The organism is Pseudarthrobacter equi (genome assembly GCF_900105535.1).
Classification (GTDB): Bacteria; Actinomycetota; Actinomycetes; order Actinomycetales; family Micrococcaceae; genus Arthrobacter; species Arthrobacter equi.
The window spans coordinates 4,271,442-4,459,078 of record NZ_LT629779.1; the positions used below are offsets into that span (position 1 = coordinate 4,271,442).

Genomic DNA, 187,637 nt, shown 5'->3' on the forward strand with positions numbered 1-187,637 from the left:
GTCGGCCGACGGCGTGACAGGAAAGCTGGGCACCATCACCACGGCGGACGGCAAGCAACAGGTCACGCTTGAAGGCATGCCGCTGTACTACTTCGCCAAGGACACCAAGCCAGGCGATGTCCTCGGCCAGGGCGTCAACAACGTCTGGTACTTGGCAAACCCGTCCGGCAGCATGATCCAGACGGCCAGCGGCGCCGCCTATTAGGGGCGGACTGATCAGCCTCAGGCACAGAGACGGGCTGCAGGCGCCTAGTGGTGGGGGGCTGCAGGAAGTGTTGTGGGCAGCGGAAGCTGCGGCACTTCCGGCAGTGGCACCTGCGGCCGCTGGGGCAGCCTGTCCGTGACCTCCGTGGGGACGGCCGTGGGCAATGACCCTGGCCCGGGCACGCCAGCAGGATTGCCCGGTGTCGCGGCCGGAGACGGGATGCCTTCCGGAACAGCGGGAGCGTCCGACGCCGGCGCCCCGGCACGTGCCTCAGCCTGCGCAGGTGCCGTGGGCACCGCGGCCGGGCTCACCGGCGTGGCCGGGGCAGGCGCCGCCGGTTCCCCCGGATGCGCCGGGGGTACGGGGGCCTGCCGTTGTCCGGCGGGCCCGGATCCCGTGACGAAGGAGGTCACGGCGTGGTTGAGGTGGGTGAACGAATCGCGGATGCCCTGATCGGACGCGGCAGCAACAGCGCCGCCGGCGGTCAGGGTGACGCCCAGGGTCAGCGCGGTGAGGGCAGCCCGGCCCTTCGCCCGGCGCCGCCCGGCAAGCTCGTCGCCGGGTGAGCCGGTGGCGCCATGCGGGGCATCGGCCACGGCGGCAGGGGAATCCGCCGCGGCGGGTTCAGCCGGGGAAGCAGCCTCAGCAGCGGTTTCGCTGGAACCGGCAGTGCGGGCACGCTCGAGCAGCGCTGCGACGGCGGCCGAGGGCTCGGGAACTTCGGCGCCCAGGGCGCGGAGCTGCAAAAGGGCGGGGCGGAGCTGGCCGTCGTCGTCCAGGTCCGCCTCGAGCAGCAGCTGGTCAACGAATCCTTCACTGCGGGATCCTGCGGTGTCACTCATGATTCGCCTGGTTTCTTTTGAGCGTCTGTGCCTTGAGGTTTTGGAGGGCCCTGCGCTGGAGCTGCTTGATGGCTCCGGCGCTCTTGCCCATGATGGCGGCCACCTGTTCGATGGACAGGTCCGCCACGATGCGGAGGGCCAGGACTTCCTGGTGTTCATCGGCCAGCCCTTCGAGCATGGCGGCCGCCCCTCCGGTGAGTTCCACCGCGTGGTCCTCCGCGGACGGGGATGTCCGGGCGTCGTCGTGGGGATCGTAGGGCGTCAGCAGCGGCCTGCGCTCCAGCCGGCGGTAGTGGTCCACCATGCGGGCGTGAGCGATGGAGAAGATCAAGGATTTGGCGCCCTGCAGGCCGCCCGTGAGGCTTTCGATCCTGGGGTAGAAGGCCAGGAAGACGTCCTGGGTCACGGCCTCGGGATCATCGACGCCGCGCGCTGTGAGGTAACCCTGGACCGGGCCGGCGAAGGACCGGTAGGCAGCAGCAAACAACACAGCGGGATCTGCTCCGGCTGTGTTCTCGAATTCTTCGGTTTCTGCGTGGGCCAACGTGTCCAGCACCAGCGGCTCCTCCATTCCGGGAACGGCGTGCGCACGCCCTTCCCGGTTCCATCTGCAGGCTGCCGGCGCGTTGCCCCGGCTGCGGCTTACCAGCCGCGGTGGACTGCGGGGGCAGGCGGCAAAGGCCGTTTCCCGCAGTCCACCCTAGCCAACTGCTGCTAGCGGGCGGAAACGGAAGGTACGTCTACGCTGTTGCCCGGAATGGCGGGAACTGCGGGCACAGCCGGAACCTTGGGGGCGTCGTCAACGCCGGGGACGGCGGGAACAGCAGGAACAGCCGGCACGGTGGGAACGGCCGGGAGTTCCGGGCGGTGGGCGTCGACGGCGGCGGAACCGTTGGCGGACGCGGCAGCCTTTGCTGCGGCATCGGCGTCGGCCGCGACGTCGGTGCAGTAGCTCTCGATGTTGGCTTCGCCGTCGGCGGCGAGCTTCAGCGAGGAGAAGCCCTCGGAAGAAGCGTTCAGGCCACCGTGGGTGAAGGCGGTGCAAAGGCCGATTGCTGCGGCACCTGCGGCGTCCACGGCGGAGTTGGCGGCGGCGGAAGCGGAGCCCTTGGCAGCAACGCTGTCCTCGCTGACCTCGGCGTCGGCGTCAGCGGAAGCAGTTGCGTCTGCGGAGGCTGTTGCCTTCGCCGTGGAATCAGCGGCAGCCTTGACGTCTTCAGCACCAGTGTTGGCTGCGGCGCCGGCGGTGCCTTCAAGAGCGTCGGAAGCGGCGTTGGCGGCCAGCTTCGGAGCCGGAGCGCCGAAGAGTTCGTGCGCGGTCTGCTGGGCTTCGGCGGGGAGGACACCGGAAGCGGCGGCTGCGCCGGTTCCGCCTACGGCCAGGGTGCCTGCTGCCAGGACTCCGGCGGCGACTTTGCTGGTTGCGAGAACGGTGAACAACGACATAAGACACTCCAAAACGTAGACAACACTTTGTGGTTCGGGCCCGCCGGGCGGGCCCATCACCTCCTACATCGCCGGACGGTCCGGAAAGGTTACGGGTGCTGTGAAAGTTTTTCCGGAAGCCCGGTTTCGGAGCGCCGGTCAGCCGTTTTTTTGACGGGAAGGGCCCGCATTCGCTGCTGCGTGACAGCGGATGCGGGCCCCCGACGCTCAACGGCCGTAAGCAGGACAGGCAGGCCTGTCCTACGCTTCGACCAGCCCGGCGTCAGCCTCTTCGAACTCCACGGCCGCCACGATCTCCTGGGTTTCGGGGTTGATCATGAAGGCTTCGTCATCCTCCTCGACCATGAGGAAGTCGCCGTGGTCGGTGCTGAAGTACCACGCGAGGGTCTTTTCGCCGTCGTGCACGTAGTTGGGGTCGCCCATGGTGATCCTGGCCAGCTCGTAGCCGGCGATGCTGCACAGTTCACGGATGATGATTTCGAAGTCGGGGGCGTCCTCCAGGGCTTCCTCTGCCGCCCTGGCCTGGCGCTCGGCCAGGTCCGGGATCTGGGCGGCGAGCTGCTGGATGTAGGGGCCCACCTCTTCGTCGTCGAGGACCAGCAGGTCCGCCTGACCGCGCAGCCACGCCGCGTTCAGGGCCGTGATGTTCTCCCGTTCCAGCAGTTCCTCGAACTCGCCGTCGAGCTCTTCCATGGCGACGACCCCGGCCGGCACCTCGTCATCGTCATCCAGCGGTCCGTCCAGGTAGTGCTCCGCATCCTCTTCGGACAGGTCCCCGTAGGCTTCCACTGCGCGGTTGAACAGGTCAAGGTGCGCTGTGGCGCCCATGCCGGCCATGCCCTCCCGGATGAGGGTGTCCGTTTCGCTGCGGTCAACGGACATGAAGGCGTACTGCGCGAACCCGCCCTCCAACGCCTGGGTGAGGTAGAAATCCACGTAGTAGCTGCGGACGGCAACAGGCGACATTTCATCAGTAGCCAGGTGCGCGGTGTGCATGGCATCCACCACGCTGACGTTGGCCGCTACGGCTTCCTCATCACTTGCTTCGATGCTGCTGCTGGTCAGGACGACGGGCTGCTGGGTGGTGATCATGGAATCCCTCACTGCTGGCTGGTGCTGCGGACATTTTCACGCTACGTCCGCAAAACTGCCGCCCCGTGGAGGGGGACATGAACGTCCGGCGAAGTTTTCATGGGAGGCAGGTGCCGGGGCCGCGGCACGGCCGGGCTGCCGGGCGAACTAAGATGGATCAGATAACCACCCGACGGACCCGGCCCTTCCGTGGGCTGCTGAAAGTAGCGCGCACCATGCCATCCCAACCGGACGAGAGTGCGGCACTGGCAATACAGACCCCCGCCATCAACGACCGCTCGCTCGCGGCCGGGCTTGCCTATGCCATGGGCAGCCGGGTCACCGGGATATCGTTCGACGCCGGCACCGGGCTCATGCTGGGCAAGGTCCGGGGAAGCGCGGACACCCCGTATTCCACCACCGCCAAGCTGGTCCGCAAGGGCGGCGGCTGGAGCTGCACGGTGGGTGTGTGCAGTTGCCCGGTGCGGAAAGACTGCAAGCACGTTGCCGCCCTGCTGTTCGCGGCTGAAGACAACCCGGCCACACGGGTCCAGTTGCTGGCCCCGTCAAGTTCCACGCAGGTCTCGCACCAGCCCGGCGGGGCCGTCCTGTCCGACTGGGAGCAGGCCCTCAACCCGCTGATTGCCAAGCCGGGATCGGCTCCTGCGGGCAGCGGGGTGCCGCTGGCGCTGCAGTTCGAGGTTGAAGAACCGGCCCCGCACTTCTCCTACACCGGCCGGCGGGACCCGGTGCGCAGCGTCCGGCAACTCAAGGCCCGGCCCGTGATCATGGGCGCCAAAGGCAAGTGGATCCGCGGCGACGTCTCCTGGAACACCCTGAACTACCTGAACTTCCGGCGGGAATCGAACCAGGAACACGTGGAGTGGCTGCAGGAATTCCTGGCATCACACTCGGCGGCGGCCAGCCGGATGCACAACGCCTCCGGGCTGTGGCTGGGACTGAACTCCTACTCGGGGAAGAACCTGTGGAGCCTGCTGGCCGACGCCGGGAAGATCGGGCTCGTTCTGGTCAACTCGCGAGGCTCTGAGCCCGTGCGGCTCGCCGAGGCGCCTGCCGCCGTCGCGCTTTCCCTCAGCCGCTACGGCACTCCGCTCGCGGGATCGGAACAGCCGGAACCCGCCAGCCCCGGCAGTACGTCCGACGGCGGCCTGGAGCTGGCGCCCACCATCACCGTGGAGGGCGAAGAGATCGATCCGGCGGCCGCCGGGACCATTGGCCGGCCCGCGCACGGGATTTTCTTCACCACCGGGGAGGCATCGTTGCCGGGCGTTCCCGATCCGGACGGCGTCCTCACGCTGGCACCCCTGGAGGGCGGGCTCAGCGAGGAATTGCTGGCGTTCGTCACGGCAGGCAGCACGCTGCACATCCCGGCCAAGGACGAATCCAGGTTCCTCACCGGCTTCTACCCCAAGCTGAAGCAGACCGCGCGGGTAACGGCCCGGGACGAATCGGTGGAGCTGCCCACGCTGGCCGTTCCTTCACTGTCCCTGCTGGCGAACTACGGCAACGACCACCGGGTCCGGCTGCACTGGGAATGGCATTACAAGAGCGGCAACCACGTGACGGCCCAGCCCCTGTGGCGCCACCCGGGAGACCAGGGCTACCGGGACGACACCGCGGAGTCCCGCATCCTGGAAGGCATCGGGCAGCCGTGGAACGTTGTGGCCGCGCTGGGCGAGTCCTCCACGGGCGGCTGGGGCACACCCCGGCTGGCGGCCTCCGCCGAGCTCAAGGGGCTGGACACCCTCGCCTTCACCGAGGAGGTGCTGCCGCGGCTGCGCGAAGCACGGGACGTGGACGTGGAAACGGCCGGGGACATCGCGGACTACCGCGAAGCCGAGGAAGCGCCGGTGGTATCCATCTCCACCAAGGCCACCGAGCAGCGCGACTGGTTCGACCTCGGCATCCAGATTTCGCTGGAGGGCCAGCCGGTGTCCTTCGCCGCCGTGTTCTCCGCATTGGCTTCCGGGCAGACCAAAATGCTGTTGCCCAGCGGCGCGTACTTCTCCCTGGACCTGCCGGAACTGCACCAGCTTCGCGCCCTCATCGAAGAGGCCCGTTCGCTGCAGGACAACAAGGACGCGCCGCTGCAGATCAGCCGGTTCCAGGCAGGCCTCTGGGATGAGCTGGCGCAGCTGGGAATCGTGGACCAGCAGGCGGCCACGTGGCGCTCCGCGGTGGGCGGCCTGCTGGAGGGCGGCATGGACGGGCTGCCGCTGCCCGCCTCCCTGAACGCCGAGCTGCGCCCATACCAGCTCGAAGGGTTCAACTGGCTCAGCTTCCTGTACAAGCACAGCCTGGGCGGGGTCCTCGCGGACGACATGGGCTTGGGCAAAACCGTGCAGGCGCTCGCCCTGATGTGCGCGGCGAAGGAACTCGCCGTCGAGGCCGCTGCGGCGCTACTCGAAGATTCGGTACCGGACGCTTCGGATTCGGAGACCGCGGTTTCGGGGGCTTCGGTTCCGGGGGACTTGGCTTCGGCGGCTGTCGACGGCTCGTCCGACGTCGGCACTGGCACCCCGGGTGCGCAGCCTGCGGAAGCCAGGCCCGCCGCCGCCGCGCCCTTCCTGGTGGTGGCCCCCACCAGCGTGGTGGGCAACTGGGCGCTCGAAGCCGCGCGCTTCGCCCCTGGCCTCACCGTCCGCACCGTGGGCGAAACTTTCGCCAAGAGCGGGCAGGACGTGGCGGATGCCTTGGGCGGCGCCGACGTCGTGATTACCTCCTACGCGCTGTTCCGGATCGATTACGAGTCGTATGCCTCGCGCGAGTGGTCCGGGCTGGTGCTGGATGAGGCGCAGTTTGTGAAGAACCACCAGTCCAAGGCGTACCAGTGCGCCCGGAAGCTGCCGGCGGCGTTCAAGCTGGCCATCACCGGTACCCCGCTGGAGAACAACCTGATGGAGTTCTGGGCGCTGACGTCCATCGTGGCCCCCGGCCTGTTCTCCAGCCCCAAGCGCTTCGCGGAGTACTACCAGAAACCGGTGGAAAAGAACGGCGACAAGGGCCAGCTGGAGAAGCTGCGGCGCCGGGTCCGCCCACTGATGATGCGGCGCACCAAGGACCAGGTGATCAAGGACCTGCCGCCCAAGCAGGAACAGATCCTGGAAGTGGTGCTGAACCCGCGGCACCAGAAGGTCTACCAGACGCACCTGCAGCGCGAGCGGCAGAAGATCCTGGGGCTGATCGAGGACGTCAACAAGAACAGGTTCACCATCTTCCAGTCGCTGACGCTGCTGCGGCAGCTGAGCCTGGACGTCTCGCTGGTGGACCCTGCTTTGTCCGCGGTCCGGTCGAGCAAGCTGGATGTGCTGTTCGAGCAGCTCGAGGACCTGGTGGCTGAGGGGCACCGGGCCCTGATCTTCAGCCAGTTCACCGGTTTCCTGGGGAAGGTCCGGGAGCGGCTGGACGAGGAGGAGATCGAGTACTGCTACCTCGACGGCGGCACCCGGAACCGTGCCGACGTGGTCAGCGAATTCAAGAACGGCAGGGCACCGGTGTTCCTGATCTCGCTGAAGGCCGGCGGATTCGGGCTCAACCTCACCGAAGCCGACTACGTCTTCCTGCTCGATCCGTGGTGGAACCCGGCGTCGGAGGCCCAGGCCGTGGACCGGACCCACAGGATCGGCCAGGCCCGGAACGTGATGGTGTACCGGCTCGTCGCCAAGGACACCATCGAGGAGAAGGTCATGGCGCTGAAGACCCGGAAGTCGCAGCTGTTCGCCGACGTCATGGAGGGCGATGCCCTGTCCGGCGGTGCCATCACAGCCGAGGACCTGGCGGGGCTGTTCAAGGAGTAGGCTCGCGCCGGCGCACTCTCGACACGTAAGCCCAACTTCGATGCGCAGATCCGGTTTCGCGGCCCGGATCTGCCCAGCGTCAGCGAACCTGCGCAGCGCCAACGCATTCACGCGTCCGAAATCGCCGTCTATGCTGGTATCCAGCCGAAAACTACAACGTTGGAGAAAAAGTGCCCCAGCCACAGCAGGCCGAGCAACTTGTCCCTGATGCGCCGGCCCCGCAGGCCCTGCCGCACCTGAGCCCTGACGCCTTCACGGTCCCCTACCTCGACCCCGTTTGGGACGGCCCCACCGATCCCGTCCTGGTGGCCGACCACCTGGCCAATGAGTGGGTGCTGTTCTACACCCAGCGCCGCGCCACCGCTCCGGGACTGAGCGGCGTGGAATGGGTCCACGGGACCGGCATCGGCGTTGCGAGATCGTCCGACGGCGGCGAAACCTGGCGCTATCAGGGCACCGCGGAGGGGCTCATCCCGCCCGGAACGGAACTGCCGGCAACCCTCTGGGCGCCCGACGTCGTCCGCATCGGGGACCTGTGGATCATGTACCTTTCCGTACTCGGCGGACGGCGCACGGACTGGACGGGGAAAGCCGAAATCGTCCAGTTCGCCAGCCGGGACCTCAACCACTGGGAGTACCTCGGCCCCATCGACCTCGACTCCCCCAGGGTCATCGACGCCGCCGTGGCCCGGTGCGGGGACGGCCGCTACCGGCTCTGGTACAAGGACGAGACCCGCGGTTCGAACACCTGCAGCGCGGTCAGCGACACCCCGGAAGACCCGGCGTCGTGGGTCCTTGAAGGCGTGGCGATCCCCGGGCGCCCGCACGAGGGACCCAAGGTCTTCCGGCTGGGCGGCAGCTACTGGATGATCGTGGACGAATGGCGCGGCCAGGCCGTCTACCGTTCCGAAGATGCCGCCGGCGCCTGGATCCGGCAGGAACACCTGGGCGGGCTGATCCTCACGGCGCCGGAAACCGTGGACGGGCGGCCCGTCGTCGGACGCCATGCGGACGTGGTGCCGCTACCCGTTCCGCCTGCAGCAGGAACGTACGACGGCGGCGCGCAGCAGGCGCTGCTGGTCTACTTTACGCACCCGCACTGGGGCGGTGAGGACATTGGCACCATGGCGCCGGACCCGCGCACCCGCCTGAGCCACGTCCGCGCCGCGGTGCTGGAAGTCCGTGACGGCGTCCTGGTGTGCACCGAACACTGAAACTTCCGCGTTGCGCCGGGCACAACGAAGGGCCAAACCCTGGAACTATAAGCCGGCAGAATCCTGCCGGCACCGGTCCAAGGTTTGGCCCTGACTCGTGCTCTGGATTGCACCTCACGGAGTGAGGGTTTACCGGACACCGCCCCCAGCAGGCGGGCCCGGCAGCTTTGCTTTCCGGTAGGTGACGGGCCGGGGTTAGACCCGCTGCGGCGAGCCCAGGTCCACCGGGTCCTCGTCCGTCAGGTAGGCCAGCTCGGAGTGGGCTGCGAGGTCGATGCCGCGCAGTTCGTCCTCGGGCTTGATGCGGAGGCCGCCCATCGTCTTGTCCAGGATCTTGGCCAGGAGCCAGGTGATGCCGAACGAGTAGGCCAGCACCGTGACGGTGGCGAGGGCCTGGACTCCGAGCAGTTCGAACCCGCCGCCGTAGAAGAGGCCGCTGACCCCGTTGGGGGCGGCGTCGGTGGCGAAGAGGCCGATCAGCAGGGTACCCAGGATGCCGCCCACCAGGTGGACGCCGACGACGTCGAGCGAGTCGTCGAAGCCCAGCCGGAACTTCAGTTCGATGGCCAGCGAGCAGACAGCGCCTGCAATCGCACCGATGGCCACGGCACCGAGCGGGCTGACCGAGCCACAGGCGGGGGTAATGGCAACGAGCGCCGAGATCAGGCCGGACGCTGCGCCCATGCTGGTGGCGGAGCCGTGTCGGAACCGCTCAACAAGGGCCCAGGCCAGCAGGCCGGCGGACGCGGCCACGGCCGTGTTCAGGAAGACCACCGACGCCGAGTGTCCGGCGGAAAGGGCCGAGCCCGCGTTGAAGCCGAACCAGCCCACCCACAGCAGGCCCGCGCCCACCAGGACCAGCGGCCGGCTGTGCGGCTTGGCGTGTTCCACCTTGGGCCAGCCGGAGCTCTTGCCGAGGACAAGGGCCAGGGCCAGGGCAGCTGCGCCGGCGTTCATGTGCACCGCGGTGCCGCCGGCGAAGTCGATGGCCTTGATGCCGTTGGCGATCCAGCCGCCCACCGTGCTGCCGTCCGCGGAATTGAACGCGAACACCCAGTGCGCAATGGGGAAGTAGACGACGGTGGCCCAGATGCCGGCGAACACCATCCAGGCGCCGAACTTCATGCGGCCCGCGGCGGCACCGGCAACCAGCGCAGTGGTGACGCAGGCGAAGAACAGCTGGAACGCGGCGAACAGGATGACCGGGATGGACGCCTCCTTATCCTCGGCCATCAGCTGTCCCATGCCGGGGAACTCGGTGACGTCACCGATCAGCCCCAGCCCGCCCACGGAGTTTCCGAAGGCCATTGAGTACCCGAAGAGTGCCCAGAGGACGGCCACCAGGCTGGCGCCGCCAAAGCACATCATCATCATGTTGAGAATGCGGCGCGAGCCCACCATGCCCCCGTAAAAGAGTGCGAGGGCGGGAATCATCATGCAGACCAGTGCCGAGCTGGCCAATATCCAAGCGACATTTCCCGAATCCATGGGAAACCCCTTTCGTGATGCGACGAAGAGAACGGAAATTTTGCCGTCAGAACCGCTCCGGCGGAAGGGACGCGGGGTCTGTGCCATCTTCAGCGGAGGGCGGCAGTTTGCCGTCGTGATCCAACTGTAAGGCGGGCATTTCGGGCTGGGTTTCGGGCGTGTTAAATGCTGGTTTCAGTCATCCACGCGCGAGTTTCAGGAGTAACAGGGCAGGCCAGAAAGCCCGGAATTGCGGGGGTTTTGGACGCGGCCGCGAGCTACTTTGCGGAGACGGCCAGGAAGCTGATGGGGAGGTCCAGCAGCTCCAGCGGACCGTGGGGTCCTTCCCCGTCCAGCAGCAGGGAATCGCCGGCTTCCATGGCGTATTCGTAGGAGCCGTGGCCGTAGACCATCCGGCCCGAGAGCATGTAGATGAACTCGGTGCCCGGGTGCTGGAACAGCGGAAACACGTCGCTGGCGTCCGTGAGGGTCACCAGCGTTGGTTCCAGCGCGTCGGTGCGGCCCTTGAGGGTTCCCAGCACACGGTATTCGTGGCCGTGCTGGGTTCCGCTGCGGACCGTCAGGCTGCCCTGGCCGCTCTTGGTGAACGTGGCGTCCCGGTCCGTGTCCGCACCGCGGAACAGCGCCGTGACGGGGACTTTCAGCCCGTCCGCCAGCCGCTGCAGGGTGGTCAGGGAACAGGAGGTGGTGGCGGTTTCCACCCGCGAGATCATGGCCTTGGACAGTCCCGTGCGGGCCGCGAGTTCAGCCGAGGAGAGACCGGCCGCGGTGCGGTAGTGCCGGACCTGCGCGGCGATGACCTGCTCCAGCTTCCCGGTGACCTGGTCTGCGACGGCCTCGGCCTGCTGGTCATCTGCGCGGTCCCCGGCCTGTTCGGTCATGGTTGCCATCTTAGGCGGGCCGCGCGGGCTCCGGAGTACGACGCCGGAGCTAGCCAATGGTGCGGGCCTCGCCCAGGAGCCCGGCCAGGGAGTCCGCCAGGGCAACGGCGCCTGCCTCGGCGTCCCGGTCCTCCACCAGTTCGTCGGGTGAATGCGAAATGCCGGTGGGGTTACGGACGAACAGCATGGCCGTGGGCAGGTGCGCCGCCAGCACACCGGCGTCGTGCCCTGCACCGGTGGCCAGCACCGGCGCGGCAGGCAGGAGCTGCTGCAGCCGGTCCCGGAGGCCGCCGTCGAAATGCACCGTGGGGCTCAGCGACTCCATGGTGAGGCTGGCGGAACAGCCTTCCCCGGCGGCGAGGACCTGGGCGTTCAACCCGATGGCCTCCACCAGCGCGGCGGTGACCGAATCCTCCGGGTGCCGGACGTCGATCCACAGGTCCACCCGGGACGCGATGACGTTGGTGCCGCCGGGAACGGGCTGCAGCCGGCCCACCGTGGCACGGGCGTCACGGTACTTGCGGGCGGTGTCGCGGATGCCCACCACCACCTTGGCGGCCGCGATCATGGGGTCCCTGCGGTCCTTCATGAGCGTGGTGCCGGCGTGGTTCCCTTCGCCGGAGATGGCCAGTTTCCAGCGGCCGTGGCCCAGGATGGACGAGCCAACCGCCACCGGCTGGTCCAGGTCGATCAGGCCCCTGCCCTGCTCCACGTGCAGCTCAACGAACATCCCCAGCTGCTGCAGCGCCTTGTAGTCAGCGCCGATGAACCGCGGGTCCTGTCCGCTGGCTGCTGCGACGTCGGCGTACGTGTTGCCGTCCGGGTCACGGAGGTTGCGGGCCTTGTTGGGATCGAGTTCGCCCGTGAGGAGCCGCGAGCCCAGGCAGGCAATGCCGAACCGCGAGCCCTCCTCCTCCGGGAACACCGCGATGGCCAGCGGCCGCCGCGGCCGGAATTTCCGGGCCTTGAGGTGGTCGACGGCGATGAGGGCCGAGGCGACCCCCAGGGGGCCGTCGTACTCGCCGCCGCCGGGGACGGAGTCGAGGTGGCTGCCGGTGGCCACGGCGTCCTTCCGCACGCCCGTGGCCGTGTCCCACCAGGCCCAGATGATGCCGTTGGCATCCGTGTGGACGTCCAGCCCGCGCCGGGAGGCCTGCTCGATGAACCAGCTCCGCAGGTCCGTTTCGGCGGTGGAAAACACCGGGCGGGAATAGCCGCCACGGGTCCTGTCGCGTCCAACGTCGGAAATCTCCTTCAGGAGGCCGGCAACGGTGGGTGCGCCGGCAGTTTCGGCGGGCACCGCAGGCGGTGCGGGTGCTGTCTGGGGAAGGCTCACGGGGATCCGTTCTACGTGGTGAGTGCTGGCAAGGTGGCGCCGCGGAACCGGTCCGGGACGGCCCCTGCGCCGGTGGCCAGATCGGCTGCCCACTGTCCGATCAGCGGGGCGAATTTGGCGCCGTGCCCGGAGCAGGGCGAGACGACGGTGAGGTTGTCCGCCCGGTCGATGAGGAAGTCCTCGGTGGGGGTGTTGGTGAACAGGCAGGTGGTTTCGGCGTACGGCTCGGGGTCCAAGCCGGGCAGGTAACGGCTGACGTAGTCCACCACGCGGGTGCGGTTGGCGGGGTCCACCCGGCCGGTCTGGTCTGCGGCCGACGGGATCAGCGGTCCGCCGTTGTATTCGGCCACCTTCTGGCCGGCGAATCCGGCGTCGCGGCCACCGGGGAGCCCGTAGGCCTGGATGTCCGCGGCCTTGTGGATGAAGGTGGGCCAGTTGGTGGCGGAAAAACCGAAGTCCTCCCGGTACCTGAAGTGGAAGGCCTGCTCCTGGCGGACCGTGAATTCCGGCAGGCCGGCGAGGAACCCGGCCGGCAGCGGCAGGGAGTCAAGCAGCCGTGGCAGCCAGCCGCCGGCGCTGATCACCACGTTGCCGGCGTCGAGCGTTCCACCCGTGGCGGAGTGCAGCCGGTACACGGCGCCGGGACCGCTGCCCAGGCGTTCCACCCGTTCCAGGGTCCAGCCGGTCAACACCCGGGCACCGTGCCGGACCGCGAGCGCCACCATCGCGTTGACCGAGGTTTCGGCGTCGATCACGCCCGCGCCGGGGTGCCAGAGGACCTCGGTATCGAACGCGATCTGCGGCCAGCGGCTGCGCGCTTCAGCGGCGGAGAGCAGCTCGTGGTCGATCCCGGCCCCGGCCAGGACGCCGGCCAGCAGTGCCGGCTGCCGCGTGGGGCCGTAGTCCACCGCCCCGAAGGGTGTGATCAGTTCGGTTCCCGTCTCGGCGGCCAGCCCGTCCCAGAGTGCTTTCGAGTCCAGCACGGCGTGCGTGTAGAACGGGTCCGGGTAGGCATAGCGGAAGATCCGGGCGGAGCCGTGGGAGCTGGCATCATGGGCAGCCGGAACGTCACGCTCCAGCAGCGTGACCTGGTGCCCGCGGGCGGCCAGCTGCCAGGCAGTGGCGGCACCGGCCAGGCCGGCGCCAACCACCACATAGTCCGACAGGCCGGGCGCCTCGCCGGCAAACCCGGCGGGGTCACCGGATGGGCCGCCAGTGGCTCCGCCTGCCATCAGAAGTTTCCCTGCACGCCGGGAATCCAGCTGGTGCCGGCCAGCGGCACGCGGGCCATGGCGGAGGCCTCGATGGTCAATGCCACCAGGTCCTCGGGTTCCAGGTTGTGCAGGTGGGACTTGCCGCAGGCGCGGGCGATGGTCTGGGCTTCCATGGTGAGGACGCGGAGGTAGTTGGCCAGCCGCTTTCCGGCGGCCACCGGGTCCAGCCGGGACGAGAGCTCCGGGTCCTGGGTGGTGATGCCGGCGGGGTCGCGGCCGTCCTGGAAGTCGTCATAGAACCCGGCGGCGGAGCACAACCGGGCGTATTCGGCGGCGTAGCGGGGATCGTTGTCGCCCAGGGCGATCAGGGCGGCGGTGCCGATGGCCACGGCGTCCGCGCCCAGGGCCATGGCCTTGGCGACGTCGGCGCCGGTGCGGATGCCGCCGGAGACGATCAGCTGGACCTTGCGGTGCATGCCGAGTTCCTGCAGCGCCTGGACGGACTGCGGGATGGCGGCGAGGGTGGGGATGCCGACGTTTTCGATGAACACCTGCTGCGTTGCGGCGGTGCCGCCCTGCATGCCGTCGAGGACCACCACGTCAGCGCCGGATTTCACGGCGAGCGCGGTGTCGTAATACGGCCGGGATGCGCCGATCTTGACGTAGATGGGGGTCTTCCAGTCGGTGATTTCGCGCAGCTCGCCGATCTTGATTTCGAGGTCGTCCGGGCCGGTCCAGTCCGGGTGGCGGCTGGCGGAGCGCTGGTCGATGCCCACGGGCAGGGTGCGCATCCCGGCCACCCGTTCGGTGATCTTCTGGCCGAGGAGCATGCCGCCGCCGCCGGGTTTGGCGCCCTGGCCCAGCACGATCTCGATGGCGTCGGCCTTCCGGAGGTCGTCCGGGTTCATGCCGTAGCGGGATGGCAGGTACTGGTACACCAGGTGCTTGGACTGGCCGCGCTCCTCAGGCGTCATGCCGCCGTCGCCCGTGGTGGTGGAGGTGCCCACCTCGCTGGCGCCGCGGCCCAGCGCTTCCTTGGCGTTGGCGGACAGGGCGCCGAAGCTCATGCCGGCGATGGTCACCGGGGTCTGCAGGTGCAGCGGGCGTGACGCGTGCCGGTCTCCGAGGACGACGTCGGTATCGCACTTTTCGCGGTAGCCCTCCAGCGGGTAGCGGGACATCGAGGCGCCGAGGAAGAGCAGGTCGTCGAAGTGCGGGACCTTGCGCTTGGCGCCCCAGCCGCGGATGTCGTAGACGCCGGTGGCAGCGGCGCGCTGGATGTCGGCGATGGTGGCGCGGTCAAAGGTGGCGGACTCGCGGAGACCGAGCTCAGCGATATCCGAAGCTGGGACGTTGGCGGCGGCGCCTGCGGGGCCCTGCGCGGGTGCGGGGAGGGAGGTAATGGTCACGGGGGCCTCCTAGTAGGCGGTCGAGTTGTCGACGTGGAAGTGGTAGAGGTTCCGGGCGGAGCCGTAGCGTTTGAAATCGGCCGGGTTGTCGGTGCGGCCGGCGGCTTCGAGGAGTTCGGCGAGTTCTGCGAGATGTTCTTCGCGGACCGGCTTTTCGATGCAGTCGGCACCCAGGGAGGCTACGACGCCCTTGACGTAAATCCGGGCCTCGTAGATCGAGTCACCCAGGGCATCGCCGGCGTCGCCGCAGACCACCAGGCGGCCGGCCTGGGCCATGAATGCGGACATGTGGCCGATGTTGCCGCCCACCACGATGTCCACGCCCTTCATCGAGATGCCGCAGCGTGCACCGGCGTTGCCGTCGATGACCACCAGGCCGCCGTGGCCGGTGGCGGCAGCGGACTGGGAGGCATCGCCCTGTACGTGGACCGTGCCGGACATGATGTTCTCGGCCAGCCCCACGCCGGCATTGCCGGTGACGGTGACGCTGCCCTTCTGGTGCATCCCGGCGGCGTAGTAACCGGCATGGCCTTCGATGGTCACGGTGACGTCGGCGTTGATGCCGACCGCGAGGCTGTGCTTGCCGCCCGGGTTAGTGATGGTCCAGGACTGGCCGTCCACGGCGTTGTGCAGGTCCTGGTTCAGGCTGCGGACCGGTGCATCGGCGAGGTCCACCACTGTGGGGGCCTCCAGTGCGGGAGCAGGTGCTTCGGGGGCTGTCAGAGTGACCATGTGTAGACCTTTCCGGGTTCCGGTTCAAAGATGCGGGCGTTGTCGATGCCGGGCAGGGCGGCCAGGGCGCGGTATTCGGAGGCCATGGCCACGTAGTCATCGGTTTCGGCGATGATGGCCGGCTTGCAGGCGATGGGGTCGCGGACCACTGCCATGCTGTCCGCAGTGGTAACCACAAGGGTGTAGAAGCCGTCCAGGACCTTGCCCAGGTTCACCAGTGCTTCCTCGAGGGTGTCGCCCTGTTTCAGCCGGGAGGCGACGTAGCGGGCGCCCACCTCGGTGTCGTTCTCGGAGTCGAACACCACGCCTTCACGCTTGAGGCTCCGGCGGACGGTGGCGTGGTTGGAGAAGGAGCCGTTGTGCACCAGGCAGAGATCGTCGGCCACGGAGAACGGGTGCGAGCCGCCCGCTGTGACGGCCGATTCGGTGGCCATCCGGGTGTGGGAAAGGCCCTGGCTGCCGGCCATCCCTTCCAGCCCGTGCTCGGCGGCGATCTCCATGGGGTGGCCCACGCTCTTCATCACCGCCACGTGCTCGCCCCGGCCAATGATGGTGGCGCCGGGCACGGTTTCAGTGACGGCCTTCACCAGCAGGTCCGTCCCGACGGCGGCGCTGACCAGGGTGGTGTCGCCCACCACCTGCACGGCTGCTGCCGCATCGGCTGGAAGCACGCCGGCGAGGAGCGCCGCGACGTCCGCGGTGAGTGCCGCCGTCGTAATCCCCTGGTCCCGGCCGAGAAGGCTCAGCGTGGAGGTGCCCGGGGAGACCAGGCCCGGCGTGTTGTAGACGGCGAGGCCGGCGGAGTCCGGGCCGCGGTCCACGATCTGGCAGAGCATCGAGGACAGCAGGCTGCCCATCTGGGGGTGCAGCGAGGGATTGCGCAGCTGCAGCGCGGCGATTCCGCACATGGAAAGTCCTTTGCTTGGGTTCTTGGTGGCGTGGTGGAGGGCTGGATCGGCGACTGGCTAGATCGACGTGAGGTAGGTCCGGATTTCCCAGTCGCTGACCTGGTTGTGCCAGCTGAGGAACTCGTCTTCCTTGGCGTCGGCGTAGTAGGCGCCGATGGCCGCGTCGCCGCTGAGGCTGGCCAGGATGACCGGATCCCTGCGGAGGGCTTCGACGGCGTGAAGCAGCGTGGCGGGCAGGAGGTGGGCGTCCGGCCTGGACTCCCCCGGGCCGGACGGCGTGCCCGGGTCGATCGACCTTTCCACCCCGTCCAGGCCTGCGGCAACCGTTGCAGCGATGGCCAGGTACGGGTTGGCGGACCCGTCGCCGGAGCGCAGTTCGATCCTCTTGTTGTCCGGCACGCGGATCATGTGGGTGCGGTCATTGCCGCCGTACGATGCCTTCCGCGGGGACCAGGTGGCGCCGGACGAGCTGGTGGTGGCTCCTGTGCGCTTGTAGGAATTCACCGTGGGGGCGAGGAAGGCCTGCAGCGCCGGCGCGTGGTCCAGGATCCCGCCGATGAACGAATAGGCGAGGCCGGACAGCCCCAGGCCGCGTCCGCCGTCGTCCGCTGTATCTCCCGCTCCCGGGAACAGTGCGTTGCTGTCCGACCATAGGGAGAGGTGGAAATGCAGGCCGGTGCCGGTGCGGTCCGTGAACGGCTTGGGCATGAAGGTGGCGGTCATGCCGCGCTGTTCGGCCAGGATGTTCAGGATGTAGCGGAGCGAGACCACGCGGTCGGCCGTAGTGAGGGCATCTGCGTAATTGAAGTTCTGCTCGAACTGGCCGGCGGCGTCCTCGTGGTCGTTGGCGTAGTTGCCCCAGCCGAGGCTGTTCATCGCCTCGGAGATGGCGGTCAGGTGTTCGTACATGCGCGTGACACCGCGGGCGTCGTAGCAGGGCCGGGGCGAATCGTCGCGGGCGTCGGCGGTGCTCAGCGTCCCGTCGTCGTTCCTGTTGACCAGGAAGTACTCCACCTCCGCACCCACCTTGGCCTGCATGCCCTGGTCCGCGAGGCGCCCCAGGGCGTTCTTGAGGATGACGCGCGGAGCGTAGGGCCAGGGCTTGCCGTTGACGTGCGGATCGCAGTGGATGATGGCCAGGCCCTCTTTGATGAAGGGTACGGGGGTGAAGGACGTGAGGTCCGGGACGGCGATGAGGTCCGCGTCCTGGGGCTTCTGGCCGATGAGGCCCGCGGCGTAGCCGGCGAAGCCCATGGCACCTTTTTCGAGTTCGCCGGCAGCTTCCACCGGGACCAGCTTGGCGCAGGGCTTGCCGGTCATGTCCACGAAGGTGGCCAGGAGGAAGCGGACGTTGTGGGCGCGGGCAATGTCCGCGAGGGAGATGGTGGGCGCGTCGGCGGGAGTTTCCGGGCGGGCTGCCAGCGGCTCTGTGCGTGCGGGAGTGGTGAACTCCCCCGCGGGGGTTACAGCAGGGGTTGCGACACTTGTCATCGAAACATTCCTGTCCGGGTTGGTGTTAGCTACTAGTAAACCTTGTTGCACCACAGTATCCAAGCACTCGTTTCATGCGTCGGGCGGTGAGGTTAACTCGACGTTTCTCCGGCCTCACGGTTTCGGCGGGCGCTTTCTCCTGGGCTTGTTCGTGGGCCCGAGCCTTCAAGGCTCAGATGTGCGAACAAGCCCGTGATTCGGGGCGGACGGCAAAACTTCCGGACGCAGAAAAGCGGCGGCCACCCGTGATGGGCGGCCGCCGCTGGGCGGTATTGGGGTGGCGACGTAGCCAAAGGTTCGCGCTGCCCCGCTCCAAACTGAGCTTCTGCGCCATGCCGGGTCCAATGTGCACCGACCGGCCGGCCCCGGATGAGGACCGCTCCCCTTACGCGCCTGAGCTTTAGCGGGCAGCGCAGGAGTCCGGCCTCGCTCAGGAGACGCGGAGCTCCACGACCTTTGCGTGGTCCAGGCCGCCGCCCACATGGATTTCGAAGGTACCGGCCTCCACAGCGTAGTGATCCTGGTTGTCCCAGAAACCGAGGTCCTTCCAGCCCAGCTCGAAAGTCAACGTTGTGGACTGGTCCGGGTTCAGGGTTGACCGGGTGAACGAGCGCAGCCGGCGGACGGGCTGGGCCAGCGACGCCACCAGGTCCCGAATGAACACCATCGTGACTTCGTCCCCTGCCACGGCCCCGGTGTTCGTGACGGAAACCGACACCTCAACTGATCCGCCGGCCCGGAGATCGTGCAGGGAAATACTGGCCGGGGTCACGCTGGGCCCGCCGTACTGGAAGGCGGTGTAGCTGAGCCCGTGCCCAAACGGGAACTGCGGTCCCAGTTCAAGGTCCCTGTACTTGGACGTGTAATGGTCATCCGTGTTGCCTGGACCCAGCAAGCCAACGTCGTGGGCGCCGCCGTCGACCGTTCCGGAAATCGTGGCCGGGCGCCCCGTGTTCTCGTGGTCGTAGTAGATGGGCACCTGGCTGGAAGACCTGGGGAACGTCATGGGCAACCGCCCACCCGGGTTCACTGCGCCACTCAGGGCACGGGCCACGGCACGCGGGCCTTCCAGCCCCGAGTGCCACGCCTCCAAAAGCGCCGGCACAGCATCGATCCAGGCGGCGGTCACCAATGGCCGCCCGTTGAACATGACAATGGCCGACGGCGTGCCCGTGGCAGCCACAGCAAGGATCAACTCTTCCTGGGCGCCGGGAAGCCGGAGGTCGCTGCGGGAGTTTGCCTCCCCTGACAGCGCCGAAGGTTCCCCGACCGCCACTAGAATCGCGTCGAAATCAGCGGCATCAGCCACGGCCTGGGCTATCGATCCGGGTGCATCACCAAAAAAGCCCGCGGCGTCCCGTACGGTCAGTTGCCATTCCGGGCATTCTTGCCGGATTGCGTCAGCCAAGGAACCGGCAGGTTCGGCAAAGGACTGGACCCAGGCACCGAGATGATCAGTGCTGTTGGCGTAAGGTCCCACAAGGAGTACCCGCTGGGGGGCCGGTCCGAGCGGCAGTACGGACTGGTTCTTGAGCAGGACCAGCCCCTTCTCCGCAGTGGCCAGTGCAGCCAACCGGCTGTCGGGGGACGGTAATGTCACCTCGTGCTCGGGGACCACGTAAGGATCCTCGAACAAGCCCAGCCCAAGTTTCAGGCGGAGAACGCGCCGGACGGCATCGTCCACGCGTGCCACCGGCACGTCGTCCGGCCCAAGGCGAGCGTCGCCGTCGGCCGTTGTGACGTTGCCGCCCATTTCAACGTCCAGGCCGGCCGCAAATGACTGTCTCAACGCATCATTGAGGTCTTCGGCAATGCCATGGTCCAGCAGATTAACCACGCCGTCCGCGTCACCCACCACAACACCCTCGAATCCAAACTCGTCCTTCAGGATGGAGGTCAGCAGGTGGTGGTTGGCGTGCGCCGGCCGCCCGGAAACTGTATTGAATGCGGCCATGACAGTGGCCACGCCGGCGTCGACAGCAGCCCTGAACGGGTCCAGGTAGACATTGCGGAGCCGCTGGCTGGAAACATCAACGGTGTTGTAGTCCCGCCCACCTTCCGCCTGGCCGTAGGCCACAAAGTGTTTGGCACACGCCAGTATGGAACCCGGATCACCCAGGGATTCCCCTTGGTAGCCGCGCACCTTCGCCGCTCCGAACACACTGTTGACGTAGGCGTCTTCACCGAAGCCTTCAACAACGCGGCCCCAGCGAGGATCCCGGGACACATCGATCATGGGCGAGAACGTCCAGTTGACTCCCCCGGAGGCCGCCTCCTGCGCTGTGACGCGGGCATCCACCTCTGCAGTGGCCGGATCAAAGCTGGCCGCCTGGGCGATAGGGACCGGAAAAGTTGTCCGCTGTCCGTGGATCACATCCAACCCCACCAGGAGCGGGATGCCATGGGGCGTTTCCTCGCGGGCGATCCGTTGCAGCTCATTGGTGGCAGCGGCACTGCGCGGCCAGAAGATGGCTCCGATCCCGCTGCGGACCAGCTCCGCAGCATCCTCCAGCCGCGGGCGGAAAGCTATTTGGAGCTGGGCGAGCTTCTGTTCCCACGTCATGGATTCCATGAGGTTTTCCACAAGCTCGTGGTGTACCGGCGCCAATGTCACCGTTGATCCTTTCGTTGATGGTGGACATTGCGCCGGCTACGGCGGTCAGTCCCGGAGGGTCAGTACCTTTTGATCGGCTCCACCGCCCGGAACGGGCATGTAGGAGATCCTCAACCGTTCGCGTACTGCCACGGCGTGCTCGCCCCGCCCCAGTCCGCCTGGCCTGTCCACGGCAACTGTTGCAATTTCGCCCATTTCCCAGCGGTCATCGAAGATCCCGGGGAGGTCTGCGAGTTTGTAGGTATTTCCGTGGACGGTGAGGGATACCGCGGAAGCCGGGGCTGTCTCGCCGTCGACGGTGACCTGCACGTCCTCCACCATGGAAAGCCCTAAACCGCGGTAGTACGGAAGCCGCACGCCAAGCTGGAAGCCTGTGACGTCGTCGCCCTTGACCACGTTGCGGAGGGTGTCCTCAACGATCATGTATTTATCGAACACTGTGACCTCCCTGGGCAGGGGCGCCTGCGGCGACCCCCGCGTCCTCACCGAGCAGACGCTCAAACATCCTGTGCTGCCGGCGGACCTGCTCTACGCTGTCCACCTCTAAAATGTCCTGGATATGCCTGTTGCCCTCGTACTCGCTGGAGAGGTAGCCGGTGTACCCGCCCTCAATCAGCACCGGGATGATCCTGTCGTAGGGAATGCTGTACTCCACGCCCTCATCCGTCATCTCATAGAACTTGGCCTGGATGTGGTGGATCAGCGGCATGTGCTCCAGCATCCCCCGCGGATCATTCCAGGTGAGGAAGGTGGAAAGACGGGCAATGCCCTGCTCCACCGGGTTGGCACCCATGTAGTTGAAGGTGTCCATGAGCCCGTGCACGTCCCCATGGTTGTTGTACGTTTCCACCGCGAGCTCCACAAAACGGGGCCGGGCTCCGTCGCGCAGCGCCCGGTCCGACATGACCCGGGGGAAACGTTCAACGAACGTACCCATGTCCGGCATGAAGCCCAGAGCCGGAGACTGCAAGCGGTGCATGACCTCCAAATGCCGGATCACCCAGGGGTGCTCGTAGTGGAAGGGCGCATGAACTTCCAGAAGCAGCTTCAGGCCCAGCTGCTCAGCGTAGGAGGCGCAGGCTTCCATGACCTCCGGCGGGGTGTTGATAATGGCTCGGACGTGCTTGGCGCCCATCCTCTTGGCGATGTCCAGGTCCTTGCGGACAGACTCCGTCATCTCATCCAAAGTCATGACCCGGCCGGGGTACCGCTTGGTATCCAGGAAAAGGTCCGTGGCCACCGTGGTGGTGCCGTACTTTTGCATCCAGCCGTCCCACGTGCGGTAGAAGGCTTCGCCGGGATCCGGGTATCCGGCCATGGACTGCTCGGGGATGACCTCGATCCCCAATGCCCCTATGGACGCGGCCTCGCTGACACAGTCCTCCAAGGACATCTTCTTCAGGAAGCACTCTTCCTGGTAACTGTAGAAACTGACTCCACGCTTGATCTGATGGGCGGTATCCAACACCCAGCTCCTCGTATTTGGCGCGCACTGAACGCGACATGTCGCACCGACCTACGACGGGCGTAGTCCAACGCTACTGGCGGCAGGCGGCAAATGGCAGTGGAAGCCGGATCAGGAACCCCGATGCCCTTCATCCACAGATCGAATGACCCGCAGGTGCTCCCGGGCACGTCCACCAGCTAGCGTTTCTACCAGGTGCTTGCATCGACAGGGCACGCAAACGTGCGCTGATGCTCCCGGGCACCGTGCTGCAGGTTCACACGCCGGGCACTGAGTGATCCGTGAAGGATTCCCGTGAAAACCCCAAACCCTATGTACGACGTCGTCATTGTTGGCAGTGGACCCACTGGCGCCGCCTACGCCCGAATTCTCCATGACGAGGCTCCCCGGCTGCGGGTCCTCATGGTCGAAGCCGGCCCATCGCTGTCCGAACAACCAGGCCTGCACGTCAAGAACCTGCCGGATCCGCAGGCAAGGGCTGCCGCCCAGCTGGCATCACAAGGTCCGGTCACGTCTCTCAGCCCGGAGTCCCCGGTCCCCGGGCCGGGGCGGCCGGGGACTTTCCTGCTGCGTCCGGACGAGCTCGCTCCCCGCGCCGGGATGCCGGCCGCCGCGATGTCCAGCAACGTTGGTGGCATGGGTGCCCACTGGACCTGCGCCTGCCCCCGGCCAGGAGCATCGGAGCGCATCTCCTTCCTGGACGACGGCACGCTGGATGCAGCACTGGCTGAGGCTGAGCGGCTCCTGTCCGTTACGTCCGGAGCATTCGTTGACGCACCCTTCTCCGGTGAAGTCCGGCGGCTGCTTGAGCATGCTTTTGACCGCACCGGTGCGGCGGCAATCCAGCCCATGCCGCTTGCCGTGCAAAAGCATCCGGATGGCACCGTCACGTGGTCCGGGACGGACGTCGTCCTTGGTCCGTTGGCTGACCCCACCACGCGCGGCGAGACCTTCGAGCTCCGTGACCAGACGCTGTGCCAAAGGGTAACGCTCGACGCCGGACGGGTCACCGGAGTGGAACTTAGAGACCTCGCCACCGGGGCAGTCTCCCTGGCTCACGCACCCGCGGTGGTGGTGGCCGCCGATGCCCTCCGCACGCCGCAGCTCTTGTTCGCCTCGGGGGTGCGGCCGCGGGCACTGGGCCGGTACTTGAACGACCAGCCGCAGGTCATCAGCGCTGTCCGCTTGCCGGCCGGTGTTGTGGCCGACGGAGTCAAGGATGCTGCCGCCGGAGCCGCACTGCACAGCGGTGTTTCCTGGGTTCCTTACACGGACGAGGAGCCTTTCCACGGCCAGGTGATGCAGCTCGACGCCTCGCCCGTACCGCTGGCTGAAGACGATCCAGTGGTGCCCGGATCGGTAATTGGCCTGGGCTGGTTCTGCGCCACCGAAACCGTGGAAGAGAACAGGGTGGAATTCGACGAGTCAAGCCTAGACCACTACGGAATGCCGCGCATGACCATCAACTACAACCTCACCTGGAAAGACCTGAGGGTCATTGATGACGCCAAGGACGCAGTGACCCGGGCCGGCAAAGCCCTGGGCACCTTCCTGGACGACAGGCCACCATTCCTCCTCCCCGCCGGCTCGTCGCTCCACTACCAGGGCTCGGTCCGGATGGGGCAGCACGACGACGGCCGCTCCGTATGCGGTCCGGATAGCCAGGTGTGGGGTACTGAGGGGCTCTATGTGGCCGGCAACGGCGTGATCCCCACATCCACCGCCAGCAATCCAACGCTGACTTCCGTGGCCCTCGCGGTCCTCGGAGCCCGGGCAATAGCCCGGAGCATGAAGTAAAAAGGAACCCAAAAGGGCTGGTCCACCATGGTGGTGGACCAGCCCTTTTTGTGACTCCGTGGTGGAGCGTCAGTCCTCCAGTGCCCGGTACCGGAAGTTCCTGAAGCGCACCTGGCCGGAGCCTGTCGCGAACAAGGCCGGCCGCAGGCTCAGAAGCTCGCCGGCCGTGTTGGTGTTGTAGCCAGACATCTCGTACCGCAGCCCGTGGCGGGTCCAGTTGACCCCATCGGTGCTGTAGTACTGAGTGACGATGTGCGCATCGCTGACAATGCGGAAGTGGATGGTTGATGCCGCCGGTGCCGGCTCCCGCCAGTAAGGAATGTTCTTTCCGGCACGATAGCTCCGGAGCCGCTCCCCGTCATGGCCCATCCCGCAGAACAGCCGGTCACTGTAATAGAGCAGCAGCCCGCCCTCGGCACCACCGGAGAATTCCGCTTCAACGGTGACCTCGTAGCGTTTGTCCCCCACGATGCATGTCAGCGGCGAACTTTCGGAGGGGTCTTTGCCGCTGGCCGTGAGAACCAGGCCTTCGTCCAATGAAACCCGCGAATACTCGTCTTTGCCAGGAGCATGGAAGGACCACTGAATGCCGAAGCGGTCCGCTGCGAAATCGTCCGAAAGCTGTATTCCGTGGCTGGTTCCTCCCGCGGCCGAAACGCCTGGAACAGGCGCCGGCAACGGCTGGGAGAGATCCCCACCCGCCGCCCGGGGCCAACCGTCGCTGTCCCATTCGATGGGCTCCACCAGAGTTTGGCGGCCCAGAGTGGTGAAGCCGTTTTCATAGGCGTGGTAAATACTCCACCATTGGCCGCTCGGGCCCTCAAAAATCGTGGCGTGCCCCTTGCTCCACCATGGTTCCGAGGCATCCCAGGTACGGATGATGGGGTTGGCAGGGCAGTCTTCCCAAGGTCCGTGAACCGAACGCGAGCGGGCTACGGTGACCATATGACCTGTGGGCGGACCGGAGGTGCCGCCCACCGCCGTCGTCAGGTAATACCATCCGCCGCGCTTGGTGAGTTTGGGTCCTTCCAGGGCGTAAGCCTCAGTCACCCAATCATCCGGGTAGCGCCAGCCGTCGTAGACATGCTCCAGGGGTCCGTCAGTGGACAAACCGTCCGGACTCAGGCGGACACGGCTGACTCCACTCAGGAACAGGTAGCGGTTGCCGTCCTCGCCCACCACATGGCCGGGATCGATATGTCCGTTGATACCCAGATTGACTGGCTCACTCCATGGTCCGGCCATGGATTCGGCGTGAATGACGTAGATCTGGGCTGGAGCCCCCGGATCAGGCGACACGGAGGTGGGAATAACGGGAACGTAGATGTAGTACCGGCCATCAACCTTGCACATGTCGGCTGCAAAGACGTTGCCGATGGGGGTGGGCAACGCCGGGCCCAGGGGACGCCAGTTAAGGAGATCCGTGGAGTGCCAGATGATCAGCCCGGGAGTGGACTCAAACGACGAAAAAGTTACGTAGTAGTCGTCACCGTCCCGGAGGATGGTGGGGTCCGGGTGGTCTCCCGCGAAAACCGGGTTGATGTAGGTACCGTCTCCCAGATCTGCGCGACGTTGACCCTCCGTGAGGACTACAAGCGAGCTCAAGATTTAACGCCTCCTGTGAAGCCTTGGATGAACTGTTTCTGTGCCACCAGGAAGAACGCCAGGATGGGGATCATGGAGATGATAATCGCCGCGAAAATCACGTTCCACTGGGAAACGCTCTCGCCGACGAAGTTGTAGATCACCACCGGCAGCGTGACCGCATCAGAACCGTTAAGGAAGATCAGGCCCGTGAAAAAGTCGTTCCAGACGATGAGTCCCGTGAAGATCGCCACCGTACCCGTAGCGGGAGAAAGCAGGGGAAAGATGATCTTCCGGAAGACCGTGAACCGGGAGGCACCATCGATCTGAGCGGCTTCCTCGTAATCCCGGGCGATGCCGTTGGTGAAGCCCATGTACAGGAAGATGGAGATGGGCAGCAGCGCACCGGCATACATGATGATGGTGCCGGCGTGCGTACCCACGAGGCCAACGTTCCGCATGCCCACATAGATGGGGATGATGGCGGCCTGGGCGGGCAAAACCATGGTGACCAGGATGAGTCCCATGGCAGCTTTGCTGAGCTTGCCGGTCCGGCGGCTCAGTGTGTAGGCCGAGATGGATCCTACAGCCACCAGTATCAGCACGCTTCCTGCCGTGATGATGATGCTGTTGAGCATTCCATCCATCAACGTCGCCTGGCGGCCGCCGCGGATGGCTTGGCCAAAAGCATCCAGGGTGGGGTTGGTGACCAGCTGCATGGCGGACGTTGTAAGGGCGTCGTTGCCGTTCTTCAATGACAGGTTGATAAGGAAGTAGAACGGCAACAGGAAGATCAGGGCAACCAGGATCAGCAGCGCCTCACGGAGCAAGGTCTTCTTCGTATAACGGAACATGATCGGCTAACCTCTGGAACTCGAACGGAGGAGGAGGCGCTGGGCCACCGTCAGGATGATGATGATCAAGGACATGACCAACGCCAGTGCGGCACCGAAGCCGAAACGTCCAAGCACAAAGGTCTCTTTGTAGATGGTGACGGCAAGCGTTTCAGATGCACCGTAGGGTCCGCCACCGGTCAGGGCCTGGATCTGGTCAAAGACACGCAGTCCGTTGATCAGCATGAGCGTCATGGCAATCACCACTGACGGCATGATGGCCGGGAGGACCACGTAGTTGAACCTCTGCCACAGGCTGGCTCCGTCGAGCGAGGCCGCCTCTTCGAGCTCCGGGGAAACCGTTGCCAGGCCGGCCAGGTACATGACCATCACAAGACCAACGTTCTGCCAGACCATCACAATGATGATTGCAGGCAGCACCGTTGATGGATCGCCCAGCCATGTCCGCTTCAACGACTCAAGTCCGATGGAGCCCAGGAACTCGTTCAAAGGGCCGCTCTGCTCGAAGATGAACTTCCAGATGTAGGACGTTGCCAGCGAGCTGAGCACCACGGGAGCGAAGATCAAGGTGCGGATGACATTGCGGGACTTAACTGTCCGGTTAAGGCCGAGTGCAAGCAACAAGCCGAGGACGTTCGTCAGCACCACAAAAGAAATACCAATAATGAACGTGTTGATGAGGGCTGTGGTGGTGGGGCCGCCCTCGGCTATTGCCGCGAAGTTGTCCCAGCCGACAAACTGCCACTTTCCCAGGCCTTTCCAGTTGGTGAAGGCAAAGAATGCACCAATGGCGCTGGGGGCGTAGTGGATGAGCACCAGGGCAAGGAGTGCAGGGGTGAACCACCACCACGTTGCGAAGCGACGCTCGGTGGCCCGGTCACCTTGGCGCCCGTTCTTTTTGCTGGGGCGGGGCTGGCGCCCGGAGACCCGGGCGCCCTCCGCTTTCTGCTCAAGTTGTGCGGTCATGGGAAGTTCTTCCAATCAGGGTTGACGCCGTGGGCTAGGCGCCGCGGTCGTACTGCTCGTCCATGGTCTTCAGAACCTGGTCAGGAGTTGCCTGCCCGGTCAAAAGTCCCTGGATACCGGTGCCGAGCGAGTCGTACACGCCGCTGTTGGGCCAGAGGTAGTTGGGCTGGGAAACGATCTTCTTCTCGGGCTCTGAGAAGTACGGTTCCAACAAGGGGAACTGCTCAGGAACCGTACTGGATATTGCCGAGGTGACGGATACGTTTCCATTGGCCTTGGCCAAGGCATCCTGATTGGCTGGCTGGGCCAGGAACTCAAGGAACTTCAGGGTGGAACCCTTGTGCTTGCCGGCAGCGTTGACTGCCAGGGCGTTGCCGGGGCTTGCGATCAGCCGGCTGTCCTCAGCCTTCTCACCCGGAAGAACAGCTACGTCGAAAGAACCGTCCTTGACCTGGGCCCTGAGTGCAGCAACAGCACCTGCCGGAGCAAATGCGGCGGCCACTTTCCCTTGGGCCACTGACGGGAAGAGCTGGTCAAAGCCGGCACCTGCGGCGCCGTCCTGGTAGCAACCGGCATCCTTGAACTTCAGGATCTGCTCCAGCACCTTCTTCCAGTCAGAGTCAGCGAAGGTGGTCTCCTTATTGGCGCGCTTGGCGTCCCACTGCGGATCCTTGGCATAAACAAGGGAGGCTGCCAGCTGCATCGCCTGGAGACCGGTGTTGGCGCCCGAGGTTCCCGCTACCGCGAAGTACGACTTGCCAGCTGCCCGTGCGGTCTTGCACTGGGTGACCAGTTCATCCAAGGTGGAGGGTTCCTGAAGGCCAAGCTCCTTCAAAACGCCCGTGTTCTGCAGCATGGTGATGGGTGCGAGGTCGGCCGGAACCGCAAAGACCTTGTCCTCGTCGTAGTACAGGTTCTTGGCGGAAGCGGGAATCGCATCCGCTGCCCATTTCTGGTCCGTCAGGTCCTGCAGGTAGCCTGCCTCGGCCAGGGACGCGAAGGACTGGTTGTTACCGCGGCCCGCCGTGACGTAGAAGAGGTCCGGCGCGTTGCCTGCCTGAAGCTGGGTGCGCATGGTCTGCCCGTGCTGGTCGTTGGGTGACTCCACCAGCTTCACCGTGATGTTCGGGTTCTTGGCCTTGAAGGCGTCGATCAGCGTCTGGTAGGGGTTCGCGGCGCCGCCGCCGGTGAAAGCCGGGGTTGCGAGGGTGATCTCAACCGGGCCCGTTTCTTCAGCGATGGGTGCGTTGCTGTTCGTGTCACCGCCACCGCAGGCGCTCAACGCCAGTGCGGTGACGGACGCCAGCGCTGCAACGGAGAGGAACCTCCGGCCAGCTGGGCTGGGTGCATTCTTCATAATGTGGCCTTTCATGACGTCGTTGTCCTGACCATCAAAAATGATCAGTGGATTCGAGCCTTGCGTCAGTTTGTGTTTCCTGGATCACAAGCTGGCTCCTGTCATTCAAGGTAGGGCAGGTCAGAGCGGCCATGGAAATAGTTATCGTCTATGCTCACCATCTTCTCTCTGCATGCCTGTTTCCTCCCACTGGCAAATAGCCGCGTTTAGGCTGAAACAGGATGCTCCGGTCCGAGCCGGTTCTTCACCCACCACCACCTAAGGATGTTTCCGTGAGCGACGACGCCACGCCTGCCCCGCCCGCTGCCGACCCCCTGTTCTCCGGCTTTGTGGATCCTCCCCGTTCTGCACGCCCCAGGGTGTGGTGGCACTGGATGGACGGGAACGTTGATCCAAAGGGGATCGTGAAAGACCTTGAATGGCTTGCAGCGTCTGGCGCCGGCGGGGTCCAGGCCTTCACAGGCTCCATGGGTATCCCCCAGTACACCCGGGAGCGCGTCTCTTTCCGTTCTCCGGCATGGCAGACGGCCATCTCCTGCGCGGCCTCCACGTCCGCAAGGCTGGGACTTGAACTGGCGGTGGCTACCTCGGCCGGTTGGAGCGCCACGGGAGGGCCCTGGGTGGCTCCGCACGCCGGTATGAAGAAACTCGTATGGAGCACCACCGCGGTGACCGCTGGCCAGCCGGACCTGCCGCGGTTGGCTGCACCGCCGTCGGCATCCGGCCCGTACCAGGACATCCCCTTCGGGGCGATCCGCAATGATCCCGTCGGCGTCCCGGACTTTTACGACGACGTGGCCGTGCTGGCTTTTCCCCGGCGGGACAGCCACTTTCCCCTGACGCCCGCGCGGATGAGTGCCAGTGGAACCGCGCCCGGAGATCGGACGCCGGACTCCTTGGCCGACGGAAGGTTCTGGCCAACTGCAACGGTTGACGCCGCTTCAGGCACCGCGTGGGTGACAGCTGAATTCGAGCAGCCAACGGCCGTTTCCTCAGTCCGGGTTGGCCTGCCTGCCTCGCGGGGTTTCGCTGCTGCTCCTGCACCAAAGGCGCACGTGGAAGCGAGCACTGACGGCAACACGTTCAGCAAGGTAGCCGATCTCCCGACATCTGGGTCGCCCGTCCGGTCCGCAAGTTTTCCCACGATCACAGCACGCTATTTCCGGCTTGTCCTGGAGACCGGGAAGGGCCGCCAATTCCCGTTGGCGCCAGGAATCAGGCCGCTGCCATTCGCACTTCCCGGGGACAATGAAACGTTCGGGATCTCTGCATTCCAGCTGTTCTCCGGTGCCCGGGTGGTCCGGTCCGAGGAAAAGGCCGGCTACGCTCCGGTACCCGACTTTTACGCGCTCGACGGCGATCCTTGCCAATCGTCGAGCGCCGTCCAGCCGCAGGACATCATCGATGTCACCGCGTTCCTCGGCGCCGACGGCGTGCTGGACTGGACACCGGACAGCGGGGAATGGACCCTCCTGCGATACGGCTATTCGCTGACAGGGCACCTCAACGCCCCCGCACCCATCGACGCCACCGGCCTGGAAGTGGACAAGCTGGACGCGGACTTGGTGGCCGGGTACTTCAGCGATTTCCTGGGTTTTTTCGAAGAGGCCCTGGGCAGCGGCTTGGACGGGGTGTCGGCGCTGCTCAGTGACAGCATCGAATCGGGCCCGCAGAACTGGACGGGTGCCATGCGCGCCGAGTTTAAGAAGCGGCGTGGTTACGATCTGCTGCCCTGGCTTCCAGCCGTCAGCGGCATCATTGTAGGCACCACCGAGCAGAGCGACGCCTTCCTGTGGGACTTCCGGACCACCATTTCGGAGCTCCTCGCCGAAAACCATTACGGAACAATCGCCGGAATTGCCCGGGAACGCGGACTGAAATACTACGCCGAGGCCCTCGAGGACCACCGCCCGCAACTTGGCGACGACATCGAAATGCGCTCTCACGCAGATGTTCCCATGGGTGCCATGTGGTGCTATGAGCCGGACGAAGGACCACAAGCCACCTACGTTGCCGATCTCCGGGGCGCCGCGTCCGTGACCCACATTTACGGAAAGGCTGCCACCGGGGCCGAGTCCATGAGCGCATTCGGCAAGCCCTTCAGCTTCACCCCGCGCACGCTCAAACCCATTGTGGACATGGAATTTGCCCTCGGGGTCAACCTCCTGAACATCCATACCTCACCCCATCAACCCGAAGCCGTCCCCAAGCCCGGGATCACGTTGTCCCCCTACCTGGGGCAATCCTTCACGCGCAACGAAACCTGGGCGCACGCGGCGAAGCCGTGGCTCGATTACCTTGGCCGGTGCAGCTACCTGCTGCAGCAAGGCACCTACGCCGCGAACATCGCCTACTTCTACGGTGAGGAAGCGCCCGTCACCGGTGTCTTCGGCGACGCCGCCCCGGAAGTCCCGGACGGCCACGGCTTCGATTTGATCAATCTGGACGGGCTGCAGAATCATCTCACCGTCAAGCCCGACGGCGGCCTGCTCACCACCGGCGGAACCGAATACCGCCTGCTGTATCTCGGGGGATCCAGCCACCGGATGACGCTTAAGGCCCTGCGGCGGCTTGCTGAGCTGCTGGACGCTGGTGCCCTTGTGGCCGGATGGCGTCCCGAACGTTCGCCCAGCCAGAGCGACGATCCCGCACAGTGGGCTGCCGCCGTCGAACACCTCTGGGGCAGACATCCCGGCTTGATTGACCTCGCCGGAGTGGCTGCGGCTGATGGTGTCACTACGGCACTAGCCCAGGCCGGGGTTGAGCCCAGCTGGATTTTGGAGGCGTCAGAGACGGCGAACCTCCCTGTCATCCACCGGGAGTTGCAGGACGCAGAACTGTTTTTCATCAGCAACCAACGGGAACAGGCCGAACAGATCAGCGCTTCCCTCAGGGGTGAGGGAACCGCAGCGGAGTTGTGGGACCCGGTGGCTGCTTCCCGGACGCCTCTCGCGGTCAGGACGGCGGCGGGAAGGACGGAAGTTGACCTGCACCTGGAACCATTCGGCTCGGCGTTCATCCTGCTGCGCAGGACCGGAGGTGGCACGGAGAGCACCCCTGATGCGCACTGCGACACCGCCGTCGCGCATGCGATGGAAGGTCCTTGGGAAGTGACCTTCCACGGCGATGGTCAGGATCCGTCCGGCCTCGTTTTGCCGGGCGCCGCACCGTGGGCCGGACCCGGAGCGGGCGCCCATGACGCCGACGTAACAGGCTTTTCGGGGACTGCAACGTACCGCCACGAGTTCTCAGCGGACGGGTTGGTGCCCACGCCGGGCAAGCGCCTGCTCCTGGACCTGGGCGGAGTGAATGACCTGGCAGAGGTAAGGGTCAATGGCAGTACCGTGGGCACTTTGTGGACCTATCCGTTCCGCCTTGACGTCACAGACGCGATCCGGGCCGGCTGCAATGTTGTGGAGATAGCCGTGACAAACACTTGGTGGAACAGGCTGGCCCGCGATGCCGCAGAGGGGAACCTCACCCGCCCTGCGGCATCCATCTTTGAACCGGACGCACCATCCATGCCGGCTGGCCTGCACGGCCCGGTGCAGTTGCTGGTCCTTGGGGACTGACCCGGAACGGCAGACGGGAACGCCCGTTACTCCGCCACAGACTGCGGTGGAGTAACGGGCGTTGCTGCTACCGGTCCTTGTGGTCTGCCAAGCGCTGCTCCGGCATGAAGACGGACAGCAGCACACCAACGGCAAAGATGCAGGCCAGCAATCCGAAGATCGGCAGGAAGGCATCGGTGTAAATGACCGCCACCCCGGACTGCAGCCCTGCCGGCAACTGCTGGACTGCTTGGGGATCCGTGACGGTGGAAGCGGGCACACCCAGGGTGTTCTCTGCTGCACCCCGTGCCAGCATGGTGGCGAAGAGACCGCCGAACACCGCTGTGCCCACCGTGACGCCGAGTTCACGAAGGTAGCCGAGTGAGGCGGTGACGCTGCCCACCACTGAGTGCGGCATCGCATTTTGTGCCGCCACAACAGTGATCTGCATGAAGCTGCCCACGGCCAAACCCAAAAGTGCCAACAGGATCCCCACCACCGGCAGTGGGGTACCGGGCTGCAGGAGCCTGAGGCCAATGGCTGCGGCAACGGCGAGGGCCGACCCGGCCAGGGGGAAGATCTTGTACCTCCCTGTACGGCTGACAAGCCATCCGGTGAGGTTCGTTGAAACCATCATTCCCAGGACCATTGGCAGGAGAATCATTCCGGCCACGGAAGCCGAGGTGGAGTACACCATCTGCACGTAGCTGGGGAGATATGCGACCACGCTGAAGAGGCCGGCACCTATAACCAGGCCCAGGCCGGCCGCATTGACGACGGGCCAGCTCTTGAACATTTGCATCGGAATCAGCGGGTGCTTGGACTGGATCTCCACCACCACAAAGAGCACACCGGAAACGGCCGCCAAGCCACCGATTGCCCAGAGAATCCCCACGGCGATATCCGGCTCCGTGCCCAGCGAAATCACCGCTACCAATGAACAGGTGAAAACCACCATCAGGAGGGTGCCGGGCCAATCGACGCCGCCCGATCCGCGGACGGTCTTCAGGCGGCGGAGGGAAAACGCCATAGCCAGAGCCAACAAGCCAACGGGAAGGTTGATCCAGAACACCCACCGCCACCCAACGGTGTCGGTAATGGCGCCGCCAACCAAGGGGCTGATGACTGTGGCAATTCCAAAAACCGATCCCAGCGGGCCGAGGTATTTGGCTCTTTGCCGTGGCGGTACAAGGTCGGCGATGATTGCCGGCGGGAGCACTCCGAGTCCTGCCCCGCCCAGTCCCTGGATGCCTCGGAACAAGGAAAGCTGGACCATGTCCTGGGCGAAACCGCACAGGACTGATGCCCCCAGGAATATGGTCAGGGCCACCATCAGGAGCATCGGCCGGCCGTACCGGTCCCCCAGCCGCCCGTAAACGGGCATGCCAACAGTCATCGCCAGCGTATAGGCCGTAATGATCCACGCCATGTGGCGTGCTCCGTCCAGCTCGCCCACGACGGTAGGCAGGGCTGTGGCCACGATGGTGTGGTCCAGGGCCCCCAGCAACACGATGATCAGCAACGCGGCGTAGAGCGGGCCGATCCGGACCTTGGGCGGCGCCTGGACTGATGCATCGGACGGTCCCAGCCGATCCGTGGCCGATGTTGAATGAAGGGCGGGAGAACCCTCAACGTCGTCCGGGCTGGTGGGAGGGGACAAGTTTGAACGGCGCACCGCAACCTCGTTCTGGGAGAGCCAGCAAGGTGGCTCGATACCGGCCAGATGCGCGCCCAGGGGAATGTTGACCCCCAACCGACGGGCCCAAAGGGCCCCGGTACCGCAACGAATCTACCATCGGCGCAGACCGCAACGCCGGGGCCTCCAACATTGGAATTCCCGATACTCCGCATACCCCGGAACTATTTCCACTGCCGCCCGTACCCCGCGTTTACTGGAGGAAATCTCAACGAAGAGGAGAGCAGAGAGATGGCACAAAGCATCCGCGCTTCCACTGCAGAAAACCAGGACACCAGCCCCGAAAACGCGGCTTGGTTCCGGTACGCCCTGGGTCAGTACCCCACCGGCGTCACCCTGATCACTGCCGCCCCCGATGACGACGAACCGGCGGGAATGGTGGTAGGTACCTTTAGTTCCGTCTCGTTGGATCCTCCGTTGGTGGCGTTCATGCCTGACGTCCGTTCCACGAGTTGGCCCAAGATCCGCGAGACGGGCTCTTTCTGCGCCAACGTCCTGACCGCCGGACAGCAGGATGTTTGCCGTGCGTTCTCCCGTAAAGCCGAGGACCGTTTCACGGCCAACCAATGGGGTGGCACTCCTTCCGGCAGCCCGCGTCTGGAAGGTGCAGCCGCTTGGATCGACTGCGATATTGAGGACGTCATCCGCTCCGGAGACCACGACATCGTGATTGGCCGCGTAAAAGCCCTGGGTGTGGGGTCCTCCAAGGAACTTCCCCTCCTTTTCCTGCGGGGTGGATACGGCTCGTTCACCATCCCCTCCATCGTTTCGCCGGCCACCGCCCTGACCCGGCACGTCAAGGCTGCGGACGCGGCGCGTCCGGTCATTGAAGCCCTGGCGGAAGCCTTGAAGCTCGAGGTCCTGGTCAGCGGATTGGTTGACGATTCCGTCGTCGTCCTGACGGCGGCCGGCGTGGACAGCTCTCCCGGGGGTTCGCCGTCACGGGTGGGAGTCTCCTTCGGCCTGGCCGCTCCGCTGGCTCCGCTGCACGTGGCGTGGGCGGGAGAAGCCGCGGAAAAGAGGTGGATCGAGAACGCCCGCGACGTGGTGGGTGAGGTTGATGCCACCCTTGCGCAGGCCGAGCTTGAGCAGGTGAGGTCCTTGGGCTACGCCATATCCGTGGATGTGGGCGCCGCAGCCGAATTCGAACGAATTGTGCACGTCCCCAGCGACACGGCGGCACCCGACCTCAGCGGCGTCCTGCCTCTTCTTATCGAGAGGGCAGCATCCTCCGGGCCTGCCGCATTGGATGATCCTGCAGGGGTTACGTCCTTGCACGCCCCCGTCTTCGATGCGGAAGGACAGGTGGCAGTAACGCTGACGCTGAACGGATTCTCGGGCAATGACCCCGTGTCACGCCTGGAAGCATGCCGCGACAGATTATTCGCTGCCGCACAATCGATCACCGGCGCGATCGGAGGTATCCATCCGGCCCAGAATTCCTAGCCCACAGGGAGCTGTTGACCTCGGATGTGGCGCGCCTCATAATTAGTATCAGTATTCTAATTCGGATTAGGAGAATCCCATGGTCAACCTACTGACTGCCGATCTCAACCTTTTGGTTGCCCTTGACGCTTTGCTGATGGAGCGAAACGTCACCCGGGCGGGGGCGAGGATCGGAATCAGCCAACCGGCCATGAGCTCTTCCCTGCAAAGGCTGCGCCGGCAATTTGATGATCAGTTGCTGACCCGGATTGGCTCGTCATATGAGCTCACTCCCCTGGCGCAGGTCCTCCAGGAGGACGTTTCGCAGATACTCCGGATGGTTGAACGCACGTTCGATGCGCAGGCTGTCTTTGACCCTGCACTCTCAACCCGCAGCTTCCGGATCGTCACGTCCGACTATTGCCTGACGGCTCTTTCCGGGACGTTGATGAACATGCTCCAGAAGGAGGCGCCGGGTGTGCAGGTGCACTTCGACGCCGTCACACCGCAGGCCGTGGAACGCATTAAGGAGACGCTCCAGAATGCGGATCTCATGCTCATACCCAAAGGGCACTTTTCCGGCTTCCCCCACACGGAGCTGTTCACGGACAACTGGGTGTGCGTCACTGGAGACACTTCAGCGGAGAAAACCCTGACAGTCGAGCAAATGCGCGACGCACGCTGGGCCAGGTTGTTCGGCACGGAAGTTGATTCAACGCTGGCTGATCGCCGGGTCTATGACCTTCAGCTGGGGGAAAAGACGGACATCATTGTTGACAGCTTCCTCATGCTGCCTTTCGCAGTAGCAGGGACGTCACGCCTCGCCCTTGTCCAGGAACGGCTGGCCCAGATGCTCGCATCCGTAGCCGGCGTCAAGATCATGCAGCTTCCCATCAGCCTCCCCACCTTGGTGGAGTGCGCTTGGTGGCACCCCTCCAAATCCCCGGACCCGGGGCACCAGTGGTTCCGTCGGCTTGTTGCCCGCGCAGCAGCAGAGCTTGATACGGCAACAGAGCCCGGAAGTGAGCCGGCTGCCCCAGGGTCCATCCACATTTCAGAACCATCCGAGGCAGAACGCCCTGAGCCGCTGACGGCCCAATACCTTCCTGCCTGACACCCTCATAACTTCAGGAGTTCCCATGCATTTCTCCCTGTTCCTCACCTCCCGTTCCCGCGGCCCCGAAGAAGACCGTGCTGTGATGCAGGCAATGGTGGAGCACGCCACCGACGCCGAGCAAAAGGGTTTTGACGCCGTCTTCCTCCCCGACCACCACTTCACCGGTTACGCCCCGCCGGCAAGCGATCCCTTCGTTTTCGCCGCGTACCTCGCCGGCAAACTGGAGCGCATGCACTTCGGCTTTTCCGTCCAGACCCTGGCCCTGCACCACCCGGTCCGGTTTGCCGAGCGGCTCGCACTGCTGGACCAGCTGACTGACGGCAAGCTTCTGGTGGGTGTCGGCAGCGGAACCACGCCGGAGGAAATGATCGGTTTCGGCGTGAACTACCAAGACAGCTCACGGTTGGCCAATGAGAACCTGGAGATCGCGGAGCGCCTCTGGGCCAAGCAATCCGGAGATGAGCCGGTCAGCTTTGACAACGGCCACTACCGCGGCGCAGTGGTGTCCCGAATCGTGCCCACGCCGTATACCAAGCCGGAACCCCGCGTCATGTCCGTGGCAGCGCGCCCTTCCAGCGTTGAGCGGGCAGCCAAGAAGGCCCAGCCGGCCTTCATCCTTGCCTTCACCCCGCCCATCATCGACAGCGGAAATGCCTATGAAGAAGTAAAGAAAAACTTCGGCATTTACCGCAGCGCCCTTGAAGCTGCGGGCCACTCGGAAGAGGCCGTCCGAGCCGCCCTGGAATGGACCACCCACTCCTACCAGCACGTGCACATCGCGGAGACCGATGAGCAAGCCGCAGCCGAGATGGACATCATCCTTCAGCAGTACCAAGAAACCGTTGAGCGCGAGCACGCTGCCAACAAGGCGGCCGAAGCCATCAGCGGTGTTGACTTGCGCCCCACTCCCGATGCCAGGACCGAAGGCTACAAGGGAACCTGGTGCCTCTACGGCAGCCCGGAAACCGTGGCCGCCGAGCTGCAGAAATACGCTGACCTGGGTATCGGCAATGTGCTCATGGCCGCGATGGGCGGGCCCCTCACGGACGAACGCCGCCGCTTTACTGCCCAGACCATGCGGCTCTTCGCAGAGCGCGTCCAGCCCCTGCTGCTGTCCAACGAAGCCGCCGCGGAGGCAGACAAGGTTGCAGCTCTGTGACCACCACCAGCGAACACGCTGACCCCGTACCCGCCGGGACGGAAATCGTTGGAGCAGAGCTCACCGGCGGTTTGAACGGCTGGAGCACCACAGCGAGCGCAGCCGCCGGGGTTGAAGAAATGGTCCTGCTGGACGGTCCCCTGGGAATCGTCAGCAAGGCCATGGACGAACGGGACACCTCCCTGATCATGCCTTCGGGAACAGCTCTGGGCGCCACGTGGAATCCGGAACTGGTTCGGGAAATAGGCCAGGTGATTGGCCAGCAGGGCGTCGAGCGTGGCGTCTCAGCCATCCTGGGCCCCAACCTGAACATGCCCCGGTCACCACTGACGGGCCGGGGTTTCGAGATGTTCTCGGAAGACCCCTACCTGACCGGCACGTTGGGGGCAGCATGGGTGGAGGGTCTCCAGTCGCAAGGCGTTGGTTCCTGCACCAAGCACGTGGTGGCCAACGACACCGAAACAGAACGACGCCGGATGAACTCGAGGGTGGAACAAGCCACCTTGAGGGAGACCTACCTGTTGCCGTTTGAGGTTACGGTGCGCGCTGCCAACCCGTGGATGTTGATGATGGCCTACAACCGGGTCAACGGCACCCACTGTTCCCAAAACGCGGACCTCATCAGCGTACTGAAAGAGGAGTGGCGTTACGACGGCGTGGTGGTATCCGACTGGTACGGCGTGGATGACACAGTGGCGGCCGCCAACGCCGGCCTGGATCTGGAAATGCCCGGGCCGGCCACCTACCTTGGCGGCCGCTTTGCTGAGGCCGTGGCCTCGGGCACGGTGGCACCGGAGCGTTTGGGTGACGCCGTGGAACGCGTCACCCGGCTCGCGGACCGGACAGGTCGCCGCACCGGCGCTACCTTACCGGCCCCCGCCCACGTGCGCAGCCGGGAGGAACAGCTGAAGGTGCTCCGCGAGGCCGCCGGCCAGTCGTTCGTGTTGCTCGAAAACAAGGACGCCACCCTGCCGTTGGACTTGTCCCGGGTGAAGACGCTGGCAGTTGTGGGACCCAATGCGGACAAACCGTGCTTCCAAGGCGGAACCTTCGCCACTGTGCGTCCCGAAGGCCAGGTGGTCACACCCCTGGACGCCATCCGCGAGGCAGCAGGTCCCGGCGTCGAGGTTCTTTACGAGCCCGGAGCCGCGCCGGCGTCGGCGTTGTCCCTGACGGAGCTCGGGAGTACGGCACCGGACGGAACGCCGGGCGTTCTTCTGGAGATCCTGCCGGCCGGAGAAGCTGACGACGTTCTGTACCGCGAGATCCGTAAGTCTTCAGCGTTCGTATGGTTTGGTCCCGTTCCGGGCCTGGGCGCGGGCGTTCCTGGCCGGGCACGCATTACGGCTCATGTAAACCTCTCCGCCCCTGCCCGCTGGATGGTGGGTGCCGGCGGGACCGGCGTCAGTTCACTCCGGGTTGATGGCCAGGAGGTGTTGGTGGTTCCTCCGCCCGCGCCCGATGACGTCATGGGAGTAGTTGCGCGCGCAGACACCCGGGAGATTCCCGTGGACCTGCCTGCAGGGACGGCGGAACTGGTGATCGACATGGCCTTCCAGCCCGGACGCGTGCAAGCGATCACGGCAGTGGCCACACCGGAACAAGTCACCGATCCGTTGTCCGCCGCTGTTGACCTGGCGGCGCGGGCAGACGCCGTGGTGGTGGTCATCGGCGATCAGCAAGGGTCATCCCGTGAAAGTGCGGACCGCACGACGGCGGCACTTGACCCCTCGAGCGACTGGCTGGTTGACGCTGTTGCCGGGGTGGCGGCCAACACCATCGTGGTGGTCAATGCCTCCCGTGCAGTGCTCCTGCCGTGGGCGGACAAGGTCAAAGCTGTACTGATGGCATGGTTCCCCGGGCAGGAATTCGGTCCTGCGTTGGCTGGAGTCCTGACCGGCAGCACCGCTCCGGCCGGCCGGCTGCCGGTGTCCTTCCCGGGCCGGAATGAAGATATTCCCGGCTGGGGAACAGCGTTGGATGCCGATCTCACGCTGGACTACTCAGCCAGCGAACCCATGGGTTACCGGCACTTCCAAACCGCGGAACTGCAACCCCGCTACCCCTTTGGCTACGGGCTCGGATACACCTCATTTGAGCTGGTTGATGCCGTTGCTTCCGCCAGTTCCTCCGTTTCGGCCCGGCAGGGGGACGGCGCTCATGGTGTCTCAGTGAGAGCAACGGTCACCAATACCGGCGCCTCCAGGGGCCGCGACGTTGTCCAGGCATACCTCAGGGCACCGCATGAAACGGACTTCAGGTTGGCCGGTTTTGCGGGCACCCATCTCGCCGCAGGCGAGAGCCGTGAGGTGGACATCGCACTCGAGCCCCTGTGCTTCCGGCGTTGGGATTCCACGGCTTCAGCCTGGGTTGTCCCGTCCGGAGAATGGGAAATCCGGACATCCCGGAACGCTGCGGCCGGGGGAATACTCTGTAGGATCCCCTTGTGACACTTCCGGACACAAAGTCCCGCGAGCCCAAACAGGCCAGGAGCCGCCAATCGTTTGAAAAGACGGTTGAGGCGGCCCTGGCCCTGCTCGAGGAGCGGGGAAACGACGAATTCACCCTGGCCGAAGTCAGCGCGCACGCCGGAGTATCCATCGGTTCCATCTATGCCCGCTTTCAAGGCAAAGACGAGCTCATCCGCGTTGCCCACGGCCGCAAGATGGACAACATCGACGCTGTCTCAGACCACCTTTTCGGGGCCTTGCGGCTGGACCCCCGGGCACCGCTGAAGAGTTACGCCCAGGAAGCGGTCAACCTCACCATCGAGATCCTCCGCCGGTATGCCGATATCCTGCGCCCCTTCATGCTGCGGGCCACCCAGGACGAGACGATCTCGAAGCGGGGCGCGGCTGCCCACGCCGTGATGGCGGCGCACTTCGCCGACGTCCTGCGGTCGTGGCCGGGCGGCTACCTTGGGCAGCCGGATATCGACTGGAGTTTCAACGTTGCCTACAGCGTGGTGGCACGCCGTCTGGGCCTTGGCAGCACCACTGAGGGTAGCGGTGACGTGGAATGGCCGGATATCGCTGAAAAACTTGCCGGAATGGTGGCTTCCTACCTTCTGGCCGAGCTGGACGGGTCCAACCGCGAGAGTGCTCGCCCCTAACCGCCCGCATCCTGGGCGCAGCTTTTGATCCGGCGTGCATAACTATTCCGAATACCGGCCATCAGGAACCTCGTCTTCCCGGCCCTCCGCGGCATCGGCATAGTGGAATCAAATACGCATTCTCCTTGAGCGATAGGAATTCCACATGCACGTTCGCGTCAGCCCCGGTTCAGTTGCCCTTGACGAGCCCGATGATTGCTCCAGCTTCAAGGTGCTCTTATCCGAGGAGGCAAGGGAGGACCTGCCGGGCCTACTGGCGTCCGCGTCAGCCGGGAAAATCGACCATGACGACGTCATGGTTTCGGTGGATTGGATCAAAGGGGAATGCGCCGGGAGGATCGGCATGGGGTGGAACTACCGCTTTGCCAACATGCTTGTCTACGCCGCCGGCAAAGGCTGGCTCAGCCAAGACGGCACCCACGTCAGGGCGCATGTGGAGGCGCTATAACTCCCGTAAACGTCAGAGGCCCCGATGCACAGTGCATCGGGGCCTCTGACGTTTACCCGCTCTGCTGAACGGGTTCCACGCAAGAGCATGTTCATGCCAAAGACTGCCGAACCAGCCCATAGGGAACACTCGGGTGGGCCCGTACCACGTACCGGTCCTCCCCTATGCGGGAAATCAGGATGCCGATTCTGTGCTCTGCTGCGGCCACCGAGACAACTGCCACTGCATCGTCCAGTGCGTCGGGGCCCGTGGAATGTGCGGCCGCTGATACTTCCAGCATGCCGATGGGGCGGAGCGCTCCCGGGCCTGATGCTGCGTGTGCTGTCGGTGCTGTCTGTGGGCTGTTCGCTGAGGTGTGCATGTGAGGCGTTCCAAAGAGTTCGGGGGCGATTGAGCCGCTGGGCACCAGCCTGGCTGCGGGCGGCAGCCAGATCGGTGAAACGCCCCCAAAGCTAACCGAATTGAGGCAGCTCGCGGAAATAGTAATCGGCGATAGCCGGCATTTACTTTCCCTATGTCCCTGAACTGCCGCTGACAGGAAAAGGAACGCAGGAACCACCCGGCGGCTTCGGGTATTTGCGGCATGAATGATCGATATAGAAAAAGTGCGCTTCCCCCGATGGTGGGGGTCCTCCAGAGTGGATACAGGACCTGCAGCAAACCGATAGCAGCCAGTACACAGAAGGAATTCAGCGTGGAAACTCCCCTCTCCCATCTTGCCCACCTTGAGATCACCACCCCCGACGTTGAAGCCTCGGCCAAGTTCTACGAGGAAAAGTTCGGAATGCGCATCATTGACCGAGTGGATGGCAACGTCTACCTGCGCTGCTGGGGCGACTACTACCGCTACAGCTTGGTCATCACCGAAGGCCCCGAGGCCACCCTCGGCCGCATGGCCTGGCGCACCAATTCGCAGGCAGCCCTCGAAGCCGCCGCCCAGCGCATCGAAACCACCGGTGTCCAGGGCACCTGGACCGCCGGCGGCCACGGCTACGGCAAGGCCTACGAGTTCACCGGTCCCTACGGCCACCACATGCGCCTGTTCTACGAGGTGGAAAAGTTCGTCGCCGAACCCGGCTTTGAATCCATCTACCCGGACCGCCCCGAGCGCCGCAGCAGCCACGCCGCCGCCCCGCGCTTCCTGGACCACGTCACCGTCGCCAGCTCCGACGTCCGCGGCTTCGCCAAGTGGTACAACGAGGCCCTCGGCTTCCGCGTCATGGCATTCGTGGACCTGGACGAAGCTCCCATCACCGTCTTCTCGGTCCTGACCACCAACGAAAAGTCCCACGACCTCGGCGTCGTCCTGGACACCTCCAACCGCCCCGGCCGCGTCAACCACATCGCATTCTGGGTGGATGCCACCGAGGACCTGCTCCGCACCGCGGACGTCATGATGGAAAACGGCACCCCCATGGAATACGGCCCCTCCATCCACGGCGTCGGCGAGCAGAACTTCCTCTACTTCCGTGACCCGTCCGGCATGCGCGTTGAGCTCAACTCCGGCGGCTACCGCAACTACGTTCCGGACTGGGAAGCCAACACCTGGAAGCCGTCCGAGGGTTCGAACAACTTCTACAAGAACGGCGCCATGCCCCACTCCATGACCGAGTCCTTCCCGCCTGCCGAGGGTTTCACCGCCACTGAGGAAGGTGCCTCCCCGGAAATGAAGGAAGCACTCCTGAACCCTTACGCCCAGCAGGGCCGGGGCTAAGTCACCATGGATGAAACCACTTATGCACTCATCCGCTTCCAGGAACCCGGAGACAGTAAGGCCCGCTCGGGCCTGCTCGTTGGCGACCGCGTCCTGCCGCTGGATTCGGACATCAATTCCCTGATCGAGCACTGGGACAGCATGGAAACAGAGCTGGACTCCCTCGCTGCCTCCGCAGGCGGGGACACCGGACTGGACCGCGCCGCCGTCGAAATCCTTGCACCCGTTGAGCCCGCCCAGGTCCTGCAGACCGGCGCCAACTACCGCAAGCACGTCATCGACCTGGCTGTGGCACACCGCGAGGCAGGGCAGGATGCGGAGGAAGTCCGGGCCAAGACGGCAGCCATGATGGACAAGCGCGCGGGCCAGGGCACGCCGTACTTCTTCATCGGGCTCCCGACGGCGGTCGCTTCCGCCACGGACGACCTCACCTTGCCGTCCTACTCCACGTCCCACGACTGGGAATTGGAACTGGCGGCAGTGATCGGCAAGACAGCGTTCCGGGTGACCCCCGAAGAAGCGCTCGAGCATGTGTTTGGCTACACGATGGTCAACGACATCACCACCCGTGAATATGTGTTCCGCAAGGACATGCCCGCCATCGGCTCGGACTGGTACCGCGCCAAGAACGCCCCCGGATTCCTTCCCACCGGCCCCCTGCTGGTGCCGGCCAAGTTCTTCGGCGATCCCCAGGACGTCCAGGTGACGCTGAAGCTCAACGGCCAGGCCATGCAGGACGAGTCCACGCAGGACATGATCTTCGGCGTAGCCAAGCTGGTCAGCGAGGCTTCGCAGATCATGCCGCTGCGCCCGGGCGACCTGGTCCTCACCGGCAGCCCGGCCGGCAACGGCCAGCACTGGGGCCGGCTCCTCCAGGACGGCGACGTCATGGAAGGCACCATCACCGGCCTGGGCACCCAACTCATCCACTGCAAGGACGAAACCACCACCGAAAGCAGCAAGCAGTGACCGCACAGGACACAGCAACCGGCACCGGGGAATCAGCCACTGATTCCACGGTTATCCGGCGTGAAGACCCGCTCGGCAGCATCCGCGCCATGGCTGCAGCCCACAACAACTGGGGCCGCTGGGGCCAGGACGACGTGCTGGGCACCCTTAACTTCATCGAAGCCGCCAAACGCGTCGAGGCCGCCGCCCTGGTCACAACCGGCGAGGCGTTCTCGCTGTCCCAGCCGTTCGACACCAACGGGCCACAGAAAGGCTGGCGCCGCCGCACCAACCCGGTCCACACCATGACGGACACCGGAGTGGACGCCGAACGCGGCAACCAGGGTTTCCCCCATGGCTTCGGTGGGGCGGACGACGTCATCGCCATGCCGTTGCAGTGCTCCACCCAGTGGGACGGACTGGGCCACATCTTCGACCAGGGCAAGGCCTGGAACGGCCGCGCCGCCGGCGACGTGGTCACCTCCGAAGGCGATCTGGTCACCGGCATCGAAACAGCGGCCGCCAAGATCGCCACCCGGGGTGTGTTGCTCGACGTCGGCCGCGCCCTGGGCCCCGAGCTGGGACGGAACGACGGCGAACTGCCGGACGGCTTCGCCATCACCCCCGAACACCTCCAGCGGACCATCGACCTGCAGGGACCCAGCTCCCAAGTGCGCCGCGGTGACATCGTGGTGATCCGCACCGGCCAGTACACCCGCGTCCGGCGCGACGGCTGGGGCGACTACGCCGGCGGAGCCGCTCCCGGACTGTCCTTCAGCACCGCACCGTGGCTGCACTGCAGCGAAATCGCCGGGATCGCCACCGACACCTGGGGCTTCGAGGTCCGCCCCAACGAATTCGACGGCGCGTTCCAGCCCCTCCACCAGATCGCCATCCCCAACCTGGGACTGTTCCTCGGCGAGATGTGGGATCCGGACGCTCTCGCGGAGGCGTGCGCGGCGGACGGCAGGTACGACTTCCTGCTCACCGCAGCCCCGTTACCCATCACCGGTGCGGTCGGCTCACCCGTCAACCCGATCGCCCTGCGGTAGCACTCGGGTAGCTCCACTCAGAACAATCACCAGTAACGCCGTCAATACAAAGGAGTCAGCGATGGCAGCAGTACAGAACGTCGGAATCGTTGGGGCGGGAGCCGCCGGGCTGGCCGCTGCCATCCTCCTGGCCGATGCAGGAATCCGGGTGGAGATCCTGGAAAAGGCAGCCGCCCCGCAGACCCTCGGGTCCGGAATCACCCTGCAGGGGAACGCCCTCCGGGTCCTCCGGCAGCTCGGCGTCTGGGACCGGGTGGAGGCCAAGGGCTACGGGTTCAGCACCCTGGGCCTGCGCGCCCCGGACCCCAACGGCACAGTCCTGGCAGTCCTTGAGGACATCCGTACCGGCGGCGATGACCTCCCGGCCACCATGGGCATGTACCGGCCGGACCTCACCGCCATCCTCCGCGAACGCGCCGAGCAGGCGGGCGCACGCATCAGTTATGGCAGGAGCGTCACGGAGATAACGGACGACGGCGGGTCCGTCACCGTACGCACGGCCGATGGCACCGCCGCCAGCTACGACCTCCTGATCGGCGCTGACGGGCTGCACTCCGCCGTCCGCAAGGCGATCGGTATCGACGTCGAGCCCAGGCCCACGGGCATGGGCATCTGGCGCGCGTTCGTCGAGCGGCCTGAAGAAGTGGTCCGCACCGACCTCACGTACGGCGGCCCCTGCTTCATCGCCGGCTACTGCCCCACGGGCCAGGACACCATCTACGCCTACCTGGTGGAAAAGGCGCAGGAGCGCAAACATGAGGACGGCCCCCGCATCATGGCCGAACTCGCCGCAGCCTACGGCGGACCGTGGAACGAAATCCGCGGCAACCTGGACCACAGCGCCCGCATCAACTACACCTGGTTCACCACCCACCTGGTCGACGGACCATGGAACCGCGGCCGTACCGTCATCATCGGCGACGCCGCGCACAGCTGCCCGCCCACAGTGGCCCAGGGCGCTGCCATGGCTTTGGAGGACGCTGCCGTCCTGGTCGAACTGCTGATCAGTGCCGACCACGTCACCGAAACCCTGTTCAAGGAGTTCACTGACCGCCGCCTGGACCGTGCCACGGCAGTGGTCAACGCCTCGGTGCAGCTGGGCCAATGGATGCTCGACGGCGTCCGCGACGCCGATGTGCCCGGCCTGATGAACTCACTTTCCACCATGTTGAAGGACCCCGCATGAGCAACCTTTCCACGGACGCGCCGTCCCCCATCATCGACGTCCACGCGCACATCCTGCTTCCGGCCCTGCAGCAGCTGGTGGCCGAGGCCGACCCCGAGGGCTTCGGTGCCCAGCAGGGGCTGGAGGTGCGTCGCAACGGGCCCGAATCGATGGCCGCGTCAGGGAAGATGATCAAGGAGTGCTGGCCGCAGCTGACGGACCTGGACCGCCGGCTCGCTGACATGGACGCCCAGGGCGTGGAGGTGCAGCTGGTCTCGCCGTCGCCGTCGCACTTCTACTACTTCGCGGGCGAGGAACTCTCGCTCCAGCTGGCCCGTTCAGCCAACCAGGCCGTGAGGGACTTCGTGGACCGCGCTCCGGACCGACTCAACGGCCTTGGCCTGGCTCCGCTGCAGCACCCGCACCTCATGGTGGAAGCCCTGGAACACGCGGTACTGGAGTGCGGACTGCTTGGCGTGGAAATCGGTTCTTTCGCCGCCACCCCCGGCGGGGACCGGACCACGGTTGAGCTGAGCGACCCGCGGCTGGAACCGTTCTGGTCCCGGGCCGGGGAGCTGGGCGCCCTGGTCTTCCTGCACCCGTTCGGCTGCTCACTGGATGAGCGGCTGGACCGCTTCTACCTCGCCAACACGGTCTCCCAGCCCGCCGAAAACGCCGTCGCCCTGTCCCATCTGATCTTCTCCGGCGTCCTGGACCGCCATCCGGACCTCAAGGTCCTGGCCGCACACGGGGGCGGGTACCTGCCCACCACCCTGGGCCGCTCCGACCGCGCCTGGCGGGTCCGGCCCGAGGCACACGGCTGCGCCGAACCGCCGTCGTCCTACCTGAAGAAGCTCTACTTCGATTCCCTGGTGCACAGCCCGGCCGAGCTGGCGGCCCTCGTGGCTGCCGCCGGCCCGGGCCAGGTGCTGCTCGGCTCCGACTACCCCTTCGACATGGGCTCAGACCAGCCTGTGGCGGAGGTTGTCGATGCGCAGCTTCCGGCGGAAGACCAGTCCAAGGTCCTCGCCGGGAACGCCGCCGCCCTTGGCATCACCCCAGCCTCAACCCGTACCGTCAGCCACACAGCCTAAGGAACAGATTCATGGTCAAGATCGCCCGGTGGAACCACGACGGCGGGACGCAGTCCGGCTTTGTCAGCGACGGCGCCTGCCATCCGCTGCCTGCGGGCCAAGACGTGCAAACCCTGCTGGACGCCGGATTGGAGGAGACGCTGGCCATCGCCCGGCGGACCATCGGCTCCGGCGCGGCGGTTCCTCTGGCGGATGTGCAGCTGCTCGCCCCGCTGGCGCCGGCCACCATCCGCGACTTTGTTGCCTTCGAGGAACATGTTGAGGGCGTCCGGAAGAGCATCGACGGCGTCGCCGGCGTGGTGCCCGAATGGTACGAGGCGCCCACGTTCTACTTCACCAACCCGCACACCGTGACCGGCACCGGCGAGGTGATTGGGATCCCTGCCGGGTGCCTGGACCTGGACTTCGAGACCGAGGTGGCAGCCGTCGTCGGGCGTGTTCCCGGCAGCGACGGCCGGAACCTGAACGCGGATGCGGCGCACCGGCACATCTTCGGCTACACCGTCCTCAACGACTGGTCCGCCCGGGACCTGCAGCGACGCGAGATGAAGGTCAGCCTGGGGCCGTGCAAGGGCAAGGATTTTTCCAACACCCTGGGCCCGTGGATCGTCACCGCTGACGAGTTCGAGGACCGGCATGACGCCGAGGGCTTCCTGCCCATCTCCATGTCCGTCGAGGTCAACGGCGAACTGATCGGCCAGGACCTGCTCTCCAACATGGGCTGGCCGTTCGCTGATCTGGTGGCTTATGCCTCGCAGGACTCGGTGGTTCTGCCGGGCGATGTACTGGGATCCGGCACGTGTGGCAGCGGCTGCCTCGCCGAACTCTGGGGCAGGAACGGCGCCCAGACTCCCCCGCCACTGAAAACCGGCGACGCGGTGCGCCTGACCGTCGAAGGCATCGGAAGCATCGAAAACACCGTGGGCACCCGGCGCGAGGCCTTGACCCGGGTCCCCGCCCGCACCCGCCCCCGGAACCGGGTCGCCGCTGCGGCTCCTTCCGGAACCTAGGATCGCAACGGACCTGGCGGCGTGGGCGCTGCCCGGGGTACGGCTCAGGCGTCTTCCGCGGCAGCGCCAGCGGCCGGAGCCGCAGCGTCTGCGGCGAGGGCTTTCCGCCGGCGGGAAATCTGGATGGCGATGGCGGTGGGGATCGCGGCCAAAGCAGTGATCCGCATCCACGGCCGGTCCAGGACGTGGCCGGTCATCGCATCCAGGGAGTAGAGTCCGGAGCCCCCGATCGTGAAGGCGGCGGCTGCCAGGCCCAGCACGGCCGGGTACTCGAGGCCGCCTTCCTGGGCGAAGAAACCGTTCGGGGCGTGGACGCTGGCCGCTACGCCCATGGTGGTTGCGGCAGCTGCGCCGGCGGCAGGGGTGGCCAAACCCAGGGCCAGAGCAAGCCCGGCTCCTGCTTCACCTACGCCCGCAAGGACGGCGCTGGTTTTAGCGGGGCGGAAACCCATGGCGTGCATGCCCTTGCTGGTGCCTTCGACGCCTCCCCCGCCGAACCAGCCAAAGAGTTTTTGGGATCCGTGAGCCACGAGCACTCCTCCCAAAGCCACCCGGAACAGGGTCTGCGCGGCGGCCGCCGCCTCGGGGCTGGTGGTTGCATTGCTCATAACAGTCCTCCTTGGGTTTGTTTGAGTCGCTGCACGGCTCGTTTCAGCACGAGTCTACGGCCGCGCAACCACCCCGTTACAGGGTTGAATTATGCAAAGACCCCCGTCCGGGAGCTGGTCCATGCCATGGGTCTACGGGGTACCCGCCGCGTGGATGGCCACGGGATGGGCGTTGACTGGGAAGAGTTCCTGCAGCCGGCCGCATGAACGCTGGACCACGGACCGCAGCCAAAGGCTTGCCGGGTCCTCCGTCTGGGACGGATGCCAGTACATGGCCTCCACCAGGGACGCCTCGGTCCCGTCTGCAAATTCCAGGACCGCGATATTGGCGCCGCGCCCGGCGCGTGCGGCCAGCATCCGCGGGACCAGCGCCACAAGATCCGTCCCCTCCACCAGCAGCGGCAGGGACAGGAACCCGGCCACCACGGCGGCCACCCGGCGCTGCAGGCCCAGCGACTCGAAGAGTTTGTCCGCCGGGGTGCTGACGCCCTCACCGAAGTACCCGACGGCGTGGGGCACCGCGATCAGGTCTGCCGGTGTGAGCCGGGGCTGCTGAAGCAGGGGATTCCCGGCGTCCGCGACCACCACAAAGCTGTCCCGGAAAAGCTGCCTGCTGGCACCCTGCATGTGGTACCCGGTGGGTCCCACCAGAAGGTCGATCTTCGAGTAGTCGGCCAACTGGCCCTGGATCCCGGATTTGGAGGTGGGCATGAAATCCACTGACACACCGGGAGCCTCATCACGGAGGATCCCCCGCAGGGGGCCAACAATCAGCGCGGCGGCGTAGTCCGAGGCGGCGATGATGAATTCCCGCTCGCTGGTGCCGGGGTCGAAGCCTGACCGCACCCGGGTGGCCCGCTGGATGTGCAGCAGGGCTTCATCAACCAGCGGGACCAAGGATTGCGCAAAGGGCGTGAGGTCATAGGTGCGGCCGTTGCGGACGAGGAGTTCGTCGTCGAAATGCCGCCGGAGCCTCGCCATCGCCGCGCTGGTGGCTGGCTGGCTGAGCTGGAGCCGTTCCGCCGCCCGGGAGATGTTCTTGAGCTCCAGGAGGACCTGCAAAGGGGGCAGCAGGTTCAGGTCCAGGTTCTTCATACCCACAGGTTATCCGCGCCCCGCATCCGCATAGACCGAGCGCCTCCTCAGCCATCTTCCGGACCGCCTTCCCCGCGCCCCGGGATGCGTAAGTAGCATCTGGGTGATTGGAGTGCCCCCAACCCGCAGAAGGGTGGCGGCCACCCTTTCGCAGCGGCACTCCCCCGCCGAAAATTGCTGCATGGATGCTCAGGAAATGGAGCGGGTGTGGCATGGAAGCCACCGGAAAGGCCAAGCCAAGATGTGGCAGCTGGCCTTCGTCTGGTGCGTCCTTGGCCTCGTGTCGATTTCGGTACTCATGACGTCCCTGCCGCTGTAGCGGGGACGCCCGGCACCACCAGGGCCCGGCCGGAGAGCTGCACTGCAGCCCACCCCGGCGGGGCCCCTTTTGTGGGTATGTGTTGGAGCGACCTTCCTGGCGAGCCCGGCTACTCCGGGAAATCCTCGCCGTGGCTCCACACCTCGGACAGTTCCTGCCGGCTCGAAACCCCGAGTTTCCCGTAGGTCCGCTGCAGGTGGGCGTTGACTGTATTCACGGAGATCCCCAGCCGGACAGCCGCTTCCGCGCTGCTTAGTCCGGAAGCTATCAGGCCGGCCACTTCCCGCTCCCTGTTGGACAGCTTGCCGAGGTCCGGGAGGGCAGCGGGGGGCCGTGCAGCAGTGGTCCCCGCCGGCGGCACCTCCCCGGTTCCCAGGACATCCTCCTGCTCAGGATCGTCGTACCCCGGGAAAGCTGCCTCCGGATGCGACGCCGGCACTTCGTCATGCGGCTCGCCCAGCATTGCCGGCGGCACGCTCCAGATGAGGTCCGCCACGCCCACCTCCTGGGACCTCACTCCGCGTGCTCCCGTCCGTGCCGCAAGCCCCAGGTTCAGGTTCTCCAGGGCGCGGTGTCCCCGTTTGCCGGCCGTATCCGCCAACTGCAGCAGCCTGCGGTTGGACGAGCCTGCACCGCTCACCACCGAACGGGCCGCCGAAGAATAACTGTCCGCCAGCCGGGCAGCCAGATAGCTGCCGGACTGCCGTCTCGCATCGTAGGCTGCCAGGGCGCGGCGGACCTGCCCCACGTCTCCCAGCAGCCACGCGGCCGCGGCAAGTCCACCCAGAGTGACCGGCAACAGCCCTTCCGGGTCTGCTTCATCGAAACGCACCTTCGCTTGCCGGAAATGCTCACATGCCAGGTCAAGGCTGCCCTGCCGTGCCAGGACAAAAGCCCGGTACAGGTGCGCCGGCCCCTCAAAATAGCTCAGCCGGCCCACTGTCTGCCGCGGCGCCCCCGAGCACACCATTTCCTTGCCACCCCATTGGCCCCGCCAGATCAGGTTGGAGCCGTGGATGATCAGCACCACCGCGTGGAAGTCCACAGTGCACCGGGCCAGGCGTTCCAGGGATTCCAGGGCGGCGGTGGACAGCTCCACTGCCTCGGCAAACCGGCCGCCAACGGCCAGCCCCTGCGAGACAAGCGCCATGAGCAGCACACCCGCCTCGGTAGTCGGCAACGGAGGCGCACCACCAGCGTCCCCGCCGGCCCGGTGATCGCCGCCCAGTGGGGCGCCTATGGTGTGCTGCCTGCTGAGCCGCTGGTACAGCGCATCCCCGGCGCGTGGCCAGGTGCCGGACTGGGCATCAAGGTACAACTGCAGGACGTCCAGCTCGTCCCGTGCCTCCTGCCCTCCAAAAGGCTCGGCGTCGACGGCGGCCTCCACCCGTCGTCGCGCATCGTCAACGAGGGCATGCAGGACGTTGGGGTCCGGGGACGTGGGATGCAGCGCCCGCACCAGCAGCCAGACCGCCCGCAGGAATTCCCTGTTGTCCGCCCCGTCCGAGGATGCCAGCAAACGCCGGAGCAACTGGACGCTGCCATAGATGTCCCCGATGAGGTACAGGGCCCTTGCATGTTCGACGCCGGCCGGGAGCCTTAGTTCCGCCGCCGTCACCCCTGCGGCGGCGTGCCGGGCCCGGTGGCTGTCATGCAGGTCGTTGGCGGCGATCGCCACGGCCAGCAGGTCGGCGTCCGGCGTGGGCAGGCCGCTTACCTGCTCCAGGGCGACGCGGCGGAACAGGTCCCACAGCGAACCGGCATCACCGTGGGACATCTGGCCCCGGAGGGCAAGCCGCAGTTCACGCTGTTGGTCCGGCGCCAACTGCTGCAGGGCAGCACCGGCTTCGAGGACATGGTTGAGGGTTGCGGTGGCGGCAGCGGGATCCGGCAGCCCGGCGTCCTGGATCCGGACGGCGCCCGCGGACCGGAGCTCCGCCAGGGCTACGCTCCCCGCGAGCGCTTCGGCGACGCCGACGGACAGCGGCTCGCCGACGGCCAGGAAATCTATCAGCTGCCGCTGCTGGTGCGGATACCTGGCCAGCCGGCGGGTCACGAGCTCCTGGATCTGGGTTCCCCCGCGCGTGTCCCGGGTCATCGACCACTCACCGCCGGAGCAGGCCACACCGCCGCCGGCCACCGCCGCATCAAGGAGGAGCCTCGCGGCCAGCATGTTGCCCGCGGAGACCGCCTGGATATTCCGGACCAGGCCTTCGGAAGGCCGGCCCTCAAGGCGGGACGCCAAGAAGTCCCGCATCCGTTCCGGACCTAGCTCGGAAAGGTTGACCACGGACAGCTGCCGGGCCACCACCGACTCCATCAGTTCCATGCGCAGCGGCCGGTCGGACCGGTGGGTTGCCAGCAGCCGGATGTCCGGTTCGGACACCACCCTGTTGAGAAGCCAGAGCGACAGGTCGTCGAGGAAATCTATGTTGTCCAGGGCCAGCAGCACGGGCATCCCCGGCGGCCCGGCGCTGCGCAACGCCTGGCGTGAGGCCTGCACCAGGAACCTGGGGGAAGCATTCGATTTCGCGGGCAGATCCGGAATCAGCGCCATGGCAATACTGAACGGAACATCGGTGAAGGAACTGGCCGCGGTGCGCGCAACTACAGAGAAGGTGCCCTCCAGGACGGACGCCGCAGCGTCCAGCAGGGTTGTCATGCCCGAACCGCCGGCGCCGGAGATCAGCACACCTGCCGGTTCCGGCCCTGACAGGGCGACAACAATGTCATGCAGCTCCGCTGCCCGGATGATTCCCTGAGAAGGGTGGTTGCCTGCCGCGTTGTCCATGGTCCTGTCTTAGGTGAGGGCCACCGGGCGCATTTCCTGGTGGCCGCGGTAGGACCGTTGTCGAGATGCTCACACGGTATCGGGCCATTTCAGGCAGGGATTGAGTGTGTACTACTTGGATTTTCGGGCCCCGGACCGGGTATTCCCGATTCGGGCGCTGGACCGGGCCTGTGTAAGGTTGGTTGGCGTGGGCAGGTTCCGGCGCCTGCGGCTGGGGAGTTGACGAGCGCCGATTGATGTAGCTGCCCCCACCGCGATCCACCATCCCGGGCGATAGAAAAGATGACGCGCAGCGTTGCCGCTGCGCGTTACTTTTGCGCGCCCGCGGCGGTTCGCCATGGTCTCGGAGTCCATGCACCCAACAGATATGACATCCCATGAAACACCTGATCACAGCCCTTGCAGCAGTGCTGTTACTGGCCCTCGGTGGACTGTTCACGGTTTCGGCCACACAGTCGTCCGCCACCACCTCCGCAGCCACGAAAGCATCCGGACAGCGCCCGTCCGAGTCGCCGGCCAAGGACAAGGCACAGCCCAAGCGGACGCCCGCCCCCGCGCCAAGCAGCACGCCGGTTGCCGCGGCGGAAACTTCCCCTGCGGCCGCCGCTCCCGCTCCGGCCACCCAGGCCCCGGCACCGGCAGCACCGGCTCCTGCGCCCGCTCCGGCCATTGTTCCGGCGGCAGCCACCGGAAGCGGCAGCAGCGCGTACCCCCTGCACAGCAACATCGTCAGCACCACGTTCTGGGTTGGCGAAATTTTCAACGCCAGCCTCTCGGACGGTTCGCAGGTCTGCTCCACCTACAACAGCCAGTGGGCGTACCAGCACACCGGGGTCAAGCTCGGCACCGTTGACGCCGGCGCTGCCGGATGCCCCGGCAGCTATTACGGCGGGTGTGACGGAGTGAGCTCCGGTTCCGGCGCCGACTTCAAGTGCGCCACCGAACGGCGCGTTGCCAGCAACGGATACTTCCCGCTCAACCAGCCCAAACCGCTGCAGAACCCGTTCTACCTTGACCTGCCGTACGACGACCTGAACGACGGCGTCGCCTTCCAGGAGCGTTGCCGGGTCATTCCCTGGGCTGCAGCGGACAACGCCGCCACGGGGGCGGACCACTGCGCAGACCAGGGCTACAGCTACATGAAGAACCGGTGGGTCCAGATCACGGGCCCGAACGGCAGCACCTGCTACGGACAGATCGAGGATGCCGGCCCCTCCAGCGGCTCCGAATACCACGACTCCGCTTACGTCTTCGGGGCCGGCGACGCACGCCCGGTCAACCAGAGCTTCTCCGCCGACGCTACCCAGGGTGCCGGCATGGACGTCTCCCCCGCCCTGAACGGCTGCCTTGGCTTCGCCGAACTGGACGGCAGCAGCGACCGCGTCTCGTGGCGCTTCATTGACCGTGCCAACGTTCCGGCCGGACCGTGGCTGACCGTCGAGACCACCTCAGGAGTCAGCAACTGACGGCAGCAGGCGGCAGCACCTCGAGCAGTGCCGCCTGAGGGAGCCTCCTGACAGTTGTCAGGAGGCTCCGTTCCCGGCCGTCACCGGTGTCAGCTCTTTCCCCTGCACCCTGCGGGCGGGGCTGACCCAGGTGCCGGTCGAGGCCGAGGAGAAGGCCTTCGGGAGTACCTGGAGGCACAGGAAGGCATCCAGGATCCGCATCAGCGGGAATAGCGGTGCCATCAGCAGCATCCCCGGCTTGCGAAGGGAAACCGCTGCCAGGATGGTCAACAGGAAGTCCGGCAGCAGGACACCGAACAGCACATCCTGCGGCCGCAGCAGGCCGGACAGGAAAACAGCAACATCCCAGTCGCTGCCGAAGGCCGTCACCTGGATCGCGGCAAACAGGGAGACGAGGAACACCGGCAGCAGCAGCACAAAGAAGACGCAGCTCATCAGCAACTCGAAGATGTATGTTGCCAGGACCAGCCAGAACCGGCCGGTCTGCTTCCGGTGGCGCCGGACCGTCTGCCAGAATCCCAAAATCCACCGGCGGACCTGCTTCATGTAGTCCTGCAGCCTGTCCGGGTCCTGGGTATAGGCCACCGCCGCGGACGGGTGGAACGCGATCCTGCCGAGTTTCCTGGCGTGGATCTCGAACGTCATGTTGAAGTCCTCGATGACCAGGCCGGGTGCGACGACGTCGATCTCCTGCAGTGCACTGGTCCGGTACATGCTGGCGAACCCCGGAACGATGGACACCACGTTGGCACCGCGCGCGGCCTGCCCGTACTTCAGCAGGAGCTGCACCACGATGTACAGGCGCTCCCGGTACGCCACCAGGAACCGTCCCATGGCGGTGGGCGACGGCGGATCCATGATGGATTTTGCCCTCCCTGCCACGGCCACCACCGTTGGATCGGCGAACAGCGGCAGGCCGGTCCGAAGGTAATCCTCGGTGGGACGCGTATCGGCATCCAGCAGCATCACCACCTTGAACCGCCGGCACAGGTCGAAGTGCGCAATCCCGGCGGCCAGGGCGCCCGCCTTGCCCCGGTTGGGCTCCAGCTCCAGCACTTTAACCCCGGCTGCGCGTGCCAGCTGTGCCGTGTTGTCCGTCGACATGTCGGAAACGACGTGGATGTTCCGGCGCGGTACCAGCCTCGACGCCGCGCGGATGGTCTCGTTGATCACCAGCGCCTCGTTATGGGCGGCCACCAGCACGGCGACGTGGGATGGCAGGATGCGGATGCCGGTTCCCCTGTGGCGGCCCCTCCGGGGCCTGGCGGCGACGGCCGGCAACCCTGCCCTGACGGACCGCCACGCGCGGTACCGGTGTCTCCACTCCTCCAACAGCCAGGAGTTCTCCCCCGCGAGGCGCACCAGCCCCACGAGAGTCCAGAAGATGGTGCTGACACCAAGGACCAGGATGATCGATACAGCAATCACAGCGCCGGAGCCCCCACCGTGTCGTACATCGCGTAGTCGTCCGTGATGAGGGTGCCGTTGCTGAAGAGGTTGAGGCCGAAGCTGATGGCCGTGGCCCCTGCCGGCAGTGCCGGCGTGGTGAAGCTCGCCTGCGTGTAGGTGGCGGCTGGGGCAAGCCAGGGGCTCGAGGTCCAGTACACCCACGTCCCTGCGGAGTTGCGGTAGTAGACCGCGAACTGGGTGGTGGCGGTGGAGGTGTACCAGGCCCGCAGCGAGTAGGTCTTGCCGGCGATGGCAGGTGGGGCGCAGGAACCGGCGTCCAGGGACGGGAGAAGCTTGCTGTCACCGTTTGAGTAGTTGCTCATCACCAGCCGCACGGCCTTGGTACCGGAGTGAGCCCCGGTGGCGAGCGTGGCGTAGGTGGGGGTGTTCGTTCCGAAGCCCGCCGTCTGCCAGCACTGCGGAAGGGTGCCCGTGCCGGCAGTTTCCAGCCCGGCGTTCTGCACGAGGTTCGCGCCCGCCGCCGGTGGTGGCGGCGGCGGTGTTGCGGCGGCGTCGAACATCTCGGCGTCATCGGTGACCAGCGTGCCGTTACTGAAGATGTTCAGGCCGAAGCTGATGCCGCTCGCCCCGGCGGGAAGCGCCGGAGTGGTCCAGGACGCCTTCTGGAAGGTGGTGGCTGCTGCAAACCAGGGGCTTGAGGTCCAGTAGGTCCAGGAGCCGATGCCGCTGCGGTAGTACAGGGCGAACTGCGTTGGAACCGTGGATTTGTACCACATGCCCAGGTTGTAGCTGTGCCCGGCAGTTCCCGCGGGTGAGCATCCGCCCAGGTCGAGGGACGGCAGCCATTTGGCGTCACCGTTGGCGTAGCTCCGCATCACCACTTGGGCGGCCCTGCCGGTCCGGCCCTGGTTGACGGTGCTGAACGTGGGGGTGTTGGTTCCGTATCCGCCCTGCTGCCAGCACTGGGGAGCGCCGTTGGTGAGCGTTTCAAAGCCCGGGTTCTTGACGAGGTTGCCCGTGCCGGGCGGCGGAACGGCCGGCCCCGAAACCAGCGGCTTGACCGTCCCGCCGATGACCTGGTCCACCGTTTTGACCGTGGTGGTGGCGGGACGGGTCTTCAGCCAGTTGGCGAACTGGTTAAACAGGGTGGGCGAGATGGTGATGGAGTCGGAAGGGTTGTTGGCAATGTGGTGGAACGTCAGCTGGACCCATCCACCGGCTCCGTTCTCAGCCTGCGTGACGCTCCTTTGGAGGTCCGCCAGCGTCCACGTGTTTTCCACCTGGTCCGGCGCCGCCGTGTAATAGGGGTCGGCCGGCGGCATGGATTCGCCCACCGCACAGGTACCACAGCTGAACCGGGTGCGGATATCGCCCAGCCCGCGGGCGCTGTTGTAGCCGCAGTTCCGGACGATTGCCTCGGTGCTGGCATTGGCCGCTGCGAAGGGGTGGGCGAAGCTGGTCACCCGGAAACCCCAGTTGCTGAGGTTGACGCGGTCGTTGCACACCTGCCGCGTGGCTTCATCGCTGGGCAGGGTGGTGAGGTCCGGGTGGGTCACGGTGTGGCCGCCAATTTCATGCCCTGCGGCCGCCAGCGCCTGGACCTGGGCGAGCGTGAAGTAGTTCGGGGTATTCACGACGCCGGAAGTCACGAAGAAGGTGCCCTTCAGTCCCAGCGAGTTCATGGTCTGGGCTGCCGCCAGCTGGTCCGCGTGGCCGTCGTCGAACGTCAGGCTGACCACCGTGGGCGCGGCAGCATGGGCTGCCGGCGGGCTCATCGCCAGGCCGGCGACGGCCAGGGCCAGGGCGGCCCCCACGGTCACCAGGGATTTAGCCCGGCGGAGCAGTCCCCGCCGGGCACCCTCGCGCGGAGGCAGTTCTTCCACAGGCCCGCAGCCGGTAGTTTTCATGGCTTACCACTCGATTCATCTTGGGAAGGCCCCGGGGCTGGGGCTCACTGGGCAGGAGGCGGCGCCCCCACGGTGTCGTACATTTCATAGTCATCGGTGGCCAGCTGGCCGTCGCTGAAAAGGTTGAGCCCGAAGCTGATGGCCTCTGCGCCGTCGGGAACAGGCGGTGTCTCCCAGACCGCCTGCCCGTATGTCGTCCTGGCGGGGAAGTACGGGCTGGCCGTCCAGAACTGCCAATCACCCATTGCGTTGCGGTAGTACACGGCGAATTGCGTCCGCGCCGTGGACTGGTACCAGGCGCGGAGCGAGTAAGTGTGGCCCGCGGTGACACTCGGCGCGCAGGCTCCCAGGTCCAGGACCGGGAGGAGCTTGGCGTCCCCTGATTTGTAGCCGGTGACATCCAGCCGCCGGGACGTTCCGTCCCGGAAGCCGGGAGCCAGGGTTGCCAGTTCGGACGAATTCTCTCCGTAGCCTGCCACCTGCCAGCATTCCGGCAGGCCATACTTTCCCGGTGTTTCCAGCCCCGGATTCCGCAGGGCGTTGACGCCCGGGCCGGCAGGGGGTGCAGTTGCTCCCGGGACCACAGGCTTGGCCACTTTCCCGATCACCTCGTGGACGGTCCGGACCCCCATGGTGCCCTGCGCTGTCCGCGCATCCAACCAGGCGGCAAACTGTTCGAACAGGGCCGGGCTGATTGACAGCGGACTTCCGGAGTCATCGATGTCGTAGAAGGCCAGCTGCAGCCAGCCGCCTGCTGCCTCAGCCTGTTCCACGGTCTGCTGGAGCCCCTGCAGTGTCCAGTCGCGGCCCACCTCGGCGGTGGCCCGGGTGTTGAAGGGATCCTCCGGGCGTACTGTCTCGGCCGGGGCGCAGGACTCGCAGGAGTGCGGGCTGCGGATCCGGTCCTGTCCCCGGGCGCTGTTGTAGCCGCAGCCGGACACGATCTCCTCGGCGGCGGGGGACGACGCCCCGAACGGGTAGGCGAAGCTGGTCACCTTGAAACCCCATTCGCTGAGCTTCGCCCGGTCACTGCACACCTGCCGTTGCGCTTCGCCGGGCTCGACGGCGGTGAGGTCCGCCAGGGTGACCGTGTAGCCGCCGATTTCGTGGTGCTGTTCTGCAAGGCTGTGCAGGTCCTCCTGGTTCAGGAAGCCGGCGGCGCCAATGAAGCCTGAATTGACGAAGAAGGTGGCGCGCAACTGGTGGTCAGCCAAAATACGGGCCGCTTCCCGCTGGCTGGACCGGCCGCCGTCGAACGTCAGGGAAACTGACAGCAGCGGCGCAGCGCCTGCGGTGGGCGGATCGGAAGTTTGCGGGCCCGCCGCAACGCCGCTGCGGTCCCCGCCGTTGGCCGTCATCAGCGACGCACCGCCGGTCAGTACGGCAAGGACGGCAATCCAGGACACGGCAAGGAGGCCCACCCTCCGGCGCGAAGCACGGGCCTGCATTGACGCCAGCGTGCCATTCCCAGGGCCGGCGGTGCCGGAACCGGGATGCTCGCCGCTCACGGCGCGGACCTGCCCGCGGCGGCGCGCGGCCATTGGAGGGCAACGCCCTTCATTGACGAGATTTCCATGGTGAGACCCGTTTCTCCACCGACCGGTTTCAGTCGTTCACAGCCTCAGCCTATGGAGGGCCGTTCCCCCCGGACACGAGTAGGCAGTACCCGTATTTGGCTTTTTGATTACGTACCCGCGCGAAGCCACTACTCGGCGCTGCCTGCCCGGCCATTGCGGCCCGTCATGCACGGAATCCTGGCCTGAAAACAGGGCGCCTATGGTCAAATGGTGGTTCAGGAGAGTGGACAGGAAATCCGACCAATACGGGGGACATGTGGCAGCCAAACCGGGCACCGGCCAGGTCAGCACGGCTGCCGCGTCCCCGGCACCATCGCGGGCGGGAAGGGTGCACCTGCCTTCGGGCAACCGGCGCTCCAACACCCGGCTCGCCGTGGTCGCCGCAGCCGTAACGCTGGCGCTGGTTGGCGGTTTCTTCCTATGGCGTTTCGTTGCGGAGGCGGGCATGGCAGAGCAACCGTGGTTTTCGGGATATGCGGACGTGACGGTTGACCCGCCGTACGACTTAGCCGGGACCGGCCTGCCGGACAGCCGTAACGTCACGCTGGCCTTCGTCGTCGCTGATTCCTCGCAGCCGTGCGCTCCCAGCTGGGGCAATGCCTACAGCCTCGATGCTGCCAGGGACGCGCTCAACCTTGAGCAACGGATCTCCGCCCTGAAGTCCAACGGCGGCGCCATTGCGGTTTCCTTTGGCGGCTCGGTTAACACTGAGCTTGCCGTCGCATGCCAGGACCCGGTCCAGCTGCAGGCTGCTTACCGCTCAGTGGTGGAGCGCTACTCCCCCTCCACCATCGATTTCGACATCGAGGGCGATGCGCTGCTTAACGGCCCGGCCGGGGAACGGCGGGCAGCGGCGGTGGCCGCCCTTCAAAAGGAAAAGGACGGGTGGGGCGGCGGACTGGACGTGTGGCTCACGCTCCCCGCGTCACCACGTGGGTTGACCGACGACGGCATTGCCGTGGTGGACCAGATGCTGGCCGCCGGAGTCGACCTTGCCGGCGTCAACATCATGACCATGAACTACGGGTCCAGCCGCGGGTCCTCGCAGAGCATGCTGGACGCGGCGGTGGCGGCCGCCGGTTCCACCCACGACCAGCTGAGCCTCAGCTACCAACGGGTGGGGACCAGCCTCAGCAGCCAGGAGATCTGGTCGAAGATGGGCCTGACCCCGATGATCGGCGTCAATGACCTGCCCGGCGAAGTCTTCGGGCTGGATGCGGCCAGTGGCCTGAACTCGTTTGCCGTCCAAAAGGGTATCCAAAGGGTGTCCATGTGGTCGCTCAACAGGGACCGGGAGTGCACAACCGCCGCCGCCGATGGCCAGGCGAGCCACGTGTGCAGCGGAGTCCAGCAGGAGCCCGGCCAGTTCGCCAGGACCCTCGCCGCAGGTTTTGAGGGCAAGCTGCGCTGACGCGATGGCGGACTGCCTGCCGGAGTAACCTGCCGGGTCAGCGGACCTGGCTGGTGGTGACAATGTCGAGCCACGGCCCTTCCGGCACCTGGTCCCTGGTTACGAATTGCCAGTCCACGGTGTCCGATTCGCCGTTAATGTCTTCAAAACCCAGGCACGCGTTCAGCGCCGGAGAAACGTCCATTCCAGCGCCGTTGAATTCCTTATTGGCCGGGCGGGCATCATTGGATCCAAAAACATACTCTTTGTCATGGTACTGGCCGGGACCTGCGTCCTGGATCTGGCCGTAGCATTCCTGGTTTCCCTTGCGGATCCGGACCCATTGGTTCTTCATATAGCTGAATGATTTGTCCTGCTCACGGCCCGCATATGCGGAATCCTTGGCCCAGGGAATGACGCTGGCCCGTTCTGCGAATGCCTTGCTGTCGTTGACGTCGTCGTAGGGCAGGTCGAGGTAGAAGGGGTTTTCCTTGGGTGTCATGCCGGTGGGCATGTAGCGGTTGGCTTCCGTCCGCTGCTCCGTCTCGCAGGTTCCTGATTTCATCACCCCGTCGCAACCGCCGTAGTTCTGCATCCAGCCGGAGTCGTAGGTGGACATGACCTGGCTGCCGTCGTCGGCTTTGGGATCGAAAAGTTCACCCACCCAAAATGTGGTGGCCACGATGTTGGTGTGCCACGGATAACCGCCCTCCCCGGAGGAGGAGTTTCCTCCGTCCGGCGGGGCAGGAGGTGAGGAACAACCCGCAGCGATGAGCGCCACCGAGGAAAGGGCGGCGGCGAAGCCCCACCGCACCCGCATGCTGTGCCGAATCCGCCACGCGCGCGATCCCGTTGGTGCAAGGAGATAATTTGGCGCTGCCGCTCTTTTCAACCCGGACTCCTTCGTATGCCGTGACACTTTATTTTCCTTGATATCCGGTGGCATCGGCGAGGGAAATGCGCACATTGACAGCCAATTCATAGCTTTCCGGATCTTTACGGCATTCTTTGGAAATTCGCAGCCCAATGACCGGGCCGGGAAATTAATCCCGGCCCGGTCATTGGAGTATCGGATTTGCCGGACCTTCGGCCCTCAGGAGGCGAGAATGACCTTCCACCGTGAAGCGTCCGCCGTGTTCGACGTCCGGTTGTCGGCGGCGACGTTGGTGATGATCTGGTCCACCGTGGTCTTCGGGTCGAAGCCCACCAGGCCAAAGGCCTTGGTGTTGTCCGGCACCCGCCGTCGCATGTCCTCGTAGCCTTCGGAATAAGCCTGCTCGTAAGGCACCAGTGTGATGGGGCTGTCGCTTCCCACGAGTTCCACGATCCGCTCCGCGAGGGCGAGGATGGAGATCTCGTGGTTGCCGCCGAGGTTGTAGGCGTTGCCGTACGCGCGCTCGTCCTCGGAGATCCGCGTGATGGCGGGAACGATGTCACCCACATAGGAGAAGCAGCGTGTCTGGTGCCCGTCTCCGTAGACGGTCAATGGTTCGCCCGCGAGCGCCTGGCGCACCAGGCGCGGTACCACCATTCCGTAGCGTCCGGTCTGGCGGGGACCCACGGTGTTGAAGAGCCGGACAATAGCCACCCGCAGCCCGAACTGCCGCCAGTAGGCGTGGGCGAAGGCTTCGTCGATGCCCTTGGCCGCAGCGTACGTCCAGCGCGATTTCAGGGCCGAGCCCAGGATCCGGTCCGATTCCTCTGAAAGGCTGTCCGAGGTGTTCTTGCCGTAGATCTCGCTGGTGGATGCCAGCAGGAGGCTGGCACCTGCTTCAAGGACGGAGTCCAGGACCACTTCCGTGCCGTGGATGTTGGTGCGCAGGCTTTCCAGCGGGTGGTCAACGATCAGGTTGACGCCTACCGCGGCGGCCAGGTGGAACACCCGGTCCGCCCCCGCGACGGCCTTGTCCACGGCAGCCCGGTCAAGGATGCTGCCTTCGATGAAACGGAACTTGCGGTGCCCGATGACGCCCTTGAGGTTCTCAAGCCGGCCGGTGGACAGGTCATCCAGGACAATTACCTCGTCCCCCGCTGCCAGGAGGTGTTCCACGAGGTGGCTCCCGATGAATCCGGCACCGCCGGTAATTGCTGTTCTCATGCTTCCTGCTTCCAAATGGAGTGGTGTGGTCAGAGCCTGGTGACGTTGTCTGCCTTGGGCAGCCGGTAGGTGGTGTCCAGCACTGCAGCGGCGTTCTCCAGCCAGTCAAGGTCCGTCTGGCTGTGCCTGGTGTGCAGGATCACGAGGTCCGCTTCCCACAGTTGGGGTGCGGGATTGGAGATCAGCGTCCCGCCCCTGCCGTCCGGCGCGGTGAGGCACCACGGATCCGAGTAGGCCACCTCGGCGCCGTCCGCGATGAGTTCGGCGATGATCTCTAGGGCCGGGGATTCCCTGAGGTCCTCGACATCGGGCTTGTAGGCCACGCCCACCACCATCACCCGTGCGCCGGCCAGGCCGTGGTTCCGCTCGGAGAGGATCCGCCGCGCCTTCTCCACTACCTGGTGCGGCCTGCCCGCGATCCCGATCATTGCCTGCTCGATCACCGGCGCCGTGATGCGGGCCTTGCGCAGCTGCCAGAGCAGGTAGTGCGGGTCGCAGGGAATGCAGTGTCCGCCGACTCCCGGGCCGGGGGTGAACGGCATGAACCCGTACGGTTTGGTGGCGGCAGCGTTGATCACGTCCATCACTTCCATGTCCAGCTCGTGGCAGATCTGGGCAAACTCGTTGGCCAGGGCAATGTTGACCGCCCGGAACGTGTTTTCCACGAGCTTGGTCATCTCCGCGGCGTCCGCGGACGGGACCACGTGAACCAGCTTGGTGCTGGCGCTGAGCAGCCGTTCCGCTGCCTCACCACAGGCTGCGGTGACACCGCCCACCACGCGGGGTACGTCCTCGTGGGAGAAGGAGTCGACGCCGGGATTGATGCGTTCCGGTGAGAACGCCACGTACACGTCGCGTCCCGGGATGAGTCCTTTGGCGGCGAGGGGCATCGCCAGCAGGTCCCGTGTGGTGCCCACGTAGGTGGTGGAGGTCAGCATCAGCAGCTGCCCCGGCACCGCGTATTCCACCACCGAGGCACACGCTGCGCGCAGGATGCCGAGGTCGGGAACAAGGTACGCGTCCACGGGAGTGGGAACACAGACCACCACGGCGGCAGCGTGGGCCAGCAGCGAGAGGTCGCTGGTCAGCATGAATGAGGGGTCCAGCAGCGCGGTCTTCAGCCGCTCCTTGTCCGAGTCCAGCAGGTCCGCCTGCTGTTCGCGGATCACTGCCAGCCGCCGCTCCGAGACGTCGAGCCCGAGGACCCGCCGCCCGGAGGCGTTGATGGCCAGGGCGGTGGGCAGTCCCACGTAGCCCAGGCCGACGATTGCGACGTCGAAAGTGAACACCTGGTCCTGGGCGGGAATTGCCCGCGCGGCGGTGCCCTCAGTCCACTCCACTGCCTCAGCCGGCAGGGAATGGGATTCAACGGCGACCTGTTTCTTGAGGGTTTTTACCTTCGTGTTCGGTGCCATGGTCAGTCGACCTCCCGGTGCATTTTGTCTCCAGAGTGAATAAAAGCCGGCGGCGAGAAGGTGTGTGCCCGGGTCTCAGGTGGCACGTCGCCCTTCACCGCCGGCCCGTTTTGGGGGGTCCCCGCCAATGGCGGGAGACCTGTCGCATCGGAACTGCCTTCCGGCCGGACTGCCATCAGGCTGTCCCCCGCAAAGGAAATCTTCCTGCGCTTCATGTCGAGGCCCACTTCCCCTCGTGCTGGCGGTTGCCAACAAGACGAGGGTATTAATCAAGTCCTTTGCCCGGCGCGAGTGTGGTGTACCCGTCTTTGACCCCGCCCGCCGCACCCGGCGGTGAGACTACGTGGCTTGGGGCTGCCCACCACTCGTATTGGTACTCGGTAGGGCGGGTGCCCCCGGAATGCCCGGAATTCCGCGGAAGCAACACCGAAAACCAGCGCGGCAGCAGGCGCTGGTTAACGAAAAAGGCTGGTTAGGCGGTGTGGTCGCCGCCGTGATCGCCGCTGATCAGCTTTTCGCGGTCGCTGATTCCGAGCTTGGCGAACATCCGGTACAGGTGGCCTTCCACCGTCCGGAGGGAGAGTCCGAGGCTGAGCGCGATGTCCCTGTTGCTTGAACCCGTCTGTACCAGGGCAACGATTTCCTGTTCCCGCCGCGTCAGCTTTGACAGGTCCGGCATCCCCTGGCCTGTGGCCACTGGAGCCTTCCCCAGCGCCGCGGTGCGCCGTTTTAGGAGCCGCTGTGCTTCCAGCTGGCGGGACTTGTCTCCGCGGCTCTCGAGGATCCTGAGCGCATGGCCGGCGTAGTCCGCTGCTGCGAGCTCCAACCCCTCCCTGGCCGCAGCCTCGCTCAGGGCAATGAGTCCTGCGGCATCCTTGGCGTCCAGGGCCTGGCTGTAGCTGAAGGCGAACTCGGCGGTGCGGCCTTCGCTGGTTTCTGCCAGGGATTTCAGGCGGCGCACCACGGAGAGGTCCCCGGCCCGAAGGACGAGGACGAGGATATCGATCTCCGGCCCCACTGCCCCGTTGGCTGCCGCGGTGTCCGCGAGGGACATCAGCCGGGACAGCGTGGGGCGCAGCCCCACCTGCTGGACCTTGGCCATGGCGGCGTGGGCCCGGCCCAACAGGGATGATTCCATCCCGTCCCGGGCCAGCGACTCATGCTCCAGCGTGTAGGAGGACGCGACGTCCCGGAACTTCAGCAGGGACGCAGCGTAGGCGGCGGCAGCGACGGCGTCGGGCAGGTCGCTTTGCAGGTCCGACACCCGGAGCATGCTCACCGCCTGGCGGAGGCACGGCAGCGCGGCCCCCAGGTTGCCGCGGCGCAGGTCCACGCTGCCCGCGCTGAAATGCAGCGCACCGCCGTCGTAGATCAGCGAGTTGGGCGCCAGGGACACGTGGTTCCGGAGGTACTCCTCAAGCACTGCGAACTCACCGGCATGGAGCAGGGCAAGAATGTAGCGGCGCATGAAGAACCCGGTGTGCTGCAGGCCCCAGTAGCCGGCAGCATCGAGGATGTCCTTGACGTCGGCCAGAACCTGCAGGGCCGAGAGGGGCTTGCCGGTGACGGCCATCGATTCAGCCAGCAGCGTTCCTGCGAGCAGCCGGGTTTCACCGTCCCCGCCCTGTTGCCAGATGTGCCGCAGCTCGCGTTCCGTTTCCACGTGGCGGCCCTCCGCCTGCATTCCCTCCAGGACCAGCAGCCGGCTTCCCAGGCGTCCCAGTTCAAGCTCCTGCGCCTCGATTCCCCGGGCGGATTCAGCGATCCGGGCCAGGGCAGCCTCCCATTCGTACGCCGCTTGCTTTACCGCGTTGGGGCCCGCCCCCTGGCGCCTGGCGAGTTGCGCGGCAAGCATGGACACCTGCCGCAGGGTGGCAGGATGGTTGGTCCTTTCGACGATCCCGCTGATTTCCCAGGCCGTTCCCCGGATATCCCCCCGGTACCACTTGGCGCGGGCCACCTCCACCCGGGCCGCGAGCTTGAGCGCCGGGTCCTTGATGGCTCCGGCTACCCGTTCGACGTAGCTGGGGATGAAGAGCCGGTTGGCCAGCTGCGCGGCCTCCAGGATCTCGGTGTCCGGGATCCTGGCACCGGCTTCGAGCCCCCAGGACACATAACGGAGCAGGCCGTCCATGGTCTGCGGGCGGTTTTCAAGGAGCTGCAGGATGCGCTGGCGGATCCGCAGGCTGCGGGCGGCCGGTACAATCTGCCGGAGTACTTCGCCCACCAGCGGCTGGACCAGGCGGACATGCTGCTCGGCATCGGAATCGATGGTAATCAGCCGCATTTCCTGCAATTCGTCCACGGCGTAGTGGTCGCTGGCCTGCCGCAGCACATCCAGGGGCAGGGGTTCGGCCAGGGCGACGGTGTCCAGGGCCTCACGCTGCAGATGGTCCAGGTGCACGATCTGGTTCCGGACCAAATCCAGGAGCCGCAGGCTGTTGCCGCGCAGCTCGGAGGTCAGCATCCATGCCCCGTTCCGGTTGACCAGCTGGCCGGCGGACCTGGCATTGCCGATGAGTTCCAGCAGGAACATCGGGTTTCCGCCGGAGGCCCTGCGGAGCACCGCACCTGCGCTGGGGACCACGGGTGCGCCCAGCACCTGGGCGCACAGCTGATCGACGTCCTGTCCGTTCAGGGGCTGCAGGTCGAAGCGGTCCAGCAATCCTTCGGACCACATCGAAAAGATTTCGCCGGGCGGCGCCGGATGGGGGCGGCAGATGAAGATCACCTTAGCCACTTCGGCCGCCGTGAGCTGGGCCAGGACGGCGACGCTTCCCTCGTCGAGGTGCTGGGCATCCTCCACCACCAGGACGGCAGGCACCGATTCCCGTTCCCTCGCTGGGTTCAGGGCGGCGGTCACGGCCTTCATCACGGACAGCGGCTCATTGATCTGGCCAGGCGTCAGCGAGGTGATCAGTGGTGCAAGGGCGGCGAACGGGACTCCGGCCAGCGTGGCCCCGGCGAACACCCTGAAGGGCCGCACGCGCTGGCCCAGTTCCTGGATCACCGCGTTGACCAGTGCCGTCTTGCCCAGCCCGGCATCACCCAGCAGGAGGATGCCGGGCCCGTTGCGGTCCAGCAGGCAGTCCGCGACGGCGGCCAGGATGCCCGAGCGCCCAACGAGCGTTTCGCTTGCCAGTACCTCGGTCATTGCTGGTTCCCCTCAGCGAGGCCCAGGGCAAACGGCAGCTCCGAGCGTTCAACGATCTTCAATTTGCCGTAGATCTGGTAGAGGTGTCCCTCCACCGTCCGTACCGACAGGTGCAGCCTGGCGGCGATGGCCTTGTTGCTGTGGCCCCGGGCGGCGAGGGTGGCGATCTCCAGTTCCCGCGCGGTGATGCGGTCTTCCTGCTGCACCGTGTCCTCCGGCGCCCGCATCCTGTGCCGGCAGGTTTCCGCGATCCGGCGGGCCTGCAGGAGCAGGGCGCGGTCTTCCAGGGCATGCGCGCCGCGGATGACTGCCTCGGCGACGTCGAAGGCAAACCGGTCATGCTGCAGGTCCTGTGCGAGCTGGGCGACGGCCACCTGCTGGGCCACGTCATGGGCGAGTACCGCATTCGCGTAGGCTGCGCACAGTCCGGCGAAGTCGCCGTCGCACCTTAACGCCGTCTCAAGAAGTCGGGAAGCCGCGGCTGTCCGTCCCAGCCTGACGGCCGTGCTCAGCGCGAGAACCTCAAGGCCATGGTTGCCCGCCGCATGGTCGTCGTCGGCCAGCCGCATCAGTGCGTCGCCGGCAGCCTGCGGCCTGTCAACGCCGTCAACGCCGAGGATGGTGAAATAGGCCGTGAGCCACTCCATCGGCCGTCCGGGCCGCGCTGGCCCCGGCCTTTTCTGTGCGAGGTAGCTGCCGGCCCGGTCCGGTTCGCCCTGCAGTGCCGAGGCGTAGGCAGCAGCCGCGGTGGCCACGCCAAGGATCCCCTCGTCATCCCGCACCCGCAGCTGCCCGATCAGCGGAACCAGGGATTCCAGGCCCTCATGTGCCCTGCCCTGCAGGCACCGCAGGACGGCCAGTGCCAGGTCGAAGGAAGCCGGGAACGGCTGGCCGGCGGGGAGCGGAGAGTCCCAGTGCGGCTGCAGCATCGATGCCGAATCTTCCCAGCAGCCGGCCAGCAGCAGCGCGAACCGCAACCGCCCTGCTGCCGACCATGCAGCAGCTGCGGACATCATCGGATTCCGGCCGTCGGCCAGCAGCTGGCCGGCCATGTCAGCTGCCTCGGCCTGCCGCCCGGTCAGTGCCCACGCCTCACACAACAAGCTGCCCGCCATGAAGCGGAATTCCGGTCCGTGGGTTTCAAAGTCCTGCAGCGCATCCTCCAGCAGCGCCGCGGCTTCTGCGTAACGGCCAAGGTGGCCCGCAACCCGGGCTTCGGCAAGGACCAGCTCTTCCCGTAAGGCCCTTTCAGCGTCCGGCCCACCATGCATTCCCCGCGGCACGCCAGCGGGAGCAACATCCCCCGGCATCAGGTCCCCGTCCAGCATCTTCCGGACATGACGGAGGCGTTCCGCAGCCTGGTCCATGGTTGCCCGGTCGGACTGCAGGACCGCGGCCTCTGCCAGCTGGAACCGCAGGGTGTCGGCGGAGGACAGCGTGTCCGCACCGTTGCTGTCCGCGCTGCCACCGGCCTGTTCCCGGTACTGCTGGAGCACTGACCGGGCTTCGCTGACGGCGCCGAGGGCCGCGAGGGCGGTGGTTTCCTCCGCGACCGCCGCGGCGCTGCGTGAATGGCCGGGTACTGAGCGGACCAGCCGAAGGGCCAGCGGGTAGTCAGCACGGGTGTTGGCGATCGCAGCGGCATGCAGGGCCTCCGCTTCGGTGAGCGGCGAGCCGCAATCCAGGGCCCACGCGGCAAGGGCCACCCTGAGCGCGGGGTGCATCAGCGCCGGCTCCACTGCCTCGCAGAACCGTCGCCGGAGATCGCTGCTGCGGCCGGTGGGGATGTTGGCGCGGATGACGTCGCGCAGCAGCTGGTTCTGCATCCCCACCGTGCGTGGCAGGGAGTCGTCCACCACCAGGATCCCGCGTTTTTCCAGGGCGTCGACGTCGTCGGGCAGTGCGATGGCCAGCAGCGCTTCCAGCGGCACGGTCCCGGCCAGGGACACGACCTCCATGGCCATGCGTTCCCCGGGTCCCACCTTGCCCAGCCGGGTGACCACCAGGTCTGTGATGGCAGGGCCGTGGGGCCTGTCCGTAGCGGTGAGGACCCAGACGCCGTCGCGCACCGCGAGGGCCCCGGAGTCAACCAGTTCTCCTGCCAGCATTTTCAGGTAGTGCGGATTTCCCCCGCTCGCCGTCCAGAACTCGTGTGCTGCGGATGCCGAGATGCGGCCGCCGAGGCTCGCTTCGAGCCAGGCGATGGCATCGGGCAGGGGAAGCGGTTCGAGCTCGATCCGCGCAAGGTACCCGTCCGTGCAGAGCCGGGACAGTTCGCTGCCCAGCCGCTGCGGATCGGTGCACGTCAGGATCAGGCCGGCCGTTCCGTTGCGGGCGAGCTGCGAGATGACCGCCCCCGCGAACTCATCCACGTCCCCTGCATTTTCAATGACCAGGTACACGGGTTTGCCCTCGGCCCGCGCGGTGAGCAGCGCCGTCAGGGCAGAGAGGACCAGCGCGGGATGGGACAGGAACTGCGAGTCCAGGTCCCGCAGCAGAACGTTCAGCGCACCGTACGGGCTTGCGGTGAGGCCGGCGCTGGCCCGGAGCACCACAATGTAGGCGTCACCGCGGATTTCCTTGGTCAGGAGACTGGTGAGGTAGCTTTTGCCGCTCCCCGAGGCTCCAGTGATGAGCACTCCGGCGCGGGACTCCTCCAAGGCGCGGATGAGGTCCTCTCCGGTGGTCCTGCCGCCAATCTGCGGCCAGGTCCTTGAGCTCACCCCGGTGCCCCCTCTGCTGGTAGACGTCGCGATGCCCGATCCTCCGACACCCCCTTGTCCGGGCGTCGGCGGATCAGGCTTCCGGGGGCCCCTAATGCGCCAACCGCCACCCTGACCGGGTCCCCGCCAATCAAGTAGTGACAGCCCCAATTAATCAGCTGGACTCTTGACAGGCACCAGTAGCGAGTACTCGTCTTAAGTACCCCCTCGACTACTTTGCTACTCGCGAGTACTCGTCAACGTTGAGAGGTTGTCGAGTGGACCCAGGGGTTCCTACGCGGGATTGAGCTGCGCGAACACCGCATCGACGTCGACCATGGCACCATCGGCGAAGGCGAACAGGCCGTCCGCCACGAAGCGCGCCCCGCACTTTTCGGTGAGGGAGCCTTCTCCTGAGAGCACGACGACGGCGGCATAGTCCGCGTCGGCCACGGCACCGGCGGTGCCAATCCAGGGGATGGCCAGGTGTTCCCCCACAGGGTGCGGTGCCTCGCGGCGCCAGGTGCCGGCGTCGTCAAGGACCCCGCCCCACTCAACGGGGCGGACCTCGCTGGCAAGTCCGGCCGCGGTATCCACCGGCCAGCCGCCAATCCGCAGCCTGGCACCCCTGCCTGCCGCGTTGCGAACCCGCACCAGCCGCAGTTCCACAGCACCCCGCGTCACGGATGCCACGGTCACTTGGGGCCCCGGCGTGGCAGTTCCCGCAGCGCCGCTCCCGTGGTCCGGGCCGCCGTCGGGATCCACCTCGATCCAGTGCGCGGTGAAGCGCGAGGCCCCCACCTGCACCCCGTCCTGCCTGTAATGGCCAAGGAACTCGAATCCGGTCCGGTGCGTCAGCCGGCCTTCCGCATCGGCGAACGCGACGGCGTTGTCCACGGATTCCCCGGCAAGGTCCGGGAAGGTGGCAGTGGAGTAGCCCAGCCGCGCATAGAGCGGGGAATCGGCCACCCGGACGCCGGCGTTGGCATGGTCGGTGCCGTGGTTGCGGATGCGCACCACACCGTCCGAAACTGTCCCGTCCACTTGCCAGCCCGGAGCCGTGATGAAGCGCTGTGTGTCGCCGGTTTCCACCGGCAGCGGCTCCTCCACGGCCGTCCACACCGGATGATCGGCGGGAAGGGCGAGGCCCATCATCCCCTTGGCGGCCCAGTAGGGGGACCCTGCACCGGAATACGACTGTTTCATGCCCGGGAACTCGGAGTGGAAGCCGATGGTCAGCAGTCCGTCAGCGTTGTGGGCGCCCCGGTCCAGGAAGTACTTCAGGATGCCGGAAGCCGCCCGCCGGGTCACGCCGGGCGTCAACCGGGTGTGCCCTGCGAACTGTCCCGCCCAGAACGGTGCTGCCGCTGCGAAACGGTAGATCAGGCTGCGGCCCTGGACCAGCGGGGCACCGTCAGCCCCCACCAGGTGGACGGCGTCGTCCAGGAAATCGGCCAGCCGTTCGCCGTCCAGGGCGGCACGGGCCTTCACCCGGGGGTCCTCCGGCGCCATCAGCTGCAGCAGCTGGGGATAGACCTGGAACGCCCAGCCCACGTAGTGGTCGTAGGCGCGCTCCGGGCCGTCGGCAAACCAGCCGTGGCCGCGGTACAGGGAGTCGTGGATGGCCAGCCCTGCGTCGATGTCCGCATCCGAGTAGCGTCCGCCCACGCCGGCGAGGAACTTTTCGACGACGACCTGGAACCACACCCAGTTGATGGGCGGGTACGCCTGGCCGATCACGGTCTCAAACCAGGCCACCAGCTGTTCCTGGACGCGCTGGGGCAGCCGGTCCCACAGCACGTCCCGGGTCAGCGCGAGTCCCACGGCCAGCGATGCCGCCTCCACCTTGGCCTGGTCCAGTTCACCCGGCGTGGGCCAGCGGTCAGGGTTCGCCGGGTTGGTTCCGGCGTCGAGGCCCTTGGCGTACCAGTCGGCCAGCCACACGGTGCCCTCCGGATCACCGGCGATCCGGAATGAGGCCAGCAGGAACGTCCGGGCAAACGCTTCCAGCGAATCGCTTTTCCGGCCGTAGGCGCTGGTGGCTCCGGGCAGGTACAGGTTGGCGTGGTCTTCCGTGGCATGGCGGTGCGCGGAACGCAGCAGGTAGTCTGCGTACGCGCACCAGTGGTCCCGGGTGAGGCCGGTATACGGCGAGGCGCTGAAGTCCAGCGGGGGCATGGCCAGGGGCGCGGCGCTCACAGGGAATCCTGCAGTACGCCGGCAGCCGGAATCCGCGGAGCCCCGATGGACGATTCCCGCAGGATCAGGTCCGGGTTCAGCTCGATCCGGTGCACGGGACGCATCCTGCCCTCGGCCAGCCGGGCGGCCATAAGCTGCACCGCCACCTTGCCCACGTACTGCTTGGGCGGCCGGACGGCGGAGATGGCGGGCTCGGCCAGGTAGGCCACTTCGTCGTCGTACCCCACGATCGCCATGTCCCCCGGAACGGTGAGCCCGCGGTCCACGCAGTGCTGCACGAATGCCACCGCCTGGGTGTCCGAATGCACCAGCATCGCCGTGGTGCCTGTCTTCGTGCACAGGTCCAGCACATGGTCGAAGTGGCCGGCCCGGCCACCGTTGCCGTGGTTGGCGGGGTCCTGCTTGGCTGAGTCCTCGTGGACGGAGCCCTCCAGCGGAATCTTCAGTGCGGCCAGGGCCTGGTGCCAGCCGCGGACCACGTGCGGGCTGGTGGGGCTGGACGAATCGGTCAGGCAGCCGATCCGCCGATGGCCTTCCTGCCACAGGTGCCGCACGGCCATGCCGGCGCCAAACGCGTGATCCGTGGCCACCCATTCGAGGCGGTGCGCGGGAATCTCGGCGGGCGCACGCCGTTCGGCGAGTACCACCGGGATGGGCAGGGCGTTCAGCCAGCGGATCAGTTCGGGCCCGTGGTCACCGCCCATGTCCGGCGCCACGATCAGGCCGTCGATGTTCTGGGTGTCCAGCAGGGCCTGCACCTGCCTGCGGTTGTCTGCGGCGTCGTACGCTGACCCGCGCACCATGATCCGCAGGTTCTGCTCTTCCGCCTCGGCCCGCGCCCCGCTGATGACCTGCGGCCAGTAGTAGTCCAGTGACGGCACCACCATGCCGATGGAGTAGCTGTGCTGTGCTGCCCGGCCCGCTGCCGAGCGGTCCAGCGGGCTGGGCAGCGTGGCGCCGCCATGCACGCGGGACACCAGGCCCTCGTCCGCGAGGATGTTCACGTCGCGGCGGATGGTCAGTTCGCTGACGCCCAGCTTCGCCGCGATGTCACGGACGGTGATGGCACCGTGCGCCCGCAGTTCCTCCATGAGCCGTTCCCGGCGCTGCAGCGAAAACAGCGACTTTCCGGTGGGTTCGGACGGTTGCTCAGGGCTCATGGTGTTGCCTCCACAGTGAGGGTGAATGCGCCGGCGGCGCGGAAAGCAGGGGATGGTGCAGTTGCGGCCGGCGTGCGGAACCGGAGCCGGGTCAGCCGCGGTCCCCACGCGTCGGCGAGGAGCGGATCGTCCAGCTGCCATTCGTCCACGAGGACGACGACGGCTGCCGGGTCCCAGCGCAGGGCAGCTCCCCGCGGGGTCGCGTCTGCCGCGCCAACCGCCGGGATGCCGTCCGGACGGACTGTCGCCGCCCCTTCCTGGCCGAGGATCAAGGTTCCGGCCGTCAGGAAGGTGATGTCGACGTCGGCCGTTCCGCCCGCGGCCGACGTCGACAGGTCCCAGCGGTCGGCGATGGTGATGCGGCCGGGGGCCCGGTGCAGTTCCGCGGCCCGGATCCAGGCCCGGGGTTCGAATCCGTAGGCCGCTCCCAGGGCGAGCTCCAGCTGCGACCGCTCCGGGGTAGGCGCATTGAGGACGCCGGCCGCGAAGTCCCTGCCGGTTCCCTGTTCAAGGCCGAACGGGGCAGGGACGCTGTGCCAGTTGCTCTGCATCGCGCGGATGCCGTAGCGGTCCGGGCCGAACGTCTGGGCAGTGTAGGTGGGCTGCCCGGCGTCCACCAGGAGGGGAACCCCGTCCACGGCAACCACTACCGAGCCGACGTCGCGGTGGTTGTGGTGCTCGCCGTTGTGGCCTCCCTTCGCGGCCAGGAGCAGTCCCTCCGCCGTTCCTCCGGTTTCGCGGGCCACCATGATCTGGACCGATGGCAGGTAGGTGCCGGCCACAAGCGGAGGGGCGTCGGAAGCGGGTTCCGGGCGTTCGAGCATCGTGTGCAGGACCCGGCCGAGCCCCGCAGCGGGATCCGGTACGCCGGTGGCCATGGCAGCGGCGTGGGCTGCTGCCTCCGGATCGCCCAGACGGACTGCCCAGCGGTGCAGCATGTCCCAGGGAAGGGCAGCCGCAGCGCGTGCCGGACCGTCGGCCACGTTGAGGAACCATGCGCCGCCGATGTGCATGCGGTGCGGGAAGGCGACCAGTTCGCGGACCACCGGGAGGCCGCCGTCGAGCACGCCGCCCGTGGCCTGTTCCAGCAGGGCCAGCCCCTCCAGCGCCCGCCCGGCACCGTTCCACCAGTAGGCGAAGCCCTCGTCAATGGCGCCGTCGGCCGGGATGGATGCCAGGAAACGGTCCAGGCCCTCGATGCAGCGGGCCACTGCCTGCGCTTGGGTGGCGGGGTCATCCACCAGCAACAGCGCCGCCGCAATCAGGTTGGAGTGGATCCAGGGATTCCAGTTATGGACATCCCCGTCCAGGCCCAGCCAGTGCCAGTCCAGCCGGTCAAGGAAAGGCCTGATCACACGCCCGGTGACCTCGTCGCGGATGCGCCGCCGCAGCCCCGGCGCCCGGTCATCGAGCTGCCTGCCCAGGACATGGTCCAGCCATGCCAGCTGCGCGGCCACCTCCCCGGCGCCGAGGTCCAGGTACGGGGTGGCCAGGTCCGGAACAACGCAGCCCGTGCGGCGGAAGACGTCGTCGTGCGCGGCCCAGCTCCACGAGCTCTGTTCGCAGAGCAGGAACGCGCCGTCGATGACCTCGTCGAGCCACGCTTCCGCCTCGTCTCCGTCCCCTTCCTGCCGGCCGGGATCACTGGCCAGGGCCATGACTACGGCGCGGGTCAGCCGCTGCTGGCGTGCAGCCACCAGGTCTTCGTAGGCCGTCCGGTTTCCGTCCCGGAAATACCGGGCGTAGTGGGACACCAGGGGCTGGGGCCACGGCGTTCCCCGTTCCTCCTGTGCGTGCCGGACAACAGGAGCGGGCAGATTCAACCCCGTGGCAGGCCAGGCTTTGCTGCCTGCTGCGGGAACACTGAGGCGCCCGGCCGCGCCGGCCAACAGGCGAAGGAGCGCCGGCTGGGAGCCGTCGGGTCCCCAAGCAGTGGCCAGTGGCGCTGCGGGTGCCGGCAGCGTGGTGTGGGGGCCGGAAGGGGGCGTCATCATCTGCTCTCATGTTCGAATACGATCGTTTTGGATCGATATTGAATAACTTGGTTGTTCTGTCTTGTTCATGAGTATCTACTGATTGTTAGATGTGATGCAAGACATGAATTGCGGTTGTGAGCGCAAACGAACACGAAAGAAGGGAGGCCCGGATGTCGCCAAAACCCAAGGCCCTGCTGGTCATGAACCACGGAACCTTTGCTGACCAGTTCGATTCCACCCGGTTGGACCGGTTGGCGGGGCTGGTGGATCTGGGCGGGCAGCCGTGGACCGATTCGCTGGAGGATCCGGCGGTGGCGGGCCGGCTCGCGGACGTGGAGGTCCTGCTGACCAGTTGGGGCGTGCCGCGGCTCGATGCGGCGGCGCTGGAGCGGATGCCGAACCTGCGGGCAGTGTTCCATTGCGCCGGGACGGTGCGCAGTTTCGTCACGCCGGAGTTGTGGGACCGGGGCATCCTGGTGACCAACGGCGCTGACGCGAACGCCATCCCGGTGGCCGAGTTTACGTTCGCGTCCATCGTGCTGGCCGGGAAGAAGGCACAGGTGCTGGCCAACGATGCCCGCACCTGGCGTGAGGACTGGTCCTATACGACGACGCGCGGCGAGGTGGGCAACATCGGCCGCGTGATCGGGGTGGTGGGGTTCTCCCGCATCGGCCGCCGCGTGGTCCGCCTGGTCCAGCAACTGCAGGACGTCACCTGCCTGGTCCACGATCCGCACGCCGATCCCGCCGCCGTGGCTGCCGCCGGCGGCCGGCTGGTGGGCCTGGCCGAACTGCTGGCGGCCTCGGACGTCGTGAGTATCCACGCCCCGGCGCTGCCGGAAACCCGGCACATGATCGGGGCCGCGGAACTGCGGGCCATGAAGGACCACGCCACCTTGATCAACACCGCCCGCGGCTCACTGGTGGACACCCGCGCCTTGGAGGCCGAGTGCGCCACCGGGCGGATCCAGGCCCTCCTGGACGTCACCGACCCCGAGCCGCTGCCAAAGGATTCGGTCCTCTATGACCTGCCCAACGTGGTGCTCACGCCCCACATCGCCGGATCCCTCGGCACCGAAACCCGGCGGATGTCCGACGCCGCCCTGAACGACCTCGAACGGTACCTCACCGGAGAACAGCTCGTAGCCCAGGTGGTCTCCGAAGACCTCTCCCTGAGCGCCTGAACCACCCCGGCCGCGGACGCGGCAGACCAAAAACCCAGTAAGGAGCACGCAATGAAGCGCACCACCCTCGCCGCCATCGCACTGGCAGTAACCGCAGGCCTGGGCCTGTCCGGTTGTGCCGGCGCCGCCGGACCGGCCGAACCCCAAGGCCAGGAAGGCAAGACCCGCCTGACCGTTTCGGTATGGAACTACGAAGGCACCCCGGAGTTCAAAGCCCTCTTCGACAGCTACGAAGCAGCCAACCCGGACATCGACATCGAACCCGTAGACATCCTCGCCGATGACTACCCGCAGAAGGTCACCACCATGCTGGCCGGCGGCGACACCACCGACGTCCTCACCATGAAAAACGTCATCGACTACGCCCGCTACGCCAACAACGGCCAGCTGCAGGAAATCAACAGCGTGGTGGACACCGTTGGCAAGGACAACCTCGCGGGCCTGGACGCCTTCGACATCGGCGGCAAGTACTACGCCGCCCCCTACCGGCAGGACTTCTGGCTCCTGTACTACAACAAGGACCTGCTCAAGGCCGCAGGCGTGGAGAACCCCGCCGACCTGACCTGGGACGAGTACACCGCGCTGGCCAAGAAGCTCACCACCGAGGCCAACGGCAAGAAGGTCTACGGCACCTACCACCACATCTGGCGCTCCGTGGTGCAGGCCATCGCGGCCGCCCAGGATGACGCCGACCAGAACAGCGGCGACTACGGTTTCTTCGAGGACCAGTACAACACCGCCCTGGACCTGCAGAAGAGCGGCGCCACCCTGGACTTCGGCACCGCCAAGAGCCAGAAGACCAGCTACCGCACCATGTTCGAGACCGGCCAGGCAGCCATGATGCCCATGGGCACCTGGTACATCGCCGGCATCCTGCAGGCCAAGAAGGACGGTAAGTCCACCGTGGACTGGGGCCTGGCTCCGATGCCGCAGAAGAAGGACGACGGCAAGGTCACCACGTTCGGTTCGCCCACCGCTTTCGCCGTCAACAAGAACGCCGCGCACTCGGACGCAGCCAAGAAGTTCATCGAGTGGGCTGCGGGTGAGGAAGGCGCCAAGGCCATCTCGAAGATCGGCGTTGTGCCGGCCCTTCAGAACGACGCCATCACCGCTGAGTACTTCAAGCTTGCCGGCATGCCCACGGACGAACTGTCCAAGAAGGCCTTCACCCCGGACAAGGTTGCCCTGGAAATGCCGGTCAGCGACAAGTCGGCCGCTACGGACAAGGTGCTCAACCAGGAGCACGACCTGATCATGGTGGGTGAGCGCTCGGTGTCCGACGGGGTTGCCGAGATGGGCAAACGCGTCAAAAGCGAAGTCCTGGGCCAGTAACAGGCAGCCATGAGCACTGACACTATTCCTTCGACGGTTGCCCCGGCTGTCCACAGCCGGGGCAACCGGAAGCAGGCCCGGCGTAATACCCTGATTGGCTGGACGTTTATCCTGCCGAATTTCCTGGGGTTCCTGGCCTTCACCCTGATCCCGGTCCTGGCCGCGTTCGCGTTGTCCTTCATGGAATGGACCTCCTTCACGGCCCCGAAGTGGGTGGGACTGGCGAACTTCCAGCGGATGTTCGCGTCCGATTCCTTCTGGATCGCGTTGCGCAACACCGTGGTCTACGCGATCGGCCACGTCCCCCTGACCATGGCCCTGGCCCTGCTCCTGGCGATGCTCCTGAACCGCAAACTCAAAGGCATCGGCTTCTTCCGCGTCGCCATCTTCTTCCCGTACATCACCTCACTGGTGGCAGTGGCAGTGGTCTGGAACATGCTCTTCAGCCCCGACAGCGGCCCCATCAACCAGTTCCTCACCACCATCGGCATCGCCAACCCGCCGGGCTGGACCTCCAGCTCCGACTGGGCCCTGCCCGCGGTCATCATCACCAGCGTCTGGCGCGACATGGGCTACTACATGGTCCTCTACCTCGCCGGTCTCCAGGCGATCCCCGCCGAACTCTACGAAGCCGCCGAAGTCGACGGCGCCTCCGCCTGGCAACGTTTCTGGAACGTCACCATCCCCTCGCTGCGCCCCACCACGTTCTTCGTGGTGGTCATGCTGACCGTCTCCAGCTTCAAAGTCTTCGACCTCATCGTCGTCATGACCAACGGCGGCCCCGGCCGCTCCACCACCGTGCTCTCCCAGCTCATCTACCAAGAAGGCATCGGCGAAGGAAAATTCGGCTACTCCTCAGCCATCTCCCTCGTACTGTTCCTCATCGTGCTGACCGTCACCGTGCTCCAATTCAAGATCCAACAGCGGAGGGAACGCTGATGACCAACATGGCCGAAGACCTCAAGGCCGAGTCCCGGCTCATGGGAACCGGGCTTCCCCCAAACACCGCGGAAGAGGACCGCCGCAGCGAACGCCGCCGTTCCCCGCGGGAGGCGAAGAAACGCACCACAGACCTCGTCATCTACGCCGCCCTGGTAGTCCTGGTCGCGGCGCTGATGGTTCCGTTCATCTGGATGGTTTCCTCCTCCCTGAAGGAAAACAACCAGGTCCTCACCGTCCCCATCCAATGGATCCCCACCGAGTTCGTGTGGAGCAACTACACCGAAATCTGGACCCGCATCCCCATGATGGGCTACCTCCAGAACTCCCTCTACCTCGCCGTGATCATCACCTGCCTGCAGGTCCTCACCGGATCCCTGGCCGCCTACGGCTTCTCCAAAGTCCGCTTCCCCGGCCGCGACGTCCTGTTCCTGGCCTACATCGGCACCATCGCCGTGCCCTGGCAGGCCTACATGGTCCCGCAGTACATCATGATGCAGAACCTCGGCCTGACCAACAGCTTCAACGCCCTCATCCTGCTCCAGGCCTTCGGCGCGTTCGGCGTGTTCCTCATGCGGCAGTACTACATGACCATCCCCGACGAACTCTGCGAAGCCGCCCGCATCGATGGCCTCAGCGAATACGGCATCTGGGCCCGCGTCATCCTCCCCCTCTCCAAACCCGCCCTCGCCAGCCTCGCCCTGCTCACGTTCGTGAACACCTGGAACGACTACATGGGCCCCTTCATCTACCTCACCTCCAACCGGCTCTGGACCGTCCAACTCGGCCTGCGCTCCTTCGTGGGCCAATTCGACGCCGAATACGCCATGATCATGACCGGATCCGTGATCTCCGTGATCCCCATCCTCGCGATCTTCCTCATCGGCCAGCGCTACTTCATCCAGGGCATCGCCACGAGCGGCATGAAAGGATGACCACCGTGGCACAACACCCCACCCGGCACTCACCAAACCCAGGCCAACAACCCCGGCAACGCGGCCTGGCCGGGCGGATCCCCAGCCCCGGCTTCGAAACCTTCGGGAACATCTTCGGCTTCATCTACACCTTCCTCACAGGAAACGTCCTCACGGCCCTCGCGAACGCACCCCTGGTGCTCTGCCTGGCCCTCGTGGCAGACCCCGCCGCCGCCTGGCCCTTCTTCCTCGCCCTCACCATCACCATCCCGCCCTCCCTCGCCGCCCTCTTCACCACCTTCAAGGCCCTGCACGACGACGGCGCCGCGGTAAAACCCGTCGCCGCCTACCTGACCGGGTACCGGCACGGGTTCCGCAAAACCGCCCCGCTCGGGCTCGCCGCCGCCGCCACCCTCCTGTTCCTCGGCGTTGACCTCGTGATCGTCCAAACCATGCCCGCAGCCGCCCTCCTGGTCCCCGTGATCCTCGTAGCAGCCGCCACCACCCTGGCCGTGACCATGACAGCGATCGCCGGCGTCGTCCTCCACCCCGAAACAAGCCTCAAAAACCTGCTCAAAGCAGCCCTCTACCTCACCGTCCAACGCTGGTACCTCAGCCTCGCCACCCTCGTACTCCTCGGCATCATCGCCTCCGCCGCCATCCTGCAGCCCGTCCTGGGCATCGCCCTCGCACCCGCACCACTGCTCTTCATCATCTGGAGCAACACCACCTACGCCTACACAGCCGCCCTCCGCACCGCCAACTGATTTGGGATCCTCCGTGCATACCTTTGCCATCGGCAGCCGCGACTTCCTGCTGGACGGAGAACCGTTCCGCATCCTCTCCGGCGCCATCCACTACTTCCGTGTCCACCCGGACCTGTGGGCGGACCGGATCCGCAAGGCGCGGCTCATGGGCCTGAACACCATCGAGACGTATGTGCCGTGGAACGAGCACTCCCCCACGCCCGGCAGCTTCCGGACCGACGGCGGCCTGGACCTGGGCCGCTTCCTGGACCTGGTGGCAGCCGAGGGCATGCAGGCGATCGTCCGGCCCGGGCCCTATATCTGCGCGGAGTGGGACAACGGCGGCCTCCCGGCGTGGCTGTTCACCGACCCCGCTATTGGCGTGCGCAGCAGCGAGCCCGGTTACCTGGCGGCCGTGGACGGGTTCATGGACAAGCTGCTGCCCATCGTGGTGGAACGTCAGGTCACCCGCGGGGGTCCGGTGGTCCTGTTCCAGATCGAAAACGAATACGGCGCTTATGGCTCGGACAAGGCCTACCTGCAGCACCTCGTGGATACGGCCAAGCGGGCCGGCGTCGAAGTTCCCCTGTTCACCTGCGACCAGCCTTTCGGGACCATGATCGAGGACGGCTCGCTGCCAGGATTGCATAAGACCGGGACGTTCGGTTCACGCGCGGACGAGCGGCTGGACTTCCTGCGGGAGCGGCAGCCGGACGGGCCCCTGATGTGTGCGGAGTTCTGGAACGGCTGGTTCGACAACTGGGGCACCCACCACCACGCCACCGATGCCACCGCATCGGCCGCGGAACTGGACGCCCTGCTGGCCGCCGGGGCGTCGGTGAACATCTACATGTTCCACGGCGGCACCAACTTTGGCTTCACCAACGGTGCCAACGACAAAGGCATTTACGAACCCACCATCACCAGTTACGACTACGACGCGCCGCTCACCGAGGACGGCCACCCCACGGACAAGTACTTCGCGTTCCGGGACGTCATCGCCAAGCACTTCCCGGTTCCCGCGGAGGTGCCGGAGCGCCGGGCCGCTGTTCCGGCGTCGGCCGTGTCCGTAACGTCCAGTGCCCTGCTCCTGGACGTGGCCGCGTCCTTCCCCGCCGTGACCGTCCCCGGTTCCATGCCGCCGAGTGAAGCCACCGGCCAGTACCGCGGCTTCTTCCTCTACGAACGGCAGCTGGACCGCGGCGGAGTCCTCACCTTCAGCGAAATTCGCGACCGCGCGCAGTTCTTCCTGGACGGCTTCCCGCTGGGGACGCTGAGCCGGGAGCTCGGCGAGCGCTCCATCGTCCTACCCCGCGGCGGCTTGCTGCAAGTCCTCGTGGAGGACCAGGGCAGGGTCAACTACGGGCCGCGGATCGGGGAGGCGAAGGGCCTGGCCGGTCCGGCGCTGCTGGACGGTGTGGAAGTGCAGGACTGGAGCGTCCGGCCGGTGGACATGTCTTCGCTGGAGGTGTTCCGTGCCGCGGCGGCGGAGCTGTCCGGTTCAGCGTCAGCCGGGGTAGCCGGCCCCTCCCTCTCTTTTGCCACCTTCGACGCCGAGGGACCGGGCGACAGGTACCTGCGGCTGGACGGCTGGACCAAGGGCAACGCCTTTATCAACGGCTTCAACCTGGGCCGCTACTGGAGCCGCGGCCCGCAGCGCACCCTGTACGTGCCCGGGCCGCTGATCCGCGAGGGCGCCAACGAGCTCGCCGTCCTGGAACTGCAGGGCAGCACCACCCGGGAGGTCCGCTTCGTGTCCGGCCCGGACCTGGGGCCGGACGAAAAGTAGGCAGCCGGCCCTGCCCGCGTCACGCACAGCACCCTTTCGGAGCACGCCCGACGGCGGATCCCCGGCTTTGCGCGGAACACCGGGCCCGAGGAGGCCAAAAGCGTGCCCTGCGTGACGCCGGGTGGCTCAGCCATGCCGGTGCGCGGCACGGAGCCGCGCCACCAGCGTTGCGGCGAGCAGCGCGGTGGTGAGTTCGAGGACGATGACCAGCAGCAGCTGGGCACTGGCTGCCGCCGCAGGCAAGGAAATTGCGGCCGACGCCGGCCCTCCCCCGTGGGCGTGCCCCGTACCGGCCGCGCCCAGCAGGAGGACAGCGTGCACAGCCACCATCACCACGGCGGACACCGCCACCTGGTGCAAGGCCCCCACCCGGCTGTGCCGCCAAATGTGCACGGTGCAGGGAACGCAGACTGCTGCGATGGCGATCATCAGGAAACCCAGCCAGGGTCCGTGGTGCCCCGAGACAGCCAGCCACAGGTGCGCAGCGCAGGACACTGCGGTGACCACCGCGCAGAGGCGCCGGTGCAGGACGGGACCTTGGGCGCGGACCCGGCCGCCCGGCGTCGTCCGCGTGGCTGTGCCGCCCGGCGCGGCGGGGACCAGGCTAGTGGCAACCACCGCTGCCGCCCTCGCTGTGGCAGGAGGACGCCTGCTGGTTCGGGTTCGCGGGAACGTCCAGGACTGGGCTCCTGTCGAAGAACCCCTCGGGGCGGAGCTTAAACCCCACGGTATCCACGGGCATGATGGGCCAGTCCTCCACCCGCGGGAAGTGGGTGAGGCCGAAGGTATGCCACACCACGATGTCCTGGCCGTCAATGTCCCGGTCCTGCGCCACATACCCGGGCAAGCCAGCTCCGCCGCCGTGCTGGTTCACGAAATCTCCGGTGGGGTACCGCTCCTCCTCGGCGTGGCGGGTAACCCAGAGGTCCTTGGTGGCGAACGCCGCGCGGCGGGCAATGGAGGAGTCCGGATCGGCCAGCAGCGTGGGCTGGTTCTGCGAGTGGAGCTTGTAGCCCACCGGTTCGCCCAGCCGGTTGCGGGATTCGGCGTTGGAGATGATCCAGGTGCGGCCGGCCCGCGCATCGGCTTCCCGGACGCCGTAGGACTCCCGCGCCAGCAGCGTGCGCTTCCGGGAAAAGGCGTTGCCGCGCTCGTTCCCGGGGCCCATGGACTGCCGAATGACGTCTTCTTCCTCCACCCGGTTGGTGAATCCGTCGATGGCCATGTCCAGCCTGGCGCTGAAGAGGTGCTGGTGGAACGGCGCGCCCAGGCCGGGGGCGAGCTGGGAGATGTTGTCCGAGCCGCCCTCCGGGAACGCCGACGTGAACACAACGCCGGTGGCCTTAGCCTCGAACTCGATGGTGCCGTCCAGGTAGAGGTACCAGTAAAAGCCGTAGTCGTAGTTGCCGATGGTGGTGAAGAAGGAGATCACCAGGCGGCGGTTGCGGCGGGTGTAGGTGACCCCGCTCCACAGGTCGGAGTGCTTGGAGAGGATGCTCCAGTCCTCCTCGTGCACGCAGATGCCGTTGCGGATTTCCCGCGGGTTGCCAAACGAATCACTGATGACCGGGCTCAGGTAGATGATCTCGCCCAGGCAGTCGCAGCCCAGTTCCAGCGAGTTGGCGTACTGGCCCACCAGGTATTCGCCGGTGTCGAAGTAGTTCTGCCAGGACCGGATGGGTGACGGATCGCCGTACGGAACCACCATCTCGGCGATGGAACCCCGTTTGATGATGGCCCGTTTCCGGTCGCCGTCCTGGAATGCGAGGTTGTGGAGGACCACGCCTTCGCGGGAATCGAACCCCACGTCCAGGCTCCATTTTTCCCATTCCACGTGGTTGCCGCCCGTGACGGTGAAGCTGGGCCCCTCGGGCTGGGTGATGCTGATGGGCTTCTGCGTGGTGCGCAGCGGGCCGGTCAGTTCGGGGTCGGTGTAGTTACCGTGTTCGGCCGGGACGGGAACGGCACCGAGGTCGATCACCTGGGTGACTTCCTGGCTGACCACGTCCACGTACGCCACCAGGCCGTCCACCGGGTGCGCCCAGGCGCTGTCCTCCGGGAAGTCCTGGACGAACGCCAGGCCGCGAAGGATGCGCCGGCCTTTTTCCTCGGGGTACTCGAAGACGCCGGCGGAGAGCGGTGCCACCCGGACCTTTTCGACGTCGAGCCCCCGGTCCGCGAGTGCCTGCAGCCAGCGTCCGTCAGCGGCAAGCAGTGACTCCACCACCTCGAACTCCTCTTCGAGGACCGGCAGTTCGCCGGTCACCGCGGTATCGAGCTCGACGGCGGTTTCCACTGTCCGCTGCGTCACGGAGACCACAACATCGCGCGGCGCAGCGCCGGAGACATCGTGGATGAAGGTACGGAACCGGCGGTTCACTTCGCCGGCGTCACCGCGGAGATCCGTGCCGCGGAGATCCGTGCCGCGGAGATCCGTGCGCCGCGCCGGATCCAGCAACCCCAGGTAGGCGATGCGGTGCTGCGGGCCAAAGAGCCCCTCGGCCTGGAGGATGGCACGCACCTCAAGGATCTCAGCTGCCGTGACCGGCCCATAGGCAGTTGCAGAGGCCGATGCCGTGGTGGTTTCGGTGGGGGTAGGAGTCATGGGAAACCTTTGATCGGGCCGTCGCCGGCTGCCGGTGGCTTATTTTCTATAGTTGTAGAGAATAAACGTCCGTAACATGGCCCACAAGAGTCTGAGCCAAAAAATTTCCGGGAGTGGGCCGCGGTGCCGAAGATTGTTGACCACGACGAGCGGCGCCTCGAGTTGGTGGATGCCACCTGGCGGATCATCGCCAGGCAGGGCATGGAAGGCGCCACCATGCGGGAAATCGCCCTGGAAGCCGGCTTCGCGAACGGAGCCCTGAAACCCTACTTCCCCACCAAGGACACACTCCTGGAGTTCGCCTTCAGCCACGTGTTCAACCGGACCAACCGGCGCATTGCGGAAGTCACCGGGGGCAGGTCCGGCCTGGATGCCCTCCAGGCCTTCTGCCTCGAGGTCCTCCCCCTGGATGAAGAACGCATCAACGAGGCCCGCATCGTGATCCCGTTCTGGCAGAAGGCGGTTACCGACCCCGGGAAGGCCGAAATCCACCGGCAGTCCATGGAGGAATGGGTGGACACCATCCGGCGCTACCTCGCGGAGGCGCGGAACAGCGGCGACGTCCGCGCCGCCGTCGACGATTCCCTCCTGGCCCGCCAGCTCCTGAACATGCTGCTCGGCGCCCAGATCGAGGCTGCACTCGCCCCGCCGGGCCAGGCGGACTTCGGCCACGACGCGCAGCTTGACGGCTATCTGGCCCTGCTGCGCTGCTAAACCGGACAACACGTGCCGCCGGGAGCGCCCGATAGGGCAACCGGCGGGGACATCGGGGAAACCCTACCTAATCCTGTGAGTTTGCCTTAAACCCGCCGGGAAGGGGACGCAGAAAACTAAAAGCATGCTTAGTATTGAGGGTCAGGTTCCGGGGCTTCCCGGGGCGGGTACGAACGCAAGGAGCAGCTCATGGGTTTGGACGACAAGATTGATAACGCCGCGGAAAAGCTTGGCGGCAAGGGCAAGGAAGCTGCCGGCCACGCTTCAGGCGATGAGAGCCTGAAGGCCGAAGGCAAGACCGATCAGGCCAAAGCTGACCTGAAGCAGGCCGGCGAAAAGGTCAAGGACGCCTTCAAGAAGGACTAGTCCCTGGCCGGCTCCCGGTACAGCAATGGGTGCAGTTCCCTTGAGGGAACTGCACCCATTCGCATGTCCGGGCCATGCGACCGGCTCCGCCTAGCGGACAAGGCCCGAGACCAGGTTGATGGTGGTGGCCAGCACGATGGTTCCCAGGAGGTAGGACAGCAGCGCCTGCCGGAGGACCGTGCCGCGGATCGCCCGCGTCTTGAGGCTCGTGTCCGAAACCTGGAAGGTCATGCCCACCGTGAAGGCCAGGTACGCAAAATCCTTGTAGCGGGGAGGTTCTTCCCCGTTGAAATCGATCCCGCCCCGGTCCCGGTAGAAGATCGAGGCGTAGCGCAAAGTGAAGAGGGTGTGCACCAGGAACCAGGACAGGGCAATGCTGCCAAGGGCCATGGCCACGATGGCATCCTTGGCGAAGCCCTCCGCCTTGGACGCATCGACGAGGATGAGGCCCACGCCGGCGAAGCTTGCCACGGTGGCGGTCAGGACCAGGGCGTCGGAAAACACCCTGCCCGGGTCTTCGCGCCGTGCATGGGCGGCTGTGGCCTCCGGCCCCAGGCGCCCGATGACGCTCCAGACCCAGGCCAGGTAGGTGGCGGACGCCGCGGCCCAGCCAAGCGCGGGCGCGTAGGCCCAGCTCCCCAGGGCCCCCACCAGCACCGCCGTTGCCAGCCCGACGGCGAGCATCACCAGCATCCGCAGGCGCGAGTGATGCGAGCGCGCATTGAAGTCCCGCCGCGTCCCGCCTGAACCTTCCATGGCCTGATCATGCCACGCCGTTGCGTGTCCGGGGGACGTTCGACGGCGGCACGCGGGAAGGTGCCGCCGTCGTCTTTTTTCGCCAAGTGTTGAAAAAAGATTCCGCGGACCCTAACCTGTTGTCACTGTGTTCCACGACACAGTTCCGGGGGAACGTCCGAGTGACCACTCGTCAGGAGCAGCCATGCCAGCACCCGTCCGGGCTACGGCCCCCGCAAGCCAGGCCCTCACCGCCAGCATTGCCTCATCGTTCGACCACTGGAAGCACCTGGTGGCGGAGTCCTTTGTGCCGCTGACGGCGAGGACGGCAGACGTTGAGGGATTCCGCGGACAGCTGCGTTCCAGGGTCCTGGACCGGATGTCCATCGTGGAGGTCACGGCCACATCCCACGAAGTCCACCGCACGCCGGCGCTCATTGCCCGGGCCCACGAGCGGTATTTCAAACTGAACCTGCAGCTCGAAGGCACCGGCCTGCTGATCCAGGACAACCGGGAGGCGGTCCTCCGGCCCGGCGACCTCGCCATCTACGACACCAACCGGCCCTACACGCTGGCCTTCGAGGACACCACCCGGATCATGGTGGTGATGTTCCCGTGCGATACCCTCGCCCTGCCCACGGAGTATGTAGGGCAGCTGGCGGCAGTGCGGATGGCCGGCGACGGCGGCCTCAGCGGCATCGTGGGACAGTTCATCCGGCAGCTCTCCGAGAATCTGGACGTGCTCAACGGCCCCAGCGGCTCGAGGCTCGCGGCCAACGCCCTGGACCTGGTGTCCACCATGCTGCACGCCGAAATGGACATCTCCCCGGACCGGATGAAGCCGCAGGCCCTGCTGGCGGTGGCGGTGCGCGAGTACATTGACGCGAACCTGTCAGATCCGCTGCTTTCGCCGGCCAGCATCGCGGCGGCGCATTTCATTTCCACCCGGCACCTGCACAACGTCTTCCACGAGTCCGGAACCACTGTGGCCACGTGGATCCGGACGCAGCGGCTGGAAGGGGCCCGCCGCGACCTCCGGGACCCTCTGCACGCCGGGCTGCCGGTCGGCGCCGTTGCCGCCCGCTGGGGCTTCCTGGATGCGGCACACTTCAGCCGCACGTTCCGGGATGCGTTTGGCGTGCCGCCGTCGGACTGGCGCCGCGGCAGTTAGAAGGTGCAGCCAGGGACGGCCGGCGGGTGCGGCATCCCGGAGCGGCACCCGGAGTAGCCCCAATGCCTGATGAAGCCGCGGTCAGATCAGGCCCTGGGCCAGCATGGCATCGGCCACCTTGACGAACCCGCCGATGTTGGCGCCCAGCACATAGTTGCCCGGCTGGCCGTACTCGTCGGCGGTGGACGCGCAGCGGTGGTGGATACCCACCATGATCTCGGTCAGCCGCTCTTCGGTGTGCTCGAAGGACCACGAATCCCGGCTGGCGTTCTGCTGCATTTCCAATGCCGAGGTGGCCACGCCGCCTGCGTTGGCAGCCTTGCCGGGGCCAAACAGCAGTCCGGCATCCTGGAACACCGCAACGGCGTCGCGGGTGGAGGGCATGTTGGCGCCTTCGCCGACCGCCAGGAGGCCGCCGCGCACCAGGCGGGCGGCAGCATCGCCGTCGAGCTCGTTCTGCGTGGCGCAGGGCAGTGCCACCGTTGCGTCGACGTCCCACACGGAGCCGCCCTCCACGTACGCGACGCCGCCGCGGCGCTCCGCATAGTCCTTCAGGCGGCCGCGCTCCACTTCCTTCACCTCGCGGAGAAGCGCGACGTCGATGCCTGCCTCGTCCACCACGTAGCCCGAAGAGTCGGAGCAGGCCACCACGGTGGCGCCCAGCGATTTCGCCTTGGCGATCGCGTTGATGGCCACGTTGCCGGAACCGGAAACCACCACGCGCTGGCCGTCGAAGGAGGACCCCCGGGTCTTCAGCATCTCCTGCGTGAAGATGACCGTGCCGAACCCGGTGGCCTCGGGGCGGACCAGGGACCCGCCCCAGGAGATGCCCTTGCCGGTGAGGACGCCTGACTCATACCTGTTGGTGATGCGCTTGTACTGGCCGAAGAGGTAGCCGATTTCGCGGCCGCCCACGCCAATGTCACCGGCCGGAACGTCGGTGTATTCGCCGATGTGCCGGTAGAGCTCGGTCATGAAGGACTGGCAGAAGCGCATGACTTCGGCGTCGCTGCGGCCGCGGGGATCGAAATCGGAGCCGCCCTTGCCGCCGCCGATGGGCATGCCGGTGAGGGCGTTCTTGAAGATCTGTTCAAATCCAAGGAACTTGACGATGCCCAGGTACACGGACGGGTGGAACCGCAGGCCGCCCTTGTACGGCCCCAGGGCGGAGTTGAATTCCACCCGGAAGCCGCGGTTGATCTGGACCCGTCCGGCGTCGTCGGTCCACGGGACGCGGAAGATGATCTGCCGCTCGGGCTCGCACAGCCGTTCCAGGATGGCGGCTTCAAGGAACTCGGGGTGCCTGTCGTGGACCGGCCCCAGGCTTTCGAAGACTTCCACCACAGCCTGGTGGAATTCCGCTTCGCCGGGGTTCCTGGCCAGGACGGTGTCCCGGATGGCCTCGAGCCGTGCATCCATGATGTTTTCCTTACCGTGGCCGGACGCGGGACGGCACACAGGAGGCGGCACTGTCCCAAGAGGTTTATGTTTCAACCTAACCGATTGCGACTGCCGACCGCCAAGCGAAGCCAGCTTTCTGGGCTAATCTCCGTATTGTGACAACGAAATTCCATCCTGCGATATCTGAAGTTCGGCGCATCCACGGCTCACGGGCGGCGTGACATGGCCTACCTCTGCCTCCTGCTTTCCGGCGCCGTCCTGCTGGTCAACGGCCTGGCCACCCTGAACCGGCTGCCGTGGCGGGATGCCGCCGTCCTGAACCTGGTGGTGGGGCCCCTCCAGCTGCTGCTCGGCCTGCTGTCCCTGGCGGGTTACGCGGCGCCGCTGCTGACGGTGGCCGGGATGTTCCTGTTCGGGCTTACCTATGTCTACGTGGGGCTGGACTCGCTGCTGCACCTGGGATCGAAGGGGCTGGGCTGGTTCTGCGGCATGGTGGCCGGACTGGGGCTGCTCCTCGCCGCGGCCTGGCTCGGCTCCGATCCCCTGCTCGCAGTCCTGTGGCTGGCCTGGGCTGTGCTGTGGGGCGCCCTGTTCGGTTCCCTGGCACTGGGCCGGAAGCGGATGGACCCGTTTATCGGGTGGGCCCTGGTGCTGGCCAGCCCCGTTACGGCCACCGTTCCGGCTTTCCTGGGGCTGGCCGGCACCTGGCCGGCCGGCCCGGAGGCGGCGTGGGGGGCAGCCGTCGCCGTGGTTGGGCTGTTCTGTGCCGCGCACGGGTTGGCCCGGCGCGAAACGTCAGCTCCGCATCGGACCACTCCGTTGCCGCCGGGTCCTGCCGCCGGCCGGGCAACGCTCAGCTGAGGCTCAGGTCCGCTTTTGCCGTTCCGCGGCCGGCACCGTCCAGGTGGCGCTGAACCCTGGCTTCCACCAGCACCCCCGCCACGAAGACCACGGGCACGGCGGCCAGCAGGGCCGCCGCTGTTTCCGCGCTGCCGCCGATCAGGGCTGTGAAGTTGCTGACCACCAGGAAGAGGACCCATGCGAGCAGGACGGATGCGAGCGCGGGGGCGATCATCGTCTGCCACAGCCCGGCCCCGGCGGATTCGCGGCGGAAGAAGCCGACGACGGCCACGGAGCACAGCATGTACAGCACCAGCAGCGCCGCCACGGCCAGCCCGCTGAACCAGGAGAACAGGGTAAGGACGGGATCCAGGGCAAGGGCCGCGAACGGCATCACCAGGACGACGGCGGCGGCGGTCTGGATCCAGGCGGCGACGGCGGGTGCGCGGTGCCGGTTGGTCCGGGCCACCCGGGCGGGCATGGAACCGCGGAGCGCCAGCGAATGCAGGTAGCGGTTGATGCCGTTGTGGAAGGCGATGATCCCGGCCAGCAGCGACGTCACCAGCAGGATGCCCGTGACCGTCCCCGCCCACGGGCCGAAGAGTTCCACCATCGGGCCAAGCACGAAGGAGGTGGCATCTCCCGATTCCAGGGCTGCCCCGGCGGCGTCCATCACCCTGGACGGCCCGTAGTAGCTGACCAGCATCCAGGAGATGAAGGAAAAGAACAGAGAGATGACGCCCACAGAAAGGTAGGTGGCCCGGGCCACCGTGCGGTGCGCGTCTTTGGCTTCGGCCGAGTAGATGGCGGTGGATTCGAACCCGAACATGGACGCCACGGCAAACATGATGGCCACCCCAGGGGCGCCGGCGCCGATGGCCTGGGGCGAGAAGGAGGCCGCAACACTGATGCCCTCCGGGCCGCCGCCGCTGAAGAGGACGGTGAAGCCGAACAGCAGCAGCACCGCCACTTCCAGGCCCACCAGCAGGGCCAGGATACGGGCGCCGAGTTCGATATTCAGGGATCCGAGGACCTGGACGCCGGCCATGGTGGCCAGGGCCAGCAGCCACCACGGAACGTCGAGGCCCACGGGGGCGAGCAGCCCCGAGAAGGCCGCACCGTACAGCCCGTACATGGCCGCCTGGATGGTGTTGTAGGCCAGCAGGGCCAGCCAGGCCGCGCCGGCGCCGGTTCTCCGGCCGAACGCGGCCGTCACATAGGCGTAGAAGGCGCCGTTGGCCTGGATCCTGCGGCTCATGGCTACGAAGCCCACCGCGAAGATGACAATCACGACGCCGACAATCAGGTAGGCGCCCGGGGCGCCGGCGCCGTTGCCAAGGGCTGCCGCGAGCGGCGAGGCGCCCACGATGCCGGTCAGCGGCGCCTGGGCGGACAGGACAAAGAAGAGGATGCCCATTACTCCGACGCTTCCGGCGCGGAGGGCGGTGGAGTGCTCCCTGGCCGGAGCGTCAGTGGTCCGGGGTTCGGAATTCGAAATACTCATAAGGGTCCTTCTCACGGTCATGCGCGGGGAAGTTGTTGAGGAATCCAGCTTCGCAGCGGGGATCATGCGGCCGTTTGTCCGCCAGCGACCGGTTCTTGTCCGTAAGCGCAGCGGTGCGTATGACAGTCCTTTACTGCCGCACCGCCGCGGTTCCGCGAATAGCCCGTGCCCGCCGGGGTACGGTGAATTCGTGCGCAAGGTGTCCCGGGGGTTCGCTTCCGGGCCATGGAAGTAACCTTCGGAAAGAGGAACCATGAGCGAACCGACCACCAGCGAGGGGATTTTTGAAGCAGATGCCCTCGATGTCGAAGAAGGCCAGGAGACGGCCGCTGCCACCGAGCAGGCAGCCGACGCGGAGATCAGTTACGACGAACAGTTCTACCCGGCACGCCCCAAGGCCCTGAGGCCCATCGCCCGGCGCCGCCAATACCTTGCCACCAGGCCGTCCTTCGAGTTCGACGGACGCAACGCAGCCTATGTCGAATGGCTGCGGAACCAGGCGATGCTCGGGGACGCCAACACGCTCGCCCGGCAACTCTCGGGCCAGGCCAGCATGTGGCAGAACTCCTACGCGCACCCCAACCCGCGTGCCGCCGTCGAACGCGCCCCCGTGTGGTTCACCGCCTATCCCCTGTCCTTCATCACCCAGCCCGGCCAGTCCTTCCTGTCCGCCCTGGGCGACGAGGGAATGTGGGAGGCGTTCCGGAGCATCGGCATCCGCGCCATCCACACCGGCCCCGTGAAGCTGGCCGGCGGCATCAGCGGATGGATGCAGACCCCCAGCGTGGACGGCCACTTCGACCGGATCAGCATGGGCATCGACCCGGTGTTCGGCGACGAGGATGAATTCCGCCGGATGTGCGAGGTGGCCGCGGAACACGGCGGCACGATCATCGATGACATCGTCCCGGGCCACACCGGCAAGGGCGCCGATTTCCGCCTCGCCGAAATGAACTTCCGGGACTACCCCGGCATCTACCACATGGTGGACATCCCCGAGGAGGACTGGCACCTGCTGCCGGACGTCCCCGAGGGCAAGGACTCGGTGAACCTCAGCCCGGATGCGGAACAGGCCCTGCAGAAGGCCGGTTACATCATCGGCCGCCTGCAGCGGGTGATCTTCTACGAACCCGGCGTGAAGGAAACCAACTGGAGCGCCACCCGGCCCATCGTGGACACCACCGGCAAGACCCGCCGCTGGGTTTACCTCCACTACTTCAAGGCCGGCCAGCCGTCCATCAACTGGCTGGACCCCACCTTTGCGGGCATGCGCCTGGTGGTGGGCGATGCCCTGCACTCCCTGGTGGACCTCGGCACCGGCGCCCTCCGGCTCGATGCCAACGGCTTCCTGGGCGTGGAGAAGAGCGCCGAGGAGGAGCCGGGCTGGTCCGAGGGGCACCCGCTGTCCGAGGCCGCCAACCAGCTCATCGGCTCCATGATCCGCAAGGTGGGCGGGTTCTCCTTCCAGGAACTGAACCTGACCATCGACGACATCAAGGCCACCTCCGAATCCGGCCCCGACCTTTCCTACGACTTCATCACCCGGCCCGCTTACCACTTCGCGCTGGTCACCGGGGATACGGAGTTCCTGCGGCTGACGCTGCGGCTCTCCAAGGAGATCGGGGTGGACCAGGCCTCCCTGGTCCATGCCCTGCAGAACCACGACGAGCTCACGTACGAACTCATGCACTTCGCTGCGGGCCACCGGGACGACGTCTTCGAGCTCGGCGGCCAGGAAATGACCGGGGCCCAGATCGCCGAGCACGTCCAGCAGACCATGCGGGAGCGGCTCACCGGCGAAAACGCGCCCTACAACTCCGTGTTCACCATGAACGGGATCGCCTGCACCACTGTCAGCTTCATCATGGCCACCCTGGGGATCCAGGACCCGGATGCGCTGACGCCGGAGCAGGAGGCGCAGGTCCTGGACGCCCACATCCTGCTGTCCATGTACAACGCGCTGCAGCCGGGCGTCTTCGCACTCTCCGGCTGGGACCTGACCGGGATTTCGGTGCTGGACCGCGGCACCGTTGGGGAACTGATCGCGCAGGGTGACACCCGCTGGATCAACCGCGGCGCGCACGACATCATGGGCACCAGCCCGGACGCCACGGCTTCATCCTCCGGAATGCCCCGCGCCCGCAGCCTCTACGGGCCGCTCCCGGAACAGCTCGAGAACGAAAACTCCTTTGCCCGCAGGCTCCAGCGGATCCTGGCGGTGCGGGAGGAACACGGCATCGCCACCGGAACGCTTCTGGACGTGCCGGACGTTTCGCACCGTGGGCTGCTGGTCCTGGTGAACGGCCTGGCCGGCGGCGCCGTGGAAATCACCGTGCTGAACTTCTCCGACCAGGACATCTCCGGCAGCGTCCGGTCCACCCACCTTCCGCCGGGCGCCAGCGTGCGCGACCTCTTCAGCGGCGAAACCGTGGGCCAGGTGGATGACCTGCACAGCTTCTTCATCGACCTGCCGGCGTATCAGGGCACCGCGCTACTGCTCGAGGTTGAAGAAGCGGACGACGCCGGGTCCCCGGCAACGGAGGCCTGATCCGCGGGGCGGGGCTGCTTCGGTAACGGGAGCACGCCCCGCCGAATCTCCCCAGGTTTCACCCCAGCAAACCCGCGGACGACGGCGCGTGGCCGGGACACGCCGTCGTCCTCTCCCAAAGGCGGGGAGACCCAGCCCTGCCGGCCACCTCCGGGCGGGGCACCAATGGGCACAGCAAGAAGCGCGGCCGGTCACCCGTGAGGGCAACCAGCCGCGCTTCAGCTGTAGAGATGTCCGGTCAGGCGCTGACCGGGACGCCCAACAGGCGGTTCCAGTCCTGGCAGCGGCGGAGGCCCATGCTAGCGGAGCACCACCGTGCGGTTGCCCTGCAGAATGACCCGGCCTTCGCAGTGCCACTTCACCGCGTTGGAGAGGGCCTTGCATTCGGTGTCGCGGCCCGCGGCCACCAGGTCCTCGGGGCCGTACGTGTGGTCCACGTCCACCACCTGCTGGGAGATGATGGGCCCCTCGTCCAGCTCTGCGTTGACGTAGTGCGCGGTGGCGCCCACGGTCTTAACGCCGCGCGCGTACGCCTGGTGGTAGGGCTTGGCACCCTTGAAGCTGGGCAGGAACGAGTGGTGGATGTTGATGGCCCGGCCGTCCAGCTTGCGGGTCAGGTCGTCGCTGAGCACTTGCATGTAGCGGGCCAGCACCACCAGTTCGACGTCGAGCCCGTCCACCAGTTCCATCAGCTCGGCTTCCGCTGCGGGCTTGGTCTCGGCAGTGACCGGGATGTAGTGGAACGGGATGCCGTGCCACTCCACCAGGGTCTGGTGGTCCCGGTGGTTGGACACCACCGCAACGATCTCCACGGGCAGTTCGCCGATCCGGGCACGGAACAGCAGGTCGTTGAGGCAGTGCCCGAACTTGGACACCATGATCAGGACCTTGCGTTTGGAGCCCTGGCGTTCCAGCTGCCAGCGCATGCCGAACTTCTCCGCCACGGGGGCGAAGGAGTCCCGCAGGACGTCCAGCGTGGATTCGTCCCCCTCGGAGACGAAGTGCACGCGCATGAAGAAGTGGCCTTCGGAGCGTTCACCGAACTGCTTGTTGTCGATGATGTCGCAGCCGTGCTCGAGCAGGAAGCCGGACACGGCGTGGACAATGCCGGGCCCTTCCGGGCAGTCCAGGGTGAGGACGTGTTCCACAGTGGTGGGCGCCTGGGGAGCGGGGACGTGGGTTTCAGTGGCAGTCATGGTTCAGCACTCGATCACATTCACGGCGAGTCCTCCTCGGGAGGTTTCCTTGTACTTGGTTTTCATGTCGGCTCCGGTGTCGCGCATGGTCTTGATCGCCTTGTCCAGCGAGACCTTGTGGCTGCCGTCCCCGTGCAGGGCCAGCCGGGCCGCGTTGATCGCCTTGACGCTGGCGATCGCGTTTCGCTCGATGCAGGGGATCTGCACCAGCCCGCCCACGGGGTCGCAGGTCAGGCCGAGGTTGTGTTCAATCCCCACCTCGGCGGCGTTCTCCACCTGCGGGGGCGTTCCGCCGAGCACCTCGCAGAGCCCGGCGGCGGCCATGGAGCAGGCCGATCCGACCTCGCCCTGGCAGCCCACTTCGGCGCCGGAGATGGAGGCGTTGGTTTTGAACAGGATCCCGACGGCGGCCGCCGCCAGGAGGAAGCGGACCACACCGTCGTCGTCGGCTCCCGGAACAAACTTCACGTAGTAGTGCAGGACGGCGGGAACAATGCCCGCTGCCCCGTTGGTGGGGGCGGTGACAATCCGCCCGCCGGCGGCGTTCTCCTCGTTCACGGCCAGGGCGAAGAGGTTCACCCATTCCATCGCCAGCAAGGGATCGGCCGGTGCCTGGACGGGCGACGGCGATGCTGCCGCGGCTTCGGCGCTTTGGGCCGACGCGGTAAGCGTGCGGAACAGCGAGGGCGCCCGCCGGGTGACCTTCAGGCCGCCGGGGAGGATGCCTTCGGCGTTGCAGCCGTTCTCCACGCACTCCTTCATGACGGCCCAGAGGCCCAGCAGCTGCTCGCGCAGCTCGGCTTCGCTGCGCCACGTGAGCTCGTTGGCGAGCATGACGTCGGAGATGGACATGCCTTCGCGGCTGCAGATCTCCAGGAGTTCGTCAGCCGTGGAGAACGGGTACGGCAGCACGGTGTCATCCGCCACCACCTTGTCCGCGCCCTCGGCGTCACCGTCCACCACGAAGCCGCCGCCGATGGAGTAGTAGCTCCGTTCGCTCAGCACGGAACCGGTGTGGTCCAGCGCCCGGAACGTCATGCCGTTGGGATGTGCGGGGAGGGACTTGCGCCGGTGGAGGACAACGTCCTCTTCCCAGTTGAAGTCCACCCGGTGGGTCCCGGCAATCTGGAGTTCAGCATTGAGTGCCGCGGCAGCCACCTGGTCGTCGGCGGTGAAGGTGTTGACCGTCTCCGGTTCCAGGCCCTGCAGCCCCAGCACCACTGCCTTGTCCGATCCGTGGCCGCGGCCGGTGGCGCCCAGGGAGCCGAACAGTTCGGACTGGACCCGGGTGGTGGAGGCCAGGTGGCCGTCGCCCTTCAGCCCGTCCGCGAAGAGCTTGGCCGCCCGCATCGGGCCCACCGTGTGTGACGACGAGGGCCCGATGCCGACAGAAAAGAGGTCAAGGACGCTGAGCGCCATCAGGGGACCTCTGGCGAGGCGTACTCCCGCATGCCGTCCAGGAGCCAGCGGCCCAGGAACTCGGCGAACGAGGCCCGCGGGAAGACCCGGAAGGACTCCTCGCCGGTCTTCCACAGGAGTGCGGGGATGTTCCCGATTTCCGTGGAGTACGCGGTGCCGGCCTTGAAGACGCGGGGGTGCAGGTCCAGCGAGCAGCCCTTTTCGAGGACGGAGCGGGCCTGCGGGCCGGTCAGTTCGAAGGTGGTGCGGTTGGCCGAGAGGTCAACCACCTGGCCGGAATCGCCGCCCAGGGCGTCCCGGAGCGCCTGGATCAGGCCACCGCCCAGGGACTCGTGGGCTTCGGTGGGCGCGACCACCAGGAACTCGGCCGGGCCAAGCCACAGGACGGAGGTGTCGCCGCTGCCGGCCACCGCGCCGGAACCGGCGGGCAGGCCACCGGTCACGGCGGCGATGCGCTGCGCAGCGTCGGAGCCTGCGGCCACCCGGATCCCCACCATGGTGAGGAAGGGGAGCTCGGAGATTTCAACGGTTCCGGCCAGCGAGCCGGCCGCGAATGCGTCCCGGAGCACTCCGGCCGGGCTGGTGCGGACCGCGAGGTCATTGTCCGTCGGAGTCTTTGCGGGGGTGGGGGAAGCTGCTGTCTCAGCCATCTTTGCGGGTCCCTTCGGAGTCAAAAAGCACTGTCTCTGCAACAACCACGTCCACCAGCTGGTCGCCGGCGGCGGCAATCAGCGTTTCGCCGATGCGGTTGCGTCCGTTCTTGATCAGGGCCAGGCCGAACGAACGGCCCAGCGCTGCGCTGTGGTAGCTGGAGGTGACGAACCCTTCCATCGGCACGGGGCCGTAGGCGGGGTTGGTGGAGCGTCCCTTTTCCACCAGCTGGGTGCCTTCGGGCAGCCGCAGCGTGCGGTCCACGGGGAGGACGCTGACCAGGTGCTTGCGGTCTTCACGCTGGGCGTCCACGCGGGAGTAGGAACGCTTGCCGATGAACTCCTTGGCCTTGGAGACGATCCACTCCATGCCGGCATCCTGCGGGGTGACGGTGCCGTCGGTGTCCTGCCCGACAATCGGGTAGCCCTTCTCGGCGCGCAGCACGTGCATGGTTTCGGTGCCGTACGGGGTGATGTTGAATTCGGCGCCGGCAGCGGCCACGGACTCCCAGGTGTTCAGGCCGTACCAGGCCGGAACGTTGATCTCGTAGGCGAGTTCGCCGGAGAACGAGATCCGGCAGACCCGGGCCCGGACGCCGGAGGCGAGAGTGGTTTCGCGGAAGGTCATGAACGGGAAGTTCCCGGCCTCGAGTCCGCCGTTGGCGGCCAGTTCCGGGGCCACCTTGGCGAGGACTTCGCGGGACTTGGGTCCCACGACGGCGATGGTGTTCCACTGCTCCGTCACCGAGGTGCACTGGACGTCCAGCTCAGGCCATTCGGTCTGCAGCCATTCCTCCAGGTGGTCCAGCACCTTCGCGGCACCGCCGGTGGTGGTGGTCATGAAGAAGGTGTCTTCATCGAGCCGGAGGGTCACGCCGTCGTCGAAGATCATGCCGTCAGCCAGGCACATGACGCCGTAGCGTGCCGAGCCCGGGGCGAGCTTCTTGAAGGCGTTGGTGTAGACGCGGTTCAGGAACTCGCCCGCGTCCTTGCCGCGGATCTCGATCTTGCCCAGGGTGGTGGCGTCCATGAAGCCCACGGAGTCGCGGACGGCGGCGCATTCGCGCAGCACTGCGGCGTCCATGTCCTCCCCGCCCTGCGGGTAGTACCAGGGACGCTTCCACTGCCCGACGTCCTCAAACAACGCACCCTTGGCAACGTGCCACGGCTGGATCGAGGTGATGCGGGCGGGATCGAAGAGCTCACCGCGCTGGCGTCCGGCCAATGCCGCGAAGGCCACCGGGGTGAACGGTGCGCGGTAGGTGGTGGTGCCGATGTCGCCGATGCCCCGGGAAGCCTCGCCGGCCGTGCGCAGTGCCGCCGCGATCACGCCGATGGCGTTCACGCCGGAGGTCTTGCCCTGGTCGTTGGCGGTGCTGATGGAGGTGTACCGCTTGATGTGCTCCACGGAACGCATGCCGGCACCGGTGGAGCGGAGGACGTCCGCCACGGACTGGTCGCGCTGGAAGTCGACGAAGTGGTGGTGCCAGTCGTCCGGAGTGCCGCTCTCCCCCGGTACCAGCCAGAGCTGGCGGGTGGGGGCGGAAGCCTTCGGCTCCGGGAGGACGGAAGGCTCGACGGCGGATTCGAAGCCGGCGGCGATGGCCGCCTTCGCGCCGGCGGAGATGCCCTCCGCGAGGCAGTCGGCGGTGGCGAACGAGCCGCGGCCCGCGCCGATGGTCTGCTGGTTGGGAACCTCGGTGCTGGGCACGAAGGCTGCCAGCTCGTCGTCCCAGCGCAGCTTGCCCTGGCGCTGCGAGTGCAGGTGGACCAGCGGGCTCCAGCCGCCGGACACAGCCAGCAGGTCTGCTGCGATCTGTTCGACGCCGGAGGTGAGTTCGCCGTCGTCGTTGATGCTGCGGACGGTGACGCCGTCCAAGCGACCGTTCGAATCAGCGGAGGTGTTGGCCACGGCGCTGCCGATCAGCACCCGGATGCCGGATTCGACGGCGGCGCTTGCCACGTCGGTCAGCTTCGGGCGGGCGTCCACCACGGCTGCGACCTTGACGCCGGCGGCGGCGAGGTCCGCGGCGGTGGCGTAGGCGCTGTCGTTGGTGGTGCTGATGACCACGCGGCTGCCGGCGGCCACGGCGTACCGGTTCAGGTAGCTGCGGACGGCCGAGGCGAGCATGATGCCGGGACGGTCGTTGTTCTCGAACACCAGGGGGCGCTCGTGCGCTCCGGGGGCGAGGACCACCTGGCTGGCACGGATGTGCCAAATCCGCTGGCGGGAGACGCCGGGTGCTGCCGGGCTGGTGAGGTGGTCGGTGCGGTTCTGGACGGCGATGACGTAGTTGGCGTCGTAGGCGCCGAACGCGGTGGTGCGGTTCAGGACCGTGGATTCCGCGCCGGAGACCAGTTCGGCTTCGACGTCAGCCACCCATTCCAGGGCGGGCTTGCCTTCGATGGTTTCGGCCAGGCCCTCGGCCGTGGAACCGGAGAGCAGGGAACCGCCGAGTTCGGGCTGGTCATCGAGCAGCATGACGCGGGCACCGGTGCGGACTGCTTCGCGGGCAGCAGCGAGTCCTGCGGGGCCTCCGCCGATCACCAGGACGTCGGTGTGGACGTACTTCTTGTCGTATTCGGCGCGGTCCTCGGCCGGGTCCAGCTTGCCCAGGCCGTTGAGCTGGAGGGCCTGGAGCCCGTCAACGAGGGAAACGGTGGTGGCAGGGAGCATGGATTCGGCCACGTGGCCCGGGAAGCGGGCTTCCACGCGGACCAGGGCGTTGGCTTCTTCAACACCTGCGGACATGATGCCGCGGTGGCGGTCCTCGTAGAGCGAGTTGCCGGCGGCGATGCGGCCGTTGGCGAGCAGTGCGGAGGCCAGGGTGTCGCCGGGGTGGCCGGTGAACTCCTCGCCGTCCACGGTGAAGCGCCAGGAGATGGTGCGGTCGATGCGGCCGCCGGTGGCCAGGCGGGCGTTCTGGGAGGTCACTTGGTGGCTCCTTCCGGGGCTGCAGTGGTGGAGGAAAGGCTGGTGCCTGAGGTGCTGGGCGCGGCGGTCCCGGTGGTGGTGCTGTCCGCGGCAAGGCTGGCGGTACCGGACTCGGCGCCGGTGGTGCCGGCCCGGTCAGGCCGCTGCGCTCCCATCGGGTAGATCGCCTGGATGTCGTAGCTCACGGTGTCGCGGAGCATGTTGAACCACTGGCGGCAGCCGGTGCTGTGGACCCAGCGTTCGGCGAAGGTGCCCTTGGTGTTGCTGCGGTAGAAGAGGTAGCGGGACCACTCCGTGTCGCTGAGCTCGTTGGGGTTCTCGGGGTAGGCGACGTGGGCCTGTCCCCCGTAGTGGAATTCGGTTTCGTCCCGCGGGCCGCAGTTGGGGCATGGGATCAGCAGCATGTGCGTTAGTCCTTATCTCGTGGCAGCGGCTAGTGGGCCACGGCGGCGGCGCCGTGCTCGTCGATGAGCGCGCCGGTTTCGAAGCGTTCCAGGGAGAACGGCGCGTTCAGCTTGTGCGGGGCGCCGGTGGCGATGGTGTGCGCGAAGGTCATGCCTGCCGCGGGGGTGCCCTTGAATCCGCCGGTTCCCCAGCCGCAGTTCACGAACATGTTCTCCACCGGGGTTGTGCCAACAATCGGCGAGGCGTCCAGGGTGGTGTCCACGATGCCGCCCCAGGTCCGGAGCACGTGGGCCCGGGCGAAGATGGGGAAGAGCTCGACGGCGGCCGCCATCTGCTGCTCGATCACGTGGAAGGAGCCGCGCTGGCCGTAGCCGTTGTAGGAGTCCACGCCGGCGCCCATGACCAGTTCGCCCTTGTGCGCCTGCGAAACGTAAACGTGGACGTGGTTGGACATGACCACCGTGGGGTGGACGGGCTCGTGCAGTTCGGACACCAGTGCCTGCAGCGGGTGGGACTGGATGGGGAGCTCGAAGCCCGCCATCTCGGCCAGGACCGAGCTGTGGCCGGCCGCGCAGAGGCCAACCTTTTCGGTGTTGATGGTGCCCCGGCTGGTCTTGACGCCCACCACGCGGTCGCCGTCCTTGAGGAAGCCGGTGACTTCGCAGTTCTGGATGATGTCCACGCCCAGCTCGTCGCACTTCCGGGCGAAGGCCCAGGCAACATGGTCGTGCTTGGCGATGCCGGCACGGGGCTGGTAGGTGGCGCCCATGACCGGGTAGCGGATGTTGTCGCTGATGTTCAGGATGGGGCAGAGTTCCTTGACCTGCTGCGGGTCCAGCCATTCAGCGTCAACGCCGTTGAGCTTGTTGGCGCCCACGCGGCGCATGCTCTCTCGAACGTCGCCCAGGGTGTGGGCCAGGTTCATCACGCCGCGCTGGCTGAACAGGAAGTCGTACTCGAGTTCCTCGGGCAGGATCTCCCAGAGCTTGAGGGCGTGCTCGTAGATGGCGGCACTCTCGTCCCAGAGGTAGTTGGAACGGATGATGGTGGTGTTGCGGGCCATGTTGCCGCCTGCCAGCCAGCCCTTTTCCAGGACCGCGATGTTGGTCATTCCGTGGTTCTTGGCCAGGAAGTATGCGGTGGCCAGGCCGTGCCCGCCGCCGCCGACGATCACGGCGTCGTAGGAGGACTTGGGTTCCGGGTTGCGCCAGAGGAAATCCGGGTGTTCGGGGAGGTGGGGGGCGCTCACTGGGCTGCTCCAATCAGGTCTGCTTCGGCACCGGCCACGCTGGTGCTGTTCTCGGAAAGATGCGGGTAAAGGGGGAACTGCCCGGCGAGCGCCGTGACGCGTGCGCGGAGTTCGACGGCGGTGTCCCCGGGCAGGGTGCCCGTGGACGCGGAGGCGACCAGCGCCGTCGCGATGATGTCCGCGACTTCAGCGAACTCCGTTGCACCGAAGCCGCGGGCGGCCAGGGCGGGGGTACCGATGCGGAGGCCCGAGGAGACCATCGGGGGACGGGGGTCGAACGGGACGGCGTTGCGGTTGACCGTGATGCCGATGTGGTGGAGGGCGTCCTCGCCCTGCTGGCCGTCGAGCTCGGAGTGCCGGAGGTCAACGAGGATTAGGTGCACATCGGTGCCGCCGTTGACCACGGAGATTCCGGCCTCCTGGACGTCCGGCTGCAGGAGGCGTTCGGCCAGCAGCTGTGCACCCTGCAGGACGCGCTCCTGGCGTTCCTTGAATTCGGGGGTTGCGGCGAGCTTGAAGGCCACGGCCTTGGCGGCAACCACGTGCTCCAGCGGGCCGCCCTGCTGGCCGGGGAACACGGCGGAGTTGATCTTCTTGGCGTATTCCTCTTTGGCGAGGATGACGCCGCCGCGGGGGCCGCCGAGGGTCTTGTGCGTGGTGGTGGTGACCACGTCCGCGTAGGGAACGGGGTTCGGGTGCAGGCCCGCGGCCACGAGGCCGGCGAAGTGCGCCATGTCCACCATGAGGTAGGCGCCCACCAGGTCGGCGATCCGGCGGAACTCGGCGAAGTCGAGCTGGCGGGAGTATGCGGACCAGCCGGCAACGATCAGCTTGGGCTTGTGCTCCAGGGCCAGGGCTTCCACCTCGGCCATGTCCACCCGGAGGTCGTCTTCACGGACGTGATACGGGACCACGTTGTAGAGCTTGCCGGAGAAATTGATCTTCATGCCGTGGGTGAGGTGGCCGCCGTGGGCGAGGGACAGGCCCAGGATGGTGTCTCCCGGGTTCAGCAGGGCAAACATGGCCGCGGCGTTGGCCTGGGCGCCGGAGTGCGGCTGCACGTTGGCGAATTCGGCACCGAACAGTGCCTTGACGCGGTCGATGGCCAGCTGTTCGATCACATCGACGTGCTCGCAGCCGCCGTAGTAGCGCTTGCCGGGGTAGCCCTCGGCGTACTTGTTGGTGAGGACCGAGCCCTGCGCCTCCATCACTGCCGACGGAGCGAAGTTCTCCGAGGCGATCATTTCCAGGGTGGACTGCTGGCGGTGCAGTTCCAGTGCAACGGCGGCGGCGACGTCGGCGTCCACCGTGGCGAGCGAGGCGTTGAGTGCGTCCTGCATGTTTCTCCTTCTAAACCTGAAAGTCCTGATCCGTAACTGATCTGTAACTGATATATTAGAACTGACGTAATAGTATGTTCCAGATCACGTAGCAGTCAATAGCCACCCGGGAAGAGAGCGCAACATGGCCGTAATGCTGGAGGACTCCATCGCCGGCGAGGAGGACCTTTCGCTCTCCGAGCGGGCCTACCGGCATCTCCGGGACCGCCTGATCATGCTGGACATCCGCCCGGGAGACCCCATCAACGACGGCAAGCTGGCCGCCGAGCTTGGCATTGGGCGCACCCCCGTGCGGGAAGCGCTCAAGCGCCTGGAAAGCGACCACCTGGTGGTGTCCTATCCCCGCAGGGGAACGTTTGCCACCATCGTCGACATCACTGAACTCGCTGATGTCTCCGAGCTGCGTGAGTCGCTGGAGCCCCTGGCGGCCAACCGGGCAGCCAAGCTGGCCACGCCGGCACTGCGTGCGGAGATCCGGGAGACCGCCGCCGCGATTGCCGGCATGGACGGCGACGACGACCCCTACGACCTGATGCGCTATGACATCAAAGTCCACCGGCTGATCTATCGGGCCGCGGCAAACGCGCACCTGGAAGACGTCCTGATCCGCTACGACAACCTGGCCACCCGCATCTGGTGCATGGTCCTGGAGAAGGTCCCGTCCGTGTCATCGCACATTGCCGAGCACGTTGAACTGCTCGAGGCCGTGGCCGACGGCGATTCCGAGCGCGCGGCCAAGCTCGCTTTGGAGCACGTCACCAGCTTCGAACAGGCCATCCGCAACGTGCTGTAGGCGGGACCCCGGGCCCCTGCCCGGGGTCCGGGCGCCCGGGCACGCGTCGCTACGGGTCCAGCCGCCTGCGCAGGAGGCAGAACTCGTTGCCCTCGGGGTCCTGAAGGACGTGCCAGTTCTCGTCGCCGGACTGCCCCACATCGGCGGGCCGGGCGCCCAGGGCCAGCAGGCGTTCCAGCTCGGCGGCCTGGTCCCGGTCCACCGGATTGACGTCGATATGCAGCGGCAGCCGTCCCGTGCGCGGATTGCTGCTGGGGCTCAGGATGATGGTGGGCTGCAGTCCGCCGAAACCGGCCGGAGGCCCGATCTCGATTGAGCCGTCTTCCCGGTCGAGCTCCACGTAGCCGAGGACCCCGCTCCAGAACCGTGCCAGCAGCTCGGGATCGGTGCAGTTCAGGACCAGTTCACTGATGCGGCATGACATGGTGGCCAGTGTACGGGCAGGCGGACCCCAATCGGCCGATTTCCCGCAGTTGCGATGCCCCGGTGAAGGGGCGGCCTCAGGGGCGGGCTGCCCGCGGGAGGAACGCCGTGGGCTCGCTCCTGAACTGCGTCAGCGCAGATTCAATGGCTCCGTGGACCACAGACTCCGCTCCGAAGGTGCTGGCAACGAGGTCCGGCAGCGGCAGGCCGGAGTTGGCCGGCAGCAGCGTGCGTGCGTGCTCCATGACCGGCTCGATGGCGCGTGAGATCCCGCCCGCTATGACCACCCGTTCGATATCCAGGAGGCTTGAGAGCACCACGGCGATCCGTGCCAGCCGGGTGCCGAGCCGGGCGATAATGTCCCGTGCCAGTGGATCCCCCTCGCGGGCCGCCTGGAACACATCCTCCGCAGTGATGTCCTCCTCGGGGATCCGGCGCAGGGATGTGTCTCCGTCATAGGAACGGACCAGCGTGCGCGCCCACTTCCGAGCCAGCGCTCCGAACCCGTCCGAGGTTCCTTCTTCAGGTTCGAGCCTGCTGTCCGAGAGAATGTCCAGGAACCGCATTTCGCCGGCGCCGCCCCTGCGTCCGCGCAGCAGGCGCCCATCGACGATGAGGCCGGCACCGAACCGCTCCCCTGACAACAGGGTTGCGACGTTGGCTGACGGTTCCTGCGCGTGCTCGGCGATGGCTGCGAGGTTGGCGTCGTTTTCGATGGTGACTGCGCCCTCGAGGTACTGGTCGAACCCGGAATTCATCAGCTGCCAGAATTCGCCGGCCCCGGGAGACCTGCCGTCCGCATCCACCGGGGCGGGCACTCCCACAACGGTCAGCAGTACGTCGCCGGCCTCGCAGCCCGCATCGGCCAGCGCCTGGCGGATCAGCTCCTGTGCCCCGGCAACGCGGCCGGCGCGCCCCAGTGCGTGCGAGTCGATGCTTTGGCGCCGCTTGGCGAGCTCCCGTCCACGGAGGTCCGCCACGATGGTGGTGAGGTGGCCTTCGCCGGCGTCAAGGCCCACCACAACGCCCGCGGCCTCGCGCAGCTGGTAGCGGCGCGCGGGCCGGCCTTTTAGTGCAGGACCGGACTCGCCGCCGTCGGTCACTTCCTCCAGCCAGCCGGCGTCAACCAGGCCGTCGCAGACGCCCAGCACCGTGGCACGGGTGAGCCCTGTGGCACCCATGGCTTCCCCGGCCGTGAACACCTGCTCCTGGAGGGCGAAGCGCAGCAGCGCCCCGGAGTTGATCTGCCGTAACAGTTGCGTCGAGCTCGCCGTAGTTCCGTCCACCCCTTGACGATAGCCCCTGCGTCCCCCATCCTCGTATAGGACCTAAATATAAGATCCAAATAAATTCTGTTTGACCCCTCTTAGGAGCCGATGTTGCCACCTTTGCCGTCCGCCGGGACACGAGTCTCCCGGCGCACTTTCCTTGCCGCCGCCGGAGGCTCGCTGGCCGCTTTCGGGCTTGCGGCGTGCAGCCCGGCCGGAGCCCAGCCCACCATCACGTTCCACCAGTCCAAACCCGAAGCGGTCCCCTACTTCCGCGACCTCACAGCGAAATTCACGGCGTCGCAGGACCGCTTCCGCGTCCTGCACGACATGGCAACGAACCTCTCTGCCAGCTTCGTCCGCAGCAGTCCGCCGGACCTTGGCTGCCTCAACTACAACCTGGAGATGGCGCGGTTCATGGAGCGCGGCGCCCTCTCGGACCTGGCCGACCTCCCGGAAGCTGCAACCATCCGCGGCGACGTCCTCGACCTCACCAACTGGTACCCCACCTACCCGGGCCGCACCAGCGTGATCCCCTATTCGGTCATGGCGGCGTCGGTCATCTACAACCGGCGCATCTTCGAGGCGAACGGCCTTTCGGTGCCCACCACCTGGGACGAACTCATTGACGTCTGCGAACGGCTCAAGGCCGCGGGGATCACTCCGATCTACGGCACCTTCCGGGATCCCTGGACCATCGCGCAGGGCCTGTTCGACTACACCGTGGGCGGGATGGTCGATGTTCGCGGCTTCTACCAGTCGATGCACGAAACGGGCGAGAAGGTGGGACCGGATTCCGAGGTCTCCTTCCAGAAAACACTCCTGGAACCCGTCCGCCGCATGGTCCAGCTGAAGAAGTACGTCAACGCCGATGCCGCCAGCCGCGGCTACGGGGACGGCAACACCGCCATGGCGCAGGGGCAGGCAGCCATGTACTTCCAGGGGCCGTGGGCCTTCGGCGAAATCGAAAAGGCCGGCACCGACGTCGACCTTGGCACTTTCCCCCTGCCCGTGACCGACAATCCCGCCGACCTCAAGGTTCGCGTCAACATCGACCTTTCACTCTGGGTCCCCGAGGTCGCGAACGGACAGCAGGGGGCACGCGCCTTCATCCAGTACCTGATGCAGCCGGAGATCCAAGACACCTACAACGCCAAATTCCTGGGATTCGGCACGGTCAAGGATGCCCCGCCGGTCACCGATCCCAGGATTGTGGAAATGCAGAAGTACTACGACGAGGGCCGCTTCTACATGGGCGCGTCACAGTTCATCCCCAACACCATTCCCGCCGCCAACTACATCCAGTCGATCATCGGCGGCGCCGATGCCGAGGGCACCCTGCGCCGGATGGACGCCGACTGGGCGCGCCTGGCGTTCCGCGCGTGACCACCCACCAGACCCAAGGCACGAAACGAGGACCATCCATGTCATCAATGACGAGACCTTCCAGCGGGGCGGTGGTGGCAGCACCCCCAGCAGCGGCAACCCCGCCACGGACACGCAAACGCCGGGTCGACCCGCTCTACTACTTCTTCCTGTTCCCGTCCCTGGCGATCTTCACGCTCGCCGTGACGCTGCCCGCCGTGCTGGGCTTCGTCTACAGCTTCACCAACTCCGTGGGGTTCGGCGACTTCGAGTTCATCGGTATCCGGAACTTCATCGCAGTGTTCCGGGATGACGGAATCCTCGGATCCTACGGATTCACGCTCGCGTTCTCGCTCGTGACGGTCATCCTGGTGAACATTGTGGCCTTCTTCCTGGCCCTGGGGCTCACGTCCCGCATCCGCTTCCGCGCCGCGCTGCGCACCGTGTTCGTGATCCCGATGGTGATATCCGGCATTGTCATCGCCTTCGTGTTCCAGTACCTCTTCTCGAATTCGCTGCCGCTGGCGGGCCAGAGCCTGGGCATCGAGCCGCTCGCCACGAGCATCCTGGCCAACCCCGACCTTGCCTGGCTGGCTATCGTCCTGGTCACGGCATGGCAGTCGATTCCGAGCGCCATGCTGATCTACATCGCAGGGCTCCTCACCGTTTCCCCTGAGGTCTACGAAGCAAGCTCCATCGACGGCGCCACCCCCTGGCACAACCTCCGGCACATCACCCTGCCGCTGATCGCCGGGTACGCCGTAATCAACACGGTCCTGGGCTTCAAGAACTACCTCAACACCTACGACATCATCGTGGGCCTGACCGACGGCGGCCCCGGAGTCTCCACGCGCAGCGTCGCCATGGCAATCTTCCGCGGCTTCGAAGGCGGCGACTACGCCTACCAGATGGCCAACGCCGTGATCTTCTTCCTCATCAGCGTCACCATCGCACTCATCCAGCTCCGCTTCACCCGTGGCAAAGGAGGGATCGCAGCATGAGCACCGCGACCCGCACCATCCCAGCAAAACCGTCCGCCACCCGGAAGCGGCGGTCCGCCGGCGGCCAGGAGCGCACCAACTGGCCGGCAACCGCCATCCTGGCCGCCTGCACCCTCGGCGTGCTCGTCCCGCTCTATGTCACCGTCAGCATGGCGTTCAAGACCACCGGCCAGGCCGTCGACGGCAACGCGTTTTCGCTGCCCAGCCCCCTGACCTTTGACAGCTTCGTCCAGGCCTGGACCCTGACGAACTTCTCCCGCGGCTTTGCGATCTCCGTGTTCGTGTCCGTCATCGCTGTGGTGGGGGAGATCGTGGTGTCCGCCCTGGCAGCCTACGCAATCGTCAGGAACTGGGACCGCAGGCTCTTCCGCTGGTCCTTCTTCTACCTGCTCGCAGCAATGTTCATCCCATTCCCCGTCGTGGCACTGCCGCAGATCCAGCTCACGGGCCTGGTGGGACTCGACAATCCCCTCGGCGTCGCCATCCTGCACATCGTCTTTGCCCTGGCGTTCAACACCATGCTGTTCACGGCCTTCCTGCGCTCTATCCCGCTTGAGCTGGAGGAAAGCATGCGCATGGACGGTGCAGGGACATGGCAGGTGTTCTGGCGGCTCATCTTCCCGCTGCTCGGCCCCATGAGCGCAACGGTGGGCATCTTCGCCTTCATCGCATCCTGGAACGACTTCATGATGCCCTCACTCATCATCTCCGATCCCGAAATGCAGACCATTCCGGTGCTGCAGAAGATCTTCCAGACGCAGTTCAGCAACAGCTACAACGTGGCGTTCGCCTCGTACCTGATGGCCATGGCACCGGCCATCGTGGTCTACCTGTTTACCCAGCGCTGGGTCATGTCCGGCCTGACCCAGGGCGCTGTCAAGTAACTTCTCCGCCCGGCTCCACCAACAGAACACCAGACTCAAGAAGGAACCTTCGTGACCACCACCGCCATCACGGCACCCCGCACCGCCGCCACCTTCCAGGATGATCCCAACTGGTGGCGGCAGGCCTCCGTCTACCAGATCTATCCCCGCAGCTTTGCCGATTCCAACGGCGACGGCATCGGCGACCTGAAGGGCATCACCGCCAAGGTCCCGTACCTGGCGGAACTGGGCGTCGACGCGGTGTGGCTGAGCCCCTTCTACCCCTCCGCCCTTGCCGACGGCGGCTACGACGTGGACGATTACCGCAACGTGGACCCCAAGCTGGGCACCCTCGACGACTTCGACGCCATGGCCGGCGCCCTGCACGCGGCGGGGATCAAGCTGATCGTTGACATTGTGCCCAACCACTCCTCCGACCGCCACGAGTGGTTCCGGGAAGCCCTGGCCGCGCCCAAGGGGTCCGCGGCCCGCAGCCGCTACATCTTCCGGAACGGGCTGGGGGAGAACGGTGAGCTGCCGCCGTCGGACTGGGACTCGGTCTTCGGCGGCCCCGTGTGGGAGCGCATCACCGAACCGGACGGGACCCCGGGGCAGTGGTACATGCACATCTTCGCCAAGGAACAGCCCGACTTCAACTGGGACAACCCGGAGGTCCGCGCGGACTTCCTGAAGACCCTCCGCTTCTGGTCCGACCGCGGCGTGGACGGCTTCCGCATCGACGTCGCCCACGCACTCACCAAGAACCTCGAAGGAACCCTGCCCTCCAAGGCTGACCTCGAGGCCCGGGGCGAGGCGCTGTACCTTGCCGGCGAGCACCCGTACTGGGACCGCGACGAAGTCCACGGGATCTACGCCGAGTGGCGCACGCTCTTCAACGAGTACAACCCGCCGCGCACCGCCGTCGCCGAGGCCTGGGTGCACGCGGACCGCCGCGCCAGGTACGCCAGCCCGGACGGACTGGGCCAGGCTTTCAACTTCGACCTCCTGCAGGCAGACTTCGACGCCGGACAGTTCCGCAGGACCGTCACCAAGAACCTCGCCGAAGCCGAGGCGTCCGGAGCATCGTCCACCTGGGTCTTTTCCAACCACGACGTCGTCCGGCACGCCACCCGCTACGGGCTCCCCGCCGCCGCGCCCTCGCAGGGCGGGGAGATCATGGCCGGCCAGGCCGGGAAGCGCTGGCTGCTTGAGGGCGGCCGGCAGGAAGAAGTGGACATCGAGCTGGGACTGCGCCGCGCCCGTGCCGCGTCGCTGCTGATGTTCGCCCTTCCCGGATCCGCCTACCTGTACCAGGGCGAGGAGCTGGGGCTGCAGGAGGTCGGCAGCGAAATCCCCGATTCCGAACGCCAGGACCCGTCCTTCTTCCGCAACAAGGGCGTGGAAATCGGCCGCGACGGCTGCCGCGTCCCGCTGCCCTGGACCGCAGGCGGCAGTTCCTTCGGGTTCGGTCCGGGCGGTTCCCACCTGCCGCAGCCCGAATGGTTCGCCGGCGCCTCGGTGGAAGCCCAGGAAAACCGGGAGGCCTCCACCCTGTCCCTCTACCGCCGGGCGTTGTCCCTGCGGTGGGAACTGCAGTCAGCCGAGACGCTGGAGTGGCTGGAAACCGGGCGGGATGACGTGCTGGCCTTCCGGCGGCCCAACGGCTGGACCTCAGTAACGAACTTCGGCACCGAGCCCTTCGCGTTGCCCGCCGGCCGCCTGCTGGTGGCCAGCTCTGCGGTGGACGGCGGCGAGCTGCCCGGCGCGGCCACCGCCTGGCTGCAGGCCTAGCCGTGGGGTTCGGGCTGGGCATCGACGTCGGCGGGACCTGGATCAAAGGAGCCGCCGTCAACCTGGACAGCGGCATCCCCGCCGGCGCCGTGCGCCGCCTCCGCACACCCGCGGGCGGCACCGTGGAAGCCGTCGCTGACACCCTGGACCGGCTGCTCAGCGAGCTCGAGACCCAGGCGCCCCTAACTCCGGCCCGGCCCATCGGCGTCGCCATCCCCTCCATTGTCCGGAACGGGGTGGCGGCATCAGCGGCAAACATGGACCGCAGCTGGGTGGGGCTTGATGTGCGGTCCTTCCTCGAGGTCCGGCTGGGACGTGCGGTGTGCGTGGTCAACGACGCTGACGCTGCAGGCCTGGCGGAAGTCCGCTACGGCGCGGGGCAGGACGTCCCCGGCACGGTGCTGGTCCTGACCCTGGGAACCGGCATCGGCTCGGCACTCATCGCCGGCGGCCGGCTGGTGCCCAACCTCGAGCTGGGACACCTGGAAGTGGGCGGCTGCAAGGCGGAATCCCGGGCGTCCGCCGTTGCCCGCGAGAATGAGGGTCTTGGCTGGCCCGAGTACGCCGTCAGGCTGCAGCAATACCTGCAGCACGTGGAGTTCCTCTTCTCACCAGACCTCATCATCCTGGGCGGCGGCATTTCGGCGTGCAGCAGCGAGTTCCTCCCCCGCCTTTCACTGCGCACCCCGGTGGTTCCCGCCGGCCTGGAAAACTCTGCGGGGGTGGTGGGCGCCGCCCTGTACGCCGCGGCCGGCAGGGAAGCGCCGGCACTGCCATGAGGCCGCATCGCAGCAGTCCGCGCCGCCCAAGTGTGACGTGGCATACTTCGGTACAAACACCAGCTGCCGCTGACTGGGCGGAACCGGTGGAAGCCGGAAGGGGCCGTGGCATGCAGGAATCCGTCGGTGTGGAGGAACCCACTGCCGGGCAGGACATCCCGCGGGACGTTGTGCTGGCCGCACTGTCCCGGGAGCGTGCGGCGGGCCTGGCCGCGGACCCTGACTTTGAGCGGCGGCTGGACCGGTACCTCCCGCTGCTGGCCGGCCTGTTCCGTCCGCTGTACGGCACCCGGGCGGACTGGCAGGACCAGCTGGCAGCCCTGGTGGTCCAGGCCGCCCGGTCCTGGCAGGAGCGCGCCCCGGAACTCAAAGCCCTGGACACTGAGCGGGAGGCAAACCCGCACTGGTTCCAGTCCAACGGCATGCTGGGCGGGGTCTGCTACGTGGACCGCTACGCGGAGAGCCTGGAAGGGGTCCGCAGCAGCATCCCCTATTTCAAGGAACTCGGCCTCACCTACCTGCACCTGATGCCGCTGTTCCTGGCACCCGAGCCGCATTCGGACGGCGGCTATGCGGTGTCCAGCTACCGGCAGGTCAGCCCCAGGCTGGGCACCATGGAACAGCTGCGTTCACTGGCCGCCGAGCTGCGCAGCAACGGGATCAGCCTGGTGGTGGACTTCATTTTCAACCACACCTCGGACGAACACGAGTGGGCCCGGAAAGCCGCCTCGGGAGACCCGGAGTTCAGCGACTACTACTGGATCTTTCCGGACCGGACCATGCCCGACGCCTTCGAGCAGGACGTCCGGGAGATCTTCCCCGAGAACCACCCGGGGTCCTTCATCCGCATGGAGGACGGCCGCTGGGTGTGGGCCACGTTCCACACCTACCAGTGGGATCTGAACTACTCGAACCCGGACGTGTTCCGGGCCATGGCGGGCGAGATGCTGTTCCTGGCCAACCAGGGCGTGGACATCCTCCGCATGGACGCCGTGGCGTTCATCTGGAAGCAGCTGGGCACCACCTGCGAGAACCTTCCCGAGGCCCACACGCTGCTCCGGGCCTTCAACGCGGTGTGCCGGCTCGCGGCGCCGTCGCTGCTGTTCAAGTCGGAGGCAATCGTGCACCCCGATGAGGTTGCGCTCTACATCGACCCCGCCGAATGCCAGCTTTCCTACAACCCGCTGCAGATGGCGCTCATCTGGGAATCCCTGGCCACCCGGGACGCGTCCCTCCTCGCCCAGGCGCTCGAACGCCGGCACAACATCCCGGACGGCACCGCCTGGGTCAACTATGTCCGCAGCCACGACGACATCGGCTGGACCTTCGCCGACGAGGACGCCGCCGAACTGGGCATCAACGGCTTCGACCACCGCCGCTTCCTCAACTCGTTCTACGTCAACCGGTTCCCCGGCAGCTTCGCGCGTGGCGTCCCGTTCCAGGACAACCCCCGCACCGGGGACTGCAGGATTTCAGGGACGACGGCGTCGCTGTGCGGCCTGGAGGACAACCCGGCGGAGGCGGTGGAACGGATCCTCCTGGCCCACTCGGTGCCGTTCAGCACCGGCGGCATCCCGTTGCTGTACCTGGGCGACGAGGTGGGGCAAACCAACGACTACGGCTACGCCGGCGAACCCGGCCACGGGGAGGACAGCCGCTGGGTGCACCGCCCGCACTATCCGGCGGAGCAGTACAAACTTCGCAACAGCCCTTCCACGCCCGCGGGTGCGGTCTACGCGGGGCTCCGCCGGATGGCCGAGGTCCGGGCCGGCACCCCTGAATTGGCGGGCACGCAGCTGATCGACTTCGCCACGCACAACCGCTCGGTGTTGGCGTACCAGCGGCCCGGTGCTTCTCCGGAAAGCACCCGGGTGCTGGCCCTGGCCAACTTCAGCGACTCCGCCCAGGAGCTGCCCACGGAAACGTTCGGCGGGTTCGCCCCTGCCGCCGTCGACCTTCTCTCCGAAGCTGCGGTGCAGCTGGACGGGGGCGTCACGCTCCTCCCCCGGCAGTACCTCTGGCTGCGCGTCACGCCGATGTAGTATCCGCGGCCCGTTTTCCTAACGGGCCGCGGCGCGTGAAAGCATACGGACCATGGCCCAAAAGATTGCGTACCAGGGTGAGCCCGGCGCCAACTCCAATATCGCGTGCAAGCAGATGTTCCCCGAGATGGACAGCGTCCCCTGCGCCAGCTTCGAGGACGCCTTTGAACTGGTCTCCAGCGGCGAGGCGGACCTGGCCATGATCCCCATCGAGAACTCCATCGCAGGCCGGGTGGCGGACATCCACATCCTGCTGCCGCAGTCCAACCTGCAGATCGTGGGCGAATTCTTCCTGCCCATCCACTTCGACCTGCTGGGTATCCCGGGCAGCACCATCGAGGGTGCCACCGAGGTCCACAGCCACATCCACGCCCTGGGCCAGTGCCGGAAGCTGATCCGCGAGCACGGCCTCAAACCCGTGATCGCTGGCGATACCGCAGGGTCTGCCCGCGAGGTGGCGGAGTGGAACGATCCCCGCAAGCTTTCCCTTGCTCCCCCGCTGGCCGCCCAGATCTACGGCCTCGACGTGCTGGCCTCCAGGGTGGAGGACGACCCCTCCAACACCACCCGCTTCGTGGTGCTGGCCCGTGAAACGGCGCTGCCCGCCCGGGACGAACTTCCCGGCCCGGCAGTGACCAGCTTCGTGTTCCGTGTCCGCAACGTGCCGTCGGCCCTGTACAAGGCGCTGGGCGGCTTCGCCACGAACGGCGTGAACATGACGCGGCTGGAGAGCTACATGGTGGGCGACGAGTTCGCAGCCACCATGTTCATGGCCGACGTCGAAGCGCACCCGGAGGACTCTCCCCTCCGGCTGGCGCTCGAGGAACTGGACTTCTTCACCACCGAGGTACGGATCCTCGGGGTGTACGCCGCGGCGGACCACCGGGCGGCGCGCTCGCCGGCGGCCTGAGCCCGGGGACCGGCACGGGCTCCGGCTCTATTCCGCGCGCTTACCGTCCTCCGGTTCCACCACCGCCATGCTTCCTGTGGCCACCGGCGGGGTGAGCACTGACGCAAAGTCGTGCTGGGTGGAGTAGGTGAGGAAGCCCAGGTGCGCCTCGTAGCGGTCCAGGACGTCGTCGATCACCTGCTGGTGGGACAGGCCCATGAGGTCATAGCCTTCGGATCCCGTCTGCGCGAACACCTCCACCCGGTAGTAGATGTCCGTCTGCCGGGACATGCGCCCACCAAACATGGGCACCGGCGCTTCCACGGCCTGCACCTGGTAGTGGAAGTCGCGGTGCTCAGGGATGCTGACCACCAGGGCGTGGCTGGAAATGCCGGCGTCCGGGTTCGGCACCACGTCCAGGGTGGCGTGGTACCCCTGCCTGGCGAATTCCTTGACCACATCCGCGAGGGCCGGCTGCACGGTGCCCTCCATGAAGAGTGCCACCTGTTTCCTGGACGGGTAGGCGCGCATGTTGGCCAGCCGCTGCCGCCAGGTGCGGTCCGGCACCTGCCCTCCGTGGGCCGCCGTCGACTGCCGCCGCAGGACCTGCCCTTCGCGCTCGGCGCGCTCCATCCGGAGGGCCTTGGAGAATGACGCCATCACCAGCCACGCGATAATTGTCACCGGCAGGGCGAAAATGAGGGTGGCATATTCCATGGTGGTCACGCCGCCGGCCACCAGCATGGCGATGGTGAGCAGCGCCGTCAGGACCGCCCAGAAAATGCGCAGCCATTTGGCGCCGTCCTGCGAGGGATCGGGGATCGATGAGGAGAAGTTGGACATCACCATCGCGCCGGAGTTGGCGCTGGTGAGGTAGAAGAGCATGCCGGACAGGGTGCCCAGCCCGATCAGGAAGCTGGCGCCCGGGAACATGTTCAGCAGGGCGTACCAGCCCTCTTCCGGGCTGGCCATGGCGAGCTGCGCGAATTCCGAGTTCCCGCCCAGGACCTCGTGCATGGCGCTGTTACCGAAGATGCTCACAATCAGGAAGTCGCACAGCACCGGGGCGGTGATGGCGGCAATGACGAATTCCCGCAGGGTCCGGCCGCGCGAAATCCGGGCCAGGAACAGCCCCACGAACGGACCCCACGCAAGCCAGAAGGCCCAAAAGAAGAGGGTCCAGCCGGCCATCCATTCCGAGCCGCCGTCCTGGTAGGCGAACGTCTGCAGCGTGCGGTCCGGCAGGGTGAACAGGAAGCGTCCGATGTTTTCAACCATGGCGTTGAGCAGGAAGGAGGTCTGCCCGGTCACCAAAATGTAGAGCAGCATGGCCGCTGCGCTCCAGATGTTCAGCTCGGAGATCCAGCGGATGCCTTTGTCCACGCCGGAGGTGCACGCGGCCACGGTGAGGATGACGGCCACAACCACCAGGGCGATCTGCAGCGCCAGGCCTTCCTGCAGGCCGAACAGGATGGCGAAGCCGACGTTGAGCAGCACCACGCCAATGCCCATGGACGTGGCCACGCCGAAGACCGTCCCCACCAGGGTGACGATGTCGATGGTGTCGCCCACGCCCCCGCGGACGCGCTTCCCGAGCAACGGATACAGGGCTGCGCGGATGGACAGCGGCATTCCCCAGCGGTAGGCGAAGTACCCCATGGCCATGCCGAGGAGCGAGTACATGGCCCAGCCGGCAATGCCGTAGTGGAACATGGTCCACACCACGGCGTCCTGGGCCGCGGCCGCCGTCTGCCCTTCACCGGCGGGCGGTTTCATGTACTGGGTGATGGGGCCCGTCACGGAGTAGAACAGCATGTCGATGCCCACCCCGGCGGCGAACAGCATGGCCACCCAGGTGAAGAGCTTGTACTGCGGCCTGGAGTGGTCCGGGCCAAGGCGGACGGAGCCTTCCTTGGACAGGGCCACCCACAGGACGAATCCGATCACGACCGTGACGGTGAGGACGTAGAACCACCCCACGTTCGTGGCGATCCAGGCCACCACTGTCTTCATGGTGGCCTGGGCGGTGGCGGGTACCAGCATGGCCCAGACAGAAAACGCCAGGATGATGGCTGACGCGATGACGAACACCCGCCAGTTCACCTTAGGCTTGGATTCCTCGGCGAGCTCGGCCTTGGCCCTGCTCAGTTCCTTGCTCGAAACGGGCGGGCGGTTCTCCCCGTCGGGGGCGGGCCGCCGCCGTTCTGTTCCGCCAAGCTGGCTGCGCTGGATCATCGCTTTCGGCTGCTGGTCCCCCGGGCTGTTTTCCAATTCTTCGGCCAATGAAGTCCTCCTCCGATCGGCAGCGGGCCGGCCGGGCACCCGTGGCGGGTGGCCGCAGAAGACCCCGGTCCGAAAAAGGGAGGGAGGCCGTGCACAGAGGGGCACTCGCCGAGCGGGCTGCATGCCAATGGTAGTACACGACCCCCCACCCCTGGCAACCGGTTGCCCGGCGCTAGACTTCTGCGCGCTGGCGGCCCGCTGCCAGGAGGGGAGCGAAGAACTCCGCAAGCTCGCCCGTCGCACCGAGTGGCAGGACGTTGGCGACGTACTGGTCCGGGCGGACCACCACCACGGCGCCGCTGCGGTCGATGCCGCGCAGCTCGAAGATGTCCGCGTTGGGGTCCGTGGCGTAGACCTTCTCGTAGTCGGTGAGCTTGAACGGCCCCACCTGCGGCTTGAAGACCGCGGGCACGGCACCGATGCCGACGGCGGTGTGCGGCTGCTGGTAGATGACCTTCAGATCGAACCACGCGTCCGGGTCGGCGTCCGGCGGCGTTGCGGCCAGCGGTGAAGCCGGCGAGGCAGCGAACCACTCGGCCAGCTTGTCCGCAGCCGAGCCGGTGCCGGGCAGGGCGGCGTCGGCGAAGACGTAGATCCGCCAGCGGCCGTCTGCGGTGGCGTGGTGGCCCAGGTGCAGGGGGTTGGTGTCGCCCACCCGGACCACGGGGGCGGACTTGAAGCGCTTGCCCACGGGGAATCCGCTGGCCAGTTCCTGGTGATCGACGGAGCCCATCACCAGCGACGGCGCGTACTGGGTCATGAACCCGGCCGGGAACTCGGCCGTGCGGACGTAGAAGTCCTCAAGGTCTGACGGGTTTTCGAACTCCTCCGGCTTCTTGGCCATCATGGTGGACCATTCCTTGTCGAAGTCGATGAGGTTCCTGGCCACCACCTGGCGTTCTTCGGAGTAGGTGCTGAGCAGGCTTTCCGGGCTGCGGCCTTCCAGGACGTGGCCCAGTTTCCAGGCGATGTTGAAGCCGTCCTGCATGGAGACGTTCATGCCCTGGCCTGCTTTGGCGCTGTGCGTGTGGCAGGCGTCGCCGGTGATGAACACCCTCGGGGTGCGGGTGCCGCGCTCCTCCGGCAGGACGTCGTCGAACCTGTCCGTGAGCCGGTGGCCCACCTCGTACACGCTGTGCCAGGCAACATTGCGCACGTCCAGCGTGTAGGGGTGGAGGATGGCGTTGGCCTTGGCAATGATCTGCTCGATGCTGGTGTTGCGGACCTCGTGATGGGTGGCGGGGTCCACTTCGCCCAGGTCCACGTACATGCGGAACAGGTGGCCGCCTTCGCGCGGGATCAGCAGGATGCTGCCCTCGGCGGCCTGGATGGCGCATTTGGTCCGGATGTCCGGGAAGTCCGTGACAGCGAGTGCGTCCATGACACCCCAGGCATGGTTGGCCTGATCGCCGGCCATGGTGCAGCCGATTGCCTGGCGCACTTTGCTGCGGGCGCCGTCGGCCCCCACCACATACTTGGCGCGGACCACCCGGTCCTTGCCCTCGTCCGGGCCGGCGGTGTGCCGGAGCGTGACGGTGACCGGGTGGTCGCCGCCGCGGGCCACCTCAAGTCCCACGAAGTCATAGCCGTAGTCGGGCTTCATCCGGGTTGGCGCGTTGGCCATGTACTCGGCGAAGTAGTCCAGGACGCGGGCCTGGTTCACGATCAGGTGCGGGAATTCGCTGATTCCCATTTCATCGTCGACGGCACGGGCGGCGCGGGCAATGTTCGCATGGTTGGCCGGGTCCGGCTTCCAGAACGCCATCTCGGTAATCCGGTAGGCCTCGGCGATGATCCGCTCCGCAAAGCCGAACGCCTGGAACGTCTCGACGCTCCGCGCCTGGATGCCGTCCGCCTGGCCGATGGCGAGCCGGCCGGGACGGCGTTCCACGATGCGGGTGGTGATGTTGGGGAACCGGGACAACTGCGCCGCCGCCAGCATCCCGGCGGGGCCGGTGCCGACGATCAGCACGTCCACCTCATCCGGAAGGTCCTCGGGGCGATTGAGTCCGACGCCGGCCGCGGGCTGGACACGCGGGTCGCCGGATACATAGCCGTGGTGATGGAACTGCACGGGGTTACCTCACTTCGTTGTGGGCGGATGACCGCTGCGTCATCTCGTGGACCAAAGCCTTCGGATGCGTTCTATATGAGAACACTACATTCGATAATAGAAACGTAAGAGATGACTTCAACTGTACGCCGCGTGTGACGGAGGCGACAAGTAGTCCACGGATGGCTATAGAGATGCCCGAAAAGTCGGGGGTTGACGGCAGCCGCCGGATGGAGAATAGTGATCGTATACGATTTCGTACCTGATGAGGAGATGGCTTTGGAGCAGGTCAACGGCGACACCCTGGCAGCAGCCCGCAAGGTGATCGCAGTGCACATCAATTACCCCAGCCGGGCCTCGCAGCGGGGCCGCACACCGGCCCAGCCGTCGTACTTCCTCAAGCCCTCAAGTTCGCTTTCCCTCAGCGGCGGCACCGTGGAGCGCCCGGCCGGCTGCGAGCTGCTCGGCTACGAGGGCGAGATCGCCCTGGTCATCGGGAAGGCCGCCCGCCGCGTCAGCATCGAGGACGCCTGGAGCCACGTCGCCGCGGTCACCGCCAGCAACGACCTCGGCGTGTATGACCTCCGGTACGCGGACAAGGGGTCCAACCTCCGGTCCAAGGGCGGGGACGGCTTCACTCCCGTGGGCCCGGCACTGATCCCGGCAGACGCCGTCGACCCCGCCAAACTGCGCATCCGCACCTGGCACAACGGCCACCTGGTCCAGGACGACACCACCGAAGACCTGCTCTTCCCGTTCGCCCGCCTCGTCGCTGACCTGTCCCAGCTCCTTACCCTCGAGGAAGGCGACATCATCCTCACCGGCACCCCCGCCGGCGCCTCCGTGGCCACGCCGGGCGACGTCCTCGAAGTGGAAGTCAGCACTGTCGATTTAAGCAGCAGCGACGGAGGCCTCACCACCGGGCGGCTGGCCACCACGGTGGAGGAAGGCACGACGGCGTTCGCGGACTTTGGTGCCCGGCCCATGGTTGACGACGTGCAGCGGGAGGAAGCCTACGGTTCCCGCGAGGCCGCGGGGCTCGCACCCGTTGACGAGGCACCCGGGGCGGGTGCCGCCGTCGGGCCTGCCCTCTCCCCGGAACTGAAAGCCAAACTCGAATCCGTGGCCACCGCCACCCTGTCCTCGCAGCTGCGCAAGCGCGGGCTGAACAACGTCAGCATCGACGGCCTGCAGGCCACCCGCCCCGACCGCAAGGTGGTGGGCCTGGCCCGGACCCTCCGCTACGTCCCCAACCGCGAAGACCTCTTCAAAACCCACGGCGGCGGTTTCAACGCCCAAAAGAAGGCCATCGACTCGGTCAACGAGGGCGAAATCCTGGTCATGGAGGCCCGCGGCGAGAAGGGCACCGGCACCGTGGGCGACATCCTCGCGCTCCGCGCCCAGGTCCGCGGCGCCGCGGCCATCATCACCGACGGCGGCGTCCGCGACTTCACCGCCGTGGCCGGCCTGGAAATGCCCACGTACTTCTCCAACCCGCACCCCGCCGTGCTGGGCCGCCGACACATCCCGTGGGACACGGACATCACCATCGCCTGCGGTGGAGCCACCGTGCAGCCCGGCGACATCATCGTGGCCGACTCCGACGGCATCCTGGTGATCCCGCCCGCCATCGCCGAAGAACTCGCAGACGACTGCATCCGGCAGGAGAAGGAGGAGACCTTCATCTTCGAGATGGTCCAGCAGGGAAACAGCGTGGACGGCCTCTACCCGATGAACACCGAATGGCAGGCCCGGTTCGCGGAGTGGGAAGCAGGAAAGCACAATGACTGACGCCACCGTGGTTGCCGGCAGCAAGTCCGAGCAGGCCTACCAGGCCGTCAAAGCCCGCATCGTGGAGGGCACCTACACCCCCGGCTACCGGCTGGTCCTGAGCATCATCGCCAAGGACCTCGGCGTCAGCGTGGTCCCCGTCCGCGAGGCCATCCGCCGGCTCGAGGCTGAGGGGCTGGTGACGTTCGAACGGAACGTCGGCGCCACCGTGGCAGGCATCGACCCCACCGAATACCTCTACACCATGCAGACCCTCAGCATCGTGGAAGGGGCCGCCACCGCGCTGTCCGCACCACTGATCGACGGGCAGGCCATCGCCCGGGCACGCGCCATCAACGAGGAAATGCGGGACTGCCTGGACCACTTCGACCCCGTCCGGTTCACGAAACTCAACCAGGATTTCCACTCCGTCCTGTTCGAGCACTGCCCCAATCCGCACATCCTGGACCTGGTGCACCGCGGCTGGAACCGGCTCGCGGCCCTCCGGTCCTCCACCTTCCGCTTCGTCCCCGGACGCGCCCTTGGCTCCGTCGAGGAACACGAAAACCTGCTGACGCTCATCGAAACCGGAGCAGACGCCGACACCATCGAAAAGGCAGCCCGCCAGCACCGTACCGCCACCCTGGACGCGTACCTCGCCCAAACCCGTTAGCAAGCTCAGCACCAGTAAAGGACTTCAACGATGACGACCTCAACAGAAACTGCCAAGCACTACATTCCCGAGGACCTGCCCACCCACATCCAGCACTACATCAACGGCGAATTCGTTGACTCCGTGGGCGGCAAGACCTTCGACGTCCTGGACCCGGTATCCAACACGAACTACGCCACCGCGGCGGCCGGCCAGAAAGAGGACATCGACCTTGCTGTCGCCGCCGCCCGCGAAGCGTTCGTGAATGGCCCGTGGCCCAGAATGAAACCCCGCGAACGGGCCCGTGTCCTTAACAGAATCGCCGACGCCGTCGAAGCCCAGGAAGCCCGGCTCGCCGAACTCGAAACCTTCGACACCGGCCTGCCCATCACCCAGGCCAAGGGCCAGGCCCTCCGCGCTGCCGAGAACTTCCGCTTCTTCGCGGACCTGATTGTGGCCCAGTTCGACGACGCCATGAAGGTTCCCGGCTCGCAGATCAACTACGTGAACCGCAAGCCGATCGGCGTGGCCGGGCTGATCACGCCCTGGAACACCCCGTTCATGCTTGAATCCTGGAAGCTCGCTCCAGCCTTGGCTACCGGCAACACCGTAGTCCTGAAGCCGGCCGAGTTCACTCCCCTGTCCGCGTCCCTGTGGGCAACGATCTTCAAGGACGCCGGCCTGCCTGACGGCGTGTTCAACCTGGTCAACGGCCTCGGCGAGGAAGCCGGCGACGCCTTGGTGAAGCACCCCGACGTCCCGCTGATTTCCTTTACCGGCGAGACCACCACCGGCCAGACGATCTTCCGGAACGCCGCCACCAACCTCAAGGGCCTGTCCATGGAGCTTGGCGGCAAGTCCCCGTGCGTCGTGTTCGCCGATGCGGACCTGGACGCCGCCATCGACTCGGCCCTGTTCGGCGTCTTCTCCCTCAACGGCGAACGCTGCACCGCCGGCTCCCGTATCCTCGTGGAACGCGCCATCTACGACGACTTCTGCGAAAAGTACGCCGCCCGGGCCAAGAACATCGTGGTGGGCGACCCCCACGACCCCAAGACCCAGGTGGGCGCGCTGGTCCACCCCGAGCACTACGACAAGGTGGCTTCCTACGTGGAGATCGGCAAGAGCGAGGGCAGGCTCCTGGCCGGCGGCGGCCGACCCGACCACCTGCCGGAAGGCAACTACATCGCACCCACGGTGTTCGCCGACGTCGCGCCCGACGCCCGGATCTTCCAGGAGGAAATCTTCGGACCCGTCGTGGCCATCACGCCGTTCGACACCGACGACGAAGCCCTCGCCCTGGCGAACAACACCAAGTACGGCCTCGCCGCCTACATCTGGACCCAAAACCTGACCCGGGCGCACAACTTCTCCCAGAACGTCGAAGCCGGCATGGTGTGGCTGAACAGCCACAACGTCCGCGACCTGCGCACGCCGTTCGGCGGCGTCAAGGCCTCAGGCCTGGGCCACGAGGGCGGCTACCGCTCCATCGACTTTTACACCGACCAGCAGGCCGTGCACATCACCCTCGGCAGCGTCCACACCCCCAAATTCGGCGCCTGATTCCTACCAGCCCAACTAGGTCGCAATTGTTGTCGTTTTGGGCCCCCATAACGACAACTACTGCCAGTCAGTTGGGTAAGAAACCCCTTTCAAAGAAGAGAGCATCCCATGACCAACTTCGTTCCCACCCCTTCTGTTGCGGCCCCGGACATCGTCCGCTGCGCCTACATGGAAATCGTGGTCACCGACCTCGACAGGTCCCGCGCGTTCTACGTGGACGTCCTGGGCCTGCACGTCACCGAGGAAGATGACAACAACATCTACCTGCGCTCCCTGGAGGAGTTCATCCACCACAACCTGGTCCTCCGCAAGGGACCCATCGCCGCCGTGGCAGCCTTCGCCTACCGGGTGAAATCCCCCGCCGAAGTGGACGCCGCCGAAGCCTACTACCGCGAACTCGGCTGCCGGGTGGAACGCCGCAAGGACGGCTTCACCAAAGGCATCGGCGACTCCGTCCGCGTCGAGGACCCACTGGGCTTCCCCTACGAATTCTTCTACGAGACCGAGCACGTGGAACGCCTCACCCAGCGCTACGACCTCTACTCAGCCGGCGAGCTGGTCCGCCTGGACCACTTCAACCAGGTCACCCCCGACGTCCCCAAGGGCCGGGCGTACCTCGAAGACCTCGGATTCCGCGTCTCCGAGGACATCAAGGATTCCGACGGCGTCACTTACGCCGCGTGGATGCACCGCAAGCAGACCGTCCACGACACCGCACTGACCGGCGGCAACGGCCCACGCATGCACCACGTCGCCTTTGCCACGCACGAGAAGCACAACATCATCCAGATCTGCGACAAGATGGGCGCCCTGCGCATCAGCGACCGGATCGAGCGAGGCCCCGGCCGGCACGGCGTCTCCAACGCCTTCTACCTCTACATCCTGGACCCGGACGGGCACCGCATCGAGATCTACACCCAGGACTACTACACCGGCGACCCGGACAACCCCACCATCACCTGGGACGTCCACGACAACCAGCGCCGCGACTGGTGGGGCAACCCCGTGGTCCCGTCCTGGTACACCGAGGCCTCCCTGGTCCTGGACCTCGACGGCAACACCCAACCCGTCATCGAACGCGAGGAAAAATCCGAAATGGCGGTCACCGTAGGCGCCGACGGCTTCTCCTACACCCGCAAAACGGACGGTGACGCCGGGCCCGCCGGGGAAGCCCAGGGTTTCAAGCTGGGAGCGCAGGTCTGACCGATGCTGGAGCCAAAGACGATTGAGGCCATCGCGGACGAACTGCTGGAGGCCGCCCGGACCCGCACCCCTGTCCCCCGCCTGACCGCCCGCTACCCGGGCATGACGGTGGAGGACTCCTACGCCGTCCAGCAGTTGTGGCGGCGCCGCAACGAGGAAGCCGGCCGGACCCTCGTGGGGCGGAAGATCGGCCTCACGTCCAAGGCCATGCAGGCCGCCACCGGCATCACCGAACCGGACTACGGCGCCATCTTCGACGACATGGTCCTCGAAACCGGGTGCACAGTTGAATGGGACCAGTACACCCACCCGCGGGTAGAGGTGGAACTGGCCTTCGTGCTGAAGGACGGGCTCAAGGGCCCCGGCTGCACCATCTTCGATGTCCTGAAAGCCACCGACTACGTGGTCCCGGCCCTCGAGATCCTGGACTCCAGGATCGAAATGGAAGGCCGGACCATCGTGGACACCATCTCGGACAACGCCGCCATGGGCGCCATGGTCATCGGCGGACGCCCCGTCAAGCCCGACGCCGTGGACCTCCGCTGGGTCTCGGCCATCCTCTACAAAAACCAGACCGTGGAGGAAACCGGGGTGGCCGCCGGCGTCCTGGACCACCCCGCCAACGGCGTCCACTGGCTCGTCAACAAGATCGCAGCCCACGGCGACTCCCTGAAAGCCGGCGACATCATCCTCGCCGGTTCCTTCACCCGCCCCCTCTGGGCCTACAAGGGCGACACCGTCCACGCCGACTACGGACCACTCGGGAGCGTGACGTGCCGCTTCGAATAGACCACACCTTCCGCGACACACTCGCCGCACAACAAGACGACGAAGGCCGCCCGCTGGCCGGGATGTGGGTTTGCTCCGGCAGCCCGCTGATCGCCGAACTCTGCGCCGGATCCGGCCTGGACTGGCTCCTGGTGGACGCCGAGCACAGCCCCAACGGCCTCGAATCCATCCTCGCCCAACTCCAGGCCATCCACGGCTACCCCGTCCACACCCTGGTCCGGCCCCCGGTCAACGACACCGTGGTGATCAAGCAATACCTGGACCTCGGCGTCCAGAACCTGCTGATCCCCATGGTCAATTCAGTGGCCGAAGCCGAAGCCGCCGTGGCCGCCACCCGCTACCCGCCCCACGGCGTCCGCGGCGTCGGCTCCGCGCTGGCCCGGGCAGCACGGTGGAACAGGGTCCCGGACTACCTGAACCGGGCCAACAGCACCATCAGCGTCACCGTCCAGATCGAATCCACCGCCGCCGTCGAAGCGGTCGCAGACATCCTCAAAGTGGACGGCGTCGACGCCGTCTTCATCGGGCCCTCCGACCTCGCGGCCTCCATGGGCCTGCTGGGACAGCAGGAACACCCCGAGGTGCGCGCCGCCGTCGAGCACTGCCTCGCCGCCGCAAAGGCCGCCGGGAAACCTGCAGGGGTCAACGCCTTCAACCCGGACACCGCACAGCACTACCTCAACAACGGAGCCGACTTTATCCTGGTGGGCGCCGACGTCGCCCTCCTCGCACGGGGCTCCGAAGCCCTCGCCGCGAAGTATGTAAAGCAGCCCAACGGCGAAACCCAGGCCAGCTACTGATCAGCTGCTTGCCGGCGTGTTAGGGCAAAACGCCCGGGCGTCAGCCGACGCGCGTGTAGCTGATCTCCGTTTCCCCTAACGCACCGCCGGGGAGGGTCACATACGTGCCCTGCGCCTTGCTGGCAGTTTCAGGAAAGTCTTCCGGGTGTGAGACGTAGCTGCCCTCGGGGCGCGGCGACACTTCCTGCCCGGCGGGCAAGGTGACGTAGCTGCCGCCGCGGGGGACGGCGGTGGCGTCGATTGCGCCGGCTTCAATGAGGTAGGACTGCAAAGCCATGGTGTTCTCCTGCGTTTCTGGGGGCGCCCAATACCCACTTCGCCTGCGGCATGGCGGCAGGAGGAAGCGTGATTTTCTCTGGTGGGTATGCGGTGCGTTTGCCTGGATCCGGGGAGGAATCACCCGGCAGTCCTGTCAGGACTTCACCGGCCTGCCGTTGATTCTAGGGCTTAATATGACCAGTTCACAATAACTTTTTTGTTGATGACGCGGAATCATCGATTGTGGCCTGGGCTGCGGGCAGGACAGTGACCGTGCCGGCGTCCCCGTCCACCAGGACCTGCTGCCCGGTGGTGAGCCGCTGCGTGGCCACCCCGGTGCCGAGGACAGCGGGGATGCCGTACTCGCGGGCCACGATGGAACTGTGGCTCAGCGGGCCGCCCACATCCGTCACCACGGCCGAGGCCATGGCGAACAGCGATGTCCAGGCCGGCGTGGTAATCCGTGCCACCAGGACATCGCCCGGCCGCATTTGGCCGAAATCCTGGGGCCCGGACAGCACGCGGGCAGGAGCGCTGACCCGGCCCGAGCTCGCACCGACGCCCCTGATGACGTCACCGCTCTGGTGCTGCGATCCGGCCGGCATCCACGAGCCGAAGGACCGTTCCATCCACCGGCTCTCCGGAAGCATCTGCGGGGCAGCGGCCTTCGCCTGGCCCCGCCACAGCATCCGCCGCTCCTCGACGGCGTCGGCACGGACAGGGCGGGCCGTTCCGGTGATGGCCACGGCCGCAGCACCGGCCGCCTGCGTGCCGGGTGCGGCGAGCCCAAACTCGACGGCGCTCCGCAACTCCTGGAACCGCAGCCAGAACACATCCTCCGGGGCGGCGATTACGGAGGACGCCACCAGCCGACGCCCGAGTTCGAGCAGTGTCCGCCGCAGCAGCGGCCAGGCGAGCCCGACGTCGGCGAGGGCATCCTCCCGGATCGGCGCCGTGGCCTGCGCCCACCGCAGCAGGCGGAAGAACACGGCGCGCCGGCGGGGTCCCAGCCGGGCCGCCGCAGCACGGGTCAGTTCTTCCCGGCGCTCGGTCAGGAGCCTTTGGCGCTCATGCGGATCGGTGCCCTGGCCGCGCAGGTAGAACTTCACCGTCTCCAGCAGGGTGGCGGGGTCATCAGCCGGCACCGGGGTGGCGAAGTCCAGGTTGTAGACGGCGTGGCCGTAGAGATCCAGATGCTCCTGGAACGTGAACCGCCACTCCTGCCACAGGACGTCGTCCACCCCTGCCGGCGGCGAACCGGTGCGCTGGCACTCGGCGAGTTCCGTCGTCGGCCGTTCCAGCAATACCGCTGTGAGCCCGGGGTCGCTGCGCGCCCACCCGGCCAGGTCGTAGAGCGACTTCTCGGCGCGGATAGGCTCGCTGTCGAAGCCGAGGAGCAGTGCCTGCGCCGGAGGATCCCCGTCCCGCCGGACCAGCTTGTCGTAGAACGCCCGGAAGGACAGCTCGCTGGTGGCGGCGAGCGGGATGATGGACTGCACGGCGGTGTAGTAGACGGTCCCGGCATCCAGCAGCGATTGCGCGCCGGCCAGCAACTCCCCGCCGGGCAGCTCCTGCAGTGGCTTCGCGGCCCAGTCCTTGACCACCCGCTGGTACTTGGGGTGCGAGTATTCGCGCCAGCCGGCTACGCCCATATGTGCCTCGCCGCGGAACAGGGCGCGGAAGGCCGCCGGCGATTTGGCCATCATCCGCCACATGCCGGAGTTGCGGTAGTAGTAATAGGCGTAGCCGTTGACGGTGGGCAGCCGGACGTCACCGTCTCGGACGGCGCTCTTGCCCACCGCCGTGGCCAGCAGGGCCTGCAGCGACCTCGCCACGGAGCCGTCAATGAGGTCGGCGAAAAGTGGCGTCAACGGGTCCGGCAACTGCTCCACGATGCTGGCCCGGAAGTACATGCCCTTTGGGTAGGGCAGGGGCCAGGTGTCCGGGATGTCGGCCGCCGGCTCCGGCAGGGCGGTGATGGGACGGGACTGCAGGATGAAGAAAGTGCCGTCGGCACGCGCCCATTCGATGTCCTGCGGCGCCCCGAAGTGCTCCGCAATCCGCCGGCCAAGAGACGCCAGTTCGGCAGCTGCGGGGTCGTCCAGGACGGGCGCACGACGGCGGGCTGCCGCCACCGGCTGCTCCCGGGTCCCGCCCTCCGCGTACACGGTCATGACGGTTTTATCGGCGGTCTGGCGCGAGAGCACCTTTCCCGTGGCTGCCTCCACCACCAGGTCATCGGTGCTGACGGTGCCGCTGACCACCGATTCGCCGAGCCCCCAGGCGGCACTGATGACTGCCTGGTCGCGCCGGCCGTTCGCGGGGTTGGCAGTGAACATCACCCCGGCTGCCTCGGCTTCCACCATCTGCTGGACCACGACGGCGAGCCGCACCTGGCCGGGCAGCACGCCTTCGCGGGCCCGGTAGGCCATGGCTCGCGCCGTCCAGAGCGAGGCCCAGCAGCCGATGACCGCTTTCGTCAGGGCCTCGAATCCACGGACGTTCAGGTAGGTGTCCTGCTGCCCGGCGAAGCTGGCCGAGGCCAGGTCCTCCGCGGTGGCTGACGACCGGACCGCCACCGGGACGTCCGCTCCGCCGAGGAGCCCATAGGCGCCTGCAAGCTCGTCCCGCATCCCGCCAGGCAGGGCGCCGCCCGTGAACAGGGCACGGATCCGGTCCGAGGCAGCCGCATAGTCCCCGGGCGCAGCATCAGGGGACACCGCGGCCAGACGCTGGATTTCGTCGCCCAAGCCGTTGGCGTTGACGAATTCGGCGTAGGCATCGGTGCCCAGTACGAATCCCGGCGGAACCGGCAGCCCGGCATGGATGAGCCCGGCCAGGCCCAGGGCCTTGCCGCCGGCAGCGGCCAGATCGCCGTTTCCCACGTCGTTGAGACCGTTGATATATGGCATGACCGCACGTCCTTGCTGCCCGGCGGGGGGCGGTGCCGTGAACCTGATCCTCAACATCATGGCACCGCGTCGCGGGACTGGCCACTGTTCCCTCCGGGTCAACAGTCCTGCGCCACAACACAAGGGACGCGCCCCGTGCTCAACCACACTGGGAAGCAGCCCGCCCAGCCGCCCGGCTGGCGTCCTTGCCTACTCGAAGTGGAGTACCCGTGGAAACCTATGATGCGCTTCTGGCCGCCATCTCGCCCGCCCCCGGCACCGGCCGGACCATCCTGGACCCAGCGACCGGCGCGGCCGTGGGAGAGGCTCCGGTGCACGGAGTGGCGGACCTGGAAGCGGCCATCACCGCTGCCGCCGCCGCGCAGCCCGCGTGGGCTGCCCTGGGCCACGAGGCACGGTCCGCCGTCCTCCTCAAGGCGGCCGACGCCGTCGAACGCTCAGCGGAGGAGCTCGCCCAGCTGCTCTCCCGCGAGCAGGGCAAGCCCCTCAACGGGCCCAACGCCCGGTTCGAGGTGGGCGCCTGCGCGGCCTGGCTCCGCGCCGCGGCCGGCACTCCCCTGGAAACCGAAACCCTGGTGGACGACGGCGAAACGCGCGCCGAACTGCACTACCGGCCCATCGGCGTCGTGGGCGCGATCGGGCCGTGGAACTGGCCCATGATGATCACCACCTGGCAGATCGCCCCCGCCCTCCGCATGGGCAATACCGTGGTGGTCAAGCCGTCCGAGTACACGCCGCTTTCGGTCCTGGCGCTGGCCAAGGTGCTCAACGAGGAACTTCCCGAGGGGCTGCTGACCGTGGTGTCCGGCGGGCGGGAAGTAGGCGAAGCGCTGGCCTCGCACGGGGCGGTGGGCAAGGTCATGTTCACCGGGTCCACCGCCACAGGCAAGGCGATCATCCGGTCGTCCGCGGACACCGTCAAACGCCTCACGCTCGAGCTCGGCGGCAACGACGCCGGCATCGTCCTGCCCGGCACCGATCCCCGGGCGATCGCCCAGGACCTCTTCTGGGGCGCCTTCATAAACACCGGCCAGACCTGCGCCGCGCTCAAGCGCCTCTACGTACATGACTCCATCTACGACGCCGTCTGCGAGGCACTCACCGATGTCGCGAAGGCCATGCCGATGGGGAACGGCCTGGACGAAAACAACGTCCTGGGGCCGCTGCAGAACAAGGCGCAGTACGACGTCGTCGCGAACCTCGTAGAGGCGGCCAGGGCTTCCGGAGCGCGCATCATCGTCGGCGGAAACCCGGAAGCCAGCCAGCCCGGCTACTTCTACCCCGCGACGCTGGTGGCGGACATCGACAACGGCAACCCGCTGGTGGCCGAGGAACAGTTCGGCCCCGCGCTGCCGATCGTCCGCTACGGCAGCATCGACGAAGCGGTGGAGATGGCGAACGCCCTCGACGTCGGCCTGGGCGCCTCGGTATGGTCCTCCGATCCCGCGGCGGCCCGTGCGGTAGCTGCCCGGCTCGAAGCGGGCACCGTCTGGATCAACCGGCACGGCGCCGTCGACCCGCGGATTCCGTTCGGCGGGGCCAAACAGTCCGGCTACGGCCTGGAATTCGGCGCCGAAGGCCTCAAGGCCCTGGGCGTACCGCAGGTCATTAACGGCTAAATCATCAACGGCCGGTTCATCAACGGCTGGTTCATCAACGGCCGGGGGCTCCGGCTCACCCCATGGCAGGAGCCACCGAGGTGCGGGCGGACAGGTGGCGGCGGGCCCAACGGGCGAGCTTTTTGCCCTTGCCCTGCCACCAGTTGTCCTCGTCCTTGCCGTAGTGGAACCGGAAGATGATGGCGGTCAGCACGAACATGCCCATCACCACATCGATCCACGACGACACCACGATGGCCACCAGGACCGTCAGGGCATCGGCGATGACCGCCGGGATGGCCAGGGTCCGGAAGACGGTGCTGGCCACGTAGCGCCGGTGCGACCGCGGAACGGACGTTGCCCGGACCATGTCGAAGCAGACGCACACCACCACGACTGTTTGCCCGATGGCCAGCAGGGTCTGTCCGGGCACCGAAGCGCTGAAGGACGACACTGCTTCCATTCCCGGGCTCATGACCGGGCCAAGAAAAGAGAACCAAACATGGAATAACCCCCAGAAACGAATGGAACCACTGCTGCAACAGCAGTGGTTCCATTGAAGGTTTCCTTGGGCGGGGCTGCACGAGTAGTGGGTACTCTATTTTCGCCAAGCGGCCAGGCGCCGGTTACTCACCGGCCGGCTGCTGCCGCTACTGCCCGATGGCGCGGGGCCGCCACAGCACCACGGCCTGCGACCGCGGACGGGGGCGCTGGCCGCGGGCCAGGCTCACGACGTCGCCGGCCGCGCCCGCGGCAAAGATGCGGGAGTCGAACGCCTGCGGGCGCCGCCCCAGTTCCTCGGTCAGTTCCAGCACGCGCCGCTGCAGGGCAGACACCTGGTTTTCGAGTTCCAGGATGCGTTTGATCCCTTCGAGGGAGACGCCTTCCTGGGACAGCCGCTGCACTTCGCGGAGCATGTTGACGTCGCGCTGCGAGTACCGCCGGGATTTCCCGGGGGCACGGCTGGGTTTGACGATGCCCAGGCGGTCGTACTGGCGGAGCGTCTGGGGGTGCATGTCAGCCAGCTCAGCCGCCACGGAAATCACGAAGATGGGCTGGTCAGCGTTGATGTCCACGGCACACCTCCTCCGCTACAGCCGGGCCTTGGCGGCCAGGCCCTCTCGGACGTCAGCGCCGGCCGTGGCCTCGGCGAAAGCCTTCACGGCGGCCTCGGCCTCCTTGTTCAGGTTCTTGGGAACCGCGACGTCGATGGTCACCAGGAGGTCACCCGTCGCCTTGGAGGTCTTCACACCTTTGCCCTTCACCCGCAGGGTACGGCCCGACGGCGTGCCGGCCGGAACACGGACCCGAACCTTCTCACCGTCGATGGTGGGCACCTCGATGTCACCGCCCAGGGCAGCCTCGGGGAAGGTGACCGGGACGTGGATGCGGAGGTTGTCGCCGTCGCGCGTGTAGAACTCGTGCGGCTTAACCGAGACGGCAACCACCAGGTCGCCATTGCCGGCCTGGCCGGGCTGGCCCTTACCGCGCACACGGACCTTCTGGCCGTCCTTGATGCCGGCGGGGACGCGAACATCGATGACTTCGCCATTGGGTTCGCGCAGGCCGATGGTGGTGCCGCGGATGGCACCGGAGAACGAGATGCTGGTGGATGCGGTGCGGTCCGCGCCCTTCTGGGGTGTCCGCTGGAACCCGGGCGAGCCGCCGAAGCCGCCGCCGAACAGGTCCGCGAACTCGGGCGGGATATTGCCGGAGGACGGGTTGAAGCCGCCGGCGTGCCGTCCCGTGTTGCCGGTGAACAGGCCGCCGAACAGGTCCTCGAACCCGCCGTTGCCGCCCGCGGCACCGCCACCGCCGGGAGCGAACCGGGCGCCACCGCCCATGGCGCGGATGGCATCGTACTGCTGGCGCTCATCAGCATCGGAGAGCACCGAGTAGGCCTCGGAGACGTCCTTGAATTTCTTCTCGGCAGTTGCATCGCCGGAGTTGGTGTCCGGATGGAACTGCCGTGCCAGCTTCCGGTAAGCCTTCTTGATATCGGCGTCGGAAGCGTCCTTGGCAACACCAAGGATCTTGTAAAAGTCCTTGTCCACCCAATCCTGGCTAGCCAATGGCGTTTCCTTTCAAAAGTACAAAAAGCGTTAAGGCGAGGTTACCGCCAAGCGACGGACGGATAAGGGGCCCGGGAGTGGCATCGGGCCTGCCGAAGCGTGGCGGCTTGGTCCGTTAGGACCGAGCCGCCACGCGTAGGGGCGGGGCCCCTTATCCGTTCGTGAGCGAACTAAGCCGGAACAGCCACAATCACCTGTGCTGCGCGGAGCACGCGGTCGCCTGATTTGTAGCCGGAGCGGAGCACCTGGCTGACGGTGTCAACCTCGATGTCTTCGCCGGGCTGCTGGATCAGGGCCTCGTGGACCGTGGGGTCGAACTCCACGCCGGTTTCGTCGATGCGGACCAGTCCGTAGGTCTTCAGCGCGTTCTCCAGCTTGGCGGCGATCGCGGCGAAGGGGCCGTCGGTGAGGTCGCCGTGCTGCCGTGCGGCGTCGACGTCGTCCAGGACCGGGAGCAGGGAGTTCAGGACGCCGATGACGGCCATTTCCCCTGCCACGGCGCGGTCGCGTTCAACGCGCTTGCGGTAGTTGACGTACTCGGCCTGCAGGCGAAGGAGGTCGTTCTTCAGCTCGGCTGCCTCAGCGTTGGCGGACCCGGCGGGAACACCCTGGGCCACGGATTCCCCTGCGGGCACCTCGACGCCGTTAAGGATCTCCTCGGCCTGGGCCAGCGCGTCGCCGTCGGAATCCTGTGCGGAACCGGGCTGCCCGCCTTCAGGGTGCCGGGCCTGGCCGGTCACCGGGTCAACCTTGCGGTTGTCCCGGATGACCGGTTCCTGGCTGTTGCCCTTGCCCTCCTGGTTCGCGGATGAAGAGTGCTCTTCCTCGTTACCGTGATGGGGCATGGCTTACTTCTTCGCTTCGTCTTCGTCGATGATCTCGGCGTCGACGATGTCTTCGTCGGCCTTGGAGCCATCGCCCGCTGCTGCGCCTTCGGCACCCGCGGCACCGGTGGCGCCGTCCGGCGAACCGGCCTGGGAGTAGATGGCTTCGCCGAGCTTCGTCTGGGAAGCCTGCAGCTTCTCGAACGCGGTCTTGACCTCGGCGTCGTCGGTGCCTTCGAGTGCCTTCTTGAGGGCGTCGACGTCGGCCTGAACCTCGGTCTTGACCTCTTCGGGCAGCTTGTCGGCGTTGTCGGCGATCAGCTTGTCCACGGAGTAGGCGAGCTGCTCTGCGGAGTTGCGGGTGTCGGTTGCCTCGCGGCGGGCCTTGTCATCTGCGGCGTGTTCCTCGGCGTCACGGACCATGCGGTCGATGTCTTCCTTGGAGAGTGCAGTGCCGCCGGTGATGGTCATGGACTGTTCCTTGCCCGTGCCCTTGTCCTTGGCGGAGACGTGGACGATGCCGTTGGCGTCGATGTCGAACGTGACCTCAACCTGCGGGACGCCGCGAGGTGCCGGAGCGATGCCGGTCAGCTCGAACGTGCCCAGCGGCTTGTTGTCGCGGGTGAATTCGCGTTCGCCCTGGAAGACCTGGATGGCCACAGACGGCTGGTTGTCGTCAGCGGTGGTGAAGGTCTCGGACCGCTTGGTGGGGATGGCGGTGTTGCGCTCGATCAGGTGCGTCATGACGCCGCCCTTGGTTTCGATGCCGAGGGACAGCGGGGTGACATCGATCAGGAGGACGTCCTTGCGCTCACCTTTCAGCACGCCGGCCTGGAGTGCAGCGCCAACGGCCACAACTTCGTCCGGGTTCACGCCCTTGTTCGGTTCCTTGCCACCGGCAAGTTCCTTGACCAGCTCGGAGACGGCGGGCATACGGGTGGAGCCGCCCACCAGCACGATGTGGTTGATGTCGGAGAGCTTGATGCCGGCTTCCTTGATCACGTCGTGGAACGGCTTCTTGGTGCGCTCGAGCAGGTCCTTGGTGAGGTCCTGGAACTTGGCGCGGGTCAGCTGCTCGTCCAGGTGGACCGGGCCGTCGGGGGTGACGGACAGGTACTGGAGGGAGACGTTGGTGCTGGAGGAGGAGGAGAGTTCCTTCTTGGCCTGCTCAGCGGCTTCGCGGAGGCGCTGCAGGGCGATCTTGTCCTTGGACAGGTCGATGCCCTTGACCTTGAGCTGGTTCAGCAGGTAGTCAACAACGCGCTGGTCCCAGTCGTCGCCGCCGAGGCGGTTGTCACCGGCGGTGGCGCGGACCTGGATGGTGGAGAAGTTGTCTTCGTCCTTGCCGACTTCCAGCAGGGAGACGTCGAAGGTACCGCCACCGAGGTCGAAGACCAGGATGAGTTCGTCTTCCTTGCCCTTGTCCAGGCCGTAGGCGAGTGCTGCGGCGGTGGGCTCGTTGACGATGCGCAGGACGTTCAGGCCAGCGATTTCGCCGGCTTCCTTGGTGGCCTGGCGCTCGGCGTCGTTGAAGTAGGCCGGAACGGTGATGACGGCGTCGGTGACCTTTTCGCCCAGGTAGGACTCGGCGTCGTTCTTCAGCTTCATCAGCGTGCGCGCGGAGATTTCCTGCGCGGTGTACTTCTTGCCGTCGATGTCCACTTTCCAGTCAGTGCCCATGTGGCGCTTGACGGAGGCGATGGTGCGGTCGATGTTGTTGACGGCCTGGCGCTTGGCGATCTCGCCAACCAGGACCTCGCCGGACTTGGAGAACGCAACGACGGACGGCGTGGTGCGGCCACCCTCGGCGTTGGCAATAACGGTGGGCTCGCCACCTTCGAGAACGGAGACGACGGAGTTGGTGGTTCCGAGGTCGATACCTACTGCACGTGACATGTGTTGCTTCCTTCTTTCCTTGGAAACTTGCTGGCGCCCGCATGATTGAGCGTTCTGCACTCAACTTTACTCAGGACTCACATGATGTCAACTGAAGTTGAGCGTACTCCACTCAACTCTGGTCGCCTATGGACACGGATCACGACGGCGGCAATCACCTGAGGCCCCCAATGGCGGCGAATTCAGGGGGTACTAAAGGCCGGTTCCGCTCTGGGAGAACGTGCACCAACCGCAACGGAACGGCACTCAGGGAGTGGGCGGCGTTACTGCACCGGTGCGTCGAGGACTGCGGGGAGCAGTCCGGGGAAGCGGGCCTCCAGGTCCTCGGACCGGAGGGTCAGGCGGCGGCCCCGGCCGTTGGCCTCATTGCGGATGACTCCGGCCTCGCGGAGGACCTTCATGAGGTGTGATTTGGTGGACTTCGGCATGTCCGGAACCCTGAGCGAGCAGTCAGCCATGTCGAGCGGGCCGGAGCGGAGCTGGCGCACGACGTCCAGCCGCTCAGGATCGCTCAATGCGAAGAGCACGCTGGGCAGATCGAGATCCGCGCGGGTGGGGTGGGGGAGGTTCGCCGGCGTAGCCACGGTTCGATATTAGTTGAACCATTGGGCCTGGTGCCAGTAGGCTAATGATTCGATATTTTTCGAACCAATGCCCAAACCCGGAAGGTGGCACGTTGTGACGCACTCCCCCGCAGCCCGGCCCCATGAAGCACGCCGGCGGCTGGGCTTTGTCCTCGTCGCTGCTGCCACGGCAGCAATGATGGCCGGCGCCAGCGCCCCATCCCCCTTCTACCCCACCCTGCAGGAGCAGTTGCATCTGCTGCCGGTGGCTACCACGGGGATTTTTGCCGTCTACGCCGTTGCGCTGCTGGCGGCACTGCTGGTGTTCGGATCCCTTTCGGACCACCTGGGACGCAGGCCGGTCATCAGCGGCGCTTTCATCCTGCTCGCCGGCAGCGTCACGGCATTCCTCCTCGCGGACTCGCTGCCAATGCTCCTGGTGGCACGCGTCCTGCAGGGCATCGCCAGCGGCCTCCTGCTGACCACGCTTTCTGCGGCCATTGCGGATCTCGAAGCTGAGGACGACCCCGGCTCGAGCGCGGCCTGGAACACGGTGGCGCCACTGGGCGGCCTGGCGCTGGGCGCCCTGGCGTCCGGGCTGCTGCTGGATCTGATGGCTGAGCCGCGCACCCTGGTGTTCGTCTCGCTGTCGGTCATTTACATCGCTTTTGCCGCGCTGGTGTGGGCAGCACCGGAAACCTCGCCCCGCGCGCCAGGCCTGGCAGCATCACTGAAGCCGCACCTGACCCTGCCGCCGGCAGCCCGCAGCGGATTCGTCAGTGGTGCGCCGGCCGTGTTTGCCGGCTGGGCCACGGGCGGGCTGTACCTCTCGCTCGGCGCCGCGATTGTCCACACAACGTTCGGCATCCGGGAGCACCTGTGGCAGGGCATGGTGATCACCATCCTGGCCGGCGTCGGAGCCGCAGCGGCCGCAGTCCTGCACCGGTTCGGCGCCCGCACCATCACCATTTTCGGTACCACGGCCCTGGCGCTGGGGACCGCCCTGTCACTGCTGGCCATCGGGCTGGGCTCATTCGGCCTGTTCCTGGCCGCCGTAGTGGTGGCCGGAGCGGGATTCGGGACAGCCTTCATGGGCGTCATCCGGTCCATCAGCCCCCTGGTTGAGGACCACGAACGTGCCGGCACCTTCGCGTCGCTCTTCGTGGTGCCCTACACGGCTTTCGGTATTCCCGCCGTGCTGGCCGGCCTGCTGGCACCTGTCCTGTCACTCCCGGTGACCACCTACGCCTACGGTGGCCTGGTAACGGTGCTGGCCACTGTGGCAGCGATCAGCCGGGCCCGCAGCAAGGACGCTGGACAGCCCGGCGAAGCGGGAGGCGGCAACGCCGGAGAGGCCCGGAACGAGGCAGAGCGCATCGGCGCCGGAGCGGCTTCGGACGCCGGGCATTAGGCTCGCCCGGGCACAACGACGGCGGCCGGCCGATTCGGCTGGCCGCCCGCTTGGCCGGATCAAACGGCGGGGCTCCTACCGATCGGACTCCGGACGCCCGTGCAGCGGCCCGCGCTCATCCTCCGTGGCCTGGACCTGCCCGTCGGTCAACCCCTCCCGGACGGCCTCTTCCCCGCGATCACTCCCGCTGGTGCCGGCGTCGCCGTAGTCGCCGTCGGGATACTGGCCGTCCTCAAGGTTTTCGGAGGGAACTTCGACCGCGCCGGCCTCGCCGTAGTCGCCGTCCATGTACTGCCCGCCCTCGCCTTCCATGCCGGGGGCAGCTCCGCCCTTGCGGGGTTCCTCATCAGCGCGGTTTTCACTCATGCGTCATCTCTCCTTCGAGTTCCGCGTCCAAGCGGGCGCATTGGCAGTTTATCGAGCCATGGAGCCCGCCAACAGGGTGCTGAAACGGGTCTTTTCAGCACCCAATGCGGGCCACGGTGCCACCCGGATACGGCTGCTGCCGCCACCGTGGAGCGGTGGCGGCAGCAGGGCCGTACGGACTGATGACTGGCGGAGCGCCGGCCGTCAGCGGCTGGAGACCTCCTCGAGGGGTTCGACGCCGGGCTCCCGCGGCTTGTCCTCAGCAGAGGCGCCGGCCCGGGCGAGCTTGCCGGGCCACCAGATCTTCGGGCCGAGGTCGTACGCCAGGGCTGGCACCAGCAGCGAGCGCACCAGCACGGTATCCAGCAGCACACCGAAGGCCACGATGAAGGCCAGTTGCACCAGGAACATGATGGGGATGACGCCCAGGGCAGCGAAGGTTGCCGCCAGGACCACGCCGGCGGAGGTGATGACGCCGCCGGTGACGCCGAGGCCGCGGAGGATGCCGGGCCGTGTTCCGTGCTTGATGGATTCTTCCCGGACCCGGCTCATCAGGAAGATGTTGTAGTCCACGCCCAGGGCCACCAGGAAGACGAACCCGAACAGCGGGACGGTGGCATCTGCGCCCGGGAAGCCCAGGAGGTTGTTGAACACCAGCGCGGAGACACCCATGGCGGCGGCGTAGGACAGCACCACGGAGAGCACCAGCAGGACCGGCGCCACGATGGAGCGCAGCAGCAGCATCAGGATGAAGAGGATGACCACCAGGACCACGGGGATGATGATCACCAGGTCACGCTGGGCGGTGGTGTTGGTGTCCAGCGCAGTGGCCGTCACGCCACCCACCAGGGCACCGGAGTCAACAGCCTTCACGTCAGTCCGGAGCGCTTTGACGGCTTCTTCTGCCTCGAGGGAGTCCGCGGCGGAGTTCAGGGTGGCGTTGATGAGGACCTTGCCCTCGCGGACGTCCGGCTCGCTGGGCGCGCCGGGGGCTCCGGTGATGGGAACACTGCCCTGGGCCAACAGATAGGCGTCGCCCACGCCGCCGGCCGCCTTGACCGCGTCCAGGACTTCCTGCGCCTTGGACTGGTCCGCAACCACGACGGCGGGGCTGCCGCTGCCGGCGTCGAAGTGGCGCGACAGCGCATCCTGGCCGTCCACGGCGTTGGAGGCCGTGAGGATCACGTCGGTCTGGGGCACCCCATTGGCCTTCAGCTGCAGGACGCCGGCAGAGGCGACCAGCAGGAGCAGGACGGAGCCAATCCAGATAGTCCGCGGGCGGCGGGACACCACCGAACCGGTGGCGCGCCACAGCCCCTTCTGGCCCTCGAGCCCGGTCACCAGCTCGGGCTCGCGCTCCTCGGCGGGCACCAGCTTGGGCCGGAAAGGCCAGAACGCGGCACGGCCCAGCAGAGCCATGAGGGCGGGCAGGAGGGTCAGCGCGGCGAACAGCGAGCAGAGGATGCCCGCCGCGGCCACCGGGCCGAGGGCCTTGTTGGAGTTGAGGTCGGAGAACAGCAGGCACAGCAGCGCGATGATTACCGTGGCGCCGGAGGCCAGGATGGGCTCGAAGGAGGCCTTCCACGCAGTGATCACCGCCTTGGTCCGGTTGGTGGTGTGGGTGAGCGCCTCACGGAAGCGGGCCACGAACAGCAGGGCATAGTCCGTTGCCGCGCCGATCACCAGGATGGACAGGATGCCCTGGCTTTGGCCGTTCAGCTGGATCCAGCCCGCTTTTGCCATGCCGAACACCAGCAGGATGGCTGCGCAGAGGGCAAAGACGGATGTCAGCAGGACCATGATGGGCAGCAGCAGGGACCGGTACACGATCAGCAGGATCACGAACACGGCGGACAGGGCCACCAGCAGGAGGATGCCGTCGATCCCGCCGAACGCCGCCGTCAGGTCCGCTGCCAGGCCCGCAGGACCGGTGACGTAGGTCTGCATGCCCTGGGGCGCCGCCTCCGCCACGGTGTCCCGCAACTCCTTGACGGCCTCCTTGACCTCCACGGAGCCACCTATGGGGGCGATGAACTGCACGGCCTTGCCATCCGCGGACGGGATGGGGCCAATCACTGCGCTGCCCAGTTTCAGTTCCTCCAGGGTTGTCCGGAGCCCGGCAACTTCGCCGAGCTGGGCGGGAGTGAAGGCCTCGGTGTTCTCGATGACGATCACCCCGGGAACCTCGTCCGAGTCACGGAATTTCGCCTGCCAGTCCTGGGCCTCCGTGGCCTCGGCGCTGGCCGGGAGGAACGACGCCTGGTCGTTGGAGGAGACTTCCTCCAACCGGCCGAAAGTGGGGCCGCCGATGCCGGCAAGGCCAAGCCAGGTCAGCACCAGGATGACGGGGATGAGCCAGCGGAGCCAGAACGGGACACGTTCTTTGGCTGCAGTCTGATGTTTCATGATGCCTTCCGTGCGGAGGGTCCTCGCGGGACAAAGCGGAGTAGGATTGATTCCACCTTAGACTATCTCCATGATAGAGATAAGTGCCAGTCAAGCTTTTTCGCCTCGAAGTCTGCTGCGGGCCCCTGCCACGCAATACCAAGGCAGCTGAAGTAATATCCCTCAGGGCCAGTGCGCGCAGACGGACGGCCCCGCGAACTCCAGGAGGTGACGATGAACGGCAGCAACCCCTTCAACACCGGCCCAGCCGCGCCTGAAACACCTCGTACCGGCGGACCCCACCCCTTGGTCCGGCTGCTGCAGGACTTCACGCTGGAGGCCAACCGTTACGTGGACGCCGCCGGTGGCCGCAAGGACATGCACCGGACGGACCTGAACGCCCTGGCCGTCATCATGCGCCACACGGCGAAGGGCAACGTGGTCACACCGGGACTCCTCCGCAAGGAACTGAACCTGAGCTCGCCCGCCACCACGGCCCTGATCGACAGGCTGGACAACTCCGGCCACGTGGTCCGCGAGCGCCACAGCTCGGACCGCCGCCAGGTCCAGCTGAAAATGACCCCCAAGGCCTTCACCGAGGGCGGTGCCATCTTTGCGCCACTCTCACGCCACATGGGACAGGCCATGGCGGAGTTCACCGACGCTGAGCTGGAGACCGTTTCGCGCTTCATGGCCGCCATGGTGGACGCCACCATTGCCGCCCGCGAGGATTCCCCCGAGCCCTCCGGCCCTGCCGCCACCTAGCAGACGCTGCCGTTTTGACGGCCCCAACACCAGTCCCTGCCGCCTGGTTGGGAGTAGCGTTTGTCCATGAGCCACCAACAGCCTGAAGACGACGTCTACACGCACGGCCACCATGAGTCCGTAGTCCGGGCCCATGCCGCCAGGACCGCCGAGAATTCAGCGGCATTCGTCCTGCCGCACCTCACCCGGGGAACGGACGTGCTCGACGTCGGATGCGGGCCGGGCAGCATCACGTGCGATTTTGCCGCCGTCGTCAGCCCGGGCAAGGTCACCGGCCTGGACCGCTCACCGGACATCATCGCCCAGGCCCAGGCGCTCGCCGTCGAACGCGAAGTGCCCAACGTGGAATTCGTGGCCGGCAACATCTACGACCTCGACTTCGCGGACGGGACGTTCGACGTGGTCCACGCCCATCAGGTGCTGCAGCACCTGACCGACCCCGTCGAGGCACTGCGGGAAATGCGCCGGGTGGCCAAGCCGGGCGGCATTGTTGCCGTGCGGGACGCCGACTTCCACGGGATGAGCTGGTACCCCGCCATCCCGGAGCTGGATGAATGGATGGACCTCTACCAGCTCATTGCGCGGCGGAACGGAGCCGAGCCCGACGCCGGGCGGCGCCTGGTCAGCTGGGCCCAGTCCGCGGGCTTTCACGACGTCGCCCCCACCAGCAGCAACTGGCTCTACGCCACGGGCCAGCAGCGCCGCTGGCAGGCCCGCGTCTGGGGTGAACGGGTGCTGCATTCGGCGTTCGCTGAGCAGGCCCTGGAGTACGGTTTCGCCAACCCGGCGGACCTGGCGCGGATCTCAGCCGGCTGGCACCGCTGGGGTTCCACTGACGACGGCTGGTTCCTGATCCCGAACGGGGAAGTCATCGCCCGCGCGTAGGTTGGGCCGGCTTTCCACATGGACCCAAGGTTCCCTGCCGCGCATGCGCCGGCAGGCATAGCGTCGGGTCATGACCCATTACGGAGACCACGAATATTGGGCTGAACCTTATGCCGTGGAGGTTGACCAACTAGACTTGGTCAACATGGGACAGTACAACGTCCAGGAAGCCAAAACCCGGCTTTCCGAACTGCTGAACCTCGTGGAACGCGGCGAGGACGTGGTCATCGCGAAAGCCGGACGCCCCGTTGCCCGGTTGGTGAGGATCGAGCCTCCCACCAAGCGGGAACTTGGGTTCCTGGGTCCGCTCCACATCCCGGACGGGTTTTATGAGCCGTGGACAGAGGAGGAAATGGGAGTTGCCGAAGAATGAAGCTGCTCCTGGATACTCACGTCTTCCTCTGGGCAATCGCCGAGCCGCGGAGGCTCTCCACCAAAGCCCGGAACGCCATCACCAAACTGGACAACCAGGTGTTCGTTTCGCCGGTGACCGCCTATGAGCTGTCCTACAAGCACAGGCTCGGAAAGCTTCCCGCCGGGTCTGCGATAGTCGCGAGCTTTGGGCGCCAACTCGCCCACCTCTATGCGTCCGAGCTGCCGGTCAGCGCATCCCACGGGCTTGCTGCCGGACAACTCGACTGGGACCACAAGGATCCCTTTGACCGCATGCTGGCAGCGCAGGCCATGGTGGAGGGTTTTACCCTGGTCACGGCGGACGGGAGTTTGCAGGCCTTCGAACCGGTGGCCACATTGTGGTGAAGGGCCAACCTGCCGGCCCCCGTAAGATTGGTTAGTGCAATTTTCCCTGTGGCTGGCCCTGGCAGGCGCCGGCGCCCTCATCAGTTTCACCCCCGGTGCCGGCGCTATCAACACCATGAGCAATTCCCTGAACGCCGGCTTCCGCCGCTCCATCTGGGGAATCCTGGGCCAGCAGGCAGCGCTCGTTGTCCACGTGCTCATCGTGGCGCTGGGCGTTGGGGTTTTGGTTTCCGGTTCTCCGCTGGCCTTCAACATCATCCGGTACGCCGGTGCCGCCTACCTGGTGTACCTGGGCATCCGGCAGTTCCTCAGCAAGCCCGCCGTCCAGGAGGAGCAGGCGGCCGCGTCCACGTTCGAGCCCGCAGTGTCAATTTTCCGGCGGGGTTTCTGGGTCAACCTCCTGAACCCCAAAGCGATTGTTTTCTTCCTGGCCTTCACGCCGCAGTTCATCCGGCCCGAAGAATCGCTGATCACCCAGTACGCCATCCTGACGGCCACCATCGTGGCCATCGACATCCTGGTCATGTGGTTCTTCTTCGCCGCGGCCGCGCGCTCATTCCAGCGCTTTACGCAGACCGAACGGGGCCAACTGGTCCTCAGCAAGGTGTTCGGCGTGCTGTTCGTCGGCGTCGGAATCCTGCTGGCTTTCATCCACTGATCAGTGGATCCGGCCGCCGGACGGGCGGCCCGCCGGGCGAACCGGCGCCCTCAACCCTGCTCCTTACCCATTTCCACCAGCCGTCATGCATCTTTACAAATCCGTCAAATATTGTGAATCGCCGCTGGCCAACAGTGGCCATAAAGCGCATGCTTAGACACATGAACTCAACGTCGAGCCCATACCGCGTCATTGCCGTCTGCACGGGCAATATCTGCCGCTCCCCCATGGCTGAACACATGCTCCGGGCGGCACTCGAACGCGAGGGGCTGGACGACCTGGTAATGGTGGACTCAGCCGGCACCACCGGGTACGAGGCGGGGCGGCCCATCGATCCGCGCGCGGCCCGCCGGCTGGCCATCACGCAACTCACCACGGACTTCCATGTGGCCAGGGAGTGGGACCACGGCTGGTTCCGCGACCGGGACCTGATTCTTGCGCTGGACATCGACCACTATGCGTGGCTGAGCCAGGCGGCTCCGGACAGGGAGTCGCTGGAGAAGATCCGGATGCTCCGCAGCTTCGACCCCGCCATGACCGGCCGCGACCTCCTGGACCAGGGCATCGAGGATCCCTGGTACGGCGGGCACGCCGATTTCGACGCCGTCTGGCATCAGATCCACACCGCGATGCCCGGCCTCGTTGACCACATCCGGGCAGCGGTTGCAAGCAATGCACGCCTGGCGCGGCAGGCGCACTGAAAACGGTACGCTCTACTCCATGAGCCCAGCCCCCGTCATCATTGCCATTGACGGACGCTCGGGTGCAGGCAAGACCACCCTCGCCGTGGAACTGGCCGCGCGGCTGCGCGCCCGCCACAAGGTGTCGCTGTTCCACCTCGAGGACATCTACCCCGGCTGGAACGGCCTGGCCGCCGGCATCGAACGCTACGTCAGCACCGTCCTTGAGCCGCTCAGCCGCGGTATGGCCGCCACCTGGACCAGCTGGGACTGGGAAAGGCATTACGACGGCGACCCCCGGGTCACCCTTCCCGCCGAGATTGTCATCGTGGAGGGAGTCGGCGCCGCGGCCGCCGCAGCTCGGCCCTTCCTGGGCGCGGTCATCTGGGCGGACTCACCGGAGGAAGTCCGCCGCACCCGCGCACTGCAGCGGGACGGCGAAACCTACGAACCCTACTGGGACCAGTGGGCCGCCCAGGAGTCCGAATGGCTGGCCGGGGACGATGTTGCCGCTGCGGCGGACCTGCAGGTCCGGAACGTGGCGGACGGCAGCGCCCCGGAGGACGTCCTGCAGCTCCTGCCCTACCTCCCAGTGCTGGCACAGGTCCTCGCCCCCGAGCTGTCCGCCCGCCGGGGCCTGAGCCTCCGTGCGGAACGGCTCGAGGCACGCCCGCAGGCCGCCGAACTGTTCCGTGCCCTGTACGGCGGATCCGCCAACGCCGTCTGGCTCGACTCGTCCAATGCCGGGGCATCGCTCAACACGGGGCCGGCGGCGGGCGGGGACCCCGCCGATCCAACCGTCCGGACGGCCGCCGAACGCAGCCGCTTCAGCATTTTGGCGGACGACGGCGGCACGTTCGGCCAGTCCGTCACGCACCGGTCCGGGGCCAGCCACATCAGCGCTGGCTCGGTGACCGCCACAGTGGACGGACCGTTTTTCCGGTGGCTGGACTCCGTGTGGGGCCGCCGGGCGGTCCGCGCCCCGGAGGGCTACCCCGGAGAGTTCACCCTGGGATGGCTGGGCTACCTGGGCTACGAACTGAAACGGGAGACCGGCGGCACCGACGTTTCCGCGGCCACACCGGACGCCGCGCTGATCTTCGCCGGACGGGCTGTGGTCTTGGACCACGCGGACGGCACGGCATGGCTCCTGGCCCTGGACGCCCCGGACGCCGCCGAATGGCTGGATACTGCACGGGCAGCCGTGCAGGCCGCAGCAGCTGCACCCACCGGGTCGGACACCCAGGACGCCGCCGAACTGGCCGGCGCTGCCATTGTTGGCGGCAGCACCGGCGTCGGCGGCTCCTCAGTGCCCGTGTTCGCGAGCCGGGACAGCGGCGTGGCCTACCGGGCCAAAATCGCCGAGGCGCAGCGCGAAATCGCCGAGGGCAACACCTACGAAGTCTGCCTGACAACCACACTCGCGGCCCGTGTTCCGGCCGGTTCCCTGGACCCGTGGAACACGTACCTCGCCCTGCGCCGGCGGAACCCGGCACCCTTCGCCAGCTACCTGGCGTTCGACGGACTGGCGGTCGCCAGCACCTCGCCGGAGCGTTTCCTGCGGATAGCGGCCGACGGCGGGATGCGCGCCGAGCCGATTAAGGGCACCCGCCGCCGGGCTGCTGACGCCACCGAGGACGCCGCCCTGCGCACGGAGCTCGCCACCTCGCTGAAGGACCGGGCCGAGAACATCATGATTGTGGACCTGCTGCGGAACGACCTCAGCCATTTCGCAGTCCCCGGCTCCGTGACGGTGAGCCGGCTGTGCGCCATCGAAAGCTATGCCACGGTGCACCAGATGGTGAGCACCATCGACGCCACCCTGCCGCCGGGATCCCCGCGGGCCGAAGCCGTGGCCGCCTGCTTCCCGGCCGGTTCGATGACCGGGGCGCCGAAGATCAGCACCATGGCCATCCTCGACCACCTGGAAGCGGGCCCTCGCGGCATCTATTCGGGTGCCATCGGATACTTTTCGCTGAACGGTGCCACGGACCTGGCAGTCGCCATCAGGACCCTGGTGATCAGCGCGGACAACGACGGCACGGCGGAACTGACCCTCGGCGTCGGCGGCGCCATCACGTCCGATTCCGTGCCGGACGAGGAATACGACGAAATCCGCACCAAGGCCTACGGGGTGCTCTCAACCCTCGGCGCGGAATTCCCTGACCCCTAAAGCACCGGGCGGAGCTGGCTGGCCGGCTTTATTGGACGGTTGCCGTCAGCCGCGCCACGTTGTCCACATAGCGTGCGGCGAGCGGCCGGTTCAGCCAGTCTGACAGCCGCAGCTCATGGGAGATGTCCCGGTACGTGTTCTCCACCGCGCGCATCTTGGTCACGATGTCCGCGCCGAGCAGCATGACGGACACCTCAAGGTTCAGGGAGAACGAGCGCATGTCCATGTTGCTCGAGCCAAGGACTGCCACCTCGTCGTCGATGGTGAAGTGCTTGGCGTGCAGCACGAACGGCGCCTTGTACAGGAAGATCCGTACGCCGGCCTCGAGCAGCGCCTCGTAGTAGGACTGCTGGGCGTGGTGGACCAGGAACTGGTCGCCCTTTTCGGAAACGAACAGTTCAACGTCCACGCCGCGCTGGGCTGCCGTAGTGATGGCGTACAGCAGGGAATCATCCGGGACGAAGTACGGGCTGCAAATGGAAATCCGGTGCTGGGCCGAATAGATGAGGGTGTTGAAGAGCCGCAGGTTGTTCTCCGTGATGAATCCCGGGCCGCTGGGCACCACCTGGGCGGTGACGTTCCCCGGAGCCGTGTCCACCGGAAGCTGCAGCTGGTGCTCCAGCGACTCGTCGGTTTCGCTGAGCCAGTCGGTGGCGAAGACGACGTTCAGGGTGGTCACGATCGGTCCGCGGAGGCAGGCCATCAGCTCAACCCATTCGCGGCCGGCCTTGCGGTGGCGGGGGTTGTTGTAGGAGGGCTCAATGAGGTTCTGCGACCCGGTGAAGGCCAGCTCACCGTCCACCACCATGATCTTGCGGTGGTTCCGGAGGTCCGGCCTGCGCCACTGCCCGTGGATGGGCAGCAGCGGCAGCATGCGCTTCCACTGGATCTTGCCGGCTTTGAGGCGCTTGAGGAGGTTTTTGTAGCCCTTGACCCGCAGGGTGCCGATGTGGTCAAAGAGAACCCGCACTTCGACGCCGCGTTCGGCGGCTTCCTCGAGGGCGGTGAGAAGGTCATCGGTGATGTGGTCGGTGCTCATGATGTAGAACTCGGCGTTGACGAACTTCTTCGCCTTCCGCACCGCCTCGGTCATGGCAAAGATGGAGTCCGGGTAACCGGGGATGAGGTCCACCGTGTTGCCGTCCACCATGGGCAGCGAACCCAGCCGGCGGTTCAGTTCCCCGGCCGACTTCACCCACTCGGGGCCCTGGTAGTCGCTCTCAGCGTCCGAGAGGGCCGTGATGCCCGCCTGGACCCTCTCGTTGACTTGCTGCTGCTGCTCCCGGCGCCGGCTGGACAGCCGGAAGTTGCCGAAAAGCAGGAAGAGGACGATGCCCACGAATGGCACGAAGAAGATGCCCAGCAGCCAGGCCATGGCCGTGGTGGGGCGCCGGTTGCCCGGGATGATTCCCAACGCCAGGATCCTGATGGCGAGGTCTGCAACGCCCAGGATCACCACTACCCACATCGGCGCAGTGCCGGCAAGCGAAAATGGCCACAACACGAGATAACCCCCGGAAGATGAGCTCCCGGCGGACGGATTCCGTCCGGGCACTCCGCCCAGCTTATCCGCGCGGTACCGCACTAAGCTGGAGCCATGACCTCTCCCGCCCCCGTGGTACTCGTTTTCCTTGATCCCGCCTACCCCGATGGCCGGCCGGCCGACGCCTCCCAGCCGCAGCTGATGGTCACGGACCAGGGGGCCACCCGGGGGGATGGCATCTTCGAAACGATGCTCGCCGTGCGGGGGGCAGTCCGGAAGATCCAAGCCCACCTGGACCGCCTGGGCGGCTCCGCCGAAGCACTGGACCTCAACATCCCGGGGCAGGATGAGTGGCGGCGGGCCATCGCTGCCGCCATTGCCGAGCACCACGCACAGTACCCGGCCCCCACTCCGGGCGACGACGAACTGGTGGTCAAACTGGTGGTCACCCGCGGCGTAGAAGGCGCGGCCTCCCCCACCGCCTGGGTGCAGGTCTCCGCCGCGCCGGCCACCGGCCGCCGCCAGCGCGAAACGGGCATCGATGTCATCCTCCTTGACCGCGGCTACGACAGTGACGTTGCCGAGCGCGCACCGTGGCTGCTCATGGGTGCCAAGACGCTCTCCTACGCCGTCAACATGGCCGCACTGCGCCATGCCCGCAGACAGGGCGCCGACGACGTCATCTTCCTGTCCTCCGATGGCCGCGTGCTGGAAGGCCCCACGTCCACGGTGCTGCTGGCCCATGTGGAAAAATCCGGCGACGGCACCACCCTCAAGCGCCTCATCACCCCCCAGCTGGACAGCGGCATCCTCCCCGGAACATCCCAGGGCGCCCTGTTCACCGCAGCCAAGGCAGCCGGCTGGGAACTGGGCTACGGACCACTGGAACCGCAGGACCTGCTGGATGCCGACGCGGTCTGGCTGATCTCCAGCGTCCGCCTGCTCGCCCCCGTCAACACCATCGACGGCAAGCAGATCGGCACCCCGTCGCTGCAGAAGGAACTGACGGCCGAGCTCACCGGGCTTTACGCCGGAATCGAATAGCACTGAAACAAGGGGTGAAGTCCCTTTTCCGTGTCAGGCTTCGCCCGTAAGGTGTGGACCATGGACTCGCTCAAGCTGCCAATCGAAAACCTTTCCTTTGACGACTGCTGGGAACTTCTTTCAGGCGACACGCTGGGCAGGCTCGCCATCGTCGTCGACGGCCACCCCGAGGTCTTCCCCGTTAATTTCGTTGTCCACCGCCGGAGCATCGCCTTCCGCACGGCGGCCGGTTCCAAGCTGTGGGGCGCCATGATGGAACGCCCGGCGGCGCTGGAGATCGACGGCTACGACCCCGCCACGGAGCTTGCGTGGAGCGTGGTGGTGCGCGGCGATACCCAGGTCATTGAGGACCAGTCCGAAATAGACGCCGTGGACGGCCTGGGACTGGAGCCTTGGCAGCCTGGCGAAAAATCGAACTACATCCGGCTCAACGCCAAGGCCCTGACGGGCCGCAGGTTCCAGGTGAACCGGCCGGACGTCTGGAACACCCGGCTGCAGGACCGGCGGCGCGCCTCCTTCGAGTAGCCTTCGCCGGCCAGCAGTCAGGCCGTAGGCTGTACCGACAGTTCTGCTTCCAGACCGGTCAAAAGGATGGTGAGTCCCCTGTCCAGTTCCTCGGAGCCGTCGTAGTCTGCCAATGCAGGGGCCAGGGCGCGGAGCCGGGGAAAATCCTTGGCCGGAAGGCGGTGCAATCCAAGTCGGAGCAACACCTCGTTCTCCTCCGGATCCACCACGAATTCCTGTAGCTCATTGAGGATGTGTCCGTAAAGGAAGCCATAGTAGGCCCTGTAAACGTGCAGGGCCCCGGCTGGCGCAAATCCCGCTGCGATCAGCAGCGAAAGGATTTGCTCCAGTGGCCGGAGCGTGCCCAAGGGCCGAAGGCCCAACGGCGTGGACAGCGGCCTGGTAACGAGAAGCGGCACCACGTTGGGGTGCTCAAGGGCAAGGCGGCGCAGGCTGTGCGCAATGTGGCGAAGCTGTGCCTTCCAATCGGGATCGTCCGGCTGGACGGGGAGTTCGTCAAGAACCCGTTCTGCCACTCCGTCAAGCAGGGCCGCACGGTTTTCCGCATACCGGTACAGGCTCATGGGATCCCGGTCCAGCGCCTGGCCCAGGCGCCGCATGGTGAGGGCGTCAACGCCCTCGGCATCCACCAATTCCAAGGCTTTTGCGAGCACCCTCTCCTTACTGAGTGGGGCCTTCCGCCTTACGGAGGTGCCTGGGCCCGCGGCATCTTTGGGAGTCATGGTGTCCGTCCTTTAGCAGGCGCCGGCTTCCGGGAAAGGATAGTCCAGACGCTTGCTGTATTTGTAGTCTACGCGTAAAGTCTACAACGTAGACATGCGGCTGCGCGGCCCTTAGGCCAGATTGTAAGTGCCCCACCGTCACACTCCATCGCCCCGTGCAGGGCGCCGGAGGTTCGCCGCTATAGCCGAATGGCGACACCATTGCACTTAGCGAAGGGAAGCCGTCGTGGCCAATTCGCAGTTTGATCAGTTCCTCCAGGAAGCCACCTACCTCGACGAATCCACCGAACATGGCCTCAACCGTGACCGCCTGTTCGGGCTCTACACCAGCTGGTGCTTCATCAACCAGCACTCCCCGGGCGCTGAACCGCAGTTCTGGTCAGCCATGAAGCACCGGATCAACCCGCGGCACAACCGCCTGCGGATGAAAGGCCCGGCCGCTGCCGACTACATCGTCGCCAGCTATCCCGGCCTCGTATAAGACGAAACAAATGCTGTGGCACCAGGGTGCCACAGCATTTTTCGTGCGGTGCGGGCGGCAGGTATTGCCGGGCTGCACGGCACAATCGAAGGATGAACAATCCACACCCCACGCCCGTAGCCGAGCCAGAACAACTGCTCCACGGGGTTGGCATCCGGCTGCTCCACGCCGATGACGGGCACTCCCTCGCAGGGGCGTACGTCCGAAACCGACGGCACCTGGCCCCGTGGGAACCCCACCGGCCGGAGGCGTTCTACAGCGCCGAACGGCAGCGGGAGCTGATCCGGGCCAAGTGTGAGCAGCTGGAGTCAGGCACGGAGGTTCCCTGGGTCCTCCTCGAGGGTTCCGGTGGCTCAATGGCGGGCCAGCGCATCGTCGGAACCATCACCCTCACCGGAATCGTGCGGGGTCCGTTCCTCAGCGCCAACCTCGGTTACTGGGTGGACCACAGCCTCCTGGGGCGGGGCGTCGGCACGGCCGCTGTACGGTTCGCGGCCGGCTACGCGCAGAGAGAGCTTGGCCTGCACCGGATCCAGGCCGCCACCCTGCTGCATAACGCGGCATCGCGGCGGATCCTGGGCCGGGCAGGGTTCCGTGAAATCGGAGTCGCCCCGGAGTACCTGCAGATTGCCGGAATATGGCAGGACCACCTGCTGCACCAGCTCATCCTGCCGCACGGACAGTAACCGCGGGCGGCCACGCCGGGCTCCCGAACAGGTCCTAGGTGGGAATGATCCTGAAGAGGAACTTCGTCCGGACCATCGCCCACAGGAGCCCGAGGACCACGGCGTAGGCTGCGGTGTTGAGCAGCACGTTCTCCTGCTGCAGTGGGGGAATATTGGCCACCACGGCGATCAGCACCACATGCATGATGAACACGTAGAGCGTGGCGCGCCCCAGGGGGATCAGGAACCAGCCCAGCACCCACTCGATGGGTTTCCAGTACGCCGTCAGCAGCGCGTAGGCGGCCACCACCAGGATCAGTACGTTGAGCAGCCGGCCCGGAGCCAGGTAGGTGCGGGCGAACAGTGCGTCGTACATGGCCCGGTACGTCGTGTCCGGAATAAGGGCCAGGCGGACGTCGAAGCCGTTGGCCAGGTAGGGGTTGCCCCAGGACAGGAACGCGAACAGCAGCGCGACGGCGGTGCAAGCCACTACCAGCCACGTCCTCGCAGACAGCCACGCCACGATGGTCCGCCGGTGGTAGCCCGCCACGAGCCCGATAACGAACAGCACCTGCCAGACAAGCAGCGGGAACGAATCCTCGAACTGCGACGGCAGGAGCCGGAAGCGGGTGATGGAGCCGACCGCGTAGAGCCCCAGCGTTGCGGCCAGCACCCAGACGGCCTTGCCGCGGCTGAGCGCTGCGAGGATCAGCGGGCTGACCAGCAGCAGCACCACGTACAGGCCCATGACGTTGAACTGCCACGGCCCGAACTGCAGCAGGAGGACGGCAGGAAGAATCTGTGGCGGCACCGGGAACTGGAAGAGGGATTCCATCCCCGCATACAGGTCGTAGGTGCGGCCGGCGCCCTGGTGGCCGGCCCCGCCGGTCCCCTGGTCCACGAAAGTGGTGAGCGCCTCGGTCCGGAAAATGGGGAGGAGCGAAACCAGGAAGACGCCGATCAGGACCACCAGCGCCGTCAGGTACAGCTTGCCGGCGCGGCGGGACGTCAGGTCCAGCACGGTGCCGAAGTCCTCGCGCACCCGGGGGCCGTAGACCATGCCCACCACCAGCCCGGAGAACAGCACGAACAGTTCTGCGCCGCTGACGAAGCCAACTGCCTCCTGGGTCAGCAGCTGGAACAGCGATGTCATGCCCAAGTGGTTGACCACCACGAAGACGATGGCCATGCCGCGGAGCAGGTCCACCCGGGAATCCCGCTTGGAGGGGTCGGCGTAGCCCCAGGCGGTAGCGGCGTTCACCCTGCGGGGAACCTGCCACAGTGCCACCAGCAGGAGGATCAGCGCCGCGCCCACTGTCCAGGCTGCGGCGCCCGTCAGGGTGTTGGCCCGGACATAGCTGCCGCCTGTGCCTACTTCCGTGACGGGTCCGGTGACCATTGACGAATCCTTCAGCCGCGCGTGGGCAGCCTCGGCCACGGCAGAGTTGCCGGTCAGCAGCCAACTGATGCTCGCCACTCCAGTGTCCCGGGTGCTGGTCCGTTCGTCCCACACCACCAGCGCAGTCTTCTGGAACTCGGCGGACGTGGCGGCCCCCACCACCTGGTCGAACCAGCCGGCCTTGACGTCCACTTCGGAGGCGCCTCCGGAGGACGGGCTGTAGAACGCGGCGGTCTGCAGCACGAACGGCTTGCCGCGCCCGGCTGAATAGTCCCTGTAGAAGTTTTCCCCGCCGGAGGCTGTGAGCATCTCCCGCAGCTCGCCCGCCCTGGGTACCGTGTTCACCGCCGCCCCGCCGGCCGTATCGTCGTGGAAGGCGGTCAGGCCCACCCAGTCCACGGCGTCGTCGCCGGGGTAGTACGGTCCGTAGGCGCTGTCCGCCCCGTCCCAGGTTCCGTCACCGTTGGTGTCGAGCAATGCGAAACCCCCGCTGCCGGGTGCTGCCGCGTTCCGGCTCCGGGCGAAGGGATAGTCCTTGCCAAGGTACGGCTCCCACACCATCAGCGGACCGCCGTCGGACTTCTTGAACGCCGCGGACACCGCACGGAAGGCGTCCCGGTACGCGCCGGGTTGCTGGCCCCATTCCACCCAGCTGGCATTCATATCCGGGGCAAAACGGATCAGCACCTGCCCGGTGAAACCCGATGTCAGCCGCCGCACTTCCGCGGCAAAGGACGCTGCGGCAGCGTCATCAATCTGGTCGAGCGGCACAGTGGGCTTCACAGTGAACATCGCATGCGAACCCTGGAGTGACGCCTGCTCCAGGAAGCCCCGGAGGTTGTTCTGCTCCGAGGGGCGGTACGGCAGGGCGAGGTCGTGGCCGTAGGCGGCGGGAGATGCTCCAAGCCGTTCGGCGAAACCGGCAGCGGAATCTTCACCCCACTCCAGCACCGCGCCCAGCAGGGGTTTTCCCTCGTCCGGGTTAAGGTCGGCGGCGCTGGCGGCGCCTGCGGGCAGCACCACGGCACACGCTGCCAGAAGCACAACGGCAAGGAATGTCCACACCCTCGACGCGCCCGCGCGGAACGATTGGACCGAAGGTTTGGTGCGTCGTCGCGCGGATGTACGCATGCTCATGGAACCCCCCGGTGCCGAAGACCTGATGGGGCAGCGGCCCCACCTGTACTTTATCGGTCGAAGCCCGCCGGGAATGCATGCAGGAAGCAGCGTAAAACCCGCCCACCTGCGGCAATGCCGCCGTCGGGCGCTGCCCGGAAAGCGCCCGGCACGCCTGTGACCCTGTGTTTCCGGTTCAGTTACGGAAGATGACGACGGCGGCGGTGCGGCTCCCGGCGGCAGGTGTTACGTTTTTGGGGAGTAATGAGTACCGGCGCCAAGCCCTGACTGGCCGGTCGGCAACCCTCCTTCCACGGCGGGGTGCCTCAGGTGAATACTCGGCATATCGACCGATTCGAGCTGCAAGCGTGAGAGAAGGAGATCCGTCATGTCTGACGCACCTGTCCCTGAAGAGAAATTGTCCTACCGCCTGATCAGCGGCCCGGACGACCGCGCCTTTTGCGAGCGGATCTCGGCTGCCCTGGCGGAAGGGTACGTGCTGCACGGCAGCCCGGCAGTGACCTTCAACGGCAGCAGCGTCATCGTGGCCCAGGCCGTGGTGCTCCCGGCAGCCATCGCCTCCGCGGACGCCGCCGTCGCCACCGCTGTGGACCACCTGGAATCCGCCACTGAAGAACCCGAATTCGACGGCGAGGGCCACGCATGAGCTACGCAGGAGACCTGACACCCCAGGAGGCCTGGGCCAAACTGGAGCAGGGCGCCATCCTGGTGGATGTCCGCACTGAGGGCGAATGGGCGCACATTGGCATCCCGGACACCAAGGCCACGGACAACGATCCTCTGTTCATCCAGTGGACGTTTCCGGGCGGCATTCCCAACCCGGAATTCATAACCGACCTTGAGCAGCAGGGCCCGGAGAACCGCGGCACCGAGCTGCTGTTCCTGTGCCGCTCCGGGCAGCGCTCCATTGCGGCGGCTACGGCGGCAACCCGGGCGGGCTTCATCTCCTACAACGTCCTGGAAGGCTTCGAAGGCGAACCGGACCGTTACGGCGAACGCACCGTCAACGGCTGGAAGAACCGCGGCCTGCCCACCAACCTCGGAAAGAACTAAGTGACCTTCAACGAAGATGCCGCCGGCTGGAGCCCTGACACCCAGGCCGTCCGCGGGGGGCTGGACCGCACCAACTTCCAGGAAACGTCCGAGGCGATTTTCCTCAACTCCGGGTTCGTGTACGAGTCCGCCGCCGCTGCCGAACGCGCCTTCACCGGCGAAGACGAACGCTTCGTCTACTCCCGCTACGGCAACCCCTCGGTGGCCACGTTCCAGGAACGCCTCCGCCTGCTGGAGGGCACCGAGGCATGCTTTGCGACGGCGTCCGGCATGTCCGCCGTCTTCACGGCCCTCGGCGCGCTGCTGGCTGCCGGGGACCGGGTGGTGGCTGCCCGCTCGCTGTTCGGCTCCTGCTTCGTGATCCTCAACGAAATCCTGCCGCGGTGGGGCGTGGAGACCGTGTTCGTCGACGGCCCTGACCTGGACCAGTGGCGGTCCGCCCTGTCCGAGCCCACCACCGCTGTCTTCTTCGAGTCTCCTTCCAATCCCATGCAGGAAATCGTGGACATCGCGGCGGTCAGCGAACTTGCGCACGCGGCGGGTGCCACGGTGGTGGTGGACAACGTCTTCGCCACTCCGCTGCTGCAGCGCTGCGGCCAGCTGGGGGCGGACGTGATTGTGTACTCCGGCACCAAACACATCGATGGCCAGGGCCGGGTGCTGGGCGGGGCCATCCTGGGTACCAAGGAATTCATTGACGGTCCCGTGAAGCAACTGATGCGCCATACCGGGCCCGCCCTGTCCGCGTTCAACGCCTGGGTGCTCGCCAAGGGCCTGGAGACCATGGGACTGCGCGTCAGCCACTCCTCGGCCACGGCGCTGCGGCTCGCGGAATGGTTGGAGCAGCAGCCCGCCGTCAGCTGGGTGAAGTACCCGCTCCTGAAGTCCCACCCGCAGTACGGGCTCGCGGCCAAGCAGATGAAGGCCGGCGGCACGGTGCTGACGCTCGAACTGGCACCGTCCGGCGGCCGCACGGGCAAGGAGGCCGCGTTCGCACTGCTGGACGCGCTGCGGGTCATCGACATCTCCAACAACCTGGGCGACTCCAAGTCCCTCATCACCCACCCGGCCACCACCACGCACCGGGCCATGGGCCCGGAGGGCAGGGCCGCGATCGGCCTGACCGACGGCGTGGTGCGCCTGTCCGTTGGGCTGGAGGACGCCGAAGACCTCATCGGAGACCTGGAACAGGCCCTCAAGCAGATCTAGGGTGCTCCCGCTGCGGCGGCGCTGATCCGGACACGGACGGCGTCGCCGGCGGCGGGCCCTGCCTGGTTGTGACGGCGACCCGCCCGGCAGTGCGGTCTAGGACTGCCGCACCCGCAGCAGTTCGGGAACGGTGTCCACTTCCGAAGGATCCAGGGCGTCGCGCATGGTCACCCTGACCGCGTGCTTCACCACTGCGCCGAAGCCGAAGTCCTCGGGCTGGCCGGCCAGTGCCTTTTCCCGCACCTGGCGCTGCTCAGCCGAGCCCGTGCCGCGGGCAATGATGTCCTCCACGCTTTGCCGGGCGAGTGTCAGCTCACCCTGTTCGTCCAGCACCGGGGCGAGGTAATCCACCAGCGACCGGACCACATCGGCGGCGCGTGCCGGACGGAAGTTGCCAAAGTCCAGCAGCTCGCCCGTGAGCCCGGAGTTGCTGGCCTGCCATGATGCCATCCGCAGCAGGACCGTGGGGACCGGAGCCGGGTCCACGCCGTCGCGCCACTCCCTGCTGGCCGACTCCACCAGCGCCCGCACCAGGCAGGCGATCAGTGCGGCGTCGTCGGCGCGCAGGCAGACGTCCGCTACCCGGACCTCAACCGTGGGGTGGTTCCGCGAGAGCCGCGCGTCAAAATACAACATGCCTTCGTCCAGCATCACGCCGCTGTCCAGGAGCCGCGTGACCACCCTGCGGTACGCAGGGTAGGTACCGTAGACGGCCGCTGGTCCGGAGGTGGGCCACCGGTTCCAGGCCTGGGTCCGGTAGCTTTCGAAGCCTGTGGGCAGCCCGTTCCAGAACGGAGAGTTGGCACTGAGTGCCGTCAGTACCGCCAGCTTGTCCCTGATCCGGTCCAGCACCGCCACGCCCTCATCCGGCGACTCGATGTACGTGTGGACGTGGAAGCCACAGGTCAGCTGCTCCTGCGCGGTGAGCCCGAAACGCTCCAGCATCTTGGCGTACCGGGGATCGGGGGTGGTGTGGCTGGTGGATCCCAGCGGTGAGGTTGCCAGCGCCGCAACCCGGGCATGGTTCTTCTGCGCCGCCTGGTCGGCGAGGGACCGCCCGGCACGGATCTGGTCCAGCAGCGTTCCGTAGTCCAGGCACGGCCGGGTCTGCGTCTCAATCTGCTCAAGTTTCAGCTCGGCACTCAGGCCCATGCCGTCGTCGTCCGCTTTGTCTTTGGCGGCCGGTGCCTGCGGAAGCTGCGGCAAATCATCTGCCGCCACGTGCCGCCCGGACAGGAGCGCGTCAGCAAGGGCGAGCGGTTCGCCGGACTCCGGATCAACAATCAGAAGCTCTTCCTCAACGCCGAAGGTACGCATAGTCACATTCTGCGGCAGGGACGGGACATTTGAAGTGCCCCGCCCCATCATGACGAAGAGTGAATGTCAGCCCTGGAAGTACTCAATCCTGGCGCCGATGGTGTTGAGCCGCTCTGCCAGGTCCTCGTACCCGCGCTCGATCACGTAGATGTTGCGGAGCTCGGACACGCCGCGTGCCGCCAGCATGGCCAGCAGCAGGCAGGCGGCCGGGCGCAGCGCCGGCGGGCAGCCCACTTCGGCAGCGCGCCATTTGGTGGGGCCGTTGATGTAGATCCGGTGGGGATCGAGGAGCTGGACCTGAGCGCCGAGCCGGTTCAGCTCCGTCAGGTAGATGGCGCGGTTCTCGTACACCCAGTCGTGGATCATCGTCTGGCCGGTGGCGTTGGCGGCGATGACGGCGAAAAACGGCAGGTTGTCGATGTTGAGGCCAGGGAACGGCATGGGGTGGATCTTATCCTCCGGCGCCTTCAGCTCCGAGGGCTTGGTGGTCACGTCCACCAGCCGGGTCCGGCCGTTCCGTGCCACGTATTCGCCGGAGATTTCCAGCTGCTGGCCCATCTGCCCCAGCGTTGCCAGTTCGATCTCCATGAACTCGATGGGCACCCGGCGGACCGTGACCTCGGAGTTCGTCACGATGCCCGCGGTGATCAGGCTCATGGCCTCGATGGGGTCCTCGGACGGGAAGTACTCGATGTCGGCGTTGATGACGGGCTTGCCGGTGATCCTCAGGGTGGTGGTGCCCACGCCTTCGATGGTGACGCCCAGCATCTGCAGGTAGAAGCAGAGGTCCTGCACCATGTAGTTGGGGCTGGCGTTCCGGATGACCGTGGTGCCCTCACGGTGGGTGGCCGCCATGATGGCGTTTTCCGTAACGGTATCGCCGCGCTCGGTGAGGACGAAGGAGCGGTCCCGTGAATCAGCCGACGGCGCCTGGACAGCGTAGAAACCGGCCGTGGCTTCCACGGACAGTCCAAACTGGCGCAGGGCCTGCATGTGCGGCTCAACGGTGCGGGTACCGAGGTCGCAGCCTCCGGCGTAGGGAAGCCTGTACTCGGCGGACTCGTCCAGCAGGGGACCCAGCAGCATGATGACGCTGCGGGTGCGGCGGGCAGCCTCCACGTCCATCGAGTCGAGGTCCAGGACGGCCGGCCGGCGCAGGCGGAGGTCGGTGGCGTTGAGCCAGGTGCATTCCACGCCGATGCTGGTGAGCACCTCCACGATGCGGTTAACCTCTTCAATCCGGGCCAGGCGGCGCAAGACCGTGGTGCCGCGGTTGATGAGGCTGGCGCACAGCAGCGCAACGCCGGCGTTCTTGCTGCTGTTCACGTCAACCGAGCCGGACAGTGTGCGCCCGCCCTCCACCCGTAGGTGGGTCATCTGCGGTTTACCCACGTTGACGATGCTCCGGTCGAAGATGGTCTCGAGGCGCTGGATCATTTTCAGGCTCAGGTTCTGTTTGCCCTGCTCCATCCGGGCCACCGCACTCTGGCTGGTTCCCAGCTCGGCGGCCAGCTGGCCCTGGGTCCAGCCCTTCTCGCTCCGGGCGTTCCTGAGCATGACGGCTACGTGTTCAGCGGTTTCCTGGGTCATGCAGCGAATATATCATCTATGAGTTTTTGGTGGCCAATTAGGCGGGTTACGGCTCCATCAAGCTCCTTCGATATCTTTTCTATGCGATAGAGCCGGCCCTCGGCGTTGCGCCTTGTCCTCTCCGTGATACCGCGGGAGACTGGAACATAAGTTTCTTCAAGCAATAAACGGAGCCCCACATGCCCCGGACTCGAGCCCACCTGCCAGTGTTCAGGCTGGCATGGCTGCTGGTGGCAGCAGTACTTTTCACCTGCGCCGGGCCCGCGTGGGCTGATCCCACCGATTCCCCGGCAGGGCCGCAGGGGGGCGGCAGCAGCCAGTCCTTCCTCGGCAACGACGTTTCCTGGCCCCAATGCAACGCAGAACTGCCCGGAGACCAGGCGTTCGCCATAGTGGGCGTCAATAACGGTTTGGCCAACAACACCAACCCGTGCCTGCAGGAACAGCTCGAATGGGCCGAATCGTCATCCGGGGCAGTAGCCTCGCAGCCCAAGGCGCAGCTCTACATCAATACTGCCAATCCCGGGCGGGCCGGTTCCTGGTGGCCTGTCAGCGACGAATACCCCACCGGCTCGAAGGTGCACAACCCATACGGATCCTGCAAGACCGGGGACTACGGCACGGCCTGCGCCTACATGTACGGCTACGCCAAGGCCTTTGACGCCGCCTACGTCCGCGGAGTGACGGACCCTGCGGACTACGTCTGGTGGCTGGATGTGGAAACCGAAAACACCTGGTCCAGCAGCAAGGATGCCAACCGCACCGTCCTGGAAGGCATGACGGATTTCTTCCACAGCATCGACGCAGCAGGTGTGGGGATCTACTCCACCGGCCAGCAGTGGCACAGGATCGTGGGGAACGTCAGCACCTCCAGCAACCTCTACCCCTTGCCCAGCTGGCTGGCGGGATCCCGGAACGCAGCATCAGCGGCCACCGCATGTTCGAAGTCCCCGCTGACCGGCGGCGGGAAAGTTGTGCTGACGCAGTTCATCCACGCCGGACTGGATTACAACCACGCCTGCACCTAGCGGGTCAGTTCCCGGCCCACACCATGTTCCAGGTGCCGGCTGACACCGCCGCCGTGACGGCCAGGCCGGCCATTACCAGGCCGCCGGCCGGGACCCACACATCCAACAGCGTGTAGGTGGATTCACGGGCCCACGTGCGTGGCCCGCCGCCGAAACCGCGCGCTTCCATGGTGACCGCGAGCCGCGACGCCCGCCTGATCGCCTGGACCAGCAGCCCGAAGCTCTGCCCCAGGGTGGCCTTCACCCGCTGCAGCACGCTGCCGCGTGAGCCAACTCCCCGGGCCCGCCGGGCCATGCCGATAGTCTGCCATTCCTCGGCCATCAGCCCCACGAGGCGCATCGCCGCCAGGGTGCCCAGGACGAACCGGTGCGGGAGCCGGGCCTTTTGCGCCAGCGCATCAGCGAGGTCGGTGGGGTCCGTGCAGCTCACCAGGAGTATTGCGGGCAACGCGATGGCCAGGCCGCGCAGCAGGAAACCCACGCCGGTCTCCAGCGAGCCCTCACTCATGGTCCAGATGCCGGCGTCGATCAGTGTCCTGCCGCTGTCCGGCGCCAGGATGGAGGTGCTCCACCCGCCCACGGCGGCAGCGAGGATCAGAGGCCAGCCGCGTTGCCACAGCAGCCCCAGCGTGAGCCCGGCAAGCGGAAACAGCAGCAGTTCGAAAAACAGCGCCACGGACGCGGACACCCAGTCGATGGACAGCGCCAGGACCACCGTGATGAGCACGACGGCGGCCAGCTTGCTCAGCGGGTTGGCGCGGGCCAGGAGCGCAGCGTTTCCGCGGAGGTTCAGTTCCTGCCTCATGGCGCCACCGCTTCCGCCGCCGCAAGTTTGAGTTCCGTGCCACCAAGGGCCGCGGTGAACTCGGCGTCATGGGTCACGAACACTACCGCCGTTCCGGCGTCCAGGAGTTCGGAGAGGAACGATGCCAGCTCGGCCCAGGTATTGGCATCCTGGCCGAATGTGGGCTCATCCAGGACCAGTACCTGAGGGCTGGCCGCCAGGACCGTGGCCACGGAAAGCCGCCGCTTCTCGCCGCCGGACAGGGTATACGGGTTGGCGTCCACCAGGTGGGTAAGCCGCAACCGTTCCAGCAGCTCATCCACCTTGTCTTCACCGTGCCCCAGGTGCCGGGGCCCGAAGACCAGTTCGTCCAGGACCTTGCCGGTGACGAACTGGTGCTCGGGTTCCTGGAAGACCGTGCCGATCCGCTCGATCAGCTGTTCCGCCTTCCACTGATACGGGGTGATTCCGGCGCCGCGGCTGAGGTCCGTCGTGGCGGATACCGTCCCGCTGACCGGGTTGAGGAGTCCGGCAAGGGTCAGCGCGAAGGTTGATTTCCCTGCGCCGTTGGGTCCAGTGACAGCGAGCGCCTGCCCGGCGCGGACCTGGGCAATGATGCCTTCCTGCACCGGCACCGGCGGAACTTTGCGGAAGCCTTTTCGGCGCGGGCGTTGCCGGGAGACGGCCAGGTCTTCGGCGGCCAGCAGGAGGCTTCCGGTTCCGTAGGCCTGTTCCGCGGCCCGCGCGCGGGTGGACGGAACGTATCCGGGCACCCAGACACCGGCGGCCGTCAGCATGGTCCGCGCTTCGGCCAGCACCCGGTCCGGCGGGCCGTCCAGGAGCACCGCGGGGTTGGCGCCGCTGCCGGGCTGCAGCACCACGATCCTGTCCACGAGGTCCTTCCACACGGACACCCGGTGCTCCACCACCACCAGCGTGGCGCCGGTCTTGTCCAGGCAGCGGGCCACGGCGTCCCGGACTTCGAGGACACCGGCCGGGTCCAGGTTGGCGGTGGGTTCATCGAGCAGGATCAGCCCGGGCCGCATCGCGAGGATGCCTGCAAGCGCCAGCCGCTGTTTCTGCCCGCCGGACAGAGCCGACGTCGGGTGGTCCAGCGGCAGGTGGGACAGCCCGACGTCGGCCAGCGCCTCGTGCACGCGCGGCCAGATGGCGTCGCGGGGCACGGCGAGGTTTTCGGCGCCGAAGGCGACGTCGTCGCCTACCCGGGAGAGGACCACCTGGGTCTCGGGATCCTGCTGCATGAGGCCCGCGCGGCCCCGCTGGCCGCGGGGCGAACCGCCGTCAACCAGCAACGAACCGGTCTCGTCCGACTCGCCTGCCTCGCCGTCGTCGTCCGCATCGCCCAGCACCCCGGCGAGCGCATGGAGGAGCGTCGACTTGCCTGCCCCGGACGGGCCAAGCAGGAGTACCCGCTCACCCGGGCTGATGTCGAGGTCGAGGGCATGGACGGCCGGTGTGGTGCGGCCCGCGTGCCGCCAGCCCCAGCCGCGGGCGGTGACCGTGGCCGGCCGCACCGTTTGGGGTGCGGCCGCGTGGGAAGGTGCCGGCATCAGGAGAAGACGGGCTCCGTAGCGGCCTTCCGGGATGCAAAGGAGCTCAGCACGCCGGTCCGGGCAAGGCCACGGGTGGCGATCCAGGCGAGCGCGCCGGCGATGATGGCCCCGGAAACAACGGTGAAGGCGATGTACGCGAGCTTGTCACCGCCAGAGTAGGCGATGTTCCAGCCCCACGGCGCGAAGGAGTCGTTCAGGCCGCAGAAGAGGCCCGCCGCGGCACCGGCCAGCAGGGAGACCGGGAGGTTGAATTTCCGGTAGACGAAGATGGCGAAAATGATCTCGGCACCCAGGCCCTGGACGAACCCGGAGAACAGCACGGAGGCGCCGTACTGGGAGCCCATGAGCAGTTCGCCGGTGGCGGCGACCGTCTCGCAGAACAGGGCGGCGCCGGGCTTGCGGATGATGAGCATGCCCAGGACCGCAGGGATCATCCATCCCCCGGCCAGGAGGCCGGTGAGGGGCGGGTAGGCCGCGTTCATCGGCGCGGAAATTGCGGCGGTTCCCTGGGACCAGGCCCAGAAGATGACGCCGCCGGCGATGGCGATCAGGGCCGCCACCACAATGTCCACGACGCGCCAGGACCTGCTGGCGGGCTTTTTGATTGCTGAAGTAGTCATGTGATCCTCCTGGAAACAGGAGGGGAAAGTGGACGCGGGTGCCGGCTGCTGCCGCCATTTCCCGCGCACTTCGAGAACTCGACTCCCTTGCGCCGGTACTAACCGGATCAGGTTCGAGGGTCTGCGGCTGTCCGCACTCTCAGCGCCCACCTGCGTTTCCCGGCTGGTGCCGGGGCCGACGGCGGCGCTCCCCTGTCGTAAATGTGTTGTTGATGATGCTGTGGATGTCTTGCGTTTGAATGTTTCGCGCCCTTCCGGGCGTGCTCAAGTTTACACCTGGAGGGCGGTAGATTGTGGGCCATGACTGCCAACCCGCCAGATGTGACTGACTACGATCCCGACTCCGCCGACGCCCAGCCGGAAGGTTCCCTCCAGGCCCTCATCGGCCGGATTGAGGCGGAGATCAGGGAACTGCAGTTCCCCGGCTTTTCGCCGGATGACGCGCTTAACCTTGGCCTGCTCCTGGTGGAGCTCGGCAAAGAGCGGAATCTTCCCATCGCCATCGACATCACCAAAGGCGAGCAGGTCCTCTTCCACGCTGCGCTCCCCGGAGCCACCCCGGACAACGAACACTGGGTCCGCGCGAAGCAGCGCACGGCCGCCCGCTACGAGGTGCCGTCATTGCTTGTGGGCCTGCGCGGCCGGGCCGGTGGCGGGCGGATCGAGGACAATGCGTGGTTCGACCAGTCCCGCTACGCTGCGCACGGCGGTGCATTCCCGGTCTACGTCACGCGCGTGGGCGCGGTTGCCACGGTGACCGTGTCCGGGCTTCCTCAGGTAGCGGACCACCACCTGGTGGTGGAAGCGATGCGCGGGGTGCTGGGTACTTCGGGGTCGGCGGCCGAAGGCTAAACAACCCTATTGCAGGGGCAGGGAAGCCGGGGTTCAACCACCGGGCATCCGGGCGACCCGGAGGCAAATATGGAAGCTTGCTTATTTTTTATTAGTAACCATGCTTACTATATTTGTTACCGGCAACCCCAGGAGTACAGGACGTGGCAGCAAGTACCCTAACCCGGGCTGCCCGCTCAGGGCTGCAATGGGCCTCGCTTTCCGCAGGCATCCTGCTCCTGGCTGCGGGTGTGCTCGGGTTCATCCCGGGCGTCACCCACAATCTCCACCACCTCGGTTTTGCCGGGCCTGGCTCGGGCGCCGAACTCTTCGGCAAATTCCAGGTATCCGTGCTCCACAATCTGCTGCACGGGGCATTCGGAGCCTCAGGAATCCTGATGTGCCGGACCCACCGGCACGCCCGCAGCTTCTTCATATACGGCGGCGTGGCCCACCTTGCCCTCTGGGTCTACGGACTGCTGGTGGCCGATGACACCCCGGCCAACTTCCTTCCGGCCAACCACCCGGACAACGTCCTGCACCTCAGCCTCGGACTGGGCATGGTTTTTCTTGCCGTCCTGCTGTCGCCGCGCACCCCGAAAGCCACCGCACCCAATCGAGAGCACCATCAAGGAGCACCATGAAATTCCCCTCCCCGAAAGGCCCCGTCAGCAGTGCCTTGCGCGCCGTCCTGTCCGGACGCCCGGAGGACGCTGCCGAGGACCTGGATCTCCTCCACCGGCTCGCCGCCGCGCAGTTGGCGGAGACCACGGACATCATCAGCGATGACGACCTTCAGCTGACCCTCTTTTGCCTGTACGAATTGCACTACTCCGGCCTGGGTGGCGTGACTGACGAGTGGGAGTGGGAACCGGACCTCCTGCGGGTGCGGAGGCTGCTCGAAAAACCGTTCGAAGCCGCTCTGCGCTCCGCCGCCCACGAAACGGTGGCAGGCCTGGAATTCCAGCCGGCGGACAATCCGACGAGTGACCAGGTAGCCCAGGTGCTGTTCACCCTGGCGTCCTCCGATACCGGACCCAGCGTCTCCCGGTACGTCGCTCGCAAGGCCAGCCTGGACCAGCTCAAGGAATTCCTGATCCACAAGTCGATCTACCAGCTGAAGGAAGCCGACCCGCACACGTGGGCGATCCCGCGGCTGACAGGCCGGCCCAAGGCGGCCCTCGTCGAAATCCAGGCTGACGAGTACGGTGGCGGCCGTCCCGAGCGCATGCACAGCGTACTCTTTGCCCGCAGCATGCGCGGCCTGGGCCTGGACGACCGCTACGGGGCCTACATTGACACCATTCCCGCCATATCCCTGGCTGCGGTGAACCTGATGTCCATGTGCGGACTGAACCGGCGGTTGCGCGGTGCCATCACGGGGCACCTGGCCATTTACGAGATGACCTCGTCGCAGCCCAACCGTTTTGACGCCAACGGCTTCCGCCGGCATGGCTTCGGCACTGACGTCACCCACTATTTCGATGAACACGTCGAAGCCGACGCCGTGCACGAGCAGATTGCCGGGCGGGACCTCGCCGGAGGCCTCGTCGAAGCCGAACCTGCGCTGTTGGACGATGTCCTTTTCGGCGCTGCAGCGGCAATGGCCGTCGATGCCAGGATGTCCGTCCACCTGTTGGCCGCCTGGGACAGCGGCCGGACCTCCCTGCGGGCATCAGAACCGGCCGCCGCATGACCAAGTTCGGTTGCCGGCGGCCCGCCGAGCTGGAAGGGAAACGAATATGAAGCAGGACCAGCCAGAGAGCTCGATCGTGGTTTGCCCGGACGGTCCACTGATCGTCCGCGGTGATTTCGAAATCGTCACGACATCCGGCGACCCCGTCCCCCGGGACCGCAGGACGGTTGCACTGTGCAGGTGCGGCGCATCGGCCATCAAGCCGTACTGCGACGGCACACACAAATTCATCAAGTTCCGCTCCGACCCCTCCCTCCCGGAGCCGCCCCTGCCGCCGAACAGTTGACACCGCCGGGGGTGCGCACAAGGATTGGGCGGGAAAGCGTTTTCTGAGCTGCCTGCTGCCGGACCGGGCCCGGGCATGACCCAAGGAGTGCGGCGTGCACAGCCAGCCCACCGTGATCAACCGCGAAGCGCTGGTACGGCGCCACAACGTGGAACAGGACAGCCTCGACCCGAGGAGTCCCGCCTCGGTGGGCAACGGTGAGTTCTGCTTCACCATGGACCTGACCGGCATGCAGTCCCTTCCCGGTGAGTATCCGGTGGCCGCCAGGGATGACCTGCCGCCCGGCACTTTGCTGGGCACGCAGGCGCAGTGGGGCTGGCACTCCATCCCGCCGGAACAGGAGTACACCCTTGCCGGTTCCACGGTCCTCTACGATTCACCGCGCGGCCCTGTCCCCTATGTGGACATGGTGGGCGCCATCGTGGATGGCCGCGAAACGCAGTCATCGCGGGCGGAAACCTGGCTCCGCGCCAACCCCCACCGGCTGGACCTGGGCCAGATCGGCTTTGCGCTCCCGGGAAGGGATGCCCCCGCACTCACCCGGGACGACATCACCGGCGCGCACCAGGTCCTGGACCTCTGGACCGGCACGGCCACCAGCATCTTCAGCCTGCACGGCAGTCCGGTCAACGTCACCACGGCCTGCCGCCTGGACAGGGACGAGCTGGGCTTCCGCATCCTCTCCCCTGCCCTTACGGACGGCCTGGCCGTGTCCCTGACGTTCCCCTACGGTTCCGAGGGCTGGCACAACGCAGCGGACTGGAACAGGCCCGCCGCACACACCACCACCGTTGAAGAACGTCACGCCGCCGGCCCGCGCCGCCACTGGCTGATTTCGCGCTGCCTGGACGGTTCCGGGTACCAGGTGGCCGTCAGCGGTGCAGGGCTGGAGCTCGAGCAGGCCGGCCCGCACGAAGTGCTCATCCGGGCCGCCAAAGGACAGGACAGCCTCGACTTCAGCGTGCACTTCATCAGCACGGGGCAGGGTGACTGCCTTCCGCGTGGCAACGGCGGCATCGGCGGGCGTTCAGTGCCGGGATCGGAACCGGCCCCCGAGTTGGCAGCCGCACCGGATGTGGCAGCGGCACCGGGCAGCGCCGCCATTGCCGCGTCCCGCACGGCGTGGCCGGAATTCTGGAAGTCGGGCGGCGCCGTCGACCTCTCCGGAACAGCCGATCCCCGCGCCGGTGAGATCGAACGCCGGACTGTACTCTCCCAGTACCTCACCGCCATCAACTGCTCCGGATCGCTGCCGCCGCAGGAGACGGGGCTGGTCTGCAACTCGTGGCGCGGCCGCTTCCACCTCGAGATGCACTGGTGGCATGCCGCCCATTTCGCCACGTGGAACCGGACGGAGCTCCTGCTGCCCGCCCTCCGCTGGTACGCCTCCGTCCTGGAACCCGCGCGGCAGACGGCCAAGGCCCAGGGGTTCGACGGCGTCCGCTGGCCCAAGCAGGTGGGTCCGGACGGGCGGGAAAGCCCCAGCCCCATCGGCACCTTCCTGATCTGGCAGCAGCCGCACCCCATCCATCTGGCGGAACTGGCCTACCGGGCCGAACCATCACAGGAACTCCTGGAGGAATTCGCCGCGGTGGTTTTCGAAACCGCGGAGTTCATGGCCGCCTTCGCGCACCCCACGGACCGGGGCTTCGAACTGGGCCCGCCCCTGGTGCCGGCGCAGGAGAGCTACGAGTCGGTGCGCGGGACGGTCACCAACCCCACGTTCGAGCTTGCCTACTGGCAGTGGGCCCTCCGGGTGGCCAACACGTGGCGGGAACGGCTGGGCTTGCCTGCTGAGGGCACCTGGGCGGCGGTAGCGGACGGCATGGTCCCGCCCAGGGTGGTGGACGGCGTGTACGCGGCGATCGACGTCGAGCCCTTCACCATCCGCACGGACCACCCCTCGATGCTGTGCGCCCTGGGGGTGCTCCCGCGCACGGACCTGGTGGACCCGGAAACGATGCGTGCCACGCTGGCTGACGTACTGGCCGGCTGGGACTGGGACAGCACCTGGGGCTGGGACTACCCCGTGATGGCCATGACGGCCGCCCGGCTGGAAGCCCCTGAGGCCGCCGTGGACGCGCTGTTGATGGACGCGGCCAAGAACCTGGTCCTGCCCAACGGGCACAACCGGCAGACGGATTCGCTCCCGCTGTACTTGCCCGGCAACGGCGGTCTGCTGGCGGCGGTGGCGCTCATGGCTGCGGGATGGGATGGCGGTCCGGCGCGGCACGCTCCAGGCTTCCCGGCGGACTGGACAGTGGCATGGGAGGGGCTCATCCCCGCGCCGTAGGAACTTAGCCAGTAGGGTGGGGTGCAGACCGTTTTACCGCCCGCAAGGAGTACCAGGAATGAACCTTCTCATCAAGCTGCTCGGCACCGGCGTAAGCCTGGGTGCAGGATTTGCCGGCACCAAGCTGGTCAACACCATCTGGGAAAAGACCACCGGCAACAAGCCGCCCACCGGCAAGGGCGAGGACGTCCCCACCAGCCTTCGCTCGGCCCTGACGTTCGCACTGATTTCTGCGTTCGTCAGCACCATCATCCAGGTCCTGGCCAACCGCGGCACGCAGCGCGCCATCACCCGTTTCGCCAAGACGCAGGACATCGTCTAAACACCCACGCTGTCCCCGCACGCCAGCTGGCTTCAGCGGGATGAGCCGTCGTCCTCGCCGTCCTCACGGGCGGCCTGGGCGGCGGCTTTCTGCACTACCGCGTCAAGCTCGTCCGAGGTGAGCAGTTCCCGGTGCAGGTGCTTGGTCCGGTACCCGGCGCGGCCCACCATGTGGGCGGACACGGGAACCGTCAGCAGCTGGAAGATCCAGGCAACCACCAGGACCGGCCACACCCACCACGTGCGCATCTGCAGCCCAATGGAGGCCAGCAGCAGGAACAGTCCCAGCACCTGCGGCTTGGTGGCGGCGTGCATGCGGCTCAGGAGGTCCGGGAAGCGCAGCAGGCCGATGGCGGCGCCCAGGGACATGATGGCTCCCACCACCATGAACACGGCAGATACCACGTCAATCCAGCCGTCCAGGCTGGTCAGGTCCGGGGTCATCATGTCAGGGCTCACTGGGGTGCTCCCGCCGGTCGGCCACGAAGCGTGCAACGGTCACTGAGCCGATGAAGCCGATCACGGAGATGGCCACCACCAGCATCAGGTTGTTCAGGTGCCGGTTCACGGCCATGTCAATGCACAGCGCCGCGCCCAGGATGGCCAGCAGGACGTCCGAGGCAAGCACCCGGTCCAGCAGCGACGGGCCGCGGGCGATCCGGATGATTGCCCCGCCGGCGGCGAGCGAGAGGATGACGGCCGTGACGGCCAGGACCACCTGCATCATGCTGCGGCCTCCGCCCGAACGATGGCGAGTTCTTCGTTGGTGCCCATGATCCGGATGAGTCTGGCTTCGATGTCACGCACTTCATTGCGCAGGTTTTCCACGTCCTCGGCGGAGCTGATGTTGATGGCGTGCAGGTACAGGGTGGAGGTTGACCGGTCCACTTCCACCACCAGCGAGCCCGGGATCAGCGAGATCACGTGCCCGGTGGCGGTGACGATGAGGTCCTGGTGGCTCCGCAGCGTCACGGCAACCACAGCGTTGTGCACTTTGGGTCCGCGGACGGCGGCGAGGTAGAGGATCTGGAAACTGGCCACCACCACCCGGCCCAGGAACATCAGCGCGAAGGGGATGGCGTGCCGGACGTTGAAGCGTCCGCTGAGCTCCACGGGCGGCAAGTAGAACAGCCGGGCGACGGCGATGGCCAGCAGCGCCCCGAACAGCAGGTTGCCGGGGCTGAAGTCCTGCCAGAGGGCGCCCCAGACGATGACCAGCCAGACGAGGAGCGGAAGCTCCTGGCGCAGGGAGATACGGCGGCGGCTCATTTTCCTCCTCCTGCTGGTGTCCCAACGGCCGGGACCGCTACGTCGTCACCCAGGACAGCGTGGATGTAGGGGCCGCGGTCCAGCATGTCTGCCGCTGCCCGGTCCGAGAGGCCGAACAGGGGTCCGGCGAAGACTGTCAGCGCCATGCCGAGGACCACCAGGCCGGCGGTGGGGCCCACCATGGTGCGGGGCATCAGGGTGGAACGGACCAGCGTGCTGCTGCCACCGTTTCCCGCCCTGCTGAGGACCGGCACTGCCTGGCCGGTCCTGCCGGTCCCGTCCGCTACGGGTTCGTCGTCCACGACTTCCTCCTCCACCGGCTGCCCGGGGGCGGCCAACAGGACGGGATCCGGGTGTTCGGCGTCGGCAGGACGCCGCCAGAAGGCACGGTTCCAGACCCTGGCCACGGCCAGCAGTGTCAGGAGGCTGGTCACCACGCCGCCGATCACCAGGGCGTAGGCCAGCGGGGTTCCAAGTTCCACGCCGGCCTGCAGCAGGCCCACCTTGCCGAGGAACCCGGAGAAGGGCGGGATGCCCGCGAGGTTCATGCCGGGGATGAAGAAGAGGAGCGCCAGCAGCGGCGAGATCTTGGCCAGCCCGCCCAGCCGGTCCACGGAGGAGCTGCCTCCGCGGCGTTCGATCAGGCCGGTGACCAGGAACAGGCTGGTCTGGATGGTGATGTGGTGGGCCACGTAGAAGATAGCGGCCGCGAGGCCTACAACCGAGGACATGGCCAGCCCGAACACCATGTAGCCGATGTGGCTGACCAGGGTGAACGAGAGCAGACGTTTGATGTCGCTCTGCGCCAGGGCACCCAGGATTCCCACCACCATGGTCAGCAGCGCCGCGATCATCAGCGGCGTGTTCAGGGTGTCTCCGGGGAACAGCAGGGTCTCGGTGCGGACCATGGCGTAAACGCCCACCTTGGTGAGCAGGCCGGCGAACACGGCGGTGACCGGGGCGGGGGCCGTGGGGTAGGAGTCAGGCAGCCAGAAGGACAGCGGGAAGACGGCGGCCTTGATGCCGAACGCCACCAGCAGCATGACGTGGAGGAGGGTCTTGGTGCCCTGGTCCAGTTCGCCGAGCTTGATGGCCAGGTCCGCCATGTTCACGGTTCCGGTGGCCCCGTAGACCATGGCGATGGATATCAGGAACAGCACAGAGGACACCACGGACACCACCACGTAGGTGACGCCGGCGCGGATGCGGGGCCCGGTGCCGCCCAGCGTCATGAGGACGTAGCTTGCCGTCAGCAGGATCTCGAAGCCCACGTAGAGGTTGAAGAGGTCACCGGAGAGGAATGCGTTGGACACCCCGGCCACCAGGATCAGGTAGGTGGGGTGGAAGATGGATACCGGTGCGTCCTTGTCGCCGTCGGCCATGCCCTGGCCCGTGGCGTAGACGAGGACCGCGAGGCTCACGGCGGAGGAAACCACCAGCATCAGTGACGAGAACTGGTCCACCACCAGCACGATGCCCCATGGCGGAATCCATCCGCCGATGCTGACGGCCACGGTGCCGCCGTCCCACACCGCCGCCATCAGGAAGCATTCGAGCAGCAGGGTCAGGGACAGCAGTCCGATGCTGACGGCCCGCTGGGCGCGGGAGTGCCGGATCAGCAGGAAGGTCAGGGCGGCGCCCAGGATGGGAAGTACGACGGCGAGCGGGGCCAGACTGGCGATGTTCACTGTCCGCCTCCTTCCGGGCTGGGCTTGACGTTGGGTGAGCCGGGTTTTTCTTCCTGGGCCGCGTTCTCGGTGGGTATTTCGCGGTCGCCCGCCACCACGGTGGCGGTACCGCCGTGCACCCGGGCGCCGGCCTCACGTCCGCCGGACGTGTCATCGCCTGACCCCGTTCGGTGGTCTGAGATGTCCTGCCCGTCGCCGCCCAGCATGGTGAGCGGGAATTCGGACGTTTCGGCGGGGATCTCGGCGTCGTCCTCGGCGTCGAAGCTGGGGGTTTCGGCGACGCGGAGGTCTTCCACGTCATCCTGGATTTCGTCCTCGCGCGCCAGCACCCAGGTCCGGTAGATGATGCCGAGCATGAAGGCGGTCACCGCGAACGAGATCACGATGGACGTCAGGATCAGCGCCTGCGGCAGCGGATCGTTGTAGTCCCCCGCAGCGGTTTCCTTGGAGAACAGCGGGGCCAGGCCGGAGTAGCCGCCGGTGGCCAGGATCAGCAGGTTGGTGGCATTGGCCAGGAGCATGAGCCCCAGCAGGACGCGGGTGAGGCTGCGTTCCAGGATCAGGTAGATGCCGCAGGCATACAGGGCACCCATGACCAGGAGCAGGGCGAGGTTGATGCTCATGCCTTGCCTCCTGAGATGGTTTCGGCTGGCATGTCTTCGGGTTCCTCGTACTCTGCGGGTTCGGAGCCCCGCTCCTCGATGTGTTCATCCACTTCAGCGCCGAGGCTGCGCAGCACGTCCAGCACCAGGCCCACCACCACGATGTACACGCCGATGTCGAAAATGGTCGACGTGACGAACTTGATGTCCCCGAAGACGGGCAGCCAGAACTGGATGATGGCGCTCTGGAACACCTGGCCGCCCAGGAACAGCGGGGCAACACCGGAGCCCGCCGCCGTGGCCAGGCCGATGCCCAGCAGGCCACCGGCGCTGACGGGAGTGGCCTCGCTGAGTTCGAACCGCCCGCCGGCCAGGTAGCGGATGGTCAGGGCCAGGCCGGCCGTCAGGCCGCCGGCGAAGCCGCCGCCGGGCAGGTTGTGGCCGGCGAACAGAAGGTAGAGCGAGAAGATCACCAGCGAGTGGAAGACCAACCGGGTGACCACTTCGAAGATGATGGAGCGGCGTTCCGGGGCCAGCGTCCGGCCGGCCACCAGCCAGGCGTCCCGGGTGGCCGTGGCGAACTTCCTGCTGATGGCCAGGGCGGCGCCATCCCGGGAACCCGGGTCCACGCCATGGAAGCGGCCCACGGTTCCTTCCGCCACCGAGGCTGAGGCCCGCAGGCGGTCACCGCGGCCGCGGACGAAGATGAGGCTCGCAACACCCGTGGCGGCGAGTGCCAGCACCGTGATTTCACCGAAGGTGTCCCAGGCCCTGATGTCCACCAGCGTGACGTTGACGATGTTCAGTCCGCCGCCGCCCTCGTAGGTCAGTTGCGGGAACTGCAGCGAGATGGGCTGGGCCACGCGGGCGCCCATGGCGTAGATGGCCGCGAACACCATGGTGGCTCCGAAGGCTGCGCCGATGATGACACGGACCACACGGTATTTGCCGCCGGTACGGTCCCGCAGTTCGGGAGGGAGGCGGCGCATGCCGAGGACGAAGGCCACCAGGATGATGGTTTCCACCAGCATCTGCGTCAGTGCCAGGTCGGGGGCCCCCTGGAGGGCGAACATCAGGGCGATGCCGTAGCCGGTAACCGACACCATAAGGACGGCGAGGAAGCGCTTGTTCGCCTTGACTGCCGCGAGGGCGCCGATCACGATGCCGATTCCCGCGACGATCTGCAGCGGAGAGCCCGGATCCACCAGGTAGATATTGTCCGGAAGCGGCTTGCCGGCGAAGAGGATCGCGGTCAGGGGCAGGGCAAACGCCACTGTGAGGATGACGGCGAGGTAGAAGTAGAGCGAACCGCGCTGGGTCCGGCCGGTGATCCATACGGCGATGTCGTCCAGCGCACCGATGGTCAGCTGGTAGCCGCGGTCGGCATCCACCCAGTCCGGCACCAGCGCCTGCGCCCGGGCCACGGCGTTGCGGCCGAAGTACATCGCAGCGCCGAGGACAAAGGTGAGCGTCGTCAGGCCAAGTGCGGGGGTGAGCCCGTGCCACAGCGCGAGGTGCCCGGCCTGCTCGGCCGGTGTTCCGGCGTCGGGCGCTGTGGACGCGAACAGCGCGGCGTACGGCTGGATCCAGGTGTCAACCGGTGCCGGCCACAGGCCGTAGGCGATGGTCAGGACGCTCAGGATGGCCGGTGCTGCGATGAAGGAAGGCCGGACGGCCTTGAACTGGGTGGGCTCCACGCCGGGTTTGACGGCGAAGGCACCCCACATGAAGCGCGCGCTGTACGCGAAGGTGAGGACTGAACCCACGACCAGCCCCACCAGGACCACCATGCCCCACGGTCCGGCGTCAGGGTCCCCGGCGTGGTGGACGAACGCTTCCAGCACGGATTCCTTGGCCACGAACCCGGCAAGGAAGGGAATGCCGGCCATGGACGCGGCACCGATACCGGCCACGATCCCCAGGGCGCGGGAGGACCTGAAGACGCCCGAAAGCTTCCGGACATCGCGCGTTCCGGACTGGTGGTCGATGATGCCGACCACCAGGAAGAGCGTCGCCTTGAAGAGGCCGTGGGCGAGCAGCATTGCCAGGCCGGCCAGCGCGGCGTCCGGCGTGCCGAGGCCCACCACCATGGTGAGGAAGCCCAGCTGGCTCACGGTGCCGTAGGCGAGGATGAGTTTGATGTCGGTCTGGCGCAGCGCACGGTAGCCGCCCACCAGCATGGTGGCCAGGCCCAGGCCCAGCACCACGGGTTGCCAGTAGGCCGTCTCCGCGAATCCGGGCGCCAGCCGTGCCACCAGGTAGATGCCGGCCTTCACCATGGCGGCGGCGTGCAGGTACGCGCTGACCGGGGTGGGGGCGGCCATGGCGCCGGGAAGCCAGAAGTGGAAGGGAACCAGCGCGGATTTGGTGATGGCGCCCACCAGGATGAGCACGACGGCGGCGCTCACCACGGCGCCGGACGGGCCCTCCGCGAGCACGTGGGCCTGTTCGAGGATGGCAGAGATGCGGTAGGTTCCGGCCGTCTGGCCCAGCATGATGACTCCCACCAGCATGGCCAGGCCACCGGCGGTGGTGACCATCAGGGCCTGCAGCGCCGAGCGCCGGGCCGCCAGCCTTGTCCGGGCAAAGCCGATCAGCAGGTAGGACAGGATGGTGGTGAGTTCCCAGAAAATGAAGAGCAGCAGCAGGTCATCGGCCACCACCAGGCCGAACATGGCGCCCGCGAAGGCCAGGAGTTGCGCGCCGAACGCGCCGAGGTCCTGGTCTTTCCGTTTGAAGTACCGGGCGCAGTAAAGCAGCACCAGGGCACCAACACCCAGCACCAGCAGTGACATCACCCAGGCCAGCGGGTCCATGCGGAAGGCGAACTCGAGGTGGAGGCCGGGAATCCAGGGGATGACCTCGGCCACCGCACCCTGTTGCGAATAGACGGGGCCGTACTGGAACAGGAGCCAGACGAACGAGGCAGCGGGTACGGCTGCCAAAGCGTAGAATGCGTTGCGGCCCCACTTCCTGAAGAACAACGGCGCCAGCACAGCCACCGAAAAGTGCACGGCAAGGACTGTGATCACTGGTATCTCCGCAACGTCAGGAATTCGATTGTCAAAAGTTGGAGCAGGCGGCAAAATGTCGGGTTCGGGAATCCACAGTTTATCAAGCCCGGGCGCCTGACCCGTCGCGGTTTCCCGGCCGCCGCGCGTCATTCCGCGCCAGTCAGGGCTTCGGTCCGCATCCTGTTCGCCCTCGGCGGATACGATGCAGCTATGAACAGCGCCAGCGCTCCCCGGGCCATGCAGCCGTCCTCGGAACTAGCATCCGGCAACCAGGTCTCCAGTAAGGGCCGGATCCTGGCCTGGGCGTCCTGGGACTGGGGTTCGGCGGCCTTCAACGCTGTGATGACCACCTTCGTGTTCACCGTCTACCTGACGTCCAACGCTTTCGGCGGCAAGGACGAAGCCTCGGCTGTCCTCGGCGGCGCCCTCGCCGTGGCGGGCCTCGCCATCGCGCTGCTGGCCCCCGTGACCGGGCAGCGCTCCGACGCCGGCGGCCGGCGGAAGCTGTGGCTGGGAGTCAACACGGCCGCCGTCGCCGTCCTCACCGCGCTGTGCTTCTTCGTCTTCCCGCAGCCGGAATTCCTGCTGCTGGGCGTCACCCTGATCGCCCTGGGCAACGTGTTCTTCGAATTCGCCGGGGTCAACTACAACGCCATGCTGGCCCAGATTTCCACCCCCCGGAACATCGGAAAGGTCAGCGGCATCGGCTGGGGCGCCGGGTACCTGGGCGGCATCGTGGCACTGCTGATCGTGCTGCAGCTGTTCGTCCAGCCCAGCTTCGACTGGTTCGGCGCGTCCACCCAGGACAGCCTGAACATCCGGCTGGTGGCCGTGTTCTCGGCCCTGTGGTTCTTCATTTTTGCCCTGCCGGTCCTGTTCGCCGTCCCGGAACTGCCCCGGGCCGGCCAGGCAGCCCGCCTCGGCATCGTGGCCAGCTACCGGCTGCTCTTCCGCCGGATCCGCGCCATCTATGCCACCAGCCCGCACACCATCTACTTCCTGCTGGCCAGCGCCGTGTTCCGTGACGGGCTGGCCGCAGTGTTCACCTTCGGCGGCATCATCGCCGCGGGCACCTTCGGGTTCGAGCTGTCACAGGTCATCTTCTTCGCCATCTTCGGCAATGTGGTGGCGGCAGTCGGAGCCATCCTCGGCGGATTCCTGGACGACAGGGTGGGCCCGAAGGCCGTCATCATCGGCTCACTCGCGGGCCTGCTGGTGGCAGGCACCGTGATCCTGGTACTGGGTAATGGCGACTATTCCTTCTTCGGCATGGAGTGGGCCGGAAGCACCACGTTCTGGGTGTTCGGCCTGTTCCTCTGCCTGTTCGTGGGCCCGGCGCAGTCGTCATCGCGCGCGTACCTCGCCCGGCTCGCACCGCACGGGGAGTCCGGCGAACTGTTCGGTCTCTACGCCACCACCGGCCGGGCCGTGAGCTTCCTGGCACCGGCCCTCTTCACGCTGTGCATCACGGTGGCAACCCCTCTGGTAGCCGCCGGAGAGGCTCAGCGCTGGGGCATCCTGGGCATCATGGTGGTCCTGCTCGCCGGGCTGCTGGTCCTGCTGCCGGTGAAGTCGCCGGACAAGGCTCCCATCGCCGTCGTCCCCTCCGCCTGACCCCACCCACGCAACGCTCCGGAAGACTAGGCTTTAACCATGAACGTGGACGAAACGAATCTTCCCGGCCTCGGCCGCCGGAAGGACTTCATGACAGCTTCCGGACGCCGGATCGGCGTGGTGGAGCTGAGGGAAGGCCAGACCGAGCTCATCGTCTCCACGTGGGACGATCCCGATACCTGCCAGGCTTCCATTCCGCTGACCAGCGATGAAGCCGCCACCCTGGGCAACCTGCTGGGCGGCCAGCACCTCGCCATGAAGCTGACGGAGGAGCACAAGGACGTCCCGGGCATCGTCACCCGGCAGTTCTCCATCGCCCCGGAGTCCCCGTTCCAGAACCAGCCCATGGGCAAGGCGTGCATCCGTACCCGGTGCGGCGTCTCCATCGTGGCCATCATGCGCGAAGGCGAGGTCCTGCCCTCGCCCGGACCCGACGTGATCCTGCATACCGGTGACCTGCTGGTTGCTGTCGGAACCCTGAAAGGCCTCGATTCGGCGGCCGACATCCTGCGCCACGGCTGACCCCTATGGACCCGCTGGCCCTGACCCTCATCGAACTGGGGGCCGTTGTGTTCTGCCTTGGCCTGTTGGCCAGGCTGGCCGGACGGATAGGAATGTCACCCATCCCGCTCTACCTGCTGGGCGGGCTCGCTTTCGGCGCCGGTGGCGTGGTGAAGCTCGAAGGCATGCACGAGTTCGCACACCTTTCCGGCGAGATCGGCGTCATTCTGCTCCTGCTCATGCTCGGACTGGAATATACGGCGGCGGAGCTGTTCACCGGCCTGCGGCGGTCGTGGCAGGCCGGCGTGCTGGACCTCGTGCTCAACTTCCTTCCGGGAGCGGCACTGGCCCTGCTCCTCGGCTGGGGCGGTGTGGGGGCCATGGTGATGGGCGGCGTCACCTACATTTCCTCGTCCGGAATCGCCGCAAAGGTCATCACGGACCTGGGCCGGCTGGGCAACCGTGAAACACCGGTGGTGCTGTCCATCCTGGTGTTCGAAGACCTGGCCATGGCCGTCTACCTGCCCATCCTTACTGCCACCCTCGCGGGCGTCAGTTTCCTGGGCGGGCTGACTACCGTGGCCATTGCGTTGGCCGTGGTCACTGCGGTGCTCATGGTGGCGCTGCGGCACGGCCACCATGTGTCCAAGGCCGTGCACAGCGAAAACTCGGAGGTGTTCCTGCTCAACGTGCTGGGCGCTGCGCTGCTGGTGGCCGGCCTGGCTTCTGCCATGCAGGTCTCCGCAGCGGTGGGCGCCTTCATGCTCGGCATCGCCATCTCCGGCGCCACCGCCCACAACGCCACCCGCATCCTCGAACCGCTGCGGGACCTGTTCGCCGCCATCTTCTTCGTAGCCTTCGGGCTGAACACCGACCCCACATCCATTCCGCCGGTACTGGGCTGGGCCCTGGTGCTGGCGGTGCTCACTGCCGGAACCAAGATGGCTACCGGAATCTGGGCAGCCAAACGCGAAGGGATTGCCAGGCCAGGACGCTTCCGTGCCGGTGCAACACTCATCGCCCGCGGCGAGTTCTCGATCGTGATCGCCGGGCTGGCCGTCGCCTCAGGCGCCGTACCGCCCAACCTCGCCGCCCTGGCCACCGCCTACGTCCTGCTGATGGCTGTCATCGGCCCGCTGGCCGCGCGCTTCGTGGAACCCCTGGTCAAGGCATCGACGCGGAGGCGGCAGGTCCCGGCGCAGGCGTAGGCGAAATCGGTACGGAGTGCCGGTTGCGCTAGATGCGGGTGCGGTGGAAGTTCAGGTGGCTCCGGCTGGCGGTCGGGCCGCGCTGGCCCTGGTAACGGTTGCCGTACTCACCCTGGCCGTAGGGGTACTCCGCCGCGGAGCTTAGGCGGAAGAAGCAGAGCTGGCCGATCTTCATACCGGGCCACAGCTTGATGGGCAGCGTGGCCATGTTGGACAGTTCCAGCGTGACGTGGCCTGAAAAGCCGGGGTCAATGAAGCCTGCGGTGGAGTGCGTCAGGAGCCCCAAGCGGCCCAGCGAGGACTTGCCTTCCAGCCGGGCGGCGATGTCATCCGGGAGGGTGACGGTCTCGTAGGTGGAGCCCAGGACGAACTCGCCCGGGTGCAGGATGAAGGCCTCGTCCTGCTCAACCTCCACCAGCCGCGTCAGCTCCGGCTGCTCCTGCGCAGGATCGATGTGGGCGTACTTGTGGTTGTCGAAAAGCCTGAAGAACTTATCGATCCGGACGTCCACCGACGACGGCTGCACCATCGCGGGCTCGAACGGTTCCAGCACGATCCGCTGGGAGTCTATTTCGGCACGAATATCGCGGTCTGAGATCAGCACCGTCCCAAATTACCGTATGGGATATCCACAGCCACATTCTTTCGTTGTTGCTGTTGTCCAGTGGGGCTAATGTTGCCTCAGATACACAGGCGCCGGATGGTCTCCCGGATGGCCCAACAGAGCTGGGGATGTTGTGAATAAATTAGTCGCGCCCTCTTTTATTGGCGTGCTCTGCGCGCTGGTGCTCGCCTCCTCGACGGCGGGGCCAGCCCCGCTGCCATTGGATGCCGGCCAGCACGTGGCGGCCTCAGGACCGTCACGCGTGTCGCTGGGGGAGGCCACCGGGAACGGCGGCGGCTCCAGCACGGTGAACAGCACCACCGGCACCGCCCTCACCCCGGCTGTTGATCCGGACATCCGGGTGGCCTCGCCCACCGCGCCGCTGGACGTGGCACCGCCTACAGCTCCTGCGGCCGCCGCGGTGGGACCGGCGCTGGACATCAGGCCGGTCCAGGAACCGTCCCCCGCGCCATCAGCCGATCCCACCGGCGCTTCGGGTCCCGCCACTGCGCTGCCCGCTGCCGGGGTCCCGTCCATACCCCCGCTGTGGGCACCTGACGCCGATCTGGCCTCCCCGCCGCCGGCAACATCCGGGCCCACTACTTCCGGGCCGGCAACGTCCGAATCACTGGCAGCGCCCCCGGCCACGGAGGCACTGGTCAAGGACAACAACTCCGCAGCGATCCTCACCGTCTTCACCAAGATCAACGAGTACCGGGCGTCCAAGGGCTTGAATCCGGTGAAATACAACCCCACTGTGGCCGGCCTCTCCCAGGAGTGGTCGGACAGCATTGCCTCCCGCGAGGTCATTGAGCACCGCGCCAACTTCTGGACAGATCCGCGCGCCATGAACCCCAACAACGGCGCAGGCGAGGTCATCGCCATCCGGACAGACAGGGATGCCGCCCAGCTGGTGGAGTGGTGGAAGGGCTCCCCGGGGCACAACGCCATGCTCATTGACCCCCGGTTCAACGTCATGGGTGCAGGCATCTCGTACACCAACTCCACCTACCAGATCTGGGGTGTGGTGAACTTCTTCGGCTACACCACACTCCCGGCCGGCACCGTGGACTCACCCGGCGGGTCCGGCGGGTCCTCAGGGGGAGGCTCCGCTTTCCCAGCACCGGCACCCACCTTGTGCGATGCCACGGGGCGGCACATGCCTCCCACGCTGGACCTGCGTGCCGCGGCCATCACGGGGCCCGGCGACCTTGTGTCCGTCAATTCTTCGGGCCAGCTGCTTAACAGGGCCTCAACAGGTGTCCGCACGTACGGCGCCGCCAAGGTCATCGGTTCAGGCTTCACCGGGGCGAAGGAAGTCTTCGTCACCGATTGGGACCGGGACGGCGCCTACGATCTCGTGACCCAGTGGACCAACGGGGACCTCACCCTGCACCGCGGCATCGCCACCGGAGGGTTCCAGGCAGCAATCACCCTGGGGTCCGGCGGCTGGCAGTCCCTCACCCTTGCGGTGGGCGGCTGGTGCGCCAACAACAGGATGCCGCAGATCCTGGCCCTGGACAGCAGCGGGAACCTATTCCTGTACCCCAACAAGGGCACCACAGACCTCTCGGCAAGGGCATTGATCACAAGCGGCGTTAACGCGTCCCGCCTCGCGATGGTGGACTACGACGCAGACGGCTTCCAGGATGTCCTCGCCCTCCGCGCTGATGGCGCGGTACAGCTCTACCGGGGCTGGGGAACCACCACCCTCCGTGCCGAGGCGCGGCCTACGGTGGCCACCGGCTGGCAGGATGTCACAGGCATCAGGGCACTGAAGAACGTCACCGGCCTGAACTCCACCGGTATCGCGCTCCGCAGGGCTTCCGATGTTGTGCAGTACTGGGACCTCTCGGGCGGAAGCCTGGCGTCGCCGTCGAACATTGCAGGGCCCTGGACCGGCCAGCGGCTGGCGCAGTAAGCACCAAACCGTAAGTACCAGGGCAGAAGGCGGAGAACCCTCACTGGGCCGGCGGCGGAAGCTGGTGGGCCGGGACGTCGCCTGGCTAGCTGACGGTCTGCAGCTCCAGTACGTCCTTGAGCCGGTCCAGCTGGGATACCTCGGCGCGGACCCGTCGCTGGGCGATCTTATTCAGGAGGCCGAACCGGTCAAGGAAGGAGAACGAGCCTTCCGGCCGGGCTTCGAGCGCGTAGCGGAGCCGGGTGCCGTCGTTCTCGGTGCTGAGGTAGTAGCCGCCCGAACGGTTCGACGGGCCGGAGGTCACCCGGAACTGGATTTCGGCGCCGGGCCTGGCCTGGGTGATTTCCAGCTCGGCCGGAATGCTGAGCCCGGACCGCCCCGCCACCATCTTGCGGTACACGGCGCCTTTGGTGCCGGCAGAGCCCTGCACCAGCTTCACGCTCCGGACAGCTTCGCGCCACGTGGGCAAGTTGGTGGCGTCCAGCAGGTACAGGTACACGGCCATGGCGTCACGCCGGATGAGGACCTCGTGTTCTGCGGATGCCATGGGGATCTTTCTGTGGTTGACGCCGGCATGCTGCCCGGACCGCCTCCCCCTGGCGCCACAGCATTCCGGTTCAGGTTAGCCAGCCCGCCGGGTGCCAACCTAGCCAGATGCGGCGACGTTATTGAAGAGTTACTGGATGACGTGCCGGACCTGGGACACGGCTGGAACTGCCGGCACCGTGGCCGGACCGCCGTTCCATCTGCGCTAAGCTAAGTTCTGCCCCGCAGATGCGGCGGCAACGCGGCTGGGACTGGTCAATAATCCCCACAGACGCTAGAAGACGCAGTAGGCAAAATGCCCCAGAAACGCGTAATGCCCGTTTTGGGAACGCACTGCCAGACTCACACAGAAAATCATGTCGGTGTTAGGCGCTATCTTTGAAACATGGCTAAGAAACCGAACCCCGAGGTATGCGATATATACGTCGCTGACCCCACGGAGATCAACGTTCGGGACGATCACAAAGAGAAGATCACCCGTCGATACGGAATTGCGGAAGCTTCAAAGAAGTCCTTTACCGTGCAAGCTATTGGACGCACCACGGACGAACCACGGGCTGACGAGAAGATTGATCCCGTTCATTCCCCAAGAAATGATGACATTGGGTTGACTAAGGAAGGGTGGTGGATCGTTCGGTACCGCTGCACGATCGGAAAGGCACTCTTCAAAGAGGATGTTCTGGACCACAGAGGTGAGCTTCTCGCTCCAGAGTCGGACGCATTCAATGACCTTTGGCACAAGAACTCTGTTCTCGGCTACTACTGATACACTGATCTACTGCCCACTTCACAGATCGGCACGCCTGCATTGAAACTCCTTGATCGCAGCCAGCTTCCCAGCGAGGCTGTCCGAATTATCGACGGCGGCACCCCCGCCGCACCAAAAGCTGGTGACGTGTGGGTGCTGGCAGATGAGATTCAAGACCTTGCTCTAGGTCTAATTACGCGTGTCCATGATTCCTTCGTGTCTATCCTTCCGATCACCTGCGATGCCGCCGAAGCTAGAGAGCCTGCTTCCATCGTTCGCGCCGCACAGTCGCCCATAAATGCAGACATTGCAGTCTGGTCGCCTGCACCGACAGGGATCGGCATGCACCTTCTGGACCGTCGTATCGGGAACCTCTGCTCTGAAAGCGCAGCACTGAGACTGGAACGATCAGCTTTCGACGACGACGTGGACAGCCCTTTTGAAATGGGCGCTGAAATGGAATCCGATGACACGACCCCATTCATCGACTTTTTGTTGAGCAGCTTTCGCAAGTTTTGCTTTGATTCGTGGCCGTCTGCCACGGCTGGAGAGGCGGTATTCAAGACAGAAGCTCTCATGGAAGCTGAAATGACCGCCAAGAAGATTCGTGAAAATTTGAACATTCCTGAACGCGGGGACGCTGCCGACCTCTTTCGCGGCGATGCGTTGCCGACTTCTGCACAGATATCCGTAATGCGCGAGATCACTGGTCTCACTGATTCCCAACTCCTTCGTCCGGTCAGCTCTGAAGTAGTAACCGAGTTGATGCAACCAACCCAGCGGGACAAAATCGTAAGCTTGGCAGAGCGCAGGGCGTTGAAGCAGCGTGATGCAAGAAACTTACTCATGCAGAATGCATTGATCGCAGCTCGCAGTTCCAAAGCTGGCGATGAACGACAAGCGGCGCAAAACCGCATCGACGAAGCGTATTCGCGTCTGATGCAGGAGTAGCTGGCAATGCTTACAACTCTTACTGATTACCGACTTTGGGCACTGCCCCGCAACTACGTGAAAATTGCCGACGCCATGATCCAAGAAATACTGGATTCCGGTGCGGTTTTTGAAGACATTGCGGACGCCCCTGTGGAGTATGTTGAATCGCGTGGCGACCTTGACGTTATCTTCCATGAGCTGCGGGGAACCAAGGGATGCAATGTTCAGGCGTGCTATGACCCCTACATCGATCCTCCGGCAATCTTCGTCCACCTAAGCGGAAACACCGGGCGCGACAACTTCAGCGTGTTGCATGAACTTGCCCACCATCAACAACGAGTTGGCGACGCTTGGTCCGATATCACTGAAGACATCACCGATCGAGCCTTCATAAAGGAACTTCGCGAGAAGGTCGCCAACAGTTTCGCGTCCAGACTTCTACTTCATGAGGATTTGATCGAGTCCGCGTTCGGTTCAGGACCTGTAACCGCCGCTGGGGTGAGATGGTTGTTCGATAACTCGGCAGCATCCATGCAGGCATGTCTCTATCGATCCCTTGAACTTGAAGGCAATAGGGTTGTCATGCAGACAGACTCTGACGGCAGGCTTTTCTTCAGCGCGGCAAATAGCGATGAACTATTCCCACCCCACAAGGATAAAACTCAGGAAGAGATTGCTCGCTCCTTCGAGCGTCTACAGGCTAGCGAGGACGGAAGCTTAGTTGTTCGTGGCGGGTACGGTATCCAGCACCTCAGCGGAAAGAGCTACACCAACGTTGTACTCGACATGGTTCTGTGCGACGGGTGCGTTCTCGTGATTGCCACCAAGGGACGCAGCGAGTACTTCGCCTTCAGTGACGACGGCGAGTACTACCAAGGCTCCGTCTGCCATGACAGCTTCCTGATTAAGGACTCTCCCGGTAGGTGTTCTACCTGTAACGAGCCGAAATGCTCGAAGTGTAAAGCCTGTGGATGCCCTGACAAGCAGCCTCCGCCATGCACCCGATGCTTCATGCTTTTGTCCGTTAATGACGTGCGTGCAGGGCGGACCGCACACGAAGATTGTTGAGGCAACGAAAATTGCCGCTGATACCGTGGTTCCCCAGCCAGACAATCGACAGAGACGCCATTGGTATTAAGACCACGGGAAACGCTTAGTAAAGCGCCGTATCCCATTTCAAAGCGCCCGCTGCGTGCCGTACCCCTCCTTCGCTCATGCTGCTGCCGCTGAAGTAGGACGTATTCCACTGCGGGACTTCTTCAGTTTCGGAAAACTCGCGATACCAGAGAGACAAGAACGTTCCCACGTTAGTGGCAGGAATGTTCAGCACGATTCTGCTGCCTCTACGGAAGATCGCCACGGGCGCACCTGCCGGGTTTTGAAACTCCACGGTGGAACCGCCGCAGTGAGGCGTAGCCTCCGCCATGACTACAACTGCCGGATCATAATGGTTACGCTCCAACAGCCAATAGTTCCCTTCCAGCTTCGTGAGGGACCAAGGCTCTTCACGCCCTACCTGTTTCCAGTCCTTGATCGCTACATCTAGAGCTTCAGTTGAGATTGCGTGGCTTGCCTCCGCTACCTTTTTGCTCTCTACTGCAACCTGTTTGCTTTCCTTCGAAACCTTGTAGGTGAGCCATGCGACGACGATCGTAAGAAGCGCGATTACCGCCGTAGCGATCGTTATGACTTCAGTCATACACTGGTCCTGTTCTCATGTCATTGGATTCAAACTATTTGATCGGAGATGAGAGGTCGAGATGACCCAATTGAGCGCCAGCAGGGAAATCTTCTGACGACGTTACCGTTAGCACTTCTGGGCACTTTTCCACTCGCGCGGCGATTTCTTCCCCTAGAGCAAAAAATCGTTCGTCTAGAAAAGAATCCAGATGTTTCGCCTGAACAACATCGATCCGCAATTGCAAATCCATCTTGTCCGTCTTGATGTGTCGCGTCACGTTCGACCACGGCTTGCTGTGGGCTTCCAGTACATCAGCCTCTGTATCCACCTCGAATATGTCGTTTGAGGTAACGAGTATCGGAAGCGTCAAGCGGTTGAGCGAAAAGTTGGTATCTGGATTGAAGACGCCACGGGCTACCGTTCTTTTCGAGACGCTTTGCACTGCTTTAGCCATGGGCATGACGATTCCGTTGAACATATGGTCGTTATCAGCTATCCATTCCTTCTTTCGCTCCATGACTACGAGTTGATTGCCAATAAAGCTATCAGCGCTCGGACTGCCGGGAGCGGAAGCGAGGTCTAAAACGCTCCAGACCGAGCGGCGGGTGGAGCCTCTACTCGCCGTGCTTGGAGGAACTGGCGGAATAGGTATGGAAATACCCTCGTGCGCATAAAACTTTGCACCGAAAGGGACCCGCGCCTTTTCGGTGTCCTTTGCAGCCCTTCCGACTATCACGTACGGCGACTTCGGATTCTTGCACTCAATCAGTAATTGGATGCCGAAAACGATGCGTCGGCTCTCATGTGTATAGAACTGCTTATAACCCCACACATCGATCTCACGGGATTTTACCTTCGTCGGGGTCCTCATACGCACGAGACACCTCACACTGAATGTCGCGCTTCTCTAGCACCTTTCGAACGTCTTGTTCAAGGATGAAACCAGTCTGACGAAGGGCAGCGATTACGTCTTCTGATGATGGTCCGGAGTTGAGTTGGTTCATGCCGCTTCCTCATCCCGAAGCTTCTCGAAAAGCCCCATCTTCTTGAGCAACTCCACCATCTCGCCCACCTTGTCGGAGGACAGGACCCAGCCAATACCCTTGGCGTGCTGCTCCCCTGCCTCGATGACAGAATCCTCGACGGTAGTCAGAATCTTGGGTGACGAGTAGAAGTCCACCTTGCCGTTCGCCTGCGCCTGACCCCGCAGCGTTCGGTTCTCCAGTGCCTTGTTCAGCACGCTCTCTGCCACGGAGAGCTGGTCGGCATCGGTCAGTCCAGAACCCTCAAAGAAGGTGTTCATCTGGTCAATGATCTCCGCCCACTTTGCCTTCTTGACTTCGTGGGCTGAACCGGTTCCAGCAGCCGTCAGCGGGTCGAGAGGTATGGACTCATCACCTGACAGCTTCAGGTCAGCCTTTTCCTGCTTCTTGAGCTTGTAGTGAGTCATCACTACCTCGGACAGGTCAACTGTCGTTCTGTCCTGATTCTCCGAGCTGATTACACGCGCGAGCAGCTTGTAGAAAATCGACCGCTTCTCCAGATCGGTGTCTTGATAGTCGATGATTTGCGACAGGAAGTCGTAAGCGCGGATGAAGCTGCCAAGGTCCTTACGGAACAGGTCCAGCGCGTCCTGTGCAGTCTTGTCGCCGTCTTCCCGCGCCTTCTGGTAGCGAACCCGGAACCGTGACTGCGCAGGCGCTACAAAGCCCTTCAGCTTCTCATGAGTGGTCTTCCCAACCCACGCGGCAGCCGTCGCCTCGACCTCGCTGATCTCGTAGATACCAGCGCTATCCAGCTTCGCTTGGAGGTCATGCACGATGTCCGGATCAGTGACCGCAGAAAGTTCGGCTTCCTTGTGGTACTGCTGGAACGCGGCAAGGATTTCCGCCGGGTCATTCACAAAGTCGACGATGAACGTTTGGTCCTTGCCGGGAGTCACTCGGTTCAAGCGTGAGAGGGTCTGCACGGCAGTGATGCCAGACAGTTTCTTGTCCACGTACATCGCAACAAGCAACGGCTGATCAAAGCCAGTCTGGAACTTATTGGCAACCAGCATGATCTGGTACTCATCGGTGTTGAATGCCTTCGGAAGCTCACGCCCCTTGAGACCGGGGTTCATCGTGTGCTCATTTAGCTTGCCGATGCCGGATTCGTCGTCGATTATGTCGCCCGAGAATGCGACGAGCGTTGCCAAGTCCTTGTAGCCCTTGTCGGCAATGTACTTATCGATAGCCACCTTGTAGCGGACAGCTTCCTTCCGGGAGCCAGTAACAACCATGGACTTCGCACGCCCTGCGAGGTGGTGACGCACATTGGAGCGAAAATGCTCCACGACGACGGCAAACTTTTTGACTGATGTTATATGGGTGAAGTTTCACCCAGCGCATCAATTCCTTGACGGCTTCAGACTTCTCGATCGTCGTCTCGTCAGAGTCGTAGTCCACGCCGTTGTGCGCGAGCTTGAACGCCATCTTGTAAGGCGTGTAGTTCTTCAGCACATCGAGGATGAAGCCTTCCTCAATTGCCTGCTGCATCGAGTACAGGTGGAAGGGCGCGGGTAGTCCGGCTTCGTTGGGACGCCCGAACAGCTCCAGCGTCTTAGCCTTCGGCGTTGCGGTGAATGCGAAGAACGACAGGTTCTTGCTTTCCGCGCGCTTGTTCATTTCTTCTGCGAGCACGTCTTCTGTGGAAAGCTCAGCTTCCGGATCGACTTCAGCGTCGACGGCGGCTTCATTGCCGGAGGTCAGAACCTTCTTCAGGTTCTTCGCTGCGTCACCGGACTGTGAGCTATGCGCCTCGTCCGCGATGATGGCGTACGACTTGCCTTCAGTCCCTTGTTTTTTGGCGATCTCATCAAGAGCGAAGGGGAAGGTCTGGAGCGTCACACCAATAATTTGGGTGCCACCAAGAAGTGCCTTGGAAAGTGCCTTCGACTTTGCGCCGCAGTGGAGGTAATGGCTTCAAATACCCATCCACCTTGTTGAGCTGCTTGACAGCATCCTGCAACTGCCCATCCAGTACCTTGCGGTCACTGATCACGATCACGGCATCGAACATCTTCTTGCCATCGGCATCGTGCAGGAGTTGAGCCGGTGAGCAGTCCATGCGATGGAGTTTGTTTTGCCAGAACCAGCAGAGTGCTGGATCAAGTACCGGTGTCCCGGTCCTTCGGCGGCAGCAGTTTCCGCCAGCTTGTTTACCGCTTCCCACTGGTGGTAGCGCGGAACAGCAATGATTCGTTCTTGGTCTTCTCGCCCGTGATCGGGTCCGTCTTCTCCTCAAC

General features: G+C 66.2%; 157 protein-coding genes and 2 riboswitches (1 of these 159 only partly in view). Of the genes, 75 read left to right on the top strand and 82 right to left on the bottom strand.

From position 1 onward, the window contains the following. On the top strand, positions 1–205 hold the final stretch of the coding sequence (locus BLT71_RS19485; RefSeq protein WP_091723482.1) for a COG4315 family predicted lipoprotein. The gene continues 335 nt to the left of window position 1, outside the view; only the last 205 of its 540 coding nucleotides appear in the window; its start codon lies off the left edge, out of view; its stop codon occupies positions 203–205. Positions 206–249: 44 nt separating this feature from the next. Here BLT71_RS19485 and BLT71_RS19490 read toward each other — a convergent pair whose 3' ends face one another. The 4 genes from BLT71_RS19490 to BLT71_RS19505 form a co-directional block, all read right to left on the bottom strand. After that, the gene (locus tag BLT71_RS19490) at positions 250–1,047 is read right to left on the bottom strand and encodes a hypothetical protein (protein ID WP_091723484.1); all 798 of its coding nucleotides are present in this window, start codon (positions 1,045–1,047) and stop codon (positions 250–252) included. Beyond that, positions 1,040–1,618, bottom strand: coding sequence for an RNA polymerase sigma factor (locus tag BLT71_RS19495; RefSeq protein ID WP_091723486.1), 579 nt, complete (start codon positions 1,616–1,618; stop codon positions 1,040–1,042). The genes BLT71_RS19490 and BLT71_RS19495 overlap by 8 nt, the downstream gene beginning before the upstream one ends. Before the next feature lie 143 nt (positions 1,619–1,761). Continuing rightward, a complete protein-coding gene (locus BLT71_RS19500; RefSeq protein WP_091723487.1) occupies positions 1,762–2,493 on the bottom strand; it encodes a protein tyrosine phosphatase in 732 nt (243 codons plus the stop codon). A 240-nt stretch (positions 2,494–2,733) separates the two neighbouring features. Next, positions 2,734–3,585, bottom strand: coding sequence for a DMP19 family protein (locus tag BLT71_RS19505; RefSeq protein WP_091723489.1), 852 nt, complete (start codon positions 3,583–3,585; stop codon positions 2,734–2,736). A gap of 215 nt (positions 3,586–3,800) precedes the next feature. Between BLT71_RS19505 and BLT71_RS19510 the strand changes: the two genes are divergently transcribed. After that, positions 3,801–7,382, top strand: coding sequence for a DEAD/DEAH box helicase (locus BLT71_RS19510; RefSeq protein ID WP_091723491.1), 3,582 nt, complete (start codon positions 3,801–3,803; stop codon positions 7,380–7,382). Positions 7,383–7,552: 170 nt separating this feature from the next. After that, on the top strand, positions 7,553–8,596 hold the full coding sequence (locus BLT71_RS19515) for a glycoside hydrolase family protein (protein ID WP_091723492.1): 1,044 nt from the start codon (positions 7,553–7,555) through the stop codon (positions 8,594–8,596). A gap of 195 nt (positions 8,597–8,791) precedes the next feature. Here BLT71_RS19515 and BLT71_RS19520 read toward each other — a convergent pair whose 3' ends face one another. From BLT71_RS19520 to BLT71_RS19570, 11 genes are all read right to left on the bottom strand, one after another. Then, positions 8,792–10,084 (bottom strand): ammonium transporter, encoded by a 1,293-nt coding sequence (locus BLT71_RS19520; RefSeq protein ID WP_091723494.1) that lies wholly within the window; start codon positions 10,082–10,084, stop codon positions 8,792–8,794. Between the two features lie 257 nt (positions 10,085–10,341). Beyond that, the gene (locus BLT71_RS19525; protein ID WP_091724209.1) at positions 10,342–10,965 is read right to left on the bottom strand and encodes a helix-turn-helix domain-containing protein; all 624 of its coding nucleotides are present in this window, start codon (positions 10,963–10,965) and stop codon (positions 10,342–10,344) included. A 49-nt stretch (positions 10,966–11,014) separates the two neighbouring features. Continuing rightward, positions 11,015–12,301 (bottom strand): allantoate amidohydrolase, encoded by a 1,287-nt coding sequence (locus BLT71_RS19530; RefSeq protein ID WP_091723495.1) that lies wholly within the window; start codon positions 12,299–12,301, stop codon positions 11,015–11,017. A gap of 11 nt (positions 12,302–12,312) precedes the next feature. Next, positions 12,313–13,533: an FAD-dependent oxidoreductase gene (locus BLT71_RS19535; RefSeq protein WP_231994382.1), complete on the bottom strand. Its 1,221-nt coding sequence runs from the start codon at positions 13,531–13,533 to the stop codon at positions 12,313–12,315. After that, complete coding sequence (locus BLT71_RS19540) at positions 13,533–14,924, bottom strand: FMN-binding glutamate synthase family protein (protein WP_197676722.1); 1,392 nt, start codon at positions 14,922–14,924, stop codon at positions 13,533–13,535. The genes BLT71_RS19535 and BLT71_RS19540 overlap by 1 nt, the downstream gene beginning before the upstream one ends. A 9-nt stretch (positions 14,925–14,933) precedes the next feature. Then, positions 14,934–15,656, bottom strand: coding sequence for a GltB/FmdC/FwdC-like GXGXG domain-containing protein (locus BLT71_RS19545; protein WP_091723497.1), 723 nt, complete (start codon positions 15,654–15,656; stop codon positions 14,934–14,936). Beyond that, complete coding sequence (locus tag BLT71_RS19550; RefSeq protein ID WP_091723498.1) at positions 15,644–16,564, bottom strand: class II glutamine amidotransferase domain-containing protein; 921 nt, start codon at positions 16,562–16,564, stop codon at positions 15,644–15,646. The genes BLT71_RS19545 and BLT71_RS19550 overlap by 13 nt, the downstream gene beginning before the upstream one ends. A gap of 57 nt (positions 16,565–16,621) precedes the next feature. After that, positions 16,622–18,055 (bottom strand): type III glutamate--ammonia ligase, encoded by a 1,434-nt coding sequence (glnT, locus tag BLT71_RS19555; RefSeq protein WP_197676723.1) that lies wholly within the window; start codon positions 18,053–18,055, stop codon positions 16,622–16,624. A 430-nt stretch (positions 18,056–18,485) separates the two neighbouring features. Then, positions 18,486–20,669, bottom strand: coding sequence for a glycoside hydrolase family 3 N-terminal domain-containing protein (locus tag BLT71_RS19560; protein WP_091723500.1), 2,184 nt, complete (start codon positions 20,667–20,669; stop codon positions 18,486–18,488). A gap of 45 nt (positions 20,670–20,714) precedes the next feature. Continuing rightward, positions 20,715–21,107 carry a C-glycoside deglycosidase beta subunit domain-containing protein gene (locus BLT71_RS19565; protein ID WP_091723502.1) on the bottom strand — a complete coding sequence of 131 codons (393 nt, stop codon included), beginning with the start codon at positions 21,105–21,107 and terminating at the stop codon, positions 20,715–20,717. Further along, a complete protein-coding gene (locus BLT71_RS19570) occupies positions 21,097–22,137 on the bottom strand; it encodes a sugar phosphate isomerase/epimerase family protein (protein WP_091723504.1) in 1,041 nt (346 codons plus the stop codon). Before BLT71_RS19570 ends, BLT71_RS19565 begins: the two co-directional genes overlap by 11 nt. A gap of 291 nt (positions 22,138–22,428) precedes the next feature. Between BLT71_RS19570 and BLT71_RS19575 the strand changes: the two genes are divergently transcribed. Then, a complete protein-coding gene (locus tag BLT71_RS19575; protein ID WP_322788303.1) occupies positions 22,429–23,931 on the top strand; it encodes a GMC oxidoreductase in 1,503 nt (500 codons plus the stop codon). A gap of 69 nt (positions 23,932–24,000) precedes the next feature. Here the strand turns inward: BLT71_RS19575 and BLT71_RS19580 are convergent, their stop codons facing one another. The 4 genes from BLT71_RS19580 to BLT71_RS19595 are packed head-to-tail and all read right to left on the bottom strand — an operon-like array spanning position 24,001 to position 28,692. Next, on the bottom strand, positions 24,001–25,536 hold the full coding sequence (locus BLT71_RS19580; RefSeq protein WP_091723507.1) for a family 43 glycosylhydrolase: 1,536 nt from the start codon (positions 25,534–25,536) through the stop codon (positions 24,001–24,003). Continuing rightward, on the bottom strand, positions 25,533–26,369 hold the full coding sequence (locus BLT71_RS19585; protein WP_091723508.1) for a carbohydrate ABC transporter permease: 837 nt from the start codon (positions 26,367–26,369) through the stop codon (positions 25,533–25,535). The genes BLT71_RS19580 and BLT71_RS19585 overlap by 4 nt, the downstream gene beginning before the upstream one ends. Before the next feature lie 6 nt (positions 26,370–26,375). Beyond that, entirely contained in the window at positions 26,376–27,335 is a 960-nt protein-coding gene (locus BLT71_RS19590; RefSeq protein ID WP_091723510.1) for a carbohydrate ABC transporter permease, read from the bottom strand. Positions 27,336–27,369: 34 nt separating this feature from the next. Further along, positions 27,370–28,692, bottom strand: a complete 1,323-nt coding sequence (locus tag BLT71_RS19595; protein WP_157693513.1) for an ABC transporter substrate-binding protein — start codon at positions 28,690–28,692, stop codon at positions 27,370–27,372. A 272-nt stretch (positions 28,693–28,964) separates the two neighbouring features. Here BLT71_RS19595 and BLT71_RS19600 point away from each other — a divergent pair, with 272 nt between their 5' ends. Next, positions 28,965–32,264: a glycosyl hydrolase gene (locus BLT71_RS19600; RefSeq protein WP_197676724.1), complete on the top strand. Its 3,300-nt coding sequence runs from the start codon at positions 28,965–28,967 to the stop codon at positions 32,262–32,264. Positions 32,265–32,331: 67 nt separating this feature from the next. On the opposite strand, the gene BLT71_RS19605 is transcribed toward BLT71_RS19600, so the two are convergent. After that, complete coding sequence (locus BLT71_RS19605; protein WP_157693514.1) at positions 32,332–33,903, bottom strand: MFS transporter; 1,572 nt, start codon at positions 33,901–33,903, stop codon at positions 32,332–32,334. A 267-nt stretch (positions 33,904–34,170) separates the two neighbouring features. Here BLT71_RS19605 and BLT71_RS19610 point away from each other — a divergent pair, with 267 nt between their 5' ends. The 12 genes from BLT71_RS19610 (at position 34,171) to BLT71_RS19665 (ending at position 48,183) form a co-directional block, all read left to right on the top strand. After that, a complete protein-coding gene (locus BLT71_RS19610; protein WP_157693515.1) occupies positions 34,171–35,385 on the top strand; it encodes a flavin reductase in 1,215 nt (404 codons plus the stop codon). 79 nt (positions 35,386–35,464) lie between these two features. Then, entirely contained in the window at positions 35,465–36,478 is a 1,014-nt protein-coding gene (locus BLT71_RS19615) for a LysR family transcriptional regulator (RefSeq protein WP_091723517.1), read from the top strand. A gap of 25 nt (positions 36,479–36,503) precedes the next feature. Then, positions 36,504–37,640 (top strand): LLM class flavin-dependent oxidoreductase, encoded by a 1,137-nt coding sequence (locus BLT71_RS19620; RefSeq protein WP_091723518.1) that lies wholly within the window; start codon positions 36,504–36,506, stop codon positions 37,638–37,640. Then, on the top strand, positions 37,637–40,090 hold the full coding sequence (locus tag BLT71_RS19625) for a beta-glucosidase (RefSeq protein WP_091723520.1): 2,454 nt from the start codon (positions 37,637–37,639) through the stop codon (positions 40,088–40,090). Before BLT71_RS19620 ends, BLT71_RS19625 begins: the two co-directional genes overlap by 4 nt. Then, positions 40,087–40,752 carry a TetR/AcrR family transcriptional regulator gene (locus BLT71_RS19630; protein ID WP_091723521.1) on the top strand — a complete coding sequence of 222 codons (666 nt, stop codon included), beginning with the start codon at positions 40,087–40,089 and terminating at the stop codon, positions 40,750–40,752. The genes BLT71_RS19625 and BLT71_RS19630 overlap by 4 nt, the downstream gene beginning before the upstream one ends. Positions 40,753–40,897: 145 nt before the next feature. After that, positions 40,898–41,200 carry a hypothetical protein gene (locus tag BLT71_RS19635; RefSeq protein ID WP_091723523.1) on the top strand — a complete coding sequence of 101 codons (303 nt, stop codon included), beginning with the start codon at positions 40,898–40,900 and terminating at the stop codon, positions 41,198–41,200. A gap of 694 nt (positions 41,201–41,894) precedes the next feature. Continuing rightward, on the top strand, positions 41,895–42,914 hold the full coding sequence (locus BLT71_RS19640; RefSeq protein WP_091723525.1) for a VOC family protein: 1,020 nt from the start codon (positions 41,895–41,897) through the stop codon (positions 42,912–42,914). Positions 42,915–42,920: 6 nt separating this feature from the next. Continuing rightward, the gene (locus tag BLT71_RS19645; RefSeq protein WP_091723526.1) at positions 42,921–43,883 is read left to right on the top strand and encodes a fumarylacetoacetate hydrolase family protein; all 963 of its coding nucleotides are present in this window, start codon (positions 42,921–42,923) and stop codon (positions 43,881–43,883) included. Continuing rightward, on the top strand, positions 43,880–44,914 hold the full coding sequence (locus BLT71_RS19650) for a cyclase family protein (protein ID WP_091723528.1): 1,035 nt from the start codon (positions 43,880–43,882) through the stop codon (positions 44,912–44,914). Before BLT71_RS19645 ends, BLT71_RS19650 begins: the two co-directional genes overlap by 4 nt. A 61-nt stretch (positions 44,915–44,975) precedes the next feature. Further along, entirely contained in the window at positions 44,976–46,100 is a 1,125-nt protein-coding gene (locus BLT71_RS19655) for an FAD-dependent monooxygenase (protein WP_091723530.1), read from the top strand. Then, complete coding sequence (locus BLT71_RS19660) at positions 46,097–47,173, top strand: amidohydrolase family protein (RefSeq protein WP_091723532.1); 1,077 nt, start codon at positions 46,097–46,099, stop codon at positions 47,171–47,173. Before BLT71_RS19655 ends, BLT71_RS19660 begins: the two co-directional genes overlap by 4 nt. Positions 47,174–47,184: 11 nt before the next feature. Further along, complete coding sequence (locus BLT71_RS19665) at positions 47,185–48,183, top strand: fumarylacetoacetate hydrolase family protein (RefSeq protein WP_091723534.1); 999 nt, start codon at positions 47,185–47,187, stop codon at positions 48,181–48,183. A 44-nt stretch (positions 48,184–48,227) separates the two neighbouring features. On the opposite strand, the gene BLT71_RS19670 is transcribed toward BLT71_RS19665, so the two are convergent. Both BLT71_RS19670 and BLT71_RS19675 read right to left on the bottom strand, forming a co-directional pair. After that, complete coding sequence (locus BLT71_RS19670) at positions 48,228–48,791, bottom strand: DoxX family protein (protein ID WP_091723536.1); 564 nt, start codon at positions 48,789–48,791, stop codon at positions 48,228–48,230. A gap of 132 nt (positions 48,792–48,923) precedes the next feature. Continuing rightward, on the bottom strand, positions 48,924–49,886 hold the full coding sequence (locus BLT71_RS19675) for a LysR family transcriptional regulator (RefSeq protein ID WP_091723538.1): 963 nt from the start codon (positions 49,884–49,886) through the stop codon (positions 48,924–48,926). 181 nt (positions 49,887–50,067) lie between these two features. Here BLT71_RS19675 and BLT71_RS20485 point away from each other — a divergent pair, with 181 nt between their 5' ends. Further along, positions 50,068–50,205, top strand: a complete 138-nt coding sequence (locus BLT71_RS20485; RefSeq protein ID WP_156368405.1) for a hypothetical protein — start codon at positions 50,068–50,070, stop codon at positions 50,203–50,205. A 109-nt stretch (positions 50,206–50,314) separates the two neighbouring features. Here the strand turns inward: BLT71_RS20485 and BLT71_RS19680 are convergent, their stop codons facing one another. Continuing rightward, positions 50,315–52,996: a helix-turn-helix transcriptional regulator gene (locus BLT71_RS19680; RefSeq protein WP_091723539.1), complete on the bottom strand. Its 2,682-nt coding sequence runs from the start codon at positions 52,994–52,996 to the stop codon at positions 50,315–50,317. Between the two features lie 377 nt (positions 52,997–53,373). On the opposite strand from BLT71_RS19680, the gene BLT71_RS19685 reads away from it, so the two are divergent. After that, positions 53,374–54,462: a hypothetical protein gene (locus BLT71_RS19685; RefSeq protein ID WP_091723541.1), complete on the top strand. Its 1,089-nt coding sequence runs from the start codon at positions 53,374–53,376 to the stop codon at positions 54,460–54,462. Between the two features lie 57 nt (positions 54,463–54,519). On the opposite strand, the gene BLT71_RS19690 is transcribed toward BLT71_RS19685, so the two are convergent. The 3 genes from BLT71_RS19690 to BLT71_RS19700 all read right to left on the bottom strand — a co-directional run bounded on the left by BLT71_RS19690 (position 54,520) and on the right by BLT71_RS19700 (position 59,287). Beyond that, on the bottom strand, positions 54,520–55,890 hold the full coding sequence (locus tag BLT71_RS19690; RefSeq protein WP_091723543.1) for a glycosyltransferase family 2 protein: 1,371 nt from the start codon (positions 55,888–55,890) through the stop codon (positions 54,520–54,522). Then, positions 55,887–57,755 (bottom strand): polysaccharide deacetylase family protein, encoded by a 1,869-nt coding sequence (locus BLT71_RS19695; RefSeq protein WP_231994383.1) that lies wholly within the window; start codon positions 57,753–57,755, stop codon positions 55,887–55,889. The genes BLT71_RS19690 and BLT71_RS19695 overlap by 4 nt, the downstream gene beginning before the upstream one ends. Positions 57,756–57,823: 68 nt before the next feature. Further along, positions 57,824–59,287: a polysaccharide deacetylase family protein gene (locus BLT71_RS19700; protein ID WP_091724214.1), complete on the bottom strand. Its 1,464-nt coding sequence runs from the start codon at positions 59,285–59,287 to the stop codon at positions 57,824–57,826. Between the two features lie 325 nt (positions 59,288–59,612). On the opposite strand from BLT71_RS19700, the gene BLT71_RS19705 reads away from it, so the two are divergent. Next, positions 59,613–60,767 carry a chitinase gene (locus BLT71_RS19705; RefSeq protein ID WP_231994384.1) on the top strand — a complete coding sequence of 385 codons (1,155 nt, stop codon included), beginning with the start codon at positions 59,613–59,615 and terminating at the stop codon, positions 60,765–60,767. A gap of 37 nt (positions 60,768–60,804) precedes the next feature. Here BLT71_RS19705 and BLT71_RS19710 read toward each other — a convergent pair whose 3' ends face one another. The 8 genes from BLT71_RS19710 to BLT71_RS19745 form a co-directional block, all read right to left on the bottom strand. After that, positions 60,805–61,428 carry a hypothetical protein gene (locus BLT71_RS19710; RefSeq protein WP_231994385.1) on the bottom strand — a complete coding sequence of 208 codons (624 nt, stop codon included), beginning with the start codon at positions 61,426–61,428 and terminating at the stop codon, positions 60,805–60,807. A gap of 411 nt (positions 61,429–61,839) precedes the next feature. After that, positions 61,840–62,844, bottom strand: a complete 1,005-nt coding sequence (locus BLT71_RS19715; protein ID WP_091723548.1) for a dTDP-glucose 4,6-dehydratase — start codon at positions 62,842–62,844, stop codon at positions 61,840–61,842. A 29-nt stretch (positions 62,845–62,873) separates the two neighbouring features. Next, on the bottom strand, positions 62,874–64,259 hold the full coding sequence (locus BLT71_RS19720) for a nucleotide sugar dehydrogenase (protein ID WP_091723549.1): 1,386 nt from the start codon (positions 64,257–64,259) through the stop codon (positions 62,874–62,876). Positions 64,260–64,731: 472 nt separating this feature from the next. Continuing rightward, positions 64,732–67,413, bottom strand: coding sequence for a helix-turn-helix transcriptional regulator (locus BLT71_RS19725; RefSeq protein WP_091723550.1), 2,682 nt, complete (start codon positions 67,411–67,413; stop codon positions 64,732–64,734). Continuing rightward, the gene (locus BLT71_RS19730; protein ID WP_091723552.1) at positions 67,410–70,136 is read right to left on the bottom strand and encodes a helix-turn-helix transcriptional regulator; all 2,727 of its coding nucleotides are present in this window, start codon (positions 70,134–70,136) and stop codon (positions 67,410–67,412) included. Before BLT71_RS19730 ends, BLT71_RS19725 begins: the two co-directional genes overlap by 4 nt. 273 nt (positions 70,137–70,409) lie before the next feature. Further along, positions 70,410–72,314, bottom strand: a complete 1,905-nt coding sequence (locus tag BLT71_RS19735) for a DUF2264 domain-containing protein (protein WP_231994387.1) — start codon at positions 72,312–72,314, stop codon at positions 70,410–70,412. Then, complete coding sequence (locus BLT71_RS19740; protein ID WP_091723554.1) at positions 72,311–73,474, bottom strand: LacI family DNA-binding transcriptional regulator; 1,164 nt, start codon at positions 73,472–73,474, stop codon at positions 72,311–72,313. Before BLT71_RS19740 ends, BLT71_RS19735 begins: the two co-directional genes overlap by 4 nt. Continuing rightward, complete coding sequence (locus tag BLT71_RS19745) at positions 73,471–75,468, bottom strand: heparinase II/III family protein (protein WP_231994388.1); 1,998 nt, start codon at positions 75,466–75,468, stop codon at positions 73,471–73,473. Before BLT71_RS19745 ends, BLT71_RS19740 begins: the two co-directional genes overlap by 4 nt. 152 nt (positions 75,469–75,620) lie before the next feature. On the opposite strand from BLT71_RS19745, the gene BLT71_RS19750 reads away from it, so the two are divergent. From BLT71_RS19750 to BLT71_RS19775, 6 genes are read left to right on the top strand one after another with little or no spacing between them, the layout of a single operon-like run. After that, entirely contained in the window at positions 75,621–76,634 is a 1,014-nt protein-coding gene (locus BLT71_RS19750) for a hydroxyacid dehydrogenase (RefSeq protein ID WP_091723556.1), read from the top strand. Between the two features lie 51 nt (positions 76,635–76,685). After that, on the top strand, positions 76,686–77,966 hold the full coding sequence (locus BLT71_RS19755) for an ABC transporter substrate-binding protein (protein WP_091723557.1): 1,281 nt from the start codon (positions 76,686–76,688) through the stop codon (positions 77,964–77,966). A 9-nt stretch (positions 77,967–77,975) separates the two neighbouring features. After that, positions 77,976–78,905 (top strand): carbohydrate ABC transporter permease, encoded by a 930-nt coding sequence (locus BLT71_RS19760; protein WP_091723559.1) that lies wholly within the window; start codon positions 77,976–77,978, stop codon positions 78,903–78,905. Continuing rightward, on the top strand, positions 78,905–79,840 hold the full coding sequence (locus BLT71_RS19765; RefSeq protein WP_091723561.1) for a carbohydrate ABC transporter permease: 936 nt from the start codon (positions 78,905–78,907) through the stop codon (positions 79,838–79,840). Before BLT71_RS19760 ends, BLT71_RS19765 begins: the two co-directional genes overlap by 1 nt. Continuing rightward, positions 79,837–80,586, top strand: a complete 750-nt coding sequence (locus BLT71_RS19770) for a DUF624 domain-containing protein (protein WP_091723563.1) — start codon at positions 79,837–79,839, stop codon at positions 80,584–80,586. Before BLT71_RS19765 ends, BLT71_RS19770 begins: the two co-directional genes overlap by 4 nt. Before the next feature lie 13 nt (positions 80,587–80,599). Continuing rightward, positions 80,600–82,354 carry a glycoside hydrolase family 35 protein gene (locus tag BLT71_RS19775; RefSeq protein WP_091724218.1) on the top strand — a complete coding sequence of 585 codons (1,755 nt, stop codon included), beginning with the start codon at positions 80,600–80,602 and terminating at the stop codon, positions 82,352–82,354. A 126-nt stretch (positions 82,355–82,480) separates the two neighbouring features. Here BLT71_RS19775 and BLT71_RS19780 read toward each other — a convergent pair whose 3' ends face one another. Next, positions 82,481–82,972 carry a hypothetical protein gene (locus tag BLT71_RS19780; RefSeq protein WP_172830013.1) on the bottom strand — a complete coding sequence of 164 codons (492 nt, stop codon included), beginning with the start codon at positions 82,970–82,972 and terminating at the stop codon, positions 82,481–82,483. Next, complete coding sequence (locus tag BLT71_RS19785; RefSeq protein ID WP_091723564.1) at positions 82,959–84,959, bottom strand: primary-amine oxidase; 2,001 nt, start codon at positions 84,957–84,959, stop codon at positions 82,959–82,961. Before BLT71_RS19785 ends, BLT71_RS19780 begins: the two co-directional genes overlap by 14 nt. Before the next feature lie 123 nt (positions 84,960–85,082). On the opposite strand from BLT71_RS19785, the gene BLT71_RS19790 reads away from it, so the two are divergent. After that, complete coding sequence (locus tag BLT71_RS19790; protein ID WP_091723566.1) at positions 85,083–85,673, top strand: TetR/AcrR family transcriptional regulator; 591 nt, start codon at positions 85,083–85,085, stop codon at positions 85,671–85,673. Positions 85,674–85,862: 189 nt separating this feature from the next. Next, positions 85,863–86,039: a CsbD family protein gene (locus BLT71_RS19795; RefSeq protein WP_045730732.1), complete on the top strand. Its 177-nt coding sequence runs from the start codon at positions 85,863–85,865 to the stop codon at positions 86,037–86,039. A 90-nt stretch (positions 86,040–86,129) separates the two neighbouring features. Here BLT71_RS19795 and BLT71_RS19800 read toward each other — a convergent pair whose 3' ends face one another. Continuing rightward, positions 86,130–86,732 carry a DUF1345 domain-containing protein gene (locus BLT71_RS19800; RefSeq protein WP_407681250.1) on the bottom strand — a complete coding sequence of 201 codons (603 nt, stop codon included), beginning with the start codon at positions 86,730–86,732 and terminating at the stop codon, positions 86,130–86,132. 247 nt (positions 86,733–86,979) lie between these two features. Here BLT71_RS19800 and BLT71_RS19805 point away from each other — a divergent pair, with 247 nt between their 5' ends. Next, a complete protein-coding gene (locus BLT71_RS19805; RefSeq protein WP_091723569.1) occupies positions 86,980–87,945 on the top strand; it encodes an AraC-like ligand-binding domain-containing protein in 966 nt (321 codons plus the stop codon). An 81-nt stretch (positions 87,946–88,026) separates the two neighbouring features. Here the strand turns inward: BLT71_RS19805 and gdhA are convergent, their stop codons facing one another. Next, positions 88,027–89,364, bottom strand: a complete 1,338-nt coding sequence (gene gdhA / locus BLT71_RS19810) for an NADP-specific glutamate dehydrogenase (protein WP_091723571.1) — start codon at positions 89,362–89,364, stop codon at positions 88,027–88,029. A gap of 204 nt (positions 89,365–89,568) precedes the next feature. Here gdhA and BLT71_RS19815 point away from each other — a divergent pair, with 204 nt between their 5' ends. Next, entirely contained in the window at positions 89,569–90,207 is a 639-nt protein-coding gene (locus BLT71_RS19815; protein ID WP_091723572.1) for an AmiS/UreI family transporter, read from the top strand. Here the strand turns inward: BLT71_RS19815 and BLT71_RS19820 are convergent. Next, complete coding sequence (locus tag BLT71_RS19820) at positions 90,200–91,690, bottom strand: APC family permease (RefSeq protein ID WP_091723574.1); 1,491 nt, start codon at positions 91,688–91,690, stop codon at positions 90,200–90,202. The two genes, BLT71_RS19815 and BLT71_RS19820, sit on opposite strands and share 8 nt — an antisense overlap. Before the next feature lie 253 nt (positions 91,691–91,943). Between BLT71_RS19820 and treS the strand changes: the two genes are divergently transcribed. Next, complete coding sequence (gene treS, locus BLT71_RS19825) at positions 91,944–94,238, top strand: maltose alpha-D-glucosyltransferase (RefSeq protein ID WP_091723576.1); 2,295 nt, start codon at positions 91,944–91,946, stop codon at positions 94,236–94,238. A gap of 299 nt (positions 94,239–94,537) precedes the next feature. Here the strand turns inward: treS and purU are convergent, their stop codons facing one another. Genes purU through glyA form a run of 7 tightly spaced genes read right to left on the bottom strand, consistent with a single transcriptional unit; the run spans position 94,538 to position 103,432 of the window. Continuing rightward, positions 94,538–95,434, bottom strand: coding sequence for a formyltetrahydrofolate deformylase (purU, locus tag BLT71_RS19830; protein WP_091723578.1), 897 nt, complete (start codon positions 95,432–95,434; stop codon positions 94,538–94,540). 3 nt (positions 95,435–95,437) lie between these two features. Continuing rightward, positions 95,438–96,853 (bottom strand): L-serine ammonia-lyase, encoded by a 1,416-nt coding sequence (locus BLT71_RS19835; protein WP_091723579.1) that lies wholly within the window; start codon positions 96,851–96,853, stop codon positions 95,438–95,440. Then, positions 96,853–97,503: a sarcosine oxidase subunit gamma gene (locus tag BLT71_RS19840; protein WP_091723581.1), complete on the bottom strand. Its 651-nt coding sequence runs from the start codon at positions 97,501–97,503 to the stop codon at positions 96,853–96,855. The genes BLT71_RS19835 and BLT71_RS19840 overlap by 1 nt, the downstream gene beginning before the upstream one ends. Continuing rightward, entirely contained in the window at positions 97,496–100,438 is a 2,943-nt protein-coding gene (locus tag BLT71_RS19845) for a 2Fe-2S iron-sulfur cluster-binding protein (protein ID WP_091723583.1), read from the bottom strand. Before BLT71_RS19845 ends, BLT71_RS19840 begins: the two co-directional genes overlap by 8 nt. After that, positions 100,435–100,842 (bottom strand): sarcosine oxidase subunit delta, encoded by a 408-nt coding sequence (locus tag BLT71_RS20615; protein WP_091723585.1) that lies wholly within the window; start codon positions 100,840–100,842, stop codon positions 100,435–100,437. Before BLT71_RS20615 ends, BLT71_RS19845 begins: the two co-directional genes overlap by 4 nt. A gap of 29 nt (positions 100,843–100,871) precedes the next feature. Then, entirely contained in the window at positions 100,872–102,092 is a 1,221-nt protein-coding gene (locus tag BLT71_RS19855) for a sarcosine oxidase subunit beta family protein (protein WP_015938745.1), read from the bottom strand. After that, the gene (gene glyA, locus BLT71_RS19860; RefSeq protein WP_091723587.1) at positions 102,089–103,432 is read right to left on the bottom strand and encodes a serine hydroxymethyltransferase; all 1,344 of its coding nucleotides are present in this window, start codon (positions 103,430–103,432) and stop codon (positions 102,089–102,091) included. Before glyA ends, BLT71_RS19855 begins: the two co-directional genes overlap by 4 nt. Positions 103,433–103,556: 124 nt before the next feature. Between glyA and BLT71_RS19865 the strand changes: the two genes are divergently transcribed. Further along, positions 103,557–104,225 carry a GntR family transcriptional regulator gene (locus tag BLT71_RS19865; protein WP_407681226.1) on the top strand — a complete coding sequence of 223 codons (669 nt, stop codon included), beginning with the start codon at positions 103,557–103,559 and terminating at the stop codon, positions 104,223–104,225. Positions 104,226–104,274: 49 nt separating this feature from the next. Here BLT71_RS19865 and BLT71_RS19870 read toward each other — a convergent pair whose 3' ends face one another. Next, positions 104,275–104,649, bottom strand: a complete 375-nt coding sequence (locus BLT71_RS19870; protein ID WP_091723590.1) for a VOC family protein — start codon at positions 104,647–104,649, stop codon at positions 104,275–104,277. Positions 104,650–104,725: 76 nt separating this feature from the next. Further along, on the bottom strand, positions 104,726–105,934 hold the full coding sequence (locus BLT71_RS19875; protein WP_091723592.1) for an ROK family protein: 1,209 nt from the start codon (positions 105,932–105,934) through the stop codon (positions 104,726–104,728). A 90-nt stretch (positions 105,935–106,024) separates the two neighbouring features. Here BLT71_RS19875 and BLT71_RS19880 point away from each other — a divergent pair, with 90 nt between their 5' ends. The 7 genes from BLT71_RS19880 (at position 106,025) to BLT71_RS19910 (ending at position 114,667) form a co-directional block, all read left to right on the top strand. Beyond that, positions 106,025–107,302 carry an ABC transporter substrate-binding protein gene (locus tag BLT71_RS19880; RefSeq protein ID WP_172830014.1) on the top strand — a complete coding sequence of 426 codons (1,278 nt, stop codon included), beginning with the start codon at positions 106,025–106,027 and terminating at the stop codon, positions 107,300–107,302. A 38-nt stretch (positions 107,303–107,340) separates the two neighbouring features. Further along, on the top strand, positions 107,341–108,282 hold the full coding sequence (locus BLT71_RS19885) for a carbohydrate ABC transporter permease (RefSeq protein ID WP_091723595.1): 942 nt from the start codon (positions 107,341–107,343) through the stop codon (positions 108,280–108,282). Then, positions 108,279–109,166 carry a carbohydrate ABC transporter permease gene (locus BLT71_RS19890; RefSeq protein ID WP_091723596.1) on the top strand — a complete coding sequence of 296 codons (888 nt, stop codon included), beginning with the start codon at positions 108,279–108,281 and terminating at the stop codon, positions 109,164–109,166. Before BLT71_RS19885 ends, BLT71_RS19890 begins: the two co-directional genes overlap by 4 nt. Before the next feature lie 51 nt (positions 109,167–109,217). After that, entirely contained in the window at positions 109,218–110,936 is a 1,719-nt protein-coding gene (locus tag BLT71_RS19895) for a glycoside hydrolase family 13 protein (protein ID WP_091723598.1), read from the top strand. Positions 110,937–110,938: 2 nt separating this feature from the next. Beyond that, complete coding sequence (gene ppgK / locus BLT71_RS19900) at positions 110,939–111,715, top strand: polyphosphate--glucose phosphotransferase (RefSeq protein ID WP_091723600.1); 777 nt, start codon at positions 110,939–110,941, stop codon at positions 111,713–111,715. Between the two features lie 110 nt (positions 111,716–111,825). Next, complete coding sequence (locus tag BLT71_RS19905) at positions 111,826–113,757, top strand: alpha-amylase family glycosyl hydrolase (RefSeq protein ID WP_091723601.1); 1,932 nt, start codon at positions 111,826–111,828, stop codon at positions 113,755–113,757. A gap of 52 nt (positions 113,758–113,809) precedes the next feature. After that, positions 113,810–114,667: a prephenate dehydratase gene (locus tag BLT71_RS19910; protein ID WP_091723603.1), complete on the top strand. Its 858-nt coding sequence runs from the start codon at positions 113,810–113,812 to the stop codon at positions 114,665–114,667. Between the two features lie 27 nt (positions 114,668–114,694). On the opposite strand, the gene betT is transcribed toward BLT71_RS19910, so the two are convergent. Next, on the bottom strand, positions 114,695–116,881 hold the full coding sequence (gene betT, locus BLT71_RS19915) for a choline BCCT transporter BetT (protein WP_172830073.1): 2,187 nt from the start codon (positions 116,879–116,881) through the stop codon (positions 114,695–114,697). A gap of 220 nt (positions 116,882–117,101) precedes the next feature. Beyond that, positions 117,102–119,003: an FAD-binding monooxygenase gene (locus BLT71_RS19920; protein ID WP_091723606.1), complete on the bottom strand. Its 1,902-nt coding sequence runs from the start codon at positions 119,001–119,003 to the stop codon at positions 117,102–117,104. Positions 119,004–119,255: 252 nt separating this feature from the next. On the opposite strand from BLT71_RS19920, the gene BLT71_RS19925 reads away from it, so the two are divergent. The 6 genes from BLT71_RS19925 (at position 119,256) to BLT71_RS19950 (ending at position 125,759) form a co-directional block, all read left to right on the top strand. Beyond that, entirely contained in the window at positions 119,256–120,773 is a 1,518-nt protein-coding gene (locus tag BLT71_RS19925; protein ID WP_091724220.1) for a fumarylacetoacetate hydrolase family protein, read from the top strand. Next, positions 120,766–121,425 carry a GntR family transcriptional regulator gene (locus BLT71_RS19930; protein WP_091723608.1) on the top strand — a complete coding sequence of 220 codons (660 nt, stop codon included), beginning with the start codon at positions 120,766–120,768 and terminating at the stop codon, positions 121,423–121,425. Before BLT71_RS19925 ends, BLT71_RS19930 begins: the two co-directional genes overlap by 8 nt. A gap of 30 nt (positions 121,426–121,455) precedes the next feature. Further along, positions 121,456–122,967 (top strand): 5-carboxymethyl-2-hydroxymuconate semialdehyde dehydrogenase, encoded by a 1,512-nt coding sequence (gene hpaE, locus BLT71_RS19935; RefSeq protein WP_091723610.1) that lies wholly within the window; start codon positions 121,456–121,458, stop codon positions 122,965–122,967. A 108-nt stretch (positions 122,968–123,075) separates the two neighbouring features. After that, on the top strand, positions 123,076–124,170 hold the full coding sequence (hpaD, locus tag BLT71_RS19940; RefSeq protein WP_091723611.1) for a 3,4-dihydroxyphenylacetate 2,3-dioxygenase: 1,095 nt from the start codon (positions 123,076–123,078) through the stop codon (positions 124,168–124,170). 3 nt (positions 124,171–124,173) lie between these two features. After that, positions 124,174–124,959 (top strand): 2-oxo-hept-4-ene-1,7-dioate hydratase, encoded by a 786-nt coding sequence (gene hpaH / locus BLT71_RS19945; protein WP_091723613.1) that lies wholly within the window; start codon positions 124,174–124,176, stop codon positions 124,957–124,959. Further along, positions 124,944–125,759, top strand: coding sequence for an HpcH/HpaI aldolase family protein (locus BLT71_RS19950; protein WP_172830015.1), 816 nt, complete (start codon positions 124,944–124,946; stop codon positions 125,757–125,759). The genes hpaH and BLT71_RS19950 overlap by 16 nt, the downstream gene beginning before the upstream one ends. A 40-nt stretch (positions 125,760–125,799) precedes the next feature. Here BLT71_RS19950 and BLT71_RS19955 read toward each other — a convergent pair whose 3' ends face one another. Continuing rightward, on the bottom strand, positions 125,800–126,036 hold the full coding sequence (locus BLT71_RS19955; protein ID WP_091723616.1) for a hypothetical protein: 237 nt from the start codon (positions 126,034–126,036) through the stop codon (positions 125,800–125,802). A 184-nt stretch (positions 126,037–126,220) separates the two neighbouring features. Beyond that, a complete protein-coding gene (locus BLT71_RS19960) occupies positions 126,221–128,929 on the bottom strand; it encodes a PEP/pyruvate-binding domain-containing protein (protein WP_091723617.1) in 2,709 nt (902 codons plus the stop codon). A gap of 209 nt (positions 128,930–129,138) precedes the next feature. On the opposite strand from BLT71_RS19960, the gene BLT71_RS19965 reads away from it, so the two are divergent. Continuing rightward, positions 129,139–130,548: an aldehyde dehydrogenase family protein gene (locus tag BLT71_RS19965; RefSeq protein WP_091723619.1), complete on the top strand. Its 1,410-nt coding sequence runs from the start codon at positions 129,139–129,141 to the stop codon at positions 130,546–130,548. A gap of 55 nt (positions 130,549–130,603) precedes the next feature. Here BLT71_RS19965 and BLT71_RS19970 read toward each other — a convergent pair whose 3' ends face one another. From BLT71_RS19970 to BLT71_RS19995, 6 genes are all read right to left on the bottom strand, one after another. Continuing rightward, positions 130,604–130,990 carry a hypothetical protein gene (locus BLT71_RS19970; RefSeq protein WP_091723620.1) on the bottom strand — a complete coding sequence of 129 codons (387 nt, stop codon included), beginning with the start codon at positions 130,988–130,990 and terminating at the stop codon, positions 130,604–130,606. A gap of 187 nt (positions 130,991–131,177) precedes the next feature. Further along, the gene (locus BLT71_RS19975) at positions 131,178–131,603 is read right to left on the bottom strand and encodes a heat shock protein transcriptional repressor HspR (protein WP_056081345.1); all 426 of its coding nucleotides are present in this window, start codon (positions 131,601–131,603) and stop codon (positions 131,178–131,180) included. Between the two features lie 15 nt (positions 131,604–131,618). Beyond that, positions 131,619–132,599, bottom strand: a complete 981-nt coding sequence (locus BLT71_RS19980) for a DnaJ C-terminal domain-containing protein (protein WP_172830016.1) — start codon at positions 132,597–132,599, stop codon at positions 131,619–131,621. 170 nt (positions 132,600–132,769) lie between these two features. Further along, positions 132,770–133,444 carry a nucleotide exchange factor GrpE gene (locus tag BLT71_RS19985; RefSeq protein WP_091723624.1) on the bottom strand — a complete coding sequence of 225 codons (675 nt, stop codon included), beginning with the start codon at positions 133,442–133,444 and terminating at the stop codon, positions 132,770–132,772. 3 nt (positions 133,445–133,447) lie between these two features. Then, positions 133,448–135,319: a molecular chaperone DnaK gene (gene dnaK, locus BLT71_RS19990; RefSeq protein ID WP_091723625.1), complete on the bottom strand. Its 1,872-nt coding sequence runs from the start codon at positions 135,317–135,319 to the stop codon at positions 133,448–133,450. Positions 135,320–135,582: 263 nt separating this feature from the next. Beyond that, positions 135,583–135,903, bottom strand: coding sequence for an ArsR/SmtB family transcription factor (locus tag BLT71_RS19995; RefSeq protein WP_091723627.1), 321 nt, complete (start codon positions 135,901–135,903; stop codon positions 135,583–135,585). 94 nt (positions 135,904–135,997) lie between these two features. Between BLT71_RS19995 and BLT71_RS20000 the strand changes: the two genes are divergently transcribed. Then, positions 135,998–137,293 (top strand): MFS transporter, encoded by a 1,296-nt coding sequence (locus BLT71_RS20000; protein ID WP_091723628.1) that lies wholly within the window; start codon positions 135,998–136,000, stop codon positions 137,291–137,293. A 75-nt stretch (positions 137,294–137,368) separates the two neighbouring features. Here the strand turns inward: BLT71_RS20000 and BLT71_RS20005 are convergent, their stop codons facing one another. Both BLT71_RS20005 and BLT71_RS20010 read right to left on the bottom strand, forming a co-directional pair. Then, positions 137,369–137,659 carry a hypothetical protein gene (locus BLT71_RS20005; protein ID WP_091723630.1) on the bottom strand — a complete coding sequence of 97 codons (291 nt, stop codon included), beginning with the start codon at positions 137,657–137,659 and terminating at the stop codon, positions 137,369–137,371. Positions 137,660–137,863: 204 nt separating this feature from the next. Beyond that, complete coding sequence (locus BLT71_RS20010) at positions 137,864–140,065, bottom strand: MMPL family transporter (protein WP_091723631.1); 2,202 nt, start codon at positions 140,063–140,065, stop codon at positions 137,864–137,866. A 213-nt stretch (positions 140,066–140,278) separates the two neighbouring features. On the opposite strand from BLT71_RS20010, the gene BLT71_RS20015 reads away from it, so the two are divergent. The 7 genes from BLT71_RS20015 (at position 140,279) to BLT71_RS20045 (ending at position 145,964) form a co-directional block, all read left to right on the top strand. Next, positions 140,279–140,809 carry a MarR family winged helix-turn-helix transcriptional regulator gene (locus tag BLT71_RS20015; RefSeq protein WP_091723633.1) on the top strand — a complete coding sequence of 177 codons (531 nt, stop codon included), beginning with the start codon at positions 140,279–140,281 and terminating at the stop codon, positions 140,807–140,809. A gap of 66 nt (positions 140,810–140,875) precedes the next feature. Beyond that, complete coding sequence (locus BLT71_RS20020; protein WP_091723634.1) at positions 140,876–141,694, top strand: methyltransferase domain-containing protein; 819 nt, start codon at positions 140,876–140,878, stop codon at positions 141,692–141,694. Between the two features lie 70 nt (positions 141,695–141,764). Next, positions 141,765–142,067, top strand: coding sequence for a type II toxin-antitoxin system Phd/YefM family antitoxin (locus tag BLT71_RS20025; protein ID WP_322788305.1), 303 nt, complete (start codon positions 141,765–141,767; stop codon positions 142,065–142,067). Further along, entirely contained in the window at positions 142,064–142,453 is a 390-nt protein-coding gene (locus BLT71_RS20030; protein ID WP_091723635.1) for a type II toxin-antitoxin system VapC family toxin, read from the top strand. The genes BLT71_RS20025 and BLT71_RS20030 overlap by 4 nt, the downstream gene beginning before the upstream one ends. Before the next feature lie 34 nt (positions 142,454–142,487). Next, positions 142,488–143,111, top strand: a complete 624-nt coding sequence (locus BLT71_RS20035) for a LysE family transporter (protein WP_091723637.1) — start codon at positions 142,488–142,490, stop codon at positions 143,109–143,111. Between the two features lie 161 nt (positions 143,112–143,272). Beyond that, on the top strand, positions 143,273–143,812 hold the full coding sequence (locus BLT71_RS20040) for a low molecular weight protein-tyrosine-phosphatase (RefSeq protein ID WP_091723638.1): 540 nt from the start codon (positions 143,273–143,275) through the stop codon (positions 143,810–143,812). A gap of 19 nt (positions 143,813–143,831) precedes the next feature. Beyond that, positions 143,832–145,964 carry a chorismate-binding protein gene (locus BLT71_RS20045; RefSeq protein WP_091724222.1) on the top strand — a complete coding sequence of 711 codons (2,133 nt, stop codon included), beginning with the start codon at positions 143,832–143,834 and terminating at the stop codon, positions 145,962–145,964. Between the two features lie 28 nt (positions 145,965–145,992). Here the strand turns inward: BLT71_RS20045 and cls are convergent, their stop codons facing one another. After that, on the bottom strand, positions 145,993–147,432 hold the full coding sequence (cls, locus tag BLT71_RS20050) for a cardiolipin synthase (RefSeq protein ID WP_091723640.1): 1,440 nt from the start codon (positions 147,430–147,432) through the stop codon (positions 145,993–145,995). 129 nt (positions 147,433–147,561) lie between these two features. Here cls and BLT71_RS20055 point away from each other — a divergent pair, with 129 nt between their 5' ends. Then, a complete protein-coding gene (locus BLT71_RS20055) occupies positions 147,562–148,491 on the top strand; it encodes an aminodeoxychorismate lyase (RefSeq protein ID WP_091723641.1) in 930 nt (309 codons plus the stop codon). Positions 148,492–148,551: 60 nt separating this feature from the next. Further along, positions 148,552–149,016, top strand: a complete 465-nt coding sequence (locus BLT71_RS20060) for a pyridoxamine 5'-phosphate oxidase family protein (protein ID WP_091723643.1) — start codon at positions 148,552–148,554, stop codon at positions 149,014–149,016. A 17-nt stretch (positions 149,017–149,033) separates the two neighbouring features. Here BLT71_RS20060 and BLT71_RS20065 read toward each other — a convergent pair whose 3' ends face one another. Continuing rightward, positions 149,034–149,738: a TetR/AcrR family transcriptional regulator C-terminal domain-containing protein gene (locus BLT71_RS20065; RefSeq protein ID WP_091723645.1), complete on the bottom strand. Its 705-nt coding sequence runs from the start codon at positions 149,736–149,738 to the stop codon at positions 149,034–149,036. A gap of 226 nt (positions 149,739–149,964) precedes the next feature. Here BLT71_RS20065 and BLT71_RS20070 point away from each other — a divergent pair, with 226 nt between their 5' ends. Further along, positions 149,965–150,219: a hypothetical protein gene (locus BLT71_RS20070; protein ID WP_091723646.1), complete on the top strand. Its 255-nt coding sequence runs from the start codon at positions 149,965–149,967 to the stop codon at positions 150,217–150,219. Positions 150,220–150,311: 92 nt separating this feature from the next. Further along, positions 150,312–150,905, top strand: a complete 594-nt coding sequence (locus tag BLT71_RS20075) for a GNAT family N-acetyltransferase (protein ID WP_091723648.1) — start codon at positions 150,312–150,314, stop codon at positions 150,903–150,905. A 34-nt stretch (positions 150,906–150,939) separates the two neighbouring features. Here the strand turns inward: BLT71_RS20075 and opgC are convergent, their stop codons facing one another. Beyond that, positions 150,940–153,420 carry an OpgC domain-containing protein gene (gene opgC, locus BLT71_RS20080; RefSeq protein ID WP_091723649.1) on the bottom strand — a complete coding sequence of 827 codons (2,481 nt, stop codon included), beginning with the start codon at positions 153,418–153,420 and terminating at the stop codon, positions 150,940–150,942. A 239-nt stretch (positions 153,421–153,659) separates the two neighbouring features. Further along, a riboswitch (SAM riboswitch) is annotated at positions 153,660–153,774 on the top strand. A gap of 13 nt (positions 153,775–153,787) precedes the next feature. Between opgC and BLT71_RS20085 the strand changes: the two genes are divergently transcribed. The 3 genes from BLT71_RS20085 to BLT71_RS20095 are packed head-to-tail and all read left to right on the top strand — an operon-like array spanning position 153,788 to position 155,682. Continuing rightward, a complete protein-coding gene (locus BLT71_RS20085; protein WP_056081410.1) occupies positions 153,788–154,066 on the top strand; it encodes a DUF1737 domain-containing protein in 279 nt (92 codons plus the stop codon). After that, positions 154,063–154,473 carry a rhodanese-like domain-containing protein gene (locus BLT71_RS20090; RefSeq protein WP_056081412.1) on the top strand — a complete coding sequence of 137 codons (411 nt, stop codon included), beginning with the start codon at positions 154,063–154,065 and terminating at the stop codon, positions 154,471–154,473. Before BLT71_RS20085 ends, BLT71_RS20090 begins: the two co-directional genes overlap by 4 nt. Then, positions 154,474–155,682: an O-succinylhomoserine sulfhydrylase gene (locus BLT71_RS20095; RefSeq protein WP_091723651.1), complete on the top strand. Its 1,209-nt coding sequence runs from the start codon at positions 154,474–154,476 to the stop codon at positions 155,680–155,682. Between the two features lie 96 nt (positions 155,683–155,778). Here the strand turns inward: BLT71_RS20095 and BLT71_RS20100 are convergent, their stop codons facing one another. Together BLT71_RS20100 and BLT71_RS20105 are read right to left on the bottom strand one after the other, a co-directional pair. Then, entirely contained in the window at positions 155,779–156,999 is a 1,221-nt protein-coding gene (locus tag BLT71_RS20100; RefSeq protein WP_091723652.1) for a glutamate--cysteine ligase 2, read from the bottom strand. Between the two features lie 66 nt (positions 157,000–157,065). After that, positions 157,066–158,589 carry a UDP-N-acetylglucosamine 1-carboxyvinyltransferase gene (locus tag BLT71_RS20105; RefSeq protein WP_091723654.1) on the bottom strand — a complete coding sequence of 508 codons (1,524 nt, stop codon included), beginning with the start codon at positions 158,587–158,589 and terminating at the stop codon, positions 157,066–157,068. Positions 158,590–158,768: 179 nt separating this feature from the next. Here BLT71_RS20105 and BLT71_RS20110 point away from each other — a divergent pair, with 179 nt between their 5' ends. Beyond that, a complete protein-coding gene (locus BLT71_RS20110; RefSeq protein ID WP_091723655.1) occupies positions 158,769–159,617 on the top strand; it encodes a glycoside hydrolase family 25 domain-containing protein in 849 nt (282 codons plus the stop codon). Positions 159,618–159,621: 4 nt separating this feature from the next. Here BLT71_RS20110 and BLT71_RS20115 read toward each other — a convergent pair whose 3' ends face one another. From BLT71_RS20115 to BLT71_RS20125, 3 genes are read right to left on the bottom strand one after another with little or no spacing between them, the layout of a single operon-like run. Further along, complete coding sequence (locus BLT71_RS20115) at positions 159,622–160,422, bottom strand: energy-coupling factor transporter transmembrane component T family protein (RefSeq protein ID WP_091723657.1); 801 nt, start codon at positions 160,420–160,422, stop codon at positions 159,622–159,624. Continuing rightward, the gene (locus BLT71_RS20120; protein ID WP_091723659.1) at positions 160,419–161,972 is read right to left on the bottom strand and encodes an ABC transporter ATP-binding protein; all 1,554 of its coding nucleotides are present in this window, start codon (positions 161,970–161,972) and stop codon (positions 160,419–160,421) included. The genes BLT71_RS20115 and BLT71_RS20120 overlap by 4 nt, the downstream gene beginning before the upstream one ends. Next, positions 161,972–162,595, bottom strand: coding sequence for an ECF transporter S component (locus BLT71_RS20125; RefSeq protein WP_091723660.1), 624 nt, complete (start codon positions 162,593–162,595; stop codon positions 161,972–161,974). Before BLT71_RS20125 ends, BLT71_RS20120 begins: the two co-directional genes overlap by 1 nt. A gap of 66 nt (positions 162,596–162,661) precedes the next feature. After that, positions 162,662–162,799: riboswitch (TPP riboswitch) on the bottom strand. 96 nt (positions 162,800–162,895) lie between these two features. On the opposite strand from BLT71_RS20125, the gene BLT71_RS20130 reads away from it, so the two are divergent. From BLT71_RS20130 to BLT71_RS20155, 6 genes are all read left to right on the top strand, one after another. Next, the gene (locus BLT71_RS20130; protein ID WP_091723662.1) at positions 162,896–163,447 is read left to right on the top strand and encodes a heme-degrading domain-containing protein; all 552 of its coding nucleotides are present in this window, start codon (positions 162,896–162,898) and stop codon (positions 163,445–163,447) included. A gap of 143 nt (positions 163,448–163,590) precedes the next feature. After that, on the top strand, positions 163,591–164,070 hold the full coding sequence (locus tag BLT71_RS20135) for a DUF4383 domain-containing protein (protein ID WP_091723664.1): 480 nt from the start codon (positions 163,591–163,593) through the stop codon (positions 164,068–164,070). Next, positions 164,067–165,122, top strand: a complete 1,056-nt coding sequence (locus tag BLT71_RS20140; RefSeq protein WP_091723665.1) for an iron-containing redox enzyme family protein — start codon at positions 164,067–164,069, stop codon at positions 165,120–165,122. The genes BLT71_RS20135 and BLT71_RS20140 overlap by 4 nt, the downstream gene beginning before the upstream one ends. 46 nt (positions 165,123–165,168) lie before the next feature. Next, positions 165,169–165,408, top strand: coding sequence for a CDGSH iron-sulfur domain-containing protein (locus BLT71_RS20145; protein WP_091723667.1), 240 nt, complete (start codon positions 165,169–165,171; stop codon positions 165,406–165,408). Positions 165,409–165,502: 94 nt separating this feature from the next. After that, on the top strand, positions 165,503–167,701 hold the full coding sequence (locus tag BLT71_RS20150; protein WP_091723669.1) for a hypothetical protein: 2,199 nt from the start codon (positions 165,503–165,505) through the stop codon (positions 167,699–167,701). 58 nt (positions 167,702–167,759) lie between these two features. Continuing rightward, positions 167,760–168,023, top strand: coding sequence for a DUF4235 domain-containing protein (locus BLT71_RS20155; protein ID WP_015938803.1), 264 nt, complete (start codon positions 167,760–167,762; stop codon positions 168,021–168,023). Between the two features lie 32 nt (positions 168,024–168,055). On the opposite strand, the gene mnhG is transcribed toward BLT71_RS20155, so the two are convergent. Genes mnhG through BLT71_RS20185 form a run of 6 tightly spaced genes read right to left on the bottom strand, consistent with a single transcriptional unit; the run spans position 168,056 to position 174,613 of the window. Then, on the bottom strand, positions 168,056–168,466 hold the full coding sequence (gene mnhG / locus BLT71_RS20160) for a monovalent cation/H(+) antiporter subunit G (RefSeq protein ID WP_091724223.1): 411 nt from the start codon (positions 168,464–168,466) through the stop codon (positions 168,056–168,058). 4 nt (positions 168,467–168,470) lie between these two features. Continuing rightward, entirely contained in the window at positions 168,471–168,749 is a 279-nt protein-coding gene (locus BLT71_RS20165) for a monovalent cation/H+ antiporter complex subunit F (protein ID WP_091723671.1), read from the bottom strand. Further along, positions 168,746–169,291 (bottom strand): Na+/H+ antiporter subunit E, encoded by a 546-nt coding sequence (locus tag BLT71_RS20170; protein ID WP_091723673.1) that lies wholly within the window; start codon positions 169,289–169,291, stop codon positions 168,746–168,748. Before BLT71_RS20170 ends, BLT71_RS20165 begins: the two co-directional genes overlap by 4 nt. After that, the gene (locus BLT71_RS20175) at positions 169,288–170,979 is read right to left on the bottom strand and encodes a Na+/H+ antiporter subunit D (protein ID WP_091723674.1); all 1,692 of its coding nucleotides are present in this window, start codon (positions 170,977–170,979) and stop codon (positions 169,288–169,290) included. The genes BLT71_RS20170 and BLT71_RS20175 overlap by 4 nt, the downstream gene beginning before the upstream one ends. After that, positions 170,976–171,602, bottom strand: coding sequence for a Na(+)/H(+) antiporter subunit C (locus BLT71_RS20180; RefSeq protein ID WP_091723676.1), 627 nt, complete (start codon positions 171,600–171,602; stop codon positions 170,976–170,978). Before BLT71_RS20180 ends, BLT71_RS20175 begins: the two co-directional genes overlap by 4 nt. Next, a complete protein-coding gene (locus tag BLT71_RS20185; RefSeq protein ID WP_091723677.1) occupies positions 171,599–174,613 on the bottom strand; it encodes a Na+/H+ antiporter subunit A in 3,015 nt (1,004 codons plus the stop codon). The genes BLT71_RS20180 and BLT71_RS20185 overlap by 4 nt, the downstream gene beginning before the upstream one ends. A 192-nt stretch (positions 174,614–174,805) precedes the next feature. On the opposite strand from BLT71_RS20185, the gene BLT71_RS20190 reads away from it, so the two are divergent. From BLT71_RS20190 to BLT71_RS20200, 3 genes are read left to right on the top strand one after another with little or no spacing between them, the layout of a single operon-like run. Next, on the top strand, positions 174,806–176,209 hold the full coding sequence (locus BLT71_RS20190) for an MFS transporter (protein WP_091723679.1): 1,404 nt from the start codon (positions 174,806–174,808) through the stop codon (positions 176,207–176,209). A gap of 39 nt (positions 176,210–176,248) precedes the next feature. After that, positions 176,249–176,731 carry a cation:proton antiporter regulatory subunit gene (locus tag BLT71_RS20195; RefSeq protein WP_056081463.1) on the top strand — a complete coding sequence of 161 codons (483 nt, stop codon included), beginning with the start codon at positions 176,249–176,251 and terminating at the stop codon, positions 176,729–176,731. Positions 176,732–176,736: 5 nt separating this feature from the next. Then, positions 176,737–177,918 (top strand): cation:proton antiporter, encoded by a 1,182-nt coding sequence (locus BLT71_RS20200; RefSeq protein ID WP_091723681.1) that lies wholly within the window; start codon positions 176,737–176,739, stop codon positions 177,916–177,918. Between the two features lie 28 nt (positions 177,919–177,946). Here the strand turns inward: BLT71_RS20200 and dcd are convergent, their stop codons facing one another. After that, positions 177,947–178,522, bottom strand: coding sequence for a dCTP deaminase (dcd, locus tag BLT71_RS20205; RefSeq protein ID WP_091716511.1), 576 nt, complete (start codon positions 178,520–178,522; stop codon positions 177,947–177,949). A 133-nt stretch (positions 178,523–178,655) separates the two neighbouring features. Between dcd and BLT71_RS20210 the strand changes: the two genes are divergently transcribed. Continuing rightward, on the top strand, positions 178,656–180,443 hold the full coding sequence (locus BLT71_RS20210; protein WP_091723682.1) for a CAP domain-containing protein: 1,788 nt from the start codon (positions 178,656–178,658) through the stop codon (positions 180,441–180,443). 85 nt (positions 180,444–180,528) lie between these two features. On the opposite strand, the gene BLT71_RS20215 is transcribed toward BLT71_RS20210, so the two are convergent. Beyond that, positions 180,529–180,990, bottom strand: coding sequence for an SRPBCC family protein (locus tag BLT71_RS20215; protein WP_091716514.1), 462 nt, complete (start codon positions 180,988–180,990; stop codon positions 180,529–180,531). A 384-nt stretch (positions 180,991–181,374) separates the two neighbouring features. Between BLT71_RS20215 and BLT71_RS20220 the strand changes: the two genes are divergently transcribed. Genes BLT71_RS20220 through BLT71_RS20230 form a run of 3 tightly spaced genes read left to right on the top strand, consistent with a single transcriptional unit; the run spans position 181,375 to position 183,738 of the window. Beyond that, the gene (locus tag BLT71_RS20220) at positions 181,375–181,755 is read left to right on the top strand and encodes a hypothetical protein (protein ID WP_091716516.1); all 381 of its coding nucleotides are present in this window, start codon (positions 181,375–181,377) and stop codon (positions 181,753–181,755) included. A gap of 42 nt (positions 181,756–181,797) precedes the next feature. Further along, entirely contained in the window at positions 181,798–182,688 is an 891-nt protein-coding gene (locus BLT71_RS20490; RefSeq protein ID WP_157693399.1) for a hypothetical protein, read from the top strand. Positions 182,689–182,694: 6 nt separating this feature from the next. Next, the gene (locus BLT71_RS20230) at positions 182,695–183,738 is read left to right on the top strand and encodes an ImmA/IrrE family metallo-endopeptidase (protein ID WP_091716520.1); all 1,044 of its coding nucleotides are present in this window, start codon (positions 182,695–182,697) and stop codon (positions 183,736–183,738) included. A gap of 85 nt (positions 183,739–183,823) precedes the next feature. On the opposite strand, the gene BLT71_RS20235 is transcribed toward BLT71_RS20230, so the two are convergent. From BLT71_RS20235 to BLT71_RS21075, 6 genes are all read right to left on the bottom strand, one after another. Beyond that, positions 183,824–184,369, bottom strand: coding sequence for a hypothetical protein (locus BLT71_RS20235; protein ID WP_091716521.1), 546 nt, complete (start codon positions 184,367–184,369; stop codon positions 183,824–183,826). Positions 184,370–184,403: 34 nt separating this feature from the next. Continuing rightward, complete coding sequence (locus BLT71_RS20495; RefSeq protein ID WP_157693516.1) at positions 184,404–185,222, bottom strand: hypothetical protein; 819 nt, start codon at positions 185,220–185,222, stop codon at positions 184,404–184,406. Positions 185,223–185,351: 129 nt separating this feature from the next. Further along, a complete protein-coding gene (locus BLT71_RS20245) occupies positions 185,352–186,590 on the bottom strand; it encodes a type I restriction enzyme subunit R domain-containing protein (protein WP_091723685.1) in 1,239 nt (412 codons plus the stop codon). Further along, the gene (locus BLT71_RS20250; RefSeq protein ID WP_091723687.1) at positions 186,577–187,239 is read right to left on the bottom strand and encodes a hypothetical protein; all 663 of its coding nucleotides are present in this window, start codon (positions 187,237–187,239) and stop codon (positions 186,577–186,579) included. The genes BLT71_RS20245 and BLT71_RS20250 overlap by 14 nt, the downstream gene beginning before the upstream one ends. Continuing rightward, positions 187,208–187,459 (bottom strand): hypothetical protein, encoded by a 252-nt coding sequence (locus BLT71_RS20500; protein WP_157693517.1) that lies wholly within the window; start codon positions 187,457–187,459, stop codon positions 187,208–187,210. Before BLT71_RS20500 ends, BLT71_RS20250 begins: the two co-directional genes overlap by 32 nt. Further along, complete coding sequence (locus BLT71_RS21075) at positions 187,396–187,590, bottom strand: DEAD/DEAH box helicase family protein (protein ID WP_157693522.1); 195 nt, start codon at positions 187,588–187,590, stop codon at positions 187,396–187,398. The genes BLT71_RS20500 and BLT71_RS21075 overlap by 64 nt, the downstream gene beginning before the upstream one ends. Between the last annotated feature and the right edge of the window lie 47 nt (positions 187,591–187,637).

Coding starts and splice junctions, on each gene's coding strand:
- BLT71_RS19490 (WP_091723484.1), bottom strand. CDS start 1,047: ATGAGTGACACCGCAGGATCCCGCAGTGAAGGATTCGTTGACCAGCTG.
- BLT71_RS19495 (WP_091723486.1), bottom strand. CDS start 1,618: ATGGAGGAGCCGCTGGTGCTGGACACGTTGGCCCACGCAGAAACCGAA.
- BLT71_RS19500 (WP_091723487.1), bottom strand. CDS start 2,493: ATGTCGTTGTTCACCGTTCTCGCAACCAGCAAAGTCGCCGCCGGAGTC.
- BLT71_RS19505 (WP_091723489.1), bottom strand. CDS start 3,585: ATGATCACCACCCAGCAGCCCGTCGTCCTGACCAGCAGCAGCATCGAA.
- BLT71_RS19510 (WP_091723491.1), top strand. CDS start 3,801: ATGCCATCCCAACCGGACGAGAGTGCGGCACTGGCAATACAGACCCCC.
- BLT71_RS19520 (WP_091723494.1), bottom strand. CDS start 10,084: ATGGATTCGGGAAATGTCGCTTGGATATTGGCCAGCTCGGCACTGGTC.
- BLT71_RS19525 (WP_091724209.1), bottom strand. CDS start 10,965: ATGACCGAACAGGCCGGGGACCGCGCAGATGACCAGCAGGCCGAGGCC.
- BLT71_RS19535 (WP_231994382.1), bottom strand. CDS start 13,533: ATGGCAGGCGGAGCCACTGGCGGCCCATCCGGTGACCCCGCCGGGTTT.
- BLT71_RS19545 (WP_091723497.1), bottom strand. CDS start 15,656: ATGGTCACTCTGACAGCCCCCGAAGCACCTGCTCCCGCACTGGAGGCC.
- BLT71_RS19550 (WP_091723498.1), bottom strand. CDS start 16,564: ATGTGCGGAATCGCCGCGCTGCAGCTGCGCAATCCCTCGCTGCACCCC.
- glnT (WP_197676723.1), bottom strand. CDS start 18,055: ATGACAAGTGTCGCAACCCCTGCTGTAACCCCCGCGGGGGAGTTCACC.
- BLT71_RS19585 (WP_091723508.1), bottom strand. CDS start 26,369: ATGTTCCGTTATACGAAGAAGACCTTGCTCCGTGAGGCGCTGCTGATC.
- BLT71_RS19590 (WP_091723510.1), bottom strand. CDS start 27,335: ATGACCGCACAACTTGAGCAGAAAGCGGAGGGCGCCCGGGTCTCCGGG.
- BLT71_RS19595 (WP_157693513.1), bottom strand. CDS start 28,692: ATGAAGAATGCACCCAGCCCAGCTGGCCGGAGGTTCCTCTCCGTTGCA.
- BLT71_RS19610 (WP_157693515.1), top strand. CDS start 34,171: ATGGCACAAAGCATCCGCGCTTCCACTGCAGAAAACCAGGACACCAGC.
- BLT71_RS19615 (WP_091723517.1), top strand. CDS start 35,465: ATGGTCAACCTACTGACTGCCGATCTCAACCTTTTGGTTGCCCTTGAC.
- BLT71_RS19620 (WP_091723518.1), top strand. CDS start 36,504: ATGCATTTCTCCCTGTTCCTCACCTCCCGTTCCCGCGGCCCCGAAGAA.
- BLT71_RS19635 (WP_091723523.1), top strand. CDS start 40,898: ATGCACGTTCGCGTCAGCCCCGGTTCAGTTGCCCTTGACGAGCCCGAT.
- BLT71_RS19645 (WP_091723526.1), top strand. CDS start 42,921: ATGGATGAAACCACTTATGCACTCATCCGCTTCCAGGAACCCGGAGAC.
- BLT71_RS19655 (WP_091723530.1), top strand. CDS start 44,976: ATGGCAGCAGTACAGAACGTCGGAATCGTTGGGGCGGGAGCCGCCGGG.
- BLT71_RS19660 (WP_091723532.1), top strand. CDS start 46,097: ATGAGCAACCTTTCCACGGACGCGCCGTCCCCCATCATCGACGTCCAC.
- BLT71_RS19665 (WP_091723534.1), top strand. CDS start 47,185: ATGGTCAAGATCGCCCGGTGGAACCACGACGGCGGGACGCAGTCCGGC.
- BLT71_RS19670 (WP_091723536.1), bottom strand. CDS start 48,791: ATGAGCAATGCAACCACCAGCCCCGAGGCGGCGGCCGCCGCGCAGACC.
- BLT71_RS19675 (WP_091723538.1), bottom strand. CDS start 49,886: ATGAAGAACCTGGACCTGAACCTGCTGCCCCCTTTGCAGGTCCTCCTG.
- BLT71_RS20485 (WP_156368405.1), top strand. CDS start 50,068: ATGGATGCTCAGGAAATGGAGCGGGTGTGGCATGGAAGCCACCGGAAA.
- BLT71_RS19680 (WP_091723539.1), bottom strand. CDS start 52,996: ATGGACAACGCGGCAGGCAACCACCCTTCTCAGGGAATCATCCGGGCA.
- BLT71_RS19685 (WP_091723541.1), top strand. CDS start 53,374: ATGAAACACCTGATCACAGCCCTTGCAGCAGTGCTGTTACTGGCCCTC.
- BLT71_RS19715 (WP_091723548.1), bottom strand. CDS start 62,844: ATGAGAACAGCAATTACCGGCGGTGCCGGATTCATCGGGAGCCACCTC.
- BLT71_RS19720 (WP_091723549.1), bottom strand. CDS start 64,259: ATGGCACCGAACACGAAGGTAAAAACCCTCAAGAAACAGGTCGCCGTT.
- BLT71_RS19725 (WP_091723550.1), bottom strand. CDS start 67,413: ATGACCGAGGTACTGGCAAGCGAAACGCTCGTTGGGCGCTCGGGCATC.
- BLT71_RS19740 (WP_091723554.1), bottom strand. CDS start 73,474: ATGAGCCCTGAGCAACCGTCCGAACCCACCGGAAAGTCGCTGTTTTCG.
- BLT71_RS19745 (WP_231994388.1), bottom strand. CDS start 75,468: ATGATGACGCCCCCTTCCGGCCCCCACACCACGCTGCCGGCACCCGCA.
- BLT71_RS19750 (WP_091723556.1), top strand. CDS start 75,621: ATGTCGCCAAAACCCAAGGCCCTGCTGGTCATGAACCACGGAACCTTT.
- BLT71_RS19755 (WP_091723557.1), top strand. CDS start 76,686: ATGAAGCGCACCACCCTCGCCGCCATCGCACTGGCAGTAACCGCAGGC.
- BLT71_RS19760 (WP_091723559.1), top strand. CDS start 77,976: ATGAGCACTGACACTATTCCTTCGACGGTTGCCCCGGCTGTCCACAGC.
- BLT71_RS19765 (WP_091723561.1), top strand. CDS start 78,905: ATGACCAACATGGCCGAAGACCTCAAGGCCGAGTCCCGGCTCATGGGA.
- BLT71_RS19770 (WP_091723563.1), top strand. CDS start 79,837: ATGACCACCGTGGCACAACACCCCACCCGGCACTCACCAAACCCAGGC.
- BLT71_RS19785 (WP_091723564.1), bottom strand. CDS start 84,959: ATGACTCCTACCCCCACCGAAACCACCACGGCATCGGCCTCTGCAACT.
- BLT71_RS19795 (WP_045730732.1), top strand. CDS start 85,863: ATGGGTTTGGACGACAAGATTGATAACGCCGCGGAAAAGCTTGGCGGC.
- BLT71_RS19800 (WP_407681250.1), bottom strand. CDS start 86,732: ATGCTGGTGATGCTCGCCGTCGGGCTGGCAACGGCGGTGCTGGTGGGG.
- BLT71_RS19805 (WP_091723569.1), top strand. CDS start 86,980: ATGCCAGCACCCGTCCGGGCTACGGCCCCCGCAAGCCAGGCCCTCACC.
- gdhA (WP_091723571.1), bottom strand. CDS start 89,364: ATGGATGCACGGCTCGAGGCCATCCGGGACACCGTCCTGGCCAGGAAC.
- BLT71_RS19815 (WP_091723572.1), top strand. CDS start 89,569: ATGGCCTACCTCTGCCTCCTGCTTTCCGGCGCCGTCCTGCTGGTCAAC.
- BLT71_RS19820 (WP_091723574.1), bottom strand. CDS start 91,690: ATGAGTATTTCGAATTCCGAACCCCGGACCACTGACGCTCCGGCCAGG.
- treS (WP_091723576.1), top strand. CDS start 91,944: ATGAGCGAACCGACCACCAGCGAGGGGATTTTTGAAGCAGATGCCCTC.
- purU (WP_091723578.1), bottom strand. CDS start 95,434: ATGACTGCCACTGAAACCCACGTCCCCGCTCCCCAGGCGCCCACCACT.
- BLT71_RS19835 (WP_091723579.1), bottom strand. CDS start 96,853: ATGGCGCTCAGCGTCCTTGACCTCTTTTCTGTCGGCATCGGGCCCTCG.
- BLT71_RS19840 (WP_091723581.1), bottom strand. CDS start 97,503: ATGGCTGAGACAGCAGCTTCCCCCACCCCCGCAAAGACTCCGACGGAC.
- BLT71_RS20615 (WP_091723585.1), bottom strand. CDS start 100,842: ATGCTGCTGATCCCATGCCCCAACTGCGGCCCGCGGGACGAAACCGAA.
- glyA (WP_091723587.1), bottom strand. CDS start 103,432: ATGCAGGACGCACTCAACGCCTCGCTCGCCACGGTGGACGCCGACGTC.
- BLT71_RS19865 (WP_407681226.1), top strand. CDS start 103,557: ATGGCCGTAATGCTGGAGGACTCCATCGCCGGCGAGGAGGACCTTTCG.
- BLT71_RS19870 (WP_091723590.1), bottom strand. CDS start 104,649: ATGTCATGCCGCATCAGTGAACTGGTCCTGAACTGCACCGATCCCGAG.
- BLT71_RS19880 (WP_172830014.1), top strand. CDS start 106,025: ATGTTGCCACCTTTGCCGTCCGCCGGGACACGAGTCTCCCGGCGCACT.
- BLT71_RS19885 (WP_091723595.1), top strand. CDS start 107,341: ATGTCATCAATGACGAGACCTTCCAGCGGGGCGGTGGTGGCAGCACCC.
- BLT71_RS19890 (WP_091723596.1), top strand. CDS start 108,279: ATGAGCACCGCGACCCGCACCATCCCAGCAAAACCGTCCGCCACCCGG.
- BLT71_RS19905 (WP_091723601.1), top strand. CDS start 111,826: ATGCAGGAATCCGTCGGTGTGGAGGAACCCACTGCCGGGCAGGACATC.
- BLT71_RS19910 (WP_091723603.1), top strand. CDS start 113,810: ATGGCCCAAAAGATTGCGTACCAGGGTGAGCCCGGCGCCAACTCCAAT.
- betT (WP_172830073.1), bottom strand. CDS start 116,881: ATGATCCAGCGCAGCCAGCTTGGCGGAACAGAACGGCGGCGGCCCGCC.
- BLT71_RS19925 (WP_091724220.1), top strand. CDS start 119,256: ATGGCTTTGGAGCAGGTCAACGGCGACACCCTGGCAGCAGCCCGCAAG.
- BLT71_RS19930 (WP_091723608.1), top strand. CDS start 120,766: ATGACTGACGCCACCGTGGTTGCCGGCAGCAAGTCCGAGCAGGCCTAC.
- hpaE (WP_091723610.1), top strand. CDS start 121,456: ATGACGACCTCAACAGAAACTGCCAAGCACTACATTCCCGAGGACCTG.
- hpaD (WP_091723611.1), top strand. CDS start 123,076: ATGACCAACTTCGTTCCCACCCCTTCTGTTGCGGCCCCGGACATCGTC.
- hpaH (WP_091723613.1), top strand. CDS start 124,174: ATGCTGGAGCCAAAGACGATTGAGGCCATCGCGGACGAACTGCTGGAG.
- BLT71_RS19955 (WP_091723616.1), bottom strand. CDS start 126,036: ATGGCTTTGCAGTCCTACCTCATTGAAGCCGGCGCAATCGACGCCACC.
- BLT71_RS19960 (WP_091723617.1), bottom strand. CDS start 128,929: ATGCCATATATCAACGGTCTCAACGACGTGGGAAACGGCGATCTGGCC.
- BLT71_RS19970 (WP_091723620.1), bottom strand. CDS start 130,990: ATGGAAGCAGTGTCGTCCTTCAGCGCTTCGGTGCCCGGACAGACCCTG.
- BLT71_RS19985 (WP_091723624.1), bottom strand. CDS start 133,444: ATGCCCCATCACGGTAACGAGGAAGAGCACTCTTCATCCGCGAACCAG.
- dnaK (WP_091723625.1), bottom strand. CDS start 135,319: ATGTCACGTGCAGTAGGTATCGACCTCGGAACCACCAACTCCGTCGTC.
- BLT71_RS20005 (WP_091723630.1), bottom strand. CDS start 137,659: ATGAGTGAAAACCGCGCTGATGAGGAACCCCGCAAGGGCGGAGCTGCC.
- BLT71_RS20010 (WP_091723631.1), bottom strand. CDS start 140,065: ATGAAACATCAGACTGCAGCCAAAGAACGTGTCCCGTTCTGGCTCCGC.
- BLT71_RS20015 (WP_091723633.1), top strand. CDS start 140,279: ATGAACGGCAGCAACCCCTTCAACACCGGCCCAGCCGCGCCTGAAACA.
- BLT71_RS20020 (WP_091723634.1), top strand. CDS start 140,876: ATGAGCCACCAACAGCCTGAAGACGACGTCTACACGCACGGCCACCAT.
- BLT71_RS20025 (WP_322788305.1), top strand. CDS start 141,765: ATGACCCATTACGGAGACCACGAATATTGGGCTGAACCTTATGCCGTG.
- BLT71_RS20030 (WP_091723635.1), top strand. CDS start 142,064: ATGAAGCTGCTCCTGGATACTCACGTCTTCCTCTGGGCAATCGCCGAG.
- BLT71_RS20040 (WP_091723638.1), top strand. CDS start 143,273: ATGAACTCAACGTCGAGCCCATACCGCGTCATTGCCGTCTGCACGGGC.
- BLT71_RS20045 (WP_091724222.1), top strand. CDS start 143,832: ATGAGCCCAGCCCCCGTCATCATTGCCATTGACGGACGCTCGGGTGCA.
- cls (WP_091723640.1), bottom strand. CDS start 147,432: ATGTGGGTAGTGGTGATCCTGGGCGTTGCAGACCTCGCCATCAGGATC.
- BLT71_RS20055 (WP_091723641.1), top strand. CDS start 147,562: ATGACCTCTCCCGCCCCCGTGGTACTCGTTTTCCTTGATCCCGCCTAC.
- BLT71_RS20060 (WP_091723643.1), top strand. CDS start 148,552: ATGGACTCGCTCAAGCTGCCAATCGAAAACCTTTCCTTTGACGACTGC.
- BLT71_RS20065 (WP_091723645.1), bottom strand. CDS start 149,738: ATGACTCCCAAAGATGCCGCGGGCCCAGGCACCTCCGTAAGGCGGAAG.
- BLT71_RS20075 (WP_091723648.1), top strand. CDS start 150,312: ATGAACAATCCACACCCCACGCCCGTAGCCGAGCCAGAACAACTGCTC.
- opgC (WP_091723649.1), bottom strand. CDS start 153,420: ATGAGCATGCGTACATCCGCGCGACGACGCACCAAACCTTCGGTCCAA.
- BLT71_RS20085 (WP_056081410.1), top strand. CDS start 153,788: ATGTCTGACGCACCTGTCCCTGAAGAGAAATTGTCCTACCGCCTGATC.
- BLT71_RS20090 (WP_056081412.1), top strand. CDS start 154,063: ATGAGCTACGCAGGAGACCTGACACCCCAGGAGGCCTGGGCCAAACTG.
- BLT71_RS20100 (WP_091723652.1), bottom strand. CDS start 156,999: ATGCGTACCTTCGGCGTTGAGGAAGAGCTTCTGATTGTTGATCCGGAG.
- BLT71_RS20105 (WP_091723654.1), bottom strand. CDS start 158,589: ATGACCCAGGAAACCGCTGAACACGTAGCCGTCATGCTCAGGAACGCC.
- BLT71_RS20110 (WP_091723655.1), top strand. CDS start 158,769: ATGCCCCGGACTCGAGCCCACCTGCCAGTGTTCAGGCTGGCATGGCTG.
- BLT71_RS20115 (WP_091723657.1), bottom strand. CDS start 160,422: ATGAGGCAGGAACTGAACCTCCGCGGAAACGCTGCGCTCCTGGCCCGC.
- BLT71_RS20120 (WP_091723659.1), bottom strand. CDS start 161,972: ATGCCGGCACCTTCCCACGCGGCCGCACCCCAAACGGTGCGGCCGGCC.
- BLT71_RS20125 (WP_091723660.1), bottom strand. CDS start 162,595: ATGACTACTTCAGCAATCAAAAAGCCCGCCAGCAGGTCCTGGCGCGTC.
- BLT71_RS20130 (WP_091723662.1), top strand. CDS start 162,896: ATGACTGCCAACCCGCCAGATGTGACTGACTACGATCCCGACTCCGCC.
- BLT71_RS20140 (WP_091723665.1), top strand. CDS start 164,067: ATGAAATTCCCCTCCCCGAAAGGCCCCGTCAGCAGTGCCTTGCGCGCC.
- BLT71_RS20145 (WP_091723667.1), top strand. CDS start 165,169: ATGAAGCAGGACCAGCCAGAGAGCTCGATCGTGGTTTGCCCGGACGGT.
- BLT71_RS20155 (WP_015938803.1), top strand. CDS start 167,760: ATGAACCTTCTCATCAAGCTGCTCGGCACCGGCGTAAGCCTGGGTGCA.
- mnhG (WP_091724223.1), bottom strand. CDS start 168,466: ATGACCCCGGACCTGACCAGCCTGGACGGCTGGATTGACGTGGTATCT.
- BLT71_RS20165 (WP_091723671.1), bottom strand. CDS start 168,749: ATGATGCAGGTGGTCCTGGCCGTCACGGCCGTCATCCTCTCGCTCGCC.
- BLT71_RS20170 (WP_091723673.1), bottom strand. CDS start 169,291: ATGAGCCGCCGCCGTATCTCCCTGCGCCAGGAGCTTCCGCTCCTCGTC.
- BLT71_RS20180 (WP_091723676.1), bottom strand. CDS start 171,602: ATGAGCATCAACCTCGCCCTGCTCCTGGTCATGGGTGCCCTGTATGCC.
- BLT71_RS20190 (WP_091723679.1), top strand. CDS start 174,806: ATGAACAGCGCCAGCGCTCCCCGGGCCATGCAGCCGTCCTCGGAACTA.
- BLT71_RS20195 (WP_056081463.1), top strand. CDS start 176,249: ATGAACGTGGACGAAACGAATCTTCCCGGCCTCGGCCGCCGGAAGGAC.
- BLT71_RS20200 (WP_091723681.1), top strand. CDS start 176,737: ATGGACCCGCTGGCCCTGACCCTCATCGAACTGGGGGCCGTTGTGTTC.
- BLT71_RS20215 (WP_091716514.1), bottom strand. CDS start 180,990: ATGGCATCCGCAGAACACGAGGTCCTCATCCGGCGTGACGCCATGGCC.
- BLT71_RS20220 (WP_091716516.1), top strand. CDS start 181,375: ATGGCTAAGAAACCGAACCCCGAGGTATGCGATATATACGTCGCTGAC.
- BLT71_RS20230 (WP_091716520.1), top strand. CDS start 182,695: ATGCTTACAACTCTTACTGATTACCGACTTTGGGCACTGCCCCGCAAC.
- BLT71_RS20235 (WP_091716521.1), bottom strand. CDS start 184,369: ATGACTGAAGTCATAACGATCGCTACGGCGGTAATCGCGCTTCTTACG.
- BLT71_RS20495 (WP_157693516.1), bottom strand. CDS start 185,222: ATGAGGACCCCGACGAAGGTAAAATCCCGTGAGATCGATGTGTGGGGT.
- BLT71_RS20500 (WP_157693517.1), bottom strand. CDS start 187,459: ATGGACTGCTCACCGGCTCAACTCCTGCACGATGCCGATGGCAAGAAG.